We start from the raw sequence: 226,863 nt of genomic DNA, 5'->3' as shown, positions 1-226,863 counted from the left end.
CCTCAGGGATCGCCTCAGAGGTGGCCCCGGATCTCGCCGCGGAGCTTGCCTCAGAGATGCAGCGTGTGACCTTCGAACGCGGTGCGGGTGCGCCCGCCGAAGGCCGCGGCGGCGCGGGAGGTCGCCGTCTCCGGGGTGAGGGTGGGCCCGACGTGCGTGATGACGAGCACCTGTGCGCCTGCCTCGCGGGCGGCGTTTCCGGCGTCCTCGGGCGTCAGGTGCACCTGTTCGCCTTCGCGATGCGCGTCGATGTCGGCCTCGCACAGGAACAGGTCGGCGTCGCGGGCGAGTTCGGTGAGCGCGGGGCAGGGCCCACTGTCCCCGGAGTACGCGAGCACGCGCCCGTCGCTCTCCACGCGCAGCCCGTACGCCTCGACGTCGTGCACGACGGCACGCGAGGTGAGCTGCACATCTCCGTGGCGGACGGTGTGGCCGTCACGCAGGGGCCGGAAGTCGAGGACGCCGCTCAGGAACCCGGCGTCCGCCCGCCCGAAGAACCCGGCGAGACGCTGGGCGCAATCGGCCGGCGCATAGACGGGCATCGGCGCGTCCGGGGTGAGTCCGCCATAGGCCAGCCCGTACACGGCGGCCAGCAGATCGGCGTTGTGATCGGCATGCAGATGCGAGATCCAGATCGCGCTCAGCCGTGCCGGATCCGTATGCCGCTGCAACTCCGCGAAGGTCCCGGGCCCCGCGTCCACCCACACCTCGGCCCCTCCCCCGCGCACCAGATAGCCGGAGCAGTTGCGGCCGGGGCCGGGGTGCGGGGAGGCGGTGCCGAGGACGGTGAGGGTGAGGGGCATGAGGGGGAGCGTACGTGCTGTCCGGCCCCCGCGGTGCTGCCTCGACCTCGGCGGCCTCAGAGCCCCACGCGGGTGAACGTCACATGCGTGACTCCGCTGGGCGAGGAGGTGGCCTCGACCTCGTAGCCCTTCTCGACGTCCTCCAGTCCGTCCCAGAGGCGTACGCCCCGGCCCAGCAGGATCGGGACCACCACGACATGCAGCTGGTCGATGAGCCCGGCGGCGAGGAAGTCGCGGACCACGGTGACGCCCCCGCCGATGCGTACGTCCTGGCCGCCCGCGGCCTCGCGGGCCGTCTCCAGTGCCTTGGCGGGCGAGGTGTCGAGGAAGTGGAACGTCGTGCCGCCCTCCATCTCGATCGAGGGGCGCGTGTGGTGGGTGAGGATGAAGGTCGGTGTGTGGAACGGCGGGTTGGGCCCCCACCACCCCTTCCACTCCGGGTCCTCGTGCCATCCGGGGAAGCCGAACTTCCCGGCGCCCATGATCTCGGCGCCGATCCCGGGCGCGAACTGCCGCGCGAAGGCGTCGTCGAGGCCGCCGCTCCCGCCGGGCTTGCCGACCATCTCGTGCCACCACCGGGTGGCGAACATCCACTCGTGCAGCCTTTCTCCGGCGTGGCCGAACGGCGCGTCATGGCTCAGCCCCTCACCGGTGCCGAAGCCGTCGAGGGAGATGGCGAAGTTGTGGACGCGGGCGAGTGACATGGCTGGCGATTCCCTTCTTCGAGTTGGTTCTCCGAGTTGGTTGCGACGTGGGGAAGCGGGCCTATGCGGCCGACGGACGCCACCGCGGATCCCGCCCGCTCAACCCCACCGCCCGGTCGAGCAGCGGTGCGTCGTCCGCGACGGGGACGACCGGGCCGAAGATGCCGCCGCCGCGGCTCGGGTCGTCGGCGGCCGCGAGGAGCATGCCGTACGACAGCTGCAGAGCGGCCGGGTCCGGGGCGTACGGCTGGCCGGTCGCGCGGGCCAGGTCCCAGCCGTGGATCACGAGCTCGTTCACGGCGACGACACCCGCCTCCGCGCCCGTCAGGGGCACGCTGCCCGCGCGGGTCTCGCCGGTCCAGGCGGCCGGGTCGCGCCAGGCCTCGGCCAGTTCCGCCAGGACCTTGGGCAGTTCCTCGCGCCAGCCCGGCCCGATGTCCGGTACGGCGGCGTCCGGGGGCGTGTCGGTCGTGGGGCCCAGGTCCTTGCGGGCGGCGTCGCGGAAGGCGACGGACAGGCCGAGCAGATGGCCCAGCAGGTTGCGTACGGCGTACTGCGGGCACGGTGTGCCGTCCGTCAGCTGATCGTCGCGGACGCCGTCCGCCAGGCGGGCGATGAGACTGGTCTGTGGTGCGAGGTCGAGGGTGCTGTCAGTCATGGGCCGGCTCCTCAGGGGTCTGTTCCTGAGAGGTTGACCGACGCCGACGGCGAAACTCATCGCCGCACACGATCGCGCGCGGCCGCACCCCCTTACGGAGCACAGCGCGAAGCGGCCGCCCTCTAAGGCACTTCCCCGATCCGCGCGCCCCCGCCTCAGCCGCACAGTGGTCAGGCATGACGACCACCACCTGGGCACTCCCACGCGTCCTGCGCGACCGCGACGCCCGCCTCTATCTCGCCGGAGTCGTGATCTCCGGTTTCGGCACGTCGGCGCTGTGGCTGGCGTCCGGCGTCTGGGTCAAGGACCTCACCGGGTCCGACGGCCTGGCCGCGCTGTGCATGCTCGCCATGTGGGCGCCCACCCTGGCCGGCCCGCTGCTCGGCACGCTCGCCGACCGCACCCGCCGCAAACCCCTGCTGATCGGCGTGAACCTCCTGCTGGCCGCCCTCCTGCTCAGCCTCCTCGCGGTCGACTCCCCGGACCGCCTCTGGCTCCTCTTCGCGGTCCTGTTCGTCTACGGCGCGGCAGGTGTCGTGCACGACGCCGCCGAGTCGGCCCTCGTCGCGGGCTCGGTCCCCGCACCCCTGCTCGGCGACTTCAACGGGCTGCGCATGACGGCCACCGAGGGCATGAAGCTCCTCGCCCCGTTGGCCGGCGCGGGCGTCTACGCGGCGTACGGCGGGGCGAGTGTCGCCCTGCTCGACGCGGGCACGTTCGTGGTCGCGACCGGCCTGTACGCCTGCCTGCGCGTGCGCGAGGGCAAGCCCGCGCGCCCGGCCGGCGACTGGCGGACGCAGACCGCCGAGGGCGCCCGCCACCTGTGGTCGCACACCCGGCTGCGCCCACTTGTCCTGGCCGGCGGAACCACCATGCTCTTCGCCGGCCTCAACGGCGCGATGACCTACGCCGTCATCGACGGCCTCGGGCACGCTCCCGCGTACGCCGGTGTGCTGTACGCCGTCCAGGGCGCCGGTTCGGTGGCGATCGGTCTGCTCTCCGGCCCGGCCCTGCGCCGGCTCGGGGAACGCCGCTTCGCCGCGTACGGCATCGCCCTGACGGCCGCCGCGGCGGGACTGAGGGCGGTTCCGTCCGACCCGGTGGCCCTGGTCTGCAGCGCGGCGGTCGGCGTCGGCCTGCCCTGTGTGCTCATCGCCGCGCTCACCGCCGTGCAGCGCGATACGCCGGACGCGCTGCTCGGCCGTACGGCCGCCACGGCCAACACACTCGTCTTCACGCCGAACGTCGTCGGGCTGGCGGCGGGGGCTGCGCTCGTCGAACTGCTCGACGTACGGCCGCTGTTGGCGGTCATCGGCCTGGCCTGGCTGGTGACCGCCCTGCCGCTGCTTCAGAGCCCGGCGAGGCCCTCCCGCACCGCCGCCAGGTCCCCGTCCGACGCCAACCCCGCGTGATACAGCCGGATCTCGGTGGCCCCCAGCTCACGCGCGCGTGCCGCGTCCGACGCCAGCGTGCCGGGGCTGCCGCCCATTCCGGAGACCACACCGAGGTTGGCCGCGATGACGGCGCCCTCGCGGCCCTGCTCGGCGAAGGGGGCCAGCAGAGCGGGGCCGCCCGCGCAGGGCACGACCACGCCGTCCGCTACGGACAGGATGTGCTCGGGGTCGACGCCGGGGTTGGCGCCGACGTGGTAGGTCACCGGGTCGGCGTGCAGCAGCACCTGGAAGCCGTCGGGGGCGGCCGCGCGAACGGCACGGACCGCCGTCTCCTGGAGCGTACGGGCGGTTTCGTCACGCCACGCGCGCGTGGCCGCCGCCGGCTCCGCGCCGAGCAGCTTCTCGACGCCGGCCCAGCCCTCGTCGTCCGGCGCTCCCTGCCACAGCGGCTCCAGGGCGGCGCGTACGGCGGCCGCCAGTTCGTCGGCGTCCAGGCCCTGGGCGCCGTAGCCCTCCTCGCAGGTCGGGCAGAAGCAGAGCGCCATCAGGTAGTACCCGGCGTCCCCGAGCGGGACCCCGGCCGTCTTGTCGTGGGCGTGCAGGTGCTGGAGCCCGTACCAGCCGAGGGACTCCAGTTCGGTGCCGTGTGCCCCGGGGCGTACGGCGGCCTCGGCGGCCAGGTCGACGAGGTACGCGCGCGTGGCGGGCTGGGCGATGCAGGGGGCCCAGGGGTAGCGGTCGCCGTAGGCGTTGACGACCGAGGTCTCCGGATGCTCGGCGCCCAGGCGGGAGTTGTGCGCGAGGACCACCCAGGTGTGGACCTCCAGACCCGCGTCCGCGAGGGCGGTGGCCGCCTCGCCGTGCGCGTCACCCGGCGCCCAGTCCCCGGCCGGGTACGGGCGCAGCTCCCGGCCCGCCCACCGGTCGTCCGTCGGGTAGAGCACGGCCGCGTGTTCGGCGGTGACGATGCGGTGGCGCGGGTGGCGCGGGGTGAGGGCGCGGGTGGAGTGGTAGGCGGCGGCGAGCGTCACCTGGCGCACGCCGAGGGCGGCGATCCGCCCGGGTGCCTCCGGGTCCCCGTTGACGTCCCAGGGGTAGACGAATGTCGACGCCTTCACTCGGTGTCCTCCGGCTCCCTCTCCAGCAGCGCGTAGCCGCGCTCGATGAGCTGAGCGAGCTGCTTGACATGATCCTCGCCCGGCTCGTGCAGCGGGGGCCGCACCTCCCCCACGTCCAGTCCGCGCAGCCGTACCCCGGCCTTGACGAGGGCGACGGCGTATCCGCGGCCCTGGGCGCGCAGTTCGACGAACGGGCGGTAGAAGCCGTCCAGGAGGCGGGTGACGGTCGCCTCGTCGCCGGACTCCAGCGCCTCGTAGAAGGCGAGGGCGATCTCCGGGGCGAAGCAGAACACGGCGGAGGAGTAGAGCGGGACGCCGATGGCCCGGTAGGCGAGCTGGGTCTGTTCGGCGGTCGGCAGGCCGTTGAAGTACAGGAAGTCGCCGGTGACCTCGGTGCGTACGGCGCTGACGATCCGCTGCATGAGGTCCAGGTCGCCCAGGCCGTCCTTGAGGCCGATGATCCCGTCGGTGCGGGCCAGTTCGACGACGGTCGCCGGGGTGAACACGGCGTTGTCGCGCTGGTAGACGATGACGGGCAGCGCGGTCGCCGCCGCGATCTCCCGGTAGTGCCGCAGCAGCCCTTCCTGCCCGGCGACGACGAGATACGGCGGCATGGCGAGCAGCCCGTCCGCGCCGGCACCCTCGGCGAGAGCGGCGTACCGCACGGCGAGGGCGGTGCCGTATCCGGCGCCCGCGACGACCGGGACCTGTCCGTCCGCCGCCTCGACGGCCGCCCGCACGCAGGCCTCGTACTCCTCGGGCGCGAGCGCGTGGAACTCCCCGGTGCCGCAGCACGCGAACACGGCGGCGGCCCCGGCCTCGACGCCCCGGCGCACATGGGTGCGGTACGTGTCGAGGTCCACGGAGCCGTCGGGGCCGTAGGCGGTGACGGGAAAGAACAGCGGCCCGCCGGGGATGCTGAGGCGTGCGGCGAGGGGGGCAGGCGTCACGGGCTCTCCCTGGGGCGAGTGCGGTTACTTGCGGGACGAATGCGGGACTGGTGCAGAATTCTGATCAGAGTTTACGTTTATGAACGACGGCTACACCACCCTTGACTCACAAGGGTCGCGATCCTTAACTTGTCCACGAATGTGAATACTGTGCACGCATGCGGCCGATCACTCAAGGAGCCCCGACGATGCCCGCACCCCGCACCGTTCTGCTCACCGGCGCCGCCGGCGGGCTCGGCACCCTGATGCGGGACCTGCTCCCGGAGTACGGCTACCGGCTGCGGCTGCTCGACCTGCGCCCCATCGATGGCGAGCCGGACGCGATCGTCGCCGACCTCGGCGACCGGGAGGCGCTGCGCGAGGCCGTGCGGGGCGTCGACGCGATCATCCACCTCGCGGGCATCTCCCTGGAAGCCCCGTTCGAGAAGATCCTCCGGGCGAACATCGAGGGCACCTACAACCTGTACGAGGCCGCCCGCGAGGAGGGCGTCGGCCGCATCGTCTTCGCCTCCTCCAACCACGCGGTGGGCTTCACGCCGCGCCCGCACGGCGACGCGCCCTTGGACGCGAGCGCGCTGATCCCCATCGACACCCCGCGCCGCCCCGACACCTTCTACGGCCTGTCCAAGTCCTTCGGCGAGGACCTGGCGCAGTTCTACTGGGACAAACACGGGCTGGAGACCGTGTCCGTGCGCATCGGCTCCTGCTTCCCCGAGCCGACCAGCGTCCGCATGCTCTCGGTGTGGATGAGCCCCGCCGACGGCGCCCGCCTCTTCCACGCGGCCCTGACCGCCGAGAACGTCGCGCACACGGTCGTCTACGGCTCCTCCGCGAACACCCGCCTGTGGTGGGACCTGACCACCGCACGCTCCCTGGGCTACGAGCCGCAGGACGACTCCGAGCCGTACGCCGAGAAGCTCATCGCCGAGCAGGGCGAGCTCGACCCGGACAACATCGCGCACGCCCACCTGGGCGGCCACTTCGTGAGCGACCCGCCGATCTGGCCGTACTGACCCGCCGATCTGGCCGTACTGACCCGCCGATCCGGCCGTACTGAAATGTGACCTTACTGACCGAAACACGTCGTCACGCGAGGGCGGGCGGGCACCGAACGGGCCCGCCCGCCGCCGCATTCGGGCACGGACGGCGCCCGATCTCACCTGCCACGGCACAACCACGCAGGTCCGCGACGGGCACACCGCACCGTGAACGGGCACATACGGGCAGCATCGGAGCTGCAACAGACCTGGTCAGTGCCGCACACCCGCTGTAGAAATTTCCCCCAAGGCCCCACCGGGCCCGAACGGGCAGCAAAGCGGAAGGCAGGTGTCGGCCATGGGCACGAGAACGGCGGAAGAACGCCAACGCGAGATCGTGCTGGCCGCACGGCGGGACGGCTCGGTCGACGTCACCGCGCTCGCCGACGATCTGGGCGTGGCCAAGGAGACCGTACGGCGGGATCTGCGCGTCCTGGAGGACCACGGCCTGCTCCGCCGCACCCACGGCGGCGCCTACCCCGTGGAGAGCGCCGGCTTCGAGACGACGCTCGCCTTCCGCGCCACCAGCCATGTCCCCGAGAAGCGCCGGGTCGCCGCCGCGGCGGCCGAGCTGCTCGGCGACGCCGAGACGGTCTTCGTCGACGAGGGCTTCACCCCGCAGCTCATCGCCGAGGCCCTGCCCACCGACCGGCCGCTGACCGTGGTCACCGCGTCCCTGCCGGTCGCGGGCGCCCTCGCCGAGGCCGAGAAGATCTCCGTGCTGCTGCTCGGCGGCCGGGTGCGCTCCGGCACCCTCGCCACCGTCGACCACTGGACGACGAAGATGCTGGCCGGCTTCGTCATCGACCTGGCCTTCATCGGCGCCAACGGCATCTCCCGCGAGCACGGCCTCACCACCCCCGACCCGGCCGTCAGCGAAGTGAAGTCGCAGGCGATCCGGTCCGCGCGGCGCACCGTGTTCGCGGGCGTCCACACCAAGTTCGGCGCCGTCAGCTTCTGCCGCTTCGCCGATGTCGGCGCGCTGGAGGCCATCGTCACCAGCACGCTGCTCCCCGCCTCCGAGGCCCACCGCTACTCCCTGCTGGGACCCCAGGTCATCCGCGTCTGACGACCGGGTGCCCCCACCCGCCGCCGGCCGGAACCACCCCGCCGCACCACAGTCCCCGACCATCCAGCAACCGAACAGACCCACCTTGTGGGCACCGCCAACCCCAAGACAGTCCCCTTTGCACCTAAATGTCCAGGAGTACCGCATGCGAACCCAGAGCCGACGCGCGCCACGCACCCTGTATGCCGTGGCAGCGATAGGGACGCTGATCACTCCGCTCGCCGCCTGCGCGGGCGCCGGCGGGTCCGGATCCTCCGACGGCAAGTCCATCAACGTCCTGATGGTGAACAACCCGCAGATGGTGGAGCTGCAGAAGCTCACCGCCGACAACTTCACCAAGGACACCGGGATCGAGGTGAACTTCACCGTCCTGCCCGAGAACGACGTCCGCGACAAGATCAGCCAGGACTTCGCCAACCAGGCGGGCCAGTACGACGTCGCCACCCTCAGCAACTACGAGATCCCGATCTACGCCAAGAACGGGTGGCTCCATTCCCTGGACTCCTACGTCGAGAAGGACACCGCCTTCGACCAGGCCGACGTCCTGGGGCCCATGACCCAGGCCCTCACCGCCGAGGACGGCAAGCTCTACGGCGAGCCCTTCTACGGCGAGTCCTCCTTCCTGATGTACCGCAAGGACGTCTTCGAGAAGGCGGGCCTGACCATGCCCGACAAGCCCACGTGGCAGCAGGTCGCCGACCTCGCCACGAAGGTGGACGAGGCCGAGTCCGGCATGAAGGGCATCTGCCTGCGCGGCCTGCCCGGCTGGGGTGAGGTGATGGCGCCGCTGACCACGGTCGTCAACACCTTCGGCGGCACCTGGTTCGACAAGGACTGGAACGCCCGGCTGGACTCCAAGGAGTTCAAGGAGGCCACGCGGTTCTATGTCGACCTGGTCCGGGAGCACGGTGAGGCGGGTGCCGCGCAGTCCGGCTACGCCGAGTGCCTGAACAACATGACGCAGGGCAAGACGGCCATGTGGTACGACGCCACGGCCGGCGCCGGTTCACTGGAGGCCTCCGGCTCCCCGGTCAGGGGCAAGATCGGCTACGTCCCGGCACCCGTCGAGGAGACCGACAGCTCCGGCTGGCTCTACACCTGGGCCTGGGGCATCCAGAAGGCGTCCAAGAACGCCGAGAACGCCTGGAAGTTCATCTCCTGGGCCTCCGGCAAGGACTACGAGAAGCTCGTCGGCGAGAAGATCGGCTGGGCCAACGTCCCGGCGGGCAAGCGCACTTCGACGTACGACATCCCGGACTACCGCAAGGACGCCGCCGCCTTCGCCGACGTCACCCGTGACGCCATCGCGAGCGCCAAGCCCGAGGACCCGGGCGTGCAGCCCCGGCCCGCGCCCGGCATCCAGTTCGTCGGCATCCCCGAGTTCACCGACCTCGGCACCAAGGTCTCCCAGGAGATCAGCGCCGCGATCGCCGGCCGCCAGTCCGTGGACAGCGCACTGAGCAAGGCGCAGAAGCTCGCCGAGGCCGTCGGAAAGAAGTACCAGTGATCATGACCGTGACGACTCCCCCCACCCGGGTCGCCGCCACCTCCCCGCGGCCGGCGGCCCGGCGGCCCCACCGTATGCGCGCCTGGGCCACCCGGGCCCCGCTGCTCCCCGCGCTGATCTTCATGATCGTCGTGACGCAGCTGCCCTTCGTGGCCACCCTGGTGATCTCCTTCTTCGACTGGAACGCCCTCTACCCCGACGACCGCCACTTCGCCGGCCTGGCCAACTACTCGGAAGTGCTGAGCACGCCCGAACTGCGCAAGTCGGTGTGGACGACGATCCTGCTGACCGCCACCGTCGTGCTCGTCAGCCTGGTGCTCGGCCTGCTCCTGGCGCTTCTGCTGGACCGCAGGTTCCGTGGCCGGGCAGCCGTCCGCACCATGCTCATCGCCCCGTTCCTGCTGGTGCCGATCGCGGCCGCGCTGCTGTGGAAGCACGTCCTCTTCAACCCCGAGTACGGCCTGTTCAACGGCATCCTGCACTGGATCGGAGGAGCCGGGGCGGCCCAGCCCGACTGGATCTCCGAAATGCCGCTGATGGCGGTCGAAGCGTCCCTGATCTGGCAGTGGACGCCGTTCATGACGCTGATCCTGCTGGCCGGACTGCAGAGCCGCGATCCGCAGCTCATCGAGGCGGCCCGGGTGGACGGCGCGAACGACTGGCAGGTGTTCGTCCACATGACGCTGCCGCATATCCGCCGCTACATCGAACTGAGCGTGCTGCTCGGCTCGATCTACATCGTGCAGAACTTCGACGCGGTGTACACCATCACCTCCGGCGGCCTGGGCACCGCGAACCTGCCGTACACCATCTACCAGACCTTCTACCAGGCCCACGAGAACGGCCTGGCCTCGGCGGCCGGCGTCATCGTCGTCATCGGCTCGATCATCCTCGCGACCTTCGCCCTGCGCGTCGTGTCGTCCCTGTTCCGCGCGGAGGTGTCCCGCTGATGACCGCCACGCTCACCACCGCGGCCCCGCGAGGGTCCCGGCCCCGCGCCCGGCTCCAGGGCGCCGCCCTGGGAATGGCCGCCTGGCTGGCCGGCATCCTCTTCGTCCTCCCCATCCTCTGGATGGCCCTGACCTCCTTGCACTCCGAGGCGGACGCGGCGACCAACCCGCCCTCCGTCGCCGCCTCGCTCACCCTGGACGGCTACCGCGAGTTCTTCGGCGCGGGCGGCGGCGCCAGCCCCTGGCCCTCGTTGATCAACTCGACGACGGCCTCGGTGGCCTCGACCCTGCTGACGCTGCTCCTGGCACTGCCCGCGGCGTACGCCCTGTCCATCCGGCCGGTGAAGAAGTGGACCGACGTCCTGTTCTTCTTCCTGTCCACCAAGATGCTGCCGCTGGTGGCGGGCCTGCTGCCGATCTACCTGTTCGCCAAGAACACCGGCCTGCTCGACAACATCTGGGCGCTGGTCATCCTCTACACCGCCATGAACCTCCCGATCGCGGTGTGGATGATGCAGTCCTTCCTCTCCGAGGTGCCGGTCGCGATCATCGAGGCGGCACAGATCGACGGCGCGCGACTGCCGACGATCCTCACCCGCGTGGTGGCCCCCATCGCGCTGCCCGGAATCGCGGCGACCTCCCTGATCTGCTTCATCTTCAGCTGGAACGAGCTGCTGTTCGCCCGTGTGCTGACCGGCGTGGTGGCGGAAACCGCCCCCGTCTTCCTGACCGGCTTCATCACCAGCCAGGGCCTGTTCCTGGCGAAGGTGTGCGCCGCGTCGCTCGTCATCTCCCTGCCGGTGCTCGCCGCGGGGTTCGCCGCCCAGGACAAGCTGGTCCAGGGCCTGTCGTTGGGAGCCGTGAAATGAAGGCCGCCGTCATCGAGTCCGTGGGCAAGGCCGTCGTCGCCGAGGTCCCGGACCCGACGCCAGGACCGCGTGACGTCGTGGTCGAGGTCGCGGCGTGCGGCCTGTGCGGAACGGATCTGCACATCCTCCAGGGCGAGTTCGCGCCGAAGCTGCCGATCGTGCCCGGACACGAGTTCGCGGGCGAGGTGGTCGGCGTCGGCGGTGAGGTCACCGAGCTCTCGGTCGGCGACCGGGTCGCGGTCGACCCCTCCCTGTACTGCTACGAGTGCCGCTACTGCCGTACCGGCCACAACAACCTCTGCGAACGCTGGGCAGCGATCGGCGTGACGACGGCCGGCGGTGCGGCACGGTACGCGGTGGCCCCCGTGGCGAACTGCGTACGGCTGCCCGAGCACGTCCGCACGCAGGACGCGGCGCTCGTGGAGCCGTTGTCGTGCGCGGTACGCGGCTACGACGTCCTGAAGTCCCGCCTGGGCGCCCACGTCCTGATCTACGGCTCCGGCACGATGGGCCTGATGATGCTGGAGCTGGCCAAGCGGACGGGCGCGGCGAGCGTGGACGTCGTGGACGTCAACCCCCAGCGCCTGGAGACGGCCCGCCGCCTGGGCGTCTCCGCCTCGGCCGCGAACCCGGACGAACTGGACCGCCCACAGGGCTGGGACCTGGTGGTGGACGCCACGGGCAACGCGGCGGCGATCCAGGACGGCCTGGACCGGGTGGCGAAGGCGGGGACGTTCCTGCAGTTCGGGGTGGCGGACTATGCGACGCGTGTGACGATCGACCCGTACCGCATCTACAACCAGGAGATCACGATCACGGGTTCGATGGCGGTCCTGCACAGCTTCGAGCGCGCGGCGGAGCTGTTCGCGAACGGGGTCCTCGACCCGGAGATCTTCATCAGCGACAGGATCCCGTTGGAGCGGTATCCGGAGGCGTTGGAGCAGTTCGCGTCGGGGGTCGGACGGAAGATCGTGGTGGTGCCGTAGGGTTCTCGCCCCCGCCACCCCTGCCCGTCCCGTCCTGAAGGGGCTGGCGCCTCTTCGACCTCGCTCCCAGGGGGCTCTGCCCCCTGGCCCCCGCTCCTCGAACCGTCTGGAAACCGCTGGGGCTCCGCTCCGTCTCCGCCTACGATCCCGAACATGCCCCGACCTCACGGATTCAGCTACCAGGAACAAGCAGACGGCACCGTGCACATCACCCACCACGGCCGTCCCGCCACCACCCTCCACGGCCCCCGCGCCGCCCAGTTTCTCGCCGAGGTCGAGACGTCCGACCCCCAGCTCGTCATGGCCCGCTGGACCGGAAACTACAAGCGCGGCAACGAACGCACGGCGCGCAACCACCCCCGCAACCGCCGCTGACCCGAACGGTCGCCGGTAAGGGAACGGTAAATCGCCCCCGCTCGTTCACCGGGCATGACAGCTATGACCCCCGGCTCGAACATCCCTCTCTCCGCCGCGCGCGTGACGGTGGACGTCGCCGCCCCGGTGCGGCTCGACGTATCGGGCCTGCTGCTCACCGCCGACGGCAAGGTGCGCTCCGACGACGACTTCATCTTCTACAACCAGCCGAGCGGCCCCGGCGTTACGTACCGCTCGGGCGGCGGCACCAGCCCCGACGCGATCACGGTCGACACCGCCGCCGTGCCCCCCGGCATCGAGAAGATCGTCGTCACCGCCAGCCCGGACGCCGCCGGCCAGACCTTCCAGGGCATCGAACCGACGGCCACCATCCGCAACGCCGACGACAACAGCGTCCTGGCCACCTTCACTCCCCCGCAGCTCGGCACCGAGACGGCACTGGTGGTCGTCGAGATCTACCTGCGGGGCGGCGCCTGGAAGGCCCGCGCGGTCGGCCAGGGATACGCCAACGGCCTGGCCGGCATCGCCACCGACTTCGGCGTCACGGTCGAGGAACCCGCGCAGCCGGCCCAGCCGGCCCCGGCCGCAGCCCCCGTGGCCCCGCCGCAGCCCGCCATGCAGCCCCCGGTCACCCCGCCGGCCCCGCCCATGTCCACCCCGGCCGCTCCCCCGGCCCCTCCGGCACCGCCTGCCGCGCCCGCGCCCGGCGCCGGGAAGATCAACCTCGACAAGGGCCGGGTCAGCCTCCAGAAGAACCAGACCGTGTCCCTGATGAAGGGCGGCCGCCCCCTCCTCTCCCAGGTCAAGATGGGCCTCGGCTGGGAGCCGGCGTACCGCGGCAAGGACATCGACCTGGACGCCTCGGTCATCGCCTACGGCCCGCAGCGCAACCACATCGACAGCTGCTACTTCGGCAAGCTGCAGATCGTGCAGGGCGCCATCCGCCACTCCGGCGACAACCTCACGGGTGAGGGCGGCGGGGACGACGAGGTCATCACCGTCGACCTCGGACGCCTGCCCCAGGAGGTCACCGGCCTGGTCTTCACGGTCAACTCGTTCTCCGGCCAGAAGTTCACCGAGGTCGCCAAGGCCTACTGCCGGCTGATCGACGCCATGTCCGGCGAGGAACTCGTCCGCTTCGACCTCACCAGCGCCGAGCCGCAGACGGGCGTGATGATGGCCAAGCTGATCAGGCAGTTCTCCGGTGAGTGGGAGATGACGGCCATGGGCGACTTCGTGAAGTCCCGCACGGTGCGGGGGATGGTGAAGCCGGCGGCCCAGGCGCTGTAGGCAGCACCGACGGCGCAGTCGTACGACGTCCGGGGCGCCCTCGCGGAAGGGGGCGCCCGGCGCGGCCGGGAGGCCGGGAGGCGGTTCCGGGCCGACCGGAAGCCCCGTCGAGCCATCAGGCGGTATCAGGCGGCGCGCGCGGGGCGCTGTGTCAAGCGGAGGCCCGCACGACCAGTTCGGGGACGACCCAGGCATCCGCGCCGCTCATCGGCTCCTCGCCCGCCCGCAGCCGGGCCACCTGCTCGACGGCCAGCCGGCCGAGTCGCCGCTTGTCGATGTGCAGCGTGGTCAAGCCGGGCTCCACCAGGTCGCCAAGGGACAGTCCGTCGAAGCCCAGGACGGCCAGGTCCTCGGGGACCCGCCGCCCGCGACGCCGGGCGGCGCGCATCGCGCCGACGGCCATGAGGTCGTTGAAGCCGAACACCGCGGTGATGTCGGGGCGTTTGTCGAGCAGCCGTTCCATGCCGGCCTCGCCCCCGGCCACGCTGTGCTCGTCGCACAGCTCTGTCCAGCCGTCGTCCACGGGCAGGCCGTGCCGCCGGGCCTGTTCCAGGAAGGCCTGCCGGCGCAGGCCGGGGCCGTGCACGCCGTCCAGCATGCCGATCCTGCGGTGCCCCGCGCCCACCAGGTGCGCCATGCCCTGTGCGAGCCCCGCGGCGGCGTCGATCCCCACGGCCGCGAACCGGGTCTGCTGCGGCCCGCGTTCCAGCAGCACCAGGGGCACGCCGCCGAGGTGGCGGGCGAGCACGTCGTCGGGGCTCTTGAAGTAGCCCACGACCGCGTCCGTCTGGTGGGAGAGCACATCGAGCCCCTCGCGCTCCCTGCTCTCGTCGATACGGGAATCCCACACCACGACCTGCCAGCCCCGCTTCTCGGCCGCCTCCAGCACCCCGGCCGCCACCTCGGGGAAGAACGGATTCATCAGATCCGGTATCACCAGTCCCGCCGTCACGGCCCCCTTCCGCACGAGGCCGCGGGCGAACCGGCTTGGGCGGTAGTCCAGCAGCCGCGCCGCCTCCAACACCCGTTCCTTGGTGGCCGGGTCGATCTCGCCCTTGTCGTTGACCGCGCGGGACACCGTCTGCCGTGACACTCCGGCCAGCCGTGCGACGTCGTGGATCGTGGCCCGGCGGCGGGTGCCGTCAGGCCGTTCGCCACGCGGCTCCCGCTGCTGATCGTCCGCCCACACGCGGTGCACTGTATCCGGCCAGGTGCGCGTCACGGCAGGGCTCCGGGCGCCTGCGACCGCCAAGCCCCGCGCGGCCCGCGGGTCGGAGCGTCCGGCCGCTCAGAACAGCGCGCTGTACGCGTTCAGCGCGGGTTGCCCGCCGAGGTGGGCGTACAGCACGGTCGAGTCCGGGCCGATCTCCCCGCGCCGTACCAGGTCGATCATTCCGGCCATCGACTTCCCCTCGTAGACGGGGTCGGTGACCATGCCCTCGGTGCGCGCGGCGAGTCGCATCGCCTCCAGGGTCGTCTCGTCCGGGATGCCGTACGTGCCGCCGTGGTACCGCTCGTCGAGCTCGACGTCGGCCTCGGTCAACTCGCGCTTGACGCCGACGAGTCGGCCGGTGTTGTGGGCGATCCGGGCGATCTGCTCGCGGGTGGCGGCGGGCTTGGCCGAGGCGTCGATGCCGAGGACGCGGCGCGGACGGCCGCCGGCCTCCTCCAGGGCGGCGAAGCCGGCGACCATGCCGGCCTGGGTGGAACCGGTCACGGAGCACACGATCACCGTGTCGAAGAAGACCCCCAACTCGCGCTCCTGATCCGCCACTTCGTACGCCCAGCCGGCGAATCCGAGCCCACCGAGCGGATGGTCGGAGGCACCGGCGGGGATGGCGTAGGGCTTGCCTCCCGACTCCTCCACGTCCCGCAGCGCCTGCTCCCAGCTCTCCTTGAAGCCGATCCCGAACCCGGCCCGCACGAGGCGTACGTCGGCTCCGGCGAGGCGACTGACGAGGATGTTGCCGACCTTGTCGTAGACGGAGTCCGGCCAGTCGACCCAACTCTCCTGGACCAGCACGCACTTGAGCCCGGCGCGGGCGGCGACCGCGGCGACCTGGCGGGTGTGGTTGGACTGCACGCCGCCGATCGAGACGAGGGTGTCGCAGCCCTTCGCGAGGGCGTCGGCGACCAGGTACTCCAGCTTGCGGGTCTTGTTGCCGCCGTACGCGATCCCGGAGTTGCAGTCCTCGCGCTTGGCCCAGAGGGAGGCGCCGCCGAGGTGGGCGGTGAGGCGCTCCAGGGGGTGCACGGGGGACGGACCGAAGAGGAGGGGGTAACGCTCGTACGAGGAGAGGGACGGGGAAGGGGACATGGGGCGCCTCCAGGGCTACGGCGTCAGTGGGAGTCGGCGTCAGCCGGTCTCGGCGTCAGTCGAAGTCGGCCAGGTCGGCGAGGGTGCGCCAGATCTCCGCCGTGACGTGGACCGCCGTGTCCACCTCTCCGGCGGCGCACGCCTCGATCAACCGCTCGTGCAGCCCGGCCGAGCGGCAGGTCCCGCCCTCACCGAAGCGCCGTCGCTCCAGGCGGCGGATGAGCGGCGTGTAGCGGGCGATGGTGGCGGCGGCCGCGCGGTTGCCGCTCACCCGGACCAGTACGTCGTGCAGTTCGTCGTCGGAGCGCAGGGCGAGGTCGACCTCACCGGCCTCGACGGCGACGGCGAAGCTCGCGTTGGCGGCGCGCATGACCTCCACATCCGCGGCCATCAGCCGGGGCACGGCGACCCGCGTCACCAGCTCGTGCATGGCACCGACCACGGCGGCCGCGTCCCGCACGTCGGCGGCCACGACCGGGGTCACCCGGGTGTAGCTCTGCGGCTTGCTCTCCAGCAGCCCCTCGTCCACGAGCCGCGAGAACGCCTCACGCACCGGCGCCCGGGAGAGCCCGAGCCGCTCCGCGAGGTCGGCGTCCCGCACCACCGCGCCGGGCTCGATGTCCCCGGCGACGATGGCGTCCCGGATCGCTTCGCAGGCCCGGTCCCTGAGCAGGGTCCGGCCTACGGGTCGTATGGCCTCCACAAACTGAAATGTTAGATGTCAGTCGCCTCCCCGACAAGGCCGCTCGGGCAGAGCTCACGGACAAGGGGGTGGCCCGCACCCCCGTGAAGTGCGGGCCACCCCCTTGTCCGGTCTCGGCCTCAGGCCGCCCAGGGCCAGTCGGCGTCCCGAGCGCCCTCAAGCAGCGGAACCATCCGGAAAGCGGCGTCCGACAGCCCCCCGAAGGTGTGCCGGTTCCCCTTCCCCGACGGGCCGTGACCCGCCCGGTACCCGGCGAGGTTCCAGGTGTAGACCGGCACATCGGCGGGGACCTGCTCGGTCGGGTCGCCGTGGTGGCTGTACGCGTACTGCTCGTCGGTGACGATCAGCACCCGGTCCTGCCCCCGGTAGTGCGCGCGGATCGCCGAGGTGGTGTCCGTGCCGCCCAGGTCACCGAAGCGCCCCAGGATCCTGAGCACCGACTCGCCCTTGCCGAACGACAGTCGCCGGCTCGTGGTGCCGAACTCGACGAGGTCCGCGTCCTTCGCGCGCAGCGCCAGCGCCGTACCGAAGATCGCGGCCGCGTCGGCCCGGTTGAGCTGCGAGCGGTCAGACAGCCGTGCCCACATCGAGCCCGATCGGTCCACCAGGATCAGCGTCCGGCCGGGCAGTGCGGGCACATTGGCCAGCGAGTGTCCGAGCGCCTGCTCCAGCGGGTACGCCCAGCGCAGCGACGGCGCGTGCCGGTACGCGGCGAGATAGCGGAAGGGGAACTGCCGCGACCGCGCGACCTCGGCCGGGTCGCTGATGCGCGCGGCCACCCGGGCCGCCACCTCGTCGGAGACACCGGCCTCGTCGAAGTTCCGAAGGTTGCGGATCAGTGCCATCGAGCCCATGGACGGGATCACGGCCTCCCAGGCCGCCTTGTCCATCGGGCCCTGCAGCCAGCCGGCCAGCGCTTCCCACGTCATCCCGGCCGCCGCCAGCCGCTCGGCACCGCCCTCGGACCTGACGACCGCACGCCGCTGCCCGACCGGCAGCGCCATCAGCTCGCGGTGCGCGACCAGCGTCCGGTCGGACGCGGGCGGTACGGCGGTGTCCGGGTTGTGCCGGCGGTCGAGAGCGTACCGGAACAGGTCGCCCTGCCACGGCTTCGCCGGGTCCGGTGCCGCGTGCACCAGGTTGAGGATGTCGCCGAAGCGGTAGCCCTTGGACGCGGTGTCGTACTTCAGCAGGGACTTGCCGCTGTAGAGACGCCGTACGGCGTCGGCGATGCCGCGCTTGACCGGCTTGGGCACGTTACGGCCGTACGTCGCCGTCCAGTACGCGAGCAGCTCGCCGGGCTCGTCCGGGCGCTGGAGCACGGAGTCGACGACCTGCCGGTTGGCCGGGCCGTCCGCGGCGCCGGCCTCGAGACGTGCGTGCACGTACTCGGCGGCGCCCACGACGGCGGCCGTACGGCGGTTGCCCTCGCCGCGCAGCCAGCCGAGCAGACCGGCCGTCCACTCGGGGTCGGTGACGGCGAGGTCGCCCACGAGCCGCGCGAAGCGGGCGTCGCGGTCGGTGCCGGCCTCGTAGAACGTCTGCTGCGAGACGAAGTTGGCGACCGACAGAAGGAAGAGCTCGGAGCGCGCGTCGCGCTCGTGGCCGCGGCCGCCCTCGTAGGTACGGAGCACTCGGCCCGTCGAGGTGACACGCGAGGTGGGCTGCGCCCTGGCGGCTCGCTTGTTGAATCGCGACATGCTGAATTCCCCCGAATTCATGGAAGTGTTTCCGAGGGAGGCACAGCAGAAGGAGGGTGACCGAGGTCGAAGTCGACTGCGGTGACCATAAACTGGCGCGTCTGCCGTTCCGCCACATCGACCCCGGGTCGATGACGGGATTCGAACCCGTACGAGGGTCTCGCCCCCACCAGTTCCCGAAGTATCCGCTGCCTGCGCACCGGGCACCCACCATGAGCTGCGCCTCCCGAGATCAAGTCGGCTGCGGCGTCGGATTCTTTTTGGAGAAGAAGTAGCCGCGGCCTGCGCACCGGGAGGTGCATGAAGTTGTGGTGTCCAGAGTTCAGGTCGGCGGAACCGACATCAGGTGCTCTAACCCCTGAGCTACACCGGCGCGTTGTGCCGGTGGCGGGACTCGAACCCGCGGCCGCCCCATTATGAGTGGAAGTAGGTCCTGCCTTCGCACCTGGACATTCATCACTTTAGGAGGCGTACCGCGGGACGGGCGAACGAATTAACTACCGCCGCTGCCGCTTCCACGGCCCGGTGATCGCGAGCATGATGCCCGGCGTCTGGATGCTGGCGTAAAGCGTCCTGCCGTCGCACGAGAAGGTCACGCCGGCGAACTCGCTGTACTCGGGCTCGTCCTCGGTGCCGAGGTTCAGCTCGTTGCGGGCGATGGGGTAGGTGCGGCCGCTGTCGGTGGCGCCGAAGAGATGCTGGACGCCCTCGCCGTCCTCGGCGAGGATCAGGCCGCCGTACGGGGAGACGGTGATGTTGTCGGGGCCGTCGAGGGCGCCGTCCTTGGAGGGGTCGGGGTTGACGCCCAGCAGAACCTTCAGCGTGAGCGTGCGGCGCTTGGGGTCGTAGAACCAGACCTGGCCGTCGTGCGCGCTGCCGGGGCTCTCCGCGCGGGCGTAGGAGGAGACGATGTAGGCGCCGCCGTCGCCCCACCACATGCCCTCCAGCTTGCGGGCGCGGGTGATCTCGCCGGCGCCGAACTGCTTGCGCACGGCGACGGTCCTGGCGTCGCGGTCGGGGACGTCCACCCAGTCGACCCCGTAGACCGTGCCGATCCTCGTGGCGCGCGAGAGGTCGTCGACGAACTTGCCGCCGGAGTCGAAGCACTTGGGTGCCTGCAGGACACCCGCGTCGTCGGCGAGCGTACGGAACTTGCCGCGGCCGTACTCGAAGCCCTTCGGCGGGGTCCAGCGGAAGAACAGACCGTTGGGCGAGGCGGCGTCCTCGGTGAGGTAGGCGTGGCCGCGCTTGGGGTCGATGACGACGGCCTCGTGGTCGTAGCGGCCGAAGAACTTCAGGGGCTTGGGGTTCTGGTTGGCCCGGCGGTCGCTCGGGTCGACCTCGAAGACGTAGCCGTGGTCCTTGGTCATGCCGTTGGTGCCGGCCCTGTCGGAGTTCTCCTCGCAGGTGAGCCAGGTGCCCCAGGGGGTGCTGCCGCCCGCGCAGTTGGTGGAGGTACCGGCGATGCCGACCCACTCGGCGACCTGTCCGTCGGGGCGGACCTCGACGACCGTGCAGCCGCCGGACGCGGCCGGGTCGTAGACGAGGCCCTCGGCCAGCGGGACCGGGTACTTCCAGTTGGCGCGCGGGCCCTTCAGCTCGTGGTTGTTGACGAGCAGTGTGGTGCCGCGCGGGCCGTCGAAGGCCGCCGTGCCGTCATGGTTCGAGGGCGTGAACTCCCCCGACTCCAGCTTGGTCTTACCGCTGTAGGTGATGACGCGGTACTTGAACCCGGCGGGCAGCGCGAGGATGCCGTCGGGGTCCGGGATCAGCGGTCCGTATCCGACACCGCCACCGTGGGCGTCCGCGGACTGCGCGCTCGCGGTCTCGGACTCCGTCTCCGTCTCCGTGGACGCGAGCGCGTTCGGAGCGGTGGCGAGAACGCCGGCGCTGCCCGCCAGCGCGACACCGGCACCGGTGATCGCGGAGTTCCTGGCGAAGTCCCTGCGGGTGAGCGACATGGTGTCTCCTGTGACAGTGGGTGCCGTGGAGGGTGGCGGACTTCGAGACGGCGCAACGGTCCCCCTCACGTCTGAACACCAGTTGAACAACGCCCGAAGGGGCGCGGGACTGTGTCCATATGCGGCTCCGCCGCGTGGGCGCGAGCAACCACCACGAACCCCGCACCCGCAAGACCGGCTTCAGCCCCCCTGCTGCGACCGCGCTTTGAACGCAGCCTTCCGCGCTTCCTTCGCGACCTTCTTGTCCGGATGCAACCGCCCCATGGCCTCCAGCACATCCGCGGTCGCCGGATGATCCACCCGCCAGGCCGCCGCGAAGAACCCGCTGTGCTGCGCGGCCAGCCCCTCCACCAGCGCCCTCAGCTCGTCGGAGTTCCCCTCGGCCGCCAGTTGCGCGGCAACCGTGTCGACGGTCAGCCAGAACACCAGCTCCTGGGAGGGCGCGGGCACCTCGGAGAACCCCGCCTCGGTCAGCCACACCCGGGCCAGTCCGCCCAGCTCCGGATCATCGAGGACCTCGCGCAGGGCCGGCTCGGCCTCCGCGCCCACCAGGGTCAGCGCCTGCTGGCAGCGCAGCCGCCGCAGCGGTGCCCCGTCGTCCAGGCCGCGTGCCGCGGCCAGCAACTCGCGGGCCGCGGTGAGGGGTTCGGGCCGGGCGGTCAGCCACTGCTCGGTCTCGGCCCGCGCGGCGCCCTGCGGGTACCTGGCCGTCCCGTCGAGCAGCGCGTCCGCGCCCTTGTCCGCGAGGTCGCCGACCGCGGGCGCCTCGAACCCGGCCTCCAGCAGCCGCGCCCGCAGGCCGTACCGCCCGAGCGGGGTCAGCCGCACCATGCCGTAGCGCGATACGTCGGTCTCGTCGACGTCCGCCGGCTGCTCCTCGGCGGCGCCCTCGACGTCCGCCATCAGCGCCTCGTCCACCGGCTGGTACTCCACCAGGCCGACCGGCTCCAGCAGCCGGAACTGGTCGTCGAGGCGCATCATCGCGTCGGACACCTGCTCCAGCACGTCGTTCGTGGGCTCGCCCATGTCGCTGGGCACGATCATCGACGCGGCCAGCGCGGGCAGTGGCACGGGGCTGTCGCCGGGGCCGTCGTCGCTGACCGTCAGCAGGTACAGGTTGCCGAGGACGCCGTCGAGGAACTCCGCCTCGGCCTCCGGGTCCCAGTCGAGCGAGGAGAAGTCGATCTCGCCGCCCGCGTCCATGGCGTCGACCAGGTCGTCGAGGTCGGGCACGCTGGCGTCGGCGAGGACCGTGTCCAGCGCGCCGAGCCACACGCCGAGCACGTCCTGCGGCGACCCGCCGGTCAGCACGGCCAGTTCCGCGCCGGCCGCGACGGTGCCCGCCTCCTCGTCGGCGATCTCGACCAGACCGGTGTCGACGGCCACCCGCCAGGCCTCGCTCGCGTACGCGGCGGCGTCGTCCCCGCTCAGCCCGAGCACTTCCGCGGCGGCCGGCAGCTGCTCCTCGACGAGCCCGCCCCCGGCGTCGACCCGGGTGTCGGACCCGGCCCAGCGGGCCAGCCGGGCGGCCCGGGAGAGCAACGGCGTGGACAGCGCGTCCCGCGCCAGCTCCGCCTCGGGGTGCAGCCGCACCGGCGGCAGGGGGGAGCGGGAGCTGTCTGACATCTGCTGGTTCTCCTAGGGCGCTCTGCATGGCCGTATGCACTACGACGCATCACGGTTGTGCCGTCATGCGTCACGACGCATCACGGTCCTGCCGCCACGACACATCACGGCTCTGCCGCTTCACATCACGGCTCAACCGCTCAGCCTAGACGGATTTCCACCCATGCCGCCCGGTTCATCTCCCCGTCAGGAGGCGTACATGGCCGAAACCTTGACAAGTGGCGTGACCAGGCAGGAGATTACGCGCGTAGAAATCTGGCGGACATCTGTTCACTGGATTTTCTACGCGCGTTGCCGCCGCCCCACCGGTCGCACCCCCCACGTTCCACGCACCACCCTCGTCCCGGCACCCACGTTTGTCCCCGGAGGGATCCCGTTGCCGAGCAACAAGTCCGCGCGTCTCGCCGCGCTCACCGTCGCCGCCGTCTGCTCCGCGGCGTCCACCGTCGCGCTGACCGCGCCCGCGCACGCCGACTCCGTGCGCATCCATGACATCCAGGGCAGCACCCGAGTATCCCCGTACGCCGGCCAGCAGGTCACGGACGTGGCCGGCATCGTCACCGGCGTGCGCACCTACGGCTCGTCCAAGGGCTTCTGGATCCAGGACGCGCAGGCGGACGACAACCCGGCCACCAGCGAGGGCGTCTTCGTCTTCACCGGCTCGGCCCCGAAGGTCGCCGTCGGCGACTCGGTCCTGGTCTCCGGCACGGTCGCGGAGTACGTCCCGGGCGGTGCGTCCTCCGGCAACCAGTCGCTGACCGAGATCACCAAGCCGGTGATCACCGTCGTCTCCAGCGGCAACGCCGTCCCGGCCGCCAAGGTGATCGACGCGAAGTCGGTCCCGGCCGCCTACAGCCCGCAGGGCGACAGCGCCGCGGGCGGCTCGGTCAACGGCCTGACCCTGGAGCCCGCGAAGTACGCCCTGGACTACTACGAGTCCCTGGAGGGCGAGAACGTCCAGGTCGCCGACACCCGTGTGGTCGGCGCCACCGACCCGTACACCGAGCTGTGGGTCACGGTGAAGCCGTGGGAGCACCGCAACCGCCGCGGCGGCACGGTCTACGGCTCCTACGACTCCCAGAACACCGGCCGGCTGCAGATCCAGTCCCTGGGCAAGACCGCCGACTTCCCGGTCGCGAACGTCGGTGACGTCCTCGAGGGCGCCACGGCAGGCCCCCTCGACTACAACCAGTTCGGCGGCTACACGCTGGTCGCCAACCAGATCGGCACGCTCAAGAGCGCCGGCCTGGAGCGGGAGACGACGCGCAAGCAGTCGCGCGGCGAGCTGGCGGTCGCCACGTACAACGTGGAGAACCTCGACCCGTCCGACGCCACGTTCGCCGAGCACGCCTCCGCGATCGTGAACAACCTGCAGGCGCCGGACATCGTGTCCCTGGAGGAGATCCAGGACAACAACGGGGCGAAGAACGACGGCACGGTCGCCGCCGACCAGACCATGCAGAAGCTGATCGACGCAATCGTCGCGGCGGGCGGCCCCACGTACGACTGGCGCTCGATCGACCCGGTCGACAAGGCCGACGGCGGTGAGCCGGGCGGCAACATCCGCCAGGTGTTCCTGTTCAACCCGGCGCGGGTCTCCTTCACCGACCGCGCGGGCGGCGACGCCACCACCGCCGCCGATGTGACGAAGGTGAACGGCAAGGCCGCCCTGACCGTCTCCCCCGGCCGGATCGACCCGGCGAACGCGGCCTTCGCCAACAGCCGCAAGCCGCTGGCCGGCGAGTTCGTCTTCCGCGGCAAGACCGTGTTCGTGATCGCCAACCACCTCAACTCCAAGGGCGGCGACCAGGGTCTGACCTCGCAGTACCAGCCGCCGGCCCGCAGCTCGGAGGTTCAGCGCCACGCGCAGGTCACCGCGATCCACGCCTTCGTCAAGGACATCCTCGACACGCAGAAGAACGCGGATGTGATCACCCTCGGCGACATCAACGACTTCGAGTTCTCCGAGACCGTGGAGATCCTCGAGGGCGACGGCGTGCTCTGGTCGGCGATCAAGTCGCTGCCGAAGAGCGAGCGTTACTCGTACGTCTACCAGGGCAACGCCCAGACGCTGGACCAGATCCTGGTCAGCCCGTCGATCCGGCGCGGCTGTGACTTCGAGTACGACAGCGTGCACATCAACTCGGAGTTCAACGACCAGATCAGCGACCACGACCCGCAGGTGCTGCGGTTCCGCCCGTAACCTCCGGTGCGCCTCAGGACTGGCTGAACACGCCGTTCAGCCAGTCCTGCCAGGCGGCTTCGCACTCCTTGATGTCGGCGCCCGGTGTGAAGTCGTGCAGGGAGACGCCGACCGGGTAGCCCCAGTGGTTGCGCCCGAAGACCCGGGTGAGGCCCCGGTCCGTGCGCAGCCCGATGAAGTACGGGTTGCGGAAGTCGACCACGGCGTCGAACTCGTCGGGCCCGTGGACCGTCAGCCGCGTCCCTTCGGCCACGTCCTCCCCGACGCCGAGCGCCCGCCCGACGGCGACGAGCGCGTCCGCGGCCTTCGAGGCCTCCGGTCCGTCGAAGGTCGCGAAGGCGGCGGTACGGCCGGCGAAGTGCGTCAGGTACTGGCGCAGGGTGTGCAGGTAGAACTCGGTGTGCTTGGCGGCGCCGTCGTACTGGTTGTCCCAGTCGTCGACGAAGATCCCGCTGTGCACGTACCGGACCCAGGCACGGCGGCCCTCGTCGCGCGGCTCGATCGTGTAGTCGAGCTGGTTGAGGGTCTGCTCGGAGATCCCCTCGACGTCCTCGACACGGTTGGTGTAGCGGTGCGGCGGGTCCCAGGCGGTGACCGTCGACCCGAAGGGGCCCTTGCCGCCCTCGCGCGGCTCGGGTGCCTCCATCGGCCACAGCCAGCCGCCGGTACCGGAGGTGACCGCCTCCCACACCTGCTCGGGCGTGGCGTCGACCTCGAACTCGCGGGCGATCTCGAATTCCTTGGACATGGTGGACTCCTGCTTACTTGCTGTCGAGTTCAGGGTTCTGGTTCTGGTTCTCGTGCGGGCTCTGGGGCTTCACCGTGGGATGTACGGCCACGACGATCCGGTGGTCCCGGCCGCCCTCCGCGTCAGACGCGTCGTACTTGCGGATCAGCGCGCTCACGCCCGCCGTCAACTCCTGGATGAAGGCGGCCCGTTCGGCGGCCGAGGCGAAGCGGACCTCGCCGTCCAGCGCGTAGGTCGCCAGCCGCTTGCGGGCCTTCGTCGCACCGGTGATCAGCGAGCCGACGTCCCGGACGAGCCGGGCGCCGAGCGCGAGCAGCCAGCGGGCGGAGAGCTGGTCGCGGAAGCGGTCCGGGTCGGGCTGCACGGAGGCGAGCGCGAGCGGCGAGATCACGTACGACGCGGCGGTCGCCCGCATCAGCCGCTCGGTGACGTTGCCCTTGCGGCGCTCGCCCGCCAGCTCGACCAGTCCGTGCCGCTCCAGTGCCTTGAGGTGGTAGTTCACCTTCTGCCGGGGCAGCCCGACCTTGCCGGCCAGCATGGCGGCCGACGCGGGTCCGGCCGCCAGCTCGGCTAGCAGCCGGGCCCTTGTGGGGTCCAGGGAGACGGCTGCGGCCTCGGGGTCTTCGATCACGGTCACGTCCAGCATGGATCCACCGTTTCACCGAAAACTTTTTTTGTCCATACGGTTGGAGTTTTCGGCGAGGAACCCTTCAGGGCCTGTCGAGGGCCATTCAGTCGGGGACGAGGCCAAGGGCGTGGTCGTACCGGCTGACGGTGCTGCTCCTCAGCCCGGGCCAGCTCTGTACCCGCTGCCACAGCTCCGTCGCCGAGCCGATGCCGTCGCCCGGCGCGGCGAGTGCCTCGATGTGGGCCTGGGCGCTCTCCCACTCGGCGTAGTTGAGGACGCGGGTGCCGTCGGTGCTCAGGTGGAAGTGGCCGGCGATGCCACCGGGGTGGGGGTTCGGCTCGCTCTCCAGCGCCTCGAAGACGGCGTCGACCCAGGCGCGCTGCCGCTCGGGGTCGGGGCCCTCGAACTCGACGTCGACGATCACGACACAGCCGGGCACGCGGGTGTCGCCCTCCCGGCCGGCACTGCGGTAGTGCCGGTACCGGCCGAGCCACAGCCGCTCGATGTCCGGTACGGCGATGTCGATCTCGTCGACGCGCTCCTGCCGGTGCGTCTTGACGAACGCCTCGTAGGCGTCCTCGCTCCTCCACTGCGAGTGGTGGAGGAGGGTGGAGCCGTCATGGCCGGTGTAGACGTGGTAGCCGAGGAGGCCGTCGGTGGGCCAGGGGCGGCGCTGCCAGGTGTCGGCGATCGCCTCGACCGTCTGCCGCTGCCGGACGGGGGTACCGACGCGCCAGGTACTGAAGAAGGGGGCGCCGGTCTCCGGGTGGGTGAGGTCGGGGTGGGTGGTGGTGCGGCGGGTCACGGAGGCCTCCGGGAGTCGGTGGTCGGTGGGTGCGTCGACCACCTTTCGACCTCAACCGGACTTGAGGTCAAGCGATCCGTGACGGGGCGGGTGCGCAGGAGGCGGGATCACAGAGCGGGGCGCGGGACCGGTGACCGGTCCCGCGCCGTTTCACGTATCGCCGTTCGCTCTCTCGCCGTTTCGCTGTATCGCCGCTTCGCTCTCTGGCAGTCTCGCTACCTGGCCGCTCGCCGGTTCGCCGTCTGACCACGTCGCCGTCAGCGTCGTCCGACCACGTCGCCGTCAGCGTCGTCCGGGCCACGTCGCCGGCCGGCCTCGCCGTCCGCGTCGTCGTCGGGCGTCTCAGTGGTGCGCGTGATGCCGTCGCCGCAGTATCCCCGTCGCGACCGCCGCTCCCACCGCGACCCCGGCGACCAGTACCGGCCGCGGATGCCGCAGGCCGGCCTGGACGACGCTGCGGACGGGGCGCGGCACACTGCCTTCCACGGCGTGTCCCGCGCGCGTCGCCTTGTCGTGAACGGCGTGTCCGGTGCGGCTCGCCCGATCCTGCACCACGTGCCCGGCCTGCGCCGCCTTGTCATGCACGGCATGCCCGGCCAGACCAACGCTGCTGCGCAGTTGCACGGTCATGGCACCCGCCTTGTCCATCAGGTCGGCGGCACGGGTCAGGGCTCGGCCCTTGGCATCCGCCGTCCCCGCGAGGTCCGCCGCGGTGTCGCCGGGTCCGCTCCCGGTCTCGCCGGGCCCGCTCCCCGTCTCCTCCATCTGCCGCCGCAGCTCTTCAGGCCCCTTGGCCCCGCCGGTCTCCTTTGCCCCGCCGGCACCCTTGGCCCCGCCTTTCGCGGCAGCGCCCTTCACCGCGTCGCCTCCCGGGTCCCCTGCGGTCCCCTCCGGCCCCGTCCTCCTGTCCGTCATCGATGTGCCCTTCCTTCGATCTCCTCGGTCTCCCCGATGTCCGGTCCGAACCGGGCGAGCGGTTCACCGGCCCGCGCACCGGGTCCGCACAGCGAGCGGCCGCCGTCCCGCGCCGGCTCGGAAGCCGTGGTTGCGGTCAGGCGCCCGCCCGCCCCGGTTCGGAAACCACCGGGTACCCGGACCGGCCCCCGCTATCCCTGCCGTTCACCGCCGCCCGTGCCGTGCTCGCCCAGCCGGGCCAGCTGGGCCTGGAACCAGTCGAGGCGGGCCTGCAACAGCGCGGCCTCGGCGGCGAGTTCGGGCACGCCGAGGTGATCGGCCGGTACCGGGCCGCTCATCGCGACGGACGCCCCCTTGCCGGCCACCACCCGCAGCCGCTCCGCCGCCAGCCGGGCGAACCCGGCGAGCGAGACGGACGTACGGCCGCGCAGGCAGCCCGCGCAGGAAGGGGCGAGTGCCCGCCAGCCGGGGCGGCCCCAGCCGGCGTCGGCCAGCGCGGCGGCGACCGTACCGCAGGCGCACGGCCCGACCGTGGCGGTGCGCACCCGCTGACGGGCGTAGCGGAAGCCGCGCTCGAAGCGGATGTACCGGCCCAGCACGGTGACCTCGAGCAGTACCGCCGTCCGGTGCTCGGCGGTGCACAGCAGCGCCTCGGCCACCGTACGGTCGTGCACGCAGTGGAAGCCGCAGTCGCAGCGGCGGCTCGGCGCCCGGTGCCGCAGGCCGTAGACGCAGGACGCGTCGGCCAGGACTCCGTACGGCAGCGCGCCGCCCAGCGACACACCGGTGAAGGCGGCCCGGGTGCCGTCCTGGGACAGCATCGGGTGGGCGATCTTGTATCCGGTCGGCGGCTCCGTCGGGCGTTCCTCCGGAAGCCGCAGCCTCATCGGGCGGCCGGGGCCTCTTCGGGCGCGGGCGCCTCGACGTCCTGGAGTTCCTGATCGAGGCCGAGTTCTTCGTCGTGGGTCCGCGGCCGCTCTTGCGCGACTCCGGTGGCGAGTGCCTTGCCGAGCTTCATGACGCCTCCCATGACCAGGGGTCGTTGACCGTCCCGGCCATGGTGACCCATGCGCCCGGCTTTGGACATAGGGCAAAGCCATACGCCACAGCAACGCTTAGCAATACTCCTTAGCAGAATTAAGTGGAGCTACGCGATCGTCGCGCCGACACTACTCTCATGACGACCGCCGACGCCTCCGCGCCTCCGTCCGCCTCCGCCGCTCCGGCCACCTCCGCCGCTGCGTCCGCCTCAGCCCCGCCCTTCGGCCGCGCCCTGTGCGCCATGGTCACGCCCTTCACCGAGGCGGGGTCGCTCGACCTGGACGGCGCGCAGCGGCTGGCCGACCGGCTGGTGAGCGAGGGCTGCGACGGTCTGGTGCTCTCCGGTACGACGGGTGAGTCGCCGACCACGACGGACGCAGAGAAGTCGGAGCTGGTCAGGGCAGTGAAGGAGGCGGTGGGCGAGCGGGCGTCGGTCGTCGCGGGCGTGGGCACCTTCGACACCCGGCACACCGTCGAGCTGGCCCTGGCGGCGGAGAAGGCGGGCGCCGACGGCCTGCTGGTGGTCGCGCCGTACTACAGCAGGCCCCCGCAGGACGCCGTCGAGGCGCACTTCCGGGAGGTCGCCGACGCTGCCGGACTGCCGCTCGTGCTGTACGACATCCCGGGCCGCACCGGCACCCGTATCGAGCCGGAGACGCTGATCCGGCTCGCCGAGCACCCCCGGATCGTCGGGGTGAAGGACTGCTCCTACGACTTCCTCGCCGCCCAAAAGGTGCTGTCCCGCACGGAGTTGGCCTACTACGCGGGCTGCGACGAGCACAACCTCGCGCTGTACGCGGTGGGCGGCGCCGGCTACATCAGCACGGTCGCGAACGTCGTACCGGCTCACCTGCGTGCCGTCCTGGACGCGTTCGAGGCGGGCGACACCCCCGTGTCCGCCCGCCTCCAACAACGTGCCACGCCGCTCATCGAGTTGATGATGTCGGCGGGGCTGCCCGGCACGGTCACCGCCAAGGCGCTGCTCAACGCGCTCGGGCTGCCCGCGGGCCCGGTCCGCGCCCCGCTGCGGCCCGCCGGCCGGGAGGCGACCGTCGGGCTGCTGGCGGAGTACGAACGACTCGTCGCCGCCTGATCAGGGCTGCGCGAAGACCGGTTCCCAGCGCCCGGCACCCCCGTCGTTGCCCTGCCGGAAGCCGCTGAGCGGGACGGTCTTGTCGCTGCCGATCGTGACCAGCACGAGCCGCTGGTGGAACTCGTTGTCGTCGTCCTTGCCGATGTCCCAGGCGATCAGCTGCTTGTTGCCGACCCAGGCGAGCAACTGCTGCCCGCGCACCTCGGTCTTGGCGCCGGTCATGGCGTCGACGACGTACGAGGACGTCTTCCACTTCTTCCCCCCGAAGTCACCGGCGACGAGTCGGCCGTTCGGCGACTTGCCCGCGTCGACGAACCAGTTCAGATGCTCCTCGCCCGCGGGTGCGGAGACCTTCTTTCCCGTGAGGTCCCAGAACTCCTTGCCGATGTCCCCCATGGGGTGCCCGGACCAGACATGCCGGGCGTCGTCGGTGAGGGCGAAGTCCTGCCGGGAGTTGAGGAAGGTGCCGCCCATGGGGTCGTCGGCGTCGCTCTCCGACGCGACCTCGGTCCAGTCGCCCTTCCCGGAGGCCACGTCGAGGACGTAGAAGCCGGTGCGGCTCGACTCCCAGGGCTGGCCCCACCCCTCGGAACCCTCCGTCTTGATCCGCCGGTCGGGGTTGTCGCTGTAGGTCGTCGCGATCAGCTTGCGGCCGTCGCGGGAGAAGGCGAGCCCGGCGACGTCGTGCTCGACCGGGATCCACCGCTGCACCTTGCCGGTCGGCAGGTCGAGCAGGCCGATCCGCGAGGCGGGCAGGTCCCGTTCGAGGACGGCGGCGGTCTTCGCGCCGGGGGCGACGGCGACCCACGACCAGTTCTCGGTCTTCGCGTACTTGCCGGTCTCCGGGTCCAGCAGGTAATAGGTGCGCTCGTAGACGGCGGTGTCCGGGGACTTCTGGACCGTCTCCGAGATGAAGTAGGCGGCCAAAGTCGTGCCCCCGACGGCGATCTCGTCGCGCGGCGGCGACTGGTCGGGGTGCGCCTTCCTGTCCTTCTCCTCCTCCACGATGCCGCCGCCCGAGGGGCGGACGTCCCGCGTGCCGGAGTCCATCAGCGGCACCGCCACCCCGACGGCGATCGCGGCCACGGCGGCCACGGCGGCGGCCGCGAGCCTGCCGTTACGACGGCGCCGGCGGACGGCCAGTACCCGGTCGGCGAACCCCGCCGCCGCCGGGGGCTGTTCGGCGGCCTGCTCGCGCAGGGCGTCGCGCATGAGTTCGTCGACGTTCACGGCCGCACCTCCATGGGCGAGTAGTCACGGGTCGGAAGGCGCTCGGCCTCGGCCTCGCCGAGGGCGGCCAGTTCCGGCGCGAGCGAGCGCAGCCGGGCCAGTGAGCGGTAGGTGGTGGACCGTACGGTGCCCACGGAGCAGCCCAGCATGCGGGCCACGTCGGCCTCCGGCAGGTCCTCGAAGTAGCGCAGCACCAGCACGGTGCGCTGCCGGTCGGTGAGCCGGGCCAGCGCGCCGCGCATGAGCAGCCGCAGCTCCGCGGCGGGGGCGGCGTCCGGGTTCGCACCGGTCTCGGGCGGCTCGGCGACGGTCAGCTCACGCCGCCACCACTTCAGTCGCCAGCGGCTGATCTGCTGCCGGTACAGGATCTGGCGCACGTACGCCTCCGGCTCGTCGATGCGATGCCAGCGGCCGGCCGCCTTGATCAGGGCGTTCTGCAGCAGGTCCTCCGCCGCGTGCCGGTCGCCGCCGGTCAGCAGTACCGCCGTCTTCAGCAGCGCGGACGACCGGTTCTCCACGAACTCCCGAAAGCTGTCCTGCGCTTGGGCATCCATCGTCACCTTCTCTTCCCCCGGGCGGGCCGGGTGCCCGTCTCTCCTACCCCTCGTGACGCGTGCCGGGTGCCGCCGCTATGCCTGCGCACGGGAAGAAGTCGCGAAAAGAGCCGGGGCCCTCGCCGCATCCCGGTGCGACAAGGGCCCCGCGTGGTGCGCGGTGCGCGATCAGCCCCACTTGTACCCGTCGCCGAAGAGCAGGAAGTGCTCCAGCACATCCTCCATCGGGTCGTCCACCTGCCCCACATTGACCAGCCCGATGCGCGGACCGTTGTGCGAGGCGGTGTTGGTCTCGTCGGCGTACGCGGTCCCGGCCGGCAGCCAGCAAGCGGCCCCTGCGGCCAGCACCCCGACCACCAGGCGCAGCACGGTCCTGGTCCGTTCGTTCGTCTTCACTCGACCGGTCATCAGCCCTCGGTCCTCATTTCGTCGGTTCGGCGTGTGATCGGAAACTGCGTCCACCCGTTCATCTGCCTGGACCGTGCTGAGGTCACGACGAGTAACCCGAACGTGAGCGCGCCGCGGCGCCAGCACGACGAACGCCCTCCGGCAGCCTGGGCCGGCTGCCGGAGGGCGTTCGTCGATGTCGGCCGTCGTCAGTTGTGGCTGTGCAGGATGTCGTTCAGGCCGCCCCAGACCGCGTTGTTCGGGCGGGCCTCGACGGTGCCGGTGACCGAGTTGCGGCGGAAGAGGATGTTGGAGGCGCCGGAGAGCTCGCGGGCCTTGACGATCTGGCCGTCGGGCATGGTGACGCGGGTGCCCGCGGTGACGTACAGGCCGGCCTCGACGACGCACTCGTCGCCGAGCGCGATGCCGACGCCCGCCTCCGCGCCGATCAGGCAGCGCTCGCCGATGGAGATGATCACGTTGCCGCCGCCGGACAGCGTGCCCATGGTGGACGCGCCGCCGCCGATGTCGGAGCCGTCGCCGACGACGACGCCCGCGGAGATACGGCCCTCGACCATGGAGGTGCCGAGGGTGCCGGCGTTGAAGTTGACGAAGCCCTCGTGCATGACGGTGGTGCCCGCGGCGAGGTGGGCGCCCAGGCGGACCCGGTCGGCGTCGGCGATGCGGACGCCCTTCGGGGCGACGTAGTCGGTCATGCGCGGGAACTTGTCGATCGAGGTCACCTGGAGGTGCAGGCCCTCGGCGCGGGCGTTCAACCGGACCTTCTCGATGTCGTCGACGGCGACCGGGCCGAGCGAGGTCCAGGCGACGTTGGCGAGGAAGCCGAACTGGCCCTCCAGGCTCAGCCCGTGCGGCTTGACCAGGCGGTGGGAGAGCAGGTGCAGGCGCAGGTAGACGTCGTGCGCGTCGATCGGCTTCTCGTCGAGCGAGGCGATGACCGTACGGACCGCGACGACCTCGACGCCCCGGCGGGTGTCCGGCCCGATCGCCGCGGTGGCGCCGCCGCCGAGCAGCTCCGCCGCGCGCTCGGCGGACAGCCGCTCGGTGCCGGACGGGCCGGGCTCGGCGACGAGCTCGGGGGCGGGGAACCAGGTGTCGAGGACGGTGCCGTCAGCGGCGATCGTGGCGAGGCCGGCGGCCACGGCGCCGGTGGTGCGAGGAGCAGTCGTGTCGGTCATAAGGGCAACCTAACGTGACGCTGCCCGCAGGGGCGAACCGGCGGAAGGACGTCTCACGTGCCGGGCGGTACGTACCTGGCCCGGGCCTGTGTCGACCCCTGCCCGTGCCCACTCCTGCGTCTGTGTCCGTCAGGGGATGACCCTGGCCAGCACCTCCCGTACGTAGGCCTCGTCGTAGGTGCCACCGGCGAGCAGTACCTGAAGGCAGATCCCGTCCATCACCGCCACCAGTGCTCGCGCCGTGACGGCGTCAGTACGGCGGGACAGCCGGTCGGCGAGATCGCGTGCCCACTCGTCGGCGACCGGGCGGAGGGCGGGGCGGCGCAGGGCGGCGAGGTAGAGCTCGTACTCGAGCTCGACGCCCGTGCGGTCCCCGGCGAGCCACTCGCCCATCCAGCCCGCGAGTTCGGCCGCCAGGTCGGTCTCCGGGTCCTCAAGGCCGCCGCGCGAGGCGATCACCTTGGCGAAGCCCTCGTTGGCCTGGCGCAGGGCGGCGACCAGCAGATCGTCGAGGGTCTTGAAGTGGTACGTCGTGGAGCCGAGCGGCACATCGGCCTCGGCGGCGACGGTGCGATGGCTCAGCCCCGCGATGCCCTTCTCCCCGACGACCCGGATCGCCGCGTCGATGATCCGCTGACGTCGCTCGGGGTCGTAGCGCCGGGCCATCAGTGCGCGCCTCCCAGGTTCAGCACCACGACGCCGACGATGATCAGCGCGATGCCGACGGCCTTGGTGGCCGTCATCCCCTCCCCCAGGAACAGGATCCCGATGGTGGCGATGGCCGCGGTGCCGACGCCGGCCCAGATCGCGTAGGCCGTGCCCACGGAGACGGTCCTCAGCGTCTGGGCGAGCAACGCGAAGGAGACGACGTATCCGAGTGCCGTCAGCAGCGAAGGCCACAGCCTGCTGAAGCCGTCGCTGTACTTCATGGCGGTCGTGGCGGTCACCTCGGCCGCTATGGCTCCGGCGAGCAGCAGGTATCCCATGTGTACGAGCGTACACAACGTTGCGTACGCCCGTACACATGAGTGTCGGCCACAGGGGTGCCGGCCCGGGTCAGCAGGTGCGGCGGCGGTACCCGCTCTCCCCCGCCTTGACGACGTCCAGGTCACGCAGGACCACCGACAGCCGGTCGCCCCAGCCGGCGCAGGCCGCGGCGAGGCCGTCCGCGCGGTACTCGATGACCAAGACCCGGTCGTCGTAGGCGTCCGCGTAGGCCCCGCACTCGTCGTACTGCCCGCACTCCTCGGCGACCGCGAAGTCGAAGCCGAGACGGCGTCCCTGCTGTGCCATGCCGGCGGCGTTCTTCTGGCCGATGGCCAGACCGGCCGCGTGCGCCCGGGCGGCGAGCAGTTTGCCGAAGGCCAGGTCGTCGGCGGCGGTCAGCAACCCGTCGGACCGCTCGTTGGAGTCGAGGTTGTCGGCCTCGATCGCCTGGAAGCCCGCCTCGGCGCAGCCGTCGATCCACTTCCCGACGATCCCGGCGAGCCGTTCCCGCTTGGCGGCCGTGGAGATGTCCAGGAGGGCCTCGTCCCAGTCCTCGTCGACGACGAGCGCACCGTCGTCGTCCCGGAGCAGCAGGTCGGGGTGGTGGTCCTCCCACCAGCTCTCGGCGTCCGGCTGGGCCTGGAAGGCGTTGACGTAGCAGATGTTGTAGACCCCCGGCGCGGGTTTCGCGGTGCGGTCGCGGGAGACGGCGCGTACGCCTGTCGGCGGCGGGTAGGCGCCGCCGATCTGGTAGTCGAAGGCGACCCCCGGCTCGGGCAGTTCCACCTTCTTCGGGTCGGTGCCCTCGTCGTCGGACGCCGCAGTGCATCCGCCCGCGGCCATGGCGAGGGCACCGCACAGTGCCGCGGCCGCGAGTGCTCGGCGGAGGGCTTGGGGCATGCGGTGGGCCATGGTCTGAGGGCTCCTGTCGGTGCGTGATCTTCGACGCTGCCCGGCCATGATGCCCTGCCGCGAGCCCTCCCCTGCCCACGGCCGGGGGCCGTCGGCGCCGAACACAGCGTGCCCTTCAGGCGGTTGAGGCATCGATGTGGATACGGCTGGTACCAAAGGGCTGCTTGGAAACCAGTGGTTCCACTAGTGTCGTTCACTGTTCACATACCGGGCCTTCGCAGCCGCGGTCGTCACCCCATGACGCCGCTGGGGGGAACAGCGCATGCCAGAAAACAAGTCCCAGCCGTCTCAGGACCAACCCTGGGAGAACGGCTGGGCCCCGGACACCTCACGGGCGCCGGGGACGCGCCGCCTGTGGCTGGCGGGCGGGATGGCGGTGGCCACGATCATCGCCTGCTTCACGGCGATCGCCGTGTCGGACAAGGAATATGACGCCGAGCCATACTCCGCGTCGCCCTCCACCGAGGCGACGACGCTCCCCGGCCTGATCTCCTTCGCCACCCCTTCGGAGACGACTCCTCCCAAGGGCAAGAGCGGCCTGTCGACCGACCTGCCGACCACCGAGGCACCCGACCGACAGCACGCCGGCACGCCCAAGCCCGCGCCGGAGCCGTCCAAGTCGCCTTCCGACGAGGGCAGTCCACCGGCTCCCGCCCCGAAGCCGCCGGCCACCGTCACCTGGCGTTCGGTCCGTTCGGTCAACTACTCCGACCGCTACTGGCACGTGAGCGACGGCTACGTGAGGCTGGACCCGGTCCGCGGTCCGGAATCCCGCGAGGACTCGACCTTCAAGCAGGTCAAAGGCCTGGCCAACAGCTCCTGTTACTCCTTCGCCACGCACGACGGCAAGTACCTGCGCCACCGCAACTTCGCCCTGCGCGCCGAACGCAACGACGCCTCGCGTCTCTTCGCACAGGACGCCACCTTCTGCTCCCGCGGCTCCGGCTACTCCGGCGCGACCATGCTTGAGTCGGTCAATTACCCGGGCTACTTCCTGCGCCACCGCAACTTCGTGGTCCGCCTCGAACGCTTCGAGTACAGCTCCCAGTATGCGGCGGACTCGTCGTTCCACCTGGTGGGCGGGCCGGCCTGAACACAGGAAAGCGGCGGCACCCGGCAGGTGCCGCCGCTTTCCCCACGAGCGGGAAGCTCGGACTGGGAGCTCAGACGTTGAACCCCAGCGCCCGAAGCTGCTCACGGCCGTCGTCCGTGATCTTGTCCGGGCCCCACGGCGGCATCCAGACCCAGTTGATGCGCAGCTCGTTGACGAGGCCGTCCGTGGCGGACTTGGCCTGGTCCTCGATGACGTCCGTCAGGGGGCAGGCCGCCGACGTCAGGGTCATGTCGACCGTGGCCACGTTCGAGTCGTCGATGTGGATGCCGTAGATCAGGCCGAGGTTGACGACGTCGATGCCCAGCTCGGGGTCGACGACGTCCATCAGGGCCTCGCGGAGCTCCTCCTCCGAGGCCGGCTTCATCTCCACGGTGTCACTCATGCCGTCTTCCTTTCGGCGTCGGCTCCGCCCAGGGCCTGGGCCGTCGCGTCCTTCCACGCCATCCAGCTGAGGAGGGCGCACTTGACCCGGGCCGGGTACTTGGAGACCCCGGCGAACGCGACCGCGTCCTCCAGGACCTCCTCCATCGCGTCGTCGGGCTCGATCTTCCCCTTGGACTGCATCAGCTCCAGGAAGGTCTCCTGGATCTTCTGCGCGTCCGTGAGTTCCTTGCCGACCAGCAGGTCGTTCAGCACGGACGCCGAGGCCTGGCTGATCGAACAGCCCTGGCCCTCATAGGAGACGTCCTCGATCGTCGTGCCGTCGTACTTCACACGCAGGGTGATCTCGTCGCCGCACGTCGGGTTCACGTGGTGCACCTCGGCGTCGCCATCCCGCAAGCCCCGCCCGTGCGGGTTCTTGTAGTGGTCCAGGATGACTTCCTGGTACATCGAATCCAGCTTCATGCGTCGCTCGTCCCGTCCCGTCAGCCGAAGAAGTTCCGGACGTGCTCCAGGCCGTCCACCAGAGCGTCGATCTCGGCCGGCGTGGAGTACAGATAGAACGACGCTCGCGTGGTCGCAGGAATTCCGTAGCGCAGGCAGACGGGGCGGGCGCAGTGGTGGCCGACCCGGACCGCGATGCCCTGCTCGTCGAGAACCTGGCCCACGTCGTGCGGGTGGATGTCGCCAAGGGTGAAGGAGATCGCGGCGCCCCGGTCCTCGGCCGTGGTCGGGCCGATGATCCTGAGGTCCGGGACCTCCGCCAGGCGCTTCACCGCGTACTCCGTGAGCGCGTGCTCATGGGCGAGGATCTTGTCCATGCCGATCGAGTTGAGGTAGTCGATCGCCGCGCCCAGGCCGACCGCCTGCGCGATCGGGGGCGTGCCCGCCTCGAACTTGTGCGGTGCGGGAGCGTACGTCGACGAGTGCATCGACACCGTCTCGATCATCTCGCCGCCGCCCAGGAACGGAGGCAGGTCCTCCAGCAGCTCCTGGCGGCCCCACAGGACGCCGATGCCGGTCGGGCCGCACATCTTGTGGCCGGTGAAGGCCACGAAGTCGGCCTGGAGCGACTGCACGTCCAGCGGCATGTGCGGCGCCGCCTGGGAGGCGTCGATGCACACCAGCGCGCCGACCTCCTGCGCACGGCGCACTATCGCCTCGACCGGGTTGACCGTGCCCAGGATGTTGGACACCAGCACGAAGGAGACGATCTTCGTCTTCTCCGTGATGATCTCGTCGATGTTGGACAGGTCGAGGCGGCCGTCGTCCGTGAGACCGAACCACTTCAGCTTCGCGCCCGTGCGCTGCGCGAGCAGCTGCCACGGGACGATGTTGGAGTGGTGCTCCATCTCCGTGATGACGATCTCGGTGTCCGAGTCCACCCGGTAGGGCTCGTCGGCCCAGCCGAGCATGTTCGCCACGAGGTTGAGCGATTCGGAGGCGTTCTTGGTGAAGATCACCTCGTCGCGGCTGGGCGCGTTGATGAACTCCGCGACCTTGTCGCGCGCGCCCTCGTACAGCGCCGTGGCCTCCTCGGCGAGCACATGCACACCGCGGTGGACGTTGGCGTTGTAGCGCTCGTAGTACTCGCTCAGGGCGTCCAGTACCTGGCGCGGCTTCTGCGAGGTCGCCGCGTTGTCCAGGTACACGAGCTTCTGCCCGTCGTGGACCAGCCGGTCCAGGATGGGGAAGTCCTTGCGGATCGCCTCGGTGTCGAGGAGGCCCGGCATCTGCGTCACTCGGATGCGCCACCCTTCGTGTATGCCTCGTAGCCCTCGGCCTCCAGCTTGTCGGCGAGCTCGGGGCCGCCGGACTCGGCGATGCGGCCGGCCGCGAAGACGTGGACGTGGTCGGGCTTGATGTAGCGCAGGATGCGCGTGTAGTGCGTGATCAGCAGGGTGCCGACCTCGCCGGTCTCGCGGACGCGGTTGACGCCCTCGGAGACGACGCGCAGGGCGTCGACGTCCAGGCCGGAGTCGGTCTCGTCGAGGATCGCGATCTTCGGCTTGAGCAGCTCGAGCTGAAGGATCTCGTGGCGCTTCTTCTCACCGCCGGAGAAGCCCTCGTTGACGTTGCGCTCGGCGAAGGACGGGTCCATGTTGAGGCGCTCCATGGCCTCCTTGACCTCCTTCACCCAGGTGCGCAGCTTCGGGGCCTCGCCGCGGATGGCGGTGGCGGAGGTGCGCAGGAAGTTGGAGACCGAGACGCCGGGGACCTCGACCGGGTACTGCATCGCCAGGAACAGGCCGGCGCGGGCGCGCTCGTCGACGGACATCTCCAGGACGTCCTCGCCGTCGAGAGTGACGGTGCCGCCGGTGATCGTGTACTTCGGGTGACCCGCGAGCGAGTAGGCGAGGGTCGACTTGCCCGAGCCGTTGGGGCCCATGATGGCGTGCGTCTCGCCCTGCTTCACGGTGAGGTCGACGCCCTTGAGGATTTCCTTCGTGGCGTTGTCGGCCTCGACGGTGACGCGCAGGTCTCGGATTTCAAGCGTTGCCATGGGTGCCTCAGGACTCCTGGTTGAGGGAGACGAGAACGTCGTCCCCTTCGATCTTTACGGGGTATACGGGGACGGGGCGCGTCGCGGGAAGGCCGGACGGCTTGCCGGTTCGGAGGTCGAAGCTGGAGCCGTGCAGCCAGCACTCGATCTGGCAGTCCTCCACCTCGCCCTCGGAGAGCGAGACGTTCGCGTGGGAGCAGATGTCGTGGATGGCGAACACCTCGCCCTCGGTACGGACGACCGAGACCGGCGTGCCGTCGAGTTCCACCCGCTTCGGGGTGTCCTCCTCCAGCTCGCTCAGCCCACAGGCGCGTACGAACGTGGTCATGCGACCGACGCCTCCAGCTCCTCTTCGATCCTGGCGATGAGGCGCTCTTCGATGTCCTCGATGCCGATCTGCTGGACCAGCTCGGCGAAGAAGCCGCGCACGACGAGGCGACGGGCCTCGTGCTCCGGGATGCCGCGGGCCATCAGGTAGAAGAGCTGCTCGTCGTCGAAGCGGCCGGTCGCGGAGGCGTGGCCGGCGCCGACGATCTCGCCGGTCTCGATCTCCAGGTTCGGCACCGAGTCGACCCGGGCGCCGTCCGTCAGGACGAGGTTCCGGTTCATCTCGTACGTGTCCGTGCCCTCGGCCTTGGCCTCGATCAGCACGTCACCGATCCACACGGCGTGCGCGTCGTCGCCCTGGAGCGCGCCCTTGTAGACGACGTTCGACTTGCAGTGCGGGGTGTTGTGGGTGACCAGCAGGCGGTGCTCCTGGTGCTGCCCGGCGTCGGTGAAGTACAGACCGAACAGCTCGGCCTCGCCGCCGGTGCCGGCGTACGTCACGCGCGGGTGCAGTCGTACGACGTCACCGCCGAAGGTGACGACGACGGACTTGAAGGACGCGTCCCGGCCGACCAGCGCGTTGTGCTGGGCGACGTGAACGGCCTTGTCGTCCCAGTCCTGGACCGACACGACGGTCAGCTTGGCGCCGTCGCCCAGGATGTAGTCGACGTTGGCGGCGAGCACGGCGTCACCGGTGTGGTCGATGACGACGACGGCCTCGGCGAAGGCGCCCAGCTCGATGACCTGGTGGGCGAAGGCGGTCCCGCCCTCGCCGTGCACGGCGACGCGGATCGGCTCGGTGAGGACCGTCTCCTTGGGGACGGTGATCACGCCGGCCTTCTCGAACGCGGAGTACGCCTGGGCGGCGACGCGGTCCACGGGGGTGCCCGCCTTGCCGAGCCGCGCGTCGTCACGGCCGACGGCCTCGACGGTGACGCCCTCGGGGGCCTCGACCTCGACCTTCAGGCCCTCGCCGGTGGCGACGGCGGTGCCGTCGTGCAGCCCGCGCAGGCGCTCCAGCGGGGTGAACCGCCACTCCTCCTCGCGGCCGTGCGGGACCGGGAAGTCCGCCACGTCGAAGGACGGGGGCGCGCTCATGCGCGAGACGACGGTCGATTCCGCGGCGACCGCGATCGAGCCGGCGGTGGTGGAGCCCACCGGGATGTTCTGAGCCTCAGCCATGGCTGTCGGTCTGCTCTCTTTCCTACGTTTGCGATCTTCGGCCCGCCCCGGGGGCGGGCCGCCTGCTGCTGAACCGGATGGCGGGTCTTAGCCGACCGCGCCTTCCATCTGCAGCTCGATCAGCCGGTTGAGCTCAAGGGCGTACTCCATCGGCAGCTCCTTGGCGATCGGCTCGACGAAGCCGCGCACGATCATCGCCATCGCCTCGTCCTCGGAGAGACCGCGGCTCATCAGGTAGAAGAGCTGGTCCTCGGAGACCTTGGAGACGGTCGCCTCGTGGCCCATGGAGACGTCGTCCTCGCGGACGTCGACGTACGGGTAGGTGTCCGACCGGGAGATGGTGTCGACGAGCAGAGCGTCACAGAGCACGTTGGACTTCGCACCCGGAGCGCCCTCGCCGATCTCGATCAGACCGCGGTAGGAGGTGCGGCCACCGCCACGCGCCACGGACTTCGAGACGATGTTGGACGACGTGTTCGGCGCCATGTGGACCATCTTCGCGCCGGCGTCCTGGTGCTGGCCCTCGCCCGCGAAGGCGATGGACAGGGTCTCGCCCTTGGCGTGCTCGCCCATCAGGTAGACGGCCGGGTACTTCATCGTCACCTTGGAGCCGATGTTGCCGTCGATCCACTCCATGGTCGCGCCCTCGTAGGCGACGGCGCGCTTGGTGACCAGGTTGTAGACGTTGTTCGACCAGTTCTGGATGGTCGTGTAGCGGCAGCGGGCGTTCTTCTTGACGATGATCTCGACGACCGCGCTGTGCAGCGAGTCCGACTTGTAGATCGGGGCGGTGCAGCCCTCGACGTAGTGCACGTAGGCACCCTCGTCGACGATGATCAGGGTCCGCTCGAACTGGCCCATGTTCTCCGTGTTGATACGGAAGTAGGCCTGGAGCGGGATCTCGACGTGCACGCCCTTCGGCACGTAGATGAAGGAGCCACCCGACCACACCGCGGTGTTCAGCGCGGCGAACTTGTTGTCACCGGCTGGGATGACGGTCCCGAAGTACTCCTTGAAGAGCTCCGGGTGCTCCTTCAGCGCGGTGTCGGTGTCCAGGAAGATGACGCCCTGCTCCTCCAGGTCCTCGCGGATCTGGTGGTAGACGACCTCCGACTCGTACTGGGCGGCGACACCGGCGACGAGGCGCTGCTTCTCGGCCTCCGGGATGCCCAGCTTGTCGTAGGTGTTCTTGATGTCCTCGGGCAGGTCCTCCCAGGACTCCGCCTGCTTCTCCGTGGAGCGCACGAAGTACTTGATGTTGTCGAAGTCGATGCCCGACAGGTCCGAGCCCCAGTTCGGCATGGGCTTCTTCTCGAAGAGCTTCAGGCCCTTGAGACGGAGCTTGGTCATCCACTCCGGCTCCGACTTCTTGTCGGAGATGTCGCGGACGACAGCCTCGCTCAGACCGCGCTTCGCAGCGGCACCGGCCTCGTCGGAGTCCGCCCAGCCGTATTCGTACTTGCCCAGGCCCTCGAGCTCAGGGTGGGCAGTCTCCTCGATGGGGAGAGTCATGCGGGGTTCCTCCCGGCCGTGCTTGCAGATGCGTTATGTGAGGTGTGGGAAATCTTCGGGATGAACGTCGTGCAGACGCCGTCGCCGTGCGCGATGGTCGCCAGTCGCTGGACGTGCGTTCCGAGCAGTTCGGCGAAGATCTCCGTCTCCGCCTCGCACAGCTGCGGGAACTGCTCCGCGACATGGGCGACCGGGCAGTGGTGCTGGCAGAGCTGCTCGCCTTTTTGAGGGAGGGGTGCGCTGCGCGCCGTTGCAGCGTACCCGTCTGCGCTCAGGGCCTTGGCCAGGGCTTCGGTCCGCTGGTCCGGGGTGGCCGCCTCGATCGCCTTGCGGTACGCGCTCGCCTGGGAGGCGATCCGGGCGCGGGCGAAGGCGGCGACCGCCTCCTGCCCGCCCTCGCGCTCGGCGATCCACTTCAGGGCGTCCGCGGCGAGCTTGTCGTAGGACTGGTCGAAGGCGTCGCGGCCGCAGTCGGTGAGCGCGAAGACCTTGGCGGGACGGCCACGCGTGCGCGTGCCGTACACCCGCTGCTCCCGGGCCTCCACGACATCGTCGGCGACCAGCGCGTCCAGATGCCTGCGTACGGCGGCCTGGGTCAGCCCCAGCCGGCCGGCCAGCTCGGCGACGGTCGACGGCCCGTGGTCCAGGATGGATCGCGCGACCCGGTTGCGCGTGGAGCGCTCCCCGGTCGCGAGCTCCTCCTGAGGGGTTCCCATGGGGGTCTCCCGAGCCTCGCCGACGTTTTTCACAACGCCATTGTTGCGTAATTCCTCAGGACCGGGCAAGCCGCGTCCGGGCGCCTCGACGGTGCGCTGCGTCACTTAGGCATACCTAATCTGACCTGCGGAAACGATCTTTGATCGATCAATTCGGTGGCGTCACGAGGCTCCCTCCGGGACACTCCCGAAGCATGTCGACACCGCCTCCGACCGGCCCTCTTGTCACTCGGGAGACCCTCGCCGCACAACTGCGCGAGCTCGGCGTCCGCAGCGGCGAGACCCTCCTCGTGCACTCCTCCCTCAGCTCTCTCGGCTGGGTCTGCGGAGGAGCCGTCGCGGTGGTCAGGGGACTGCTCGACGCCCTCGGCCCGGACGGCACGCTCGTCGTCCCCACCCAGTCCGCCGACCTCTCGGACCCTGCCGACTGGAGCAATCCGCCGGTACCCGAGGAGTGGTGGGAGACGATCCGGGCCACGATGCCCGGCTACGACCCCCTGACCACACCCACGCGCGGGATGGGCGTGATCCCGGAGACCGTACGGACCTGGCCGGGCGCCCTGCGCAGCGCGCATCCCCAGGCGTCGTTCGCCGCCGTCGGCTCTCGCGCGGCACAGGTGACCGCCGGTCACGCCCTCGACTGCAGCCTCGGCGAACACAGCCCGCTGGCACGGCTGGAGGAACTCCACGCGCGCGTGCTGCTCCTCGGCGCCGGCTACGACTCGTGCACCGGCTTTCACCTCGCCGAGTACCGGATACCGTCGCCGCTGGTGAAGTCGGGCCGACCGGGGCCCTCGGGCTGGGAGGTGGTGACCGAGGTGTCGATCACCTCCGACCGGTTCGACGAGCTGGGCCACGACTTCGAGCGGGACCGCCCCGTCGTCCGCGGCAAGGTGGGCGCGGCCGACGTACGGCTGTTCCCGCTGGCGGACGCGGTGGCGTACGCGGAGCGATGGCTTCCGGTGCACAGGTCCCGCGAGGACGAGATCTGAACCCGCCCGCAGCGGACCCGGCCCGCGTACCTAGACTCTGGAGCCATGCGAACTGAGCCCGTGGTCCAGGTCCAGGCCCTGGTGAAGCGGTACGGCACGAAGACCGCGGTGAACGGCCTCGACCTGGTGGCCCGGGCGGGCGTGACCGCCGTGCTCGGCCCCAATGGCGCGGGCAAGACGACGACGGTCGAGACCTGCGAGGGATACCGCAGGCCGGACTCCGGCTCGGTGCGCGTCCTGGGCCTCGACCCGGTGCGACAGTCCGGCGAGCTGCGGCCCCGCATCGGTGTGATGCTCCAGTCCGGCGGCGTCTACTCCGGCGCGCGGGCCGACGAGATGCTGCGGCACGTGGCGAAGCTGCACGCCCACCCCTTGGACGTCGACGCGCTCATCGAGAGGCTCGGCCTCGGCAGCTGCGGGCGGACCACCTACCGCCGTCTCTCCGGCGGCCAGCAGCAGCGGCTCGCGCTCGCCATGGCCGTCGTCGGCCGCCCCGAGCTGGTGTTCCTGGACGAGCCGACGGCCGGGCTCGACCCGCAGGCCCGCCGGGCCACCTGGGACCTGGTCCGGGACCTGCGCGCCGACGGCGTCTCCGTGATCCTCACGACGCACTACATGGACGAGGCCGAGCAGCTGGCCGACGACGTCGCGATCATCGACGGGGGCCGGGTCATCGCCCAGGGCTCCCCCGAGGAGCTGTGCCGCGGCGGCGCCGAGAACACCCTGCGCTTCACCGGCCGCCCCGGCCTGGACGTGGGGTCCCTGCTGAAGGCCCTGCCCGCCGACTGCACGGCCGCGGAACTGACGCCGGGCTCGTACCGGGTCGTCGGCAAGGTCGACCCGCAGCTGCTCGCGACGGTGACGTCGTGGTGTGCGCAGCACGGGGTGATGCCGGAGAGGATCTCGGTGGAACGGCACACCCTGGAAGACGTGTTCCTTGAGCTCACCGGTAAGGAGCTGCGCTCGTGACCGCCGTCGGTACAGGTACAGGTACAGGCTCGTACGCCCCGAAGCCGGGCGCCGCCCCGCTCCCCCGCATGATCGCGGCCCAGGCGGCGCTGGAGACGAAGATGCTGCTGCGCAACGGCGAGCAGCTCCTGCTGACCGTGGTGATCCCCACCCTGCTGCTGGTCCTCTTCAGCTCGGTGGACATCGTCGACACGGGCGCCGGCGAGGCCGTCGACTTCCTCGCCCCCGGCATCCTCGCGCTCGCCGTGATGTCGACGGCGTTCACGGGGCAGGCGATCGCCACGGGCTTCGAGCGGCGGTACGGCGTACTGAAGCGGCTCGCCTCCTCGCCGCTGCCCCGCTGGGGCCTGATGACGGCGAAGACGGTGTCGGTGCTGGTCACCGAGGTGCTCCAGATCTCCCTGCTGACGGTGATCGCCTTCGCGCTGGGCTGGTCGCCGCACGGGAATCCGGCAGCCGTGCTCCTCCTGCTGATTCTGGGAACGGCCGCCTTCTCGGGTCTGGGCCTGCTGATGGCCGGCACCCTCAAGGCCGAGGCCACCCTGGCCGCCGCCAACCTGGTCTTCCTGCTGCTGCTCGTCGGCGGCGGGGTGATCGTGCCGCTGGACAAGTTCCCGGCGGGCGCGCAGGACGTGCTGGGCCTGCTGCCGATCTCGGCGCTGTCGGACGGGTTGCGGGATGTGTTGCAGCACGGGGCCGGGATGCCTTGGGGTGACCTGGGGATCCTGGCCGTGTGGGCGGTCGTGGGGCTGGCCGCGGCGGGGAGGTTCTTCCGCTGGGAGTGAGCACGGCGTGACGCACCGGCGTACGCCGCGTGAGTGACGTTCGTACGGAGTGGGAAGAGACGCTCCGTGTATGAGTCCGCGGATTCGCCGAGTGTGCGTGCTCTGCAACCACTGCTCCACGACGTGGTGATGTGCGTCGCGGCCCCGGCCTTCGCCGCCTCTCCCAGGGACGGGCAGCTGCGTGGCCGCAGCGCGGAGGGGTTCTACGGGCACGACCGCAGACTGCTGCACACGGCGTGCCTGCTGATCGACGGGTGTGAACCCGAACCGATCGGCGTGCAGCCGCTGGGGCCCGACCGGGTGCGGTTCACTTCGGTGCACCGCTACCCCAGAGACCGCACGAGCGACCCGACGGTGATCATCGAGCGGGTGCGCACCGCCGGCGGGGGCGAGAGCATCCTTCTGCGCAACGTCGGCACCGTCGCACGCCGATTACATGTGGAACTGGCCCTGGCGACCGACCTCGCGGACATCGCGGACGTGAAGCGGGGGCGGACGGGCACGACCGTGCGCTGCTCCACCGCTGCCCACGTCCCGGGACTGGACTGGCGGTCCCGTACGGGCCGCGCGCAGGTCCGTGTGACGGAGCCGGGTCCGGTCCCGGAGGTCACCGACGGCCCGGAAGGCGGCACGCTCACCTGGCCCCGTGTGCTGCTGCGTCCCGGCGAGAGCCGGCAGATCCGGCTGACCGTGTCGGGGAGCGCGGTCCCCGACCCGCCCGGCCACCCCCGCGCCCCTGCCTCGCCCGCGCCCTGGTCCGAGCCCGTCGTGCACGGCGACCGCCGACTGGTGGCGCTGGTGCGCCAGGGCCTCGGCGATCTGAGCGCCCTGCGCCTGGCGGACCCGGAGCGCACCGATCCCGACGGTCCCGAGGACCAGTTCATCGCAGCGGGCTGCCCCTGGTATCTGACCCTCTTCGGGCGCGACTCCATCTGGGCGGCCCGGATGATGCTGCCGCTCGGCACCGGCCTGGCCCGCGGCACACTGTGGGCGCTGGCCCGCCGCCAGGGCACGGCCCACGACGTCTTCCGCGAGGAGGCACCCGGCCGCATCCTGCACGAACTGCGCCCGGCGGACGTCGACCACGGCAACGGCCTGCGCCTGCCCTCGCGCTACTACGGTTCGGTCGACGCCACCCCGCTGTTCGTGACCCTTCTGGTGGAGGCCTGGCACTGGGGTCTGCCGGACGCGGACGTGGACGCACTGCTGCCGTACGCGGAGCGCGCGATGGAGTGGGTGGTGCGGACCAGCGCCGCCGACGAGGACGGGCTCCTGCGCTACTACCCCCGCGCGGGCGGTCTGCGCCACCAGTCCTGGAAGGACAGCGAGGACGCGGTGCGCGACGCGGCGGGGCGCCGGATCGAGCCGCCGCTGGCGCTGTGCGAGGTCCAGGGGTACGCCTATCAGGCGGCAAGCGGACTTGCCGGGCTGCTGGCGGCCCGCGGGCGCCCCGAGACGGCCGAACGGCTGGCCGCCTGGGCGCGCGCGCTGCGCAAACGCTTTGCGGACACGTTCTGGCTGCCGTCGCCGCAGGGCCCGGCCCCGCGCTATGTGGCGATCGCCGTCGGCCGGGGACTCGAGCCGGTCAGCGGGCCGGCGTCCAACATGGGCCAGCTGCTGTCCACCGGCATCCTGGACGAGGCGGGCTGCCGCGACGTCGCGGCCTGGCTGGCCTGCGCCGAGCTGAACTCCGGCTGGGGTCTGCGCAGTCGGTCCGCCGCGCTGCCCGGCTTCAACCCGCTGAGCTACCACGGCGGTTCGGTATGGACCCACGACACGGCGATCGCCATCCAGGGACTGTGCGCGGCGGGGTGCACGGCGGAGGTCTCCGCCCTGACGGAGGGGCTGCTGGAGGCGGCGGCGCACTTCGACTACCGCATGCCGGAGCTGTACGGCGGGGACAGCCGCACCGAGGGGTCTCCGGCACCGCTCGCCTATCCGGCGGCGTGCCGGCCGCAGGGGTGGTCGGCGGCGTCCGGCGTGGCGGTGCTGTCTGCGCTGCTCGGTCTGGCGCCGGACGCGTCCCGCCGGGTGCTGCGCGTGCGGCCGACGTTCCTCGCACCGCTCCGGGTGCAGAGGCTGCGGCTCGCCGGACGGGAGTTCGAGGTGCGAGTCGGCGGACCCGGCGCACAGGTCGTCGTCCGGGGCCTGCCGGACGGCTGGAGCGTCGACACGGGAGGGGTGTGACGGCATGGGTCCGGACGCCGCGGCGATGGCCTCCAAGTTCTCCTTCTACTCGGCCGTGCTGGCGGCGAGCGTGCTGGCTCCCGGGCTCTGTCTCGTCACGACCGGGGTCATCGCCCTGCTCCAGCTGCGGCACCCCGATCAGATGTGGGCCTTCGTGGTGGCGCAGACCAGGGACCTCTCGACGCCGCTGGCCATCGTGGTCGGGCTGAACTTCCTCTCGCTCAGCTTCATCGTGGGCTATCTGTTCCGCGAGCTCTCCTTCTGGCTGGTCGGCCTTCTGGAGCGGATCCCCCGTTTCGCCGCACTCGACGCTCCCGAACTGCTCGGGCGGCTCGAGGCGATCTGTGGCCGGCAGGCCCTCGACGACTGCCTGCGCGCCCACCCCCTGCTCGCCTACTACCTCAGCAGCCCCGCCCCGGCCCGGCACGGGACGGGCAGGGTCCACGGGGGCGGTCATCGGGAGAACCGGGGACTGCTCGCCTTCGAATACTGCAAGCGGCGGCTGCGGCTGGAGTCCCCCGCGCTGGCGGTGGACAACACCGAGGCCGAGGTCAACATCCTCGCCTCGTGCCTGTTTCCGGTGCTGTTCGTGACGGCCGAAGTCATCTGGATCGGCGAGCTCCCGGTCACCGTCGACATCCTCGCCGCCGTGGGGTCCGTGGGCGCCTGGCTCGGCATCCTCATGTCCCTCCACCGGCTGCGCCGGACCGAGCGGATCGCCGCCGTGACCAATCTGGTCTACAGCAAGACGGTGCTCCCGCCGCTGTCGCCCGGACCGGCGCCGAGCTGATCGAGATACTCCCCGATCATCGGCCGCACATAGTGCTTCTCCAGGTCGAAGTGCTCCATGACGTGTTCACGGGCCCTGCGGCCCACCGTCTGCGCGAGCCCGGGGCTGTCGAGCAGCAGGGCGATGCGGTCGGCCAGTTTGTGCACGTTCCGGTCGGGGACGAGGTAGCCCATCTCACCGTCGTACTCGATGCCTTCGTCGAGGCCGCCCATGCGGGTCACCACAACCGGTCTGGCGGCGCACATCGCCTCCAGGGGCGCGAGTCCCATCGGCTCGTCGAAGACCGATGGATAGATGACGACCGAGGCCTCCTCGTAGAGGTCCCTCATCTCGTCGACCTGGGCTTCCACGAATTCGACGTGATCCTCGATCTCCAATTTCACGATCAGTTGTTGCAATTCCTCGCGGAATCCGTCCTTTTCGTGGTGGAAGTCGACCGTGTTCTTTGTCTCGGTGAGCACCAGGTGCGGCCGCACCGAGGTCATGTGGTTCCTGATGATGTGGTGGACCGCCTCGACGGCCAGCAAGGCCCCCTTGTTGGGGATCAGCCGAGCGGGCAGCAGCACCCGCCCGGGTCGCTGCCGGCCGCCGGACACCGGCACGTCCTGGTAGGTGTTGGTGTCCACCCCCAGATAGCGGCGCTCCGGATCGACGTCGATCTCACGGGCGCACGCTCTCCGCAGGAAGTCGGAGACCGCGTAGTGCCGGTGCCAGCCGCGGCAGGCCCGGGCGGCGGGGTTCGCGGGCCGTTCGTGCCACACGCTGTGGTAGGTGTGGACCAGCCGCAGGTCCAGTTCCTTGCGAAGACTGTTGAGCGCACGGGCGGGACGGTCGGAGAAATGGTGCAGGTTGTGGCCGTGCACCAGCCGGATTCCCGCCCTCCCCCGCGCGGGATCCGGGCTCAGCTCCTTGCTGAACCACGTCCTCAGCGATGGTTCACCGGGCGGCCTGCGACGATGCGCAGAGAGATCCAGGTCGGAGTGGTAGAGAACGCTGATCCCGGCATGGCGGGGAATGGCGGCTTCCGGCGTTCCGGTGAAGACCGTCACGTCGATGTCCCGGGCCGCGAGCAGTCTCGAGTAGTCCCACAGATGCGTCTCGACCCCGCCCACACATGGGGGAAACGACCAGTGCACCAGTCCCACATGCAGCCGGCCCCCGACCCTCCGACCACTTTCCTCTTCGTCCACACCACGCCTCCGAAAAGCGAACCCGGGAAGCGCAGATCGTAGCCACAGATTCCGGCGAACGTATCAGGGAAGGACAGGGTTGCCACCCACGACGATGGGAAATCCACCATACTGCGGGAAGAGGCTCGAACAATCCTGCAATCAGGGGGAATTGCCGGACGGGGGTGGTCACCTTGGCGGCATCCGGGACCAGCGAGCGGGGCGAGACCGGGCGCAGGAGACTGCTCGCCGGCCTGTACACCGCGACGGGTGCGGGCGCCTGCGTCCTGCCGATCGTCGCCGACCACACCCAGGGACCCGTCTTCTGGGCCGTCGTCACGGTGACGGGCCTGCTCGGCGGTGCGTCCGCATTCGTCACCCGGCACTCGGTGGGAAGGCGCACCCGGTCCCACGAGTTACCGAGCCCGCCGTACGTTCCCCCTCCCAACCTGCCGGCGCTCTCCCGGTACTTCACCGGCCGTCAAGGCGAACTGAAGCACGTAGAGGAGCAGTTACGCCCCCCGGCATCCGACGGTGAACACCCCGCCACCGGCGTGCGCGCCTGCGTCCTGCACGGCACCGGCGGCGTGGGCAAGACTCAGCTGGCCGTGGCGTACGCCCGACGGCATCTGGACTCGCACACCCTGACCTGGTGGCTCCCCGCCTCCAGCCCCGAGCGGCTGCGGGTCATGCTGCTGGAGCTCGCCGCCTGTGTCCGCGTGCCCGGCCACGAGAGCGAGAACGTGGTCCTGTCCGGCCTGTGGGGCTGGCTGCGCGACAACCCGGGCTGGCTGCTGGTGTACGACAATGTCCAGCGGCAGAGCGATCGCCCGGGGGCCCGCGGGGACGGCACACAGGAGCTGATGCCGCTTCTGCCGCCGGGCGGTAACGGTGAAGTGCTGATCACCACGCAACTGCGCGAAGGCTGGTCGGGGCTGTGCCCGGAGCCCATCGAGGTGGCGGGGCTCGGCCCGCACGACGGGCTGACGTTCCTGCGCCGACGCATCGGCGCCCCCGAGACGGCCCGCGACGACGAGCAACTGACCCTGCTGGGCACCCAGTTGGGCTGGGTGCCGCTCGACCTGGAGACGGCCGGGGCCTACATCGACCGCGAGGAGATCACGGTCGAGGAATACCTGCGTCAGCTGCCCGAACAACCCATCGAGACCGGCTTCGAGACGCTCGTCCTGGCGATCGAACGCATCCGGCAGAGCGCACCGGAAGCCGAGGACCTGCTGCGCCTGTGCTCCTTCCTGGCGTCCGAGGACGTCCCCCGGGCCACCCTGTTCCAGCACAGCGCCATGCTCCCGGCCGGGCTGCGGCGCGCCATGGAGAACGAGCGCGCCTTCAACCGTATGGTGCTCCGGCTCGTCGACCACTCGTTGCTGACCCGCAACGGCGACGGACGCACGGGACTGGAGACCTACGGAATTCATCCTCGCGTGCGACAGTTCATCCGCAGCCGAATGGACGCGTCCGCCCGGCTGGAGTGGTCCCAGTCAGCGGTGCGGCTGGTCGAGGCGGCCTTCCCCGTCTCCCCCGAACAACTGGACTCCCGTTATGCGTGCGAGCGTCTGATGCCGCATGCGGACACGGTGATCACGGAGGCCGTCTGGGCCGCCGACGCCGAGGGAGACGGCGAGTACGGGGCGGCCCAGGATCCCGACGCGCTGGTGCGGTTGCTGCACCGCGTGGGTGTCTACCAGGAGGGGCGCTGCAACTGGGTGCGTGCCCTGACCTTCTTCGAGCGGGAGGCGGAGCTGCGCGGTCTGCGCCCCGAACCCGACGGCGGGGACGCCCTGGGCCGTGCGACCGCGCTTCTCGCCGTCGCACGTCAGCACTATCTGCTGGCCGATCTCGACCTCGCGGAATCCGAGTGCCGCAAGGCGCTGGACCAGTGCCGTGATCGCTCGGGCGATGCCGCGTTCCTGGAACTCGAGGCCCAGTGCCACCGCCAGATGGGCGGCATTCTGCGCGAGCGCATCCGCTTCGACGAGGCGCTGGAGGCCGTCCAGAGGGCCATGAAGATCTACCGGAGCCGCGGCACGGAAGCGGCGAGCCTGGACTGGGCGGTGGCCGAGCAGGAGGTGGGCATGATCCACCGCAACGCCGGACGGCTCTCGGCCGCGCTCGAGTCGTACGACCGCGCCGCCCTGCTCATCCCCTTCTGCGGCAGTCAGGAGCCGAAGGAGCACACGGTGTTCCGCGCGATGCTCCGGCGCGACACGGGAATCGTCGCGCAGGACCGGGGAGACCTCGTCAGGGCGGAGGCGGAGCTGGCCGAGGCGCTCGCCGTGTTCCGCGCGTTCCGTGGCCACGAGGACTTCGAGACCTCGCAGGTCGCCAAGTTCCTGGCCGACGTGCACCGGCGCCAGGGCGAGGAACTGCGGGCCCGTGCCCGTTCGACGCTGCATCCGATGCGCCGGCTGGAGTTGAACCGCGCGGCACGGGCCCGGCTGGCCGGCGCGGAAGAACTGCTCGGTCCCGTCCTGGCACTGCACCACAAGCGCCGCGCGGCGGAGGCCCACAAGTACGCCGCCTGCCTGAACAAGCTGGGTTCCCTGCAGCACGCCCTGGGCCGGGCACAGCAGGCCCGGCGCACCCTGCGCGACGCGGAGGCGATCTACAAGGAGCGGTACGGCGAGGATCACCACTACCGGGCCAAGACCCTCTCGCGGCTCGCGCCCGTGCTGATCTCCCTCGGCCGGCGGGAGGAGGCGGCCTCGGTGCTCACCGATGCCGAAGCGATCTTCCGTGCCCGTTTGGGAGAGGACCACCCCTGCCTGGTGGCCGTGTACGAGCGACTGGCCGCATGTACGACGGACCCGCTCAGGGCCGCCGACTTCCGCGACCGGGCCCGGCGCATCGCCGTCGCGCTGTGGGACGGCGCCGAACCGCCGGCGGGCCGCCCGGTGGCCGATCCGGCACCGTCGTGACGTTCACCACGCCGCCCCGGAGAATGCGCTGCGTGCACGGTGGCTCTGCCACCCTCGTGAAAGCGTGCACAAGCGGCCCGCCTACGATAGGGCGCGTGCCAAAGCTGACCCGCGCCGACGCCGTAGCGGCCGTGCGCAACCCCCTCGCCTTCATCGCCGCACGCTGGACCCCGACTCCGAGGACGGTCCAGCGGGCGGCTCTCGCCGCGCTCGTGATGTCGGTGATCATCGTGGTCACCGGCGGTGCGGTACGCCTCACCGGGTCCGGGCTGGGCTGTCCGACCTGGCCCAAGTGCACCGACGACTCGCTCACCGCCACCAGCGAGATGGGCCTGCACGGCGCCATCGAGTTCGGCAACCGCATGCTGACGTACGTGCTGTGCGCCGCGGTCGGCTGGGCGATCATCGCCGCGCGCTCCGAGAAGCCGTACCGGCGCAGTCTGACCCGCCTGGGGTGGGCGCAGTTCTGGATCGTCATGAGCAACGCGGTGCTCGGCGGCATCGTCGTCCTCGTGGGCCTCAACCCGTACACGGTCGCGGCCCACTTCGTGGCGACGTCGGCGCTCATCGCGGTCGCGACGGTGATGTGGCAGCGCGCCCGGGAGGGCGACGCGGCGCCGCGGCCGCTGGTCGGCAAGGCGGTCCAGCAGCTGGTGTGGTTCCTGGTCGCGGCCTCGGTGCTGCTGATCCTGGTCGGCACGGTGGTCACCGGCGCGGGTCCGCACGCGGGTGACTCCAGCGAGGTCGAGCGGATGCCGGTGAACTGGGAGAACGTCACCAAACTGCACGCCGTACTGGCCTGGATCGTGGTCACGCTGACGTTCGCCCTGTGGTTCGTCCTCAAGGCGGTCGACGCCCCCAAGGGCCCTCTGAACCGCACCCGCGACCTGTTCCTGATCCTTCTCGCGCAGGGCGGCATCGGCTACGTCCAGTACTTCACGGACCTGCCTGAGCTCCTGGTCGGCCTGCACATGTTCGGCTCGGCCCTGGTGTGGATCGCGACCCTGCGGGTGTTGCTTGCGCTGCGGGAGCGGCCCGAGGTGGCGGTGCCGGATCTGCCTGTTCAGACGTACGACGCCACGAGCGCGTCGATCGCCGGCCCCAGGTAGTCCCGCGTCAGCCCGGCCCTGCGCGCCGCCCACTCCCCGGTCGGCGCCGCCGCGTCTTCGTAGCGGCGCCTGCGGATGTCCTCGACGACCTCGACGGGTGCCCCGAGGCCGGGCAGCAGGTCCAGCGCCTCGCGCTTGGAGATCAGCCGCCCCTCGCGCGCGGTGACACTCGCCCGGGCGAAGGTGATCAGCCCCAGTCCGACCCACACGTCCCGGGTCCACAGCGAGGCGTCGTCGACGGCCGGTCGCCAGAAATCCCGCTGGTCGCGTACGACGAAGTCGCCGAGCTCCCGGTCGGTCACCGGCGGCAGCAGGCCGACCGGGGCCTTCCCGTGCAGCACACGTCCGAAGGCGTGCAGTTCGCGCCGGGTCACCGGGGTGACCGGCCGTTTGAACAGTTGCTCGTGCGCCCAGGTGAGGTGGCGCCGGCCGGTGTCGTCCACCGCGTCCGGCGTCAGGTACGTGCAGTGCAGCCGCGCGGCGAGCGGCTCGGCCCGCAGCCGGGCGTGAAGCCTGGCGAGCCTCCAGATGGTGCGGGACGTGAGCGGGCCGTCCAGTACGGCGATCAGATCGAGGTCGCTGCGGCCCTCCTGGTAGTCACCGCCGGCGAGCGAGCCGTGCGCCCACACGGCGAGCGGGGTGAGCGGCGTCAGGCCGGTGACAAAACGGTCGAGTAACACCTCGGTCTGCATCACCCCAGTCTGTACAGGACGCGGTAGGCAGTAAACCGTCACTCCAGCCCGTACACCCTGCGGGCGTTCCCCGCCGCCACCATCCCCGCCACCCTTTGCGCATCCGCCAGCGACCAAGCACCCTCGGCGACCCAGCCCCCGAGCACCCTTGCGAGGGCCTCGCGGAAGAGTCCCGCGCCCACCACGTGCAGTTCGGGCAGGCCCTGTGCGCCGCTGGAGAAGAGGATCTTGCCGAAGGGGGCGAGTTCCAGGATCTCGGCGAGGATCGTCGCGGCGCGGGCGCCCGTGCGGATGAGGGCGGCGCCGGAGTCGGCGTAGACGTGCGGGAAGAAGCCGGCCAGGTGGGCGGCGTGCCGGTGGTAGGGGTAGCCGTGCAGCAGGATCAGGTCGGTGCCGAGGCCGGCCGTGGCGCGGACGAAGTCCGTGAGCAGCACCGGGTCCGTACGGTCGATACGCACGCCCGGCTCCCCGAGCCCCGCGTGCAGTTGGAGCGGCCGTCCCGACGCCACCGCGATCCACAGCAGATGCCGTAGCAGGACCGGGTCGGTCAGCTCCCCGCCCACCCTGCGCCCCGCCAGCCAGCGGCCCGCGGCGCCCCGTACCTCTCCCGGCCCCGGCGGCTCGGGCGCGAGCGCGAGTCCGTGCCGCACGCCGGCGACGGAGGTGAAGGCCACGGCGCCCGCCGCCGCGCCATGCACCGATTCGGCGAGGTTGGCGAGGAAGGACTCGACGGTGCCGGAGGTGTCGGCGACCTGTTCGGCGAGCAGTTCCAGGCGCACGATCTCATGGGCCTGGGCGGAGGCGGCGGAGGCCAGTTCCGTGGGACCGGTGAGGTCGCCGGGCACGCCGGTGTCGATCAGATACGTCGTGATGCCACTGCCGCGCAGCAGGCGCCGGCCCGCCTCCAGTACGCCGAGTTCACGACGCCGGGCGAGATAGCGGGCGGGTGGGCAGTGCGGTTCCAGGCCGAGGAGGGGCGGGCACCAGCGCCGTACGGCGAAACCCGTCTGGGTGTCGAAGAGGGTGGTGCCGGGCGCGGGTGGACCTTCGGTACGGGCCAGCTGGGCCTCGAAGGTGCCGAGGCCCAGTTCCGTCCGCAGTACGCCATGGCAGTACTGGTCCACGAGAGACGGCGTGTCGATCATCCGGGCTCCCCGTGGCTGGACTGCGCTTGCTACAGGTCCTAACGGGTGAACCGGTGACTTGGTGTTGCAGTGAGGGGTGGGCTTTCAGCCGCCGATCTGAATGCCGGCCATCCGCTTCCACTCGTACTCGCCCGTGGTCACCTTCGCCGCGAACTCGCCGTCGAAGGACTCGTGGCGTGTGATCCCGGCCTTCTCCACCGCCTTCTCGGCGGTCTCGTACGACGGTGCCACCAGGTCGCCCCAGCCGCCGTCCTCGCCCACGAGCACGATGCGGGCGCCGCGCTGTCCGAGGTACGCGACCTGGGCCTCGGCGCCGCCGTGGGACTTCGCGAAGGAGTTGATCTGCTTGGCCAGCTTGGCCACCTTGTCTGCCATGGCCAGGATGCTACCGGCGAGTAGATCGAATCGCGACGGGCGGGACGAGTGACCCGTGCCTCAGGGCACCTGCCGCTCGCGCCTGGGCCCTACCGCAGGAACGGGTCCACCGCCACCGCCACGAACAGCAGCGACACATAGGTGATGGACCAGTGGAACAGGCGCATCTCCTTCAGCTTCGCGCCCGTCACCTCGGCCTTGGCGCGGTTCTGCAGCGCGTGCGCCTCCCACAGCCACCAGCCGCCCGCGCCCAGCGCGACCGCCGTGTAGAACCAGCCCGTGTAGCCGAGCGGGGTAAGCAGGAGCGAGACCGCGACCATCACCCAGCTGTAGATGACGATCTGCTTGGCGACGACCTTGTTGGAGGCGATGACCGGGAGCATCGGCACGCCCACGCGCGCGTAGTCGTCCTTCACCTTCATGGACAGCGGCCAGTAGTGGGGCGGCGTCCAGAAGAAGATCACCATGAAGAGGATGAGCGGCGCCCAGGTGAGGGAGTTCGTGACGGCCGTCCAGCCGATCAGCACCGGCATACAGCCCGCGATGCCGCCCCACACGATGTTCTGCGAGGTACGGCGCTTGAGGATCATCGTGTAGACGACGACGTAGAAGAGGAGTGCGCCGAGGGAGAGCCAGGCGCTCAGCCAGTTGACGGTGAACCCGAACAGCAGTGTCGAGACGACCGCCAGCGTGATGCCGAAGGCCAGGCACTCGCGGGGGCTGACCATGCCGGTGACCAGGGGGCGCTGCGAGGTGCGGTCCATGAGCGCGTCGATGTCGCGGTCGAGGTACATGTTCAGCGCGTTGGCGCCACCGGCGGAGAGGTAACCGCCGAGGCAGGTGAGCAGCACCAGACCGAGGTCGGGCACACCCTGCTCGGCCAGGAACATCACCGGAACCGTGGTGATGAGCAGCAGCTCGATGATCCGCGGCTTGGTCAGCGCCACGAACGCCTTGACCCGGGCCCCGATCGGCCGCCGGCTCGGGCTCTGGCTCGTCCCGATAATCCCCGCTGGACGGGATTCAACGGCCGTCACGCACACCCCTGACAGAGACATCCCAGCAAGCCTCCCCGTGTGAAGTCCCGGTAAAGGCTCGCGCGTACCACGCCACTGTAGACGTTGCCCAGACCCGGACATTCGCGGGGGTGGGGTCGTGTTGGAGGGGGTGGTCCGAAGGGCGCGCCGAAGCTCGATTGAGCACCCGGATGAGCGGCTCCGTATTCACATGCCGAATGCGGAACGTACCGGTCGGGAGGCACATCCCGACGACTCCCGGCAGTCTGGAATGACGCGAAAAAACGCACGTACTTCCGGGGGTAGGCTCGACAGCGGCCGGCCGACGCCGAGTACGCCGGCAGCCGGTGGGCGTGTGCCCGTGACACCGGCAACCGACATGTGGAGAGGAGCCCTGACCCAGGGTGAGCACCAAGCCGACCACCACAGACCTCGAGTGGACCGAGTTGGACCAGCGGGCCGTCGACACCGCGCGTGTCCTGGCCGCCGACGCCGTACAGAAGGTCGGCAACGGCCATCCGGGTACGGCGATGAGCCTGGCGCCTGCCGCCTACACCCTCTTCCAGAAGGTGATGCGGCACGACCCCGCGGACGCCGAGTGGGTCGGGCGCGACCGCTTCGTGCTGTCCGCCGGCCACTCGTCCCTGACCCTCTACACCCAGCTGTACCTGGCCGGCTTCGGCCTGGAGCTGGACGACCTGAAGGCGTTCCGGACGTGGGGCTCGAAGACCCCCGGCCACCCGGAGTACGGCCACACCGTGGGCGTGGAGACGACGACCGGCCCGCTGGGCCAGGGTGTCGCCAACGCCGTCGGCATGGCGATGGCCGCCCGCTACGAGCGCGGTCTGTTCGACCCGGAGGCCGCCGAGGGCACCTCCCCCTTCGACCACTTCGTCTACGTCATCGCCGGTGACGGCTGTCTGCAGGAGGGCATCTCCGCGGAGGCGTCCTCGCTGGCCGGCCACCAGAAGCTCGGCAACCTGATCATGCTGTGGGACGACAACCACATCTCGATCGAGGGCGACACCGAGACGGCCGTCTCCGAGGACACCGTCAAGCGCTACGAGGCGTACGGCTGGCACGTGCAGCGGATCGCCCCGAAGCCGGACGGCGACCTCGACCCGCACGCCATCTACAACGCGATCGAGGAAGCGAAGAAGGTGACGGACAAGCCGTCCTTCATCGCCATGCGCTCGATCATCGCCTGGCCCGCCCCGAACGCGCAGAACACCGAGGCCGCCCACGGCTCGGCGCTCGGCGACGAGGAGGTCGCGGCCACCAAGCGCGTCCTCGGCTTCGACCCGGAGCAGTCCTTCGAGGTCTCCGACGAGGTCATCGGCCACACCCGCAAGGCCCTGGAGCGCGGCGCCGAGGCGAAGGCGGAGTGGGAGAAGTCCTTCCAGCTCTGGCGGGACAACAACCCCGAGCGCGCCGCCGAGTTCGACCGCATCAGCAAGGGCGAGCTGCCCACCGGCTGGGAGGAGAAGCTCCCGGTCTTCGAGCCCGGCAAGGGTGTCGCCACCCGTGCCGCGTCCGGCAAGATCCTCCAGGCGCTCGGCGGGGTCATCCCGGAGCTGTGGGGCGGCTCGGCCGACCTGGCCGGCTCCAACAACACCACCATCGACAAGACGTCGTCGTTCCTCCCGGCGGACAACCCGCTGCCGGAGGCGAACCCGTACGGCCGCACGATCCACTTCGGTATCCGCGAGCACTCGATGGCCGCGGAGATGAACGGCATCGCGCTGCACGGCAACACCCGTATCTACGGCGGCACCTTCCTGGTGTTCTCCGACTACATGCGCAACGCCGTACGTCTGTCGGCGCTGATGCACCTGCCGGTGACGTACGTGTGGACGCACGACTCCATCGGTCTGGGTGAGGACGGTCCCACTCACCAGCCGATCGAGCACCTCGCGTCCCTGCGCGCCATCCCCGGTCTCAACGTCGTCCGCCCGGCCGACGCCAACGAGACCGCGATCGCCTGGCGCGAGATCCTCAAGCGCTACACCAAGGAGTTCGGCAAGGGCCGGCCGCACGGGCTCGCGCTGACCCGTCAGGGTGTGCCGACCTACGAGGCCAACGAGGACGCCGCGCGTGGCGGTTACGTGATGTTCGAGGCCGACGGCGGCGAGCCGCAGGTCGTCCTCATCGCGACCGGTTCCGAGGTGCACATCGCCGTCGAGGCGCGCGAGCAGCTCCAGGCCGACGGCGTGCCGACCCGGGTCGTGTCCATGCCGTCCGTGGAGTGGTTCGAGGAGCAGGACCAGGGGTACCGGGACAGCGTTCTGCCGCCGGCCGTCAAGGCGCGGGTCGCCGTCGAGGCGGGCATCGGGCTGACCTGGCACAAGTACGTCGGGGACGCGGGACGCATCGTTTCCCTGGAGCACTTCGGTGCTTCGGCCGACGGCAAGGTCCTTTTCCGGGAGTACGGCTTCACTGCCGAGAACGTGGCGGCCGTCGCGCGGGAATCCCTCGCCGCGGCTCAGCGCTGACGCTCATATACGAGACGTAGGAGTTTGATTTTCCATGACAGACGCACTGAAGCGCCTCTCCGAGGAAGGCGTCGCGATCTGGCTGGACGACCTGTCGCGCCAGCGCATCACGTCCGGCAACCTCGCCGAGCTGATCGACCAGCAGCACGTCGTCGGTGTCACCACCAACCCGACGATCTTCCAGAAGGCGATCAGCAGCGGTGACGGCTACGACCAGCAGCTCGCCGACCTCGCCGCCCGCAAGGTGACGGTCGAGGAGGCGATCCGCATGATCACCACGGCGGACGTCCGGGACGCCGCCGACATCCTGCGCCCGGTCTTCGACGCCACCGGCGGCCAGGACGGCCGGGTCTCCATCGAGGTCGACCCGCGGCTCGCGCACAACACCCGCGCGACCGTCGCCGAGGCCAAGCAGCTGGCCTGGCTGGTCGACCGCCCGAACACCCTCATCAAGATCCCGGCCACCAAGGCGGGCCTCCCGGCGATCACCGAGGTCATCGGCCTCGGCATCAGCGTCAACGTCACGCTGATCTTCTCGCTGGAGCGCTACCGCGAGGTCATGAACGCCTACCTGGCGGGCCTGGAGAAGGCCAAGGAGCGCGGCCTCGACCTGTCGCTCATCCGCTCCGTCGCGTCCTTCTTCGTCTCCCGCGTGGACACCGAGATCGACAAGCGCATCGACGCCCTCGGCACCGACGAGGCCAAGGCCGCGCGCGGCAAGGCGGGCGTGGCCAACGCGCGCCTCGCCTACCAGGCGTACGAGGAGGTCTTCGCCTCCGACCGCTGGAGCGCGCTGGAGAACGCGGGCGCCAACAAGCAGCGTCCGCTGTGGGCCTCCACCGGCGTGAAGGACCCGGCCTACAAGCCGACCCTGTACGTCGACGACCTGGTCGCGCCGAACACGGTCAACACCATGCCCGAGGCCACCCTCCAGGCCACGGAGGAGAAGGGCGAGATCACCGGCAACACCGTCGCCGGCACCTACGAGCAGGCCCGCGCCGACCTGGACGCCGTCGAGGCGCTCGGGATCTCCTACGACGACGTGGTGCAGCTGCTTGAGGACGAGGGCGTCGAGAAGTTCGAGGCGTCCTGGAACGACCTGCTCAAGTCGACCGAGGCGGAGCTGGAGCGCCTCGCCCCCTCGGAGGGCTGATCCCTTGCCACCCTTCACCGTCACTGAAGCGAACCCGCTTCGTGACGCCGCCGACCGACGGCTCCCGCGTATCGCGGGGCCGTCGGGCCTGGTGATCTTCGGCGTTACGGGCGATTTGTCACGTAAAAAGCTGATGCCCGCCGTGTACGACCTCGCCAACCGGGGTCTGCTGCCGCCGGGCTTCTCGCTGGTCGGCTTCGCCCGCCGCGAGTGGGCCCACGAGGACTTCGCGCAGGAGGTCCACGACGCGGTCAAGGCGCATGCCCGCACGCCCTTCCGCGAGGAGGTCTGGCAGCAGCTCATCCAGGGCATGCGCTTCGTGCAGGGCACCTTCGACGACGACGAAGCCTTCGAGCGGCTGCGCTCGACCATCGAGGAACTGGACAAGGCGCAGGGCACGGGCGGCAACTTCGCCTTCTACCTCTCGGTGCCGCCGCGCTCCTTCCCGGTGGTCATCCAGCAGCTGAAGAAGCACGGCCTCGCCGACCAGACGAGCAGCTCCTGGCGCCGCGCGGTCATCGAGAAGCCCTTCGGACACGACCTGGCCTCCGCCGAGGAGCTCAACAAGGTCGTCCACGAGGTCTTCGCCCCGGACCAGGTCTTCCGGATCGACCACTACCTGGGCAAGGAGACCGTCCAGAACATCCTGGCGCTCAGGTTCGCCAACACGATGTTCGAGCCGATCTGGAACCGGTCCTTCGTGGACCACGTACAGATCACGATGGCCGAGGACATCGGCATCGGCGGCCGGGCCGGCTACTACGACGGCATCGGCGCCGCCCGTGACGTCATCCAGAACCACCTGCTCCAGCTGATGGCCCTGACGGCCATGGAGGAGCCCGCCTCCTTCGACGCGGACGCGCTGGCCGCGGAGAAGACCAAGGTGCTCGGTGCCGTACGGCTGCCGAAGGACCTGGGCCGGGACACGGTGTTCGCGCAGTACGCGGCCGGCTGGCAGGGCGGCGAGAAGGCGGTCGGGTACCTCCAGGAGGAGGGCATCGACCCCCAGTCGAAGACCGACACCTACGCCGCGATCAAGCTGGGGATCGACAACCGCCGCTGGGCGGGCGTCCCCTTCTATCTGCGCACCGGCAAGCGGCTCGGCCGCCGGGTCACCGAGATCGCGGTGGTCTTCCAGCGGGCGCCGCACTCCCCCTTCGACACGACCGCTACCGAGGAGCTCGGCCAGAACGCGATCGTGATCCGCGTCCAGCCGGACGAGGGCGTCACGGTGCGGTTCGGCTCCAAGGTCCCCGGCACGTCGATGGAGATCCGGGACGTGTCGATGGACTTCGCCTACGGCGAGTCCTTCACGGAGTCCTCCCCCGAGGCGTACGAGCGCCTGATCCTCGACGTCCTGCTGGGCGACTCCAACCTCTTCCCGCGCACGGAGGAGGTCGAGCTGTCCTGGAAGATCCTCGACCCGATCGAGGAGTACTGGGACAAGCACGGCACGCCCGCCCAGTACCCGGCCGGTACCTGGGGCCCCGTCGAGGCGGACGACATGCTGGAGCGAGACGGACGGAGCTGGCGCCGGCCATGAAGATAGACCTCACGGACACCACCGCCAGCAAGATCAACAAGGCGCTGGTGCAGGGCCGCCGGGCCATCGGCACGCCGGCCGTCGGCATGGTGCTCACGCTGGTCATCGTCACGGACGAGGAGAACGCGTACGACGCCCTCAAGGCGGCGAACGACGCCTCGCACGAGCACCCCTCGCGCACGCTGGTCGTCATCAAGCGCGTCTCGCGCTCGCCCCGGGACCGTACGCAGTCCCGGCTCGACGCCGAGGTGCGGGTGGGCGCCGACGCGGGCAGCGGTGAGACGGTGGTGCTGCGGCTGTACGGCGAGGTGTCCGACCATGCGCAGTCGGTGGTCCTGCCTCTGCTCCTGCCGGACGCCCCGGTGGTGGTCTGGTGGCCGGTGAACGCGCCGCTCGACCCGGCGAAGGACCCGCTGGGCGCGCTGGCCCAGCGCCGGGTGACGGACACGTACGCCTCGGAGCAGCCGGTGCGGGAGCTGTCGGCGCGCGCGGACACCTACACCCCCGGCGACACGGATCTGTCCTGGACCCGGATCACGCCCTGGCGCTCGATGCTGGCGGCGGCTCTCGACCAGGTGGTCTGCCAGGTGCAGGCCGTCGAGGTGGAGGGCGAGGAGTTCAACCCGAGCTGTGAGCTGCTGGCGATGTGGCTCGCGGACCGGCTGGACGTGCCCGTGAAGCGGTCGCTGTCGTCGGGCCCCGGTCTGACGGCGGTCCGTATGGACACCGACTGCGGCCCGATAACGCTCGACCGGGCGGACGGCTCCCTGGCGACCCTCTCCATCCAGGGCCAGCCGGACCGCGCGGTGGCGCTGAAGCGGCGGGAGACGGCCGAGCTGATCGCGGAGGAGCTGCGGCGGCTCGACCCGGACGACACCTACGCCTCGGCGCTGCGGTTCGGGGTGGAGCGGCTGAGCTCGGTGCCGGCCGCCGCGGTTCGGGGTGGTGCCGAAGCAGCGGAGGCAGCGGAGGCCGCCGTGGCCAAGGCCGTGCAGGCCGTGGCGCTGGCGGAGGCCGCCGTGGCGAGGGCCGAGGAGTCGCCCGCCGAGGCAGCCGAACCGGCCGGGGAGGGATCGCCGGCCAAAGGAGAACCGGTCGAAGAAGAACCGGTCGGAGCTTCCGTCGAAGCCGCTGCGCAGGAAGCGGCGGCGCCGGAACCGGTGAAGAAGGCGGCGGCGAAGTGAGCACTCCGCAGCTGGTCGTGCATCACGACAAGGAGCTGATGGCACAGGCCGCGGCGGCCCGGCTGATCACGAAGATCGTGGACGCGCAGGCCTCCCGGGGCTCGGCGTCCGTGGTCCTCACCGGCGGCCGCAACGGCAACGGCCTGCTGGCCGCACTGGCGGCCGCCCCCGCCCGGGACGCCATCGACTGGGGGCGCCTCGACCTGTGGTGGGGTGACGAGCGTTTCCTCCCCGAGGGCGACCCGGAGCGCAACGTCACGCAGGCCCGCGAGGCCCTGCTGGACGCGGTGCCGCTGGATCCGAAGCGGGTGCACGCCATGCCCGCCTCGGACGGCCCGTTCGGCACGGACGTGGAGGCGGCCGCTGCCGCGTACGCGGAGGAACTGGCGCGTGCGGCGGGCCCCGAGAACCACGGCTCGGTCCCGACGTTCGACGTCCTGATGCTGGGCGTGGGCCCCGACACCCACGTCGCCTCCCTGTTCCCGGAACACCCCGCGGTACGGGAGACCGAGCGCACGGTCGTCGGCGTCCACGGCGCCCCGAAGCCACCGCCGACCCGAGTGACCCTCACGCTCCCGGCGATCCGGGCGGCGCGTGAGGTGTGGCTGCTGGCGGCGGGCGAGGACAAGGCGCAGGCCGCGGCGATCGTGCTGTCCGGGGCGGGCGAGCTCCAGGCGCCGGCGGCGGGGGCGTACGGCCGTTCGCGGACCCTGTGGCTGCTGGACGCGGCGGCGGCTTCGCAGTTGCCGAGGTCGCTTTATCCGCCTGCTTCACCGTGAGTTGAGTGCGGCGGGGACGGTTCTTCGCCCCCGCCGCCCCTACCCTTCCCGTCCTCCAGGGGCTGCGCCCCTTCAACCCCGCCAGGGGGCGGCAGCCCCCAGGGATGGGACGGGTAGGGGCAGCGGGGGCGAGACACCTACTTCACCGAACCCGCCATGACCCCCTGCACAAAGTGCCGCTGAAACGCGAAGAACACGACCACCGGCACCACCAGCGACAGGAACGCCCCCGGCGCCAGCACATCGATGTTGCTGCCGAACTGCCGTATCTGCGACTGGAGTTCAACGGTCAGTGGCTGCGACGCACTGTCGGCGAACAGCAGCGCCACCAGCATGTCGTTCCACACCCACAGGAACTGGAAGATGGCCAGCGAGGCGATCGCGGGCCGCCCCACGGGCAGCACCAGCCGCGTGAAGATCCGCCACTCGCTGCCGCCGTCCATCCGCGCCGCCTCCAGCATCTCCTTCGGCATCTCGGCGAAGTAGTTGCGCAGCAGGAACACGGCGAACGGGAGCCCGTACGCCACGTGGAAGAGGACGACCCCGGGAATCGTGCCGAACAGCCCCAGCTGGCCGAAGAGTTTGGCGACCGGCAGCAGCCCGATCTGCACGGGCACCACCAGCAGCGCCACCACGACCAGGAAGAGCGCCTCGCGCCCGGGGAAGTCCAGCCATGCGAAGGCGTACCCGGCGAGCGCGGCGATGACCACGACCAGCAGGGTCGCCGGCACCGAGATCAGCACGGTGTTCCAGAAGGCCTGGCTGATCCCGGCGTTCTCCAGCAGGGCCGAGTAGTTGTCGAAGGACAGCTGGCCGGGGCTGGTGAAGACGGTCCACCAACCGCCGTTCGCCGTGTCCTCGGCGGACCGCAGCGAGGAGAGGAACAGCCCGGCCAGCGGGGTCAGCCAGACCAGCCCGATCACCACCAAAAACACCTGGACCAGTCCGTTGCCCAGGCCCCGCCTGACCGCGTTCATCGCTGACTCCTTCGGAAACGGCGGACGTTGAAGACCATGGCGGGGATGACGAGCAGCAGGAGCAGGACGCCCAGCGCGCTGCCCAGGCCCTGGTTGTTGCCGCCGCCGAACGACACCAGCCACATCTGTGTCGCGAGCACGGTCGCGTCCTCCTGCACCGGCCCGGGCGCGATGATGTAGACGAGGTCGAAGACCTTCATCACGTTGATGACGAGGGTGATGAACACGACCGTCAGAACCGGTGCCAGCAGGGGCACGGTGATCCTGCGGAAGATCTGCCACTCGTTCGCGCCGTCCATCCGCGCCGCCTCCAGCGCGTCCCGGGGAAGCGTCGAGAGACCGGCGCCGATCAGGACCATCGCGAACCCGGTCCAGATCCACAGGTACGCCCCGATGATCGCCGGCGTGACGAGCGTGGGTCCGAGCCAGGAGACGCCCTCGTAGGGGGCGGCGAAGTTCGACGCGGGCAGCTTCACCGTGTACGAGCCGTCGTCCAGCCCCTCGAAGCGGAAGGAACCGTCGGCAGCCGTGGTCGTCGAGGCGACCGCCTTCCCGGCGCGCACGGCCTCGACCGTCATCTCCGGCAGCCCGCTCTCCCGCCGGTCGACCTTGCCCTGCTCCCCTCCCCCACCGGGCGTGAAGTCGAGGTAGACGACGCCTCGCAGTTCACCGGGGCCCGCCTTCTGCTCGGCCGCCGTATAGGCCGGACGGGCGTCCCCCGGCAGATCCGCGGGCAGGACGCCGACCAGCCCCAGCGTCACCGACTCCCCCGGGGCCACGGTCGCGCTCGTGCGATACGAGCCATCCGCACCCTTGTCCAGCCCCTGCCCGTCGCGCGCCCGGGCCGTCGGATACGTCGACGTGCCCTGGAAGGCGTCGTGCACGGAGACCACGGCGGCGTTCAGCACGCCCTTGTCCGGGTCCTCGTCGTACGCGAGCCGGAAGATGATGCCGGCGGCGAGGAAGGACACGGCCATCGGCATGAACAGCAGCAGCTTGAAGGCGGTCGCCCAGCGGACCTTCTCCACCAGCACGGCCAGGATCAGGCCGAGGCCGGTGAGCAGGGCCGGGGCCACGACGACCCAGATGGTGGTGTTGCGGATGGCCTTGAGGGTGGCCGGGTCGCGGAACATCTCGGCGTAGTTCTCGCCGCCCACGAAACGGGTGCCGGAGGCGTCGAAGAAGCTGCGGCCGATCGAGAACAGCACCGGATACACCACCAGCGCGCCCAGCAGGAGCAGCGCCGGGAAGACGAAGAGCAGGGCGATGATCCACGCGCGCCGCCGCGAGCGCCGGGCACGTTCCCTGCCGGCGCCCACGGCGGCCCCCCGGCTCGCCTCTTTCACGAGTGTGGCGGTCATGACCGGTCAGCCCTGGCCCTGGTACGCCTTGGCCGCCGCGGCCTCCAGCTTCGCCGCGGTCCCCTTCGGGTCCGACGGGTCGCGCAGGAAGTCCTGCAGCAGCTTCCACTCGCCCGCGCCCTTGGTGCCGCCGAAGGCCGCCGGGGCCTGGTCGGACATGTCGAAGCGGACCGAGTCCGAGTCCCCGGCCGCGACAAGGGACTTGGCGGTCGCGCGGGTGACGTCGTCGCCGTACGACGCGAGGTCGACGTTCTTGTTCGGGGACAGGAAGCCACCCGCCTCCGCCCACACCGCCGCGGCCTCCGGCGTCGCCAGGTACTCCAGCAGAGCCATGCCGGCCTTCTGGTTCTTGCCGTCCTTCAGGACGACGGCCGCGTCACCACCGCTGACCACCGGCGCCTCGCCCCCGCCGACCGCCGGGAACGGGAAGAAGTTCGCGTCCTCGCCGATCTTCCTGCCGAACTGGTCCTTGGCGACGCCCGCGACGAAGTCGCCCTCGTAGACCATGCCGGCCTCGGGCTTCGGCCCGAACACCTTCTCCACCGAGCCCGGGAAGTCGGTGTTCAGGGCGCCCTTCTGGCCACCCGCGATCAGCTGCTTGTCCTTGAACAGCTTGCCGAGGGTCGTCAGTGCCTCGACCACCGAGGCGTCCGTCCACTTCAGCTCGTGCGCGGCGAGAGCGTCGTACTTCTCGGGCCCGGCCTGGGAGAGGTAGACGTTCTCGAACCAGTCGGTCAGCGTCCAGCCGTCCTGCCCGGCGACCGAGAAGGCGGCGAGGCCCGAGTCGGAGACGGTCCGGCCGGCCTTCAGCATGTCGTCGTACGACTTCGGCGGCTCGACGCCCGCCTGGGCGAGGGCGTCGGGGCTGTACCAGACGGTCGACTTGTGGGCGGCCTTGAAGTAGAGGCCGTAGAGGGTGCCGTCGACGCTGCCGTAGTTCTTCCAGACGGGGGCGAAGTTGGTGTCCACCGACTTCTGGGCCGCACCGGACAGCGGCTTGAGCCAGCCGCTCTTCGCGAACTGCTGGAGCACGCCGACCTGCGGGACCATCACCACGTCGGGGGCGTTGCCGCCCTCGATCTTGCTGCCGACGACGGTGGAGACGTTGTCCCCGGTCGACACGAACTCGGTCTTGGCGCCGGTCTTCTCGGTGAACGCGTCCAGGACCTTCTGGAAGTTCTTCTGCTCGGTGCCGGTCCAGACACCGGCCACGGTGACCGTCTGACCGCTGAGCGCCTTGTCGCCGCCGCCCGCGGAGACCGGTCCGCCGCCACAGGCGGTCGCGCCGAGTGCCAGGACGAGGGCGGTGCAGCCGGTGAGCAGGGTGGTGCGTCGTCGCATCATCGTTGATGTCCCTTCGGGGGTTGGGAGTTGACGGGAGCTCGAGGGCTCCTGAGGGGGGTCAGAGGTCGGTGCCGTCGGCAATCCACCAGGCCGCCGTGGAGCCGGGCAGCACCCCGGCCGGGCAGGGGCCGCTCGACAGCAGCGGGGTGCCGGAGGTCGGCGCCGGGGTGGGCGCCGTACCGAAGTTGACGGCGCAGACGAGGCCGTCGCCGCGTTCGAAGGCCAGCACGCCGGGCGGACTGTCCAGCCAGCGCAGCGTGCCCTCGCCCAACTGGGGCAGCGCGTCCCGCAGTTGGAGGCCGTCGCGGTACAGGTGCCAGAAGGAGCGGGTGTCGGCGAGCGCGCGGTCGGTGGCGTACTCGGCGAAGTAGTCGGGCTGCGGGAGCCACGGCTTGGCGCTCTCCACGCCGGAGGTGAAGCCGAACGGCGACGCCTGTCCCGACCAGGGCAGCGGTACGCGGCAGCCGTCGCGGATGCGGGCCCGGCTGCCGGTGCGGCGGAAGATCGGGTCGGTGAGCACGTCGTCGGGCAGGTCGACGACCTCGGGCAGGCCCAGTTCCTCGCCCTGGTAGATGTACGCGGCTCCGGGCAGCGCCAGCATCAGCAGCGCGGCGGCGCGGGCGCGGGCGGCACCGAGGCCGCTGCCCTCGGTGGCGGGTTCGCCGTAGCGGGTGACGGTGCGGACCTGGTCGTGGTTGTTGAGGACCCAGGTGACCGTCGAGCCGGTGCCGGCGATGTCCTGCATGGCCTCGGAGATGACCTTGCGGAAGGCGTCGGCATCCCAGGGGGCGCTGAGCAGGTCGAAGAAGAACGCCTGGTGGAGTTCGTCGGAGCGGACGTACAGGGCGTGCTCGCGGGCGGTCGGGACGGACACCTCGCCGACGAGGAGCCGCTCGCGGCCGTCGCGGGCGGTGTACTCCTCGCATATGGAACGCCAGCCACGCCACACCGCGTGCACCTCGGGCTGGTTCCAGGCGAGCGGGTTGACCGAGTCGCGGGTGCGGGCGTCGGCCTCCGGGTCGTCGGAGTCGGGCAGCTCCGGGTGCTTGTACAGACCGGCGGCGACGTCGATGCGGAAGCCGTCGACCCCCCGGTCCAGCCAGAAGCGCAGGACCCGGTCGAACTCGGCGCCGACCTCCGGGTTGCGCCAGTTCCAGTCGGGCTGCTCGGGAGTGAACATGTGCAGGTACCACTGACCGGGCTGCCCGTCCGCCTCGGTCACCCGGCTCCACGCCGGGCCACCGAACATCGCGTGCCAGTTGTTGGGCGGCTCGGACCCGTCAGCGCCACGGCCGTCGGCGAAGTGGAAGCGGGCGCGGGCGGCGCTGCCGGGCTCGGCGGCCAGCGCCTCCTCGAACCACGGGTGCTCGCTGGAGCAGTGGTTCGGGACGATGTCGAGCAGCACCTTGATCCCGAGCCGCCGGGCCGCCGCGACGAGCAGATCGAACTCGGCGAGGTCGCCGAAGAGCGGGTCGACGTCGCAGTAGTCGGCGACGTCGTAACCGTGGTCGTGCTGCGGCGAGGGGTAGAAGGGGCTCAGCCAGATGCCGTCGACGCCGAGCTTCTTCAGATACGGCAGTCCGGCGCGGACCCCGGCCAGATCGCCGATGCCGTCACCGGTGCTGTCCAGGAAGCTGCGGACATACACCTGGTAGATCACCGCGTCGCGCCACCAGTGGTACTTACTCAACATGTATGCATGTTAGGTAGGCGTGTCGCAGGGGTGTCAATGAAAAGAACAGGTGTTACTGCCGAGTTGGGCCGCCAAATATGGACTTACCGGTGCAATCGCACGACAGATGAGACGTCGCCGTTACTTAACAAGTAACTAGCGGCTCGAGATGGCTGCCAGCTCCCGCGCCAGCCGCCGCACGGCCGCCTCGGGCGTCTCACGTCCGGTCATCGCGTCGTGCACGGCCGCCTGCACCACCAGACTCACCTGGTCGTAGCGCGGACTCTTGGGGCGCGGGGCAGCCGTCAGCACGCTCTCGCGCAGGGTCGGCAGATACGGGAACTCCCGCACCAGCTCGGGATCTTCGTACAGGTCGGCCCGTACGGGCGGCAGCGCCCCGCGCGTGAGGACCTGGCGCTGCACGCGCTCGCTGGTCAGGTACGCGATCAGGCGGGCGGCCGAGTCGGGGTGCCGGGCGTGGGTGCTCATGGCGAGGTTGGAGCCGCCCAGCACGCTCGTCCCCGGCCCGTCCGGACCCGGCAGCGGTACGGCGCCGATCCTCCCGGCGACCGGCGAGCCCTTGGCCGACGCGACGACATAGGCGTACGGCCAATTGCGGAGGAACAGCAGGCGCCCGTCCTGGAAGGCCTGCTTGGACTCCTCCTCCTTGTATGTGAGCGCGCGCTTCGGGATCCAGCCCTCGCGTACCCCACGGGCGAGGAAGTCGATGCCTTCGCGGGCGGCCGTGGAGTTGACGGTGACGCGCTCGCCCTCGTCGCCGAGGATCGAGCCGCCCGCCGAGTAGACGGCCTCGGCGGCGTTGACGGTGAGGCCCTCGTAGGGCAGGAACTGGCCCGCGTAGCCGTCGAGGCCGTACTTCGGCGCGACGGTCTTCGCCTGTTTCTCCAGCTCGGCCCAGGTGCGCGGAGGGTCGAGGCCCTCCTTCGCGAGGATGTCCTTGCGATAGAGGAGCAGGCCGGCGTTGGTCACGTACGGGACCGCGTAGAGGCGCCCGTCATAGGTCGCCGTGTCCACGACCGGTGGCAGGAAGGTGCCGAGCGGGAAGCGGTCGCGGGGCAGCGGGCGGATCCAGCCCTGTGCCGCGAACTCCGAGGTCCAGCTGACGTCGATGTTGAGCATGTCGAAGCGGCCGCCGCCGTCGTCGCCGTCACGCAGGTCGGTGATCATCTGCGCGCGGGTCTCGTCGGCGGAGTCCGGCAGCTCGACCAGGGTGACCTTCTCGTCGGGGTGGGTGCGGTTCCAGCCCTCCAGGACGGAGCCGAGATAGCCGGTGAGGTCGCCGGCGGTGGCAAGGGTCAGAGGGCCTCTGCCGCTTCCGGCGCCCTCGTCGGCGTGGACGCCGGAGGTGACGTAGCCGGTCATGACCACGACCAGAACCAGGAGTCCCCTACCCGCGGCATGGATCCACCGCATAGGTTCCTCCCTGTACACCTGGCGCCGGGCATCTTCGCTCGGGGTCAGAGGCCATGTATACCTGTTAGGTATGCGCGATACTAGGCCTCGCGGCACATTAACCGGATGCGAGGAGGAGAGCACGAGTGCGGCTGCCCCTCCTGGCCCTGCTCGCACGCGGACCGGCCCACGGGTACGAGCTCAAGCAGGACCTTGAGCAGACGCTGGGCTCCGCGTACCCTCAGCCGAACGTCGGCCAGATCTATGTGACCCTCGGCCGCCTCGAGAAGCAGGGACTGATCGAGGGCGAGGACGTCGAGCAGTCCAGCCGGCCCAACAAAAAGGTCTACCACCTCACCGACGCCGGGCGTGAGGCGCTGCGCGCCTGGTTCGAGGAGCCCGAGGACGAGCCGCGGGTACGGGACGAGTTCTTCATGAAGCTGGCCCTCGCCCCGCAGACCGGTCTCGCCGAACAGATCGCCCTCATCAACCGACAGCGGCGCCAGTACCTGAACACCATGCGTCACCTTTCGAAGCTGGCCGCCGCCGAGAACCGGGACAACCGCATCGCCCAGCTGCTGATAGAGGGCGCGATGCTGCACCTGCAGGCCGACCTGGACTGGCTGGAGCGGTGCCAGGAAGAGCTGGAGGAGTTGGAGTGAACGACGATTCCACTCCTGTGCCGGAGGCCGGGAGCCCTCTGCTGCGCGCCGAGGGCCTGGTCAAGACGCATTACGGCGAGGGCGCTCCGGCGCACGCCGTACGGGGAGTCGATCTCTGCGTCCGACAGGGCGAGTTCGTGGCCGTCACCGGTCCGTCCGGTGCCGGCAAGTCGACCCTGCTGCATCTGCTGGGCGGGCTGCAGCGGCCCGACAGCGGCAGCATCTGGCTGGACGGCGAGTGCGCGGACGCGTGGCGCGAGGCCCGCTGGGCGGTGGAGCGCAGGAAGCGCATCGGGATCGTCTTCCAGTTCTTCAACCTGGTCTCCGACCTCTCCGTCGCCGACAACGTCGAGCTGCCCGCGCTGCTGGCCGGCGTCCCGCCGAAGCGGGCGCGCGCCGAGCGGGCGGAGCTGCTGGCCGAGCTGGGGCTCGCGGGCAAGGAGCGGAGCATGCCGGGCGAGCTGTCCGGCGGCGAGCAGCAGCGCGTCGCGCTGGCCCGGGCCCTGGTGAACCGTCCCCCGCTGCTGCTGGCCGACGAGCCCGCGGGCAGCCTGGACAGCAAGGGCACCCGCGAGGTGATGCGGCTGCTGTCCCGCTTCCACCAGCGCGGCCAGGCGATCGTGCTGGTCACCCATGACGCCCGGCTGGCCAGCGCCGCGGACCGGGTGATCAGCTTCTTCGACGGCCGGATAGCCGACGACGCCGAACTGGACGGCGGCACCCCGCCGCGCCGGGCCGGGATCTCGGGCGTGCTGGAGCTGAAGGACTGACATGCGGGTGTACGACCGCTGCCGCAGGGCCGGGACGAGGGGCTGAGGCCATGCGAGCCACCCTGCGCTGGGCGCACTCCGATCTGCGGACACACCGTGGCGAGGCGCTGTTCCTCGTGCTGGCCACGGCCGGGATCGTCGTCTCGCTGCTGCTGGCCACGGCGCTCTTCGGTTACGCCACGAACCCGTGGCAGCGCGTCTTCACCCAGGCGCACGGCGCGCACGTCTGGCTGCACACCGGCTCCTCGGCCGACACCGGGAAGCTGGCCGAGCTCGACGAGGTCGTCGAATCCGTCGCGGGCCCCTACCCCACCGCCTCCACCACCCTCGCCTCCCGCGGCACCCGCGCCGCCGTCGAACTGCGCGGCACCCCCGAGCGCCCCACCGTCGGCCGCCCGCTCCTCACCTCCGGCAGCTGGCTGGACCCCGCGAACCCCGACGGCGTCGTCCTGGAGACCCGCCTGGCCCGCGCCCTCCTGGCCGCGCCGGGCGACACCCTCACGCTGCCCGGCACCGGCCGGACCCTGACCGTCCTCGGCATCGCCGACAGCGCCGAGCCGCGCTACCGGCCCGGTGAGCAGCCGGGACTCGTCTGGGCGCCGCCGTCCGCCGTGCGCAACCCGGGCGGCCTGGTGATCGGGCTGCGCCTGGCGAACCCGGACGACACCGACTACGCCGTCCAGCGCGCCGTCACCGAGCTGGGCGCCGGTGCGGTCAGCGAGGTCTCCACCTGGAAGCAGGCCCGCTCCGAGGCGCAGGGGGACAACCGGCTGCTCGGGCAGGTGCTGGGACTGTTCGGGCTGGGCGCACTGGTCGCCGCCGGGCTCGCCGTGCACGGTGCGATCGGCAGCCGGATCCGCGGCCATCTGCGGGACATCTCGGTGCTGAAGGCGATCGGCTTCACCCCGGGTCAGGTGGTCCGCGTCTTCCTGCTCCAGCACCTCGCCTACGCGCTCCTGGGCGCCGTGGCCGCGGCGTCCCTCATCCAGGCCCTGGGCAGCCGTATCCCCGGCCGGCTCGGGGACGCGGTCGGGGTGTGGCAGGGGCTGCCCGGGCACACCGTGGCGCTGTTCGCGGTGCCCGTGGGCGCCGTGCTGTTCATCGGCGCGACCACGGGGCTCGCGGCATGGCGGGCGGGGCGTGTGCCTCCGGTTCCGGTGCCACGGCCCGCGGCCCCGGTCGGCGGGCGGCTCACCGGTGCGGCCCGGCAGGCGCTCGGACTGCGGCTGCCGCCCGCGCTGGTGCTGGGCTGGCACCGAGCCTTCACGCGCCGTCTGCGCTCGCTGGCCACGGTCGCCCGGCTCGCCCTGCCCCTGCTGCTGATCGTGGTGGCGATGAGCGCCTGGACCACCATCGAGCGCTTCGACAGCAGGCCCGACCAGATCGGCCTGCCGACCGCCCTCACCGCCCGCGCCGACTCCGGCCTGGCCGACCGGGACGCCCGCGCGCTGCTGGAACGCGATCCGCAGGTCGCCGCCGCGTATCCGGGCGTCGAGGTGGCCGCCCTGGTACCCGGCCAGACGGCCACCATCGCCCTGCGCGGCCTCGGTAGCCACCAGGACCCCTACCCCTATGCCCTGGCCGAGGGCCGCCCGCCGCAGGGTCGCGACGAGGCGGTGGCCGGGCAGGGGCTGCTCGACCTGCTGGACGTGGAGGTCGGCGACTGGGTCCGGATGACCGTCGGCGACCAGCCGCAGATCCTGCACATCGTCGGCCGCGGCATCGAGCCGGAGAACGCCGGCCGGGTCATCTCCACCTCCCTCGACACCCTCCGCGAGAACGACCCCGACCTCGGCCCCAGCCTCTACGAGCTGCGGCTGAGCCCCGGCGCGGACCCCCAGCAGGTCGCCGACCGCCTGACCACCGCCGGACACGGCCACCTGGACGTACATACCGTCCCCAACCCCGCCGAGGGCCTCTCCCCCCTGCGCGGCGTGGTCGTGGGCCTGATCGCCGTCCTGGCCCTCATCGGCCTCATCGAACTGCTGACCGCGATCGGCGGCACCGTGCGTGAGGGCGAGCGCGACCTGCTGGCCCTGAAGGCCATCGGTCTGTCCCCACGGCAGATCACCGCGATCACCGTCACGTCCACCGCCTGCACCGCCCTGGCCGCGGTCGTCATCGGCACGGCCCTGGGCACGCCCCTCGCGCACTGGCTGATCGACGCACAGGGCAGATCGAGCGGTATCGGCGCCGGGATCGCCCAGGGTCCGTCCGCCGCGTTCCTGCTCCTGTTCGGAGCGGCCGCGGTGCTCGGCGCCACGGCACTCGCCGTCCTCCCGGCGTCCCGCGCGGCACGACACCGGCTGGCGGACACGCTCAGCGCGGTCGCCTGAGGGCACGCGCAGCGGCGCAACCGCTGCACCCCGGGGGTTACGAGGGGACAGGCGCCCCGCGAAACCCCCGGAGGGCCCCGTCACTGACGGCCGCGCAGCTCCCGGTACTTGGCGACGAGCGCCTTCGTCGACGCGTCCAGCCCCGGCACGTCCGCGCCCTCGGTCAGCGCGGGCTCGACCCGCTTGGCGAGGACCTTGCCGAGTTCGACGCCCCACTGGTCGAAGGAGTCGATGTTCCATACCGCGCCCTGCACGAACACCTTGTGCTCGTACAGCGCGATCAGCTGCCCGAGCACCGACGGGGTCAGCTCGCGCGCGAGGATCGTCGTCGTCGGGTGGTCGCCCTTAAACGTCTTGTGGGTCACCAGCTCCTCCGGCACCCCCTCGGCGCGCACCTCCTCCGGGGTCTTGCCGAACGCCAGCGCCTGCGTCTGCGCGAAGAAGTTCGCCATCAACAGGTCGTGCTGGGCCTTGAGTGCGTCACTCATCTCGGCGACCGGCTCGGCGAAGCCGATGAAGTCCGCCGGGATCAGCTTGGTGCCCTGGTGGATCAGCTGGTAGTAGGCGTGCTGCCCGTTGGTGCCGGGCGTGCCCCACACGATGGGCCCGGTCTGCCAGTCGACCTCCCGCCCGTCCCGGCCGACGTACTTGCCGTTGGACTCCATGTCCAGCTGCTGCAGATACGCCGTGAACTTGGACAGGTAGTGGCTGTACGGCAGCACCGCGTGCGACTGGGCGTCGTGGAAGTTGCCGTACCAGATGCCCAGCAGGCCAAGCAGCAACGGCACGTTGGTCTCGGCCGGCGCGGTGCGGAAGTGCTCGTCGACGATCCTGAAGCCGTCGAGCATCTCCCGGAAGCGGTCCGGGCCGATGGCGATCATCAGCGAGAGCCCGATCGCCGAGTCGTACGAGTACCGCCCGCCGACCCAGTCCCAGAACTCGAACATGTTGGCCGTGTCGATGCCGAAGCCGGCGACCTTCTCGGCGTTCGTCGACAGGGCGACGAAGTGCTTGGCGACGGCCTCCGGACCCGTCTTCAGTTCGCCCAGCAGCCAGTTGCGCGCGGAGGTCGCGTTGCTGATCGTCTCGATCGTGGTGAACGTCTTGGAGGCGATGACGAACAGCGTCTCCGCCGCGTCCAGGTCGCGCGTGGCCTCGTGCAGGTCGGCGCCGTCGACGTTCGACACGAAACGCACCGTCAGATCGCGGTCGGTGTAGCTGCGCAGCACCTCGTACGCCATCGCCGGGCCGAGGTCGGAGCCGCCGATGCCGACGTTGACGACGTTCCTGATGCGCTTGCCGGTGTGCCCGGTCCAGGCGCCGGAGCGGACCCGTTCGGCGAAGTCGGCCATCTTGTCGAGGACGGCGTGCACATCGGGGACGACGTTCTCCCCGTCGACCTCGATCACCGCGTCACGCGGCGCGCGCAGCGCGGTGTGCAGCACGGCGCGGTTCTCGGTGGTGTTGATCTTCTCGCCGCGGAACATGGCGTCCCGCAACCCGAACACGTCCGTGGCGGCGGCCAGCTCGCGCAGCAGCCGCAGCGTCTCGTCGGTGACCAGGTGCTTGGAGTAGTCGATGTGCAGGTCGCCCACCTGCAGTGTGTACCCCGCGCCGCGGTCCGGGTCGGCGGCGAACAGCTCCCGCAGCCGCACCTCGCCCAGCTCTTCACGGTGCTTGGCCAGCGCGGTCCACTCGGGCGTCCGGTTGAGCCTGGTACGGCCGTCTGCGTTCATGTCCGACTTCAGCCTTCTTTCGTGCCTGTCCCAGCTGTTCCAACCTAATTGATCAGCGCGAGGCGTGACCCGTCGTGGTGTCGTCGTCCGGCGCAACAACAGGTACGTCCGCCTTGCGCGCCGGTATCAACGAGGTGACGGCGAGGGCGAAGAGCACGGCGGCCAGCAGAGCGGGCCAGTTGAGCCCGAACGCCCCGGCCACGGCGCCGCCGAGCAGGGCACCCACCGGAGCTCCGGACGTCGAGGCGGTGCGGAAGGCCGAAGCGATGCGGCCCACCATGGACTGGGGGCTGCGCTGCTGCATGAGCGTGACCTGGTTGACGTTCCACACCATGCCCATGGCGCCGAGCAGTGCCATGGCCACCAGGAGGGCCGCCAGGTGGCGGACGGTCCCCGTGAGCAGCAGCGAGGACGTCTGGACGGTCCCGGCCAGCAGCAATGCCCGCACCCGCCCGGTCCTGTGCGCGATGCGCCGGGCCATGAAACCGCCGGCCAGACTGCCGGCCGCGTACGCGGTCATGGCCGCCGCGTACGCCGTGTGGCCCCCGCCCAGCCAGCCCGTCACATGCAGTACCAGGGTGGCGATCAGGGCACCCATACCGATGTTGCACAGCAGCGTGGCCAGGCAGACCGCCCGCAGTGCCCGGTCGCGCCACAGGGTGCGCAGCCCGTCGCCGATCTCGTTCCGCAGGGTGCTGCCCGCCGCGCGAGGCTCCCGCTCGGGCGGCGGTACCCGCAGGGACGCCACCAGGGCGGCGGCCAGCAGATAGGTGCCCGCGTCGGCCGCGAACGGCATGGCGGCCCCGGCCGTGAGCAGCAGGGGCACGAACGGGCCCGCCAGCAGGCCGCCCGCGAGCTGCTGGCCCGTCATCAGCCGGGCGTTGGCACTGCCCAGTGCCGCTCGGTCCACCAGCGACGGCAGCAGAGCCGTGGACGCGTTGTCGAACAGCGTCTGGAGTGTTGTCAACGTGAACGCGAGCACCAGCAGCAGCGGGATCGACGCGTGGCCGAGTCCGACGGCGAGCGCGAATCCGGCGACGAGGATGCCTCGTACGAGATCGACCGCCCACATCGCGCGCCGCTGGTCCACCCGGTCGGCCACGGCCCCGCCGAGCAGCCCGAACAGCAGCCAGGGCACATAGCCGCAGGCGGTGACCGAGGCGATGATCAGGGGATCGTCCGTGAGCTGCACGGCGAGCAGCGGCAGCGCGGTCGTACGCAGCGCGTCTCCGAACCGCGAGACCACGGCGGCGGTCCACAACCGCCCGAATCCCCCGCGCCATGCGGGCGCACACGGGCCCGCCACCTCAGCCGTCGCCACAACTCCCCCTCACGGTGCACCGATGCAGAAGATCGATACACAAACCGTAGAGGGCACCACTGACAATCGGTCCGCGAGCGGCTCGGCGCCGGTGCGTCGAACAGGTCCGGCCAGGCGCCCGCGGGCACCCGACCGGTCCTCAACTCCTAGATTTCGCCCCGGAGTTTGGCGAGTGCCTCGGCGAGGATCGCCTCGCCGTCGGCGTCGCTGCGCCGTTCCCGTACATACGCCAGGTGCGTCTTGTAGGGCTCGGTGCGCGGCGGGTCCGGCGGGTTGTCCCGGTCCTGTCCGGCGGGAAAGCCGCAGCGCGGGCAGTCCCAGGTGTCGGGTACCTGCGCGTCGCTGGCGAAGCTCGGCTGCGTCTCGTGCCCGTTGGAGCACCAGAAGGAGATGCGCAGCCGCGGCGCGGACTCGCCGCGCTCGGCCTCGCCCATCGGCCCCGCCCCGACCCGGCTTCCTCGGATCGCGTTGCCACTTGCCACGGTCGTAACTCCCTGCGTGATGGTGCCGCGAAGCGAGTCGGCGTTTCGCTTCGCTGCGAGCGCCTCAGTCTACGTAAGGCCCAACGCGCGTCCAGTGATTGGAGTTACAGAGCCCTCACACCAAGACGCAAGCCCCATGATAGGCCGCGCTCAGCTGCGCGTACCGAACATGGGGCCTTACGTACCGATTGTGCGTGCCGGTCAGTTGTTGACCTTCATCAGGATGCCGAGTACGACAATGCACGCGAACCACAGCAGACCGACCACGACGGTGATCCGGTCGAGGTTGCGCTCGGCGACCGAGGAGCCGCCGACGGACGACTGCATGCCGCCACCGAACATGTCGGAGAGGCCGCCGCCCTTCCCCTTGTGCATCAGCACCAGCAGCATCAGCAGCAGGCTGAAGACGATCAGGGCGATGGAGAACCCCAGAACCACGGCTGGACCAACTTCCTCGGATTCGGATAACGACGGGGGGCTAGTAGACAGCTACTAGCCCCCGCAAGGGTACGACGTATCGCCGCTACCGCATACTCACTGGTCGCGGAACCGCACGATCTTGACGAACTCGTCGGCGTCCAGCGAAGCACCGCCCACCAGGGCGCCGTCGATGTCGGCCTGCGCCATGATCTCGGCGACGTTGCCGGACTTCACGGAGCCGCCGTACTGGATGCGGACCTTGTCGGCCACGTCCTGCGAGTACAGCTCGGCGAGCTTGCCGCGGATGGCGGCGCAGACCTCCTGGGCGTCCTCGGCGCCGCAGACCTTGCCGGTGCCGATGGCCCACACGGGCTCGTAGGCGATCACGATGGTCTCGGCCTGCTCGGCCGGGAGGTCCTTCAGACCGCCCTCGACCTGGGCGAGCGTGTGCGGGACGGCGTTGCCGGCCTCGCGGACGTCCAGCTCCTCGCCGACGCACATGATCGGCGTGAGGCCGTGCTTGTAGGCGGCCTTGACCTTGGCGTTGACGATCTCGTCGGTCTCGGCGTGGTACTGGCGGCGCTCGGAGTGGCCGATGGCCACGTACGTGCACTTCAGCTTGGCCAGCATCGGGCCGGAGATCTCGCCGGTGTAGGCGCCGGAGTCCTGGGCGGAGATGTCCTGGGCGCCGTACTTGATCTTCAGCTTGTCGCCGTCGACCAGGGTCTGCACGGAGCGCAGGTCGGTGAAGGGCGGCAGGACGGCGACCTCGACGGCCTCGTAGTCCTTGTCGGCCAGGGCGAAGGCGAGCTTCTGGACGTGGGCGATGGCCTCGAGGTGGTTGAGGTTCATCTTCCAGTTGCCCGCCATCAGCGGCGTGCGCGTGCTCATCTAGGTCAGTCCTCCAGTGCGGCGAGGCCGGGGAGCGTCTTGCCCTCGAGGTATTCGAGGGAGGCGCCGCCGCCGGTCGAGATGTGGCCGAATGCGTTCTCGTCGAAGCCCAGGGTGCGTACGGCCGCGGCGGAGTCGCCGCCGCCGACCACGGTGAAGCCCTTGGATTCGACGAGGGCCTGGGCGACCGCCTTGGTGCCCTCGGCGTAGTCGGGGTGCTCGAAGACGCCCATGGGGCCGTTCCAGAAGACGGTGCCGGCGTCGGCGAGCTTCGAGGCGTACAGCTTGCGGGTCTGAGGACCGATGTCCAGGCCCTCCTGGTCGGCCGGGATGGCGTCCGCGGCGACGGTCGTGGGGTTGGCCGGTGCCTTGGTCTTCAGGTCCGGGAACTCGGTGGAGACCAGGACGTCGACCGGCAGGACCAGCTCGACGCCGTTCTTCTCGGCGCGCTCCATGTACTCGGTGACGGCCGGGATCTGGTCCTCCTGGAGGAGGGAGATGCCGACCTCGTAGCCCTTGGCCTTGAGGAAGGTGTAGGCCATGCCGCCGCCGATGAGCAGGCGGTCGGCCTTGCCGAGCAGCTGGTCGATGACGGCGAGCTTGTCGGAGACCTTGGCGCCGCCGAGCGCGACGACGTACGGCCGCTTGACGTCCTCGGTGAGCTTCTTGAGGACGCCGACCTCGGTGGCGATGAGGTAGCCGGCGTAGTGCGGCAGGCGGGCCGGGAGGTCGTACACGGAGGCGTGCTTGCGGTGGACCGCGCCGAAGCCGTCTCCGACGTAGACGTCGGCGAGGGAAGCGAGCTGGTCGGCGAAGGCGGCGCGCTCGGCGTCGTCCTTGCTGGTCTCGCCTGCGTTGAAGCGGAGGTTCTCGACGACGGCGACCTGGCCGTCGGTCAGGGCCGCCACCGTGGCCTGGGCGGACTCGCCGACCGTGTCCGTGGCGAACTTGACCTCCGCGCCTAGCAGTTCACCGAGGCGCGCGGCGGCGGGCGCGAGGGAGAAGGCCGGGTCCGGGGCGCCCTTGGGGCGGCCCAGGTGCGAGGCGACGACCACGCGGGCGCCCGCCTCGGCCAGCGCCTTGACGGTGGGCAGGACGGCGCGGATACGGCCGTCGTCGGTGATGGTGGTGCCGTCCAGCGGCACGTTCAGGTCGGCGCGGACGAAGACCCGCTTGCCGGCGACGCCTTCGGAGAGAAGTTCGTCGATCGTCTTCATGTAGGGGACTCCTGAGAAGGGCTCGTGTTCGCTCGGAAGCGCTCGTGATCCAACAGGTCTGATCTGCACGTGAGTCAGGGCTCGGGCGACGCGTCCCTGCGCCGCCCGAGCCCTGCACTCACATCAATGTGCCTGCTCTGGATATCAGAGCTGGTTGCCGACGAAGACCGTCAGGTCGACGAGGCGGTTGGAGTAGCCCCACTCGTTGTCGTACCAGCCGATGACCTTCACGTTCTTGCCCTCCTGGACCATGGTCAGGGAGGAGTCGAAGGTGCAGGACGCCGGGGCGTTGACGATGTCGGAGGAGACGATCGGGTCCTCGGTGTACTCCAGGATGCCCTTGAGCTCGCCCTCGGCGGCCTTCTGGAAGGCGGCGTTGATCTCTTCCTTGGTGACCTCGCGGCCGAGCTCCAGGACGAGGTCGGTGACCGAGCCGGTCGGGACCGGGACACGCATCGCGATGCCGTCCAGCTTGCCCTTGAGCTGCGGGAGGACCAGCGCGGTGGCCTTGGCGGCACCCGTGGTGGTCGGGATGATGTTCTCGGCGGCGGCACGGGCGCGACGCAGGTCCTTGTGCGGGAAGTCCAGGATGCGCTGGTCGTTGGTGTACGCGTGCACCGTCGTCATCAGACCCTTGACGATGCCGAAGTTCTCGTCGAGGACCTTCGCCATCGGCGCCACACAGTTGGTGGTGCAGGAGGCGTTGGAGATGACGTGGTGGTTCGCCGGGTCGTACTTGTCGTTGTTGACGCCCATCACGATGGTGATGTCCTCGCCGGAGGCCGGAGCCGAGATGAGGACCTTCTTGGCGCCGCCGGCGATGTGCTTCGCGGCGTCGTCCTTCTTGGTGAAGATGCCGGTCGACTCGATGACGATGTCGACGCCCAGCTCGCCCCACGGGATGTCGGCGGGGTTGCGCTCGGACAGGACCTTGATGGTCTTGCCGTCGACCGTGATGGTGTCGGCGGTGTGGGAGACCTCCTGCTTGAGGCGGCCCAGGATGGTGTCGTACTTGAGCAGGTGGGCGGTGGTCGCGGTGTCACCCAGGTCGTTGACAGCCACGATCTCGATGTCTGCACCCTGCTCCAGCAGCGCGCGGAAGTAGTTGCGACCGATACGACCGAAGCCGTTGATGCCTACGCGGATCGTCACGAACCGATCTCCTCGTTGGTACGCCGGCCATGCGGTGCCGGCGAGCTCTGTTTGGGATGTCCCCGACCGCCTACGACCCTACCTCTCTGAGGCCGCCGCGGTGACATCCAGATGCCCCATACACGGCACGGCGGTCCGTACCCGCCAGTAGGGGTACGGACCGCCCTGGTTTGAAGCCCGGATCACTCGATTCGGTCACGGTGCGTTGTGCACTGTTGACCTCGGCGTGTCACTCGTCAAGTGAGTCGAGGGCCCTTCCGATGAGCGCCGCACGGTCGGCCGCCGCGGGGACGTGTTCCAGGCCGAAGCCCAGGAGCACGGTGTCGTCCGTGGTGACCGCGCCGTAGGTCTGGAACAGCGCTCCGGTGCGCGCCCAGTCCTTGAGCACGGCCGGGCTGCCCGCGGGCGGTCCGGTCACGCTCCAGGCGCCGAGCGACGTCTCGAAGCCCTCGGTCTGCGTCGCCGTGCCGCCGACGACGAGCGAGGCCTCGTCGGCGAGGACGCCGCGACCGCCGAACGCCGGGTCGCTGACGTAGGCGATCGAGACCTCGACGGTCTTGCCGGCGTACGCGCTCAGGTCGTACTCGACCTGCTTCCAGCCCTCGGAGGCGCCGGTGAGGGCGTGCCACGAACCGGTGCTGCCGCTGGCGGTGCAGCCGCTGGTGGACACGGTGAGGTAGTGGGCCAGCCAGGGGTGCTCGCCCACGTAGAACCCGGCCTCACAGTCCGCCGGCACGGTGTTGCTGCCGGCGCCGCCCGCCTCGGGGAGCGTCGTCCAGTCCTCGGCCCCGGTGGTGTGAGCCTCCACCAGGACGTTGTCGTAGCCGGGCTCGACATCCCACAGCAGCTGGGTGCGCAGCGTGGGCTTCTGGGCCGCGGTGACCCCGGTGAGGTCGACGGTCCTGGTGAGCCGCTTGTAGGCGTCGTCGGTGTGCACGGCGGCCGCCATGTGGGAGCCCGCGTAGGGTCCGTACGGGTTGACGGTTCCGGCGAACTGGCCTGCGCCCGCGCTGGCGAACTGCGGGTACGTGTCGGTGGGCAGCTCGTCCGAGGTGACGCTGTAGCTGCCGGCCTTGTCGAGCGGGTTGCCGGTGGCGTCGCCGAGCGCTCCGGTGAAGCCGCCGAGACTGCCGGAGCCGTTGAAGCCGGTCGCCCCGGGGAGCGACGTACGGGAGTAGGCGCCCAGGTAGTACTGGCTGAAGTCGTCCGACAGGTTGCCGCCGCCGAGGTCGACGTTGCCGCCGGCCTCCTCGCCCGCCTCCATCAGCTTGCCGCCCTCGTTGAGGTAGGCGCGCAGCTGGAGCTGGGTGGCGTTACCCGGGACGCTCGCGCCCGTGTAGTGGACGACGGTGTCGAAGTGGCCCAGCACACCGAGCGCGTCGGGCGCGCCCTGCGTGGCGACGTCCCACACGATCGCCCGTTGGCCGTTGGCCTTGAGGGCGTCGACGTACTTCTGCGCGTGCGTGGCGGTGGCGCCTTCCTCGGCGACCACGAGGACGTCCGCGCGCGGCCGCTGCGCCACGGTGTACGTGAAGTGCTCGCTGGAGACGGGCTTTCCGCTCCGCGTCTCGCCGGTGAACCACACCTCGACCTTGTCGCCCGGGTCGCCGTCGGCGACCTTGGCCCGGTACTCGTCGAAGTAGAGGTTGTCCTCACCGCCGTACGTCTCGCCGCCCTTCCAGGGCCGGAGCGCCATGTCCTCCGTACGGCCGCCGTTGACGCGGTACTTGAGCTCCTTGTCGCGCACGGACTTCCGTACGACGACGGAGACCTCCTGGTCCGCGCCGCGGGAGTAGGACGTGGTGAACGGCGCCGGGGTGAAGTCGGCGGCGCTGAGGCCGACCGATGACTTCGGCTGGTCGGGCCTTGCGGCGGACTCGGCGACGGAGAGCGCGAAGGGCACGTTCTTGGCGAACTCGTCCTGGATCAGCTTCTCGTCGTCCGGGAAGTTGAAGACCGACTGGCAGTCCCGCGCGTTCCACTGGTCGTTCGGGTCGATGTTCGACGCGGTCTGGCAGGTCGACATCTCGGGCGTGAACATCGCGATGCCGTTGACGTTCGCGGAGTGACCGTCGGTCTCGCCGTTGGTCGTGTAGAGCTCCGAGGAGACCTGCGGGTGGTAGCCGGGGACCGCGGGGTTGTCCGGCGTGCCGGCGAGGGCCTTGTACAGGACGTCGTCCGGGGTGTCGGTGGCCACCTGCCAGCCGACGCCGTAGAGGATGAGCTCGGCCGCGGAGTGGTAGTTGATGCCGTAGTCGAATCCGATACGGCGCTGGAAGGCGTCCAGCGCCTTCGTCTCGGGCTCGGATGCGGGGGACGCGCCGCGGTAGGTCTCGCTGGTGGGGTTGGGGGACGAACCCTCGTCGTCGTAGCCCCACTTGTAGGCGAAGTTGCGGTTGAGGTCGACGCCGTCTCCGGTGCTGATGGCACCGTCGCCGTTGATGTCCCGCAGGTTCTTGCGCCACAGGCGCGTGCTGGAGTCCTTGAAGGTGTGGTCGTAGCCGTCGGGGTTGGCCGATATGACGAACCACAGCTCCGTCGTGTCGACGATCTTCTTGACGCGCTTGTCCGTCTTGTAGTTGTCCAGGTAGTAGTGCATCAACCGCCGGGTCATCTCCGGCGTGATCCACTCACGCGCGTGCTGGTTGGAGAGGTAGAGGACGGAGGGCTTGGAGCCGTCCTTCGTCGTCCTGGCGTTCTTGGTGAGCTTGACGGCCAGGATGTCCTGGCCGTTGATCGTCTTGCCGATGGAGACGACCTTGGTGAGGCCGGGGTTCTCCTGCCCGGTCCGGACGATCTCCTCCTTGATGCCCCCGCTTCCGCTGTACGGGCGGTACACGCCCTCCGCGGCCTTCTCGGTGCGGGCCTCCGCCTGGGCGGAGAGGTCGTGCTCGGTGAGCTCGACTCCCTGCTTCTCGAGCTTCTTGGCCTGGTCGTCGGTGAGATAGACCTCGACGGTGGCCGTGCCCTTCTCGGGCGCCTGCTCACTGAGTTCGTGGCCGTCCTGACCGGCCGCCAGCAGCAGGGGTACCTGCTTCTTGGTGACCTCGGCCCGGAAGACCTTGACTTCGCTCGGGTCAGTTTCTTGTGAACTTCCCGGTTGTGCCTGGGCGATGGGTGCGATACTCGCTCCGCCTATCAGGAGCGCACCGGCAGCGAGGATCGATCTCGCTCTGGGTCTCATGAACCCCCCTAGCAGTGTTTCGCCACAGCGACGAATAGCTGCCAGGCTCATGCCAGTTCAGGGCCCAGTCAAGAGTGCCGCAAAGACTGACAAACACTGGTGCCGACGTCCCAAGTGGACGTCGGCACCGATGTGTTGAGGATCCTTCGCGTCAGCCCGCGAGGTTGTCCGCCAGTTCCTCGGAGAGGTTGGCCTCCGTGCCCGGGATGCCCAGGTCCTGGGCCCGCTTGTCGGCCATGGCCAGCAGGCGGCGGATGCGGCCGGCCACGGCGTCCTTGGTCAGCGGCGGGTCGGCGAGCGCGCCCAGCTCCTCCAGGGAGGCCTGCTTGTGCTCCATGCGCAGGCGTCCGGCGGCGGCGAGGTGCTCGGGGACCTCGTCCGCGAGGATCTCCAGGGCACGCTGGACACGGGCGCCGGCGGCGACGGCCGCACGGGCGGAGCGGCGCAGGTTGGCGTCGTCGAAGTTGGCGAGCCGGTTCGCGGTGGCGCGGACCTCGCGCCGCATCCGGCGCTCCTCCCAGGCCAGTACCGACTCGTGCGCGCCGAGCCGGGTGAGCAGGGCGCCGATCGCGTCGCCGTCGCGGACGACCACGCGGTCCACGCCGCGCACCTCACGTGCCTTGGCGGCGATCGACAGCCGGCGGGCGGCGCCGACCAGGGCGAGCGCGGCCTCGGGGCCCGGGCAGGTCACCTCCAGGGAGGACGAGCGGCCGGGCTCGGTCAGCGAGCCGTGCGCCAGGAAGGCGCCACGCCAGGCCGCCTCGGCGTCACAGGTGGCCCCGGAGACCACTTGCGGGGGCAGACCGCGGATCGGCCGGCCCCGGCCGTCGACGAGCCCGGTCTGGCGGGCCAGCTGGTCGCCCCCGGCGACCACGCGCACGACGTAGCGCGATCCGCGGCGCAGTCCACCCGGCGCCATCACGATCAGCTCGGAGCTGTGGCCGAAGATCTCCAGGATGTCCCGCTTGAGCCGGCGGGCCGCCATCGCGGTGTCCAGCTCCGCCTCGATCACGATGCGTCCGCTCACCAGGTGGAGGCCGCCGGCGAACCGCAGAATGGCGGAGACCTCCGCCTTCCTGCAGCAGGTCCGGGTGACGGGGAGCCGGGAGATCTCATCCTTCACCGCTGCCGTCATCGCCATGGGCCGATCCTTCCATGCATCCGAAAAATACGGTCGTACGCGGCGGCGAGGAGCTCCGGGTCGTGCCGGGGCGTCCCGTCCGTCCGGGCCACCGGGGCCAGCTCGACCGCGGCACCGAGCCGCTTGGCCGCCTCGGTGAGGACATCGCGATCGGGCACGGCGGCCTCGTCGGCCAGCACCACGTCCAGGGCGAGTTTAGGGGCGTGTCGTCCCAAAACCTCCAAATGACGCTGCGGGGAGAAGCCTTCGGTTTCTCCGGGCTGCGGGGCGAGGTTCAGGGAGAGTACCCGGCGCGCCTTCGTCTCGGTGAGGGCGTCCAGCAGCTCGGGCACGAGCAGGTGCGGGATGACCGAGGAGAACCAGGAGCCCGGACCGAGCACCACCCAGTCCGCGTCCCGGACGGCGGCGACGGCCTCCGGGACGGCGGGCGGGTCGTGCGGCACGACGTGCACCGACTGCACCTCGCCGGGAGTGAGGGCGACGTTGGCCTGGCCGCGGACGGTGTCGATGTCCTCGGGCCGGTCCGGGTCGTGCCCCTTGACCAGGGCCTGGAGCTCCAGGGGCACGGCGGACATGGGCAGCACGCGCCCGTGCGCGCCGAGCAGCCTGCCGACCAGGTCGAGGGCCTGGACATGGTCGCCGAGCTGCTCCCACAGGGCGACGATCAGCAGGTTGCCCACCGCGTGGTCGTGCAGATCGCCCTTGGAGTGGAAGCGGTGCTGGGTGACCCGGGCCCAGGTCTGGCCCCAGTCGTCGTCGCCGCACAGCGCGGCCAGCGCCTTGCGCAGGTCGCCGGGCGGCAGCACGCCCAGCTCGTCGCGCAGGCGCCCGCTGGAACCGCCGTCGTCGGCCACGGTGACGACGGCGGTGAGGTCGCCGGTGATCCGGCGCAGCGCGGCGAGCGAGGCGGACAGGCCCATGCCGCCGCCGAGGGCGACGACCTTGGGCTGGGTGCCGCGGCGGCGCGGCTTGGCACCGCGGGCCTCGGCGGGCCGGCCGGCGCGCGACTCGGGCACCGCCCGGCGCAACCTGCTCAGCCGCGGAGTACGTCCCGTCATTCCCGTCCCATGTCCCGGTGCACGACCACCGTCTCCACGCCCTGGGAGGCAAGGCGTGCCGCGAGCTTCTCGGACGTGGCGACCGAGCGGTGCTTGCCCCCGGTGCAGCCGACCGCGATCGTCACGTACCGCTTGCCCTCACGACGGTATCCGGCCGCGATCAACTGCAGCAGTTCGGAGTACCGGTCGATGAACTCCTTCGCGCCGGGCTGGTTGAAGACGTACGCCGACACCTCCTCGTTGAGGCCGGTGTAGGGGCGCAGCTCCGGGACCCAGTGCGGGTTGGGCAGGAAGCGCATGTCCACGACCAGGTCGGCGTCGACCGGCAGGCCGTACTTGAAGCCGAAGGACATGACCGTGGCCCGCAGCTCGGGCTCCTCCTCGCCGGCGAACTGGGCGTCCATCTTGGCCCGCAGCTCGTGCACGTTGAGGCTGGAGGTGTCGATCACCAGGTCGGCGTCGCCGCGCAGCTCGCGCAGCAGTTCACGCTCGGCGGCGATGCCGTCGACGATACGGCCGTCGCCCTGGAGGGGGTGCGGGCGGCGCACCGACTCGAAGCGGCGCACCAGGGCGTCGTCGGAAGACTCCAGGAAGACGATCCGGCGCGTCACACCCCGGATGTCCAGATCGGAGAGGGACTCCCTGAGGTTGTCGAAAAAGCGCCGGCCGCGGACGTCGACGACCACCGCGATCCGCGCCACGTTGCCCTGGGAGCGGGCGCCGAGCTCCACCATGGTGGGGATCAGCGCGGGCGGGAGGTTGTCGACGACGAACCAGCCGAGGTCCTCCAGACACTTGGCGGCCGTCGAGCGACCCGCCCCGGACATGCCGGAGATGATCACCAGCTCGGGGATGGCCGCTTCGGGGACCCCGGCTGTGTCGATGCCCGTACTCACCTGTGCTCCGTCTTCCTGGGGTGCGTCCTGCTGGGTGAGATCTTCGCCGGTCTTCTTGTGTGTTTCCTGGGCTGCGTGCGCCTCGCGGGCTTGCTGATCTCGCTCGGCTGTCGGGTGTGTCTCGTGCTCGCTCATCTCTCCTGCCCCCGTCGTTCGTCCGGGGCGCCCGCGGACACGGGCTCCCCCGAGGTCTCCGCCGTCGTTTCGGATTCCTCGTCTTCCATGATCTCTCCAGTCGCCGTGTTCACAGCGGGTGCGGCCGGGGCCGCCTGGGCGAGGGCCACGGCGATCGTCTCGGCCGTCTTCCGACCTATGCCCGGGACCTCGCAGATCTGGTCGATTGTCGCGGACCGCAGCTTCTTCACCGAACCGAAGTGCTTGATCAGCGCCTGCTTGCGGGTCTCGCCGAGGCCGGGCACGTCGTCCAGCGGGCTGGAGCGGAATCGCTTGGTGCGCTTGGTGCGCTGGTAGGTGATCGCGAAGCGGTGGGCCTCGTCCCGGACACGCTGGAGCAGATAGAGGCCCTCGCTGGTGCGGGGCAGCACCACCGGGTCGTCCTCGCCGGGCAGCCAGACCTCCTCCAGACGCTTGGCGAGACCGCAGACGGCGATGTCGTCGATGCCGAGCTCGTCGAGAGCCCGCTGGGCGGCCGCGACCTGCGGCTGGCCGCCGTCGACGACGACGAGCTGCGGGGGGTAGGCGAAGCGCTTGGGGCGGCCCTCGTCGTCCTTGAGGCCATGGCCTGGAGGGGCGGAGGAGGTGTCGGTGAGGGGGCCGGAGGAGGTGTCGGTGAGGGGGCCGGAGGGGGTGAAGCCGTTGTCAGGACTGTTGCCGCCGTCGGAGGAGGCGTCGGTGAGGGTGCTCTCGCCGTCGGCCCACTCACCCGTCCGCTCCTTCTCGGCCAGGTAGCGCTTGAAGCGGCGGGTGATCACCTCGTGCATGGAGCGGACGTCGTCCTGGCCCTCGAAGCCCTTGATCTGGAAGCGGCGGTACTCGCTCTTGCGCTGCAGCCCGTCCTCGAAGACGACCATGGAGGCCACGACGTCGTCGCCCTGGAGGTGCGAGATGTCGTAGCACTCGATCCTTAGCGGGGCGCTGTCCAGGTCGAGGGCGTCGGCGATCTCCTCCAGGGCACGCGAGCGCGTGGCCAGGTCGGAGGCGCGCTTGGTCTTGTGCAGAACGAGGGCCTGCTGGGCGTTGCGCTCCACGGTCTCCATGAGGGCGCGCTTGTCCCCGCGCTGCGGGATGCGCAGCGAGACGTTGGAGCCGCGGCGGCCCGTGAGCCACTCCTGCACGGGCTCCAGCGGGTCGGGCAGGGCCGGGACGAGGACCTCCTTGGGCACGGCGTCCCCGCTCTCCTCGCCGTAGAGCTGCTGAAGGGCGTGCTCGACCAGGGCACCGGTGGTGATCTCCTCGACCTTGTCGGTGACCCAGCCGCGCTGGCCGCGCACCCGCCCGCCGCGCACATGGAAGATCTGTACGGCCGCCTCGAGCTCGTCCTCGGCGACCGCGATGAGGTCGGCGTCGGTCGCGTCGGCGAGCACGACCGCGTTCTTCTCCATGGCCTTCTTCAGGGCCTCGATGTCGTCGCGCAGGCGGGCGGCCCGCTCGTACTCCATCTCCTCGGCCGCCGCCATCATCTGCTTCTCCAGGCGGCGCAGATAGGTGGCCGTGCGGCCGGTCATGAAGTCGCAGAACTCCTCGGCCAGTTCGCGGTGTTCCTCGGCGGAGACGCGGTCCACGCAGGGGGCGGAGCACTTGCCGATGTAGCCGAGCAGGCAGGGGCGGCCGGTGCGGCGGGCGTTCTTGAAGACGCCGGCCGAACAGGTTCGCACGGGGAAGACGCGCAGGAGGAGGTCGACGGTGTCCCGGATCGCCCATGCGTGCGCGTACGGCCCGAAATAGCGGACGCCCTTCTTCTTGTGACCGCGCATCACCTGCACCCGTGGGAACTCCTCGTTCATCGTCACCGCGAGGTACGGGTAGCTCTTGTCGTCGCGGTACTTGACGTTGAACCGTGGGTCGTACTCCTTGATCCAGGAGTACTCCAGCTGCAGGGCCTCGACCTCCGTGGACACCACGGTCCACTCCACGGACGCGGCCGTGGTGACCATCGTGCGGGTGCGGGGGTGGAGTCCGGCCAGGTCCTGGAAGTAGTTCGCCAGGCGCTGGCGCAGGCTCTTCGCCTTCCCGACGTAGATCACCCGGCGGTGCTCGTCACGGAACCTGTACACCCCGGGAGAGTCCGGGATCTGTCCCGGCTTGGGGCGGTAGCTGGAGGGGTCGGCCATGTCTCACACCCTACTGGCGAGCGGTGACAGTCCGGCGGGCTGTGGATGACGGCGCGGGGTGCGTGGTGCGGGGTTATCTGCGGGGCAGCGGGGATACGGGGCAGTCTGCCGGGGGCGGCGTAAGGGGCTGTGGGGCAGTCTGCCGGGGGCGGCATACGGGGATGCGGGAGCGGTTTGGGGGATGCGGGAGCGGTTTGGGGGATGCGGGAGCGGTTTGGGGGGTGCGGTCCCGACGCTCGGGACGCGGAGGGCGGGAGTGTGCCCTTGAGCGGCGTCGGGGTCGGGTGATCGGCGTCGCGGGTCAGCGCCAGGTGATCAGCGTCGCGGGGTCAGCGCCGGGTGATCAGCGTCGAGGGTCGGCCTCGCGGGTCGGCGTCGCGGGTCGGCGTCGCGGGTCGGCGTCGCGGGTCGGCGTCGCGGGTCGGCGTCGCGGGTCGGCGTCGCGGGTCGGCGTCGGGTGATCGGTGCCGGGTGATCGGTGCCGGGTGATCGCGGGACGGCCACGGCCGCTTGAGGCAGCGAAGCGCGGGACGGGGGCGCGACTCGGTCAGACAGCGTCCCTGTTGGACATCAGGTGTTGTCGGGACTTGGTCAACACGCTTCAATGCGGGGGAACTCGGGGCCGTGAACGACGGCGTACGGATGTGAAGACCCCTGCCGTGCCGACGGGGTGGCCCCGACGAGCCGCGCGAACGGTCCGACCAGCCGTTGTGAACAACCACAGAAAGGCCCCTGCATGCCGCACGCCACACAGCACGCGGACATCCCCGCCGTCGCCACCGCGGAACTGGACACGGCCCTGCGAGGCGGCCCCTTCCACGTCGCCCTGCGTGCCGCGATAGCCGCCCGGGGACTGCCGCTGCAGCGCGTGCAGCACCATCTGTCCCGTCGTGGCGTGAAGGTCGGCGTCACCAGCCTGAGCTACTGGCAGCAGGGAGCGCGCCGGCCCCAGCGCCCCGAGTCGCTGCGGGCGGTGCGGGCCCTGGAGGAGATACTCCAGCTGCCGGAGGAGTCCCTGATCCGGCTCCTCGCCGAGACCGGCGATCACTCCACCCTCCAAAGGCCAGCGGCCCGCTCCTACCGTTCCCTGGTGGAGGCGTCGGGCGTCCTGGATCAGCTGCTGGCCGAGCTGGACTGTCCTGTCGACTGCGGCGTCCACACCCTCGCGCACCACGAGCGGGTCCGGATCGGGCCGCGCCGAGAGCTGGCGGGACGCGAGTCGCACCACATCGTGCGCGCCCACAAGGACGGCGTGGACCGCTTCGTGGCGGTCCACCACGGCGACCCGGGGTGCACGCCGGAGCACATGACCGTGCACGCACTGGAGAACTGCCGCACCGGACGGGTCCGTTGGCACCACGACACCGGTGTCCTCGTGGCCGAGCTGCTCTTCGGCACGCGTCTACGGGCCGGCGACACCTACCTCTTCCGCTACGGCGTCGAGGACGGCACGGCCGACGTGTCCCGCGAGTACGCCCGCGGCTTTCATCTCGCGGGCGGCCAGTACGCCCTCCAGGTCCACTTCGCGGAGAACGCACTGCCCATCCGCTGCCACCGCTTCGCCCAGCACTCGGCGGCAGCGCCCCGCAGTGGCCGCCAGGGACTGGCACTCAGCGGCCTGCACCGTTCCGTCCACCTTGTCGAGCCACGGGTGCGGACGGGGATCGTGGGCATCGGGTGGGAGTGGGACTGAGGCGCTGCTCACAGGGAGGCGCTGTTCCCTGGTGCCCACTGCACGGCTCTGCAGAGCCGATCAATCAACCCTGAGTCCGGCGCCAGCTGATCCCGGCGCCAGCTGATCCCGGCGCGAACTGATTCCGGCACGGCCTGATCCCCGCGCACCCCGGTTGGGGAACACCATGACGCTCCCCTCTGCGGCGCGGGCGGGGACGTAAACGCTTGCGCAAACGTTTACGTCCGGCGGCGAATGAGATACCTTCCCGGCCAGAGAAACCGCCGCGCCCAGGGGAGGCGCATGTCACCGGCGAAACCGGAAGGGATCCGATGGCAACCATGGCCGACGTCGCGCGGAGCGCCGGCGTGTCCGTGGCGACCGTCTCTCATGTGCTGAACGACACCCGGCCGGTGCTGCCCCACACCCGCCAGGCGGTGCTGGACGCCATGGACGAGCTCGGCTACACGCCCAACACCCTCGCCCGTTCCCTGGTGACCTCCCGCACCCGGTCCATAGGGCTCGCGGTGTCGGCGATCAGCAACCCGTACTTCACGGAGATCCTCCAGGGCGTCGAGGCCGCGGCCCTGGAACACGGCTACAGCCTGCTGATCGCCGACCCGCACGACGATCCGGTGCATGAACGCAAGGTCGTCCAGCTCCTGCACGAACGCCGGGTGGACGGCATGATCGTCGCGCCTTCCGCCGACCCTCGCGAACTGGTCGCCTATCTCGGGCGCCACAAGGTACCGACCGTCCTCCTCGACCGGGTGGTCGACAGTCCGGCGGACGGCTCGCCGCGCTTCGACCAGGTCTGCGCCGACGGCGCCGAACCCGTGGCCCGGCTGGTCACCCATCTCGCGGAGCTCGGCCACCGGCGGATCGCCATGATCGCCGGTCTGCCCGGACTCAGCACCACCAGCGAGCGAATCACCGGATACCGGGAGGGGCTCGCAACGGCCGGGCTCGCCCCCGACGAAAACCTCCTGGTGCACGGCGACTCCGAGTCGGCCGGCGCCGAACAGGCCACCGCCGAGCTGCTGTCTCTCGCCTCGCCACCCACCGCACTCGTCACCGCCAACAACGCCATGACGATCGGCGCCCTGCGTGCCCTGCGCGACCGTGGTCTGTCCGTGCCCGACGACATCGCGTTGTGCTGCTTCGACGACTTCGCCTGGGCCGACCTGTTCTCGCCCCGGCTCACCGCCATAGCCCAGCCCAGCAGGGACATCGGCGCCGAGGCGGTCCGTGTGCTACTGGACCGCCTCGCCGCACCGGACCGGCCCGCCCGGACCGTGCGTCTGCCCTGCGCCTTCGTGCATCGCGCCTCGTGCGGTTGTCCCGAGCAGGCGCGGGGATCCCGGAGAACCGAGGGCCCCGAGGAACTCGCGAGGCCGGAGGTTCTGCCCGACGGGGCGGGCGCGGGGCGGCGCGGTGCCCCGGGCGCGGCACGCCGTCCCGCACCGGGCGGCGGCGCGGCGTCCGAGGAACCCCCGAGGTCGAGGGGTTCCGAGAGCATCGCGTCCCCGCCGTCCGACAGTCCCGAACAGCCCCAGACGTCCGTGAAAGGAACCGTCTCGTGATCGTCGTCGCCGGTGAGGCCCTGATCGACCTGGTACCGCAGGGCACGGGCGCCCTCGCGAGCCTGAAGCCGGCGCTCGGCGGCGGGCCCTACAACACCGCCGTGGCCCTCGGCAGGCTCGGCTCCGCCACCGCCTTCTGCTCCCGGACCTCCCATGACGCCTTCGGTGAAGCCCTGCTCGAGGGGCTGCGGGAGGCCGGGGTGGACGTGTCCGCCGTGCAGCGCGGTATGGAGCCGACCACGCTCGCGGTCGCCACCATCGACGAGAAGGGCTCGGCCGCCTACTCCTTCTATGTCGAGGGCACCGCCGACCGGCTCTTCACGGCGCCCCCGGAGCTGCCCGCACGGGCGCGCGCGGTCTCCTTCGGCACCTGTTCGCTCGTCCTGGAACCGGGGGCGAGCGCCTATGAGGAGTTGATGCGGAGCGCAGCCGCACAGGGAGTCTTCACCGCGCTCGACCCGAACATCCGGGCCGGACTTATCCCGGACCCGGACGGATACCGGGCGCGGTTCAAGAGCTGGCTGCCGTCGGTGTCGCTGCTCAAGCTCTCCGAGGAGGACGCACTCTGGCTGGGCGGCACGCCGCGCGAGTGGCTGGCCGCGGGACCTGCAGCCGTCGTGATCACTCAGGGCGGTGACGGGCTGACCGCCTTCACACGGGACGGTGCGGTGCACTCGGTACCGGGCGAGGAGGTCGACGTCGTCGACACGATCGGCGCGGGCGACACCGTGAACGCGGCCCTGTTGCACGGCCTGGCCGCCCAGGACGCCCTGTCCGCCGAGGCGCTCGTGGGACTGGGCGCCGACGGCTGGACACGGCTGTTGCGGTTCGCGGCGCGGGCTGCCGCGATCACCTGCTCCCGGGCCGGAGCAGAACCGCCGTACGCCTCCGAACTAGGGGACGTCCAGGAGGCGTTCTCTTTTCCGGTCCACTGATTTCCACTGTTGACGAGTCAAGGTCCGTCACGGCCGCCTGGATCGGGCGGCTGATGATCCAACGGACGGCGCCCCGCGGGGAGTTCCCACGGGGCGCCGCACTTTTCCGAATGTGTTCGGACTCGTTGCCCGCAGGCGTCAGGCCTTGCGGGCCCGGGTCGTCTTCCTCGCGGGCGTGGCCTTCTTCACGGCAGCCGCCTTCTTCGTGGCTCCGGCCGCCTTGTCAGTGGCCTTGTTGTTGACCGCCTTCGTGGTCCTGACCGTCGCCGTCTTCTTCGCCGTCGAACCCGCCGCCACCGTCTTCTTGGCCGCCGTCTTGCGCGGGGCCTTCACCGAGGCCGCGTCGCTGATCCGGTCGGCGCCGAGGATCTCGCGCAGGAACTTGCCGGTGTGGCTGGCGGGGACCGCGGCGATTGCCTCGGGCGTGCCCTCGGCGATGACGAGGCCACCGCCGGCGCCGCCCTCGGGGCCCATGTCCACGACCCAGTCCGCGGTCTTGATCACGTCGAGGTTGTGCTCGATGACGATGACCGTGTTGCCCTTGTCCACCAGGCCGGAGAGGACCTTCAGCAGCTTGCTGATGTCCTCGAAGTGCAGACCGGTGGTCGGCTCGTCGAGGACGTAGACCGTGCGGCCGGTGGAGCGCTTCTGCAACTCGCTGGCGAGCTTCACACGCTGTGCCTCGCCGCCGGACAGGGTGGTCGCGGACTGGCCGAGCCGGACGTAGCCGAGGCCGACGTCGTTCAGTGTCCTGAGATGGCGGTTGATCGCGGGGACGGCCTCGAAGAAGTCCATGGCCTCTTCGATCGGCATGTTCAGGACCTCGGAGATGGACTTGCCCTTGTAGTGGACCTCCAGGGTCTCCCGGTTGTAGCGGGCGCCGTGGCAGACCTCGCACGGGACGTACACGTCCGGGAGGAAGTTCATCTCGATCTTGATCGTGCCGTCGCCCGCGCAGTTCTCGCAGCGGCCGCCCTTGACGTTGAAGGAGAAGCGGCCCGGCATGTAGCCGCGGACCTTCGCCTCGGTCGTCTCGGCGAACAGCTTGCGGATGTGGTCGAAGACGCCGGTGTACGTCGCCGGGTTCGAGCGCGGTGTGCGGCCGATGGGCGACTGGTCGACGTGCACGACCTTGTCGACGAGGTCGTCGCCGTCCACGCGCGTGTGCCGCCCGGGGACGTTGCGCGCGCCGTTGAGCTCGCGCGCCAGGTGGGTGTACAGGATGTCGTTGACCAGCGTCGACTTGCCGGAGCCGGAAACGCCGGTGACGGCGGTGAACACGCCCAGCGGGAACGAGACGTCGATGTCCTGGAGGTTGTTCTCGCGGGCGCCGTGGACCGTGAGCAGCCGGGACGGGTCGTGCGGGCGCCGGATGTCGGGCAGCGGGATGGCCTTCTTGCCGGACAGGTACTGGCCGGTCTGCGACTCCGCGTTGGCGAGCAGTTCCTTCAGGGAGCCGCTGTGCACGACCTTGCCGCCGTGCTCACCGGCGCCGGGGCCGATGTCGACGACCCAGTCGGCGGTCTTGATGGTGTCCTCGTCGTGCTCGACGACGATGAGCGTGTTGCCCATGTCCCGCAGTCGGACCAGGGTCTCGATGAGCCGGTGGTTGTCGCGCTGGTGCAGACCGATGGACGGCTCGTCGAGGACGTACAGGACGCCGACGAGGCCGGAGCCGATCTGGGTGGCCAGGCGGATGCGCTGGGCCTCGCCACCGGAGAGCGTGCCCGCCGCGCGGTTGAGCGAGAGGTAGTCCAGGCCGACGTCGACCAGGAACCGCAGCCGCTCGTTGACCTCCTTCAGTACGCGCTCGGCGATCTTCTTGTCGCGGGCGTTGAGCTTCAGCTCGCCCAGGAAGTCCGCGCAGTCGCTGATGGACATCGCGGAGACCTCGGCGATCGACTTCTCCATGATCGTGACCGCGAGGACTATCGGCTTCAGACGGGTGCCCTCACAGGTGGGGCAGGGCACCTCGCGCATGTAGCCCTCGAAGCGCTCGCGGCTGGCGTCGCTCTCGGCCTCGCTGTGCCGGCGCTTGACGAAGGGGACGGCGCCTTCGAAGGGCGTCGTGTACACGCGCTCACGGCCGTACCGGTTGCGGTAACGGACCTCGATCTGCGTCTTGTGGCCGTGGAGCAGGGCCTTCTTGGCCCGCTGCGGCAGTCCCGCGAAGGGGATGTCCGTACGGAATCCGAGCGCGTCCGCGAGCGCTCCGATCAAGCGGCCGAAGTAGTCCTTGGTGTGGCCGTGCGACCAGGGGTGGATGGCGCCCTCGTCGAGCGACTTCTCCTCGTCCGGGACGATCAGCTCGGGGTCGACCTCCATGCGGGTGCCGATGCCGGTGCACTCGGGGCAGGCGCCGAAGGGCGAGTTGAAGGAGAAGGAGCGGGGCTCCAGCTCCTCGAAGGAGAGGTCGTCGTAGGGGCAGTACAGGTGCTCCGAGTACATGCGCTCGCGCTCGGGGTCGTCCTCGGGCAGGTCGACGAAGTCGAGCACGACCATGCCGCCGGAAAGGCCGAGCGCAGTCTCCACGGAGTCGGTGAGCCGGCGCTTGGCGGAGTCCTTCACCGTGAGGCGGTCGACGACCACCTCGATGGTGTGCTTCTCCTGCTTCTTCAGCGTGGGCGGGTTGGACAGCTGGATCGTCTCGCCGTCCACACGCGCGCGGGAGTAGCCCTTGGTCTGGAGGTCGGCGAAGAGGTCGACGAACTCACCCTTGCGCTCGCGCACCAGCGGCGACAGCACCTGGAAGCGGCTCCCCTCCGGCAGCTCCAGGACCCTGTCGACGATGGCCTGCGGCGACTGGCGTGAGATCGGGCGGCCGCACTGGGGGCAGTGCGGCTTGCCGATGCGCGCGAAGAGCAGACGAAGGTAGTCGTAGACCTCGGTGATGGTGCCGACCGTCGAGCGCGGGTTCCGTGAGGTGGACTTCTGGTCGATCGAGACCGCCGGGGAGAGGCCCTCGATGAAGTCGACGTCCGGCTTGTCCATCTGGCCGAGGAACTGCCGGGCGTACGACGACAGCGACTCCACGTAGCGCCGCTGCCCCTCGGCGAAGATGGTGTCGAAGGCCAGCGAGGACTTGCCCGACCCCGACAGGCCCGTGAAGACGATGAGCGAGTCGCGCGGGAGGTCGAGCGAGACATTCTTGAGGTTGTGCTCGCGCGCTCCACGGACGATGAGACGGTCGGCCACGCCGGTCCGCACCTTTCTTGAGAGAAGTGACAGGGGGGCGAGGCCCCCGTGCTTTCCCGGATTCGAGGCCCCCGTGCTTTCTCAGACTAGGGGGAGCCACTGACAACGCCGGTCGGATTCCCGGATGCGACAACAATCCCGGGCCATCCAGCATGCCCGACGCCACGACCGACCCTATAGCACGCGCATTCGATTTACGGCACCCGTTCACCACCTTCACCCAAAGGTGTGGCGGGGCTAATGTCAGCACCATGATTGATCACGCTCGTGACCTGGTGTCTGTACGTGAAGCGACCGATCGGCTGCTCAACGCAGCGGCCAAGCTGGACAACGCGTCGGTGGCCGAGCCGTCACGGCTCCCCGGCTGGAGCCGCGGCCATGTCCTCGCCCATATCGCCCGCAACGCGGACGCCCTCGTGAACGTCCTCGAAGGGCGCCCCATGTACGTCTCCGCCACCGCCCGGGACGCCGACATCGAGCGCGACGCCCCGCGCCCCCTGGACGTCCAGCTCACCGACGTGCGCGAGAGCGCGGCCCGCTTCCAGGACACGGGAGCGGCACCCGCCGACTGGTCGCGCACGGTGGAGCTGCGCAACGGCGTCACGGACGCGGCGGCCCGGGTGCCGTTCCGGCGGTGGGTGGAGGTGGAGCTGCACCACGTGGATCTCGGGATCGGGTACGAGTTGGAGGACCTGCCGGCGGAGTTCGTGGAGCGGGAGATCGACTTCCTCGCGGAGCGGTTCACCGGACACCCCGATGTGCCGCCGACCCGTCTCACGGACGGCACGCGCGCGTGGAGCACCGGCCGGGTGGGCGCGCCCGAGGTCACCGTCACAGGGTCCGCAGCCGACCTGCTGGGCTGGCTCGCCGGGCGCCGCGACGGATCCGGCCTGAGCGTGGCGGGAGGCGCGCTGCCGTCGCTTCCGCCGCTGTAGCACCTGGTGGCCGCTGGGCCCGTTTCCGCAGCCTGGAGGGGCGCTCGGCGGTCCCGGCACCCGGCGGCTCCTGGGCCGCTCCGCCTGCGCCGCGTCCGGCCGGCCCAGGGACCGCTCTGCCGCTATAGGCTGCCGACATGACCTACAGCGGACAGGTGACGGTCGGCGGTCCCGCCGACGTGCACGAGCTCAAGGACCTGATGATCACCAAGATCGCGGTCGGTCCGATGGACAACAACGCCTATCTGCTGCGCTGCCGGGCCACGGACGAGCAGTTGCTGATCGACGCCGCCAACGACGCGCACGCACTGCTCGGCATGATCGGCGACGACGGCATCGCGTCCGTCGTCACCACACACCAGCACGGCGACCACTGGCAGGCACTTGCCGCGGTCGTCGAGGCCACTGGCGCGCGCACCTACGCCGGACGCGACGACGCCGAGGGCATCCCGGTGCCGACCGACGTCCTGGTCGACGACGGCGACACCATCCGGGTAGGGCGCGTGGAACTCACTGCGCGCCACCTGGTCGGCCACACGCCCGGTTCGATCGCCCTCGTCTACGACGACCCGCACGGGCATCCCCATGTGTTCACCGGGGACTGCCTGTTCCCGGGCGGCGTGGGCAACACCCGTAAGGATCCAAAGGCGTTCGCCAGCCTGATCCACGACGTCGAGACGAAGATCTTCGACGTCCTGCCGGACGAGACCTGGGTCTACCCGGGACACGGCAACGACACGACGCTGGGCGCGGAGCGGCCGCATCTGCCGGAGTGGCACGCGCGGGGCTGGTGAGAACCAGGCCGGCGGCTACCGGCTGGTGAGCACGCGCGCCCCCGCGTACGCACCCCGTGTGAACCATTCACACGCGCCGGTGCCATGCGCGCGCTCCCGGCGGCCGTAGTTGCGCAGTCAACTGGAAGCAGCCCCGCCCAGGATGACGGCTCCTGAGCGGTACGGGCCGCCGGTCTCAAATCCCCGCCCTCGACCGGCGGCCCCGGCGACCGCCGTGGGAACTGTTCACAGGAACGCAACACCCGCTCCCACGATGCGGACATTCACCGTCGCGACCTCGACAAACACGACGATGTACTGTCAATCTCGCGCCATGCACCTTGCCCCTCGCGCGCTGCGCCGCGCCGTCGCCGTCGCAACGACCGCCCTCCTCGCCACCGCTCTCGGCTGCGCCCCGCAGCCGGAGGGCAAAGCCGCCGACACACCGTCGGGGTCGGCCGCGAACACCTGTGCCAAGGGCAAGTTGGCGACCAAGACCTCCGGCAAGCTGACGATCGCCACCGACGAACCGGCGTACGAGCCCTGGTTCAAGGACGACAAGCCCGCCAGCGGTGAGGGCTTCGAGTCGGCGGTCGCCTACGCCGTGGCGAAGCAGCTCGGCTACGACAAGAGTGCCGTTGTCTGGCAGAGCGTGCCGTTCAACAAGGCCTTCGCGCCCGGCGAGAAGACCTTCGACTTCGACATCAACCAGGTGTCCATCAGCGACGAGCGCAAGAAGGCCGTGGACTTCTCGTCCGGCTACTACGACGTCCGTCAGGCCGTCATCGCGCTGAAGGGCACCAAGGCCGCCGAGGCGAAGAGCGTCGCGGACCTGAAGGGCCTCAAGCTGGGCGCACAGGTCGGCACGACCAGTCTCGGCTACATCGAGGACGTGGTGAAGCCGACGCAGCAGGCCGCCGCGTACGCCAAGAACGACCAGGCCAAGTCCGCGCTGAAGAACGGCCAGGTCGACGCCATCGTTGTCGACCTGCCGACCGCTTTCTACATCACCGCGGCCGAGGTGACGGACGCGACGATCGTCGGCCAGTTCGAGAACCAGGGCGGTACACCGGAGCAGTTCGGGCTCGTGCTCGACAAGGGCAGCGCGATCACCGCGTGTGTGACGGCCGCCGTGGACACCCTGCGCGAGGACGGGACGCTGGCCGAGCTCGAGCAGCAGTGGCTGTCGGACGCGGTCGACGCCCCGGTGCTCAAGTGACGGTCACGAAGGAGGAATCCGGCCAGGAGGGCGCGGACGACAACGGCGGTATGCCCGGCGCCGGCGACGACGGTTACGTCCCCTCGCAACGACGTCTCGACCGCGAACGCTACAAGCGCGCCCGCGCCCGCCGCGCCACCGCAATCGCGTCGCTCTCCACCCTGGTCACCGGCGTCGTGCTCTATCTGGTCGTGGTCAACGCGCCGGGCTGGCCGCGCACCAAGGAGACATTCTTCAGCTGGGAGTACGCGCGCGAGGCGTTTCCCAAGGTCCTCGAAGGGCTCTGGCTCAACGTCCGGCTGCTGCTGATCTGCGGCGCCTGCGTGCTGGTTCTCGGGATGCTCATCGCCGTCGCCCGCACGCTGCGCGGCCCGGTGTTCTTCCCGCTGCGGGTACTGGCGGCCGCGTACACGGACTTCTTCCGGGGCCTTCCGCTCATCATCAACCTCATGATCGTCGTCCTCGGCGTACCCGCGCTGCGGCTCCAGGGCGTGACCGTCGATCCGGTGCTGCTGGGCGGTACGGCGCTTACGCTGACGTATTCGGCGTACGTCGCCGAGGTGTTCCGAGCGGGCATCGAGTCCGTCCACCCCTCGCAGCGCGCCGCCGCCCGCTCGCTCGGCCTCACCAACCGGCAGGCGCTGCGGCACGTCGTCCTGCCCCAGGCGGTACGCCGTCAGGTGCCTCCTCTGCTGAACGACCTGGTGTCGCTGCAGAAGGACACCGGTCTGGTGTCGATCGGCGGTGCGGTGGACGCCGTGCGGGCCGCGGACATCATCGTGGGCCGCAGCCTCAACTACACGCCGTACATCGTCGCGGGCCTGGTGTTCGTGGCGCTGACCATCCCGATGACCCGCTTCACGGACTGGGTGACGGCCCGGATGGACCGTCGGCGCGCCCAAGGAGGGGCCCTGTGAGCGACGCGAGCTCTCCGAGCGACGCACCTGTGCTGCGGATGGAGTCCGTCCGCAAGACCTTCGGCGGCTCGGTCGTCCTGCGGGACGTCGACCTGGAGGTCGCCCCGCACACGGTGACCGCGCTGATCGGCGCCTCCGGCTCCGGCAAGTCCATGCTGCTGCGGTGCGCGAACCTCCTGGAGGACATCGACGACGGCGCGATCTGGCTGGACGGCGAGGAGATCACCGATCCGCGCGTCGACCAGGACGCCGTACGGCGCCGTATCGGCGTGGTGTTCCAGGCGTACAACCTCTTCCCGCACATGACGGTCCTGGAGAACATCACGCTCGCCCCGCGCCGCGTGCACGGCGTCTCCCGCGCGGAGGCCGAGGCACGCGCGCGTGAGCTGCTGGAGCGGCTCGGGCTGGCCGACAGGGCGGGCGAGTACCCGGACCGGCTGAGCGGCGGCCAGCAGCAGCGCGTCGCGATCGTGCGCGCTCTCGCCGTACGACCCCGGCTGCTGCTGCTCGACGAGATCACCGCCGCCCTCGATCCGGAACTCGTGGGCGAAGTCCTCACCGTCGTCCGCGACTTGAAGGAGGACGGGATGACGATGGTTCTGGCCACCCATGAGATGGGATTCGCACGCGAGGTCGCCGACCAGGTTTGCTTTCTGGACGGAGGCGTGGTGCTGGAGCGCGGCACGCCCGAGCAGATCTTCGGCGATCCGCAGCAGGAGCGCACCCGGCGCTTCCTGCGGCGGATCGTGGAGGCGGGACGGCTGTAAGGACCGCCCGCCATGGCCGGCGGTCCTTACATCGAGGGCGCATGCCCGCCCGCCCCGCCTGCCGAGGTCAGGTGTCCGCCTGTCCCGCCCCCACCAGCGCCACGACCCGCTCCACCCCGAAGACGTATCCCTGCACTCCGCATCCCGCGATGACGCCGTCGGCGCGCAGGGAGACGTAGGAGTGGTGCCGGAACGACTCCCGCTTGTGGATGTTGGAGATGTGGACCTCCAACACGGGCAGCCCGTCACAGGTGTTGAGCGCATCCAGAATCGCCACCGACGTGTGCGAGTAGGCGCCAGGGTTGATCACGATCCCGCAGTGGTTCAGCCGTGCCTCGTGAATCCAGTCGACAAGCTCACCCTCGTGGTTGGACTGCCGGAAGTCGATCGTGCCGCCGTGTGCGGCCGCCGCCTTGGCGCACAGGGCCCTGACATCGTCGAGGGTCTCGGAGCCGTAGATCTCCGGCTGGCGCTGGCCGAGCAGGTTCAGGTTGGGGCCGTTGAGGATCATGATCGGGGCATTGGCCAGGGTGCGGGGCACGGTTCCTCCGGTCCGTTCGGGGTCGGCGGTCAGTCGAAGACCGCTGCTCGGACCCCGGTTTATCACGATGCATGGAGCACGCCAGGGGTCCTACGCTCCAGTCATGACCATGATCTCGTACCCTCCCAAGCCCTCCCCCGGCGATCGCATCGCCGTCATCTCCCCCGGCGCGGGCCTGCCCGGGCTCTTCCCGCGCCCCTTCGAGCTGGGCCTGGAGCGGCTGCGCAAGGACTACGAACTCGAACCGGTCGAGTACCCGGCGACCCGCAAGATGGGCTCGACGCCGCAGGAACGGGCCGACGACGTCCACGCCGCGTTCGCCGACCCCGATATCAAGGCGGTCATCGCCTCCATCGGCGGCGACGACCAGATCACCGTGCTGCCGCTGCTGGACCGGGAGTTGATCCGGGCGAACCCTAAGCCGTTCTTCGGAATGAGCGACAACACGAACCTGCTCATGTACCTCCGCAACACGGGGATCGTCGGGTACCACGGCGCGACCGTGATGACGGCACTGGGCCGCGCCGTCGCCATGGAGCCGTTGACCGCCGAATCATTGCGGGCCGCGCTGTTCACCTCCGGTGAGTACGAACTCCGGCCCGCCGAGCGCTGGAGCGACGTCAACCGCGACTGGGCCGACCCGGCGACCTTCGACGCGGAGCCGGAGACGCGGCCCGGCAGCGGATGGACGTGGGTGAACGACGACCGGGTGGTGGAAGGCCGCAGTTGGGGCGGCTGCCTGGAGATCCTCGGCTGGCTCCTGATGGCCGACCGCGAGATCGCCCGCGACCTCTCCGAGTACGACGGCGGAGTGCTGCTCCTGGAGACCTCCGAGGAGATGCCGAGCGGCACCGAGGTCTTCCGCATCTTGCGGAACATGGGCGAACGCGGCCTGCTGCGGCGCTTCTCGGCGCTGTTGATGGGCCGGGCGAAGACCTGGTCCTTCGAGCGCCCCAACAGCCCGGAGGAGGCCGCTCGTTACGCCACCGAGCAGCGCGAGGCCGTACTGCGGGCCATGCGCACATATGCCCCCGACACGCCGATCGTCTTCGACGTGGACTTCGGCCACACCGACCCACAACTCGTCATTCCCTACGGCGGCCTCGTTCGCGTCGACGGCCCCGCCCGGCGCATCACCGTCACGTACTGACGAAGCCCGGGCGCGCCCACGCGCCCCCGTAACCCGTGGTCACCGTGGGTAGTTGACGCAGCATGCACGAACTACGCACCGTAAAGGCGCCCTCCATGCTGCGGCTCGCGGGCGCCTCGCTCGCCGGGACGGCCATCGAGTTCTACGACTTCTTCGTCTATGGGACCGCGGCGGCGCTGGTCCTGGGGCCGCTGTTCTTCCCGACGTTCTCGCCGGTCGCGGGAACCCTGGCCGCCTTCGCGACGTTCGGCGTGGGCTTTGTGGCGCGGCCGCTGGGGTCGGTGCTGTTCGGGCACATCGGTGACCGCCACGGCCGCCGCCCCGTCCTCGTCGCCTCACTGCTGCTGACCGGCGCCTCCACGGTCGCGGTCGGCTGCGTACCGACGTACGACACGATCGGTGTGCTCGCTCCCCTCCTGCTGCTCGTACTGCGCTTCCTGCAAGGGCTCGGTCTGGGCGGCGAGTGGGGCGGGGCGGTGCTGCTGACGGTGGAGCACGCGCCCGCCGACCGGCGCGGTCTGTGGTCGAGCTTCCCGCAAGTCGGACCCGCGCTCGGCTTCCTGCTCGCCAACGGGGTGGTGCTGGGGCTGTCGGCGACACTTTCCGAGGCGCAGTTCGCGGCGTGGGGATGGCGGGTTCCGTTCTGGGCGGCCGGTGTGCTGGCCGTGGTGGGGCTGTGGCTGCGGTCGTCGCTCGCCGAGAGCCCTCGGTTCCTCGAAATCGACGACCACGCGCGCGTGCCGCTCGCAGAAGTGGTGCGCGACCACTGGCGGCTGGTGCTGCTGACCGCCGGGGCGCTCGCCATCGGATACGCGATCTTCTACGCGGTGACGACCTGGTCCCTCGCATATGCCACGGAGCGGCTGGGCGTGGACCGCAGCGTCATGTTGACCTGCATCATGGCCGTTGTGCTGGTGAAGGGCTCGCTCACACCGGTGGCGGCGGTGCTCGGCGACCGGTACGGGCGGCGGCCCCTGACCCTGATCGGATGCACTGCCGCCGCTCTGTGGATGTTCCCGATGGTCGCGCTCCTCGCCACGGGCGAGCCGTTGCTGATGTTCGTGGGCTTCCTCGGGGCGATGCTCGCGTTCATCACGATGTTCGCCGTGATCGCCGCGTACCTGCCGGAGCTGTACGAGCCCCGGGTGCGCTGCACGGGCGCAGCGGTGGGCTACAACCTCGGCGGCGTTCTCGGAGGTGCGCTCACGCCGATCGCGGCTACGGCGCTCGCCGAGCAGGGCGGTCGGGTGCCCTGGGGTGTAGGGGCGTATCTGACAGGGATCGCGCTGCTCAGCCTGACGTGCTTCGCGCTGCTGCCTGAGACACGTCCGGTGCCGACTGCGGCGGCGGAGCCCGCCACCGGGTGACGGGTTCCGGACAGACGACGGGCCACGGTGGGTCGGTGACCTGCGGATAGATGGTCACCACCGATGGGCGGCGATCACGGATGGACGGAGGCTACGGATTGATCGCGAGCTCCAGATACGCCGCGAACAGCACCAGGTGGACGCCGCCCTGCAGCGGTGTCGCCCGCCCCGGTACGACCGTCAGCGAGCTCACCACCACTGTCAGGGCGAGCAGCACCATGTGGGTGGGGCCGAGACCGAGGACGAGCGGGCCGGAGAGCCAGATGGAAGCCAGGGCGACGGCGGGAATGGTCAGGCCGATGCTGGCCATCGCCGAACCGAGCGCGAGGTTGAGGCTGGTCTGCACGCGGTCACGGCGGGCGGAGCGCAGCGCGGCGATCGTCTCGGGAAGCAGCACCAGCATGGCGATGATCACGCCGACGACGGCGTGGGGCAGGTCGGCGGCCGCCACTCCGGACTCGATGGTGGGTGACACCCCCTTGGCCAGGCCGACCACGCCGATCAGGGCCAGGCCGAGCAGCCCCAGGCTGATCAAGGCAGTGCGGGCGGAAGGCACGTCGGCGTGGTCGTCCGCGGTGACCACCTCTCCCTGCCGGGTGATGGGCAGGAAGTAGTCGCGGTGCCGCACGGTCTGGGTCGCCACGAACAGGCCGTACAGGATCAACGAGGAGATCGCGGCGAACGTCAGCTGCACGCTGGAGAATTCCGGCCCGGGCTTGCTCGTCGTGAACGTCGGCAGCACCAGGCTGAGCGTGGCCAGGGTGGCGACGGTCGCGAGCGCGGCTCCCGTGCCCTCGGGGTTGAAGACCGCTGTACGGTGCCGCAGCGAGGCGACCAGCAGGCTCAGGCCGACGATGCCGTTGCAGGTGATCATCACGGCCGCGAAGACCGTGTCCCGGGCGAGGGTGGAACTCTTGTCGCCGCCGTCGGCCATCAGGGTCACAATCAGGGCGACCTCGATGATCGTCACGGCGACGGCGAGGACGAGGGAGCCGAAGGGTTCGCCGACCCTGTGGGCGATGACTTCGGCGTGGTGTACGGCGGCGAGGACGGCCCCCGCGAGGACCAGTGTCACCAGCGCGACGACCGCGCCGGGCAGGTCCCGTCCCCAGGTGAACACCAGCAGGACGACTGCGAGCACTGGCACGAAGGACGTCCACCGGGTCGTGAGCGGCCTGAGCCGAGCGATCATGGAGCGATCGTCGCAGAGGGCTTGCGGGTTCGCATTCCGGTCCGTGTGGCTTTCAGGCGGCCCCGCGCCCTCGGGATGCGGGGCCCCTGTGGGTCGTATGTCGCTACGCGAAATCGGTCATCTCCTGTACGTCGCAGTCAGTGAAGGTCGGTGGCCTGCTGCACAGCGCGGCCATCTGCTCCGCGAACTTGGTCGTCTCGGGGTCGTCGCTGTTGCGCATGGCGTCCTCGTAGGAGTCGAACTCGATCACTACGAGATAGCGGTTGCTCTGGCCCCAGTCCTTGAGGACGAGACGGCGCGTGGGGCCGCCGCTGCGACCCTCGAAGCGCTGCTGCGTCTCCTGGGCCAGCTCCCGCATCTCGTCGATGCGCTCGGTCTCGAAGTCGATGATCTGCACGAACTTCATGGGTGCGTCCACTGGTGCCTCCACCCAGGCTGCTATGTCCCCGGCCGGGGACACCCAGCACCCAAAGAAGCACCGGGAGCGGTGCTCGGCAATTCGCTGGGCACCACTCCCGGTGTTGGTTCTTCCTACGCCCGACGTGGTCAGACGTCGATGCTGTCCTTCGGAGCGCCTTCGCTCCGCGCCTGCGCCGCCTCGGCCGCCGCCTGCTTCTTGGACGCCCTCAGGCTGGTGATCGTGGTGACGATCAGAACCGAGCAGATCACGCCGAGCGAGACCGGAATGCTGATCTCGGGGACGTGGACGCCGGACTCGTGCAGCGCGTGCAGCACCAGCTTCACGCCGATGAAGCCCAGGATGATCGACAGGCCGTAGCTGAGGTGGACAAGCTTCTTCAGCAGGCCGCCGATGAGGAAGTACAGCTGCCGCAGACCCATCAGCGCGAAGGCGTTGGCCGTGAACACGATGTACGGGTCCTGCGTCAGGCCGAAGATCGCCGGGATGGAGTCCAGGGCGAACAGCACGTCCGTGGTGCCGATCGCCAGCATCACGACCAGCATCGGGGTCATGACCCGCTTGCCGTTCTCCTGGATCCAGAGCTTGGTGCCGTGGTAGCGGTCGGCGACACCGAACCTGCGCTCGGCGGCCTTGAGCAGCTTGTTCTCCTCGTACTCCTCGTCCTCCTCGTCGGCCCGAGCCTCCTGGATGAGCTTCCAGGCGGTCCAGATCAGGAAGGCGCCGAAGAGGTAGAACACCCACGAGAAGCTGGCGATGATCGCGGCACCGGCGGCGATGAAGATGGCTCGCAGCACCAGGGCTATGAGGACACCGACGAGCAGCACCCGCTGCTGGTACTGGGACGGCACCGCGAACTTCGCCATGATCAGGACGAAGACGAAGAGGTTGTCGACGCTCAGCGACTTCTCGGTGATGAAGCCCGCGAAGAACTCACCGGCGGGCTGTCCGCCGCCGAAGATCAGCAGGCCGAGGCCGAAGAGGCCGGCCAGGGCGATCCAGACGACCGTCCAGATTCCGGCTTCCTTGATCGACACATCATGCGGCTTGCGACCGATGAAGAAGTCGACGGCGATCAGGGCGGCAAGGCCCACGATGGTCAGGACCCACAGGGTCGTGGAAACTTCCACTGCGCCTCCGGCAGTCGTAACGGCAAATGTCAGCGTCGTCGCGCGCCGGAGGTCTCTTCCACCCATGATGGGCCGACGCCCCGGGATCTGGCCGGATCCGTATTGACGGGTACGTCGCAGCAGACAGGGAGTACTCCCCTCCGTGGGATGAACAGTACCCCAATCACCAAGGAAAGGTAAAGCGCTTGGCAAAAGAAACGCCAAGTTCGCTGGTCAGAGGCGCTTTACCAGTGCTTGGCCCGAGCTGCCGCGACCTGTGTGAGCACCTGCTGGAGCACCTGGCTGCCGGGCGGCACGAGTGAGGGCTCGTAGGTCCAGGCATGCCCGACCCATGGGTCGGCGAGGTGGTCGTCCGGCACCGGGGTCAGTCGCAGCAGCGAACGCCACAGCGGGTCGAGCAACGGGCCATAGCCGGCCGCCTCCTCACGGTCCGCGACCATCATCAGGTGGACGCCGACGGCCGGACCCTCGTCCGCCAGGTAGCGCAGCTGATTCACGGCCCGGTCGTCGAAACCGTGCGGGAAGTCGTTGACGATCAGCAGTTGCTCGGAGGTGTCGAACCCGGGCGGCAGGGAGTCGGGCGCCCCGCCACGCACCGCCATCTGCACCAGGTCGACGCGCTGGGTGAGCCTCGCCAGGACCTCCGCGACTCCCGCCGCGCCCATCGCGGGCGGGGCCGCGAGCACACCGGTCTGCACCAGCGGCGCGAGTGCCTGCGCGCCCGAACCGGCCGGATCGATGACGTGCACGGTGAACTCGCCCGCCGGATAGACGGCGAGCAGCCGTGCCGCGTGCGCCACCGCCGTCTCCATCGCGAGACGCCGCAGGTCGTGGGAGTCGGTGAACGAGCCGTCGAGCGACCCGCCGGGTCCGCTGTCGATCCACAGGCCGCGCTCCAGCGGCAGCCGGACCAGCATCGGAATGCGCAGCCGGTCGCTCTCGGGCAGGTGGAGGTCGCCCAGGCGTAGGGCCATGGGTATCTCCGTCGGTACGCGGTAGCCGTGCCAGACGGGGTTGTCCCAGCGCGCGTACGCGGGCGGCAGCGCGGGTTCGACGACCTCGGCCTCGGCGGTGAGCTGGGCGATGTCCCGGTCGAGCGCCGCCCTGGCCTGGTTGACGAGCTGGGCGTGCTTTGCCTGGGCCTCCTCGCGGGCGGCGTCGCCCTGTCCGCCGATCCGGCTGCGGGGATCCGACAGGACCTGATCGAGCTCCTTCTCCATGCGCGAGTCGGCGAAGTCGACCGCGCTGCGATAGGCGGCGGTCGTACGGGCCAGGTCCTCGAACATGCCCCACACCTGGTTGTAGAGCCGCTCGTCCATCGACCAGCCGGTGGCGTCGCCCGCGACAGGCTGAGCAGGCTGCCCGGGCTGGGCCGGGGGCGCGGTGGGCGGGGGTGGCGGCGGAGCCGCGTTCTGGCGGCGTGGATGGCTGTAGTTGATGGGGCCGCCGGACGTGGGTGCGGCCGGCTGGGCGGGGTCGGCGGCGCCGGTTCCGCCCTGGTACGACGTCTGCGGCGCGGGCTGCCCCGATGCAGCGGGCGTCTGGAGCTCGTACGGGGACTCGGGCTGCGGTGCCGGCTGTCCGGGCCCGCCCGGTGCCTGGGTGCCGTAGGGCGACGTCGGCTGCGGCGGTACGGGGCCGGGGGCGCCCTGCGGCGCGGGACCGCCCTGGTCCGGGCCGAGCGCCGGTGCGGCCGCCTGCCGTGACCGGTCACCGTCCGTGCGCGGCGGGGGTGCCGGCACGGCGCGGGCCATGCCCTGGGCCACGGCTTCGTTGATGCCGCCCGCGAGTTGGTGGGCCTGGGGCAGCCCCTGGTCGGTGAAGAGATCGGCGAGACCGCCGGCGTAGCCCTGGCCGATGGCGCGCACCTTCCAGGAACCCTGGCGGCGGTAGAGCTCCAGGGCGACCACGGCGGACTCGGCCTCCAGCCCGGCGATGGTGTAGCTGACGACCTCGGTGCCGTCGAGGCCGGTGACCGCTACGACGGGGGCGGGGACGGTACCGAAGCGGGTCGGGCCGACGACCCCGGTCGGCAGGGCGAGCAGCACGCTCACTCGGTGGACGGCCTCCGGCATGGCGTCCAGGTCCACCGCGAGCCGGTGGTCGGCGGCCGCCTGCCGGGAGACCTCGAGGCCGGGCAGAGTGGGGGCGCCGGGGTGGGCCACCCACTCGACGCCGTGGATCCTGCCCTGCTCGTCGCCGAGCGTGGCTCCGGCGACGATCGGCGTGCCGGCCGAGACACGGATCTCCAGTCGGGCCTGGGAGAGCGGGTGGTTCTGCCCCCGCACCAACTCGGCCGTCATGCCTTCGTCCCCCTGTGTCGCTTGTCGTGTCGTGTGCCGCCCGCCGGGGCCGCCGCGCGGGTCCTACAGGTGCGGCAGGATCGCCGGCATCAGGTCCTGGAAGGTCCGGCCGTTTGCCGGGGTGCCGAGGGCCGTCATCGCCCAGCCCGGGCCCGAGCGGTGCACCTTCGCCATGATCTGGGCCGTGTACGAGCCGCCGCCCGCGAGGGTGTAGCGGGCGAGCTCCTGGCCGTTGGTCTCGTCGACCAGGCGGCAGAACGCGTCCTGCACCTCCTGGAAGGTCTGGCCCGTGAAGGAGTTCACGGTGAAGACGATCTGGTCGATGTGGACCGGGACGCGCGCGAGGTCGACGAGGATCGCCTCGTCGTCGCCGCCCTGGCCGACACCGCCGACCAGGTTGTCACCGGTGTGGCGCACCGAACCGTCGTCGCTCACCAGGTGGCGGAAGAAGACGACGTCGATCGGCTGCTTGTCGGCGAACAGGACGGCCGAGGCGTCGAGGTCGACCTCCCGCGTCCGCGAGCCGAACAGGCCGCGCCGGGGAGCCGCCTGCCAGCCGAGACCCATGCGCACCGCGGTCAGGCTGCCGCCGTCGTTCTTCTGCAGACTGATGGCCTGACCCTTGGTCATGTTGACGGTCACGTGCCGATTCCCCTCTCGAGCTGTCCCCTGTTGGCCGCGGGCTGCGCGGATGACCAGCACCCTACGCAGGGGCACTGACAGTGCCGTACCCCGGTACGTACTTTGTGTCGGTCTTGCAACACACCGCGTGCCCGGCATGCCCTCGAAGGCCGTTCGGGGGCGCCGGTCACGGGGCGTTGACCGGCGCCCGTGGCCCCGTCAGGCCAGGCCCGCCTCCTTCATCTGGCGCAGTTCCTTCTTCATCTCGGCCACCTCGTCACGCAGCCGGGCGGCGATCTCGAACTGCAGATCCGCGGCCGCGGCGCGCATACGCTCGGTCAACTCCTCGATTTGCTCGGCGAGATCGGCCGCCGGACGGTCGGTCGGCACCGTCTCCTTGGCCTTGCCCTTGGCGGACTTGGCCGCCGCCTTCGTGCTCTTGGCCGCCTTGTCGCCGAGGGAGGGCACGGGGGCCTTGGTGCCCCGGCCGTCCTTCTTCGCGCGGTAACCGGTGCCGAGCAACTGCTCGGTGTCGACGTCCTCGCGGGCGATCTGCGCGACGATGTCGTTGATCTTCTTGCGCAGCGGCTGGGGGTCGATGCCGTTCGCCTTGTTGTACGCGACCTGCTTCTCCCGGCGGCGGTTGGTCTCGTCGATGGCTTTCTCCATCGCCGGAGTGATCTTGTCGGCGTACATGTGGACCTGGCCGGAGACATTGCGCGCCGCGCGGCCGATGGTCTGGATGAGGGAGGTACCTGAGCGCAGGAACCCCTCCTTGTCGGCGTCGAGAATCGCCACCAGCGACACCTCGGGAAGGTCGAGGCCCTCGCGGAGGAGGTTGATGCCGACGAGGACGTCGAACTCGCCGGAGCGCAGTTCGCGCAGCAGCTCGACACGGCGCAGGGTGTCGACGTCGCTGTGCAGGTAGCGCACCTGGATGCCGAGCTCCAGGAAGTAGTCCGTGAGGTCCTCGGCCATCTTCTTGGTGAGGGTGGTGACCAGGACGCGCTCGTCCTTCTCGACCCGCGCCCGGATCTCGTGCACCAGGTCGTCGATCTGGCCCTCGGTGGGCTTGACGACGACCTCGGGGTCGACGAGGCCGGTGGGACGGATGATCTGCTCGACCTGGCCGTCCGCTCGGGAGAGTTCGTAAGTGCCCGGGGTCGCCGACAGGTAGACGGTCTGCCCGATGCGCTCCTGGAACTCCTCCCACTTCAGGGGACGGTTGTCGAGGGCCGAGGGCAGGCGGAAGCCGTGGTCGACGAGGGTGCGCTTGCGGGAGGCGTCGCCCTCGTACATGGCGCCGATCTGCGGCACGGTGACGTGCGACTCGTCGATGACGAGCAGGAAGTCGTCCGGGAAGTAGTCCAGCAGGGTGTTGGGCGGGGAGCCGGGCGAGCGGCCGTCGAAGTGCATCGAGTAGTTCTCGACGCCGGAGCAGGTGCCGATCTGGCGGAGCATCTCCAGGTCGTACGTCGTCCGCATCCGCAGCCGCTGGGCCTCCAGGAGCTTGCCCTGCTTCTCCAGTTCGGCCAGCCGCTCCCCAAGCTCCTTCTCGATGTCGTTGACGGCCCGCTCCATGCGCTCGGGGCCGGCGACATAGTGGGAGGCCGGGAAGACGTACAGCTGCTCGTCGTCGCTGATGATCTCGCCGGTGAGCGGGTGCAGCGTGGACAGGGCCTCGATCTCGTCGCCGAACATCTCGATGCGGACGGCGAGCTCCTCGTAGACCGGGAAGATCTCGATGGTGTCGCCGCGCACCCGGAAGGTGCCGCGGGTGAAGGCCATGTCGTTGCGCGTGTACTGGATGTCCACGAAGCGACGGAGCAGCTGGTCGCGGTCGATCTCCTCGCCGACCTTGAGGGGGACCATCCGGTCCACGTACTCCTGTGGCGTACCGAGGCCGTAGATGCAGGAGACCGAGGCGACCACGACGACGTCGCGGCGGGTGAGCAGCGAGTTGGTCGCGGAGTGGCGCAGGCGCTCGACCTCCTCGTTGATCGAGGAGTCCTTCTCGATGTAGGTGTCCGACTGCGGGACGTAGGCCTCGGGCTGGTAGTAGTCGTAGTACGAGACGAAGTATTCGACGGCGTTGTTCGGCAGGAGCTCGCGGAATTCGTTCGCCAGCTGGGCGGCCAGCGTCTTGTTCGGCGCCATCACCAGGGTGGGGCGCTGGAGCTTCTCGATCATCCACGCGGTGGTGGCGGACTTGCCGGTGCCGGTCGCGCCGAGCAGGACGACGTCCTTCTCGCCGGACTCGATACGCCGGGCGAGATCGGCGATGGCCTGCGGCTGGTCGCCGCTGGGCTGGTAGGGGCTGACGACCTCGAAGGGCGCCACCGTGCGTTCGATGCTGGAAACGGGCCGCATGGAATCCACCGTACGACCCGCCACTGACAACGCGGTCCGATCAGTGGTTCTGCGGGGTTCGGGAGCCTCGGTGCCCGTGGGCGCGGCGCGGCCGCAGCGGTGGGCGGCGGGTCGGGTGCGGGACGGTGGCGTGGGCCGGGACACCCGGCTTGTGCTCGACGGGGGCCCCGGTGGGCTTTCCCATGACCATCTTCGGATCGAACATCACGACGGCGCCCGCGATGAGGAGGAAGGCGAGCGGGCCGACCAGCATCGGCGCGAGCAGGGAGGCGGGTGAGTCGCCCGGCGAGGCGGACTCGGTGCCGTGCAGATGGACGCTGAGGGCGGCCATGCCCGTGTAGTGCATGCCGCTGACGGCCAGGCCCATGACGAGGCTCGCGCCCACGCTCCACAGGAACCCTCTGACCTGCCCGGCTGCCCACAGGGCGGCCGTGGCCGCCACCATCGCTATGACGACGGAGACGGCGACGGTGAAGGTGTTGTACTCGAGCCTGCCGTTCAGCTGCATGCCGGCCATGCCCAGGTAGTGCATCGAGGCGATACCCAGGCCCGTGATCGTGCCGCCGGTGAACAGGGCCGTTCCGCGGGCCCCCTTGTAGCCGACGATGAAGATCCCGATACCCACCATGACGATGGCGACGGCCAGGCTGGCGAACGTCATCGGTTTGTCGTAGTGGATGGGTGTCTCCTCGACCGTGAACCCCATCATCGCGACGAAGTGCATGGTCCAGATGCCGGAGCCGATGGCCGCCGAGCCCAGGGCCAGCCAGCCGGGGCGCCAGGAGTGCGAGACGAGCATCGATCTGGTGGTGCAGCGCAGACCGAGGGCACCGCCGAGGCAGGCCATGAGGTAGGCCACCAGCGGTGTGACGAGTCCGTAGCTGAAACCGTCGATCGTGCCCTGCATACGCGGCTGCCTTTCCCGCCCTCTTACGTCCCGGAACTCCGTGAAATGCGCCCCCTCCCAGGACCGCCCGAGCGGTCAGGGTTGAGGCAGAGAGTAACTCCCACCGCAATGGTCGAACGATTTTCCGGCAAAGAAACACGGCCTTGCCCCAGTTGTGCGGCACGGGTGAGCGGGCCCGGGCAACTCCATTCAATCTGTGGCCATTCTGTACTCCCTCGCCGTTGACCCTCTGCTGTCACAGTTGAGCTGTCCGTGATCGTTCGACGCGAGGAGTACGCATGCACGCGCGCGCTGTGGTCGCCACGACGGCCGCGCTCCTGGGGACCGCCGCTCTTCTGCTTCCCGCCTCCGACGCCCGCGCCGGCGCCGAGCCGCCCACGGTCATCGCCCACAGGGGTGCCTCCGCCTACGCCCCCGAGAACACGCTGGCAGCCGTCGACAAGGCCGCTGAACTGGGCATCAGCTGGGTTGAGAACGACGTGCAGCGCACGAAGGACGGCAAGCTGGTCGTCCTCCACGACGACAACCTGAAGCGCACGACCGATGTGGAGCAGGTCTTCCCCGACCGGGCGCCCTGGAAGGTGAAGGACTTCACCACCGCCGAGATCGCCCGCCTGGACGCGGGCGGCTGGTTCAGTCCCGTGTACGCGGGCGCGCGCGTGCCGACGCTGGAGCAGTTCATGGAGCGCGTGGAGCTGCACCACCAGAACCTGCTCCTGGAGATCAAGAACCCCGATCTGTACCCGGGCATCGAGCGGCAGACCCTCAAAGTGCTGGACAAAGCGGGTTGGCTTGATCGGCACCACCTCGCGGGCCGGTTGATCGTGCAGAGTTTCAGCGCCGGCAGCACACGGACCGTCCATGAGCTGAAGCCCGCCGTCAAGACCGGCTTCCTCGGGACGCCACCCGCGGCCGACCTCGCCGGTTACGCGACCTTCGCCGACCAGATCAACCCCTCGTACGGCTCCATCTCCCGGGGCTATGTCGCCTCCGTCCACGCGTTCACGGGACCGCACGGCAGACCGCTGGAGGTGTTCACGTGGACCGTGAACGACGCGGACACCGCCCGGCTGGTCGCCGGGTACGGCGTGGACGGCATCATCACCAACACCCCCGACGTGGTGCGGGACGCCGTGTCCGAGGATGCGGAAGCCACGCGGGAGCCCACGTCCGCTCCCCGGGCGTTGTCAGTGGCGGGTCGTACGGTGGCCGCATGGACAGCGATGGGCAGTACGCGCAGCAGGTCGGGTGGGCCGTCGTCGGTACCGACATCGGTCCGCTGATGCTGGCCGCGACCCGCGACGGCCTGGTCAGCGTCGTGTTCCACGCAACCGAGGAGGTGCGTGAGAAGGCACTCGACCGACTGGCGTCCCGCCTGGGCACCGAGCCGGTCGAGGCGCCGGACTCCCCGCTGCTGGCCGAGGCGATACGCCAGGTGGAGGAGTACTTCGCCGGTACGCGGCGTGACTTCGAGCTGCCGCTGGACTGGGCGCTCATCTCCGGCTTCAACCGGGAGGTGCTGCGCGAGCTGGCCTCCGGGGTCCCGTACGGCAGCGTCGTCGGGTACGGCGATCTGGCCCGGCGGGTCGGGCAGCCGGGTGCCGCGCAGGCGGTGGGGATGGCGATGGGTGCCAATCCGCTGCCGGTGGTTGTGCCCTGTCACCGGGTCGTCGAGAGCGACGGCGGAATCGGGGGATTCGGGGGCGGCCTGGAGACCAAGCGGAAGCTGCTCGCGCTGGAGGGGGTGCTGCCGGAGCCGCTGTTCTGAGCGCTTCATCGGCCTCGGAGAGCCGGGTAGTGCTCGGCGATCGGTCATGCAGGTCGGGCGGGTGGGACAGCGGGTCCGGCTCGGCGTACGGCCGGTGCCTGGTGACCGCCGTCGACCGGCAGGTCGTCGCGGCACAGGCGTACGTCACGCCCTGGCGGTTGCCGGCCCTGCGGCGTCGTATAGCGGCCGTGCTGATCGCGACGCAGATCGTGGGCGGGCTGGGGGGCCGCCACCGGCATCGCGCCGCAGCGTGCCGGCCACGGAGGCCAGGGGCGCCGAGTCCTTGTCCGGGCTCCCGCCCACGGCGACCGTCGCCAGTACAGCGGTGCCATCGAAGCCGCCGACCGCGTTGAACGACCGCGCGAGGGCGCCGTCCCGGACCGGTGCCGGCCCATCTCATCGGGGCTGTGGGAGCCGGGGTCACGGTGGTCGAGGCCAGAGTCGGGAGTTTTCCGCTGCTGATGTGCCGGATGGCCGCGTTCGGTCAGGCCTCGTCGGCGAACCTGCAGGCGCGGTTCTCCAGAATGGGGGCCACGCGCGCGTGGCCCCCAACGCGGCTCGCTAGTCGTAGTGCCGGGCCTCGAAGACGTTGCCGTCGGGGTCGCGGAAGTAGAAGCTGCGCTCGGCCTTGCCGCGGGCGCCGAAGGAGTCGTGGGAGATGTCGGACACGGGCGCGCCACGTTCCTCCAGGCGGGCCCGCAGGGCGTCGAGCTCGTCTCCGGGCAGGGCCAGGCAGACATGGTTTACCGGGTGACCGGCGCTGTCGGCGGCACCGGGAAGCATCGTCATCCGCTCCGCCATGGCGAGCGGCATGAGGTCGAGGATCGTCTCCTCGTTGAGGCGCACGGAGGGGAAGGGAACCGCCCCCGCGGAGTATTCGGAGAGCCTGACCGGCTCCATGCCGACCGCCTTCTCGTAGAAGTCGGCCGACGCCACCGGGTCGCGCACCCAGAGGACGACATGGTCAAGACGTGCGGAGTTGTCCGTCATGCCCCCAAGGCTGGTGTCCTCTCCCACAGGCCGCAAGGGGTTTGATCCGGAGCTGCGCCCGCCAGAGATGAGGGAAGACCGACCGACAGGAGGCAGGCGCGTGGTGCTGGTGGTGTCCGAAGAAGTGCGGGGGGCGATCGACGCGCGTCGCCCCGTGGTGGCCCTGGAGTCCACGATCATCGCGCACGGGTTGCCGCGCCCGCGCAATCTGCAGGTGGCGCTGGAGCTGGAGGACGTCGTACGGCGGGAAGGCGCGGTCCCGGCGACGATCGCCGTGCTGGACGGCCGACCCCATGTCGGGCTGGACAAGGAGCAGCTGGAGCGGGTCGCGAACGAGGACGGGATCCGCAAACTGGGGCACCGGGATCTACCGCTCGCGGTGGCCTCCGGGGCGAGCGGGGCGACCACGGTCTCGGCGACGGCTCTGCTGGCGGCCCTCGCCGGTGTACGGGTGTTCGCGACGGGTGGGCTCGGCGGTGTGCACCGGGAGTGGACGGTGACGCAGGACGAGTCGGCCGACCTGGGGCTCCTGGCGCGTACGAGGATCACTGTGGTGTGTGCCGGCGTGAAGTCGATCCTGGATGTCCCGGCGACGCTGCAGCGGCTGGAGACCATGGGAGTCGCGGTGGCCGGCTACCGCACGGAGCGCTTCCCCGGCTTCTACCTCTCCGACTCGGGCCATCCTGTGGACTGGACCCTGCAGTCGCCCCAGGAAGTGGCTGAGGTGATGCGCGCTCAGGACGCGCTCGACGGGCCCGAGTCGGCGCTGATCGTCGCCAACCCGGTTCCGGAGGAGGAGCAACTGGATCCCGAACTGCACGCGCGTGTGCTCGCCGACGCGCTGCACGCGTGCGAGGAGCGGGGCATCGCCGGTCAGGCCGTCACTCCGTTCCTGTTGGACTATCTGGTACGGCACACGGACGGTGCCTCGCTGAGCGCGAATCTCGCGGCGGTGCGCGGCAACGTACGGCTGGCGGGTCGGATCGCGGCAGCGTGGGCCGGGGCGTGAGCGGGAGGTGACCGGGACAGGGGCCCGCGGAACCGGGAGCGAGGCGAGCGGTCGCGAGCCGGGGAGCGGGGTAGCGGCTCACGAGCCGCGAAACGAGGCACACGGTCGCGAGCCGACGAACAAGGCGCGCGGTCGTGAGCCGGCACACGAGACACGAGGTCGCCAGCCGGGAAACGAGGCAGCGGCGCACGGTCCCGCCGACGGCGGGACGGTGACCGGTGGTTCGGGAGCCGCGCCGACCGCCGGTGGCTTCCACGACGGTCCGCTGCTGGTCGTCGGGGACGTGGTGACGGACGTCATCGCCCGGCACCGGGGGCCGCTCGCCTCGGGCACGGACACGGCCGCGGCAATCCGGACGGTCCCGGGCGGCGCGGGCGCCAATGTGGCCTGCTGGGCCGCGTATTGGGGCTGTGCGGACGTGCGGTTGCTGGGGCGGGTCGGCGCGGACACGGCCGCATGGCACGAGCGTGAGCTGACCGCCGGTGGAGTACGGCCCTGCCTCGTCGTGGATCCCCAGGCGCCCACCGGAACGGTGATCTGTCTGGTCGACACAGGCGCCGCCGCCGAACGCACGTTCCTCACCGACAGCGGCGCGTCGCTGCGGCTCGAGCCCGGTGATTGGTCGGACGCGGTGCTCGACGGTGTCGCCCGGCTGCATCTCTCGGGTTACCTGCTGTTCTCAGAGTCCGGCCGGGCACTCGTGGCGGTGGCTCTGGAGTCGGCACGTGCGCGTGGCGTGCCGGTGAGCCTGGATCCGGCGTCGGCGGGATTCCTCGTGGAACTCGGCGTCGACCGTTTCCTGGCGCTGGTGGAAGGTGTGGACATCCTGTTGCCCAGCCGCGACGAGGCTTGCCTGCTCACGGGGCTGCCCGACGGGGCGGACGCGGCGGCCAAGTTGAGCCGTCATGTCCCGCTGGTGGTGGCCAAGCAGGGCGCTCACGGCGCCCTGGTCGCCCGGTCGGGCACCGTGAGCGCCCGGGTAGGCGCCGTACCGGCGACGCCGAGGGACACGACGGGTGCGGGCGACGCCTTCACCGGCGCCTTCCTCGCGACACTGCTCTCCGGCGCCGTACCGGAGGACGCGGCTCGGGAAGGGTGCCGGGCGGGGGCGCTGGCGGTGGAGCGGGTGGGCGGGAGGCCGCCACGAGTGGGGTGACGGCCGCTCGTACGTACGGCGGCTGCCCACGCCGTTCGCGGCCCGCCGGTTACGCCTTGCGTCCCCACGCCGAGATCATCGGGGTCGCGGCGAGGTCCAGGCCGCCGGTGGTGATGTTGTCGAGGTGGCGGTCGATGTCGTGGTCGGTGGCGAGGCCCGCGGTGACGAGCTGGTCGCGGTTCTCGCGGATGGTGGTGGACTCCAGGGCGGCACAGGCGGGCGAGGAGACCGGGAAGTAGGCCTCGGCAACCACCCGGCGCAGTCCGGCCGCACGGAGCAGGCGCGGGAGTCTGCGGCCGAAGGAGAGGTCGGCGCCACGCTCGGCGAGGAGGGCGCGGACTCCGTCGCGAAGGCGATTGGCCAATTGCTGTTCGGGGCCGTACTCGTCGGGGCAGAGCAAGGGTTGCAGGGCAGGGTCGGCGTCCTCGACCAGCAGCCGGCCACCCGGGCACAGGGCCTTGATCATGGACCTCAACGCCCGTTCGCAGTCCGGAACATGAGAGAGGACCATCCGGGCGTGCACCAGGTCGAACTCCTCCCCCGGCGGCTCCTCGACGCCCACGTCGTGCACGCGGACCTCCACCGGATGGCGCGCGGCCGGGGCGAGCCGTGTGGTGTCGACGTCGGTCGCGACCACTTTTCCGGTCGGGCCGACCTTCTTGGCCAGCCAGGAGACCACCGACGTGCCGCCGGCGCCCACCTCCCAGCAGCGCCAACCGGGTCCGATGCCGAACCCTTCGAGGTAGCGGAACGTCGTGGGATCGAAGAGAGGGCCCAGTGCGTCGCAGTGCTCGTCCGCCTCGGCCTGCCGGTTGTCCAGGAGATAGCCGTCGGTTCGCATCATGACGAGATCATCCCATTTGCTCTGTTTGCTGGGAGTGGTCGACGCTCGGCGGCATGGTCGCGAATTCGGCCCGCCCCGCTCCCGCGCCGACCATCCACGCCGCATCACCTTTTCTCCCCACGGCAACCTGGGCAAAGACCTTCGTCCACAGGCGGGAACAAAGCGGAATCCAGTACTCCCACAGGCTTACCCGCAGCTCACCCCCAACTGGCAAACTGGCGAGCCAGGGCGCGGAAATGCGGCGCGAGGATCCACGCAAGGAGATCCAGATGTCCATGGCAGGGAATCTGCGGAAGGTCGCCGGCCTCGACAAGGTCGGCAGCCTCCGCAAGGTGGCACGGCTGGCTCGGCGACGCCCCCGTGTCGACCTCAGCCATCCCGCCAGGTCTCCGCTGGGCTCCTCCGTGGTGAACTGCGTGACGTACCGGGACGGCGCGCGGGTCCAGGAGAAGGGGGATCTGGTCGACGTCGTGCAGCGGGTGCGCAAACGCGGGGCCGGATTCGTCTGGCTGGGCCTCCATGAACCGACGGACCAGGAGTTCGCGGGCATCGCCGAGTTGTTCGCCCTGCATCCACTGGCGGTCGAGGACGCGGTCGAGGCGCATCAGCGGCCGAAGCTGGAGCGCTACGACGAGACGCTGTTCGCCGTGTTCAAGACGGTCTGCTACGTCGAGCACGAGAAGCTCACGGCGACGAGCGAGGTCGTGAACACCGGCGAGATCATGGTGTTCGTCGGCCAGGACTTCGTGATCACGGTTCGGCACGGGCGGCACGGCTCACTGGGCCCGTTGCGCGAGGAGCTGGAGTCGAACCCCGAGCAGCTCGCCAAGGGGCCGGCGGCGGTGCTGCACGCGATCGCGGACCACGTGGTCGACGACTATCTGAGCGTCACCGACTCGGTGCAGGAGGACATCGACGAGGTCGAGACGGATGTGTTCGCGGAGAACGGCGCGCGGGCCGACCCCGGGCGGATCTACCAGCTCAAGCGGGAACTGCTGGAGCTGAAGCGGGCCGTGGTTCCGCTGAGCCGACCGCTCGAGGACCTGGCCACGCTGCCGATCCGGGTGGTGGAGCCGGAGATACAGGCGTACTTCCGCGACGTGTCCGACCATCTGCTGCGGGCAAAGGATCAGATAGCGGCCTTCGACGAACTGCTGAACTCGATCCTGCAGGCGCACCTGGCGCAGGTCACCGTCGCGCAGAACGAGGACATGCGGAAGATCACGGCCTGGGCCGCGATCGTCGCCGTGCCGACGATGGTGTGCGGGGTGTATGGAATGAACTTCGACTACATGCCGGAGTTGCGCTGGACGTTCGGCTATCCGCTGGTCATAGCCGTGATATCCGTCGCCTGCGTGGTCCTCTACCGAGGCTTCCGGCGCAACGGATGGCTCTGACGCCTGATTTGGCCTGCTCCGGTGCGTCCCCGACCGGCACGATCGGCCGGCCGAGGACGATACCGGAGGTGAGGACGGGGCGTTCGCCGAGTCAGTGCGTCGTCGGCGCCGCGGTCCTGGCGTAGACGCTCTCGGCCCACTGGCCGATTTGCCCCTCCGACAGGTGCTGGGCCAGATCGGCCTCGCTGATCATGCCGACCAGGCGCTTGTTGTCGATGACGGGGAGCCGGCGGATCTGGTGCTCCTTCATTTCCCGGAGCACGTCACTGATGTCGGCGTTCGCGTCGATCCAGCGGGGAGTACCCTGGGCCATGTCGCCGGCGGTGACCTTGCTCGGGTCGCGGCCCATGGCCACGCAGCCGATGACGATGTCGCGGTCGGTGAGGATCCCGCAGAGCCTTTCGTTCTGGTCGCTGATGGGCAGGGCTCCGACGCCCAGCTCGCGCATGAGCTGGGCGGCGCGGTCCAGGGTCTCGTGGGCGGGGATCCACTGGGCGCCACGGTGCATGATGTCTCCGGCAGTGGTCATTGGAGTACCTCCCGATGCCGGACGGCCGGCGCGGCGCGGGACGCACCGCTAAGTCCCGGCGCCCTTCATTCTCGCCGCGCCGTCCCGCGCATGCACCCGGAACCGGGCGCTCACGGCCACTGGCGGCGGGGACGGTCAGGCAGAGAAGCGCACGATCTTCCGTGGGACGACTCGGATGATCACGCGGGTCTCGTCGTCCTTCTCGGCGGGCGGGTCGATGCCGAGGTACTTGTGCGAGAGCTCGAACGGGAGCCGCTTGGCGTCGTCCGGGAGGATCTCGACGGTGCCGCGGATCTCGACCGAGCTGTAGGGGTTGGCGAGGTCGTATACCGAGACGCTGACGCGAGGGTCGCGGCGGAGGTTGCGCACCTTCTGGCGGCTGTCGACGGAGGAGAAGAGCACGGTGTCGCCCTCGCGCTTGATCCAGACCACGGAGTTCTGCGGCGCACCGTCAGGGCCGAGGGTGGCCACGCTGGCGAAGTTCTTGCCATCGAGGAGGGAGCGGACGGAGTCGTCGAAGGAGATCGGATCACTCGTGGAGGTCGTCATGGCAGTAGGGTAATTAAATGCACGTGCATTAAAAAGCGGTTTGGCGGACCCGGCTCAACCGCTCGCCGGCCTCAACCGCTCACCCCTCAACGGCTCGCCCCTCAACGGCTCGCCCCCTCAACCACCCGTCGGCTCGATTCGGCCGTCGGCTCGATTCGGCCGTCCGCTCGATTGGCCGTCGGCTCAGGTCGCTCAGCCGTTCCACGCCGGGTGTCGCGGATCGTCGGCGCGGACGAGGACGTCGGCGGTACCGGCCGGGTCGGTCTCGTTGGCGTAGCGCTCGAAGGCGGGGAGGGTCCAGTGCTCGGCCTCGGGGGTACGGCGACGCAGGGCGCCGGGTGACAGGAGGACATGGACGGTCAGGTCGAAGGGAAACCAGTGGCGCATCAGGAGAGGGCCGTGCATCAACAGGAAGCCACCGGGCGGGAGGTGGACGTAAGGACTGCGGGTGGCCCGGTCGGTGTCCGGGTCCCACAGGTCAGGCAGGACGCGACCGTCGCCACCGGGCTCGAGCGGGCCGAAGACCTCGCGCCACAGGGCCCCGGTGTCGAACCAGCCGTCGTAATAGGCGTCCACGTCCTGGTGGCCGTACTCCAACCGGACCGAGGCCGGGCGCAGGAAGCCCTCGGTGCCGACGGAGAGCGAGGGGCGTCCGCGTACGCGCAACGCCTCGGCGACCCGCTCGGCGAGGTCTCCCGGCCTGGCCGCCGGGGCGCCGTCGAAGGCGACACGCGGCCAGGGACTGCCGTCGGCCGGCTTCAGGTCGAGCAGCCGCTCGGCCAGCAGGTCGCCGAGCCGCTCCCAGGTGATCGCTTCGAGTCGCACAGGGCCCATGATGCGCCAAGGGGTGGTCGGCGTGATGCGGGGTGTCGCGACCGGCGACCAACGACCAGCGACCAGCAACCAGCAACCAGCAACCAGCAACCAGCAACCAGCAACCAGCAACCAGCAACCAGCAGAGTGTGGCGCCGTGGGGGCCGGGAGGGGTGGGACGCAAGCGCCGGAAGGGGGGCCGAGCTCGACCGGATCGACATCACGGTCCGACCAGGACACTCACCCGACCCGAGCAAGCCGCCCCCCGAACCGATCAGACCGCACACCACTCCCGATCAGGCAGTTTCCGGTCCGCGTCGGTAGTTCCCCAGGCCCTCCCCGAGGGGAATGAACCGGGTATGGCGCACCTCGCAACTCCCCCGCCCCGTACCGGCCTTCTGGTGGTCCAGCCCCTCAAGCGGCGGCACTGTGCGGAGTGTCATGCGGGGCCGTTGCAGATGCTGGTGATGGAGGACGGGGCGCCGCGCTGCCTCGACTGTGCCGATCTCGGGCATCTGGTGTTCCTGCCGCGCGGCGACACGGCGTTGACGCGGCGGTCGCGGGAGGAGAGTGCGCTGTCGGCGGTGGTCGTACGGTTCAACCGGCGCAGAAGCCGTTATGAGCGGCAGGGTGTGCTCGTCGAGGAGGCGGCGCTCGCCCGGGCCGAGCAGCGGTGTCTGGCGGACGCGGAGGCCAGGCGGCGACGCCGGGCGCGGGACGCGCGGCGGCGGGAGCGGGAGGACGTGCGGTTCGCGGAGGCGTTCGCGGCGGAGATACGGCGGCTGTTCCCGGGGTGTCCGGTGGATCGGGCTCGGGACATCGCGGGGCATGCGTCGGTGCGGGGCAGTGGTCGGGTGGGGCGGAGTGCGGCGGGGCGTGCGTTGTCCGAAGGGGCGGTGACGTCGGCGGTCGTGGCGTCCGTGCGACATCTCGACACGTCGTACGACCAGTTGCTGATGGGCGGGGTGCCACGGCACGAGGCCCGGCGGCGGATCGCAGCGGCGGTGGAGACGACGTTGCGGGCGTGGCGGGCCCAGGTGTCGGAGGCCGGTTGACGGAGGCCGTTGACGGAGGCCGGTAGACGGAGGCCGATTGGCGGAGGCCGGTTGACGGGGATCCCCTTCGGAGGTTCCCTTCGGTGTGTCCCTCCGGTCGACGAAGTCGGCGACAGCCGGTCGGGGGCACCCCGGTGCTCGGAGATGCCGACGGCAACCGCGACGCGGACCGGGGCCCACTCGGGACACGTGGGCCCGCCGTGCGGGTGGGGGCCGACCGGGCAGGCAGACCGGGACCGGCGGTACTCAAGGCGCGGTGCCCGGCCTTCGGTCTGCAGGACGCTCGCGTATGTGCCCGCGCCGCTCGGCCATGGTGACGGTTCTCGTACAGGGTTTCACTTGAGGTGACAGCTGGGCCGGGCCGGGAAGGATCTCGGCGGGACACGGGGAGTTGACGTTGACATGATTGATGGGCCGTACTTCGTACTCGTGGTGATCGGCGTGGTGGGAACCGGTCTCGTGGCGGGGGTCTTCTGCGCCTTCTCGACCTTCGTGATGCGCGGGCTGGCCGCGCTGCCGCCGGCGCAGGGCGTGGCCGCGATGAAGGCGATCAATGTGACGGCGTTGACGCCGGCGTTCATGCTGGTGTTCCTCGGGTCGGCGGTGCTGTGCGCGGTGATCGCCGTGGTGACGTTCGTGCTGTGGCCGGACGAGGGGACGGTGGAGCTGCTGGTGGGCAGCGGGCTCTATCTGTTCGGCTCGTTCGGGGTGACCATGGTGGCGAACGTGCCCCGCAACGACACACTGCTCAAGCTCGACGCGGGCACTCCTGAGGCGGCCGACTACTGGCCGACGTACGTGCGCGAGTGGACGGCGTGGAACCACGTCCGCATGGGCGCCTCGGCCGCCGCGACGGTGTCCTACGTCCTGGCGATCAGCTGACGCGCGTGCGCGGAGCGAGCCGGAAGGGGATACGCGGGAAAGCTGGTGAGAAAGCGCTGTCCCCCACCCTGCGTACGTGGCCGGTGGGACGTATCGTTGCGGGAAGAGTGCCGCCCGATGACGCACGGCTCCAACACGTCACACGCGCACGCGAGGAAGACGGCCATGGCCGATCCCAAGGGTTTCATGACGACCCCCCGCCAGGACTGGCCGCGCCGGCCCGTCGAGGAACGGGTGAAGGACTGGGACGAGGTGTACGTCCCCGGGGCACTGCTGCCGATCATCAGCAAGCAGGCCGATCGTTGCATGGACTGCGGCATACCGTTCTGCCACGACGCCTGTCCGCTGGGCAATCTGATCCCCGAGTGGAACGACCTGGTGTCGAGGGAGGACTGGCGGGCGGCGGCGGATCGGCTGCACGCGACAAACAACTTCCCCGAGTTCACCGGGCGGTTGTGTCCTGCTCCCTGCGAGGCCGGGTGCGTACTCGCGATCAATCAGCCGGCCGTCACCATCAAGAACGTCGAGTGCGCCATCGCGGACCGGGCCTGGGCGGACGGGTTCGCTCCGCCTCGGCCGCCGGATCGGCTGTCCGGGCGGACGGTCGCGGTCATCGGGTCGGGGCCCACGGGGCTCGCGGCCGCGCAGCAGCTGACCCGGGCGGGGCACACGGTCGCCGTGTACGAGAAGGACGACCGGATCGGCGGGCTGATGCGGTACGGGATCCCCGAATTCAAGATGGAGAAGCACCATCTGGAGCGGCGGATCGAGCAGATGCGGGCCGAGGGCACGAAGTTCCGCACGTCGACGGTCGTCGGGCGGGACGTCGGGGCGGCCGAGCTGCGGTCGCGCTACGACGCCGTGGTGATCGCGACGGGCGCGACGGCCTGGCGTGAACTGCAAGTCCCGGGGCGGGAGTTGCGCGGCATCCAGCAGGCGATGGAGTATCTGCCGCTGGCCAACCGCGTGTGCGAGGGGGACCTGGAGACCTCTCCGATGTCCGCCGCCGGGAAGCACGTCGTCATCGTCGGCGGCGGGGACACCGGGGCCGACTGTCTGGGCACGGCCGTGCGGGAGGGCGCCGCGTCCGTGACCCAGTTGGACATCTACGCACAGCCGGGCGCCGAGCGGGACGAGGACGCCGAGCCCTGGCCGACGTACCCGAAGATCTACCGCCTGTCGGCGGCGCACGAGGAGGCGCGCGATCTGGAGACGGCGCCGGCGGCGGACGCGGACGCGCGGCTGTTCGCGGCGTCCACGCTCCGCTTCACGGGGGACGCCGACGGGCACGTACGGTCGCTGCACCTGGTCGAGGTGGACGCGCGGCGCCGCCCGATGCCGGGCACCGGGCGGACGCTGCCGGCCGACCTCGTGCTGCTCGCCCTCGGCTTCTCCGGTCCCGACCGTCAGGACGGGCTGATCGAGCAACTGGGGCTGGAGACGGAGCCTCGCGGCACGATCACGCGGGACGTCGGGTTCGCCACGAACGTGCCCGGGGTGTTCGCGGCGGGGGACGCCGCCCGGGGGCAGTCGCTCATCGTGTGGGCGATTGCCGAGGGGCGGGCGGTGGCGGCGGCCGTCGACCGTTATCTGACGGGGAGCTCGAGGCTGCCGGCGCCGATCTCGCCGTATGACCGGCCCATGAGCGTTTGAGGGAACGCCGGGGGGCGGTTCCCCGGCGAGTTCGGCACCGCCGGGCCGTACCGCCGGGCCGTACCGACGGGCCGTACCGCCGCGGCGGGCCGGCGTTCTGGGCCGTCGCAGCGGGCTGGCGTTCCGGGCCGTCGCAGCGGGCCGTCGTTCCCGACCGGCGTTCCGAGCCGGCGTCTCGGTTACTTCCGCTCGTCCGTCCCCGCCACCTTCCCCGTCGCCAACGCGACCCTGTTCCAGGTGTTGATCGTCATGATCAGGGCCAGAACGTGCGCCAGCTCCCCGTCGTCGAAGTGGGCCGCGGCCTGGGTGTAGACCTCGTCCGGGATCCCGCCGTCGGCGACCAGGGTCACCGCCTCCGTCAGGGCGAGGGCCGCCTGTTCCCTCTCGGTGAAGAAGTGGCGGGCCTCGCGCCAGACCGCGACCATGTGCAACCGGTCCTCGCTCTCGCCGGCCTTGCGGGCGTCGTTGGTGTGCATGTGCAGGCAGTAGGCGCAGTGGTTGAGGTGCGAGGCGCGGATCTGGATCAGTTCGACCAGGGCCGGGTCGAGGCCCTCACGGGCAGCGGCGTCGAAGCCGACGATGGCGCGGAAGACCTTCGGGGCGGACTTCGCGAAGTCCAGGCGCGTCCTCGCGGCCTCGGCGGCGGCAATGGCGTAATCAATGCCCGAGCCGATGGCGGAGTCAGTTACGGAGCCGATGCCGGAATCGATGGCGGGGCCGATGCCGGATTCGATGGCGGAAGTTCCGTGTGCAGCAGTCGTGTTCGTCGTCATGTGCTCCAAGCTACGGCCCTGAAAGACCGACTGTAGGGTGCATTTCCATGGCAAAGTCATGGGTCAATTCCGCGGAGCGGATCGGTGCCGACCTGCATCTGGATCTGCATCTGGATCTGGATCTGACGGATTCGGCCGGGCCTGGCGGACGGCGGGCCGCGTTGACCCGGGCGTTGCGGGAGGCCGTGCGCAGTGGGCGGCTGGCTCCCGGCACCCGGCTGCCGCCGTACCGCTCGCTCGCCGCCGACCTCGGGGTCGCCCGCAACACGGTGGCCGACGCGTACGCGGAGCTGGTCGCCGAGGGCTGGCTCACCGCCCGGCAGGGCTCGGGCACGAGGGTGGCGGAGCGCGCCGAACCGCTTCGGCGTGCGGAGCGGGCCCCCCGTAAGGCGCCTCCACGCGCGCGTGGGCCTCGCCACGACCTGCGGCAGGGGACCCCGGACGCGTCGGCGTTCCCGCGTGCGGCATGGCTGGCCTCCTACCGGCGGGCCCTCCAGCAGGCGCCGAACGAGGTCTTCGGGCCCGGGGATCCCGCCGGACGGGTCGAACTGCGCGAGGCGCTCACCGAGTACCTGGCACGCGCGCGTGGCGTGCGCACCGAGCCGGGCCGCATCGTGATCTGCTCCGGCTTCGCGCACGCCCTGCGGCTGCTGTTCTCCCAGGAGAAGGGCGGCAGCGTGCTGCGCGGGCCGCTGGCCGTCGAGGCGTACGGGCTCGGCTTCCACCGGGAACTCCTCGCGGGCGCGGGCGTACGGACCGTCCCGCTGCCCCTCGACGAGGACGGCGCACGCGTCGACCGGCTGGCGCGCGAGCGCGCCGTGCTGCTCACACCCGCGCACCAGTTCCCGACCGGCGGCCCGCTGCACCCCGAGCGCCGCGCCGCCGTGATCGACTGGGCACGCGCGCGTGGGGGTGTGGTCCTGGAGGACGACTACGACGGTGAGTTCCGCTACGACCGCAAGCCGGTCGGCGCCGTCCAAGGCCTGGATCCCGAGCGGGTGATCTTCATCGGCTCGGTCAGCAAGAGCCTGTCACCGGCGGTGCGGCTCGGGTGGATGGTGCTGCCGCAGCGGTACGTCGACGGCGTGCTCGCGGCCAAGGGCGAGCGGGAGGCGTGGGCGAGCGTGCTCGACCAGCTGAGCCTCGCCGACTTCATCGTCTCCGGGGCGTACGACCGTCATGTACGTCGCATGCGGCAGCGGTACCGGAGCCGCCGCGACCGCCTCGTCACGGCGCTCGCCGCGCATGCGCCGCACATCGCGGTCACGGGCGTCGCCGCCGGACTGCACGCCGTGCTGCGGCTCCCGCCCGGCACCGAGCGCTCCGCGGTCAAGGCGGCCACGTGGCAAGGCATCGCCCTGGACGGCCTCGCCGAGTTCCGCCACCCGGAGGCGACGGAGCCGGACATGCCGGTCCGCGACGGCCTGGTCGTCGGCTTTGCGACGCCTTCGGAGCATGCGTACGGGGCGGCGCTGGAGGCGTTGTGCGGGGCGCTGCCGCCGGGTTGGGGGCTCCGGGGGCAATAAGTGAGGAGCCGAGGGGCGGACGGCGCTGAGGATCCGAGGGATGGACGGCGCTGAGGGAGCCGGGACGGGTACTGCGCGCCCTGCCGGGGGTCCTGCGCGCGGAGGAGCCATCCGCATCGGTCCTGCCCACGACGGAGCCGGTGGCTGCCGCCGGCCGGCGGCGATCGGCCGACCGCCGCCGGGCCGACCTCACCGCGCGAGAGCCGGCCGTCCTGCTGCCTGCGTGAGCGAGCCGCCCTGTCCCGGCATACCACCGCAGTCGGATTTGTTTTCCCATCTGTCCGAAAAGTGACTTATGGGCTACATACAGGCGAACAGGAGTGGGATCATCGGAGCAGGAGGCGTGCCGTCGTCGCACCCGGACCGGGCCGGTAGCGGCTCGCCCCCATCCTTCGTTCCGTCGTCAGGCGCAGGGCCACCCCGCGCGTCCCCCCTGTTGGCGGTCGGTCCTGGAGGGTGTTCGATGACGACGATCGAAGAACGTCACGGAGATGGTGCCCGCGACGGGGAAGTGCACCGGGGTGACACCGCCCTCGGTCAGGCCGTCGACGCGTACCGCCCCGCCGTCGTCGCGCTGGACCAGCCCGACGCTGCACTCCCACAGCTGATGGGGTCCAAGGCCGCGAATCTCGCCCGCGCGGCCCGCGCCGGACTGCCGGTGCTGCCCGGGTTCGTGATCCCGCACCGAGCGGCCGGCGACATGGTCGCCCTGCGGCGCGCCTGGGACGAGCTCTCCGAGGGTGGCGCCCGTCCGCTCGTGGTGCGCTCCTCCTCGCCTCAGGAGGACACCGAGGAATCCTCCCTGGCGGGCCAGTTCACCTCGGTGCTCGACGTGCGCGGCTGGCGCGACTTTCGTACGGCCGTACAGACCGTGCTCGACTCGGCGCACCTGCCCGACGGGTCCACGGCGCCGATGGCGGTGCTCGTGCAGCCCATGCTCACGGCCAGGGTCGGCGGCGTGATGTTCGGCGCGGACCCGGTCGCGGGGCGGGCCGACCGGATGCTGGTCAGCGCGGTGCGCGGCGGGCCGGACAGCCTGGTCAGCGGGGCGCGGGCCGGTACGGACTACTGGCTGAGCGAACACGGACGGCTGCTGCGGACGGAGGCTTCGGGGGATCCGGGGACGGACGCTGACACTGCGGAGGGCCGACGGACAGAGGTATCGGGGGATCCGGGAATCGAGGCGCCGGACGGCCGGCGCGCAGAGGCTCACGGAGATCCCGGGACGGAGGCTCGGGGGGATCGGCGGACAGAGGTTTCGGGGGGCCCCGGAATCGAGGCTCCGGGGGACTCCCGAGCCGCACCTTCGGGGAAGCCGTGGACGCCGTCGTCGGAAGGCCCGCGGAGGAGGCCTTCCACGAGTCCGCAAGCCGTCTCGTCGGCGAACCCGAACGCCGCGACTTCGAGCTACCCGCGCGCTGTGCCCATGGAGAGCGGCACATTGCTCACGCGTGCCGAGTTGTTCCGGCTGGCGCGACTCGCCCGGCGGGTCCGGCGGGTCTTCGGCGGGCCGCAGGACATGGAGTTCGGGTTCGACGCGGACGGGCGGCTGTGGCTGTTCCAGAGCCGGCCGATCACGGCGATGGCCGCACGGCCGGCCCGTGGCGCGCGGCTGCTCGGGCCCGGTCCGGTGGCGGAGACGCTGCCGGAGCAGTTGGCGCCGCTGGAGGAGGACCTGTGGGTGGCGCCGATGGCCCGTGGGCTCGCGGCAGCGCTCGACATCGGCGGCACCGCGCCGCGCCGGCTGCTGAAGTCGGTGCCCGTGGTCACGACCGTCACCGGACGCGCCGCCGCCGACCTGCGTCTTCTCGGCGCCGTGCCGCCACGGCACCGGTGGCTCGCGCTGCTGAACCCGGCGCCGGGAGCGCGGAGGCTCGTCGCGGCCTGGCGGGTGGGGCGTCTCGCGTCCTCCCTGCCCGGGTTGGCGACCGATCTCGTCGCCGATGTCGACCGCCGTCTCGCCGAGATCCCGTCGCCCAGCGGACTCTCCAGTTCCGCGCTGGCCGCGGAGCTCCGCTGGACCCGCCGGGCCCTGGTCTCCCTGCACGCCCAGGAGGCCCTCGCGGGCGCCCTCCTCAAGGAACCCCTCAAGGAACCCCTCAAGGGCCGCACAGCGGCCGGCACGGCTCTCGCCGCCCTGGCCGAAGCGCGCGCGCAGGGCATACCCGACGGCCAACTGGCCGCCACGAACCCCGTGATCCTGGCCCTCACCGCCCCGAGCCTGCGGGGACGGCGACGACTTCCGGGAGTCACGCCCGCCGCCGAAGCGGTACCACCGACACCGACACCGACACCGACACCGGCACCGGCACCGGCACCGGCACCGACACAGGCGACGGCAACACCGACACAGGCGGCAGCGACACCGAACCCGCCTGCCGACGACACCTTCGCCCCGCCCCCACCCCCCACCCGGAAAGCCAACGGCACCGCCCGCCCCGAAGCGGCACCGACCGGGACCCCCGACACCCGCACCCACACCCACACCCCACCCACAGGCAACGGCAGCCGCCCGCCCTCTCCGCGGCCGCCCACCCTCGACGAGCCGACGCGGGGCTCCACCCCAGCCACGGCCACCAACGCGACCGTCCCCATAACGCCGATAACCCCGATAACCCCGATAACCCCAACCACGCCAACCACCCCAACCACGCCAACCACCCCAACCATGCCGACCAGCGCGGCATCCGCCATCTACGCCACCCCCTTCACCAGGCCCACTCAGGCCACCACCCTCACTCCGCCCACTCCCCACGCTCCGGCGACTCCAGCCGGGCGCCCCCTGACCACATCGACAACCCGGGCCGCACACCCAGCTGCCACCCCCCGAACGCCCCTCCCACCCCGTGAAGCCCTCCGCCTCCGTATCCGCTGGGTTCAGGAGCTGCAGGTCCGGCTCGTGCGCGACGTGGCACGGCGGCTCGGTATCGGCGTGGAGCGCCTCGGGCTGTTGCGGTGGGCGGAGCTGGTCGCCGTGCTGGGCGGCGAGGCCCTGCCCGGCGATCTGCACGCGCGCGTGCCGCAGGCCGCCTCGCCGCCGCTGCCGGATGCCTTCCGGCTCGCGGACGGTCAGGTCGTCGTCGCCGAGCGCGCCACGGGCCAGGGCCGAGGTCGAGGCCGGGGTGACGGCGTGCGAGGCGTGTCCGCGGGGCGCGTCGTCGGGACCGTGTGGGACGGGACGGGGCCCCGGCCGAAGGATGCGGTACTGGTCGTGCGCACCCTGGACCCCGCGCTCGCCCCGCTGCTGCCCGGCCTCACCGGGCTGGTCGCCCAGACCGGCAGCCCGCTGTCCCATCTGGCCGTCCTGGCAAGGGAGTTCGGGCTCCCCACGGTCATCGGCGCCACCGACGCCGTACACCGCTTCCCGCCCGGCTCCCGCCTCACCGTCGACGGAACGGCCGGTGACGTACGACTGGGGGACGCGCCATGAGAAAGATCGCGTACGTCTTCGGAGCGCTGGCCGCCGCCGGGGCGGGAACGTACCTCGTCGTCTACCTGTACCGCTGGCAGTGGCAGCGGGCGATGATCTGCGGGGTGTTGCTGCTGGTGGTCGAGGTGATGCTGTTCGGTCTGGTGACACTGGGGCGGCTGAACCGGATCGAGGAGCGGCTGCGCGACACCGACCGCCGGCAGCGGGAGCTGGACGCCCGCCAGGAGGACGTGCTGACGAGGCTGCGGGAACCGGGCGCTGCGCGCGAGGAGACGCGGTTCCGGTGGCTGGACGACCCGGCGGACCGGACGTACGTCTTCGTTCCGGTCCTGATGGTCGCCGGCGTGGTGCTGTCCGGGCTCGCCTGGGTGGTGCAGAAGGCCGCGTCGGCCACGGCCAGACCCGCCGAGCGCCACTTGGCCGGGCGGCTGGCGGTCCTCGCCGCACCGGACCCGGCGGCGCCCGGCGGCCTGGACGAACTCGACGATCTGCCGCCGCTCGGCGCCGGGTCCTCCCGGCGCCGCACCGCACGCGTGACCACCGTCATCGCCCTTGCCACCGCGCTGCTCGCCGCACTGATCGTGGGGCTCGCCAACCTCACCCAGACCAGGGCCGAGGATGCCAACGAGAACGCGGCGACCTCGGTGGTGGTCCAGGTCGATCTGCGCGGCCCGGAAATGACATCCGACCGGAGGGCCCTGGCCGCGCAGCAGATCTGGGAGAGCTGCCGGCACTCCACGGCCGCGCCACTGCGCCACGCCGCCCTGGGCGATCTGGGGGACGGCATGTTCGCCGGGGTCGTACGGCCCGCGCTCAACGAGCACGACCTGATGCGACTGCGCGGCTGCCTGGAGGACGCGACCCTGGAGCGCGCCCACCTCACGGTGGTCGCCGTCGGCGACGCGGAGTCGGGCAACGACTGACAGCGACGGCCTGTGCTGCGAGCGAGCCAAGACCGCGAGCAGCCCATGACCGCAGCCGACCTACGACCACCCCGTACCGACAAGTGAGATGTATCGCACAAAATCGGACGTATCCCCTATTGATCACATACCTGGGGGTACTCTTCCAAGGCGCTCTTTCGTCCCCTAGCCCCCAGGTCGCCCATGGCTGTCCTCACCGCAACCCTGCCCCGCCCCGCCGTCCGCAAGCGCCCGCTCTCCCGGCGCACACTGCGGATCCTCATCGGCCTTCTCATCAGCTATCTCGTCCTGTGGGCAGCCGGCGCCGGCAGCATTCTGGGCCTGTCTCTCTGGGCCCGAGCGGAGACCCCGGCACCCGCCGGGACCCGCGCCGTACAGGGTGTGAACCATTTCCAGGCCGTGGACACCGGGGGCCGGCTGTGGCGCGGCTCCGCCCCCTCCCCCGCCGGTTACCGGGCGCTGGCGAGCATGGGCATCACCACCGTGGTCGACCTGCGCGCCGAGCACATGAGCGCGGCCCAGCTGGCCGAACCGGCCGAGGCCGGGCTGAACGCCGTACGCCTGCCGATCCGTGACGGGCAGACGCCGTCGCCCAAGCAGGTGCAGCGCTTCCTCGACATCGTCTCGTCGTCCTCCGGCCCGGTGTTCGTGCACTGCGGCGCGGGCGTCGGCCGTACGGGCGCGATGGTCGCCTCATACCTCGTGCAGACCGGCAAGGAGTCGCCGTCGATGGCGGTTCGACGCAACCTCGCGGTCGGACCGCCGTCGATCGAGCAGATCTACTACGGGCTCAACCTCAGCCCGGCGAAGGCCGAGCAGCCCCCGCTGCCGGTGGTGGTGCTCAGCCGCCTGGTGGACGCTCCGCGGCGCATCATGTCGTACTTCTGAGCCGTCGCGCCTCTGAGCCGTCGTACTTCTGAGCTGTCCCACCGCCGAACCGTCGCACCGCCCAACCGTCGCACCGCCCAACCGTCGCACCGCCCAACCGTCGCACCTCCGAGCCGTGGGCGGCCACTGGTGCGGCCGTAGCGCTACGGCTTGCGCCCCACCGCCCCGTACCCGGGAATGACCCCGTCGTCCTGTCCGGGTACCGGCTCCCCCAGCTCGGGGTGCCAGCGGTGGGGCACTTCCACGCCGGGCTCGACGAGTTCGAGGCCGTCGAAGAAGCGGGTGAACTCCTCGCGGGAGCGCAGGGCCAGCGTGACGCCGGCCGCCCTCAGCTTCTCGGTCGCCGCCTTCGACTCCTCGGGAGTGAAGTCGGCGGTCGCGTGGGTCACCACCAGGTAGCTGCCGGAGGGGAGTTCGGACAGCAGTCGGCGGACCAGTTCGTGGGCACCGTCCTCGTCGGGGACGAAGTGCAGCAGCGCGACGAGGGAAAGGGCCACCGGCCGGCCGAAGTCCAGCACCTTCCGCGCGCCTTCGACGATCGCGTCGGGGTTCCGCACGTCGGCCTGCAGGTACTCGGTTGCGCCCGCGTCCGTACCGCGCAGCAGGGCAGCCGCGTGTGCCAGCACGATGGGGTCGTTGTCGCAGTAGACGACGCGGGCGTCGGGGGCGATCCCCTGGGCGATCTGGTGGAGGTTCGGCTCGGTCGGGATCCCCGTGCCGATGTCCAGGAACTGGCGTACGCCGTGGTCTGCGAGCCAGCGGGTTGCGCGGTGCATGAACGCGCGGTTGACCCGCGCCATCACCGGGACGCGCGGGTCGAGGGCGAGCATCTGCTGCCCCATTGCCTCGTCGACGGGGTAGTTGTCCTTGCCGCCGAGGTACCAGTCGTACATCCGCGCGGGGTGCGGCTTGCTCGTGTCGATCGCGACGGGGCTCGACCCGGTCATGACGAACTCCATAAGGTTCGAGGACGGTAAGTGATCAACTCAGCACCAAAATAAGGGAATGGACTGATCAGAGCTGGCCGACCGAAGAGAACTGGCTGAACGCAACAGGGTGAGCAAGGGGCCGTGCCTGGTCAGGACAGCAGGAAGTCCGCCTCCCCCGCCTTGGCTCCCTCGATGAACGCCGTCATCTCGTCCGTCGTGTAGATCAGCGCCGGCCCGTCCGGGTCGGTGGACTGGCGGACGGCGATCCGGCCGTCGGCGAGTTTCATCGCCTCCAGGCAGTTGCCTCCGTTGCCGCCGCTCCACGGCTTGTGCCAGCCCTCGCTGCCCAAGTCCCGCGCGGGCATGCCGTTGTAGACGCGTATGCGCGGCTTGATGCGATCCATTCACAGCTCCTTGCGGAGATCCCGGAGGATCTCCTTCGTGCGATGTGCCGTAGCGGCCTGCGCCGCCATGCGGTCCATGACCTCGAGATAGGTCGCCACCTCGACGCGCGCGTCGAGGTAGACGGCACCGGTCAGGTACTCGCTGTAGACCATGTCCGGAAGCTCCGGCACGGCGAATCGGAACAACACGAAGGGCCCGTACGTGCCGGGGTGCGGCCCGTTCGCGAACGGGGCCACCTGCAATGTCACGTTGGGCAGCTTCGTGGCCTCGAGCAGCCTGTCGATCTGGGCACGCATCACCTCCGGGCCGCCGACCTGGCGGCGCAGCACGGTTTCGTCCATCACGACCCACAGCCGGGGCGCGTCCTCACGGGTGAGCAGTTGCTGGCGTTGCATGCGCAGGGCCACATGGCGCTCGATGTCGTCGGGGCTGGTCTGGCCGATGGCACCCGACCGCAGCACTCCGCGCGCGTAGTCCTCGGTCTGCAGCAGACCGGGCACGAAGTGGGGTTCGTACGACCGGATGAGGCCGGCGGCGCCCTCCAGGCTGACGTACATCGAGAACCAGCCCGGCAGGATGTCGTGGAACCGCTGCCACCAGCCGGGTCTGTTGGCGTCCTCGGCCAGTTGCACGAAGGCGTCGGCCTCGTCGTCGGGGATGCCGTAGGCCTTCAGGAGCAGCTGGAGGTACGGGATCTTGAGCGAGACCTCGGCCATCTCCATACGGCGGACGGTCGCGGGGGCGACGCGGAGGATGCGGGCCGCCTCCTCACGCTTGAGCCCGGCGCGCTCCCTGAGATCCAGCAGACGCCGACCGAGGACGACCTGACCGACCGTCGGCGCGGACCGCGGCTCGCTCACGCTCCACCTCCACGAAGAATCCCGACAGGTCTACCCGATCCGCAGCAAGCCGCCTCAATCCCGGCGGAGAGCCGTGATCCTGACAGTCCGTCTGAAGCCTGACAGTCCGCCTGAGGCCGACAGGCCGCCTGAGGCCTGACAGTCCGCCTGAGGCCGACAGGCCGCCTGAGGCCTGACAGTCCGCCTGAGGCCCGACAAGCCGCCTGAAGCCCGACAAGCCGCCTGAAGCCTGACAGACCGACGGCGCCATTCGAAGACCTTTTCGAAGATCGCGATGGATCTTCGGTGATCCCAACTGGCGCCGTTCGACATGCTGTTGCGAGCAGTGTGCCACGGCCTTCCAGAGAGTCACAGCGCACTCTGCAATTTTCAGAGTGACACTTGCCAAGTGTTCACGGCGGGGCGATAGTGGCAAGCGTGATTCCGTCCCCGCCCTTAGGAACAGACGCCGCCGCGGTCCCCCACGGCCTCGGCGCCGACACCGGAGTCGGCCCCCAGCGGGGCGCCGCCGCCGAGCGCCGGTTCCGCTTCGAACTGGCCGCGCATCCGGGGTCTCCCGCGCAGGCCAGACGCCTTACCAGGGCGCGGCTGAACGGCTGGTCGGTCTGCGAGGACACCTGCGACACGGCGGCTCTCGTCGTGTCCGAGCTGGTCACCAACGCGATCGTGCACACCGCCAGCGAGCACATCGTCTGTGAGCTGAACGACGGCGCGGAGACGGTGCGAATAGCCGTGCGTGACGAGGGCTGCGCGCCGAGTGAGCCGCATCCGATGGCGGTACGGCCCGAGGAGGAGCACGGGAGGGGACTGCTCCTCGTCGACGCCCTGTGCCAGGCGTGGGGGGCCCATGAGCAGGGCTCCGGGCTGGTGGTCTGGGCAGACCTGCCGCGCGGGGACGCCTCCCGCGGTGGCACCGGGCCTCGCAACGACCTCGGCTGGGGGACCCGCCCCAAGCCCGGGCCGTCCGACGGTTCCGGTGACGAGGACGAGGCGCAAGGACGGGTGCGGGAGCCGGGGCCGGGGTTGGGGCTGGGGCCGTACGGTGGGGGAACGGGGCTCGGATGGCTGTGAGCGGAGCGTCCGGCGGGGGGCAGGTGCTGAGCCTGGACTCGCTGGTCCGGCTCCGGCGCGGCCTGCGTACCGCCGCCGACGGCCCTCGGCGGCTGCCCGTTCCTGACGGGATGACGGCTCCGCTGGGGTGCGACGCGGTCGCGGTGCCCGCTCGGTTCGGGCCTCTTGTGCTGCCTCGACTGCCTCGGGTGGGGTGTGTGTACGCGGATGAGGCGCACTGGTGGTGGATCGTGCCGTCGGACTCCGACTACGCGTTGGAGTGGCCGGCGTCGGTGCGGTACATGACGGGGGCGGTGGTGCTGGACACGCCTCGGTTGATCCATCGGCCGGCTGGATCGGTTCCTTATACGCCACCGATTCCGTTGTATTTGGCGTTGTGCCGGGTTACGGGGACTACGCCGACGTGGTCCAGGCAGCTGAGTGCGTGAGGCTTGCGCCGGGTCTTTCTCGCCCCCGCCGCCCCTACCCGTCCCATCCTGAAGGGGCGCGGCCCCTTCTACCCCGGCCCGCCCTGGGGACTGCCGCCCCCAGACCCCCGCTTCGGCCCCTGATGGGCCTCGTCCTCAAACGCCGGACGGGCTGAGACATGCCGGGCGGCGCTGAGGAGTAGCCGCCGGCCCATAAAGCGCATCCGCGCATCGCCATTGTCGTACCGGGGCATCCGCCACGGCACCCCGGGCGTTCACCATTGGCACCCCGCGGCACGCATCCCCAATTGCCCTTCGCCCGTAAGCAATTGCACTTCACCGGCGTCGCGCTCGTCGCCGGTGCCTGCCAGCGCAGCAACCGTCGCCCGACCACCCAAGCCACCCCGCCCCTTCCCCACGGGTTGCACCGACGCACACCCCCCGAAGCCAAGCCACCTCGGTCATCCCTGCGGCCTACACCCACCCACACCCCACCCCAAGCCACCCCGCCTCCCCCACGCCCTAACTCCCACCCGCACCCATCCGAAGGCCCCGTCCTACCTCCCCCCTCCCCCAACGGCGCACGCCCGCGCGCACCCCCCACCCCCACTCACGCCCTCCCCCGATGCCGCCCGCCCCGCCATAGTGGCCCTCCGTCACGAGCGGCGGTCGGGGGAGGCTGGGCGGTGGGGAAGAAGCGCGGTTCGGGTGAGGGTGGGGTTTCGGAGTCGGAGTGGCTGTTGTTCGGGGGGCCTCTGCGGTACGACATGGGATGGAATCAGCATCGGGACGCCTTCCTGGAGCTGACCTTCCGGGCCATGGTGACGCGGTTGCCGTCCCTGTTGGCGTCCAGCTTCCGGCTGGCCTGGCAGGCCGAGCGGCGGGCCGCGCGGACCGTGCTGGTGGCCGAGGTGGGCCGAGGGCTGGCGCAGGCGGTCGGGCTGCTCGCCGTCAACAGTGTGCTGGGGCGGCTGATCGGGGGCGGGGTCCTGGAGGAGCGGTTACGGGGTGCCGTTCCGGCGCTTGTGGTCATGGCCGCCGTCATGGTCGTGTCCACGCTGCTGCGGGCCGCGTCGACGTACGCCACCGGCCGCCTCGAGCCCAAGGTGGAGCGCGTGGCGACCGAGCTGTATCTGGAGCGGGCCGCCGCCGTGGAGCTGGCCGCGATCGAGGACCACGCCTTCCACAAGTTGCTGGACACCGCGCAGTACGGCGCCTCGGCGGCCCGCCGCATGATCTCGTACAGCACGCGTGTCGTGAATGCCGCCATCTCGCTGATCGCGGCCGCCGGGGTGCTCACCGTGCTGCATCCCGCCCTGCTCCCGCTGCTCGCCACCATGACGCTGCCCAGCGCCTGGAGCGCCCTGACGAACGCCCGGCGGCGCTATGAGTCCTTCCACACCTGGGTGCAGCACTCCCGCGCCGGCCATCTGATCAGCGGGCTGCTGACCGAGCCCGGCGCCGCGCCCGAGATCCGGGTGCACGGTGTGGGCCCCTTCCTGCTGCGTCACTACCGGGCCATGTCGGAGACGGCGGAGGCCGAGCAGGCGCGGCTGGCCCGGCTCGCGGCGCGTACGGGGCTCATCGCGGCGGTGTGGACGGGGCTCGCGACCGTCGCGACGTACGCGACGCTGGGCGGGCTGCTGCTCGCCGGGGCCATGGCGCTGTCCGTGGCGGGTACGGCCGTCATCGCCATCCGCACCGGGTCCTCCAGCCTGGACAGCCTTGTGCTGGAGGTCAACGCGCTGCACGAGGAGGCCCTCTTCGTGGGCGATTTGCAGCGGCTGTACGTCGAGGCGGCCGAGCGGGCGATTCCGGTCGGTGGCGAGTCCCTGCCGGACGATCCGCGCGAGATCCGGTTCGAGAACGTCAGCTTCTCCTACCCGGGCGAGTCCTCCCGTCCCGCCCTCGACGACGTCACACTGACCCTGCCCCTCGGCCGGATCATCGCGCTGGTCGGCGAGAACGGCTCCGGCAAGACCACCCTGGTCAAGCTGCTCGCCGGGCTCTACACCCCGGATCGGGGCCGCATCCTCTGGGACGGCGTCGACGCGGCGACCGCCGACCGGCGCCGGCTCGCCGAGCGCATCGCGATGGTGGCCCAGGACTTCAAGCGCTGGCCGTTCACGGCCAGGGTCAATGTGGCCGTCGGGCGATCCTCCGCGCCGCTCACCGAAGAGCGCCTGGCCGCCTCGCTCGCCGAGGCCGGGGCGGAGGAGGTGGTGGCCGATCTGCCGCGCGGCCTGGACACACTGCTGGCCCGCCAGTTCAGCGGTGGGCACGAGCTGTCCGGCGGGCAGTGGCAGCGGCTCGGCATCGCCCGGGCGGCCTACCGGCGCGGCCACATCCTGATCGTGGACGAACCGACGGCGGCCCTGGACGCGCGGGCCGAGCTGGAAGTCTTCGAGAAGATCCGCGCCCTGGCCTCCGCCGGGCAGACGGTCGTCCTCATCACTCACCGGCTGGCGTCCGTACGCCATGCCGATCTGGTGCACGTACTGGACCAGGGCAGGCTCGTGGAGTCCGGGACACCGGACGAGCTGCTGGCCACCGGCGGTGTCTACGCGGAGCTGTACTCGCTGCAGGCGGAGCAGTTCACGGCACCGGTCCCCGCGCCGAAAGCGGGCTGATGGACACGCCGCCACGCAGCCCCTGCCGGGGGCTCGCCTCAGTCCGGCTCGCGCTGCGACGCACCCGCGGGCTCACGCCGCGGCGTCACCCGCGAGCTCACCGCGGACGATCACCAGGAACGCGTCCGACGCGAGGTCCATGACGACCTCCGCGGGCAGACCCTCCATGCGCCGCGCGTGCGCGAATTCCTCGGCCGGCCACGATCCTCGCGGCCCGCCCGCGGGAAAGCGTTCGAGCACTGTTCGCCCGTTCACCATCCTGACCTCCAGAAAGCGTCGTACTTGTAGGAGTTAACGCCTGCCGGAGGTGAAACGCCTCGCCAAGTGACGGGACTGAGACGTAGTTGACACTCGTTCACCGCGATGTGTGAACACTTGCTCACTTTCCGAAGCGGACCGTCACACTCCGGTGGTCTGTCACCACGTTCCGCGTCAGTCGTCGTACTCGTCGTGGTAACGGATGCGCTCACTGCCCGCAGGCGCCCCAAGAGCCGACGCGCGCCCCTTGGGCTCCTCCCACTCCTCCTGCCGACCCAGCGCGGTGAGGTCCAGGAAGCCGGTGGTCGAGCCCAGCCCGTCCAGGCCGCGCTCATACGTCGAGTAGGTGTGGAAGACACGGTCCCCGTCCCGCAGGAAACAGCTGACGCCGGGCCGTTCCACCAGCTCGCCCTCGTGCTCCAGGGTCGCCTCGAAGTCGTGGTTGAAGTCGCTGCCGTGGGACGAGTACCAGGGAACCGTCCACCCCATGCGCGCCTTGAACGGCAGGATCTTCGGGTACGGCGCCCTGGAGACGGCGACAAGCGTCGTGCCGCGCGCCTTGAGGTGCGCCAGGTGGCCGATCTGGTCCAGGAACCCTGCGCAGCTGCGGCAGCCGGCGTCCCACTCGGGGGCGAACATGAAGTGGTGGACGACGAGTTGGTGCCGTCCTTCGAAGAGGTCGGCGAGTGTGGCCTTGCCGTCGCCGCCCTCGAAGACGTACTCCTTCTCGACTGCGACCATCGGCAGCCGGCGCCGCTCGGCGTTGAGCGCGTCCCGCGCGCGCGTGGCCGCCTTCTCCTTGACCAGCAGTTCCTCGCGCGCGACGCGCCACTGCTCGCGCGAGACGATCTCCGGAAGCGACATGGGCGCCCCTCCTGTGCGACGGTCCGTTCCGGGTGGTGACCGGCGGGAAGGGCGGAACTCATCGCCGGGCCGGCGGAATTCCAGGAGATTCTCGCGGAGTACGTCACCGGCGGCGTGAGCAGCCCACGCGCGCGTGCTGACGCGTGGTGACTGGTGGTGACGGGGTGGCCGATGAGCCTATGTGTCGTAGTCCTGGATCCGCCGGCCGTGACTCCGGTCCAGTAGCGCCGGCATCCGCTCGCCCAACTCCCTGACCACCTCGGGCACATCGATCGTCAGCAGCTCACGGTCGCGCATCAGGATCCGCCCGTCGACGATCGTCGTGCGGACGTCGGAGGAGCGGGCACTGTGCACGAGGGTGGCGGCGAGGTCGTGGACGGGCTGGGTGTGCGGGCCGGTGAGGTCGACCAGGATGATGTCGGCGCGGCGGCCGGGGGCGATGCTGCCGAGTTCCTCGCCGAGCCCGACGGCGCGGGCGCTCTGCAGGGTGGCGTGGTGCAGGGCCTGACGGGACGTGAGCCAGCGGGGGTCGCCGGTGGTCGACTTCTGGATGAGGGCGGTGAGGGCCATCGACTCCCAGACGTCGAGGGAGTTGTTGGAGGCGGCGCCGTCCGTGGCCAGGCCGACCGGGATGCCGAGGTCGTGCAGGGCCCGTACCGGTGTGGTGGTGGGCCAGGCGAACTTGAGGTAGCCGCGCGGGGCGCTGGCGACGGCGACCCGGCCGGTGGCGTTGCGGAGCACCGGCAGGTCACGGTCGAGAATGCCCGTGCCGTGCGCGATGAGGACGTCGGTGTCGAGGATTCCGGTGCGGTGCAGGACCTCGATGGGGGTGACTCCTCGGCGGGCGAGGCTGGTGTCGGCCTGGTCGCGGTTCTCGGCGGCGTGGATGTGGACGGGGAGGCCGTGCTCGCGGGCGAGTTCGGCGGTGGCGGTGAGGTCGGCGTCGTCGACGGTGTACGGGGCGTGCGGGGCGAGGGTGGTGGTGATACGGCCGTCGGCGGCGCCGCGCTGCCGCAGCGCGAACTCCAGTGATTTCTCGCGGCCTCGGGGCCCCTGGGAGGAGAAGTACGCCTCCCCGAGGTGTGCCCGCATCCCGCATTCCGCCACGACGGCGGCGACGGCGTCCATCGCGAAGTAGTGGTCGGCGAAGCAGGTGACGCCGCCGCGGATCATCTCGGCGCAGGCGAGCCGGGCGCCCAGCTCCACATCCTTCTCGGTGAGGTTGGACTCGACGGGCCAGACGACGTCGTTGAACCACTCCTCGGTGGGCAGGTCCTCGGCGACGCCGCGCAGGGCGACCATCGGGGCGTGGGTGTGGCAGTTGACCAGGCCGGGGAGGGCGACCTGACCGGCCGCGTCGAGCCGCTCGGCCGCGGCTCGGTCCCGTACGGCGTCGGCGCTCGTGACGGTCTCGACGACTCCGCCCCGCACGACGATCGCGGCGTTCTCCTCGAACCCGATCCGCTCCTGATCGTCGTGCACGAGGACGGTGCATCCGGTGATGATGAGGTCGGCGGGAGCTTCTGCGGGAGAAGGCGTCATCACGCCAACGTACGACGCGGTCGTCGGGTCGCGTGAGCCGAACCGCGCATCCGGTCGCGGGGCTGTCGCACGGGCCGGACACCCGGGCACGCTGGCCTCCTCACGGCCGCTCGACGGCCACTCCACGGCCGGAAGGCCCACGGCTTCTGGAAGGGGCCCGGCATGCTCCTCGGCACCTGGAACCTGGAGAACCTGTACCGGCCCGGCGGCGAGTTCGGCCCCAGGGACAAGGCCGCGTACGAGACGAAGCTCGCCGCGCTGGCCGCGGTCGTGACCGAGCTCGACCCGGCGCTGCTCGGCGTGCAGGAGGTGGGCGAGCCGGAGGCTCTGCGGGACCTGGTCGGCATGCTGGGCGGCGACTGGCACGTCGCGCTCTCCGAGCACGCGGACGGCCGGGGCATCCGGGTCGGCTTCCTCAGCCGCACGGAGCTGCGCGTACTGCACGACACGCAGGCCTTCCCGGCGAAGCTGGTCCCGGTGCAGGCGGACGACGAGGGCGGCCGGGCGTCGGCGGCGGGACGCGGGTTCCTGGCGGTGGAGACGGAGACGGAGACCGGGCCACTGCGGGTCGCGGTGGCCCATCTGAAGTCGAAGCTGCTGACGTATCCGAACGGTCGCTTCTTCCCCCGCGACGAGGGCGAACGAGCCCGCTACGGCGCGTACGCCCTCTACCGGCGCGCGGCGGAGGCGACGGCGCTGCGCGCACTGGCCGATGTGCTGCTGGCCGGTGACGGACGTGAGCGTGCCGTGGCGGTCGTCGGCGACCTGAACGACGAGGTGCAGGCCGCGACCACCCAGATCCTGCTGGGTCCGCCGGGCTCGGAGATCGGCACGCCCGGCTTCGAGGCCGACGACAAGGGCGACGCGGGCCGCCTGTGGAACGTGGCGCCGCTGATCCCGGCCGATCAGCGGTTCTCGCGGGTGAACTCCGGGCGGCGTGAGCTGATCGACCACGTCCTGTGCGGCCACCGCCTGGTCCACCGGGTGACGGCGGCGGGGACGGGGCTGCCGGGGGCCGGTGCACCGAAGCTGCCGTCGGTGGGGGCGGATCCGCAGGAGCGGCGGGGCGCCGCGGGGTCGGACCACGCGCCGGTGTGGGTACGGGTCGAGGGCTGAAGGACGAACCGCCGTGGGTTCGGTGCCGGAGCGCCTGACGTGGGCGGTGCGGAACCTGGACCCCGCGCCCGGCGACCGGGTGCTGGAGATCGGCTGCGGCCGGGGAGTCGCGGTCGCCCTGCTCTGCGAACGGCTGACCTCGGGCACGGTGACGGCGATCGACCGCTCGGAGACGGCGGTGGCGGCGGCTCGGCGCCGTAACGCGGAGAGTGTGGCGGCGGGCCGGGCCGTAATTCGGGTGGCCGGCCTGGCGCAGGCCGATTTCCCGGAGGCGTCGTTCGACCGGATCCTCGCGGTCGATGTGAACCTCTTCTGGGTCCGGTCCCCCGACAAGGAGCTGACAGCGCTGCGGCGGTGGCTCGCGCCGGGCGGCACCTTGTGCCTGTGCTGGGAACCGCCTGCGGGGCGACGGGCGGAGGAGGTCGCCGGGAAGGTGGAGCCGGCCGTGGCGGCGCACGGGTTCACGACGGAGGTGCGGGTGGGGGTGAGCGGGACGGGGACCGCGTTGGTGTGCGTGGTGGGGAGGGTGACCGGAGAGAGCGACCGGGACGCCGGGATGCCGGTGGGAGGCCGACCGGGATGACGTGGTGGCCGACGCCTGAGGTGTGATCGGTGTCTGAGGCGCGGCGTCCGAGGCGCAGGCCGTGGCTCACACGGCGACGGGCAGCTTCGGCTCGTGCAGGCCCATTCGCTGTCGCCCCGCGGCCAGTTCGTCGAGGAGTTCAGCGAGGCGCCGGGTGTGGTGGGGCGTGAGCCGACCGGTGTCGTCGAGGTGGACGGCGCATGCGGTGGTGGTGTCGACGAGCCGCTCGAGGGCGTCGGCGAGTTCGTGCGCGCCCTCCGCGTGCCGGGCCAGCGCGGGCAGTTCGGCGGAGGCGAGGGCGACGGCGGTACGGGCCTCGGCGAGCGCACGGTAGGCCTCGCGGCGGAGGGTCCAGCGACGGGCGCGGTCGGCGGAGGCGGCCGGGTGGCTCTTGGCGCCGTAGTCAGGGTGGTCGCCGTGTCCGGCGCGGGATTCGGCATCCCTCTCGACACGGGTGTCGGAGCCGACCCCGGCATCGCATTCCCCCATCACATGCGCGAGGTAGGCGTGCGCGGCCCGGCTCGCCGCGCCCAGCCGAGCCCGTACGCCGCCGCCCCGCTGCCCCGGCATCGGCAGGTGACCCGCGACGAGCACGATCGCGCAGGCAAGCAGTGTCTCCCCGATCCGGCTCACGGAGGCCTGCGGCTCGCCGCCGACCATCACCAGTGCCAGCACGAGGACGGTCACGACGGTGGTCTGGGCGGCGAAGTGGCGGGTGGCCACGGGAATGAGGGCGCCGCTGAGGGCCACCAGCGCGATGAGCCCTTCCGGCCGGGGCAGCACCGCCGCGAACCCGGCGAACAGCAGGGCTCCCAGCACGGTGCCCGCGGCCCGGCACAGCACCCGGGACACGAGGGGCCCGAGGTCGGGCTTGACGAGGAAGACCGCGGTGGCGGGAAGCCAGTACCAGTGCTCGTGCTCCCCGTACCACCGGGCGTGGTGCAGGGCCTGGGCGATACCGGCGCTGGCACCGAAGCAGAGGGCGACACGCAGCCCGTACTCCCGTCCGCCGGGCCCGAACACCGACCGGAGGAGGTCCCTTGCCGTACGGCGCCGGGTGTGCAGATCGCGGTTGCCCTTGCCCCGGTCGAAGGCCTCGGCGGCCTGCAGCAGTGCGTCGTCGAGGGCGCGCAGTGCGGGTGCGGAACGGGAGGGGGCGGGGAGAGGCCCGGTGTGCGTGTTGTCGCGTACGGCGGCGGCGAGGCGCCGTAGGCCCTCGGAGGCGCGGGCGGATACGGCCTCCCCGGTCCAGGCGAGCGCGGTGGCGGCCTCGGCGAGCGGCAACGCCGCGGCGTACTGCGCGTGCAGCCTCCGCTCGGCGGACGAGGAGGCGTACCGCCGCAGCCGGGGCCCGGTGAGGGCGTCCTGCGCGTGGTCGAGGGCGGCGGTGAGGGCGGCGCGGCGGGCGGCGGCACGGTCGGTCCCCGCGGCGTCGAGCAGCTCGGCGACGGCGTCGTAGACCCCTGCCACGGCATCCCGTTCCCCGTCGAACCGGAAGTCTCCGGCGAGGGAGCCGGGCGTGGGGAGCGCGAGCCGCAACGCGAGCAGCCAGGCGGCACCGGCGAGGTAGGCGAGCGCCCGCTGCCACCCGCTCTCGGGCAACGGCATCCCGGCCCCGATGGCGGCCGCGACGAGAAGCTGCGTACCGGCGGCGGACGCCACCGTTCCGACGGCACTGATGCCGCCGGCGACGAGGCCGAGGCCGGTCAGGAGAAGAGTGAGCGGAACCGCCCCGACGTGGTCCCCGGCGTATGTCCCGACGAACATGCCGGCCGCCCCTGCCAGCGCGGGCATCCCGAGCCGCTTGACGGAGGCACGGCGGCTGCCGGGGCGGTCGTTGATGCCGGCGAGCATGGCGGCGATGGCCGCGACGACGCCCAGGGAGACGCGGCCGGCGAGGACGGCGGCGAGGAGGAGCGGCCCGGCGGCCAGCGCCCCTCGGGTGACGGCGCTCCAGGGGACCGGGCCGCGTTGGGCGCGCAGTGCGTGGGCCAGCCAGGGCGGAAGGGTGTACGTCGGTGCCGCGGGGCGGGACACAGGGCTCCTGTCAGGACGAGGGCGGGGCGGGCGCCTTCGGGCGACGGTGGCCGGGCGGTGGGGGGGCCGTATCGGCTACGGCCCGTGGTGTCCACGGTAGGGCGGGGTCCTGGAGGGGATGGGACGGCCGTATTTCGAGGATGTGACGATGCTTGGCAGAGCCACGTTCTTTATGAACGCAATCGCTCCGGGGCCTCCGCCGCCGTCGCTCGGAGATGTCGGATCGCGCGGTTCACAGGCCCAGGGCGATGGCGAGACGGGTGAGCTCCGCGGTGGTGTTGACCTGGAACTTGGCTCGGATGCGGCGGAGGTAGGCGTCGACGGTGTGCTGGGAGAGCCCCATGTGGCGAGCGGTCTGGAGGTAGGTCTGGCCCGAGGCGATGTGGCTCAGGGTCTCCTGTTCGCGGGGGGTGAGCGTGGCGGTCTCGGTGGTGGCGGTCTCGGTGGTGGCGGTCTCGGTCATGGCGATCCCGGTCATGGCGATCCCGTTCGCGGCGGTCCCGGTCGTGGCGGTCTCGGCGGGGGTGGCGATGAGGTTCATGGGGGTGTTCTCCGGCGGTCGGCTCGGTCGTCTCCGCTCGCACCCTTGAAAGCTGAAGAGAATGCCCGATTACTTGCTGTTTGTCCCTTGTAAAGACGATGTCGGGAGAACGTCATCGCCACGTCCGCCCGTTGTCACAGGCGTGTCACAGGCCGAGCCGCGCCCCTGTGTCGTCCGCCGTCGGGCCTGGTCCGGGCAGGGGTGGGGGTTTCCGGTTGGTGGTTGGCGCGCCGCGGGATCACGCTGGTTAGGGGATGCCGCAGGTACGTGAACGGCCAGAGGAGCGGTGATGGCGCGACCTTCCTCCCCTTCCGGCGAGTGGGCACGGGCGGATGCCGCGCCTCAGACGGCGTGCACTGCCACGGTGGACGAGCGGGGCATCGTGACGGGGTGGAGCGAGGGCGCCGGCCGGCTTCTCGGCTATGAACCCGCGGAGGTGGTGGGGCATCCGGCGGCGCGGCTGCTGGACGGTGACGTCGGGGAGCGGGCGCGGCGGGTCGCGGCGGGCGGCCGGGGGTGGAGCGGCACGGCGGTGCTGCGGCACCGGGACGGCAGGCGCCTGCTGCAACGGCTGCTGGCACACCGGCTGGTTTCCGGGAGCGCGGCGGCCGAGTGGCTGGTGGTGGCGAGAACGGCCGACGGGCCGTCATCAATGCCGGGGGAGGTACTGCAGGGGGACGGGGTGTTCGGGGAATGGGTGTTGCGCCAGTTGCCCTCCATCGTCGGGGTCTTCGATCTCGATATGCGACTGGTGGGGGCGAATGCCGCTCTGGAAGGCGCGCTGTCGCTGAGCGAGGAGGAGATGCGCGGGTGGCGGCTGACGGAGCTCGCGCCGCATCCGTCGAGTGATCGCGCCCAGGCGGCGATGCGGCTGGTGCTGGAGGGGGGCGAAGTACAGCATGTCGCGGATCTGATCGGTCCGGGAGGCGTGGGCGCCGAGGGCGGCTGGCCGGCTTCGCTGGCTCCGCTGAAGGACGCGGACGGCCGGGTCCGCGGGGTGTGTCTGGTGGCGCACCCCGCGGCAAGGGCGCTTCCGGCCCGGCAGCGGATGCTGCTGCAGGGCCAGGCCCGGATCGGCACCACCGAGGACGCCGAGCGCACGGCGCAGGAACTGACCGAGGTCGTCGTGCCCGCCGTGGCGGACTTCGCCGTCGTCGAGATGCTCGACCACTTCTGGCACGGCGGCGGGGCGGCCACCGTGCCGCCGGGCGGCTCGGCGGGGCGCGTGCGCTTGAGCCGTGTCGCGGTGCGGTCCGTCCTCGGCGACGCCGGCGCTGCTGTCACGGCGGGCGAGTCGGTGCGCTACCCGGCCGTCTCACCGGTGGCCCGGTGCCTGACCGAGGGGCGGGCGGCGGTGTACGGGGTGGGCGAGCCGGCCATCGCCCGGTGGGCGGACGAGGATCCGCAGGCCGCCTGGATCGGCCGGACGGGGGTGCATTCGGTGATGGTGGTGCCGTTGCGCGCCCGCAGCGGCATGCTCGGTGCGCTGCTGCTGGGCCGGCACCGGCGCCGGGAGCCCTTCGACGCGGACGACCTGTGGCTGGGCGAGCAGTTGGCGGGTACGGCGGCCGAGGGCATCGACCGGGCCCGGCACCGCGGCCGGGAGCACACCACGACCGTGACCCTGCAGCGCAGTCTGCTGCCGCAGACGCTCTCCGATCAGCAGGCCCTGGACGTCGCCACCCGTTACCTGCCGGCCGGTGGCCGGGCGGGGGTGGGCGGCGACTGGTTCGATGTGATCCCGCTGTCGGGCTCCCGAGTGGCGCTGGTGGTGGGTGACGTGGTCGGTCACGGCATACGCGCGTCCGCGACCATGGGCAGGGTGCGTACGGCGGTGCGCACCCTGGCCGATGTCGATCTGCCGCCCGACGAACTGCTGACCCACCTCGACGACCTCGTGGTGCACCTGTCCGCCGAGGAGGCCGGGCCGCAGGAGGCCGCGCAGGGCGCCGCGGGCATCGGCACCACCTGCCTGTACGCGGTCTACGACCCCATCTCCCGACACCTGACGCTGGCCCGGGCCGGCCACCCCCCGCCCGCCGCGGTCGCCCCCGACGGAACCGTACGTTTCCTCGACGTACCACCCGGCCCGCCCCTGGGCCTGGGCGGCCTGCCGTTCGAGACCGTCGAGGTCGAACTGGCCGAGGGCAGCCTGATCGCCCTGTACACCGACGGTCTGCTCGAAGCGCGCGACCATGACATCGACGAGGCCCTGGACAAGATGTTCGCCACCCTCGCCCGCCCCGCCTCGACGCCGGACGCCGTCTGCGACCGGCTCCTCGCCGCCATGCTGACCCATCCGCCGGACGACGACGTCGCCCTGCTCGTCGCCCGCACCCGCTGTCTCGGCGCCGACCGGGTCGCCACCTGGGAGCTGACCTTCGATCCCACGGTCGTCGCCCGGGCGCGCCGACTCGCCGCCGACCAGCTGGCCGCCTGGCACCTGGAGGAGGCCGGGTTCGTCACCGAACTCGTCGTGAGCGAACTGGTCACCAACGCCCTGCGTTATGGCCGCGAGCCCGTCCGGCTGCGGTTGATCCATGAGGGCCGCACCCTCATCTGCGAGGTCTTCGACTCCAGCAGCACCGCCCCCCACCTGCGCCGGGCGCGGATCTACGACGAGGGAGGACGGGGCCTGCTGCTCGTCGCCCAGCTCGCCCAGCGCTGGGGCACCCGACACGAGGCCACGGGCAAGACCGTCTGGGCCGAGCAGTTCCTCACGCCGGGCTGATTCGGGCAATTCCCTACTTGGGCTGAGAGGCGCTCCAGGCGTGGGCGCCGGGGCCTTGGCTCGACGTGTGCCCCCTGTGCATACGAAGAGGCCGGCTGCGCGGCGCTCCATGTGTGCCCTGGCGTCGACGGCAGCGGTATGCCGCGGGCGCAGCGCACCCGCGGCATACCGCTGCCGTCGGCGAGGAGGGCGGTGCCCGCTCGCGGGGCGGCCGGAGGGCTGGCGACATCGCTGCGGCACCTCGTTTACGCCGGTCAGCGGGCCGGAGGGCCCCGCGTGCTGCCCGAGCCGACGAACCGCCCCACCTGCCCGGTCGGGGCGGGTTGGGGGTGCGGGCCTCGCTGGGGGCGATCGTGCGCGGGTGTGCCGTCTGGGCAAAGCACCGCTGCCAGAGCTGGGTGGACATGAGCGCCGATTCCTTTCGGGGGATTCGAATTCGGGGGATACGAAGTCGGGGGATACGAAGTCGGGGGATTCGAAGTCGGGGTTCGGGGGGCGAATTCGCGGGGCCGATCCAAGGGCCGGATTCCGGGCCACTCGGTGCAGTGGAAAGAGGAGACGGGGTGAAGGCCGCTACGGCTTTCACCCCGTCTCAGTGGGCGTCTTGGCCCGCCGTTCGGTTTCCATCGACAAGAGCGGGTGACGGCCTCCCCGTCGCCTCCCGCTCTCGCCATCCACCCCTTAGAGGGCCTCGTCAGCCGGGACCTCCTCAGCCGGCACTTCCTCGGCCGGGGCCTCCTCGGCCGGCACTTCCTCGGCCGGCACTTCCTCGGCCGGGACCTCCTCAGCCGGCACTTCCTCGGCCGGTGCCTCCTGAGCCGGCTCCTCAGCGGGCTCCTCGGCCGGCTCCTCAGCGGGCTCCTCGGCCGGCTCCTCGGCCGGCTCCTCAGCGGGCTCCTCCGCCGGCTCCTCGGCAGGCTCCTCCGCCGGCTCCTCAGCGGGCTCCTCCGCCGGCTCCTCCGCCGGCTCCTCCGCCGGCTCCTCCGCCGGCTCCTCCGCCGGCTCCTCGGCAGGCTCCTCCGCCGGCTCCTCAGCGGGCTCCTCCGCCGGCTCCTCAGCGGGCTCCTCCGCCGGCTCCTCGGCAGGCTCCTCCGCCGGCGGCTCCGGCTTCTCCTCGACCTCCTCGTGGTGCTCCTCGACCCAGTGCTCGTCCTTCCAGTGGTCCTTGTCCTCCCAGAAGTCATGGTCCTTCCACTTGTTCTTCCAGAAGTCGTCGTTCCGGTGCTTCTCGAAGAAGTAGTAGTCCTTGCAGCTCTCCCAGAAGTACGTCTTGTGGTGCTTTATCACCACGTAATAGATTTCGTACTTCTCTTCCCAGTAGAACTTCTTGCCGAAGGCCCAGCAGGAGTACTTCTCGTCGTGCTTCTTGCCCTTGTTCTTCTTGTGCCACTCACCCCAGCACTGGTCCTTGTCCTTGTCCTTGTCCTTGCCCTTTCCCTTGCCCTTTCCCTTTCCCTTTCCCTTGCCCTTGTGGTCGGACTCCATGACCACCGTCGACGTCTCGGGCATCGGGGCCGCCACCGCGGTGGTGGCCGGCAGGATGATGCCTCCGGCGACGACCGCCGCCGATGCCGCCGCGGCGGCCAGGGTCAGTCGACGCTTGGAACGGCTGTCCTCACGAGTGCGGGTCGTAGTGTTCACGATTCCTCCTGAAGTGGAAGGCACTGATCCGTGCCCCGATGCCTCGCTTCATCCGGTTTGTCCCGGTGAGGCCTTGCACTTCCAGTAGGCGGGAATCGTCCGGTCAGGTCACGTTCCGAGGGTTCGGGACTTGACAGACCCGAAGCCGTCGCGTAGCCCCACGGGGGCAATGGGCCGCCATGCGGGCAGAGCGATGACGGCACACGCCAACCAGCCGCCGTAGGCGCCGAGTTGACGGTCCCGACAGCCACCGACGCCACACGTCCGCACTCAGCGACCGATCAGTGACCGAGCCGGCGGACAAAGACCGGCCGGGCCCACGAGGGCGGGTCAAGAGGCAGCCCGACCGTCCGGTCCACCTGGGTCGGCGGATGTGCGGTCGGCCGGGCATCCTGCACCGCGGCGCGCAACGCCGCCGCGAACTCCAGACAGGAGTCGAATCGATCTTCCGGAACCTTGGCCAGGGCCCGCTCCACAACCGCGTCCAACGCCGGCGGGGTACCGGGCCGCCGCTCACTCAGGGCGGGCGGCTGGTCGTACTGGTGGGCCCACAGCAGCTCCATGCTGTCCTCCCGCTGGAAGGGCGGCCCGCCGGCGAGGGTTTCGTAGACGAGACAGGCGAGGCTGTAGAGATCGCACCTGCCATCCACGGGACGGCCCGCGATCTGCTCCGGCGCCACATAATCGAGCGTGCCGACGAACTCACCCACGGACGTGAACCCCGTCAGCGACAGCGACTTCTTCGTCAGCCCGAAGTCCGTGAGATAGACATGCTCGGGGTGGTCGCTGTCCGTACCCCTGGCCAGCAGCACGTTGCCGGGCTTGACGTCCCGGTGCACCAGATCATGCTCATGAGCCGCGTCCAGGGCGGACGCGACCTGTGCGGCGATGCGCAGCGCGGTGTCGACCTGCAGGGCGCCGTCCCGGTCGAGCAGGGCACGTAGGTCCGGTCCGGGGACGTACCGCATGGCGATGTACAGGACACCGTCCGTCTCGCCGGCCTCGAAGATCGGCACGACGTGCGGATGGTCGAGCGCCGCAGCGACACGCTGCTCGTGCGCGAAACGGCGGCGGAAAGTGTCGTTGCGGACCATGTCCGGGGTCAGCAGCTTCAGCGCGACCGTACGCTCCAGCCGCAGATCGCGCGCCCGGTACACCACGGCCATGCCCCCGCGGCCCAGCTCGCACTCCACCTGGTAGCCCGCGATCTGCGCCCCGATCAGTCCCGCACTCATCGCATGCCCCATCCGCACATCACCGGCCACCACGCCACCGGCGCCCCACAGGCGCATCGCCAACCGGCACATCTCCTGTTCACCCACAATTGTCCTGCGACCCTGCTCGACCGGCCACATCCACACCCGCCGCGCCGGCGCTCCGGCCGCACCCAGGCCCGGCACCCACACCCGGGGCCCAGGCCCGGCGCCCGCGCGTCACGCGCGCCCCGGCGCCGCCCTCTCCATCACCTGCTCGAAGAGAACCTCCGCTTCGGCGACCGCCCCGCTCATCCGCTCACGACGGTCACGACGGTCGCCGAGGGACCCGATGACACCGTCAACACCCCGCAGCCCCGCCCGCTCCAGCAATCGCTTCTCATTCGTCACCCACTCCCCCCGCGCCGCCAACACCGCATGTCCGGTCTGCAGGGCCGCCGTGGCGAGGGCGCCGGCGAGTTCGGTGAGGCGGCCCGCGGGGACGTGGTTGGCCTTGGCGTAGGTGAGGGTGGCTCGGGCGGTGCCGTACCAGCGCTCGGCGGCCGTGCGGCGCAGTTTCTCCGGATACGCCGCCGGACGCGGGAGTTCGCCCCGCAACACCCGGTTGATCGCCAGCTCCGCGACGACCAAGTAGCTGGGAATCCCCGCGAGATGGAAGAGCAACGGCTCCACCCGGAACCGTCCCTCCTGCGCCTGCGCCAACTCCCCCTCGACCACGTCGAGATCGCGGTAATGAACGTCGACGCGTCGCCCGTCGACCGTCAGCCACGCACCTCCGTTGAAGACACCGCCGCCCCAGCCGCCGACCTCGGAGACCTCGCCTTCCCAGCCGACCGCGCGGAGTTGGTCCGGGTCGAAGGCGCCCCGGTAGTAGACCGCCAGATCCCAGTCGCTGTCGAGCCTGTGCGTGCCCTGGGCCCGGGAGCCGCCGAGGGCGACGGCGCGCACGGTGGGGAGGGAGGCCAGGCGGTCGGCGACGGTGTTGAGGAAGTCACGATCGTCGAGGGTCGGCATGTGTGCAGCGTACGTAGCCCTGCGCCGCCCTTCCACGCGATTGCGCCCGGCGGCCTCACCCCGTCGGGGCCGTTGTCAGTGGCAGGCGTTATCAATGAAGTCGTCACTCAGTGTCACGACAACGGGGGAAGCAGTGATGCCGACACACGAGCCGCAGCAGCCCACCAGCCGCACACACCTCTCCTCAGCCGGACTGCGGTCCCGAGGGTGGACACCCGCGATGATCCGCCAACTCCTCGGCGATCCCGACCTGCTGCGTTCCCATCCCCACTTCCGCTCCGCCCCGCAGACCCGCCTCTACAGCGTCGAGCGCGTCGAGGCCGCCGAGCGAAGCGAGGAGTTCCGGGCCGCCTCGGCCGTTGCCGCCCGACGGTCGGCCGCCGCCCGGGCCGCGGCACTGCGCAGGCGGCGCGAGATGCCGGCACGGATCGCGGCGCTGCGTGAACAGGAGTGGGGACCATCGCCGGGTGAGACTTCCGACTGAGGGCCGAAATTCGGATGCGAGCGGCGGTGCGGGCGCGCATGATCGGCGGGTTGACCGTCGACCTCGCCGCCGTATCGACGAACCGGCGTACCGCGTGCGCGGAGTGCCCACCGCGTACCCGGCCCAACCATCGGCGTGCCGCCGCACCCCCCAGGAGCCCGCATGATCCGCCGCGTCACCTCCCCCGCCCTCTTCCCACCGCCCACCTACTCCCACGCCACCGTCGTCGAGGCCGGCACCGAGCTCGCCTTCCTCGCCGGGTCCGTGCCACTCGACGCCGACGGGAACCTCGTGGGAGAGGGCGACCCCGTACGGCAGGCCGAGCAGGTGATCGCCAACCTGGAGAGGCAACTGCGGGCGATCGGCAGTGACTTGGCCCATGTCCTCTCGACCGACGTGTACGTGGTGAGTGACCAGACGGCGGTGCTGTCCGCCGTGTGGGAGGTCGTGGAGGCGTCCGGGCTGAGCACCGGTCCGCACTCCTCGACGCTTGTCGGGGTTGCCTGTCTCGGTTACTCGGGGCAGCTGGTGGAGATCACGGCGACTGCCGTGGTTCCGGAGAAGCCGGCGGACAACGCTGCTTCCCCGGCCCCGGCCCCAGCCCCAGCCCCGGCCGAGGGCTCCCCGTCATGACCGCCGTGGCCCTGCGCCGCGCCTCCGCCACCGATGCCGGTGCCGCCGCCGACGTCTGGCTGCGGTCGTTCGCCGCCGCGCTGCCGACGGTCGTCCGGCCGCACTCGGACGACGCGGTGCGGACGTATTTCCGGGAGGTGCTGGTGCTGCTGCGGGAGACCTGGGTGGCCGAGGCCGCCGATCGTGTCGTCGGCGTCATGGTGCTCGACGGGGAGTCGCTCTCCCAGCTCTACCTCGACCCCGACTGGCGCGGCCGCGGCATCGGCGACCGCTTCGTCGACCTCGCCAAGCGGCGCCGCCCGGGCGGGCTGAGCCTGTGGACCTTCCAGGTCAACAAGCCGGCCCACCGCTTCTACGAGCGACACGGCTTCGTCGCCGTCGAGCACACCGACGGCAGCGGCAACGAGGAACGGGAGCCGGATGTGCGCTATGTGTGGCGCCCCGGTCAGCCCTGATCACTTATGTTCGGGGCCCCGCCCCCACTCCCGCCGCTTCGGCAACGGCTTCGCGTACCCCCCGGCCCGGCTCGTCGTCAGCCCCAACGCCACCAGCGACTCGGCGAGTTTGACGGCCGCCGCCACCCCGTCGACGACCGGCACTCCCAGCTTCTCCCCCACCGCCCGCTGCAGCCCGGTCATCCCGGCGCACCCCAGCACCAGAACCTCGGCACCCGCGTCCCGCGCCCGCTCGGCGGCCGCCAGGAACGCGGATTCCGTGCGCTCGCCGGACTCCAGCTCCAGCACCCCGAGCCCGGTACCGATCACCGCGACACAGTTGCGGCCCACCCCGGCGGTCTCCAGGCTGTCCTCGATCTGCCCGCACGACCGCTCCAGGGTGGTCACGACGCCGTACCGCCGCCCCAGCAGGCAGGCCAGATGCGCCGCCGCCTCCGTGATGTCGACGACCGGTACGTCCACCAGCTCCCGGACGCCCTCCCGCCCGTGCTCCCCGAAACCGGCCATGACGACGGCGTCGTACGCGGGACCCTCGTATGTCCGCAGCGCGTCGATCACCGCCGTCGCCGAGAGGTAGCTGTCGAGCCAGCCCTCGGCCGACTCGGGTCCCCACGCCGGGGTGAGCCCGAGCACGGTGGTGCCCGGGCCTGCTGCGGCCCGGGCACCTCGCACGATCTCCTCGGTCATCTCCTGCGTGGTGTTGCAGTTGGTGACGACGATCCGCACGTCCTTCAGACCTCCCGCGCCACGGACTCGGGGCCGGGCTCGATGCCGGAGCCGGCGACGGACCCGATCGCGGACTCGCCGACGGACTCGCCCGCGGACTCCGCGCGCTCACCGCGGCACAGCACCATGTACAGACCCGCCGCCATCGCCGTCCCGATGAACCACGAGTACGGCGCCACGTCGCTGAACGTCTTCACCAGAGCCAGCACCGCCGCGACCCCCGCCGCCGGCAGGAACGCCCACAGCGCCTTGGGGTTGACGCCCTTGCGGTAGTAGTAGCGCGAGCCCGGTTCGGCGGAGAACAGCTCGTTCACATCCACCCGGCCACGCTTGACGAGGTAGTAGTCGACCATGATCACGCCGAACAGCGGACCGAGGAAGGCGCCCAGGCCGCCCAGGAAGTAGTTGACGACCGTCGGGTTCGAGAAGAGGTTCCACGGCGTCACCAACAGCGCCGCCACCGTGCTGATCATGCCCCCGACCTTGAAAGTGATCTTCTGCGGCCAGACGTTGGCCAGGTCGTACGCCGGTGAGACGAAGTTGGCGACGATGTTGACGCCCATGGTGGCGATCGCGAAGGTCAGGGCCGCCAGGACCAGGACCCAGGTGTTGCCGACCTTGGCCACCAGCTCCGCCGGGTCCGTGATGGCCTCGCCGAACACCTCCAGCGAGCCGGCCGTGACGATCACCGAGACGACCACGAAGGCCGTGGAGTTGATGGGCAGGCCCCAGAAGTTGCCGCGCTTGACGGTCCGGTAGTCGGGCGCGAAGCGCGAGAAGTCGCAGAAGTTGAGCATCAGCGTGCCGTACGTGGCGAGGATGAGCCCGATCGCGCCGAACCACTGCCGCCACTGCTCGCCGACGGACACCGGGTGCGGGGTGGTGGTGAGCGAGATCGTCCAGTCGGCCTTGGCGAGGATCCACACCGCCAGCGCGATCATCACCAGCCAGATCGCCGGGCCGCAGAAGTCCTGGAACTTCCGCACCGACTCCATGCCCTGGCTGATGATCATCGCCTGGATCAGCCAGAGCGCGATGAAGGAGACCCAGCCGAGCGCGTCCAGCCCCAGGAAGGAGCTGTGCGTCCAGGACTCGAGGCCCGGCCACGCGGCCAGCAGCATCACGTTCACGGCGACGGACGCCAGATAGGTCTGGATGCCGTACCACATGATGGCGATGACGGCCCTGATCAGCGCCGGGATATTGGCACCCCAGACGCCGAAGCTGATGCGGCTGACCACGGGGAACGGGACGCCGTGGCGCTGGCCGATGCTGCCCATCCAGTTCATGCCGATGTAGATGAGCACGAAGCCGACGAGCAGGGAGGTGAAGACCTGCCACACATTCATGCCCAGGACCAGCAGACCGGCCGCGAACGTGTAGTTGCCGAGGTTGTGGACGTCGGACATCCACATGGCGAAGAGGTCGAAGACCTTCCAGTTGCGCTTGCCCGCGGGCGCGAGGTCTTCGTTGGTGAGCCGGGGATCGGGGACGAACGCTGCTGTGCCGGTGGCTTCGGCACGGTCGGCGAGGGACACGGGGCCTCCAGGAGCCAGGGGACGGAGGACTGCTTGTGGAGGAGCCGCCTACGATCGGCGACGTTTGGTATACCAAACTGCGGACATAGTCCTCCCGTCAACCATTCCGACCGATGTCGCTCTTGTTAACGCTCCGTAAAACACACCCGGAGTCGGCGAAGATGAGCCCATGAGCTCCACGACGAAGATCGAACCTCTGGGCGCCGTCCGCGAGCGCGTCCTGGCCGGGCTGCGGCAGGACATCATCGCGGGCCGCCTCCGCCCCGGCGACCGGCTGGTCGAGCGGGAGCTGGCCGAACGCTTCGGGGTTTCCCGGGTGCCGGTCCGCGAGGCGATCCGCGCGCTGGTCGCCGAGGGGTTCGTCCACTTCGAGACGCCGCGCCGCACGGTCGTACGGCGGCTGACCCCGACCGATGTCAAGGAGCTCTTCGAGTTGCGGGAGGCGCTGGAGGTGTACGCGGCGGGACTGGCCGCCTCACGTGCGACACCGGAGGACCTGGCCGAGGTCGAGCAACTCCTCGACCAGGCGGCCACCGCCACCGAGGCGGGGGACGCGGAGGCGATCACGGACGTCAACAGCCGGCTGCACGACCGGATCCTGGCCATGGCGGGCAACAGCCTGCTGATCGAGGCCCTGGAGCCGGTCGCCGGCCGGCTGCGCTGGATGACCCGGCGCAACGAGGAGTGGGCCCAACTCCTCGTCGAGCACCGCGAGTTGTACGAGGCGATCGCCTCCGGCGACCCGTCGCGCGCCCGCGCCCACGCCCTCGCACACGTGCAGACCAACTACCGCTCGACCGTACGGCAGTTGTTCGGGGAGCCCGAGGCCGAGAAAGCCCCCTAGCCGCGCGGAACTTCCGTAGTAGCGCGGAACCCCAGTAGCAGGAAGACGCCCCTCGGCAGGCTCACGACCCCGTGCCGTACGACCGACCCCGACGGTCAGGGCCGGACGTCGGTGTGCAGGGCGGCGAACACCCCCCGTACCCGGGTGCCGTCCGGCATGTCCCAGGCGCCTGCGACGTGGCCCGTCGTCCCCGGCGGCAGGGCGAGCGGTCCGTCCGGGGCGGGGCGCAGGACGCGGTGCAGGCGGAGGGTCACGCCATGCGGTGGTGCGGACAGCTCGGTACCCTCCCGGTCGTCGGTGGCGGTGGCGAAGTCCCGGGGGATGGCGCCGTCACCGGTGCAGGACCGGCTGACCTCCTGGTCGGGTGTGTCGCTGAGGCTCTGCGCCTGGGCCTGGGCCCGCCCCTCGATCAGGGCCGTCAGCTGGGCGACCAGCACCGGGTCATGGCAACCGTCGTAGGCCCAGCGCCGCCCCAGCACGCCGTGCTCCATGGTGCCGACGAGGGCATGCTCCGCACCGTCGAGGGGTGCGCCGCGATAGGTGAGCGGCACCAGGTAGGCGGTGGCAGCGGCTCCGGAGGCATCGGTGACCACCATGAACTCCATCCCCACCTCGCCCTCCGGATCGTCCAGCCGGAACCCGCCGGCCTTCGTCAACTCCGGCTCGCCCGGGCCGCCCTCGTACCAGGGGCGGGTGGGCAGCCAGGACGTGAGCAGCTCCAGCTTGGTGGGCTTGAGAGTGGTGTGGTGAATGACAGCCATCCAGGCACCGTAACGTCCGTACGACCGCCCCGCCCGCTCATTTCAGCCCGGCCGCCTCCGCCGCCGCACCCAGCACCTCCGTCAGCATCACGGGCGTGAGCTTGCCGGTGAAGGTGTTGCGCTGGCTGACGTGAAAGCACCCGAACAGATCCAGCCCGTCCAGCCCGACCCGCTCCCCGTGTCCGAACGCGGGCCGCGGCCGAGGCACCTGCCACCCCGCCTCAGCCAACGCCGGCAGCGTCGCCTGCCAGCCGAAGGCGCCGAGTGCCACGACCGCCCGCAGCGTCGGCCGCAGCAGCCTCAGCTCCTGCACGAGCCAGGGCCGGCAGGTCTCCCGCTCACCCGGTGTGGGTTTGTTGGCGGGCGGGGCGCAGTGCACGGGGGCCGTGACGCGGACGCCGTACAGCTCCAGGCCGTCCCCGACGGCGACCGACGTGGGCTGCGAGGCGAGGCCCACGTCGTACAGCGCCTGGTACAGCACGTCCCCGGAGCGGTCCCCGGTGAACATCCGGCCGGTGCGGTTGCCGCCGTGCGCGGCCGGCGCGAGCCCGACGATCAGCAGCCGGGCGTCCGGCGGACCGAATCCCGGCACCGGTCGGGCCCAGTACGTCTGGTCGGCGAAGGCGGCACGCCTGGTGCGGGCCACCTCCTCTCGCCAGTCGACGAGCCGCGGACAGGCCCGGCAGCCCGCGATCCTGCGGTCGAGATCGGATAGGGCGTCCACAGCTCCACCGTACGGCCGCCGCGGCCCGTACCGGCATCGAGGCCACCGTAGGGGGACCGAGGCAACCGCACGGGGATTCAAGGTCACCGCACGGGGACTAAGGTCGAGGCATGGCTTCCGAGGATGACGAGGCGAGGACCGGCGGCACCGCCGAGGAACGGCGGCCGGAGACGGTGCAGGCCGAGGAACAGCGGTCGGAGACGGTGCGGGCCGAGCAGGCCGTCGACCCGAAGATCGCCGCCGCCGTGGCCGCCGCCGAGGCCGCCGGTCCGCAGCACGGCGAGAGCGTGCGGATCGACAGCTGGATCTGGGCCGTACGCCTGGTCAAGACCCGCTCGCTGGGCGCGACCGCCTGCAAGGGCGGGCATGTGCGCGTGAACGGCCAGAACGTGAAGCCCTCGCACACCCTGCGCATCGGCGACGAGGTGCGTCTGCGCCAGGAGAACCGGGAGCGGATCGTCATCGTCAAGCGGCTCATCCGCAAGCGGGTCGGCGCACCGGTCGCGGTTCAGTGCTACGTCGACAACTCGCCCCCTCCCCCGCCGCGCGAGGCCGTCGCCCCGGCCGGCATCCGCGACCGCGGCACGGGCCGGCCGACCAAGCGGGACCGGCGCGAGCTGGAACGGCTGCGCGGCCTCATGGGCGGCGGCGCCGCGGGACGGCCGCACGGACGGTGACGTACGTCAGTGGCGCCCGGACATACCCCGGTGGCGTCCGGCACATACGTCGGTGGCGTCCGGCAGGCCGTTGAAGGCCCGGGCCGGACGCCACCCATGTCGTCGGCTCACGCGCGTCGTCGTACCAGTCGCAGCAGATCCGCGTTGGAGCTCCGCCGTGCCCAGGCGATCAGGGCGAGCGGCACTATCAGGATGAGCGGTGTCGCCGCGTTCTCACCTTCGAAGGCGGTGATCGTGACGACGAAGGCACCCACCATCAGCGCGCTCAGCGCCATGGCGGCCACCGACTGCAGCACCGGGATCAACAGCGCGACGGCACCGGCCAGTTCGAGCGCGCCGATGGTGTACATCCCCGCGCTGCCCCAGCCGAGCTCGTCGAAGCCCTCGGCGGCCGTCGGGTGCCCGATCAGCTTGGGCAGCGCGCTCGCGATCGCGTAGAAGAGGGCGAGCAGGATCTGCAGGCCGCGCAGGGCGATACGGGCCCGGCGGCCGCGCGGGGTCGCGGACTCGGCGATGACGGTGCCGGAGGTGACGGGAGCGGTGGTCTCGGACATGGGGTCTCCTGTGTTCAGCGGTCCGTGGTGCTGTCACAGAGGCAGACCGGGGCTCGCTCCGGAACTCATCGCCGTGCGAAGGACTTTCAGCCACTCCGTTCGAACGGCATCCACCCGTGCCCGACATACCAGTGACCGCCCGCCCGCAGATGGTACCCCACGGCCCGCTCCACCACCGTGCGGCGCGGCAGGCTCTCGATCGGCAACTCCGGGTCGCCGAACACGAATTGGACCGGCTCGGTGTCGGCGGGCTCGCGGTCCTCGCGGCCGACGCGGAAACGCTCCTGGAACCGGACGATGTTGGAGTCCCCGGGCAGGTATTTCCTGAGCTGCGGGTCCAGCAGCCAGGAGTGGCAGGTCGCCAACAGGTACCGCTCCTCGGGAAAGTGCAGCGGGAAGAACTCCCGGGCCAGCGCCAGGGACCGGTCCACGGCGGCAGGCGTCAGCGGCCCACGGAAGTCCGGTATGTGCAGGCTGAGGCAGGGCGAGTCCGGCCCCACGTCGAGCCCGGCCGCGGCGAGCCCGTTCCCTGTCCGCTGCCCGAGCCGCGCCCGCTCGAACTGCAGTCGGCCCAGCTGGTACAGCTCGCCGCGGAAGTGATGGATCAGCCACCGAGGAGACTGCACTCCGGCCACCCCGTACCGCCGGCGGTGCACGGCCATGTTCCGGCCGAGATCGGCGAGGGTGCGCCGGGAGACGTCGGCCGGGATGCCGCGCTCGCGGTGGTACGCGCGCGTGGCGGGCAGCGCCGCGACGAAGACGTACACCGGGAAGCACCGCCGCATGGGGCCCGACGCCCAGTCGAGGTCCGGCAGGTCGACGGGCGCGCCGGCCTCCCCCATGCCCCGGACGAGCTCGTCGACGGACCGCTCCAGGAACTGCCGCAGCTCCGGGTCGTCCGTCACCCGTCGGGCCATCCGCACGAGGTCGTTGATGTCCTCGTGGGGTACTTGGAGATCGAGCAGCACCTCGGCCAGTTCATCGGTGTCCGGCAGCACTGGGCCCCCTGCGAGGAGTACGAGGAGTACGTTTCAGAGAGGAGTGGTGATGGCGATGCGTACGGGCAGTGAACCTGCGACAGCGCGCAGTGCCCTGCGGGCCCGCTTCTGGCTGTGCGTGTGGGGGGTGGCCTGGGCGGCCTTCGGCACCGTAGCGTTCGCGCTCGCGGGCCGCCCCGGCTGGGCGGTGGCCTGCGGTGTGCTGTGGCTGGTGATCACGATCGACATGGCCATGGTCGTCAGGCACATCCGCCAGGGCCCGCACTACCAGCCGGGCCGCGACATCCCGCCGTACCGCCCGCCCGAGGGCCGCCCGTACCGGCCACCTCCGCCGCGCGACCGCTACCCCTGAGCGCACCGGAGAGCCGTCAGTCCCGGTCGGCCGCCGTCGCCGCTCACCCGTCGAACCGTGCCGCCTTGAGGTAGCGCGGGTTCGGATCGAGCGCGGCGGCCAGCCGGAAGTGCCGCTTGGCCTGGTCGTGTCTGCCCTGGCGCTCGTAGGTGCGGGCGAGCGCGAAGTGCGCGAAGGCGTTGTCCGGCTCACGCTCCAGGACGATCGTGAACTCCAGTTCGGCGGGCCGCAGTTGGGCGGCGGCGAAGAAGGCACGCGCACGCAGCAGCCGGGCGGCGGTGTTCTCCGGGTGCGCGGCGATGACCCCGTCGAGCAGCTTCACCGCGCCCCGCGGATCCCGCGCGGCGAGCAGTTGCTCGGCGGCGCGGAAGTCGATGACATGCGTCTCCGGAGTACGTCCGGTCGAACCGCTGGTCTCGGGCACGGCAAAGTCCTTCCCTCACTGGAGGAGTTCAACGCGCGACCGGCTCACCGCTATTCCTGGGGTGACCGGGACCGGGGGCTCTCCTGTGCCCCGTGAGATCCGCGTATCTCCCCATGGGCCCGGCGCACGAGCTCGTCCCAGACGTCCTTCACCCGCCGTTGAAGCACATCCAGCGGTACGTCGTTGTCGATCACGATGTCCGCGATCTCCAGCCGCTTCTCGCGCGTCGCCTGCGCGGCCATGCGCGCGCGTGCGTCCTCCTCGGTCATGCCGCGCAGCCGGACCAGCCGGTCGAGCTGGGTCTCGGGACTGGCGTCGACGACGACCACGACGTCGTACAGCGGAGCGAGGCCGTTCTCGGTGAGGAGCGGGACGTCGTGCACGACGACGGCGTCGTCGGCGGCGCCCTCTTCGAGCTCGCGGGAGCGGGCGCCGACGAGGGGGTGCACGATCGAGTTCAGTACGGCGAGCCGCTCCGGGTCGGCGAAGACGATCGAGCCCAGTTTGGGCCGGTCCAGGCTGCCGTCCCCGGCGAGCACGTCCGCCCCGAAGGCCTCGACGACGGCGGCGAGACCGGCGGTGCCGGGAGCGACGACCTCGCGTGCGATACGGTCCGCGTCGATCAGCACGGCCCCGCACTCGACGAGCAGCCGCGAAACCTCGCTCTTACCGGCACCGATGCCGCCGGTCAGGCCCACCTTCAGCATGACCGAAAGCTTAGGCCCTGCCACTGACAGCGCATCCGGCAGGACCAGCCCCGGGGCCCGGCGTCTCAGCCGTCGCCCTCCCGCTCCGCCAGGAATCGCTCGAACTCACGACCGATCTCGTCCGCCGACGGGATGTCCACCGGCTCGGCGAGCATGTTGCCGCGGGTCTCCGCGCCGGCCACGGCGTCGTACTGGTGCTCCAGGCCCTCGACGAGGTTCGTGAGCTCCTCGTCGCCCTCGCGGATCTGGCGGTCGATCTCGTTCTGCGTGCGGTGGGCCTCGGTACGCAGGGAGTGCGCGATGCCGGGCAGGACGAGACCGGTGGCCGCGGTGACGGCCTCCAGGACGGTCAGCGCCGCGTCCGGGTACGGGGAGCGGGCGATGTAGTGGGGTACGTGCGCGGCGACACCGAGCACGTCGTGCCCGGCCTCCATCAGCCGGTACTCGATCAGCGACTCGGCGCTGCCGGGCACCTGCGCCTCGTCGAAGGGGCTGCGGTGGCCCGGGACGAGGTCGGTGCGGTTGCCGTGCGGGGTGAGGCCGACCGGGCGGGTGTGCGGGACGCCCATGGGAATGCCGTGGAAGTTCACCGACAGGCGCACCCCGAGCCGCTCCACGATCTCCTTCACGGCCCCGGCGAAGCGCTCCCACTCGACGTCCGGCTCGGGCCCGGACAGCAGCAGGAAGGGCGCGCCGGTGGCGTCCTGCACGAGCCGCACCTCGATGGCGGGGTCCTCGTAGTCGCTCCAGCGGTCGCGCTTGAACGTCAGCAGCGGGCGGCGGGCGCGGTAGTCCACCAGCCGGTCATGGTCGAAACGGGCGACGACCTGGTGGGGCAGCGAGTCGAGAAGCCGGTCGACGATCTGGTCGCCGGTCTCACCCGCGTCGATGTATCCGTCGAAGTGGTAGAGCATGACCAGACCGGCCGACTCCTGGGCCAGCGCCATGTCGACCACGGCGAGCCCCTTCGGCTCCCATGCGTACAAACCCTGCGGATCAAGCACTGTGACCGCTCCTCCTCGTGTCCGTACGTCACAACGCCCTTACGGGCAGGGGCATTCCCGAAGGAGGGGTTCATGATCGCGCCGGGATGGACAACGTCCTCTTGTAGGCGCGCGGGGAACTGCGCGACAAGCCCCCAGCGGCCCGCAGCCGAAAGACAACGCACCAACGCCTGAGGGACCGCACCTCGAAAGGTACGGCCCCTCAGTCAGCTGCTAAGCCTCAGCGGCCGACGTTCAGCTCTGGCCACCGGCCAGCTTCTCGCGCAGCGCGGCCAGCGCCTCGTCCGAGGCCAGCGCGCCGGAGTTGTCCGGGCCCTCGGAGGAGTACGAACCGCCACCAGCGGCCGGAGCCGCACCCGCGGCGTCGCCGCCCTCGGCGGCAGCGGCGGCGTCGGCCTCGCGGCTCTTGATGACCTGCTGCTGGTGCTGCTCGAAGCGCTGCTGCGCCTCGGCGTACTGGCGCTCCCACTCCTCGCGCTGCTTCTCGTAGCCCTCGAGCCAGTCGTTGGTCTCGGGGTCGAAGCCCTCGGGGTAGATGTAGTTGCCCTGGTCGTCGTACGAGGCAGCCATGCCGTACAGGGTCGGGTCGAACTCGACCGAGGCCGGGTCGGCACCGAAGGACTCGTTGGCCTGCTTCAGCGAGAGGCTGATGCGGCGGCGCTCGAGGTCGATGTCGATGACCTTGACGAAGATCTCGTCGTTGACCTGGACGACCTGCTCCGGGATCTCCACGTGGCGCTCGGCCAGCTCGGAGATGTGGACCAGACCCTCGATGCCCTCGTCCACGCGGACGAACGCACCGAACGGAACCAGCTTGGTGACCTTACCCGGGACGACCTGACCGATCTGGTGGGTCCGGGCGAACTGCTGCCACGGGTCTTCCTGCGTCGCCTTCAGCGACAGGGAGACACGCTCGCGGTCCATGTCGACGTCGAGGACCTCGACGGTGACTTCCTGGCCGACCTCGACGACCTCGGACGGGTGGTCGATGTGCTTCCAGGACAGCTCGGAGACGTGGACCAGACCGTCGACGCCACCGAGGTCCACGAAGGCACCGAAGTTGACGATCGAGGAGACGACGCCGGAACGGACCTGACCCTTCTGCAGGGTGGTGAGGAACGTCTGGCGGACCTCGGACTGGGTCTGCTCCAGCCAGGCACGGCGGGACAGGACCACGTTGTTGCGGTTCTTGTCCAGCTCGATGATCTTGGCCTCGAGCTCCTTGCCCACGTAGGGCTGGAGGTCGCGAACGCGGCGCATCTCGACCAGGGAGGCCGGGAGGAAGCCACGGAGGCCGATGTCGAGGATGAGACCACCCTTGACGACCTCGATGACGGTACCGGTGACGATGCCGTCCTCTTCCTTGATCTTCTCGATGGTGCCCCAGGCACGCTCGTACTGGGCGCGCTTCTTCGAGAGGATCAGGCGGCCTTCCTTGTCCTCCTTCTGGAGGACCAGGGCCTCGATCTCGTCGCCGACGGCGACGACCTCGTTGGGGTCGACGTCGTGCTTGATCGAGAGCTCGCGGCTCGGGATGACACCTTCGGTCTTGTAACCGATGTCGAGCAGGACCTCGTCCCGGTCGACCTTCACGATGACGCCGTCGACGATGTCGCCGTCGTTGAAGTACTTGATCGTCTCGTCGATCGCTGCGAGGAAGGCTTCCTCGTTACCGATGTCGTTGACCGCTACCTGCGGGGTGGTGGCGGTGGTCTCGGTGCTGCTCGTCATGTGGGAAAGGGCTCCGGTACGGACATTGAAGTCGTAGGTACTGCTTACGCCGGGAGCCCGTTTCGCTCTGCAGAAGCCGGACAGCCAAGGAAGCGCCACTCCGAAAACCTGGTGGCGCCTCGACAACCGAGGGGACATACAACAGATGCGAGCGCAGCCTGCTACGTCTGAGGTGCGCAGGCCCGCAGCGCAACTTGTAGCATACGGGGGCAGCCGGACATGGTCAATGCGCGAAGGCGCACACCCGGGGCGGATCGCCCCATAACCGGCACAAAACCCTTGCGGCGCCAGCCGCACACCAGCCTTGAGGCCACGCAGGCCGCAGCGCGTCCCTTTCGCGACACCGCCGTGCGGGTGATGCCATCGAGGTGACGGAAGAGTACGACGAGGGAGCCGATCATCCAAGAGCCCACATCGTCCGAGTCCGGTTCCCAGTCCGGCTCCGAGTCCGGTGCCGAGTCCGGTGCCGAGCCGGAGGCCACCCGGCGCGACGCCGGTGTCGCGGAGAGTTCCCGCGCCAACCGGGGCTGGTGGGACCGCAACGCGGACGAGTACCAGATAGAGCACGGCACCTTCCTCGGCGACGACCGCTTCGTCTGGGGTCCGGAGGGCCTGGACGAGGTGGAGGCCGAGCTGCTCGGCCCGCCGGAGGACCTCAAGGGCAAGGACGTCCTGGAGATCGGCGCGGGCGCGGCGCAGTGCTCGCGCTGGCTGGCCGCGCAGGGGGCCCGCCCGGTCGCCCTGGACATCTCGCATCGCCAGCTCCAGCACGCGTTGCGCATCGGGGGCGCCTTCCCCCTGGTGTGCGCCGACGCGGGCGCCCTCCCCTTCGCCGATGCCTCCTTCGACCTGGCGTGCTCGGCGTACGGCGCGCTGCCGTTCGTCGCCGACCCGGTGCTGGTGCTGAGCGAGGTGCGGCGGGTGCTGCGCCCGGGCGGGCGCTTCGTCTTCTCGGTCACCCACCCCATCCGCTGGGCCTTCCCGGACGAGCCGGGCCCGGAGGGCCTGTCCGTGTCGGCCTCGTACTTCGACCGCACGCCGTACGTCGAGCAGGACGACGACGGCCACGCGGTCTACGTGGAACATCACCGCACGCTCGGCGACCGGGTGCGGGACGTCGTGGCTGCGGGCCTCCGGCTGGTGGACCTGGTCGAGCCGGAGTGGCCGGCCTGGAACACCTCGGAGTGGGGCGGCTGGTCGCCGCTGCGCGGGAACCTGATCCCCGGGACGGCGATCTTCGTGTGCGTACGAGACTGAGAGCGTGATCCGTTACGACGCCCTGGACGCGCTGCCCGTACGCGGTGCCCTGCCCGGCCTGAAGGACGCTCTGGAGGGCCACGGCACCGCCGTGCTGGTGGCGCCGCCCGGCACCGGCAAGACGACTCTGGTACCGCTGGCCCTGGCCGGCCTGCTCGGCGAGGGGCCGGCCCGGCGGGTCGTCGTCGCCGAGCCCCGGCGGATCGCGGCCCGGGCCGCCGCGCGACGGATGGCGTGGCTGCTGGGCGAGAAGGTCGGCGAGAGCGTCGGTTTCACCGTGCGCGGCGAGCGGGTCGTCGGGCGGCACGCGCGCGTGGAGGTCGTCACGACCGGTGTGCTGCTGCAACGGCTGCAGCGCGATCAGGAGCTCGCGGGCGTGGACGTGGTGGTGCTCGACGAGTGCCATGAGCGGCATCTGGACGCGGACACGGTGGCGGCGTTCCTGTGGGACGTACGGCAGACGCTGCGGCCGGAGCTGGAGCTGGTGGCCGCGTCGGCGACGACGGACGCGCAGGGGTGGGCGCGCCTGCTGGGTGACGCGCCGGTCGTCGAGGCGCGGGGGGTGTCGCACCCCGTGGAGGTGGTGTGGGCGCCGCCCACGCGCCCCGTACGGCCGCCGCACGGCATGCGGGTCGACCCGGCGCTGCTGACGCATGTGGCGTCGACGGTACGGCGGGCGCTGGCCGAGCGGGCGGGGGACGTGCTGTGTTTCCTGCCGGGCGTGGGTGAGATCGCGCGTGTGGCCGGGCAGCTCGGGGATCTGGGCGACGTCGAGGTGCTCCAGGTGCACGGGCGGGCGCCGGCGGCCGTGCAGGACGCGGTGCTGGTGGGCGGGGAGCGGCGCCGGGTGGTGCTGGCGACGTCGGTGGCCGAGTCGTCGCTGACGGTTCCCGGTGTGCGGGCCGTCGTCGACTCGGGGCTGGCGCGGGAGCCTCGCGTCGACCACGCGCGCGGGTTGAGCGCGCTGACGACGGTACGGGCCTCGCAGGCGGCCGGGCGGCAGCGGGCGGGGCGGGCCGGGCGTGAGGCGCCTGGTGCGGTGTACCGCTGCTGGGCGGAGGCGGAGGACGCGCGTCTGCCGCTTTTCCCGTCGCCGGAGATCAAGGTGGCCGACCTGACGGCGTTCGCGCTGCAGGCGGCCTGCTGGGGCGACCCGGAGGCCACCGGGCTGGCTCTGCTGGATGCCCCGCCGGGTGGCGCGATGGCGGCGGCGAGGAGTGTCCTGACGGCCATCGGGGCGGTGGACCGCGACGGGCGGGCCACGGAGCGGGGCGCCGAGCTGGCCCGGCTGGGGTTGCATCCCCGGTTGGGCCGGGCGCTGCTGGACACGTCGGGTCCGGTTGCCGAGGTGGTCGCGCTGCTCAGCGAGGAGGCCCCGAGGGAGTACGGGGACGACCTGGCTGCCGCTCTGCGGACGGCCCGGCGTGGCGGTGACGCCTATGCGGGGCGGTGGCGGGCGGAGGTGCGGCGGTTGCGGGCGGGCGGCAGGAGCGCGCCGGCCCACAGCGTGGACGACCGCACCGTGGGCCTCGTCGCCGCCCTCGCCTTCCCCGAGCGCGTCGCCAGGGCCGACGGCGGTTCGTACCTCATGGCCTCCGGCACGCGCGCGGAACTCGGTGACGGCAGTCCCCTGCGCGGTGCCCCGTGGATCGCGGTGGCCGTCGCGGACCGTCCGGTCGGCAAGGGGCACGCGCGTGTGCAGCTCGCCGCCGTGGTGGACGAGGACACGGCCCGGTCGGCGGCGGCCTCTCTGTACCGGAAGGGCCAGGAGGTGCACTGGGCCGACGGGGACGTCGTCGCGCGGCGCATCGAGCGGCTCGGGGCGATCGAGCTCGCGGCGCGGCCGCTGACGGACGCCGACCCCGGACTCGTACGCGATGCCCTCCTCGAAGGCCTACGGCAGGAAGGGCTCGGCCTGTTGCGCTGGTCCCCCGACGCGGCCGTACTGCGGCAGCGGCTCGCGTTTCTGCGTCTGCACCTCGGCGAGCCCTGGCCCGACGTGTCCGACGACGCGCTCCACGCGCGCGTGGACGAGTGGCTGGAGCCGGAGCTGAGCCGCGCCCGGCGGCGGGCCGACCTGGCGCGGATCGATGCCGGTCAGGCGCTGGTCCGGCTGCTCCCGTGGGCATCGGGGGACGCGGGGCGGCTGGACGAGCTCGCTCCGGAGCGGATCGCCGTACCGAGTGGGTCCAGGATCCGGATCGACTACGGCAATCCCGAACAGCCCGTCCTCGCCGTGAAGTTGCAGGAGATGTTCGGACTGCACGAGTCGCCGTCGGTCGCCGGGGTACCGCTCCTCGTTCATCTCCTCTCCCCCGCCGGGCGCCCGGCCGCCGTCACCGCCGACCTCGCCTCCTTCTGGAGGGACGGCTACAAGGGCGTACGGGCGGAGCTGCGCGGCCGATATCCCAAGCACCCGTGGCCCGAGGACCCCGCGTCCGCCGAGCCGACCCGGCACACCAACGCCCGGCTCAGGCGGTGACCGGTTCCGGTTCGGTGTCCTGCGCGGGCTTGGGATCGCCGGGGCGGCGGCCGCGTGCCTCCAGGTAGAGGGACAGGGCGAGGAGCAGCACGCCCAGGGTCAGGAAGCCCCAGGGCAGGTAGGACGTCATCAGCAGGACCAGGGTGCGGTTGGACTTGACGAGGTCGACCGTGTAGTCGATGTAGTCCTCGCGCATCTTCACGTGGCCGGCGAACGCCGTCACCTTGTCGCGGTCGCCGAGCAGGGTGCCGCCGCGCAGTTCCTCCTTGTGGATCTCCTCGCCGTAGACGGGGGCTCCGGTGAGGGGTTCGACCCAGAACTTGCGGACGGTGGTGTACCAGCGGGTGGTGCCGGTCTTGGCCACCGACTCCGGGGTGATGCCCTTGACCGGCATCGTCTTCGGAAATTTCACCTCGGTCCACGGGATGGTCTGCTCGAAGTAGTAGACCTCGACGCCGCGGAAGTCCTGGGTGCCCTTGTAGTGGATGGGCGCGCTGGTGCGGGTCTGGGCGTCGAAGTACTCGTAGTCCCGTTTCTCCGTCAGGAAAGGCCACTTGAACTCGATGCCCTGTCGCCGCACCGGGTCGCCGTCGACCATCTCGCCGGTGGCGTGGACGGGCTCCTGGGTGTGGGCGTCGAAGATGTAGCGCTCGGGGATCCTGGAGACCATCTTGCCGTCGGGGCCGACGACATAGGACAGGCCGTCCCAGACCACGACGTCCTTGCCCGCCGTCCTCTCGATCTTCTCCGAGGCTTCGACGTTGCCCTTGAGGGTCTGCACGATGGTGACCTTGGGGACTTTTCGGGCCTGCATCGTGCCGTAGTCGAGGAGGGTCGCGTCCTTCGCCTCCAGGACCATGTCCTGGTACTGGTTCGCCGGGATCTTGGCCAGACGCGGGAAGGCGTACCAGCGCAGCAGCGGGGACAGGGCCGCGAAGAACACGGCGAGGGCGAGCAGGATCAGGCCGGCCTTGCGGCGCATCTCGGCCTCCCTCCCGGACGGGCGGACGCGGTTACGGGTGTGCGGGCACCGTCGTGAGCAGCGGCTTGGGCGATGTCTCGCCGGCCGGGCTGCCGAGCGCGGTGAGGGTGAACACCAGGGCCAGCGCGGCGGCGAGACCGGTCGCGGCGGCGATCAGGGCGCGCATACGGGCCTCCCGGAGCACCGGAGCGGATACATCCGACACATCTGATACGTCGTCAGGTTCGGCACCGTAGCAACGGGCGGGCGAGATGAGAACACGTTGCACAGCGAACGAGTTCCGCGAACGGACGAAGGGCGCCCTGTCCGCCGTAGCGGAAGGACGCCCTTCGGAGGCATCCTCGGTGAGGATCCCGCAGTGGGTACGCGGCGGTTACGGGGTCGGGCTCGGCGATGGCGACGTCGAGCCGGATGCCGACTCGGACGGGCTGGGGCTGGGCGACGTCTCGGCCGCCGCCACCTTCAGCTCGACGGTCAGCGTCGCGCCGCCCGCGGTGTTGATGCGGAGCAGGAACGTGCCGGTGGTGTCGTCGGCGTACAGCTTCGGGAGCTTGAGCAGGCCGTTGGCGTCCGTCGTCAGGCCGGTCAGGGTGCGTACGGTCTTGCCGTCGGCGTCCTTGAAGTAGGGGCCCTTGTCGTTCTCGGTGGGGTCGTCCGCCGACTTGATGAGGGTGGCGGTGGCCGCGACCTTGTCCGCGACGGCGCCCTTGTAAGTCGCCCTCACCTCGACCTGGTCGGCGAACTCGCCGCCCGGGGTGCAGGTCAGCGCGGTGTCGCTGGTGCGGGTCAGGGTGTCGGCGGCGCGCTCGGTGACCGTGGCCGTGTAGTCGAGGCCGGCGATCGTGCGGCCGACGACGGTGGCGCGGACGACGAACTCGCCCGTGTTCTCGCCCGCCTTCAGCGCGGGCGCGACGGCCTCTCCGGCCGTGTTGGTGAGGGTCGTGGCGTACTTCTCGCCGGTGCTGAAGGTGGCGTCGGTGGCGCCGATGATGGTGAAGCGGACCCGGACCTTCGGGACGCCCTTGCCGGCCTCGGTCTCCGCGCGCGTACTGATCTTCTCGGTGAACGTGTCGCCCGCCATCGCGGTGAGCTTGGCGGTGTCGGCGTCCTCCAGGTGGTCCACCATGTCGGTGGGGGTGGGCGGGGTGGTGCTGGGCGGGGTGGTGCTCGGAGGCGGAGTCGGCTTGGGGCTCGAGGAGCCGCCGCCGTTGCCGCCGGGCTTGGCCGGGCTGCTGGGTGCGGTCGGCGTCCTGGGCGGCGTGGGGGACGGCGAGGGACTGGCTCCGGCATTGTCGTCGCTGCGGCCGGAAGGCAGGCTGCCGGTGCCGTCGGGAATCTCGTGGGTGCCCTTGCGGTAGTACTCCAGCCACGACAGGACGAGGTTGAGGTAGTCCCGCGAGTTGTTGTAGCTGAGGATCGCGCGGTCGAGGTCGTCCTGGGTGGACAGGTCCCAGCCGTAGCGGCACAGGTAGTGGGCGGCGGCCAGCGCGGCGTCGTAGATGTTGTTGGGGTTCTTCTCCCCGTCGCCGTTGCCGTCGCGGCCGGCCCACGCCCAGGTGGAAGGGATGAACTGCATGGGTCCGACGGCACGGTCGTACGAACTGTCGCCGTCGTAGGCGCCGCCGTCGGTGTCGCTGATGTTGGCGAAGCCGTTGCCGTTGAGCTGCGGGCCGAGGATCGGGGAGAGCGTGTTGCCGTTCGCGTCGACGCGGCCCCCGCGGGCCTGGCCGGACTCGACCTTGCCGATGGCGGCGAGGAGTTGCCACGGCAGGTTGCAGCCGGGCTTGGCCTCCCGGAGGGCGGCCTCGGCCTTCTTGTAGGCGTCCAGGACGGTCGCGGGGATGCCCGCCTCGCCGGCGCCCGGGGTGACGGGAGTGGTGGTGGACGGCGAGGGGCTGGGGCTGTTGAGCGGCGGCAGGTCTGTGTAGTACGGCGAGTTGCCGGTCGCGCTCTCCTCGGCGGGCGTGTCCGCGGAGGGCTGGGTTCCGGTGGTGACCCTTCTGCCGGCGTCGTCGGTCGTCACTCCTGGAGCCTGGGAGGCGGCCAGTGCCGCGACCACGACCGCGGCCACCGTGGTGTTCACCGCGCCCTTGCGGAGCCTGCCGAATTGCGCCGCCATGAAATGGACCCCTCCCGTGGACGCCCGAGCGCCCGCCTCTGTCTGTCGGGCTCGCCGTGTCGTGCTCGCCCCTGTAGTGACGATCGACTCGCCGCGACAGTTGCCCTCGCGGCGCGCCTTCCGTCGCTCTTCTTCTGTTCGGCCGCGTTCCCCCGGCACGGTGACCCAGGCGACCCTACGACAACTTCCTTTGCGCGGGCACCCGTTGCTGCCCGATTTTTACCAGTTGGCCATGTGCGGTCCGTCCATCGGACGTCGCGCATACTGGCTTCGCCGACCACCCGGGGCCGAACGCCCCCTCAACACCGCGCACAAGGAGCACCGTTGCCGTTCACGCTCAGCCATGCGGCGGCCCTACTGCCGGCCGTACGCACCGACGGAACCGGCCGCGGCGCACTGGTACCGGCCGTCCTGGTGGCGGGTTCCTTCTCTCCCGACATGACCTATTACGCGGCGAGTGTCCTGCCCGAGGCGATGGAGTTCGGCGATGTCACGCACTCGTTCGCGGGCGTGTTCACCGTCGATGTGGTGGTCGCCTGGGCGCTGGTGGGCCTGTGGCTCGTGCTGCGCGAGCCGCTGGTGGCGCTGCTGCCGGTACGGCGCCAGGCCCGGCCGGCCACGCTGCTGCGCTGCGGCGCGCCACGCGCGCGCGTACGTCCTTCGCTCGCGGTGTGGTGGTACGTCTCGGCCGCGCTCGGATCGCTGACGCATGTCGTGTGGGACGCGTTCACCCATCTCGACCGCTGGGGGATGCGCCTGTTTCCGGTCCTGGGCGAGGAGATCGCGGGGTCGCCGCTGTACTGGTATCTGCAGTACGGCGGTTCGGCGGTCGCCGCGGTCGTCATCGCCGCGTTCGTGGTCGTGGCGCTACGGCGGACTCCCGCGGCCGTGCCGGTCGGGGTACCGGTCCTCTCGGTACGGGACCGGTGGCTGGCCGGTGCGGTGATCGGCGGGCCGGCCCTGGTGGCGGCGGCGCTGAGGGCGGTGCGCTGGTGGGAGTACTGGGGGTCGACCGCCGAGTACTGGGAGCTGATTCCGACGCTGTGCTTCGGGGCGGGCGCGGGGCTGGTGCTGGGGCTGCTGCTGTACGCCGTGGGCGTCAGGGTGTGGCGTCCGGTCCTGGGCCGCGGTGGTTCGAGTGCGGATTCGGATGCGGCCGCGGATTCGGATGCGGGCGAGGCCGGTCGGGAGCCGAGCCGGCCTGCGGCTCGGTGAGGGGGCCGGCGGTCGCGACGAACACCGTGACCGTGCGGACGGGGCGCGGCCGTGGGAGCAGGGTGCGGGCCAGGGCCAGGTAACTGCGGGCGAGCTCGGCCCAGCCTTGTGCGCGGTGCCGGAGGGCCGCCGCCGTGTGCCGCAGGGTGCTCATCGGGTCGGCGGGGGTGCGGGCGATGCTTGCGCCTTCGGCGAAGGGCGGGACCGAGGGCGGCGCTGCCAAGAGGGCGTCTTCGGTGCTCACGTTCGCCTGTGCCGGGGCCGTCCCGGGGTGGAGCGTGCGTATACCCATGCCCGCCATCCTTACGGGCAGCGGGCGGCGGGGGCGCTTTTGCGGGGGCCGAGCGAGTGACGGGCCCTCCGGGGGTGGGCCGGGTCCTCAGCGTCTGCCGGGTTGCGGTTGTTTCGGGGCTGCGGGTGCGTTGTGGCTGGTCGCGCGGTTCCCCGCGCCCCTTTTAGGGCGTTGCAGTACCGCCCGCCCAAAGGTCTCCGCCAGGATGCCGGGCCGGCCGGCCAAACCGGCCCGGCATCCAGACGTCGGCCTTCCGCCGGAGGCTAGTGCGCTGCCGACTCCCAGTCGGGGCCCGAACCGACCGAGACGCCCAGGGGGACCCTGAGGTGGACGGCGTTGGACATTTCCCGGCGGACCAGTTCCTCCGCTGCCTCGCGTTCGCCGGGGGCGATCTCCAGGACGATTTCGTCGTGGACCTGGAGGAGCATGCGCGAGGTGAGGTTCGCCTCCCGCAGCGCCTGGTCGACCTTGAGCATGGCGATCTTGACGATGTCCGCCGCCGTGCCCTGGATGGGGGCGTTGAGGGCCATGCGCTCGGCCGCCTCGCGGCGCTGGCGGTTGTCGCTGTTGAGGTCGGGGAGGTAGCGGCGGCGGCCGAAGAGGGTCGCCGTGTAGCCCGTGGCCCGGGCCTCGTCGACCGCGCGGCGCAGGTAGTCCCGTACGCCGCCGAAGCGCTCGAAGTAGGCGTCCATCAGGGCGCGGGCCTCGCCCGCGTCGATGTTCAGCTGCTGGGAGAGGCCGAAGGCCGACAGGCCGTAGGCGAGGCCGTACGACATCGCCTTGATCTTGCGGCGCATCTCCGCGTCCACCGCGGCGGGTTCCACGGCGAACACCTGCGAGGCGGCCGTGGTGTGCAGGTCCTCGCCGGAGGTGAACGCCTCGATCAGGCCCTCGTCCTCGGAGAGGTGGGCCATCACCCGCAGTTCGATCTGGCTGTAGTCCGCGGTCATCAGGGACTCGAAGCCCTCGCCGACCACGAAGCCGCGGCGGATCGCCCGGCCCTCGTCCGTGCGGACGGGGATGTTCTGCAGGTTCGGGTCGGTCGAGGAGAGGCGGCCGGTCGCCGCGACCGTCTGGTTGAAGGTGGTGTGGATGCGGCCGTCCGTCGCGATGGTCTTGATCAGGCCCTCGACGGTGACGCGCAGCTTCGCCTGCTCGCGGTGGCGGAGCATGATGACCGGCAGTTCGTTGTCGGTCTGGGTGGCGAGCCAGGCCAGGGCGTCGGCGTCCGTCGTGTAGCCCGTCTTCGTCTTCTTCGTCTTGGGCAGGGCGAGTTCGCCGAAGAGGACCTCCTGGAGCTGCTTGGGCGAGCCCAGGTTGAACTCGTGCCCGGCCGCCGCGTGCGCCTCCTTCACGGCCTGCTGCACGGCGCCCGCGAACATCTGCTCCATGGCCTCCAGGTGTAGCCGGTCGGCCGCGATGCCGTGCCGCTCCATGCGGGCCAGCAGGGCGGAGGTCGGCAGTTCCATGTCGCGGAGCAGGTCCGCGGCGCCGACGTCCTCGAGGCGGCTCTCGAAGGCCTCGCCCAGATCGAGGACCGCGCGGGCCTGGATCATCAGCGCCTCGGCCTCGGCGCCGTCGTCCGCGCCGAAGGCCAGCTGGCCGTCGGCCGCGGCGGCCGGGGCCAGCTCGCGGTGCAGGTACTCCAGGGACAGCGCGTCCAGGTCGAAGGAGCGGCGGCCCGGCTTGACCAGGTAGGCGGCGAGCGCGGTGTCCATGCGGACGCCCTCGATGCTCCAGCCGTGCTCGGCGAAGACCCGCATCGCGCCCTTGGCGTTGTGGAAGACCTTCGGCTTGCCGGCGTCGGACAGCCAGGCCGCGAACGCCTTCTCGTCGGCCTCGTCCAGCTGCGACGGGTCGAACCAGCCGGCCGCGCCGTCTGCCGCGGCGAGCGCGACCTCGGCGACCGAGCCGGTGCCGAGCGCCCAGGTGTCGACGGTGGCCACGCCGAGGAGCTCACCACCGTGCTCGGCCAGCCAGGGGGCCAGCTCGCCGGTGCCGAGGACGGAGCCGTCCAGCTCCACCCCGTCGGTCGAGATCGGGGTGGTCTCGGCCTCCTCGGCTCCGGGGTCGACGCCGAAGAGCCGCTCGCGCAGGGACGGGTTCCTGATCTCCAGGGTGTCCAGGATCATCGCGACGGCCTTGCGGTCGTACGGCTCGCGCGCGAGGTCGGTGACGGTCTTGGGCAGCTCTACGCTGCGCTCCAGCTCGGTCAGCCGGCGGTTGAGCTTGACGGCCTCCAGGTGGTCACGGAGGTTCTGCCCCGCCTTGCCCTTGACCTCCTCGACGCGCTCGACGAGCTCCGCGAACGAGCCGAACTGGTTGATCCACTTCGCCGCCGTCTTCTCGCCGACGCCGGGGATGCCCGGGAGGTTGTCGGACGGGTCGCCGCGCAGGGCCGCGAAGTCGGGGTATTGGGCGGGCGTCAGGCCGTACTTCTCGAAGACCTTCTGGGGAGTGAAGCGGGTCAGCTCCGAGACGCCCTTCGTCGGATACAGCACCGTGGTGTGCTCGCTGACCAGCTGGAAGGAGTCGCGGTCACCGGTGACGATCAGCACCTCGAAGCCGTCGGCCTCGGCCTGGGTGGCGAGCGTGGCGATCACGTCGTCGGCCTCGAAGCCGTCGATGGCGAACCGCGAGACGTGCATCGCGTCGAGGAGCTCGCCGATCAGCTCGACCTGGCCCTTGAACTCGTCCGGGGTCTTGGAGCGGTTCGCCTTGTACTCGGTGAACTCCTGCGAGCGCCAGGTCTTGCGGGACACGTCGAAGGCCACGGCGAAGTGCGTGGGCGCCTCGTCGCGCAGCGTGTTGGCCAGCATCGACGCGAAGCCGTAGATCGCGTTCGTCGGCTGGCCCGTCGCGGTCGTGAAGTTCTCCGCGGGCAGCGCGAAGAACGCACGGTAGGCCAGCGAGTGCCCGTCCATGAGCATCAGGCGGGGCCGGCTGCCGCCGGGGTTGGTCTCGGTCTGCTTCGATGCTGTCTCTGCCACGCCCCCGATCCTGCCACGCCCCACTGACACTCGGTCCCCGTCGGGGGCCGCGGCCGCCGGGCCCGGCCGCGGGGCTCCGCCTGTGTCGTTGATCGACTTCGCGGAGGAAAGGAGGAGGGAGCGGTCGGAGAAGGAGGTGGTCGGCCCGTTGTCCGTCCCACGTGCGAGGATCGGAGACGTACCTCACACGTGTACACGAAGGGGAGTGCGCGATGGCCACCAAGCCGCCCAAGGGTGATCCGGTTCAGGACGCGCCGCAGGTCGCCGAGCCGAAGCACGCGGCTGCGGGGCTGCCGGCCATCGGACACACGCTGCGTATCGCGCAGCAGCAGATGGGTGTGAAGCGCACCGCGCTGACGCTGCTGCGGGTCAATCAGAAGGACGGCTTCGACTGTCCCGGGTGCGCCTGGCCGGAGCCGGACCACCGGCACAAGGCGGAGTTCTGTGAGAACGGCGCGAAGGCGGTGGCCGAGGAGGCGACCCTGCGCCGGGTCACCCCTGAGTTCTTCGCCGCGCACTCCGTCGCCGACCTCGCGACCCGGAGCGGTTACTGGCTGGGGCAGCAGGGGCGGCTCACCCACCCCATGTTCCTCGCCGAAGGCGGTACCCACTACGAGCCGGTCAGCTGGGAGCGCGCCTTCGACATCGTCGCCGAGGAGATCACCGCCCTCGGCTCCCCCGACGAGGCCGTCTTCTACACCTCCGGCCGCACCAGCAACGAGGCCGCGTTCCTCTACCAGCTCTTCGCGCGCGAGCTCGGCACCAACAACCTGCCGGACTGCTCCAACATGTGCCACGAGTCGTCCGGGTCGGCGCTGACCGAGACCATCGGCATCGGCAAGGGCAGCGTCCTGCTCGAGGACCTGTACAAGGCCGACCTGATCATCGTCGCCGGGCAGAACCCGGGGACGAACCATCCGCGCATGCTCCCCGCCCTGGAGAAGGCCAAGGCCAACGGCGCGAAGATCATCAGCGTGAACCCGCTGCCCGAGGCCGGCCTGGAGCGGTTCAAGAACCCGCAGACCCCGCAGGGCATGCTCAAGGGCGCCTCCCTCACCGACCTTTTCCTGCAGATCCGCATCGGCGGCGACCAGGCCCTCTTCCGCCTCCTCAACAAGCTGATCCTTCAGACGGAAGGCGCCGTCGACGAGGAGTTCGTGCGCGAACACACCCATGGCTACGAGGAGTTCGCCGCGGCTGCCCGCGCCGCCGACTGGGACGAGACGCTGACGGCGACCGGTCTCACGCGCGCGGACATCGAGAAGGCCATGGCGATGATCCTGGCCTCGCGGCGCACCATCGTCTGCTGGGCCATGGGCCTCACCCAGCACAAGCACTCCGTGCCGACCATTCGCGAGGTCGTCAACTTCCTTCTGTTGCGCGGCAACATCGGCCGCCCGGGCGCGGGCGTGTGCCCGGTGCGCGGTCACTCGAACGTGCAGGGCGACCGCACGATGGGCATCTTCGAGCGGCCCGCCCCGGCGTTCCTGGACGCCCTGGAGAAGGAGTTCGGCTTCGCGCCCCCGCGTGAGCACGGCTACGACGTCGTACGGGCCATCCGCGCACTGCGCGACGGCGAGGCGAAGGTCTTCTTCGCGATGGGCGGCAACTTCGTGGCCGCCACCCCGGACACCGACGTCACCGAGGCGGCGATGCGGCGCGCCCGGCTCACCGTGCACGTGTCGACGAAGCTCAACCGCAGCCATGCCGTCACCGGTGCCCGCGCGCTGATCCTGCCGACGCTCGGCCGCACCGAGCGCGACCTCCAGGGCAGCGGCGAGCAGTTCGTGACGGTCGAGGACTCCATGGGCATGGTGCACGCCTCCCGGGGCCGCCTGGAGCCCGCGAGCGGGCAGCTGCTGTCGGAGCCGGCGATCGTCTGCCGCCTGGCACGCCGCGTGCTGGGCGAGGACAGCCGCACGCCCTGGGAGGAGTTCGAGAAGGACTACGCGACGATCAGGGACCGCATCGCCCGCGTGGTCCCCGGCTTCGAGGACTTCAACGCGCGCGTGGCCCGCCCCGGCGGCTTCACCCTCCCGCACGCCCCGCGCGACGAGCGCCGCTTCCCGACGGCGACGGGCAAGGCCAACTTCACCGCCGCTCCGGTCGAGTACCCGAAGGTGCCCGAGGGACGGCTGCTGCTGCAGACCCTGCGGTCGCACGACCAGTACAACACCACGATCTACGGCCTCGACGACCGCTACCGGGGGATCAGGAACGGCCGCCGCGTCGTCATGATCAACCCGGAGGACGCCCAGCGGCTGAACATCGCCGACGGCTCCTACGTCGACCTCGTGAGCGAGTGGAAGGACGGCACCGAGCGGCGGGCGCCCGGCTTCCGGGTCGTGCACTACCCGACGGCCCGGGGCTGCGCGGCCGCCTACTACCCGGAGACCAACGTCCTCGTCCCGCTGGACGCCACCGCCGACACCAGCAACACCCCGGCCAGCAAGTCCGTCGTCGTACGTCTGGAACAATCGGCCACCGACTGAGCGTTTGCTCAGTCGACCCTCACCGACTGAGCACCACGAACGGAGCCGGACCCATGGGCGAGCAGCAGCACGTGACGTTCCCGCAAGAGGTCATCGACGAGTACGCCGCACTCGGCGTCGACCTGCCCGCCCTGTTCTCCGCCGGACACCTCGGCACCCGCATGGGCGTGCAGATAGTGGAAGCGTCCGCCGAGCGCGTCGTCGGCACCATGCCCGTCGAGGGCAACACCCAGCCGTACGGGCTGCTGCACGGCGGCGCGTCCGCGGTGCTCGCCGAGACCCTCGGGTCGGTGGGCTCGATGCTGCACGCCGGCAGCTCCAAGATCGCCGTCGGCGTCGACCTCAACTGCACCCACCACCGGGGCGTGCGCTCCGGACTGGTGACCGGCGTCGCCACACCGGTCCACCGGGGCCGCTCCACGGCGACGTACGAGATCGTGATCAGCGACGAACAGGACCGGCGGGTGTGCACCGCCCGGCTGACCTGCCTGCTGCGCGACGTCAAGCCGGGCGACGGCGACCACATCCGCGCGGCGAGCTGACCGCCCGCAGCACACCCTTCGCCCACAGCCCACACATAGGGAAAACCCTGGAGCGGCGGCCGCGCCCTTGTGGCGGCCGCCGCCAGTCGCTTCACTTGCCCCACCCCCACAGGAGAACACCCACGCTCACCTGCAGAAGGGCCCGTTCTTTTGTCAGCCATACGCGCCACCGCCGTCACCGCGGCGGCCTGTGCGACCGTGCTCGCCACCGCCCTGCCGTCCTCGGCCGTCAACTCCTACAACGCGACGCCCGCCCCCGAACGCACCGAGGTCGGCGCCCTCGTCGCCACCTGGGACAACGACGGCGACCCCACCACCCCCGACCGGGTCGACTGGGTCTGCTCCGGAACCATGATCGACGCGGACACGTTCCTGACCGCCGCGCACTGCACCACCGACTGGCCCGACAACGTGAAGTTCCACGTGTCCCTCGACCAGGACGTGCAAGCCGGCCTCGACGCCGCCGCCAGGAAGTACCCCGGCGACCCGGCCGCACAGGCGAACGCCGTCGCCGTCCAGGGCACCGCCCACAACCACCCCGACTACCCCGGCCCCGCGTCCGACACCCACGACATCTCGGTGATCGAACTGCCGGCCGCGAAGGTCAAGGCCCGCTGGACCTTCACCCCGGCCACCCTGCCCACGGCAGGCCAGCTCGGCGCGCTCGGCCCCCAGGGACTGAACTCCACCGACTGGTTCGTCGCCGGATACGGCACCCAGGAGGCCCAGCGCGGCCCCGGCGGACACACCCACCCCGGCGGCGGCGTCCGCATGAAGGCGCCGGTCACCTTCGACGCCCTCAACGCCAGCTGGGTACGCCTCGCCATGACCGAACCGCAGGGCAACGGCGGCGCCTGCTACGGCGACTCCGGCGGCCCCAACTTCGCGGTCGTCAACGGCAGGAACGTCCTCGCGGCCACCACCATCACGGGCGACGGCCCCTGCTACGCGACGAACGTGACGTACCGCCTGGACACCCCCGGCGCCCGCGCCTTCCTGGCGCCCTTCGTGCAACTGCCGTAGCTCCGGAACGACAGGACCGCTCCGAAACCCTCGGCCCGCGGCACCCCCCAACGGCCCGCCGCCGCACGGTGCACGAACCACCGGCGGCGGGCCCCGCCCGGCCCGCTTCCCCACCCCCGACGCCTCGCCTACCGTTTCCCCATGAGGGTGCTGCCATGACCGGCATCGGGCCCGTCGAACCCGTCAACTCGCCGGAAACCAGCCAGAGTCACGACACCATCGGCACCGACGCGCCACGCCTCACCGACCGGCTCGGCGACTTCTGGGCGGGCCTGTCCACCCGTACCCGCACCACCGCCGTCGCGACCGCCGTCGCCGGCGCGGTCGCCGCCGGATTCACCCTCATCCCCCAGGTCTCCGGCGAATCCGAGCCCCCCACCTCCGCCCCATGGCCCGCCAACGTCACCACCTGGCGCTATCTCGGGTTCGCCGCACCCCACAACTCCGGTGCCACCAGCGGCCGTTTCCACTTCGCCGTGACCGTCGACCACGGCCCGCCCGTCACCCTGACGATCTCCGGCACCGCCTTCCCCGGACTCACCGCCCACGCCATGCCCGAGCCCGCCTTCACCGTGGCCGCGTCGACGACGCGAAGGATCACCGTACGGATATCCGTATCCGACTGTTCGGAACTCCCGCTGAATGCGGATCTCCCCTTCCTTGACGTAACGCTGCGTAACACGCGCGCAATACAACACCACAGCTTCATCTTCGGCGGCACGTTTTCCCGGGACCTCTCGGTGCTCCTGCACGGAGCCTGCGACCAAGCCGCCGACACGCCGGGCCCACAGCCAAGCGGAAGTGCGAATTCTCAGAATGTGGACTGAGTGGAAATTCCGCCGAACCGGCCCACGGCCCCCAGGGCCCTTGTCCGCCCTCCACGCCGTCATAACAAGAACGTCACAAGCGAGCTCGTGGCGATGCCACTGTCCGCATACCGGGCTTAGAGTCACGCCCAGTCACCGCTCCAACGGGAGTTCGGTACCAGCGCGGCACCTCACCGTCCCCACCAAGGCGGACGTGACCGCGGAAAGGACTGATTGTGCGACGTTCCTTGGTGATACTTACCTCCGTCCTCGCGACCGGAGCTCTGACCCTCACCGCCTGTGGCTCCCGAGACGACAACGGCGGCGGCGACAGCGCGGGCGGGGACACCACCACCCTGACCATCGGCGTGGACGCCCCCCTCTCCGGTGAGAACTCCACCACCGGCCTCGGCATCCAGTACGGCGCCCAGATCGCCGTCGACGACGCCAACAAGAACAAGCTGGTCCCCGGCGTCACCTTCAAGCTGAAGGCCTTCGACGACAAGGCACAGCCGGCCACCGGCCAGTCGAACGCCACGTCGATCACCGGTGACAAGACCGCCGTCGGCGCGGTCGGCCCGCTGAACTCCGGCGTCGCCCAGTCGATGCAGCAGGTGTTCGCCTCGGCCAACATGGTCCAGATCTCCCCGTCGAACACCAACCCTGAGCTCACCCAGGGCAAGAACTGGCAGACGGACAAGAAGCGGCCGTTCAAGACCTACTTCCGTACCGCGACCACCGACGAGCTGCAGGGCAGCTTCGCCGCGGACTACGCCTTCAACGGCCTCAAGAAGAAGTCCGTCTTCGTCGTCGACGACAAGCAGACCTACGGCGCGGGCCTGGCGAAGATCTTCGCCGAGCAGTTCAAGAAGCTCGGCGGCAAGGTCGTCGAGACCGACCACGTCAACACCGGCGACAAGGACTTCGGTTCCCTCGTCACCAAGATCAAGAACTCGAAGGCCGACCTGCTCTACTACGGCGGTCAGTACGACGAGTCCGCGCTGCTCAGCAAGCAGATGAAGGACGGCGGCGTCAAGATCCCGCTGTTCGGTGGCGACGGCATGTTCGCCTCCACCTACATCGAGGCCGGCGGCGCCGCCACCGAGGGCGACCTCGCCACCGCCATCGGTGTCCCCGCCGACACCCTGCCCGCCGCCAAGCAGTTCATCGAGACCTACAAGGCCAAGGGCTACAAGGGTGACTACGGCGCCTACGGTGCCTACTCCTACGACGCCGCGACCGCGATCATCAACGCCGTGAAGGCCGTTGTCGACGCCAACGACGGCAAGGTGCCCACCGACATGACCGACCTGCGCTCCAAGGTCGTCGACGAGGTCCAGAAGTCCGACTTCCAGGGCCTCAGCGGCAAGGTCTCCTTCGACGAGTACGGCGACACCACCAACAAGCAGCTGACCGTCTACCAGGTCGTCAAGGGCGAGTGGAAGGCCGTGAAGACCGGCACCGCCGACCTGAACTGACCCAGGCCCCCAAAGCACCGCCACACACGGGCCGCGCGGAAGGAGGACCCCAACCGCGCGGCCCGTTTCCACACCCAGACCCTGCACACGTCCAGTGCACAGACCCTGCACCCGAGTGCACTCAACCCCCTTCCTAATGGAGGCCATGCGGTGAACACCCTGCCGCAGCAGCTGGCCAACGGGCTGCTCCTAGGCTCGATGTACGGGCTGATCGCCATCGGCTACACGATGGTGTACGGCATCGTCCAGCTCATCAACTTCGCGCACGGCGAGATCTTCATGACCGGGGCCTTCGGCGCCTTCACGGTCTACTTCTACATCCTGCCCGACGGCACATCGATGGCGATCGCCGTTCCCCTGATGCTGATCGGCGGTGGCCTCGTCGCCATCCTCATCGCCGTAGGAGCGGAACGGTTCGCCTACAGACCCCTGCGCGGAGCACCACGACTGGCACCCCTCATCACCGCGATCGGCCTCTCCCTGGCCCTCCAGGAAGTCGTCCGCAACTTCTACCCCGGCGCCGACCGCGCCATCGCCTTCCCCGGCCTCGACACCACCCACGAGATCGGCTCCGTCACCATCAAGGACGCCGACATCTTCCTCATCGTCGCCGCCGTCCTCTGCATGGCCGCCCTCGCGTTCTTCGTCCGCAAGAGCCGCACCGGCCGCGCCATGCAGGCCACCGCACAGGACCCGGACACCGCCCAGCTCATGGGCATCGACACCAACCGCATCATCGTCATCGCCTTCGCCATCGGCGGCTTCTTCGCCGCCGTCGCAGCAGTCGCCTACGGCCTCAAGTACGGCAACATCGACTACCGCATGGGCTTCCTGATGGGCCTCAAGGCCTTCACCGCGGCCGTCCTCGGCGGCATCGGCAACATCTACGGCGCCATGCTCGGCGGCATCGTCCTCGGCATCGCCGAAACCCTCGCCTCCGCCTACATCGACGGCATCCCCGGCATGCAGCAGCTCGGCGGCCAGAGCTGGGCCAACGTGTGGGCCTTCTGCCTCCTCATCCTCGTCCTCCTCGTCAGGCCACAGGGTCTGCTCGGCGAGCGCGTCGCGGACAGGGCGTGATCACATGACCGAGATAGCCAAGACCGCCCCGGCCGCCCGCGGCCTCCTGCCGCTGCCCCTCGCAGCCGCCCGCGCCCTCATCCTGACCGGCGGCATCGCCACCGCCGCCTCCGCCTTCCTCGCCTGGACCTGGACCAGCGAGTTCCCCGGCGACCTCACCATCAACGGCTACCCCGGCGGCCTGCAGTGGCTCACCTTCACCGCCGGCGTCCTCACCGCACTGTTCGCCCTCGCCACCTACGGCATCAAGGGCCTCGGCTGGCTCCTGCCCGCCAAGAACAACGCACCGCTCTTCCTGAGCGCCCTCGCCGGCTTCACCGTCACCTGGTACGCCGTCATCGCGATCAGCGTCGAACTCGGCGGCCTCGTCAACCTCGAACCCGGCGGCTACATCGCGGCCATCGCCTCCCTCCTGCCCGTCCTCGGCGCACTCTCCCTCCCGGAGCAGCTCGGCGACGACACCAAGGAGAACCTCAAGGCGTACATCACCAAGGCCGAGAAGATCCCCGCACCCCAGCCCCTCGCCCCCTGGGCCGAGCGACTCGTCATCACCGTCGTGACCGCCCTCGGACTGGGCGTCTTCACCTACGGCATCGACACCGAGTACGGCGAACTCTTCATCGGCTACCTCCTCGTGGTCGCCTTCTCCATGTGGGCCCTGCACACCGCGGGACTCCTCGACCGGCTCTCCCGGCTCGTCGCCCACCACCACGGCTTCACCCTCCTCATGGGCTTCCTCGCCGCGATCGCGTTCCCCTTCACCCAGACCAACGACCACTACACGAACATCGGCGTCAACATCCTGATCTTCGCCACGGTCGCCCTGGGTCTCAACATCGTCGTCGGCCTCGCCGGCCTCCTCGACCTCGGCTACGTCGCCTTCCTCGGCGTCGGCGCCTACACCGCGGCCCTGGTCTCCGGCTCCGAGTTCTCCCGGTTCTCCGGCGTCCAGTTCCCCTTCTGGGCCTCCGCCCTCACCGGCGCCGCCGCCAGCCTCGTCTTCGGCGTCCTCATCGGCGCACCCACCCTGCGACTGCGCGGCGACTACCTCGCCATCGTCACCCTCGGCTTCGGTGAGATCTTCCGCATCGCCGTCAACAACATGGACGGCGACTCCGGCCCGGACATCACCAACGGCCCCAACGGCATCCCGTCCATCCCCGACATCAACCTCTTCGGCCTCAACCTCGGGGAATCCAACGACATCGGCGGGATCACCCTCGGCCGCTTCGCCAACTACTACCTGCTGATGGTCGTCATCATGGCCATCATCGTCCTCGTCTACACCCGCGCAGCCGACTCCCGCATCGGCCGCTCCTGGATCGCCATCCGCGAAGACGAGACAGCAGCGACGGCCATGGGCATCAACGGCTTCCGCGTCAAGCTCATCGCCTTCGCCCTCGGCGCCACCCTCGCCGGCCTCGCCGGCACCGTGTTCGCCCACGTCACCTACAGCGTCGTACCCAACCCCTACCAGTTCGCCGGCGCCGCGCCCCCCAACTCCGCGTTCCTCCTGGCCGCGGTCGTCCTCGGCGGCATGGGCACCGTCGCCGGACCACTCCTCGGCGCCGCCCTGCTCTACCTCCTCCCCGAGAAGCTCGTCTTCCTCCAGGAGAAGTCCCTGCTCGCCTTCGGCATCGCGCTCATCCTCCTGATGCGCTTCCGCCCCGAAGGCGTCATCGCCAACCGCCGCCGCCAGCTCGAATTCCACGAGACCGGCCAGACCGACGTACCAGACACCACGACGCTGACCGACGAACCGGCCGTCACCACGAAGGCGGGTGCGTGACCCCATGACGACACCAGTACTCGAAGCCCGCGACGTCACCATGCGGTTCGGCGGCCTCACCGCCGTCCGCTCCGTGGACTTCACCGTCAACGAGGGCGAGATCGTCGGCCTCATCGGGCCCAACGGCGCCGGCAAGACAACCTTCTTCAACTGCCTCACCGGCCTGTACGTCCCCACCGAGGGCACCGTCTCCTACAAAGGCACCGTCCTCCCGCCCAAGCCGCACCTGGTGACCAAGGCGGGCATCGCCCGCACGTTCCAGAACATCCGGCTCTTCGCCAACATGACGGTCCTGGAGAACGTCCTCGTCGGCCGCCACACCCGCACCAAGGAAGGCCTCTGGTCCGCCCTCCTGCGCGGCCCCGGCTTCAAGAAGGCCGAAAAGGCCAGCGAAGAACGAGCCATGGAACTCCTCGAGTTCATCGGCCTCGCCGGCAAGCGCGACCACCTCGCCCGCAACCTGCCCTACGGCGAACAGCGCAAGCTCGAAATCGCACGAGCGCTCGCGAGCGAACCCGGCCTGCTGCTCCTCGACGAACCGACCGCCGGCATGAACCCCCAGGAGACCCGCGCCACCGAAGAGCTGGTCTTCGCCATCCGCGACAAGGGCATCGCCGTCCTCCTCATCGAGCACGACATGCGCTTCGTCTTCAACCTGAGCGACCGCGTCTCCGTCCTCGTCCAGGGCGAAAAACTCGTCGAGGGCACCCCCGAGGTCGTCCAGGCCGACGAACGCGTCGTCGCCGCCTACCTGGGCGAGCCCTTCGAAGGCGACCCCGGCGAGGCGGAGGCCGCCGAAGTCGAGGCCGCCGAAGCCGCGGCCGACGCGACCAGCACCACCAGCACCAAGGGAGACGCCCAGTGACCGCACTGCTCGAGGTCGAAGACCTCCGGGTCGCCTACGGCAAGATCGAAGCCGTCAAAGGCATCTCCTTCAGCGTCGAGGCCGGCCAGGTCGTCACCCTCATCGGCACCAACGGCGCCGGCAAGACGACCACCCTGCGCACCCTCTCCGGCCTGCTCAAGCCGACCTCCGGAAAGATCATCTTCGACGGGAAGCCCCTCACCGGCATCCCCGCCCACAAGATCGTCTCCCTGGGCCTCGCCCACTCCCCCGAAGGCCGGCACATCTTCCCGCGCCTGACCATCTTCGAGAACCTCCAGCTCGGCGCCTTCCTCCGCAAGGACAAGGACGGCATCGAAAAGGACATCCAGAAGGCATACGACCTCTTCCCCATCCTCGGAGAACGCCGCAACCAGGCGGCAGGCACCCTCTCCGGCGGCGAACAGCAGATGCTCGCCATGGGCCGAGCCCTGATGTCCCAGCCGAAACTGCTCATGCTCGACGAGCCCTCCATGGGCCTCTCCCCCATCATGATGCAGAAGATCATGGCGACCATCGCCGAGCTGAAGTCCCAGGGCACGACGATCCTCCTCGTCGAGCAGAACGCCCAGGCAGCCCTCTCGCTCGCCGACCAGGGACACGTCATGGAGGTCGGCAACATCGTCCTGTCCGGCACCGGCCAGGACCTGCTGCACGACGAGTCCGTGCGGAAGGCGTACCTGGGCGAGGACTGATCACCCAGCCCACATGAGTGAGGCCCGCGCCCCCTGACCGGGGGCGCGGGCCTCACTCATGCTGCTCCGCTACGTCATGTCAGCCCTTGCCGGCCTTCTTCTCCTCGGCATCCTGAATGACCGCCTCGGCGACCTGCTGCATCGACATCCGACGATCCATCGACGTCTTCTGAATCCACCGGAACGCCGCCGGCTCCGTCAGCCCGTACTCGGTCTGCAGGATCGACTTCGCCCGATCCACCAGCTTCCGCGTCTCCAGCCGCAGCGTGAGGTCCGCGACCTCCTTCTCCAGCTCCTTCAGCTCCGTGAACCGCGAGACGGCCATCTCGATCGCCGGCACGACGTCGCTCTTGCTGAACGGCTTGACCAGGTACGCCATCGCACCGGCATCCCGCGCGCGCTCAACGAGGTCACGCTGCGAGAAGGCGGTGAGCATGAGGACGGGAGCGATCCCCTCCTCGGCGATCTTCTCCGCCGCCGAAATACCGTCCAGCTTCGGCATCTTCACATCGAGGATCACGAGGTCCGGCTGGTGCTCACGGGCCAGCTCGATGGCCTGCTCACCGTCACCGGCCTCACCGACGACGGTGTACCCCTCTTCTTCGAGCATCTCTTTGAGATCGAGCCGGATCAGCGCCTCGTCCTCGGCGATGACGACACGGGTCGTCAGCGGAGGCACGTGCGACTTGTCGTCGTCGGGCGCGTCTACGGGCTGGGGCGACTCGGGGGCGGTCACGGGGGCTCCTCGTTCAGGGGCAGGGGTGCTGCTGACAAGAGACTACCTAGCTGCGGTAAGGTGGGTGCCCAAGGGGTTGCACTTCTCCTTCCTTTCTAAGGCCCCAGTACTCCAACTGGTTAGAGAGGCCGCTCTCAAACAGCGGACAGTGTGGGTTCGAATCCCACCTGGGGCACTTTTCCTTCGTTTCCAAGGTCTCCACTCCAAAGCGGATGTCCACGTTCTCGTGAACATCCGCTTTTTGCTGCGTGTCGTCGGGATCACTCTCACAGAGTGATCGCATGTACGACGTCAGCACACGCAAGCAAGCACTGGCCCTAGTAGAGCAAGGGCGCAGCCTGAACTCCGTGAGCAAGGAGATGGGCATTTCCCGGCACGCGATCACTCGTTGGCTGAGTCGACTCGAGCCCCTGTCCCGAACTCCGCCCTGCATCCGATGCCAAGACACACCAGGGCTCCCAGAGGACCGCGTCGCATACGCCTACCTGCTTGGCCTCTACCTCGGCGACGGCTACGTCATCTCCAAGCCGAGGCAGCACTACCTCATGGTCACGTGCACTGCTTCCTGGCCTGGCTTGGTCGACGCTGCCGAAGACGCCATGTGCAGGGTCCTGCCCGAGCCCAATATCAGCCGTCTTCAGCGCGCTGGCTGCGTCGACGTCAAGTCCTACACCAAACACTGGGTCTGCTTGCTCCCCCAGCACGGCCCCGGCAAGAAGCACCAGCGCACGATCGCCCTCGAACCCTGGCAGCAGGAAATCGTCGACGCCCACCCCTGGGAGTTCATCCGCGGCCTCATCCACTCCGACGGCTGCCGCATCACCAACTGGACCACCCGCATGGTCGGCGGTGAGCGCAAGCGTTACGAATACCCGCGGTACTTCTTCACCAACAAGTCCGACGACATCCGGAAGCTCTTCACCGACACTCTCGACAAGGTCGGCGTCGAGTGGACCACCCTCGCGCGCGGCAGCGACCCGTTCAACATCTCCATCGCCCGCAAAGCCTCCGTAGCCCTCATGGACGCCCACGTAGGCCCCAAACACTGACCTCCCCCCCAACACACCAAAGGGCCCCTACTCAAAGCTGAAGAGGGGCCCTCCGCCTGCTACTTGGGACTGTCGTCCTCCCCGATGTGATGCACCCGCACCATGTTCGTCGACCCCGACACCCCCGGAGGCGACCCCGCCGTGATGACGACCGTGTCGCCCTTCTTGCAGCGGCCGTACTTCAGCAACAGCTCATCCACCTGGTCGACCATCGCGTCCGTCGAGTCCACATGCGGCCCCAGGAACGTCTCCACCCCCCACGTCAGATTCAGCTGCGACCGAGTCGCCGGCTCCGGCGTGAACGCCAGCAGCGGGATCGGGGAGCGGTAGCGGGACAGGCGGCGGGCCGTGTCGCCCGACTGGGTGAAGGCGACCAGGAACCTGGCGCCCAGGAAGTCGCCGATCTCGGCGGCCGCGCGGGCGACTGCGCCGCCCTGGGTGCGGGGCTTGTTGCGTTCGGTCAGGGGCGGGAGCCCTTTCGCGAGGATGTCCTCCTCGGCCGCTTCGACGATCTTCGCCATCGTGCGGACCGTTTCGATCGGGTACTTGCCGACGCTCGTCTCGCCGGAGAGCATCACCGCGTCCGTGCCGTCGATGACCGCGTTGGCGACATCGCTCGCCTCCGCACGCGTCGGGCGGGAGTTGTCGATCATCGAGTCGAGCATCTGCGTCGCGACGATCACCGGCTTGGCGTTGCGCTTGGCCAGCTTGATGGCGCGCTTCTGGACGATCGGGACCTGCTCCAGCGGCATCTCCACGCCGAGGTCGCCCCGCGCGACCATGATGCCGTCGAAGGCCGCCACGATGTCGTCGATGGCCTCCACCGCCTGCGGCTTCTCGACCTTGGCGATCACGGGGAGTCGGCGGCCTTCCTCGTCCATGATCCTGTGCACGTCCTCGATATCGCGTCCGCTCCGGACGAACGACAGTGCGATGACGTCGAAGCCCGTGCGCAGCGCCCAGCGGAGGTCTGCCTCGTCCTTCTCGGAAAGGGCAGGGACGGACACCGCTACACCCGGCAGGTTCAGGCCCTTGTTGTCGGAGACCATGCCGCCTTCGATCACCGTCGTGTTGACGCGTGGGCCGTCGACGGAGGTGACTTCGAGGCTGACCTTGCCGTCGTCGACGAGGATGCGTTCGCCTGGGGTGACGTCGTCGGCGAGGCCGCCGTACGTCGTTCCGCACTGCTCGCGGTTGCCCTCTGCGCCCTCTTCGACGGTGATGGTGAAGGTGTCGCCGCGTTCAAGGAGTACGGGGCCTTCGGTGAAGCGGCCGAGGCGAATCTTCGGGCCTTGAAGGTCGGCGAGGATGCCGACGCTGCGGCCGGTCTCGTCGGAGGCCTTGCGTACGTGCTGGTAGCGCTCCTCGTGGTCGGCGTAGCTGCCGTGGCTGAGGTTGAATCGGGCGACGTCCATTCCGGCGTCGACCAGTGCCTTTATCTGGTCGTAGGAGTCGGTGGCGGGGCCCAGGGTGCAGACGATTTTCGCTCGGCGCATGTTTCGACTCTATGACTTACCGGCGGGTAGAGAATTCGTCCGGCGTGACTACCCAACAACCTTTGGGTGAAGGGCCGTTGACAAGTGTTGAATTGTGCGGCGGGGTGCTCCGATGAGCGTTCGAAGCACCCCGTCAGGGTGACCCGGGATATTCACAGCCGGGGTGGCGTCATCGTGAATCGGGCGTTCACTTGGGCGTAGACGCGTTGCCGTTCGGGTTCGAGGTCGAGGGGGGCGGCTGCGGTGTCCTCGGTGGCGGCGCCGTAGGCCATGGAGCGCATTCGGCTGCCGGGGGCCTGCGGATAGGCGGGGGCTTCCGCGCCGATGTCTGCGAGTTCCACCAGCGCGGCAAGTGTGCTTCCCAGCGCTTCGGCGTACTCTCGCGCGCGTTGTACCGCTTCGCGTACTGCTTGTTGCCTTGCCTCGCGGTGGGCGGGCGAGTCGGGGCGCAGTGCCCACCAGGGGCCGTCGACGCGGGTGAGGTCCAGGTCGGCGAGGCGGGTGGTGAGTTCGCCGAGGGCGGTGAAGTCGGTGAGGACGGCGGTGATGTGGACGCGGCCGTGGTAGGCGTGGACGCGTTCGCCGCGGCCTTTGTCCTTGAGTTCGGGGCTGATGGAGAAGGCGCCGGTTTCGAGTCGTTCGACGGCGTCGCCGTAGGTTTTGATGAGGTCGAGGACGGTGGTGTTGCGGCGGGTGAGGTCGTCGAGGGCGGCGCGGCGGTCCTTGCCGCGGGAGGCGACGGTGACGCCGATGCGGGCGATTTCGGGGTCGACTTCGAGGTGGGCCTCGCCGCGGACGGCGATGCGGGGGGCGTCGGGGGTGCCGTAGGGGACGGCGGGCTGGGGGTCGTCGGGCGCTGGGCTGGTCATACGTCCCACTCTGTCACTCATTGACTGGTTGGGGTCTGGGAGTTCACAGCTTCGGTCATCAGATCGAAACCTGCGGGGTCTGTTGTTTCTCGCCATGCCCAGGTCAGAATCTACGCGCGTTATCTACGCGCGTTGTTGACCATTCCCCCAGGAGAAGCACTCATGCCGTTGGACCGCCGGAAGTTCCTGAAGAAGTCCGCCGTGACCGGGGCGGGGGTGGCGATCGCCGGTGCGGCGGCGGCTCCGGCGGCGCAGGCTGCCGAAGCCACGGCGGTGAAGAAGCCCGCCAAGCGCTACTCCCTGACGGTGATGGGCACGACCGACCTGCACGGCAACATCTTCAACTGGGACTACTTCAAGGACGCCGAGTTCTCGGACGCCAAGGGCAACGCGAAGGGTCTGGCGCGGGTCTCGACGCTGGTGAGCCAGGTCCGTGCGGAGAAGGGCCGCTGCAACACGCTGCTGATCGACGCGGGCGACACGATCCAGGGCACGCCGCTGACGTACTACTACGCGAAGGTGGACCCGATCACCGCTCAGGGCGGTCCGGTCCACCCGATGGCCGCGGCGATGAACGCCATCGGCTATGACGCGGTGGCGCTGGGCAACCACGAGTTCAACTACGGCATCGAGACGCTGCGGAAGTTCGAGGAGCAGTGCGACTTCCCGCTGCTCGGTGCGAACGCGCTGGACGCGAAGACCCTCAAGCCGGCGTTTCCTCCGTACTTCATCAAGAAGTTCCGGGTGCCGGGTGCCCCGCCGGTGAAGGTGGCGGTCCTCGGTCTGACCAACCCGGGTATCGCGATCTGGGACAAGGCGTACGTCGAGGGCAAGATGGTGTTCCCGGGTCTGGAGGAGCAGGCCGCGAAGTGGGTGCCGAAGCTGCGGTCGATGGGCGCGGATGTGGTGGTCGTGTCGGCGCACTCGGGTTCTTCGGGTACGTCGTCGTACGGTGACTCGCTGCCGTACATCGAGAACTCGTCGGCGCTGGTGGCGCAGAAGGTGCCGGGGATCGACGCGATCCTGGTCGGGCACGCGCACACGGAGATCGCGGAGCTGCTGGTCACGAACGAGAAGACTGGCAAGACGGTCGTGCTGTCGGAGCCGCTGTGCTTCGCGCAGCGGCTGACGCTTTTCGACTTCGAGCTGGTCTTCGAGAAGGGCCGCTGGACGGTCGAGTCGGTGAAGGCGACGGTGCGGGACTCGAAGACGGTCGCCGACGACCCAAAGATCACCAAGCTGCTGAAGGACGATCACGACATCGTCGTGGAGTACGTCAACCAGGTGGTCGGTACGGCGACCGAGAAGCTGACGACGGTCGAGGCCCGCTACAAGGACGCCCCGATCATCGATCTGATCACCAAGGTCCAGGAGGACGTGGCCAGGGCGGCGCTGGCGGGTACGGAGTACGCCTCGCTGCCCGTCATCTCGCAGGCGTCGCCGTTCTCGCGGACCTCGGAGATCCCGGCCGGTGATGTGACGATCCGGGATCTGTCGAGCCTGTACGTGTACGACAACACGCTGGTCGCGAAGCTGATGACGGGTGCGCAGATCAAGGCGTACCTGGAGTATTCGGCGGAGTACTTCGTGCAGACGGCCGCCGACGCGGCGGTCGAGGTGGACAAGCTGACGAACGCGAACAACCGCCCGGACTACAACTACGACTACGTGTCGGGGCTGTCGTACGAGATCGACATCGCCCAGGCGGCCGGTTCGCGGATCAGGAACCTGTCCTACAACGGTGCCGCGCTGGACGACGCCCAGAAGTTCGTGTTCGCGGTGAACAACTACCGGGCCAATGGCGGCGGGGCGTTCCCGCATGTGGCGTCGGCTCAGGAGCTGTGGGCGGAGTCGACGGAGATCCGGACCCGGATCGCGGAGTGGGTGACCGCGAAGGGTGTGCTGGACCCGAAGGAGTTCGCGTCGGTGGACTGGAAGCTCACGCGGAACGGCACGCCGGTGTTCTAGGTACCCCGGCTGTCTCACCAGATGTGAGGGGCCTCAGATCCCGTCGAGGAGCGGTGTCAGTGTTTTGGGCTGACGCGCTCGCGGGATCTGGGGCTCCTGCTGTTGCAGGCCGAAGGTGGTGAAGGCGGTGCGGGTGGGGAGGGGGTAGGGCTCCTTGCCGGTGAGGGAGTTGAGAATGCCGGCGCTGCGCCAGGCCGCGAGGCCGAGATCGGGGGTGCCGATGCCATGGGTGTGGCGTTCGGCGTTCTGGACGTAGATGTTGCAGCCGGAGCCGGTGACGGTGGGGTCCATGACCAGGCGGTTGTGGTCGTCGACGCGGGGGCGTTCCTGGCTGTCGCGGCGCAGGTAGGGGTCGAGGCCGGCGAGGAGGCAGTCGAGGGAGCGTTCGCGGTATCCGGTGGCCAGGACGACGGCGTCGGTGGTCAGGCGTGAGCGGGTGTTCTGGTGGACGTGCTCCAGGTGGAGTTCGACCTTGGTGGTGGCGATGCGGCCGCCGGTGCGGACGCGGACGCCGGGGGTGAGGACGACCTCGGGCCAGCCGCCGTGCAGGGTGCGGCGGTAGAGCTCGTCGTGGATCGCGGCGAGGGTCTCGGCGTCGATGCCCTTGTGGAGCTGCCACTGGGAGGCGAGGAGCTTGTCGCGGACGGGTTCGTCGAGGGCGTGGAAGTAGCGGGTGTAGTCGGGGGTGAAGTGCTCCAGGCCGAGCTTGGAGTACTCCATGGGTGCGAAGGCGCCCGTGCGGCCGAGCCAGTGCAGCCCTTCGCGTCCGGCGGGGCGGCGGCGGAGGAGGTCCAGGAAGACCTCGGCGCCGGACTGTCCCGATCCGATGACGGTGATGTGCTCGGCGGCGAGGAGTCTGTCGCGGTGGTCGAGGTAGTCGGCGGCGTGGATGACGGGGACGGCGGGTGCGTCGACGAGGGGCCTGAGCGGGTCGGGGACGTAGGGCTCGGTGCCGACGCCCAGGACGATGTTCCGGGTGTAGGTGCGGCCGAGCGCCTCGGCCTCGCCGTCCGGGTCGAGCTGGGTGAAGTCGACCTCGAAGACGTCGCGTTCGGTGTTGAAGCGGACGGCGTCGACCTGGTGGCCGAAGCGCAGTCCGGGGAGGTTCTCGCAGACCCAGCGGCAGTAGGCGTCGTACTCGGCGCGCTGGATGTGGAAGCGCTCGGCGAAGTAGAAGGGGAAGAGCCGGTCGCGGGTCTTGAGGTAGTTGAGGAAGGACCAGGGGCTGGCGGGGTCGGCGAGCGTGACCAGGTCGGCGAGGAAGGGGACCTGGATGCGCGCGCCGTCGATGAGCAGGCCGGGGTGCCAGGAGAAGGCGGTGCGCTGTTCGTAGAAGACGGCGTCGAGTTCGGCAAGGGGGTGGGCGAGGGCGGCGAGGGAGAGGTTGAAGGGGCCGATGCCGATGCCGACGAGGTCGCGTGGGGTGTCGGGGTCGGGGTCTGGGTCCGGCTGAGGGGTTGGTGGCGGGGTTGGGTGAGGGGTTGGTGGCGGGGTTGGGTGAGGGGTCGCCGCGCGCGGATCGGTGTGGGGGCTCGCGGTGGGGCTTTTGCGGGGGGCCGCGTGGGGGGTCGGGTGGGGGGTCGGGCTGGTGTGGCCACCCGTGTTGGGGGCGGCTTGGGAACGGGCGTGTGTGTCGGCCTGGGACGGGCCGTGAGAACCGGCGTGCGGGGTGGCTCGGGCACCGGCGTGGGGCGGCTCGGTGTGGCGGGAGCCTGCGTGGGGCGCCGTGCTGCGGGGGCCTGCGTGGGGCTCCGTGCTGCGGGGGCCCGCGTCGGGGTCGGTGTGGGGGTTTGGCTGGGGGGTCATCGGGGGGTGTTTCCTTCCACCAGTTTCAGGAGGGCGGCCAGGTCGTCCGGGTGCGTGTGGGGGTTGAGGAGTGTGGCCTTGAGCCACAGGCGCCCGTTTATCCGGGCCCGGCCGAGTACGGCGCGGCCCTCGGTGAGGAGCCTTCGGCGTACGGCGGCGACGGCGTCGTCGGTGGCGGGTGCCGGCCGGAACAGGACCGTGCTGATGGTGGGCGGGTCGTGGAGCTCGAACCCGGGGTGGTCGTCGACGAGGGCGGCGAACTCGCGGGCCCTGTCGCAGACCTGCTCGACGAGTCGGCCGAGGCCGGTGCGACCGAGGGCCTTGAGGGTGACGGCGATCTTGAGGACGTCGGGCCGGCGGCTGGTGCGCAGGGAGCGGCCGAGGAGGTCGGGCAGGCCCGCCTCGGTGTCGTCCTCGGCGTTGAGGTAGTCGGCGCGGTGGTGCAGCACGGCGAGGTCGCGTGGGTCCCGGACGGCGAGGACGCCTGCGGCGACCGGCTGCCAGCCGAGTTTGTGCAGGTCGAGGGTGACGGTGTCGGCGGCGTCGAGGCCGGTGAGCCGGTCGCGGTAGCGGTCGCTGAAGAGGAGGGCTCCGCCGTAGGCGGCGTCGACGTGGAGTCGGGCGCCGTGGGCCGTGCACAGGGCGGCGATCTGCGGGAGGGGGTCGATGAGCCCGGCGTCGGTGGTGCCGGCGGTGGCGGCGACCACGAGGGAGCCGTGCGGGCCCGGCAGGTGTGTGAGGGCTTCGTCGAGGGCGGCCGGGTCCAGGGTGCCGGCCGGGGCGGGTACGACGACGGGCTCCGGCAGGCCGAGCAGCCATGCGGCGCGGGGCAGTGAGTGATGGGCGTTGGCACCGTGGACGAGTCGGACGCCGGTGCCGTGGGCTTCTCGGGCGAGGAGGAGGGCGAGGTGGTTGGATTCGGTGCCGCCGGTGGTGATGAGGGCGTCGGGCTGTGCGGGGGTTTTCTCGCCCTCGCCGCCCCTGCCCGTCCCGTTCTGAAGGGGCTCCGCCCCGTTCGTCGGGTCGTGAAGTCCGGGACCGCGGTAGACCTCCCGTGCGAGCGCTCCCGTGACCAACGCCTCCAGCTCCGATGCCCCGGGAGCCTGGTCCCAGGAGTCCAGTGAGGGGTTGAGGGCGGAGGCGGCCAGGTCGGCGGCGGTGGCGAGGGCGAGGGGTGGGCAGTGGAGGTGGGCGGCGCAGTAGGGGTCCGCGGGGTCGGCGGCGTTCTCTGCGAGGGACCGGACGACGGCGTGGAGGGCGTTCGGGTCGCCCTGGTCCGGCAGGACGTCGCCGAGCGCGTCCCGTACGCGCGTGGCTACCGCGTCCGGGCCGCCCGAGGGCAGTGGTCCGCCGCGCGCCCGGGCGCCCTCGCTCAGCGCGTCGAGCACGGTGTCGAGCAACGGCCGCAGGGCGTGCGGACCTTCAGGGCCTGACGCGAGCGACGCCGACGCGCTCATCGTGTCCTCCCGGGCGCTGGGCAAGAGGGATTACCAGCTTGTACCCGGATGCGTGGTCACGCCCGAAAAGCCCAACGATCGGAACCCGAAAGGGGGTACCTGCGTGCGGGGAAAGCGTGTCGGGGTGGCGTACGGATCGTCGCGGAGTAAGGGGGCTTGCGGGGGCCGATCGAGCAGGTCGATCGGCCCCCGGACGTTCACCGTCGGAAGCCGGTTGCCGCTACGTCGCGGGGACCGGCGGCCTACGCTTCTTGTACCCGCAAAGCCCGTGCCAGGTCGTCGAGTTGGTCGGCGAGCCTACGTCGCAGCGCCGGGATCGGCTCGCCGTCGCGCAGGCACTCCTCGCCCAGTCGCAGGGCTTCGGCGTCGACGGTGTAGGCCGGGAAGGCGTAGCGGCCGGCGGCGTCGGCGATGGCGGGGCCGCGGCGGGCGGCGAGGGCGACCGCGTCCTTGTAGTAGCGCGCGACGTAGCTCCGTACGAGGTCTGCCTGTTCGGGCTGCCAGAAGCCCTGGGCGGTGGCGGTGAAGAGGTAGTTGGACAGGTCGTTGCTCTCGTCGGTGGCGAACATGGCGTCCCAGGCCTTGGCCTTGGCGTCCTCGTCGGGCAGGGCTGCCCGGCAGCGGGCGGCGCCCTCCTGGCCGGTGGCGCTCGGGTCGCGTTCCAGTTCGGCGGTGATGGCGGCTTCGTCGACGGCGCCGAGGACGGCGAGGCGGCAGAGGACGCGCCAGCGCAGCTCGGGGTCGAGTTCGGGTCCGCCGGGCACGGTGCCGTCGGCGAGCCAGGCGGCGATCGTGTCGGGGTGGGCGGCGACGTCGATGAAGTGGCGTACGGCGATCAGGCGCAGGCCGGGGTTGTCGCCGTCCTCGGTGCGGCGGATGAGGTCGCGGCACAGGGAGGAGAGGGTGGCCAGGGCGGTGGGGCGTTCCTCGGGGGCGAGGTAGCGGTCGGCGATCTGGGTGGTGGCGAAGGCGAGGACGCCTTGGACGATGGCGAGGTCGGTCTCGTGCGGCAGGTGGGCGCGGGCGGCCTCCAGGTAGGCGGTGGCGGGCAGCTCGCCGTCGCGGACGGCGTCGCGCAGGGCGTTCCAGACGACCGCGCGGGTGAGGGGTTCGGGCAGTCCGGCGAGGCTCTTGCGGATGGTCTCGAAGGACTCGGGGTCGAAGCGGACCTTGGCGTAGGTGAGGTCGCCGTCGTTGAGGAGCAGCAGGGCGGGGCGCTTGCCGATGGGCAGCGGGGCCGTGTGCGGGACGTCGAGGTCGAGGCGTTCGCGCAGGACGAGGTGGCCCTCGTTGTCGCCGAGGTCCTGGTCGTACAGGCCGACGGCGATGCGGTGGGGGCGGCTGCCGGCGTGGTCGACGGTGAGGCTGTAGGTGCCGTTGTCGCCGGGGGTGACGGCCGGGGTGAGGGTGTCGACGCCGGTGGTGCGCAGCCAGGCGTCGGCCCAGGCGTGGACGTCGCGTTCGGTGGCGGCGGCGAGGGAGTCGATGAAGTCGGCGAGGGTGGCGTTGGCGAACTTGTGCCGGGCGAAGTGGATGTTGATGCCGGCGAGGAAGTCCTTCTCGCCGAGCCAGGCGACGAGTTGACGCAGCGCGGAGGCGCCCTTGGCGTAGGAGATGCCGTCGAAGTTGAGCTGGGCCTCGGCGGTGTCGTTGACGGCCTCGGGGGCGACAGGGTGGGTGGAGGGGCGCTGGTCGGCGTCGTAGCCCCAGGCCTTGCGGGCGACGCCGAAGTCGGTCCAGATGTCGGTGAAGCGGGTGGCTTCGGCGCAGGTCTGGTAGCCCATGTACTCGGCGAAGGACTCGTTGAGCCAGATGTCGTCCCACCAGCGCAGGGTGACGAGGTCGCCGAACCACATGTGGGCCATCTCGTGGGCGATGACCATGGCGCGGGTCTGGCGCTCGGTGTCGGTGACGGCGGAGCGGTAGACGAACTCGTCGCGGAAGGTGACGAGTCCGGGGTTCTCCATGGCGCCGGCGTTGAACTCGGGGACGAACGCCTGGTCGTAGGAGTCGAAGGGGTAGGGCTCGTCGAACGTCTCGTGGTAGCGGTCGAAGCAGGCCCGGGTGACGTCGAGGAGTTCGTCGGCGTCGGCGTCCAGGAACGGGGCGAGGGAGCGGCGGCAGTGCAGGGCGAAGGGCAGGCCGCGGTGCTCGGTGCGGATCGAGTGGTAGGGGCCGGCGGCGATCGCGGCGAGGTAGGTGGAGATCGGCGGGGTGTCGGCGACGGTCCAGCGGCCGGGGCCGTCCTGGGTGGCGATGCCGTTGCCGAGGACGGTCCACTCGGCGGGTGCGGTGACGGTGAAGGAGAAGACGGCCTTGAGGTCGGGCTGGTCGAAGGCGGCGAAGACGCGCTGGGCGTCGTCCATGCACAGCTGCGTGTAGAGGTAGGTCTCGCCGTCGACGGGGTCGGTGAAGCGGTGCATGCCCTCGCCGGTGCGGGAGTAGCGCATGGCCGCGTCGACGCGCAGTTCGTGCTCGCCGGCGGTGAGGTCCTTCAGGGGCAGCCGGTTGCCGTCCAGGGTCTCGGGGTCGAGGGGCTGTCCGTCGAGGGTGACGGTGCGCAGTTCGGCCGGCTTGATCTCGACGAAGGTGTCCGTGTCCGCTTGGTCCGCGCGCGTGGTGAACCGGATGACGGTGTGGGAGTCGAAGGTCTCGTCACCTGTGGTCAGGTCGAGTTCGATCGTGTAGCGGTGGACGTCGAGGAGCTGGGCACGGGTCTGCGCTTCGTCGCGCGTGAGTACGGACATGGACGACATGCTGCCTGATGCCGCTGACAAGGCACAGGGGCGGATCAGTAAGGGCGTTATGTCCGCCTCATGGCCGGCGTCATGTTCGTTGCGCGATCGGCGTCATGTTCGTTGCGCGATCGGCGTCATGTCCGTTGCGCGATCGGCGTCATGTCCGTTCCGTGGTCGGCGTCGCCGCGGGGCTGTCGCGCTGCGGTGGGACGCGGGTGTCGGGGTGGGGCAGTGCGGGGCGTGGTCCGGGTTCCGGGGCGCCGGGGTCGTCCTTGACCAGGGCGCGTAACTCGCGGACCTCCTGCTCCAGGGCGCGCTGGCGCCGGTAGGCGTCGTACAGGTAGCGGACCTTGGTGCGCAGTGTCCAGGGGTCGATGGGCTTCGTGACGAGGTCGGCGACGCCGAGCCCGAAGGCGGTGGACATCAGTTCCTGGTCGGTGCCGAAGCCGGTGAGCAGGACGACCGGTATGTGCTGGGTCTGTTCGACCCGTCGCATGTAGCGCACCACGTCCAGGCCGCTGACGCCGGGCATCCGGACGTCCAGGAGCAGCAGGCCGACCTGGCCGCGGAGCACCTGCTTGAGCGCCTCGTCGCCGCTGGTGGCGCGGGCGAGGCGGTAGCCCAGGGGGGCCAGGGCGCTCTCCAGCGCGTACAGCGTGTCCTTGTGATCGTCGACGATGAGGATCTTGGCATCCGACGGCATGGCCCGACGTCCCTCCCACGTGGACAGCCAGGGTATGTCCGGGGCGCTGACGGGGAGTGCGTGTCAGCTGACATGCGGTGCACAGCGCAGCATGCCCGGCGCGGGCCGCCGTGTCACTCCCCCGGGCGGGCCTGTCCGGGGCCCGGCGTCACATTCGCGTCGCCCGCGCGCGGGCGGGTGCGACCGTGCGACCGGGCCCTGGCGTTCGGATCGGCTCGGCCGTGCGGTGCCGCGCCGTCCGCAGCCTCCGCGCCGCCGGGGTGATCCGGACGTCAGGGCCGGGGCACCGGGGTCATGTCGCCGTGGACGCGGCGCCGTTGATCGTGTCCTCGGCGATGCTCTCGTGGTGCCTGATCACCTCGCCGATGATGAAGCCCAGGAACTTCTCGGCGAACGCCGGGTCGAGCTTGGCGTTCTCGGCGAGGGTGCGCAGCCGGGCGATCTGCCGGGCCTCGCGGGCCGGGTCGGCGGGCGGGAGCTGGTGCCTGGCCTTGAGGTGGCCGACCTGCTGGGTGCACTTGAAGCGCTCGGCGAGCATGTGGACGACGGCCGCGTCGATGTTGTCGATGCTGTCGCGCAGCCGGGCGAGCTCCTCACGGACAGCGGGGTCGATGTCGCCCGGGGACGGGTTGCTGGTGGTCATGGGGGCTCAGCCTACGGGGCCGTCTCACATGGTCGTTCGTTCGATCCTGGGTGGGTCGTCGGGGTCGGGGACCTGGTCGCTCCAGCCGCCGGGTACGGTGCGGCCCTGCTGGGCGCGGAAGCGGACGGGGGCCATGCCGACGCGGCGGGTGAACAGGCGGGAGAAGTAGGCGGGGTCGTCGTAGCCGACGCGGCGGGCGACGGCGGCGACGGGCAGGTCGGTGGCGGCGAGGAGTTCCTTGGCGCGGCCGAGGCGGATGCCGAGCAGGTAGTCCTTGGGGCTGCAGCCGGCGCCGCGCCGTACGGCGGTGCGCAGTTCGGTGAGGGTCATGCCGTGCCGGGCGGCGTGGTCGGCGACCGTCAGCGGCAGGCAGGCGTCGCGGGCGAGGGCCTTGAGGACCTGGTCGCCGTCGGGTGCGAGGTCGGCGCGGGCGCGGCGCAGGGCGACGAGGAGTTCGTGGACGGCGGCGCCGGTCTCGACCTCAAGGAAGGGGTTGTCGCGGCGGGCGGCGCGGGCCATGCGCCCGATGACGGCGCGCGGGCCGGCGGCGTCGGAGAGGGGCACGACGGGGCGGTCGGGCTCGATGTAGCCGAGTTCGGTGTACGAGGCGGTGGCGGGCCCGGCGAAGTCGACGAAGCCCTCGTCCCAGCCGGTGGCGGGGTCGGGCGCGTAGTGGTGCGGCACGCCGGGGGTGAGCCACAGCAGCGCGGGCGCGGTGACGGGGGCGCGGCGGCCCGCGGGATCGGCGTACCACCCGCCGCCGGTACTGATCACGACGGCGACGTGGTGGTCCAGGACCCTTGGTCCGACGGTGGGCAGGGCGCCGTACTGGAGGCCGACGCCGAGGCAGACCAGGCCGAGGCGGTGGTGGGCGGGGCCGGGCGTGAAGAACCGCATCCAGGTGTGGTACATCCCCGGTCCCCTCCGCGTCGCTTCGGTCCAAGCAGCGCCGATCTTTGTCCATGGATCTGATCACCGCCAGAGGTGAGGGTGGGGCCATGAGCGAGTTCACGGTGGGGGACACGGATTTCCTGCTGGACGGGCGGCCGGTGCGGCTGCTGTCCGGCGCGCTGCACTACTTCCGGGTGCACGAGGCGCACTGGGGGCACCGGCTGGCGATGCTGCGGGCGATGGGCCTGAACTGCGTGGAGACGTATGTGCCGTGGAACCTGCACGAGCCGGCGCCGGGCCGCAGCCGGGACGTGGCGGCGCTCGGCCGGTTCCTGGACGCGGCCCGTGCGGCGGGGCTGTGGGCGATCGTGCGGCCGGGGCCGTACATCTGCGCCGAGTGGGAGAACGGCGGGCTGCCGTACTGGCTGACGGCCGAGGTGGGCCCACGCGCGCGTACCCGCGACGAGCGCTATCTGGGGCACGTGGCGAGCTGGTTCGGGCGGCTGCTGGGCGAGGTCGTGCCCCGGCAGATCGACCGCGGCGGCCCGGTGATCATGGTGCAGGTCGAGAACGAGTACGGCAGCTACGGATCCGACGCGGAGTATCTGCGCCGCCTGGCCGGCCTGCTGCGCGAGCACGGTGTCACGGTCCCGCTGTTCACCTCGGACGGCCCCGAGGACCACATGCTCTCCGGCGGCTCGGTCCCGGGCGTCCTGGCGACGGTGAACTTCGGCTCCCACGCGCGCGGGGCGTTCGAGACGCTGCGCCGGCACCGCCCCGAGGGCCCGCTGATGTGCATGGAGTTCTGGTGCGGCTGGTTCGACCACTGGGGCGGCGAGCACGTCGTACGGGATGCCGGGGACGCGGCGGCGGCCCTGCGGGAGATCCTGGAGTGCGGGGCCTCGGTCAACCTGTACATGGCGCACGGCGGCACGAACTTCGCGGGCTGGGCGGGCGCCAACCGCAGCGGCGGCGCGATGCACGACGGCCCGCTGGAGCCCGACGTGACGTCGTACGACTACGACGCCCCGATCGACGAGTACGGCCGCCCCACGGCGAAGTTCCGGGCCTTCCGGGAGGTCCTCGCCGAGTACGCCGGCGGCCCGCTGCCCGAAGTCCCGCCCGCGCCCGTGTCGTTGGGCGCGCCGGCCGAGGTGGTCCTGACCGGCTGGGCGCCCCTGGGTGATGTGCTGGAGACGCTCGGCGGCCCGGAGACGTCCGGCCCCGTGCCGCCCACGTTCGAGGAGCTGGGCGTCGAGCGGGGCCTGGTGCGGTACGAGGTGACGGTGCCGGGGCCGCGGCAGCCGTATCCGCTGACGGTGCGCGGGCTGCGGGATCTGGCCGTGGTGTACGTCGACGGGGAGCGGGCCGGGGTGCTCGGCGAGGACGACGTGTGCCTCAAGGAGCCCGTCGCGGGGCACGCGCGCGTGGAGCTGTGGGTGGAGTCCCTGGGGCGGGTGAACTACGGGCCCCGGCTGGGCGAGCCCAAGGGAATCACCGGGGGTGTGCTGCACGAGCGGCAGTATCTGCACGACGTACGCGCGCGTGGGCTGCGGCTGGAGGAGCTGGACGACGTCGAGCGGGTCCGGGCGGTGCCGTCGCGGGAGCTGCCCGGGGACGGTGCCCCGGGGCTGTACCGGGGCACCGTCACCGTGCGGGGCGTCGGTGACGCCCGTCTGGAGCTGCCGGGCCGGACCCGCGGGTTCGTGTGGATCAACGGCTTCGGTCTCGGCCGTTACTGGTCCGCGGGGCCGCAGCGCTCGCTGTACGTCCCGGGTCCCGTGCTGCGGGAGGGAGTCAACGAGGTCTGGATGCTGGAGCTGGACGGGACGGCCCGGCCGGGGTCCGGCGAGGAAGCCGGTGCCCCGGTGCTCCGGGCCGTCTGACGTGCTCCTGGTGCGGCGGACGCCTACAGGGCGTTCGCCGCGCGGGCTATGTCCTTGGCGAAGTGGCTGACCTCGGTGTAGACACCGGGCACACCGGCGCGGGCGCAGCCGTCGCCCCAGCTGACGATGCCGACCTGGATCCACTTGCCCGCGTCGTCCTTGCGGAACATGGGGCCGCCGGAGTCGCCCTGGCAGGTGTCGATGCCGCCGCTCTGCCAGCCGGCGCACAGTTCCTCCTTCGACACCAGCCGGTTTCCGTAGTGGCGCTTGCAGATGCGGTCGGCGACGAAGGGAACGGTGGCCTTCTGGAGCTTGGTCGTGCCCTCGCCGGCCCCTTCCTTCATGTCGCCCCAGCCGGCGATCGTGAACATGCCGCGGTTGTAGCGGTCCGTGGTGGCGATCTTCAGCGTCGGCTTGTCGATGGGCCGGGCGAGCTTGATCAGCGCCCAGTCCTTGCCGCTGCCGTTGTAGCCCGGGGCCACCTTGACCTTGGTCGACTTGACCTTGATCGCGGCTGAGGAGTTCAGGTCGTTGACACCGGCGGTGACGGTGATGCTGGTGTTGTTGCCGGAGCCGTCCATGCAGTGGGCGGCGGTCAGGACGACGTCCTTCTTGTAGAGCGCCCCGCCGCAGCCCATGGAGAGATGGACCATGAACGGGAACTCGTTCTGCGCGGCGGGCGTTCCACCGACGACACGGGTGGACGCGGCGTTCGCGCTGAGGGGCTGGAGGGAGGCGACCGCGAGCGCGACGGCACCGACGGCCGCCGCTCTCTTGGCCAGGGTCATGCCGCTTCTCTTCGGCAGGCTGTGGGTCAACATACGTCCTTTCATGGCGTGTTGAGCGGCCCGCAGTATGAAGATCGGATGGCCTGCCTGGCAAGGACGGATCTCACGCCCCGGCGGTGGAACCTCGCCGGGGAAAATCCCCTCTCATCCCCGTAGAGTGGATTCGGGTTCAAGGCGTCTTGGGGGTACGGACGTGGCGAACGGCGGACCGGTTCAGCACGGATTCCCACACCTGGAGACGGTGCGGGCTTCCATCACCGCGCTCTACAGGCGGCTGTCGTACGACACCATCCAGACCTTCGCGGCGAGCGTGGCGCCGGTCGACGTGGCCTTCGCCGACACGGATGATCTGTATCTGGGCGCGCAGCGGGTGGCCCGCGAGCTGGTGCGGCACTATCGGCTGCCGGACGCCCGGCTGATCGTCAGCTTCCGGGAGATGAGCCATGCGGCGAACGTCGAACTCGCCGCCGGGCCGGAGTACTTCGTCGAGCTGAACGACCGGTTCCGCACCCATCGCCGGGACATCGGGGCGGCGCTCGCCCATGAGGTGATGCATGTGTATCTGCACCGCCTGGGGCTGTCCTTCCCGGGCACGCGGGACAACGAGATCCTCACGGACACGGCGACGACGTATCTGGGTGCGGGCTGGCTGCTCCTCGACGCGTACCGGGAGGACGCGGCGTCCTCGCAGAAGCTGGGGTATCTGACGCCGGAGGAGTTCGGGTACGTCCTCGCCAAGCGGGCGCTGCTGTTCGCCGAGGATCCGTCGGTGTGGTTCACCAGTCCGCAGGCGTACGCGGCGTATGTGAAGGGCCTGGCCGAGGCCCGCCGCGACGAGCAGCAGCCGCCGCTGACGGCGGCCGGCTGGGCGGGGCGGCGGCGGTACGCCCGCGATCGGCGCCATGCGCAGGACCAGCACGGGGCGGGGACCCGGCCGGAGGTGCCGTATGCGTTCACGCCGGACGGGCGGGGGCCGCTGCGGGTGTCGTTTCCGTGTCCTACGTGTCAGCAGCGGATTCGGGTGCCGGTGCGGGGGAGGGTTCGGGCGCGGTGCGGGTTGTGCCGGACGGTGCTTGAGTGCGATACGTAGGGGTTCGCCGGCCAGAGGGCGGAGCCCTCCGGCCGGGGCGAAAAACCCGGCGCAACCTCACGCGCCGTACACCGCCCCCGGCGCCCCCGCCTCCCCCACCAGCTTCCGCGCCACCTCCCCCGCCTCCTCCGGCGTCCAGCGCGCCCCCTTGTCCACGCTCGGCCCCGCCCTCCATCCCCCCATGACAGTGATCCGCCCGCCCTCCGCCTCGAAGACCCTCCCCGTCACGCCATCGCTCCCCGCCGATCCCAGCCAGACGACCAGCGGCGAGACGTTCTCCGGCGCCATCGCGTCGAAGCCGGCGGCAGGAGCCGCCATCGATTCCGCGAAGGCCCGTTCCGTCATCCGCGTCCGCGCCGCCGGGGCGATCGCGTTGACCTGGACGCCGTAGCGGGCGAGCTCGGCCGCCGCGACCAGCGTCAGGCCCACGATCCCTGCCTTCGCTGCGCTGTAGTTGGCCTGGCCCACCGACCCCAACAGCCCCGCCCCACTACTCGTGTTGACGACCCGGGCGCTCGGCATCCGGCCCGCCTTCGCCTCCGCCCGCCAGTGCGCGGCCGCGTGCTTGAGGGGAAGGAAATGTCCCTTGAGGTGGACGCGCACGACAGCGTCCCAGTCGTCCTCGTCCAGATTGACCAGCATCCGGTCCCGTAGAAAGCCCGCGTTGTTGACGAGGGTGTCGAGACGGCCGTACGCCTCCAGCGCCGCCGCCACCAAAGACGCCGCCCCGCCGCTGGTCGCCACGTCGCCGCCGTGTGCGATCGCCTCGCCGCCCGCCGCGCGGATCTCCTCGACGACCCGCAGGGCAGGGCTCTCCGTGGCCGTCGCCCGGGCGGATCCCCCGGCCCCCGGCGTGCCGTCCAAACCGACCCCGAGGTCGTTGACGACGACCCTCGCCCCCTCGGCCGCGAACGCGAGCGCGTGCGCACGCCCGAGACCCCGGCCCGCGCCCGTGACCACGACGACCCGCCCCTCACACATCCGGCTCATGCCAAGTCCCCTTCCTGGTTGTTGACCGTCGCGGCGTCCAGGAACGCGGGCCGCTCGCCCCCGCCGTGCACGAGCAGGCTCGCCCCGCTGATGTAGGCGGCGGCGTCGGAGGCGAGGAAGACGGCGGCCGCGCCGATGTCGGACGGTTCGGCGAGGCGGCCGAGCGGGACGGTGCGGGAGACGGCCGCGATGCCGTCCTCGCCCCCGTAGTGCAGGTCCGACCGCTCCGTGCGAACCATGCCCACGACCAGCGTGTTGACCCGGACCTCCGGCGCCCACTCCACCGCCATCGAGCGGGCCAGACTCTCCAGCCCGGCCTTCGCCGCCCCGTACGCCGCCGACCCGGGCGACGGGCGGCCGCCGCTGACGCTGCCGATCATCACCACCGAGCCCCGCACCCGCCTCAGGTGCTCGTACGCGGCCAGGGACGCCGTCATCGGCGCGAGAAGGTTCAGCTCGATCACGCGCGCGTGCCGCTCGGCATCCGCGTCCGTCAACCTTCTGTACGGCGTTCCACCCGCGTTGTTGACCAGCACGTCGAGGCGGGGCAGGGCTGCGAAGAAGGCCCGTACGGCTTCCGGATCGCGGAGGTCGAGTGGTCTGAACTCCGCTTGCGGGCACGGGGCTTCGGGCGGTCGGCGCGCACAGACCACGACGTCCGCACCTGACTCGGCGAAGGCTCGCGCGATGCCCGCACCGACACCCCGCGTGCCACCCGTGACGACCACGACCTTCCCGTCCAGCCCCATGCGCGGCTACCCTTCACCTAACAAACGTTTGGTGGAAAGGTAGCTGATGCGGCCATGGGTGTCTCCACCTCGTCCCCGGAAAAGGGGCCCGGCAAGGACGGGATCGCCGTCGTCACGGTCGACTTCCCACCGGTGAACGCCCTGCCGGTGGCGGGCTGGTTCGCGCTGGCCGACGCCGTGCGGGCGGCGGGCCGGGACCCGGGGATCAGATGTGTCGTCGTCGCGGCCGAGGGGCGCGGGTTCAACGCGGGGGTGGACATCAAGGAGATACAGCGGGGCGGGCACGGTGCGCTGATCGGCGCCAACCACGCCTGCGCGGCGGCCTTCGCCGCGGTGTACGACTGCGCGGTGCCCGTCATCGCGGCCGTGCACGGCTTCTGCCTGGGCGGCGGCATCGGTCTGGTGGGCAACGCGGACGTGATCGTGGCGAGCGAGGACGCCACCTTCGGGCTGCCCGAGCTGGACCGGGGAGCGCTGGGCGCGGCCACCCATCTGGCCCGGCTGGTCCCCCAGCATCTGATGCGCGCCCTGTACTACACCTCGCGCACCGCGACCGCCGCCGAGCTGCACGCGCACGGATCGGTGTGGCGGGTCGTGCCGCGCGAGCGACTGCACGCCGCCGCACTGGAGTTGGCCCGCGAGATCGCCGCGAAGGACGGGCAGCTGCTGCGCCTGGCCAAGGCCGCGATCAACGGCATCGACCCGGTCGACGTGCGGCGCAGCTACCGCTTCGAGCAGGGCTTCACCTTCGAGGCGGGCCTCAGCGGGGTCGCCGACCGGGTTCGTGACACGTTCGGAAGGGACGGTGGCTGAATGAGCGACAAGTCGACAACCGCGGACGAGGTCGTCTCCCGGCTGCGCAGCGGCATGACCCTCGGCATCGGCGGCTGGGGCTCGCGCCGCAAACCGATGGCCCTGGTGCGGGCGCTGCTGCGCTCCGACGTCACCGACCTCACGATCGTCTCGTACGGCGGCCCCGACGTCGGCATGCTCGCCGCGGCCGGACGTGTCCGCAAGCTGGTCACCGCCTTCGTCACCCTCGACTCGATCCCGCTGGAACCGCACTATCGCGCGGCCCGGGAACAGGGCGCCTTCGAGCTGATGGAGATCGACGAGGCGATGTTCATGTGGGGCCTGCACGCGGCCGCCAACCGGCTGCCCTTCCTCCCGGTGCGGGCCGGGATCGGTTCGGACGTGATGCGGGTCAACCCGGGCCTGCGGACGGTGACTTCGCCGTACGACGACGGGGAGACGTTCGTCGCCGTGCCGGCCCTGCGTCTGGATGCCGCCCTGGTGCATGTGAACCGTGCCGACCGGCTGGGCAACGGCCAGTATCTGGGCCCCGATCCCTACTTCGACGACCTGTTCTGCGCGGCGGCGGAGACGGCGTACGTCTCCTGTGAGCGCATCGTCGACACGGCCGAGCTGACGAAGGAGGCCGCGCCGCAGACCCTGCTGATCAAACGGCACACGGTGACGGGGGTCGTGGAGGCCCCGAACGGAGCGCACTTCACCTCCTGCGCACCGGACTACGGCCGGGACGAGGCCTTCCAGAAGGCGTACGCGAGCACGCCCTGGGCGGAGTTCGCGGCGCGGTTCCTCGGCGGGGACGAGCAGGCGTACCAGACGGCGGTCAGGGAGCGGCCATGACGGAGTTCACTCACGAAGCTCTCCCGCCCACCCGTGCCGAGTACTGCGTGATCGCCTGCGCCGAGGCCTGGCGCGACGCGGGAGAGATCCTGGCGAGCCCGATGGGCCTGATCCCCTCCGTGGGGGCCCGGCTGGCACGGCTCACCTTCGCGCCCGACCTGCTGCTGACCGACGGCGAGGCAACGCTCGTCCGCCCGGACGGGACGCCCGAGGGCTGGCTGCCGTACCGGCAGCATCTGGCCCTGGTGACCGGTGGACGGCGGCACGTGATGATGGGCGCGAGCCAGATCGACCGCTACGGCAACCAGAACATCTCGTGCATCGGCGACTGGGAACGGCCGAGACGGCAGCTGCTCGGGGTGCGCGGCGCGCCGGTCAACACCCTCAACAATCCCACCAGTTACTGGATCCCCAGGCATTCCCGGCGGGTCTTCGTCGAGAAGGTCGACATGGTGTGCGGAGTCGGCTACGACCACGCGGCCGCGCATCCGCAGACGGCCCGCCATCACCGCATTCCCCGTGTGGTCACCGACCTCGGCGTCTTCGACTTCGCCACGCCCGACCACTCGATGCGACTGGTCTCGCTTCACCCCGGCGTCACGCCGACGCAGGTCAGGGAGGCGACCTCCTTCGAGCTCGCCGTCCCCGACGACGTGCCCCGGACCCGTCCGCCCACCCCCGACGAGCTGCGGCTCATCCGCGAGGTGATCGACCCGGAGAACACCCGGTCCAGGGAGGTCACCGCGTGATGGAGACACCGCTGACCCGGCTGGTCGGGGTCCGCCACCCGATCGTGCAGACGGGCATGGGCTGGGTGGCGGGGCCCCGGCTGGTGTCGGCGACGGCGAACGCGGGCGCGCTGGGCATCCTGGCCTCCGCGACGATGTCCGTCGACCGGCTGCGTGAGGCGATACGCGAGGTCAGATCCCGTACGGACGCGCCGTTCGGCGTGAACCTGCGGGCGGACGCCTCGGACGCCGGCGACCGGGTCCGCGTGATGATCGACGAGGGTGTGCGCGTCGCCTCCTTCGCCCTCGCGCCCTCCCGCGAGCTGATCGCCGAGCTCAAGGACGCGGGCGTGGTCGTCATCCCGTCGATCGGCGCCCGGCGGCACGCCGAGAAGGTCGCGGCGTGGGGCGCGGACGCGGTGATCGTGCAGGGCGGCGAGGGCGGCGGGCACACCGGCGAGGTGGCGACGACGGTGCTGCTGCCGCAGGTGGTCGACGCCGTGGACATACCGGTCGTGGCGGCGGGCGGCTTCTTCGACGGGCGCGGGCTGGTCGCGGCGCTGGCCTACGGGGCGGCGGGCGTCGCCATGGGCACACGGTTCCTGCTCACCTCGGACTCGACGGTGCCGGACGCGGTGAAGGCGCGGTATCTGGCGGCGGCGGTCCGGGACGTGACGGTCACCCGGGCCGTGGACGGCCTGCCCCACCGCATGCTCCGTACGGAACTGGTCGACGCCCTGGAGCGCTCCGGGCGGGCGCGGGCCCTTTTCCAGGCGGTGCGCAGGGCGGCGAGTTACCGGAAACTGTCCGCCACGAGCTGGCGCCGGATGCTCCAGGACGGCCGCGCACTCCGGCACGGCAAGGACCTGACCTGGAGCCAGGTCCTCCTCGCCGCGAACACACCGATGCTGCTCAAGGCGTCCATGGTGGACGGCCGTACGGATCTGGGGGTGATGGCGGCCGGGCAGGTCGCCGGTGTGATCGACGACCTGCCGTCGTGCGCGGAGCTGGTGCAGCGGATCATGAAGGAGGCGCTGGAGGTGCGGGAGCGGCTCACAGCCGTTCGATGATCGTCACGTTGGCCTGTCCCCCGCCCTCGCACATCGTCTGAAGCCCGAACCGGCCGCCCGTACGCTCCAGTTCGTGCAGCAAGGTCGTCATCAGCTTCACTCCCGTCGCACCCAGCGGATGCCCCAGAGCGATCGCCCCGCCATTGACGTTGACCTTCTCCGGATCCGCACCGGTCTCCTTCAACCAGGCCAGCACCACCGGCGCGAACGCCTCGTTGATCTCGACCAGGTCGATGTCGTCGATGGACAGGCCGGTCTTCTTCAGGGCGTGGGCGGTGGCGGGTATCGGCGCGGTGAGCATGCGGATGGGATCCTCACCGCGCACCGAGAGATGGTGCACCCGGGCCCGGGGCGTGAGCCCATGCTCGCGCACCGCCCGCTCCGAGGCCAGCAGCATCGCCGCCGCGCCGTCGGAGACCTGCGAGGAACAGGCGGCCGTGATGGTGCCTCCGTCGATGACCGGCTTCAGTCCGGCCATCTTCTCCAGTGAGGTGTCCCGGCGCGGCCCCTCGTCGACCGTGACAGGCCCGTAGCGAACGAGTTCCCGCTCGAAGCGCCCCTCGTCGATGGCCCGCAGTGCCCGCCGGTGCGAGCGCAGCGCGAACTCCTCCTGGTCCTGCCGGGTGATCCCCCACTTGGCGGCGATCATCTCGGCGCCGACGAACTGGTTGACCGGCTTCTCCCCGTACCGGGCCCGCCAGCCCTCGCTGCCCGCGAAGGGGCCCGCCGTGAGGCCGAGCGGCTCGGCGGCCTGCCGGGTGGCGAAGGCGATGGGGATCATCGACATGTTCTGCACGCCGCCCGCGACCACCAGGTCCTGGGTGCCGGACAGCACGCCCTGGGCCGCGAAGTGCACGGCCTGCTGCGAGGAACCGCACTGCCGGTCCACGGTCACGCCCGGCACCTCCTCGGGCAGCCCGGCCGCCAGCCAGCAGGTCCGCGCGATGTCCCCGGCCTGCGGCCCGACCGCGTCCAGACAGCCGAAGACGACGTCCTCCACGGCGGCCGGATCCATGCCCGCGCGCGAGACGAGTTCCTTCAGCACATGCGCCCCCAGGTCGGCCGGATGGACCCCGCTGAGCCCTCCTCCGCGCCGCCCGACGGGCGTACGGACCGCTTCGACGATGTAGGCCTCGGCCATGGCAACTCCCAGACTCCTCAGTGAGTTACGTACGTACGGCGATCCCGTCCAGCACCATCGACAGGTACTGCCGGGCGATCTCCTCCGGGCTGTGCTGTCCGCCGGGCCGGTACCAGGACGCGGCGACCCACACCGTGTCCCGCACGAACCGGTAGGTGAGCCGGACGTCGAGGTCGGAGCGGAAAACCCCGGCCGCGACCCCGCGCTCCAGCGTGGACAGCCACGCCTTCTCGAACCTCAGCTGCGACTCGGCGAGGAACGCGAACCGCTCCTGCGCCGCCAGCTGCTTGTTCTCCTTCTGGTAGATCGCGACGGCGGCGCGGTGCCGGTCGATCTCCCGGAACGACTCGGTGACCAGGGCCTCGAGGGTCTCGCGGGGCCCGAGCTCGGCACCCAGGACGGCGTCGTAGCCGCACCAGAGCTCGTCGAGGAAGCTCCGCAGGATCTCCTCCAGCATCGATTCCTTGGAGTCGAAGTGGTAGTAGAGGCTGCCCGCGAGCATGCCCGCGTGGTCCGCGATCTTGCGTACGGTCGTGGCGTTGTAGCCCTGCTCGGCGAAGACCTCGGCGGCGGTGTCGAGGAGTTCGCGCCGCCTGGCGGCTGCGGCGGTCACCTGGGGCTTCTTCTTGGTCGGCACGGGTCCATTGTCGTCCTACGGGTGCTGGCTGCTGACGGAGACGATCTCTCCGGTCAGGTACGACGAGTAGCCCGACGCCAGGAAGACGATCACGTTGGCCACCTCCCACGGCTCGGCGTACCGCCCGAAGGCCTCGCGCGCGGTCAGCTCCTCCAGCAGTTCGGGGGTCGTCACCTTCGCCAGGTGGGGATGCATGGCGAGGCTCGGCGCCACGGCGTTCACCCGCACCCCGTACTCGGCGGCCTCCAGGGCCGCGCACCTGGTCAGCGCCATCACGCCCGCCTTGGCGGCGGCGTAGTGGGCCTGGCCGGCCTGGGCGCGCCAGCCGACGACGGAGGCGTTGTTGACGATCACGCCGCCGGTGTCGCGCATCCGGCGCAGGGCGGCCCGGGTGCAGCGGAAGGTGCCGTTCAGGGTGACGTCGAGGACCTTCGACCACTGCTCGTCGGTCATGTCGACGAGCGGCGAGGTGCCGCCGAGGCCGGCGTTGTTGACGACGACGTCGAGCCGGCCGTGTTCCTGTACGGCGGTGTCGAACAGGGCGCGCACCTGCGTCTCGTCGGTGACGTCGCAGACCACGGACGTCACCGCGCCGGCGAACTCCCGGGCCAGCTCCGCCTCGCACTCCTTCAGACGCCGCGCGTGCGCATCACTGATCAGCACGCGCGCGCCCTCCTCCAGGAGGCGGCGGGCGGTCGCGCCACCGATGCCCGCGCCCGCCGCGGCGGTGATGACGGCCGTGCGTCCGCGGAGCAGTCCGTGCCCGGGAACGTACGGCGGCGTCTCGACGTTTGTCATGGCAGCACGCTAACCTACCAAACACTTGTTAGGGAAGAACCGAAGGGAAGGCCAGAGCGAAGGGAGGGCGACCGTGGACCTCACCCACTCCGCCGCCGACGAGGCGTTCCGCGCCGAGGCCCGCGCCTGGCTGCGGGCGCACGTGCCGGCCGATCCCCTGCCCTCTCTGGAGACGGCGGAGGGCTTCGCGGCACACCGGGCCTGGGAGGCCGAACTCGCCGCCGACCGCTGGTCGGTGGTGAACTGGCCGACGGCGTACGGCGGCCGTGACGCCACGCTCGTGCGGTGGCTGCTGTTCGAGGAGGAGTACTGGGCGGCGGGTGCGCCGGGACGCGTCAGCCAGAACGGCGTCAGCCTGCTCGCCCCGACCCTCTTCGAGTACGGCACGCGGGAGCAACGCGCGCGTGTCCTGCCGCCCATGGCCGCCGGCGAGGTGATCTGGGCGCAGGCGTGGTCGGAGCCGGAGGCGGGCTCGGACCTGGCCTCGCTCAGGTCGAGGGCCGTCTCCACGGACGGCGGCTGGCTGCTGTCCGGCCAGAAGACCTGGTCCTCGCGCGCCGCCTTCGCCGACCGCGCGTTCGGGCTGTTCCGCACCGATCCGGACTGCCCGAAACCCCACCAGGGCCTGACATACCTGATGTTCGATCTGCGCGCCCCCGGCGTCACAGTCCGCCCCATCGCCCGCCTCGACGGGAAGCCGGCGTTCGCCGAGCTGTTTCTCGACGAGGTGTTCGTGCCGGACGAGGACGTGATCGGCGAGCCGGGCCAGGGCTGGCGGATCGCGATGTCGACGGCGGGCAACGAGCGCGGGCTGATGCTGCGCTCCCCCGGCCGCTTCCTCGCGAGCGCCGAGCGTCTGCTGGACCTCTGGCACACCCGGGGCAGCCCGCACAGCACGCGGAACCGCGTCGCCGACGCCCTGATCGGCGCCCGGGCGTACCAGCTCTTCACCTACGCGGCCGCCTCCCGCTTCCTCGACGGCGAGTCGATCGGCCCGGAGTCCAGCCTGAACAAGGTCTTCTGGTCGGAGTACGACATCGCGCTGCACGAGACGGCCCTCGATGTCCTTGGCACCGAGGGCGAACTGGCCGACACCGACTGGTCCGAGCGCTACGTCTTCTCCCTCGCCGGCCCCATCTACGCCGGGACGAACGAGATCCAGCGCGACATCATCGCCGAGCGGCTGCTCGGCCTGCCGAAGGGGCGACGCTGATGCGGGAGGGCCCCACCGGAACCGGGAAGAGGGCGCCGGACAGCGGCAACGCGAAACCGACGCCGGACGGGGACACGACCGCGCACGAAGGGACCCCGCCGACACGGAAGGACAACGCCGGAACCGGCAAGCGGGCGCCGGAGAGCGCCCACAACGCGAAACCGACACCGCACGAGAACACCACCGCAGCCGAAAGGACCCCGCCGACACGGAAGGACAACGCCAGAACCGGCAAGCGGGCACCCGACACCCACAACGCGAAACCGACACCGCACGAAAACACCACCGCAGCCGAAAGGACCCCGCCGACACGGAAGGACAACGCCGGAACCGGCAAGCGGGCACCCGACACCCACAACGCGACGCCGGCACCGGAAGGGACACCACCGCGGCCGAAAGGACCCCGCTGATGCGTTTCCTCCTCGACACCGAGCAGCGTGCCTTCGCCGAGTCGCTGGACGCGATGCTGACGGCGGCGGACACCCCGTCGGTGATACGGGACTGGAGCCGGGGCGAGCACGCGCGGGGCCGAGGGCTGTGGTCCCGTATCGCTGAGACGGGGGTGTTCGCGCTGGCCGTTCCCGAGGCCTACGAAGGGCTGGGCCCCCGGCCCCTCGAACTCGCCGTCGCCTTCGTGGAGTTGGGGCGGCATGCGGTGCCGGGGCCGCTGGTGGAGACGGTCACCGCCGCTGCACTGCTCGCCGGTCTGCCCGACCCCGGCCCGGCCAAGCGGCTCCTTCCGGCGCTGGCCGCGGGCGAGGCGATGGCGACGCTGGCGTGGACGACGCCGTACGCCCTGGACGGCGAGGCGGCCACCACCCGCCTCGCGCTCACCCCCCGTGGCCTGTACCTCTCCCCCGGCCATGGCCCCGTGCGCCCCTCCCTGGACCCGGCCCGCCGCCTCACCCCCCTCGATCCCGGCGGCGAGCTCCTCAGCCCCGAACCGCCCACCGCCCAAGCCCTCGCATACGCCCGCCTGACCACCGCCGCCCAGGCCCTCGGCGTGGGCCTCGCGCTGCTCGACAAGACCGTCGCGTACGTCAGGCAGCGCACCCAGTTCGGCGTCCCCATAGGCTCGTTCCAGGCCGTCAAGCACCGCCTGGCCGACGCCAAGATCGCCCTCGAGTTCGCCCGGCCCCTCGTCCTCGGCGCCGCGCTCACCATGACCCCGGCCGACGTCGCCGCCGCCAAGGTCACCGCCTGCGAGGCCGCGTACGCCACCGCCCGCACCGCCCTGCAGTCGCACGGCGCGATCGGCTACACGGCGGAGTACGACCTGTCGCTGTGGCTGACCAAGGCCCGGGCCCTCAGAACCGCCTGGGGCAGCCCGGACGTGTGCAGGGCGGAGGTGCTCAGTGGTGATCGCCGCTGGTGACCTCGCGGTACTCCTCCACCGTCGGCTTGGTGATCCGCGTCCGAGGCCCGAACATCGCCCGCGCCAGCCGGGCCCGTACCCGCTGGGACGGGGCGGCCCGGCGCCGGACGCCGTTGGCGTCGACGAGCGGGCCGACCTCGTACGGCGGATGCTGCTCGTGCTGGGTGAGGGTGAACAGCTGTCCCTGGGTGAGCGGCTCGTGGATCTCGATGTACTCGCCCTGCGGAAGCCGTTTGATGGTGCCCGTCTCCCTGCCGTGCAGCACCTTGGCCCGGTCCCGGCGCTGGAGCCCCAGGCAGACGCGCTTGGTCACCGAGAAGGTGACGACGGGCACGACGAACACCGCGATCCGCACGAACCACGTGATCACGTTGATGGACAGATGCAGATGCGTGGCCACGATGTCGTTGCCGCCGCCGATCAGCAGCACCGCGTACAGACTCAGCCAGGCCGCGCCGAGACCGGTGCGCACCGGCATGTTCCGTGGCCGGTCGAGGATGTGGTGCTCGCGTCTGTCACCCGTGACCCACGCTTCCAGGAAGGGATACAGGCCGATCGCGAGCAGGATCAGCGGGAAGAGCGAGAAGGGGATGAAGACGCCGAGTTCCAGGGTGTGGCCCCAGGCGTTGATCTCCCATCCCGGCATCACCCGGATCAGTCCCTCGGAGAAGCCCAGGTACCAGTCCGGTTGGGCGCCCGTGGTCACCAAGTCGGGGCGGTAGGGCCCGAACGCCCACACGGGGTTGATGCTGGCGATGCCGCCCATGACCGCCAGCACGCCGAAGACGAGGAAGAAGAAGCCGCCCGCCTTGGCCGTGTACACCGGCAGGAAGGGCATGCCGACGACCGTCTTCTGGTCGCGGCCGGGGCCCGGGTACTGCGTGTGCTTGTGGTAGAAGACCAGGATCAGATGGGCGGCCACCAGGCCGAGCATGATCCCCGGCAGCAGCAGGATGTGGATCGGGTAGAGGCGGGCGATGAAGTCCTCTCCGGGGAACTCCCCGCCGAAGAGGAAGAACGCCACGTACGTCCCGACGATCGGGATGGACAGGATCGCGCCGTGGGCGAAGCGCAGTCCGGTGCCGGACAGCAGGTCGTCGGGGAGGGAGTAGCCGGTCAGGCCGGTGATGATGCCGAGCATCAGCAGGGTCCAGCCGAACACCCAGTTGAGCTCGCGCGGCTTGCGGAAGGCGCCCGTGAAGAACACCCGCATCATGTGCACCATCATGCCGGTGATGAACACCAGCGCCGCCCAGTGGTGGATCTGCCGCATGAGCAGCCCGCCGCGCACATCGAAGCTGATGTCGAGCGTGGACTCGTAGGCCCTGGTCATCAGCACACCGTTGAGCGGCTCGTAGGAGCCGTTGTAGACGACCTCGCGGGTGCTCGGGTCGAAGAACAGGGTGAGGTAGACGCCGGTGAGGATCAGGACGAGAAAGCTGTAGAGGGAGACCTCGCCCAGCATGAAGGACCAGTGGTCGGGAAAGACCTTGCGCATGTTGGCCTTGGCCACGGCGTAGATACCGAGCCGCCCGTCGGCCCAGTCGGCGATCTTCTCGCCTCTCCCGGGCGACGTGACCCGCTCGGCCTCCGCTCCCTCGTTCCCCGATCGTGCGCCGTCCATGTGTCGTCGCCTTCCCGTCGGATCACCTCAGGGTGACACGCCCCCACGGGCCCGGCCAACGGGGCGGGCAAGCGGTCTACGCGTCAGGCCGGCCGTACGATTCCCTGCGCCCGCGCGGCCACCAGCCACTTCGGGAACTCGCCGACGAGCCGGTCGTACAGCTCGGCGTCGGACACCTTGCGCGGCTCCGAACCCGCGTGGAAGAACCCGGCGTTGTCGACGGCCCGCTTGTCCGGGACGGACAGCTCGTCGAGCTTGCGCAGATAGTCGAACTGCTTGCTGTCCGGGTCCCCGAAGCCGATGAACTGCCAGAACAGCGGGAGCCGGGCCGCCTTGCACAGGTAGCGTTCGGCGGCGAGCTTGTTGATGGGGCCGCCGTCGGTCTGGAAGACGACCAGGGCGGGGTCCGTCGACCCGCTGTCGAGGTAGTGGTCGATGACGGCGTCCATGGCCAGGTGGTAGCTGGTCTTGCCCATGTGCCGAGGCCGGCCACGATCCGCTCGATGCGCCCGCGGTGGTCGGCCAGCGCGATCTCGGTCTGGGCGTCGACGTCGGTCGAGAAGAACACCACCGGAACGGTGCCGTCGTCGTCGAAGTGCGCCGACAGCCCGAGCACTCGGTCGGCCAGCGCCTGCACACTGCCGTCCTTGTAGTACGGCTTCATCGACCCGGAGTAGTCCACGACCAGGTAGACCGCGGCCCGCACCCCGTCCAGCCCGTGCTTGTGCAGCGACACCCCGGCGCTCTTGTAGAGGCTCACCAGCGCGGGCGCGGTCTCCTCGACCTTGCTGAGACTGATCGCGGCCATGTCCTGTTTCCCCCTTGACGCACTGCTCCGGCGTGACGCACTGGTCCGGCTGCCGAGATTACGGCACGAGGGCCCCACCCCTCTCTCGGCGACGAGAAGCTTCGCTGAGCACCCCACGGCTGGCAGGTGTACGAGGAGACGTACAAGGTGCCCGGGCCGTGCTGGGCCAGACGTACGAGACAAAAGCCGCCTCCGCCCTCCATTGACGAAAGATGGCGCCTCATCGACGTTAATCACCCCAAGGGGGAACAACGTCAATCAAGGGGGACGCCATGGCAACCGAAACGGCCGAACCGGCCGCCGCCGGTTCGGGGTTCGGGCCCTACCAGGTCGGACCGGAGGTGCAGGCGGGCCTCGTCCAGCTGGCGGGCAAGGGGCCGAAGGCGGTGCAGTACACCGAGGTCGACGGGCAGCCCGTCTTCGAGGGCGACATCGTCCTCGACCTCATCGAGTCCAAGCAGGTCGCCGCCGAGCACGCGGTGGCGCTGGAGGAGAACGGGGTCGTCCTGCCCGGCCAGCAGTTCCGCTGGGTGAACGGCCTCGTGCCGTACGAGATCGACCCGAACCTGCCCGACCAGGCCCGCGTCACCGGCGCGATCGACCACTGGCAGCGCAACACCCGCATCCGCTTCGTGCAGCGCACGGCCCAGAACCAGGCGCAGCACCCCGACTTCATCCGGTTCGTGCCCGGCGGCGGCTGCAGTTCGGCCGTGGGCCGGCGGGGCAACGTCCAGCAGATCACGCTGGGTCAGGGCTGCGAGCTCGGCGCCGCCATCCATGAGATCGGGCACGCCGTCGGGCTCTGGCACGAGCAGAGCCGGGAGGACCGGGACCAGTTCGTCACCATCCACTGGGCCAACATCCAGCAGGGCATGGCCCACAACTTCAACCAGCACATCACCGACGGCGACGACGTCGGCGCGTACGACTACCACTCGATCATGCACTATCCGCGCTGGGCGTTCTCGAACAACGGCCAGGACACCATCGTGCCCCGGCAGAACGTCGAGATCGGCCAGCGGACGGGACTCAGCCCGGGCGACTGTCTCGCCGTGCGCACGATGTACGCGAACCTGGAGTCGCCGGCGCGCTTCTCCGGCGTGCAGTTCACAGGGCGGGTCGCGGCCGGGCAGGTCGGGCGCTGGTTCACGCACAGCTGGCCGGCGCACTGGTACGTCCACTGGACGGTCGTGCCGACCGCGCCCGTGGTGGACGGGGACGCGCAGATCGAGTCCTGGGTCCAGGTGACCCGGCAGTCCGGTGGACTGCTCAAGTACTTCCTCAACATCCGCAACCTGACCGGCGGTCCGGTCGACATCCAGGCCCGCTACGACGTGCTGGGCTGGGGCGCCAACGCGACCTGACGGCACGAGAGCTGATCACGAGATCTGATCACGAGATCTGACAGGGGGAAGCATGCAAGGAATGGGTATGCCGGGCCAGTCCATGCCCGCGGGCTGGGCCGACGCGGTCGACGCCGGTCCGGCGCCGAGCCTCAGCGGGGCACCGGAGGCGCCGGCGGGGGTGGTCGTCACCGGGACCGGCAGTGGGATCGGGGGGCCCGAGTTCGCGGGCGCCGCGTACGCGCCGCTGGGCGTGGCACAGGACGGCGGGGGCGTCGCGGGCGCCCCGGCCGCGGAAGGTCCGCAGGACGGCGGGGGCGCGCCCGAGGCGCCGAAGGGGGAAGAGTCATGATTCTGGGAGTGCAGTTCCGCGGACAGGTACCGGCGAACACCAGCCGCCGGTGGTTCACCCACAGTTGGCCGGAGGCCTGGCGGGTCGACTGGACGGTCGTACCGACGTGGCCGATGGTGGACGGCAACGCCCAGGTGGAGTGGAAGGTCCAGGTGGACCGTCAGGCGAGCAACCTGATCAAGTACTTCATCGAGATCCGCAACCTCACGGGCGGACCGGTCGACATCGAGGCGCGGTACGCCGTGCTCAACTCCTAGCAAGCGAGCGTGACGTGGCCACTGTCTCCGGGCGGGTCCTGCTCACTCCCGACCTGGGCGCCTTCGACGAGGCGGTCCTGCGGGTGCGCGTGCTCGACGTGACGGTGGCCGACGCTCCCGCGCGGGAACTCACCGCGACGGCTCAGGACATCTCGTACGACGGGCAGGGCACGGTCAGTGTGCCCTTCCGGCTGTCGGCGGACTGGGGGCCACGGCAGCGGGTCGTGGTGGACGCTCACCTCGACCGGTCCGGCAGCGGAGTGGTCGAGAGCGGGGACGCGCTGACCGTGCAGTCGCTGCCCGTCCCCGAGGAGCCCGCCCCGGTGACCGTACGGCTGCGAGCCATCTGAGAAAGGCGACGGCGCCTGCCCATTCGTCCGGTCGGGGACTGTGGGGCAGGCGCCGTCGATGTTCCGTACGCCGTTGTACGGGACGTCTGTGCCGAGCCGGCGGATCAGACCATCAGCGCGCGGTCCGTCGGCTTGATCGGCGCCGGCAGGTCGCTCGCGCCGGTCAGGAAGCGGTCGCAGCCGCGGGCGGCCGAGCGGCCCTCCGCGATGGCCCACACGATGAGGGACTGGCCGCGGCCCGCGTCACCGGCGACGAAGACGCCCGGCACGTTGGTCTGGAAGTCGGCGTCGCGGGCGATGTTGCCGCGCTCGTCGAGCTCCAGGCCGAACTGGTCCACGAGGCCGTTCTCGCGGTCCGTGCCGGTGAAGCCCATCGCCAGGGTGACCAGCTGGGCGGGGATCTTGCGCTCGGTGCCCGGCTTCGGGGTCAGCTTGCCGTCGATGAACTCGACCTCGGTGAGGTGCAGCCACTGGACGTTGCCGTCCTCGTCGCCCTCGAAGTGGGTGGTGGAGACGGAGTAGACCCGCTCGCCGCCCTCCTCGTGGGCCGAGGTGACCTTGTAGAGCATCGGGAAGGTCGGCCACGGCTGGGCGACCGGGTTCCGCTCGTCGTTCGGGCGGGGCATGATCTCCAGCTGCGTGACGGAGGCCGCGCCCTGGCGGTGGGCGGTGCCCACGCAGTCGGCGCCGGTGTCGCCACCGCCGATGACCACGACGTGCTTGCCCTCGGCCGAGATCGGGGAGGTGACGTAGTCGCCCTCCTGGACCTTGTTGGCCAGCGGCAGGTACTCCATGGCCTGGTAGATGCCCTTGAGCTCGCGGCCGGGGACCGGGAGGTCACGGGCGGTCGTGGCGCCGGCGGCGATGACGACCGCGTCGTACCGCTTCTTCAGGTCGGTCGCCTTGAGGTCGCGGCCGATCTCGATGCCGGTGCGGAAGCGGGTGCCCTCCGCGCGCATCTGCTCGATACGGCGGTTGATGTGCCGCTTCTCCATCTTGAACTCGGGGATGCCGTACCGGAGAAGGCCTCCGATGCGGTCCGCGCGCTCGTAGACGGCGACGGTGTGACCGGCCCGCGTGAGCTGCTGGGCGGCGGCCAGGCCCGCCGGGCCCGAGCCGATGACGGCGACGGTCTTGCCGGACAGGCGCTCCGGGGCCTGCGGGGCGACAGTGCCCGCGTCCCACGCCTTGTCGATGATCGAGACCTCGACGTTCTTGATGGTGACGGCCGGCTGGTTGATGCCGAGCACACACGCCGACTCACACGGGGCCGGGCACAGGCGGCCCGTGAACTCCGGGAAGTTGTTCGTGGCGTGCAGGCGCTCCGACGCCGCCGCCCAGTCCTCGCGGTAGGCGTAGTCGTTCCACTCGGGGATCAGGTTCCCGAGCGGGCAGCCGTTGTGGCAGAACGGGATGCCGCAGTCCATGCAGCGGCTGGCCTGCTTGCTGATGATCGGCAGCAGGGAGCCGGGGACGTAGACCTCGTTCCAGTCCTTCAGACGCACGTCGACCGGACGGGACTTGGCGACCTCACGGCCGTGGTTCAGGAAGCCCTTCGGGTCAGCCATTGATCGCCGCCTCCATCATCTTCTCGGTGATCTCGGTCTCGGACAGACCGGCTCGCTCGGCGGCGTCCTTGGCGGCGAGCACTGCCTTGTACGTGCTGGGGATGATCTTGCTGAAGCGCTCGACCGCGGTGTCCCACTCGGCCAGGAGCTTCTCGGCGACCGTGGATCCGGTCTCCTCCTGGTGGCGGCGGACCACGTCGTGCAGCCACTGCTTGTCGGTGTCGTCGAGGGCCTCGATGGCGCTGACGTTGCCGACGTTGACGTTGTCGCGGTCGAGGTCGATGACGTACGCGATGCCGCCGGACATACCGGCCGCGAAGTTACGGCCCGTCTCGCCCAGGACCACCGCGTGACCACCGGTCATGTACTCGCAGCCGTGGTCGCCCACGCCCTCGGAGACGACCAGCGCACCGGAGTTGCGGACACAGAACCGCTCACCCGTACGACCGCGCAGGAACAGCTCGCCGCCGGTCGCGCCGTACGCGATGGTGTTGCCCGCGATCGTCGAGTACTCGGCGAGGTGGTCGGCGCCCCGGTCGGGACGGACGACGACCCGGCCGCCGGAGAGGCCCTTGCCGACGTAGTCGTTGGCGTCGCCCTCCAGGCGCAGCGTGACACCGCGCGGGAGGAAGGCGCCGAAGGACTGGCCGGCGGAGCCCGTGAAGGTGATGTCGATGGTGTCGTCGGGCAGGCCCGCGCCGCCGAACTTCTTCGTCACCTCGTGGCCGAGCATGGTGCCGACCGTCCGGTTGATGTTGCGGATGGAGACCTGCGCGCGCACCGGCTGGGCGTCGGTCGCGGAGTCCGCGGCGAGGGCGTCGGCGGCGAGCTTGATGAGCTCGTTGTCGAGCGCCTTCTCCAGGCCGTGGTCCTGCTCGATGAGCTGGTGGCGCACCGCGCCCTCGGGCAGCTCGGGCACGTGGAACAGCGGGGCCAGGTCCAGGCCCTGGGCCTTCCAGTGGTCGACGGCACGCGTGACGTCCAGCGCCTCGGCGTGGCCGACGGCCTCCTCGATGGAGCGGAAGCCGAGCTCGGCGAGGATCTCGCGGACCTCTTCGGCGATGTACTGGAAGAAGTTGACGACGTACTCGGCCTTGCCGGAGAAGCGGTCGCGCAGGGTCGGGTTCTGGGTGGCGATGCCGACCGGGCAGGTGTCCAGGTGGCAGACGCGCATCATGACGCAGCCGGAGACGACGAGCGGTGCGGTCGCGAAACCGAACTCCTCGGCGCCGAGCAGCGCGGCGATGACGACGTCACGGCCGGTCTTCAGCTGGCCGTCGGTCTGCACGACGATGCGGTCGCGCAGGCCGTTGAGCAGCAGCGTCTGCTGGGTCTCGGCGAGGCCGAGCTCCCAGGGGCCACCGGCGTGCTTCAGGCTCGTAAGAGGCGAAGCACCGGTACCACCGTCGTGGCCGGAGATGAGCACCACGTCCGCGTGCGCCTTCGACACACCCGCCGCGACCGTGCCGACGCCGACCTCGGATACCAGCTTGACGTGAATCCGCGCCTGCGGGTTCGCGTTCTTGAGGTCGTGGATCAGCTGGGCCAGGTCCTCGATGGAGTAGATGTCGTGGTGCGGCGGCGGGGAGATCAGGCCGACACCCGGCGTCGAGTGACGTGTCTTGGCCACCCACGGGTACACCTTGTGGCCGGGCAGCTGGCCGCCCTCGCCGGGCTTGGCGCCCTGGGCCATCTTGATCTGGATGTCGTCGGCGTTGACCAGGTACTCGGAGGTCACACCGAAGCGGCCGGAGGCGACCTGCTTGATCGACGAACGGCGCGCCGGGTCGTACAGACGCTCCGGGTCCTCGCCGCCCTCACCGGTGTTGGACTTGCCGCCCAGCTGGTTCATGGCGATGGCGAGGGTCTCGTGCGCCTCCTTGGAGATGGAGCCGTACGACATGGCGCCCGTGGAGAAGCGCTTGACGATCTCGCTGGCCGGCTCGACCTCGTCGATGGAGATCGGCTGGCGGTCCGACTTGAAGCCGAAGAGCCCGCGGAGCGTCATCAGGCGCTCGGACTGCTCGTTCACGCGTTCGGTGTACTTCTTGAAGATGTCGTAGCGGCCGGTGCGTGTGGAGTGCTGGAGGCGGAAGACCGTCTCCGGGTCGAACAGGTGCGGCTCGCCCTCGCGGCGCCACTGGTACTCGCCGCCGATGTCCAGCGCGCGGTGCGCGGGAGCGATGCCGGAGGCCGGGTACGCCTTGGCGTGGCGGGCGGCGACCTCCTTGGCGATGACGTCGATGCCGACGCCGCCGATCTTGGTGGCCGTGCCGTTGAAGTACTTCTCGACGAAGGCGTCGTCGAGACCGACGGCCTCGAAGACCTGGGCGCCGCGGTAGGAGGCGACCGTCGAGATGCCCATCTTGGACATGACCTTCAGGACGCCCTTGCCCAGGGCGTAGATCAGGTTGCGGATGGCCTTCTCGGGCTCGATGTCCGACAGGAAGGTGCCGGCGCGGACCAGGTCCTCGACGGACTCCATCGCCAGGTACGGGTTCACGGCGGCGGCGCCGTAGCCGATGAGCAGGGCGACGTGGTGGACCTCGCGGACGTCGCCGGCCTCGACCAGCAGGCCCACGTGGGTGCGCTGCTTGGTGCGGATGAGGTGGTGGTGGACAGCCGCGGTGAGCAGCAGCGACGGGATCGGCGCGTGCTCGGCGTCCGAGTGGCGGTCCGACAGGACGATCAGGCGGGCGCCGTTCTCGATGGCGGCGTCGGCCTCGGCGCAGATCTCCTCTATGCGCGCGGCGAGGGCGTCACCGCCGCCGTGCACCCGGTACAGACCGGAGAGGGTCGCGGCCTTGAAGCCGGGCATGTCGCCGTCGGCGTTGATGTGGATGAGCTTGGCCAGCTCGTCGTTGTCGATCACCGGGAAGGGCAGGGTGACCGAGCGGCAGGAGGCGGCCGTCGGCTCGAGCAGGTTGCCCTGCGGGCCGAGGGACGAGCGCAGCGAGGTCACGAGCTCCTCGCGGATCGCGTCCAGCGGCGGGTTGGTGACCTGCGCGAACAGCTGGGTGAAGTAGTCGAAGAGCAGGCGCGGGCGCTCGCTCAGCGCGGCGATCGGCGAGTCGGTGCCCATCGAACCGATCGGCTCGGCGCCGGCCTTGGCCATCGGCGCGAGGATGATGCGCAGCTCCTCCTCGGTGTAGCCGAAGGTCTGCTGGCGACGGGTGACCGAGGCGTGCGTGTGCACGATGTGCTCGCGCTCGGGCAGGTCGGACAGCTCGATCTCG

Annotated in this window: 200 protein-coding genes, 2 tRNA genes and 3 pseudogenes (1 of these 205 running past the window's edge); 89 read left to right on the top strand and 116 right to left on the bottom strand. The window is 70.6% G+C overall.

Annotated features, from left to right (window positions below; genetic code table 11):
* Positions 1-50 precede the first annotated feature (50 nt).
* The 3 genes from ACIBAG_RS17950 to ACIBAG_RS17940 all read right to left on the bottom strand — a co-directional run bounded on the left by ACIBAG_RS17950 (position 51) and on the right by ACIBAG_RS17940 (position 2,165).
* Positions 51-803 (bottom strand): MBL fold metallo-hydrolase, encoded by a 753-nt coding sequence (locus ACIBAG_RS17950; RefSeq protein ID WP_399106053.1) that lies wholly within the window; start codon positions 801-803, stop codon positions 51-53.
* A 56-nt stretch (positions 804-859) separates the two neighbouring features.
* Positions 860-1,507, bottom strand: coding sequence for a dihydrofolate reductase family protein (locus tag ACIBAG_RS17945; protein ID WP_399106051.1), 648 nt, complete (start codon positions 1,505-1,507; stop codon positions 860-862).
* 61 nt (positions 1,508-1,568) lie between these two features.
* Positions 1,569-2,165 (bottom strand): TIGR03086 family metal-binding protein, encoded by a 597-nt coding sequence (locus ACIBAG_RS17940; RefSeq protein ID WP_399106049.1) that lies wholly within the window; start codon positions 2,163-2,165, stop codon positions 1,569-1,571.
* 176 nt (positions 2,166-2,341) lie between these two features.
* Here ACIBAG_RS17940 and ACIBAG_RS17935 point away from each other — a divergent pair, with 176 nt between their 5' ends.
* Positions 2,342-3,577, top strand: coding sequence for an MFS transporter (locus tag ACIBAG_RS17935; protein WP_399106047.1), 1,236 nt, complete (start codon positions 2,342-2,344; stop codon positions 3,575-3,577).
* On the opposite strand, the gene ACIBAG_RS17930 is transcribed toward ACIBAG_RS17935, so the two are convergent.
* Positions 3,514-4,677 carry a hypothetical protein gene (locus ACIBAG_RS17930; RefSeq protein WP_399106045.1) on the bottom strand — a complete coding sequence of 388 codons (1,164 nt, stop codon included), beginning with the start codon at positions 4,675-4,677 and terminating at the stop codon, positions 3,514-3,516. The two genes, ACIBAG_RS17935 and ACIBAG_RS17930, sit on opposite strands and share 64 nt — an antisense overlap.
* Positions 4,674-5,627: a 5-dehydro-4-deoxyglucarate dehydratase gene (locus ACIBAG_RS17925; protein WP_399106043.1), complete on the bottom strand. Its 954-nt coding sequence runs from the start codon at positions 5,625-5,627 to the stop codon at positions 4,674-4,676. The genes ACIBAG_RS17930 and ACIBAG_RS17925 overlap by 4 nt, the downstream gene beginning before the upstream one ends.
* A 188-nt stretch (positions 5,628-5,815) precedes the next feature.
* Between ACIBAG_RS17925 and ACIBAG_RS17920 the strand changes: the two genes are divergently transcribed.
* From ACIBAG_RS17920 to ACIBAG_RS17885, 8 genes are all read left to right on the top strand, one after another.
* Positions 5,816-6,640 (top strand): NAD-dependent epimerase/dehydratase family protein, encoded by an 825-nt coding sequence (locus tag ACIBAG_RS17920; protein ID WP_399106041.1) that lies wholly within the window; start codon positions 5,816-5,818, stop codon positions 6,638-6,640.
* A 322-nt stretch (positions 6,641-6,962) separates the two neighbouring features.
* On the top strand, positions 6,963-7,733 hold the full coding sequence (locus tag ACIBAG_RS17915; RefSeq protein WP_399106039.1) for a DeoR/GlpR family DNA-binding transcription regulator: 771 nt from the start codon (positions 6,963-6,965) through the stop codon (positions 7,731-7,733).
* Positions 7,734-7,878: 145 nt separating this feature from the next.
* Complete coding sequence (locus ACIBAG_RS17910) at positions 7,879-9,240, top strand: ABC transporter substrate-binding protein (protein WP_399106036.1); 1,362 nt, start codon at positions 7,879-7,881, stop codon at positions 9,238-9,240.
* 2 nt (positions 9,241-9,242) lie between these two features.
* Positions 9,243-10,190 (top strand): carbohydrate ABC transporter permease, encoded by a 948-nt coding sequence (locus ACIBAG_RS17905; protein ID WP_399106034.1) that lies wholly within the window; start codon positions 9,243-9,245, stop codon positions 10,188-10,190.
* Positions 10,190-11,059, top strand: coding sequence for a carbohydrate ABC transporter permease (locus ACIBAG_RS17900; RefSeq protein WP_399106032.1), 870 nt, complete (start codon positions 10,190-10,192; stop codon positions 11,057-11,059). Before ACIBAG_RS17905 ends, ACIBAG_RS17900 begins: the two co-directional genes overlap by 1 nt.
* Positions 11,056-12,045 (top strand): zinc-dependent alcohol dehydrogenase family protein, encoded by a 990-nt coding sequence (locus ACIBAG_RS17895; RefSeq protein ID WP_399106030.1) that lies wholly within the window; start codon positions 11,056-11,058, stop codon positions 12,043-12,045. Before ACIBAG_RS17900 ends, ACIBAG_RS17895 begins: the two co-directional genes overlap by 4 nt.
* A 153-nt stretch (positions 12,046-12,198) precedes the next feature.
* Positions 12,199-12,420 (top strand): hypothetical protein, encoded by a 222-nt coding sequence (locus ACIBAG_RS17890; RefSeq protein ID WP_399106028.1) that lies wholly within the window; start codon positions 12,199-12,201, stop codon positions 12,418-12,420.
* Positions 12,421-12,483: 63 nt separating this feature from the next.
* The gene (locus tag ACIBAG_RS17885) at positions 12,484-13,710 is read left to right on the top strand and encodes a TerD family protein (protein WP_399106334.1); all 1,227 of its coding nucleotides are present in this window, start codon (positions 12,484-12,486) and stop codon (positions 13,708-13,710) included.
* 151 nt (positions 13,711-13,861) lie between these two features.
* Here the strand turns inward: ACIBAG_RS17885 and ACIBAG_RS17880 are convergent, their stop codons facing one another.
* The 7 genes from ACIBAG_RS17880 to ACIBAG_RS17850 form a co-directional block, all read right to left on the bottom strand.
* The gene (locus ACIBAG_RS17880) at positions 13,862-14,899 is read right to left on the bottom strand and encodes a LacI family DNA-binding transcriptional regulator (RefSeq protein ID WP_399106026.1); all 1,038 of its coding nucleotides are present in this window, start codon (positions 14,897-14,899) and stop codon (positions 13,862-13,864) included.
* A gap of 99 nt (positions 14,900-14,998) precedes the next feature.
* On the bottom strand, positions 14,999-16,027 hold the full coding sequence (locus ACIBAG_RS17875; RefSeq protein WP_399106024.1) for a 1-aminocyclopropane-1-carboxylate deaminase: 1,029 nt from the start codon (positions 16,025-16,027) through the stop codon (positions 14,999-15,001).
* A 55-nt stretch (positions 16,028-16,082) separates the two neighbouring features.
* Positions 16,083-16,730, bottom strand: a complete 648-nt coding sequence (locus ACIBAG_RS17870; protein ID WP_399106021.1) for a GntR family transcriptional regulator — start codon at positions 16,728-16,730, stop codon at positions 16,083-16,085.
* A 119-nt stretch (positions 16,731-16,849) separates the two neighbouring features.
* Positions 16,850-18,430: a TROVE domain-containing protein gene (locus tag ACIBAG_RS17865; RefSeq protein WP_399106019.1), complete on the bottom strand. Its 1,581-nt coding sequence runs from the start codon at positions 18,428-18,430 to the stop codon at positions 16,850-16,852.
* Positions 18,431-18,812: 382 nt separating this feature from the next.
* Positions 18,813-18,882 (bottom strand) — tRNA-Met (locus ACIBAG_RS17860).
* 45 nt (positions 18,883-18,927) lie between these two features.
* Positions 18,928-20,391: an alkaline phosphatase PhoX gene (locus tag ACIBAG_RS17855; protein ID WP_399106017.1), complete on the bottom strand. Its 1,464-nt coding sequence runs from the start codon at positions 20,389-20,391 to the stop codon at positions 18,928-18,930.
* A gap of 180 nt (positions 20,392-20,571) precedes the next feature.
* Positions 20,572-22,017, bottom strand: a complete 1,446-nt coding sequence (locus ACIBAG_RS17850; protein WP_399106015.1) for a hypothetical protein — start codon at positions 22,015-22,017, stop codon at positions 20,572-20,574.
* 376 nt (positions 22,018-22,393) lie between these two features.
* Here ACIBAG_RS17850 and ACIBAG_RS17845 point away from each other — a divergent pair, with 376 nt between their 5' ends.
* A complete protein-coding gene (locus tag ACIBAG_RS17845; RefSeq protein ID WP_399106013.1) occupies positions 22,394-24,220 on the top strand; it encodes an endonuclease/exonuclease/phosphatase family protein in 1,827 nt (608 codons plus the stop codon).
* A gap of 13 nt (positions 24,221-24,233) precedes the next feature.
* Here ACIBAG_RS17845 and ACIBAG_RS17840 read toward each other — a convergent pair whose 3' ends face one another.
* From ACIBAG_RS17840 to ACIBAG_RS17815, 6 genes are all read right to left on the bottom strand, one after another.
* A complete protein-coding gene (locus ACIBAG_RS17840; RefSeq protein ID WP_399106011.1) occupies positions 24,234-24,968 on the bottom strand; it encodes an SRPBCC domain-containing protein in 735 nt (244 codons plus the stop codon).
* Between the two features lie 13 nt (positions 24,969-24,981).
* Complete coding sequence (locus tag ACIBAG_RS17835; protein ID WP_399106009.1) at positions 24,982-25,614, bottom strand: ArsR/SmtB family transcription factor; 633 nt, start codon at positions 25,612-25,614, stop codon at positions 24,982-24,984.
* A gap of 85 nt (positions 25,615-25,699) precedes the next feature.
* Positions 25,700-26,401, bottom strand: a complete 702-nt coding sequence (locus ACIBAG_RS17830; RefSeq protein ID WP_399106332.1) for an antibiotic biosynthesis monooxygenase — start codon at positions 26,399-26,401, stop codon at positions 25,700-25,702.
* 342 nt (positions 26,402-26,743) lie between these two features.
* Positions 26,744-27,316, bottom strand: coding sequence for a DUF3618 domain-containing protein (locus ACIBAG_RS17825; RefSeq protein WP_399106007.1), 573 nt, complete (start codon positions 27,314-27,316; stop codon positions 26,744-26,746).
* Between the two features lie 191 nt (positions 27,317-27,507).
* Positions 27,508-28,203, bottom strand: a complete 696-nt coding sequence (locus ACIBAG_RS17820; protein ID WP_399106005.1) for a hypothetical protein — start codon at positions 28,201-28,203, stop codon at positions 27,508-27,510.
* Positions 28,200-28,334: a hypothetical protein gene (locus tag ACIBAG_RS17815; RefSeq protein WP_399106003.1), complete on the bottom strand. Its 135-nt coding sequence runs from the start codon at positions 28,332-28,334 to the stop codon at positions 28,200-28,202. The genes ACIBAG_RS17820 and ACIBAG_RS17815 overlap by 4 nt, the downstream gene beginning before the upstream one ends.
* Before the next feature lie 159 nt (positions 28,335-28,493).
* Between ACIBAG_RS17815 and dapA the strand changes: the two genes are divergently transcribed.
* Positions 28,494-29,450: a 4-hydroxy-tetrahydrodipicolinate synthase gene (dapA, locus tag ACIBAG_RS17810; RefSeq protein ID WP_399106000.1), complete on the top strand. Its 957-nt coding sequence runs from the start codon at positions 28,494-28,496 to the stop codon at positions 29,448-29,450.
* Here dapA and ACIBAG_RS17805 read toward each other — a convergent pair whose 3' ends face one another.
* The 7 genes from ACIBAG_RS17805 to ACIBAG_RS17775 all read right to left on the bottom strand — a co-directional run bounded on the left by ACIBAG_RS17805 (position 29,451) and on the right by ACIBAG_RS17775 (position 34,707).
* Positions 29,451-30,680 carry a WD40 repeat domain-containing protein gene (locus ACIBAG_RS17805; protein WP_399105998.1) on the bottom strand — a complete coding sequence of 410 codons (1,230 nt, stop codon included), beginning with the start codon at positions 30,678-30,680 and terminating at the stop codon, positions 29,451-29,453.
* On the bottom strand, positions 30,677-31,234 hold the full coding sequence (locus ACIBAG_RS17800; RefSeq protein ID WP_399105996.1) for a SigE family RNA polymerase sigma factor: 558 nt from the start codon (positions 31,232-31,234) through the stop codon (positions 30,677-30,679). The genes ACIBAG_RS17805 and ACIBAG_RS17800 overlap by 4 nt, the downstream gene beginning before the upstream one ends.
* A gap of 168 nt (positions 31,235-31,402) precedes the next feature.
* Positions 31,403-31,642 carry a hypothetical protein gene (locus ACIBAG_RS17795; protein ID WP_399105994.1) on the bottom strand — a complete coding sequence of 80 codons (240 nt, stop codon included), beginning with the start codon at positions 31,640-31,642 and terminating at the stop codon, positions 31,403-31,405.
* Positions 31,643-31,830: 188 nt separating this feature from the next.
* Positions 31,831-32,820 (bottom strand): 2,3,4,5-tetrahydropyridine-2,6-dicarboxylate N-succinyltransferase, encoded by a 990-nt coding sequence (dapD, locus tag ACIBAG_RS17790; protein WP_399105992.1) that lies wholly within the window; start codon positions 32,818-32,820, stop codon positions 31,831-31,833.
* Positions 32,821-32,949: 129 nt separating this feature from the next.
* Complete coding sequence (locus ACIBAG_RS17785; RefSeq protein ID WP_399105990.1) at positions 32,950-33,486, bottom strand: TetR/AcrR family transcriptional regulator; 537 nt, start codon at positions 33,484-33,486, stop codon at positions 32,950-32,952.
* Positions 33,486-33,806 (bottom strand): DMT family transporter, encoded by a 321-nt coding sequence (locus ACIBAG_RS17780; protein ID WP_399105988.1) that lies wholly within the window; start codon positions 33,804-33,806, stop codon positions 33,486-33,488. The genes ACIBAG_RS17785 and ACIBAG_RS17780 overlap by 1 nt, the downstream gene beginning before the upstream one ends.
* 70 nt (positions 33,807-33,876) lie before the next feature.
* Entirely contained in the window at positions 33,877-34,707 is an 831-nt protein-coding gene (locus ACIBAG_RS17775) for an endo alpha-1,4 polygalactosaminidase (RefSeq protein WP_399105985.1), read from the bottom strand.
* A gap of 274 nt (positions 34,708-34,981) precedes the next feature.
* Between ACIBAG_RS17775 and ACIBAG_RS17770 the strand changes: the two genes are divergently transcribed.
* Entirely contained in the window at positions 34,982-35,812 is an 831-nt protein-coding gene (locus ACIBAG_RS17770; protein WP_399105983.1) for an AbfB domain-containing protein, read from the top strand.
* 70 nt (positions 35,813-35,882) lie between these two features.
* Here ACIBAG_RS17770 and ACIBAG_RS17765 read toward each other — a convergent pair whose 3' ends face one another.
* From ACIBAG_RS17765 to ACIBAG_RS17730, 8 genes are all read right to left on the bottom strand, one after another.
* A complete protein-coding gene (locus tag ACIBAG_RS17765; RefSeq protein WP_208031583.1) occupies positions 35,883-36,215 on the bottom strand; it encodes a metal-sulfur cluster assembly factor in 333 nt (110 codons plus the stop codon).
* Positions 36,212-36,679, bottom strand: a complete 468-nt coding sequence (gene sufU / locus ACIBAG_RS17760) for a Fe-S cluster assembly sulfur transfer protein SufU (RefSeq protein ID WP_031477385.1) — start codon at positions 36,677-36,679, stop codon at positions 36,212-36,214. The genes ACIBAG_RS17765 and sufU overlap by 4 nt, the downstream gene beginning before the upstream one ends.
* 20 nt (positions 36,680-36,699) lie before the next feature.
* Positions 36,700-37,956 (bottom strand): cysteine desulfurase, encoded by a 1,257-nt coding sequence (locus ACIBAG_RS17755; protein ID WP_399105980.1) that lies wholly within the window; start codon positions 37,954-37,956, stop codon positions 36,700-36,702.
* The gene (sufC, locus tag ACIBAG_RS17750; protein WP_399105978.1) at positions 37,953-38,717 is read right to left on the bottom strand and encodes a Fe-S cluster assembly ATPase SufC; all 765 of its coding nucleotides are present in this window, start codon (positions 38,715-38,717) and stop codon (positions 37,953-37,955) included. Before sufC ends, ACIBAG_RS17755 begins: the two co-directional genes overlap by 4 nt.
* 7 nt (positions 38,718-38,724) lie before the next feature.
* Entirely contained in the window at positions 38,725-39,045 is a 321-nt protein-coding gene (locus ACIBAG_RS17745; protein ID WP_031477388.1) for a non-heme iron oxygenase ferredoxin subunit, read from the bottom strand.
* Positions 39,042-40,226 carry a Fe-S cluster assembly protein SufD gene (sufD, locus tag ACIBAG_RS17740; RefSeq protein WP_399105975.1) on the bottom strand — a complete coding sequence of 395 codons (1,185 nt, stop codon included), beginning with the start codon at positions 40,224-40,226 and terminating at the stop codon, positions 39,042-39,044. Before sufD ends, ACIBAG_RS17745 begins: the two co-directional genes overlap by 4 nt.
* Before the next feature lie 87 nt (positions 40,227-40,313).
* A complete protein-coding gene (gene sufB, locus ACIBAG_RS17735) occupies positions 40,314-41,738 on the bottom strand; it encodes a Fe-S cluster assembly protein SufB (protein WP_399105973.1) in 1,425 nt (474 codons plus the stop codon).
* Entirely contained in the window at positions 41,735-42,487 is a 753-nt protein-coding gene (locus ACIBAG_RS17730; protein WP_031477391.1) for a metalloregulator ArsR/SmtB family transcription factor, read from the bottom strand. The genes sufB and ACIBAG_RS17730 overlap by 4 nt, the downstream gene beginning before the upstream one ends.
* Before the next feature lie 161 nt (positions 42,488-42,648).
* Here ACIBAG_RS17730 and ACIBAG_RS17725 point away from each other — a divergent pair, with 161 nt between their 5' ends.
* The 5 genes from ACIBAG_RS17725 (at position 42,649) to ACIBAG_RS17705 (ending at position 48,177) form a co-directional block, all read left to right on the top strand.
* Positions 42,649-43,446, top strand: coding sequence for an aminoglycoside N(3)-acetyltransferase (locus ACIBAG_RS17725; RefSeq protein ID WP_399105971.1), 798 nt, complete (start codon positions 42,649-42,651; stop codon positions 43,444-43,446).
* A gap of 45 nt (positions 43,447-43,491) precedes the next feature.
* Positions 43,492-44,415, top strand: a complete 924-nt coding sequence (locus ACIBAG_RS17720) for an ABC transporter ATP-binding protein (RefSeq protein ID WP_399105969.1) — start codon at positions 43,492-43,494, stop codon at positions 44,413-44,415.
* Between the two features lie 68 nt (positions 44,416-44,483).
* Positions 44,484-45,200: an ABC transporter permease gene (locus ACIBAG_RS17715; protein ID WP_399106330.1), complete on the top strand. Its 717-nt coding sequence runs from the start codon at positions 44,484-44,486 to the stop codon at positions 45,198-45,200.
* Between the two features lie 93 nt (positions 45,201-45,293).
* Positions 45,294-47,387 (top strand): glycogen debranching N-terminal domain-containing protein, encoded by a 2,094-nt coding sequence (locus tag ACIBAG_RS17710; protein WP_399105967.1) that lies wholly within the window; start codon positions 45,294-45,296, stop codon positions 47,385-47,387.
* Positions 47,388-47,391: 4 nt separating this feature from the next.
* Entirely contained in the window at positions 47,392-48,177 is a 786-nt protein-coding gene (locus tag ACIBAG_RS17705; RefSeq protein ID WP_399105965.1) for a hypothetical protein, read from the top strand.
* On the opposite strand, the gene ACIBAG_RS17700 is transcribed toward ACIBAG_RS17705, so the two are convergent.
* A complete protein-coding gene (locus ACIBAG_RS17700) occupies positions 48,126-49,289 on the bottom strand; it encodes a glycosyltransferase family 4 protein (RefSeq protein WP_399105962.1) in 1,164 nt (387 codons plus the stop codon). The genes ACIBAG_RS17705 and ACIBAG_RS17700 overlap by 52 nt on opposite strands.
* Positions 49,290-49,540: 251 nt before the next feature.
* On the opposite strand from ACIBAG_RS17700, the gene ACIBAG_RS17695 reads away from it, so the two are divergent.
* Both ACIBAG_RS17695 and ACIBAG_RS17690 read left to right on the top strand, forming a co-directional pair.
* Positions 49,541-52,282: a tetratricopeptide repeat protein gene (locus ACIBAG_RS17695; protein ID WP_399105960.1), complete on the top strand. Its 2,742-nt coding sequence runs from the start codon at positions 49,541-49,543 to the stop codon at positions 52,280-52,282.
* Positions 52,283-52,377: 95 nt separating this feature from the next.
* Positions 52,378-53,391, top strand: coding sequence for a heme A synthase (locus ACIBAG_RS17690; protein ID WP_399105958.1), 1,014 nt, complete (start codon positions 52,378-52,380; stop codon positions 53,389-53,391).
* On the opposite strand, the gene ACIBAG_RS17685 is transcribed toward ACIBAG_RS17690, so the two are convergent.
* The 4 genes from ACIBAG_RS17685 to ACIBAG_RS17670 form a co-directional block, all read right to left on the bottom strand.
* Entirely contained in the window at positions 53,346-54,083 is a 738-nt protein-coding gene (locus tag ACIBAG_RS17685; protein WP_399105956.1) for a nucleotidyltransferase, read from the bottom strand. The two genes, ACIBAG_RS17690 and ACIBAG_RS17685, sit on opposite strands and share 46 nt — an antisense overlap.
* Before the next feature lie 38 nt (positions 54,084-54,121).
* Complete coding sequence (locus tag ACIBAG_RS17680) at positions 54,122-55,228, bottom strand: amidohydrolase family protein (protein ID WP_399105954.1); 1,107 nt, start codon at positions 55,226-55,228, stop codon at positions 54,122-54,124.
* An 84-nt stretch (positions 55,229-55,312) separates the two neighbouring features.
* Positions 55,313-55,603: a hypothetical protein gene (locus ACIBAG_RS17675; protein WP_399105952.1), complete on the bottom strand. Its 291-nt coding sequence runs from the start codon at positions 55,601-55,603 to the stop codon at positions 55,313-55,315.
* Between the two features lie 89 nt (positions 55,604-55,692).
* Positions 55,693-56,661, bottom strand: a complete 969-nt coding sequence (locus ACIBAG_RS17670) for a heme o synthase (RefSeq protein WP_399105950.1) — start codon at positions 56,659-56,661, stop codon at positions 55,693-55,695.
* A gap of 362 nt (positions 56,662-57,023) precedes the next feature.
* Between ACIBAG_RS17670 and tkt the strand changes: the two genes are divergently transcribed.
* Genes tkt through pgl form a run of 5 tightly spaced genes read left to right on the top strand, consistent with a single transcriptional unit; the run spans position 57,024 to position 63,770 of the window.
* Complete coding sequence (gene tkt / locus ACIBAG_RS17665) at positions 57,024-59,111, top strand: transketolase (RefSeq protein WP_399105947.1); 2,088 nt, start codon at positions 57,024-57,026, stop codon at positions 59,109-59,111.
* A 34-nt stretch (positions 59,112-59,145) separates the two neighbouring features.
* The gene (tal, locus tag ACIBAG_RS17660) at positions 59,146-60,264 is read left to right on the top strand and encodes a transaldolase (protein WP_399105945.1); all 1,119 of its coding nucleotides are present in this window, start codon (positions 59,146-59,148) and stop codon (positions 60,262-60,264) included.
* A gap of 4 nt (positions 60,265-60,268) precedes the next feature.
* Complete coding sequence (zwf, locus tag ACIBAG_RS17655) at positions 60,269-61,807, top strand: glucose-6-phosphate dehydrogenase (protein WP_399105943.1); 1,539 nt, start codon at positions 60,269-60,271, stop codon at positions 61,805-61,807.
* A complete protein-coding gene (gene opcA, locus ACIBAG_RS17650) occupies positions 61,804-62,991 on the top strand; it encodes a glucose-6-phosphate dehydrogenase assembly protein OpcA (RefSeq protein ID WP_399105941.1) in 1,188 nt (395 codons plus the stop codon). The genes zwf and opcA overlap by 4 nt, the downstream gene beginning before the upstream one ends.
* The gene (gene pgl, locus ACIBAG_RS17645) at positions 62,988-63,770 is read left to right on the top strand and encodes a 6-phosphogluconolactonase (protein WP_399105938.1); all 783 of its coding nucleotides are present in this window, start codon (positions 62,988-62,990) and stop codon (positions 63,768-63,770) included. The genes opcA and pgl overlap by 4 nt, the downstream gene beginning before the upstream one ends.
* Before the next feature lie 137 nt (positions 63,771-63,907).
* Here pgl and ACIBAG_RS17640 read toward each other — a convergent pair whose 3' ends face one another.
* From ACIBAG_RS17640 to ACIBAG_RS17620, 5 genes are all read right to left on the bottom strand, one after another.
* Positions 63,908-64,747, bottom strand: coding sequence for a carbohydrate ABC transporter permease (locus ACIBAG_RS17640; protein WP_399105936.1), 840 nt, complete (start codon positions 64,745-64,747; stop codon positions 63,908-63,910).
* Entirely contained in the window at positions 64,744-66,108 is a 1,365-nt protein-coding gene (locus tag ACIBAG_RS17635; protein WP_399105934.1) for an ABC transporter permease subunit, read from the bottom strand. The genes ACIBAG_RS17640 and ACIBAG_RS17635 overlap by 4 nt, the downstream gene beginning before the upstream one ends.
* A gap of 6 nt (positions 66,109-66,114) precedes the next feature.
* Entirely contained in the window at positions 66,115-67,452 is a 1,338-nt protein-coding gene (locus tag ACIBAG_RS17630) for an ABC transporter substrate-binding protein (protein ID WP_399105932.1), read from the bottom strand.
* A gap of 58 nt (positions 67,453-67,510) precedes the next feature.
* Positions 67,511-69,145, bottom strand: coding sequence for a glycoside hydrolase family 13 protein (locus tag ACIBAG_RS17625; protein WP_399105930.1), 1,635 nt, complete (start codon positions 69,143-69,145; stop codon positions 67,511-67,513).
* Between the two features lie 135 nt (positions 69,146-69,280).
* Positions 69,281-70,558, bottom strand: coding sequence for an ABC transporter substrate-binding protein (locus ACIBAG_RS17620; protein WP_399105928.1), 1,278 nt, complete (start codon positions 70,556-70,558; stop codon positions 69,281-69,283).
* A gap of 125 nt (positions 70,559-70,683) precedes the next feature.
* Between ACIBAG_RS17620 and ACIBAG_RS17615 the strand changes: the two genes are divergently transcribed.
* The 3 genes from ACIBAG_RS17615 to ACIBAG_RS17605 are packed head-to-tail and all read left to right on the top strand — an operon-like array spanning position 70,684 to position 74,305.
* Positions 70,684-71,199, top strand: coding sequence for a PadR family transcriptional regulator (locus tag ACIBAG_RS17615; RefSeq protein WP_399105926.1), 516 nt, complete (start codon positions 70,684-70,686; stop codon positions 71,197-71,199).
* Positions 71,196-71,969, top strand: coding sequence for an ABC transporter ATP-binding protein (locus ACIBAG_RS17610; protein WP_399105924.1), 774 nt, complete (start codon positions 71,196-71,198; stop codon positions 71,967-71,969). Before ACIBAG_RS17615 ends, ACIBAG_RS17610 begins: the two co-directional genes overlap by 4 nt.
* Before the next feature lie 50 nt (positions 71,970-72,019).
* Positions 72,020-74,305 carry an ABC transporter permease gene (locus ACIBAG_RS17605; RefSeq protein WP_399105922.1) on the top strand — a complete coding sequence of 762 codons (2,286 nt, stop codon included), beginning with the start codon at positions 72,020-72,022 and terminating at the stop codon, positions 74,303-74,305.
* 80 nt (positions 74,306-74,385) lie between these two features.
* Here ACIBAG_RS17605 and pgi read toward each other — a convergent pair whose 3' ends face one another.
* The 12 genes from pgi to uvrC form a co-directional block, all read right to left on the bottom strand.
* Entirely contained in the window at positions 74,386-76,041 is a 1,656-nt protein-coding gene (gene pgi / locus ACIBAG_RS17600; protein WP_399105920.1) for a glucose-6-phosphate isomerase, read from the bottom strand.
* Between the two features lie 52 nt (positions 76,042-76,093).
* Complete coding sequence (locus ACIBAG_RS17595; protein ID WP_399105918.1) at positions 76,094-77,362, bottom strand: MFS transporter; 1,269 nt, start codon at positions 77,360-77,362, stop codon at positions 76,094-76,096.
* A 146-nt stretch (positions 77,363-77,508) separates the two neighbouring features.
* Complete coding sequence (locus ACIBAG_RS17590) at positions 77,509-77,844, bottom strand: RNA polymerase-binding protein RbpA (RefSeq protein ID WP_003957010.1); 336 nt, start codon at positions 77,842-77,844, stop codon at positions 77,509-77,511.
* Positions 77,845-78,045: 201 nt separating this feature from the next.
* Positions 78,046-78,276, bottom strand: coding sequence for a preprotein translocase subunit SecG (gene secG, locus ACIBAG_RS17585; RefSeq protein WP_009300451.1), 231 nt, complete (start codon positions 78,274-78,276; stop codon positions 78,046-78,048).
* 102 nt (positions 78,277-78,378) lie between these two features.
* Positions 78,379-79,155: a triose-phosphate isomerase gene (tpiA, locus tag ACIBAG_RS17580; RefSeq protein ID WP_345009979.1), complete on the bottom strand. Its 777-nt coding sequence runs from the start codon at positions 79,153-79,155 to the stop codon at positions 78,379-78,381.
* Between the two features lie 5 nt (positions 79,156-79,160).
* Complete coding sequence (locus tag ACIBAG_RS17575) at positions 79,161-80,372, bottom strand: phosphoglycerate kinase (RefSeq protein WP_399105916.1); 1,212 nt, start codon at positions 80,370-80,372, stop codon at positions 79,161-79,163.
* Positions 80,373-80,516: 144 nt separating this feature from the next.
* Positions 80,517-81,524: a type I glyceraldehyde-3-phosphate dehydrogenase gene (gap, locus tag ACIBAG_RS17570; protein ID WP_399105914.1), complete on the bottom strand. Its 1,008-nt coding sequence runs from the start codon at positions 81,522-81,524 to the stop codon at positions 80,517-80,519.
* A gap of 229 nt (positions 81,525-81,753) precedes the next feature.
* Positions 81,754-84,708 carry a M14 family zinc carboxypeptidase gene (locus ACIBAG_RS17565; RefSeq protein WP_399105912.1) on the bottom strand — a complete coding sequence of 985 codons (2,955 nt, stop codon included), beginning with the start codon at positions 84,706-84,708 and terminating at the stop codon, positions 81,754-81,756.
* 151 nt (positions 84,709-84,859) lie between these two features.
* A complete protein-coding gene (gene whiA, locus ACIBAG_RS17560) occupies positions 84,860-85,849 on the bottom strand; it encodes a DNA-binding protein WhiA (RefSeq protein ID WP_031477421.1) in 990 nt (329 codons plus the stop codon).
* The gene (gene yvcK / locus ACIBAG_RS17555; RefSeq protein WP_399105909.1) at positions 85,840-86,907 is read right to left on the bottom strand and encodes a uridine diphosphate-N-acetylglucosamine-binding protein YvcK; all 1,068 of its coding nucleotides are present in this window, start codon (positions 86,905-86,907) and stop codon (positions 85,840-85,842) included. Before yvcK ends, whiA begins: the two co-directional genes overlap by 10 nt.
* Entirely contained in the window at positions 86,904-87,938 is a 1,035-nt protein-coding gene (rapZ, locus tag ACIBAG_RS17550; RefSeq protein WP_399105907.1) for an RNase adapter RapZ, read from the bottom strand. The genes yvcK and rapZ overlap by 4 nt, the downstream gene beginning before the upstream one ends.
* Positions 87,935-90,094, bottom strand: a complete 2,160-nt coding sequence (gene uvrC / locus ACIBAG_RS17545) for an excinuclease ABC subunit UvrC (RefSeq protein ID WP_399105905.1) — start codon at positions 90,092-90,094, stop codon at positions 87,935-87,937. The genes rapZ and uvrC overlap by 4 nt, the downstream gene beginning before the upstream one ends.
* Before the next feature lie 736 nt (positions 90,095-90,830).
* Between uvrC and ACIBAG_RS17540 the strand changes: the two genes are divergently transcribed.
* The 3 genes from ACIBAG_RS17540 to ACIBAG_RS17530 all read left to right on the top strand — a co-directional run bounded on the left by ACIBAG_RS17540 (position 90,831) and on the right by ACIBAG_RS17530 (position 94,284).
* Positions 90,831-91,787, top strand: coding sequence for a hypothetical protein (locus ACIBAG_RS17540; RefSeq protein WP_399105903.1), 957 nt, complete (start codon positions 90,831-90,833; stop codon positions 91,785-91,787).
* 311 nt (positions 91,788-92,098) lie between these two features.
* Positions 92,099-93,349 (top strand): LacI family DNA-binding transcriptional regulator, encoded by a 1,251-nt coding sequence (locus ACIBAG_RS17535; protein ID WP_399105901.1) that lies wholly within the window; start codon positions 92,099-92,101, stop codon positions 93,347-93,349.
* Positions 93,346-94,284, top strand: a complete 939-nt coding sequence (locus ACIBAG_RS17530) for a carbohydrate kinase (protein WP_399105899.1) — start codon at positions 93,346-93,348, stop codon at positions 94,282-94,284. Before ACIBAG_RS17535 ends, ACIBAG_RS17530 begins: the two co-directional genes overlap by 4 nt.
* A gap of 138 nt (positions 94,285-94,422) precedes the next feature.
* Here the strand turns inward: ACIBAG_RS17530 and uvrA are convergent, their stop codons facing one another.
* On the bottom strand, positions 94,423-97,479 hold the full coding sequence (gene uvrA / locus ACIBAG_RS17525; protein WP_399105897.1) for an excinuclease ABC subunit UvrA: 3,057 nt from the start codon (positions 97,477-97,479) through the stop codon (positions 94,423-94,425).
* A 251-nt stretch (positions 97,480-97,730) separates the two neighbouring features.
* Between uvrA and ACIBAG_RS17520 the strand changes: the two genes are divergently transcribed.
* From ACIBAG_RS17520 to ACIBAG_RS17500, 5 genes are all read left to right on the top strand, one after another.
* A complete protein-coding gene (locus ACIBAG_RS17520; protein WP_399105895.1) occupies positions 97,731-98,414 on the top strand; it encodes a maleylpyruvate isomerase family mycothiol-dependent enzyme in 684 nt (227 codons plus the stop codon).
* Between the two features lie 137 nt (positions 98,415-98,551).
* On the top strand, positions 98,552-99,208 hold the full coding sequence (locus ACIBAG_RS17515; protein ID WP_399105893.1) for an MBL fold metallo-hydrolase: 657 nt from the start codon (positions 98,552-98,554) through the stop codon (positions 99,206-99,208).
* Between the two features lie 313 nt (positions 99,209-99,521).
* On the top strand, positions 99,522-100,406 hold the full coding sequence (locus ACIBAG_RS17510) for an ABC transporter substrate-binding protein (RefSeq protein WP_399105891.1): 885 nt from the start codon (positions 99,522-99,524) through the stop codon (positions 100,404-100,406).
* On the top strand, positions 100,403-101,323 hold the full coding sequence (locus ACIBAG_RS17505; RefSeq protein ID WP_399105889.1) for an amino acid ABC transporter permease: 921 nt from the start codon (positions 100,403-100,405) through the stop codon (positions 101,321-101,323). Before ACIBAG_RS17510 ends, ACIBAG_RS17505 begins: the two co-directional genes overlap by 4 nt.
* A 38-nt stretch (positions 101,324-101,361) precedes the next feature.
* Positions 101,362-102,090: an amino acid ABC transporter ATP-binding protein gene (locus ACIBAG_RS17500; protein WP_399106328.1), complete on the top strand. Its 729-nt coding sequence runs from the start codon at positions 101,362-101,364 to the stop codon at positions 102,088-102,090.
* 67 nt (positions 102,091-102,157) lie between these two features.
* Here the strand turns inward: ACIBAG_RS17500 and aroQ are convergent, their stop codons facing one another.
* A complete protein-coding gene (gene aroQ, locus ACIBAG_RS17495; protein WP_399105887.1) occupies positions 102,158-102,631 on the bottom strand; it encodes a type II 3-dehydroquinate dehydratase in 474 nt (157 codons plus the stop codon).
* Positions 102,632-102,734: 103 nt separating this feature from the next.
* Between aroQ and ACIBAG_RS17490 the strand changes: the two genes are divergently transcribed.
* Together ACIBAG_RS17490 and ACIBAG_RS17485 are read left to right on the top strand one after the other, a co-directional pair.
* Positions 102,735-103,781: a S66 peptidase family protein gene (locus ACIBAG_RS17490; protein WP_399105885.1), complete on the top strand. Its 1,047-nt coding sequence runs from the start codon at positions 102,735-102,737 to the stop codon at positions 103,779-103,781.
* 95 nt (positions 103,782-103,876) lie between these two features.
* Positions 103,877-105,148 (top strand): MFS transporter, encoded by a 1,272-nt coding sequence (locus ACIBAG_RS17485; RefSeq protein ID WP_399105883.1) that lies wholly within the window; start codon positions 103,877-103,879, stop codon positions 105,146-105,148.
* Positions 105,149-105,239: 91 nt separating this feature from the next.
* Here ACIBAG_RS17485 and ACIBAG_RS17480 read toward each other — a convergent pair whose 3' ends face one another.
* From ACIBAG_RS17480 to ACIBAG_RS17450, 7 genes are all read right to left on the bottom strand, one after another.
* Positions 105,240-106,340, bottom strand: a complete 1,101-nt coding sequence (locus ACIBAG_RS17480; protein ID WP_399105881.1) for a calcium:proton antiporter — start codon at positions 106,338-106,340, stop codon at positions 105,240-105,242.
* Between the two features lie 103 nt (positions 106,341-106,443).
* On the bottom strand, positions 106,444-106,746 hold the full coding sequence (locus ACIBAG_RS17475; RefSeq protein WP_399106326.1) for a hypothetical protein: 303 nt from the start codon (positions 106,744-106,746) through the stop codon (positions 106,444-106,446).
* Between the two features lie 140 nt (positions 106,747-106,886).
* Entirely contained in the window at positions 106,887-107,888 is a 1,002-nt protein-coding gene (locus tag ACIBAG_RS17470; RefSeq protein WP_399105879.1) for a TerC/Alx family metal homeostasis membrane protein, read from the bottom strand.
* A 224-nt stretch (positions 107,889-108,112) separates the two neighbouring features.
* Positions 108,113-110,191: a TerD family protein gene (locus ACIBAG_RS17465; RefSeq protein WP_399105877.1), complete on the bottom strand. Its 2,079-nt coding sequence runs from the start codon at positions 110,189-110,191 to the stop codon at positions 108,113-108,115.
* Between the two features lie 63 nt (positions 110,192-110,254).
* Entirely contained in the window at positions 110,255-110,833 is a 579-nt protein-coding gene (locus tag ACIBAG_RS17460) for a TerD family protein (RefSeq protein WP_399105875.1), read from the bottom strand.
* A 198-nt stretch (positions 110,834-111,031) separates the two neighbouring features.
* Entirely contained in the window at positions 111,032-113,182 is a 2,151-nt protein-coding gene (gene uvrB, locus ACIBAG_RS17455; RefSeq protein ID WP_399105873.1) for an excinuclease ABC subunit UvrB, read from the bottom strand.
* Between the two features lie 40 nt (positions 113,183-113,222).
* Positions 113,223-114,089, bottom strand: coding sequence for an MHYT domain-containing protein (locus ACIBAG_RS17450; RefSeq protein WP_399105871.1), 867 nt, complete (start codon positions 114,087-114,089; stop codon positions 113,223-113,225).
* Between the two features lie 278 nt (positions 114,090-114,367).
* On the opposite strand from ACIBAG_RS17450, the pseudogene ACIBAG_RS17445 reads away from it, so the two are divergent.
* A pseudogene (locus tag ACIBAG_RS17445) lies at positions 114,368-115,225 on the top strand (glycerophosphodiester phosphodiesterase); the annotation flags it as partial.
* 77 nt (positions 115,226-115,302) lie between these two features.
* Complete coding sequence (locus ACIBAG_RS17440) at positions 115,303-115,857, top strand: methylated-DNA--[protein]-cysteine S-methyltransferase (protein WP_399105869.1); 555 nt, start codon at positions 115,303-115,305, stop codon at positions 115,855-115,857.
* Between the two features lie 561 nt (positions 115,858-116,418).
* Here ACIBAG_RS17440 and ACIBAG_RS17435 read toward each other — a convergent pair.
* Complete coding sequence (locus ACIBAG_RS17435) at positions 116,419-116,847, bottom strand: VOC family protein (protein ID WP_399105867.1); 429 nt, start codon at positions 116,845-116,847, stop codon at positions 116,419-116,421.
* A 100-nt stretch (positions 116,848-116,947) separates the two neighbouring features.
* Between ACIBAG_RS17435 and ACIBAG_RS17430 the strand changes: the two genes are divergently transcribed.
* Positions 116,948-117,856, top strand: coding sequence for a pseudouridine-5'-phosphate glycosidase (locus tag ACIBAG_RS17430; protein WP_399105865.1), 909 nt, complete (start codon positions 116,948-116,950; stop codon positions 117,854-117,856).
* Between the two features lie 211 nt (positions 117,857-118,067).
* Positions 118,068-119,012 carry a carbohydrate kinase family protein gene (locus ACIBAG_RS17425; protein WP_399105863.1) on the top strand — a complete coding sequence of 315 codons (945 nt, stop codon included), beginning with the start codon at positions 118,068-118,070 and terminating at the stop codon, positions 119,010-119,012.
* Between the two features lie 49 nt (positions 119,013-119,061).
* Here the strand turns inward: ACIBAG_RS17425 and ACIBAG_RS17420 are convergent, their stop codons facing one another.
* Both ACIBAG_RS17420 and ACIBAG_RS17415 read right to left on the bottom strand, forming a co-directional pair.
* Positions 119,062-119,856 carry a methyltransferase domain-containing protein gene (locus ACIBAG_RS17420; protein WP_399105861.1) on the bottom strand — a complete coding sequence of 265 codons (795 nt, stop codon included), beginning with the start codon at positions 119,854-119,856 and terminating at the stop codon, positions 119,062-119,064.
* 7 nt (positions 119,857-119,863) lie between these two features.
* Positions 119,864-120,133, bottom strand: a complete 270-nt coding sequence (locus ACIBAG_RS17415) for a hypothetical protein (RefSeq protein ID WP_399105859.1) — start codon at positions 120,131-120,133, stop codon at positions 119,864-119,866.
* Here ACIBAG_RS17415 and corA point away from each other — a divergent pair.
* Positions 120,126-121,253 (top strand): magnesium/cobalt transporter CorA, encoded by a 1,128-nt coding sequence (gene corA, locus ACIBAG_RS17410; RefSeq protein ID WP_399105857.1) that lies wholly within the window; start codon positions 120,126-120,128, stop codon positions 121,251-121,253. The two genes, ACIBAG_RS17415 and corA, sit on opposite strands and share 8 nt — an antisense overlap.
* Positions 121,254-121,344: 91 nt before the next feature.
* Here the strand turns inward: corA and ACIBAG_RS17405 are convergent, their stop codons facing one another.
* From ACIBAG_RS17405 to ACIBAG_RS17395, 3 genes are all read right to left on the bottom strand, one after another.
* Entirely contained in the window at positions 121,345-121,782 is a 438-nt protein-coding gene (locus ACIBAG_RS17405; protein WP_399105855.1) for a CBS domain-containing protein, read from the bottom strand.
* Between the two features lie 135 nt (positions 121,783-121,917).
* Positions 121,918-122,331 (bottom strand): PPOX class F420-dependent oxidoreductase, encoded by a 414-nt coding sequence (locus ACIBAG_RS17400; protein ID WP_399105853.1) that lies wholly within the window; start codon positions 122,329-122,331, stop codon positions 121,918-121,920.
* 192 nt (positions 122,332-122,523) lie between these two features.
* Positions 122,524-123,165 carry a uridine kinase gene (locus ACIBAG_RS17395; protein WP_399105851.1) on the bottom strand — a complete coding sequence of 214 codons (642 nt, stop codon included), beginning with the start codon at positions 123,163-123,165 and terminating at the stop codon, positions 122,524-122,526.
* A 338-nt stretch (positions 123,166-123,503) separates the two neighbouring features.
* On the opposite strand from ACIBAG_RS17395, the gene ACIBAG_RS17390 reads away from it, so the two are divergent.
* The 3 genes from ACIBAG_RS17390 to ACIBAG_RS17380 all read left to right on the top strand — a co-directional run bounded on the left by ACIBAG_RS17390 (position 123,504) and on the right by ACIBAG_RS17380 (position 126,734).
* Positions 123,504-124,199 (top strand): DUF2293 domain-containing protein, encoded by a 696-nt coding sequence (locus tag ACIBAG_RS17390; RefSeq protein WP_399105849.1) that lies wholly within the window; start codon positions 123,504-123,506, stop codon positions 124,197-124,199.
* A gap of 402 nt (positions 124,200-124,601) precedes the next feature.
* Positions 124,602-125,081, top strand: coding sequence for a DUF1772 domain-containing protein (locus ACIBAG_RS17385; RefSeq protein WP_399105847.1), 480 nt, complete (start codon positions 124,602-124,604; stop codon positions 125,079-125,081).
* 165 nt (positions 125,082-125,246) lie between these two features.
* Positions 125,247-126,734 (top strand): glutamate synthase subunit beta, encoded by a 1,488-nt coding sequence (locus ACIBAG_RS17380; protein WP_399105844.1) that lies wholly within the window; start codon positions 125,247-125,249, stop codon positions 126,732-126,734.
* A gap of 179 nt (positions 126,735-126,913) precedes the next feature.
* Here the strand turns inward: ACIBAG_RS17380 and ACIBAG_RS17375 are convergent, their stop codons facing one another.
* Positions 126,914-127,507, bottom strand: a complete 594-nt coding sequence (locus tag ACIBAG_RS17375) for a carboxymuconolactone decarboxylase family protein (protein ID WP_399105842.1) — start codon at positions 127,505-127,507, stop codon at positions 126,914-126,916.
* Between the two features lie 47 nt (positions 127,508-127,554).
* Between ACIBAG_RS17375 and ACIBAG_RS17370 the strand changes: the two genes are divergently transcribed.
* The 4 genes from ACIBAG_RS17370 to ACIBAG_RS17355 all read left to right on the top strand — a co-directional run bounded on the left by ACIBAG_RS17370 (position 127,555) and on the right by ACIBAG_RS17355 (position 134,274).
* A complete protein-coding gene (locus ACIBAG_RS17370; protein WP_399105840.1) occupies positions 127,555-129,033 on the top strand; it encodes a PLP-dependent aminotransferase family protein in 1,479 nt (492 codons plus the stop codon).
* 463 nt (positions 129,034-129,496) lie between these two features.
* A complete protein-coding gene (locus ACIBAG_RS17365) occupies positions 129,497-132,463 on the top strand; it encodes a PEP/pyruvate-binding domain-containing protein (protein ID WP_399105838.1) in 2,967 nt (988 codons plus the stop codon).
* A complete protein-coding gene (locus ACIBAG_RS17360; protein ID WP_399105836.1) occupies positions 132,460-133,386 on the top strand; it encodes a hypothetical protein in 927 nt (308 codons plus the stop codon). Before ACIBAG_RS17365 ends, ACIBAG_RS17360 begins: the two co-directional genes overlap by 4 nt.
* A gap of 183 nt (positions 133,387-133,569) precedes the next feature.
* The gene (locus tag ACIBAG_RS17355; protein ID WP_399105834.1) at positions 133,570-134,274 is read left to right on the top strand and encodes a dual specificity protein phosphatase family protein; all 705 of its coding nucleotides are present in this window, start codon (positions 133,570-133,572) and stop codon (positions 134,272-134,274) included.
* Positions 134,275-134,417: 143 nt separating this feature from the next.
* On the opposite strand, the gene ACIBAG_RS17350 is transcribed toward ACIBAG_RS17355, so the two are convergent.
* The 3 genes from ACIBAG_RS17350 to ACIBAG_RS17340 all read right to left on the bottom strand — a co-directional run bounded on the left by ACIBAG_RS17350 (position 134,418) and on the right by ACIBAG_RS17340 (position 136,468).
* The gene (locus ACIBAG_RS17350; RefSeq protein WP_399105832.1) at positions 134,418-135,233 is read right to left on the bottom strand and encodes an SAM-dependent methyltransferase; all 816 of its coding nucleotides are present in this window, start codon (positions 135,231-135,233) and stop codon (positions 134,418-134,420) included.
* Between the two features lie 119 nt (positions 135,234-135,352).
* Positions 135,353-135,607, bottom strand: coding sequence for a DUF397 domain-containing protein (locus tag ACIBAG_RS17345; RefSeq protein WP_019757219.1), 255 nt, complete (start codon positions 135,605-135,607; stop codon positions 135,353-135,355).
* Entirely contained in the window at positions 135,608-136,468 is an 861-nt protein-coding gene (locus ACIBAG_RS17340; protein WP_399105830.1) for a helix-turn-helix transcriptional regulator, read from the bottom strand.
* Positions 136,469-136,876: 408 nt separating this feature from the next.
* Between ACIBAG_RS17340 and ACIBAG_RS17335 the strand changes: the two genes are divergently transcribed.
* From ACIBAG_RS17335 to ACIBAG_RS17325, 3 genes are all read left to right on the top strand, one after another.
* The gene (locus ACIBAG_RS17335; RefSeq protein ID WP_399105828.1) at positions 136,877-137,539 is read left to right on the top strand and encodes an ATP-binding protein; all 663 of its coding nucleotides are present in this window, start codon (positions 136,877-136,879) and stop codon (positions 137,537-137,539) included.
* Complete coding sequence (locus ACIBAG_RS17330; RefSeq protein WP_399105826.1) at positions 137,530-137,967, top strand: hypothetical protein; 438 nt, start codon at positions 137,530-137,532, stop codon at positions 137,965-137,967. Before ACIBAG_RS17335 ends, ACIBAG_RS17330 begins: the two co-directional genes overlap by 10 nt.
* Positions 137,968-138,713: 746 nt before the next feature.
* Positions 138,714-140,576 (top strand): ABC transporter ATP-binding protein, encoded by a 1,863-nt coding sequence (locus ACIBAG_RS17325; RefSeq protein WP_399105824.1) that lies wholly within the window; start codon positions 138,714-138,716, stop codon positions 140,574-140,576.
* 72 nt (positions 140,577-140,648) lie between these two features.
* On the opposite strand, the gene ACIBAG_RS17320 is transcribed toward ACIBAG_RS17325, so the two are convergent.
* The 3 genes from ACIBAG_RS17320 to ACIBAG_RS17310 all read right to left on the bottom strand — a co-directional run bounded on the left by ACIBAG_RS17320 (position 140,649) and on the right by ACIBAG_RS17310 (position 143,240).
* Positions 140,649-140,834 (bottom strand): hypothetical protein, encoded by a 186-nt coding sequence (locus ACIBAG_RS17320; protein WP_399105822.1) that lies wholly within the window; start codon positions 140,832-140,834, stop codon positions 140,649-140,651.
* A gap of 174 nt (positions 140,835-141,008) precedes the next feature.
* A complete protein-coding gene (locus ACIBAG_RS17315) occupies positions 141,009-141,698 on the bottom strand; it encodes a DUF899 domain-containing protein (RefSeq protein WP_399105820.1) in 690 nt (229 codons plus the stop codon).
* Between the two features lie 177 nt (positions 141,699-141,875).
* On the bottom strand, positions 141,876-143,240 hold the full coding sequence (locus ACIBAG_RS17310) for an amidohydrolase (protein ID WP_399105818.1): 1,365 nt from the start codon (positions 143,238-143,240) through the stop codon (positions 141,876-141,878).
* Between the two features lie 162 nt (positions 143,241-143,402).
* Here ACIBAG_RS17310 and ACIBAG_RS17305 point away from each other — a divergent pair, with 162 nt between their 5' ends.
* Positions 143,403-144,356, top strand: a complete 954-nt coding sequence (locus ACIBAG_RS17305; RefSeq protein WP_399105816.1) for an endonuclease/exonuclease/phosphatase family protein — start codon at positions 143,403-143,405, stop codon at positions 144,354-144,356.
* 13 nt (positions 144,357-144,369) lie between these two features.
* Positions 144,370-144,939, top strand: a complete 570-nt coding sequence (locus tag ACIBAG_RS17300; protein WP_399105814.1) for a class I SAM-dependent methyltransferase — start codon at positions 144,370-144,372, stop codon at positions 144,937-144,939.
* Positions 144,940-145,005: 66 nt separating this feature from the next.
* Here the strand turns inward: ACIBAG_RS17300 and ACIBAG_RS17295 are convergent, their stop codons facing one another.
* Both ACIBAG_RS17295 and ACIBAG_RS17290 read right to left on the bottom strand, forming a co-directional pair.
* Positions 145,006-146,976: an FUSC family protein gene (locus tag ACIBAG_RS17295; protein WP_399105812.1), complete on the bottom strand. Its 1,971-nt coding sequence runs from the start codon at positions 146,974-146,976 to the stop codon at positions 145,006-145,008.
* 232 nt (positions 146,977-147,208) lie between these two features.
* Complete coding sequence (locus tag ACIBAG_RS17290) at positions 147,209-147,517, bottom strand: response regulator transcription factor (RefSeq protein ID WP_399105810.1); 309 nt, start codon at positions 147,515-147,517, stop codon at positions 147,209-147,211.
* Positions 147,518-147,806: 289 nt separating this feature from the next.
* On the opposite strand from ACIBAG_RS17290, the gene ACIBAG_RS17285 reads away from it, so the two are divergent.
* Complete coding sequence (locus tag ACIBAG_RS17285; RefSeq protein ID WP_399105807.1) at positions 147,807-150,248, top strand: SpoIIE family protein phosphatase; 2,442 nt, start codon at positions 147,807-147,809, stop codon at positions 150,246-150,248.
* Here ACIBAG_RS17285 and ACIBAG_RS17280 read toward each other — a convergent pair.
* Together ACIBAG_RS17280 and ACIBAG_RS17275 are read right to left on the bottom strand one after the other, a co-directional pair.
* A pseudogene (locus ACIBAG_RS17280) lies at positions 150,131-150,439 on the bottom strand (hypothetical protein); the annotation flags it as partial. The gene ACIBAG_RS17285 and the pseudogene ACIBAG_RS17280 overlap by 118 nt on opposite strands.
* A gap of 490 nt (positions 150,440-150,929) precedes the next feature.
* Positions 150,930-151,733, bottom strand: coding sequence for a hypothetical protein (locus ACIBAG_RS17275; protein ID WP_399105805.1), 804 nt, complete (start codon positions 151,731-151,733; stop codon positions 150,930-150,932).
* On the opposite strand from ACIBAG_RS17275, the gene ACIBAG_RS17270 reads away from it, so the two are divergent.
* Positions 151,732-151,977 carry a hypothetical protein gene (locus ACIBAG_RS17270; protein ID WP_399105803.1) on the top strand — a complete coding sequence of 82 codons (246 nt, stop codon included), beginning with the start codon at positions 151,732-151,734 and terminating at the stop codon, positions 151,975-151,977. The two genes, ACIBAG_RS17275 and ACIBAG_RS17270, sit on opposite strands and share 2 nt — an antisense overlap.
* A gap of 193 nt (positions 151,978-152,170) precedes the next feature.
* Here ACIBAG_RS17270 and ACIBAG_RS17265 read toward each other — a convergent pair whose 3' ends face one another.
* Positions 152,171-153,136: a serine/threonine-protein kinase gene (locus ACIBAG_RS17265; protein ID WP_399106324.1), complete on the bottom strand. Its 966-nt coding sequence runs from the start codon at positions 153,134-153,136 to the stop codon at positions 152,171-152,173.
* Positions 153,137-153,322: 186 nt separating this feature from the next.
* Entirely contained in the window at positions 153,323-154,117 is a 795-nt protein-coding gene (locus ACIBAG_RS17260; protein ID WP_399105801.1) for a nucleotidyltransferase domain-containing protein, read from the bottom strand.
* Positions 154,118-154,253: 136 nt separating this feature from the next.
* On the opposite strand from ACIBAG_RS17260, the gene ACIBAG_RS17255 reads away from it, so the two are divergent.
* The 3 genes from ACIBAG_RS17255 (at position 154,254) to ACIBAG_RS17245 (ending at position 155,689) form a co-directional block, all read left to right on the top strand.
* Entirely contained in the window at positions 154,254-154,601 is a 348-nt protein-coding gene (locus ACIBAG_RS17255) for a hypothetical protein (protein WP_399105799.1), read from the top strand.
* A gap of 162 nt (positions 154,602-154,763) precedes the next feature.
* The gene (locus ACIBAG_RS17250) at positions 154,764-155,234 is read left to right on the top strand and encodes a RidA family protein (RefSeq protein WP_399105797.1); all 471 of its coding nucleotides are present in this window, start codon (positions 154,764-154,766) and stop codon (positions 155,232-155,234) included.
* Positions 155,231-155,689 (top strand): GNAT family N-acetyltransferase, encoded by a 459-nt coding sequence (locus ACIBAG_RS17245; protein ID WP_399105795.1) that lies wholly within the window; start codon positions 155,231-155,233, stop codon positions 155,687-155,689. The genes ACIBAG_RS17250 and ACIBAG_RS17245 overlap by 4 nt, the downstream gene beginning before the upstream one ends.
* Here the strand turns inward: ACIBAG_RS17245 and ACIBAG_RS17240 are convergent, their stop codons facing one another.
* On the bottom strand, positions 155,690-156,415 hold the full coding sequence (locus ACIBAG_RS17240; protein ID WP_399105793.1) for an aspartate/glutamate racemase family protein: 726 nt from the start codon (positions 156,413-156,415) through the stop codon (positions 155,690-155,692).
* A 5-nt stretch (positions 156,416-156,420) separates the two neighbouring features.
* Complete coding sequence (locus ACIBAG_RS17235; protein WP_399105791.1) at positions 156,421-157,953, bottom strand: NCS1 family nucleobase:cation symporter-1; 1,533 nt, start codon at positions 157,951-157,953, stop codon at positions 156,421-156,423.
* A gap of 169 nt (positions 157,954-158,122) precedes the next feature.
* On the opposite strand from ACIBAG_RS17235, the gene ACIBAG_RS17230 reads away from it, so the two are divergent.
* On the top strand, positions 158,123-158,797 hold the full coding sequence (locus ACIBAG_RS17230; protein ID WP_399105789.1) for a GntR family transcriptional regulator: 675 nt from the start codon (positions 158,123-158,125) through the stop codon (positions 158,795-158,797).
* A 95-nt stretch (positions 158,798-158,892) separates the two neighbouring features.
* Here ACIBAG_RS17230 and ACIBAG_RS17225 read toward each other — a convergent pair whose 3' ends face one another.
* Entirely contained in the window at positions 158,893-159,558 is a 666-nt protein-coding gene (locus tag ACIBAG_RS17225) for a 1,4-alpha-glucan branching protein (RefSeq protein WP_399105787.1), read from the bottom strand.
* A gap of 37 nt (positions 159,559-159,595) precedes the next feature.
* Positions 159,596-160,282 carry a uracil-DNA glycosylase gene (locus ACIBAG_RS17220; RefSeq protein ID WP_399105785.1) on the bottom strand — a complete coding sequence of 229 codons (687 nt, stop codon included), beginning with the start codon at positions 160,280-160,282 and terminating at the stop codon, positions 159,596-159,598.
* 110 nt (positions 160,283-160,392) lie between these two features.
* Here ACIBAG_RS17220 and ACIBAG_RS17215 point away from each other — a divergent pair, with 110 nt between their 5' ends.
* Positions 160,393-160,959, top strand: a complete 567-nt coding sequence (locus ACIBAG_RS17215; protein ID WP_399105783.1) for an RNA-binding S4 domain-containing protein — start codon at positions 160,393-160,395, stop codon at positions 160,957-160,959.
* A 107-nt stretch (positions 160,960-161,066) separates the two neighbouring features.
* Here ACIBAG_RS17215 and ACIBAG_RS17210 read toward each other — a convergent pair whose 3' ends face one another.
* Positions 161,067-161,513, bottom strand: coding sequence for a DoxX family protein (locus tag ACIBAG_RS17210; RefSeq protein WP_399105780.1), 447 nt, complete (start codon positions 161,511-161,513; stop codon positions 161,067-161,069).
* 86 nt (positions 161,514-161,599) lie between these two features.
* Positions 161,600-162,511 carry an acyltransferase domain-containing protein gene (locus tag ACIBAG_RS17205; RefSeq protein ID WP_399105778.1) on the bottom strand — a complete coding sequence of 304 codons (912 nt, stop codon included), beginning with the start codon at positions 162,509-162,511 and terminating at the stop codon, positions 161,600-161,602.
* A 55-nt stretch (positions 162,512-162,566) separates the two neighbouring features.
* On the opposite strand from ACIBAG_RS17205, the gene ACIBAG_RS17200 reads away from it, so the two are divergent.
* Positions 162,567-162,863: a DUF6343 family protein gene (locus ACIBAG_RS17200; RefSeq protein WP_399106322.1), complete on the top strand. Its 297-nt coding sequence runs from the start codon at positions 162,567-162,569 to the stop codon at positions 162,861-162,863.
* Between the two features lie 43 nt (positions 162,864-162,906).
* Here the strand turns inward: ACIBAG_RS17200 and ACIBAG_RS17195 are convergent, their stop codons facing one another.
* The 4 genes from ACIBAG_RS17195 to rpsA form a co-directional block, all read right to left on the bottom strand.
* Positions 162,907-163,287 (bottom strand): tetratricopeptide repeat protein, encoded by a 381-nt coding sequence (locus ACIBAG_RS17195; RefSeq protein ID WP_399105776.1) that lies wholly within the window; start codon positions 163,285-163,287, stop codon positions 162,907-162,909.
* A gap of 50 nt (positions 163,288-163,337) precedes the next feature.
* A complete protein-coding gene (gene coaE, locus ACIBAG_RS17190; protein ID WP_399105774.1) occupies positions 163,338-163,994 on the bottom strand; it encodes a dephospho-CoA kinase in 657 nt (218 codons plus the stop codon).
* A gap of 65 nt (positions 163,995-164,059) precedes the next feature.
* Positions 164,060-164,998, bottom strand: coding sequence for a PAC2 family protein (locus tag ACIBAG_RS17185; RefSeq protein WP_399105772.1), 939 nt, complete (start codon positions 164,996-164,998; stop codon positions 164,060-164,062).
* A 234-nt stretch (positions 164,999-165,232) separates the two neighbouring features.
* Entirely contained in the window at positions 165,233-166,729 is a 1,497-nt protein-coding gene (gene rpsA, locus ACIBAG_RS17180) for a 30S ribosomal protein S1 (protein WP_399105770.1), read from the bottom strand.
* A gap of 396 nt (positions 166,730-167,125) precedes the next feature.
* Here rpsA and ACIBAG_RS17175 point away from each other — a divergent pair, with 396 nt between their 5' ends.
* Together ACIBAG_RS17175 and hrpB are read left to right on the top strand one after the other, a co-directional pair.
* Entirely contained in the window at positions 167,126-167,986 is an 861-nt protein-coding gene (locus tag ACIBAG_RS17175) for a class I SAM-dependent methyltransferase (protein WP_399106320.1), read from the top strand.
* 4 nt (positions 167,987-167,990) lie between these two features.
* The gene (gene hrpB, locus ACIBAG_RS17170; RefSeq protein ID WP_399105768.1) at positions 167,991-170,468 is read left to right on the top strand and encodes an ATP-dependent helicase HrpB; all 2,478 of its coding nucleotides are present in this window, start codon (positions 167,991-167,993) and stop codon (positions 170,466-170,468) included.
* Here hrpB and ACIBAG_RS17165 read toward each other — a convergent pair.
* From ACIBAG_RS17165 to ACIBAG_RS17155, 3 genes are all read right to left on the bottom strand, one after another.
* Complete coding sequence (locus ACIBAG_RS17165) at positions 170,458-171,450, bottom strand: DUF3068 domain-containing protein (RefSeq protein WP_399105766.1); 993 nt, start codon at positions 171,448-171,450, stop codon at positions 170,458-170,460. The genes hrpB and ACIBAG_RS17165 overlap by 11 nt on opposite strands.
* A gap of 31 nt (positions 171,451-171,481) precedes the next feature.
* Positions 171,482-171,616 carry an SPW_0924 family protein gene (locus ACIBAG_RS17160; protein ID WP_383416684.1) on the bottom strand — a complete coding sequence of 45 codons (135 nt, stop codon included), beginning with the start codon at positions 171,614-171,616 and terminating at the stop codon, positions 171,482-171,484.
* A gap of 207 nt (positions 171,617-171,823) precedes the next feature.
* Positions 171,824-173,569 carry a lytic transglycosylase domain-containing protein gene (locus tag ACIBAG_RS17155; RefSeq protein ID WP_399105763.1) on the bottom strand — a complete coding sequence of 582 codons (1,746 nt, stop codon included), beginning with the start codon at positions 173,567-173,569 and terminating at the stop codon, positions 171,824-171,826.
* 324 nt (positions 173,570-173,893) lie between these two features.
* On the opposite strand from ACIBAG_RS17155, the gene ACIBAG_RS17150 reads away from it, so the two are divergent.
* Positions 173,894-174,784: a DUF4184 family protein gene (locus tag ACIBAG_RS17150; protein WP_399105761.1), complete on the top strand. Its 891-nt coding sequence runs from the start codon at positions 173,894-173,896 to the stop codon at positions 174,782-174,784.
* 555 nt (positions 174,785-175,339) lie between these two features.
* Here ACIBAG_RS17150 and polA read toward each other — a convergent pair.
* Positions 175,340-178,066: a DNA polymerase I gene (gene polA / locus ACIBAG_RS17145; RefSeq protein ID WP_399105759.1), complete on the bottom strand. Its 2,727-nt coding sequence runs from the start codon at positions 178,064-178,066 to the stop codon at positions 175,340-175,342.
* 212 nt (positions 178,067-178,278) lie between these two features.
* Here polA and ACIBAG_RS17140 point away from each other — a divergent pair, with 212 nt between their 5' ends.
* From ACIBAG_RS17140 to ACIBAG_RS17100, 9 genes are all read left to right on the top strand, one after another.
* Positions 178,279-180,558: an FdhF/YdeP family oxidoreductase gene (locus ACIBAG_RS17140; protein ID WP_399105757.1), complete on the top strand. Its 2,280-nt coding sequence runs from the start codon at positions 178,279-178,281 to the stop codon at positions 180,556-180,558.
* Positions 180,559-180,611: 53 nt separating this feature from the next.
* The gene (locus ACIBAG_RS17135; RefSeq protein WP_399105755.1) at positions 180,612-181,100 is read left to right on the top strand and encodes a hotdog fold thioesterase; all 489 of its coding nucleotides are present in this window, start codon (positions 180,612-180,614) and stop codon (positions 181,098-181,100) included.
* A gap of 150 nt (positions 181,101-181,250) precedes the next feature.
* Complete coding sequence (locus tag ACIBAG_RS17130) at positions 181,251-182,123, top strand: trypsin-like serine protease (protein ID WP_399105753.1); 873 nt, start codon at positions 181,251-181,253, stop codon at positions 182,121-182,123.
* A gap of 155 nt (positions 182,124-182,278) precedes the next feature.
* Entirely contained in the window at positions 182,279-182,950 is a 672-nt protein-coding gene (locus ACIBAG_RS17125) for a hypothetical protein (protein WP_399105751.1), read from the top strand.
* Positions 182,951-183,177: 227 nt separating this feature from the next.
* Positions 183,178-184,407 (top strand): ABC transporter substrate-binding protein, encoded by a 1,230-nt coding sequence (locus ACIBAG_RS17120; protein ID WP_399105749.1) that lies wholly within the window; start codon positions 183,178-183,180, stop codon positions 184,405-184,407.
* 150 nt (positions 184,408-184,557) lie between these two features.
* Positions 184,558-185,487: a branched-chain amino acid ABC transporter permease gene (locus tag ACIBAG_RS17115; RefSeq protein ID WP_399105747.1), complete on the top strand. Its 930-nt coding sequence runs from the start codon at positions 184,558-184,560 to the stop codon at positions 185,485-185,487.
* Positions 185,488-185,491: 4 nt separating this feature from the next.
* Positions 185,492-187,276, top strand: a complete 1,785-nt coding sequence (locus tag ACIBAG_RS17110) for a branched-chain amino acid ABC transporter permease (RefSeq protein ID WP_399105745.1) — start codon at positions 185,492-185,494, stop codon at positions 187,274-187,276.
* Positions 187,277-187,280: 4 nt separating this feature from the next.
* A complete protein-coding gene (locus tag ACIBAG_RS17105) occupies positions 187,281-188,141 on the top strand; it encodes an ABC transporter ATP-binding protein (protein ID WP_399105743.1) in 861 nt (286 codons plus the stop codon).
* The gene (locus ACIBAG_RS17100) at positions 188,138-188,854 is read left to right on the top strand and encodes an ABC transporter ATP-binding protein (RefSeq protein WP_399105741.1); all 717 of its coding nucleotides are present in this window, start codon (positions 188,138-188,140) and stop codon (positions 188,852-188,854) included. The genes ACIBAG_RS17105 and ACIBAG_RS17100 overlap by 4 nt, the downstream gene beginning before the upstream one ends.
* Positions 188,855-188,933: 79 nt before the next feature.
* Here ACIBAG_RS17100 and ACIBAG_RS17095 read toward each other — a convergent pair whose 3' ends face one another.
* On the bottom strand, positions 188,934-189,590 hold the full coding sequence (locus tag ACIBAG_RS17095) for an ANTAR domain-containing response regulator (RefSeq protein WP_399105739.1): 657 nt from the start codon (positions 189,588-189,590) through the stop codon (positions 188,934-188,936).
* A gap of 100 nt (positions 189,591-189,690) precedes the next feature.
* Between ACIBAG_RS17095 and ACIBAG_RS17090 the strand changes: the two genes are divergently transcribed.
* Both ACIBAG_RS17090 and ACIBAG_RS17085 read left to right on the top strand, forming a co-directional pair.
* A tRNA-Leu gene (locus ACIBAG_RS17090) sits at positions 189,691-189,765 on the top strand.
* A gap of 106 nt (positions 189,766-189,871) precedes the next feature.
* Positions 189,872-190,639 (top strand): helix-turn-helix domain-containing protein, encoded by a 768-nt coding sequence (locus ACIBAG_RS17085; protein ID WP_399105737.1) that lies wholly within the window; start codon positions 189,872-189,874, stop codon positions 190,637-190,639.
* A gap of 59 nt (positions 190,640-190,698) precedes the next feature.
* Here ACIBAG_RS17085 and pyk read toward each other — a convergent pair whose 3' ends face one another.
* A complete protein-coding gene (gene pyk, locus ACIBAG_RS17080) occupies positions 190,699-192,135 on the bottom strand; it encodes a pyruvate kinase (RefSeq protein WP_399105735.1) in 1,437 nt (478 codons plus the stop codon).
* Between the two features lie 152 nt (positions 192,136-192,287).
* Entirely contained in the window at positions 192,288-193,004 is a 717-nt protein-coding gene (locus ACIBAG_RS17075; protein ID WP_399105733.1) for an SIMPL domain-containing protein, read from the bottom strand.
* A 162-nt stretch (positions 193,005-193,166) separates the two neighbouring features.
* Here ACIBAG_RS17075 and ACIBAG_RS17070 point away from each other — a divergent pair, with 162 nt between their 5' ends.
* Entirely contained in the window at positions 193,167-194,972 is a 1,806-nt protein-coding gene (locus ACIBAG_RS17070) for a bifunctional metallophosphatase/5'-nucleotidase (RefSeq protein ID WP_399105731.1), read from the top strand.
* A gap of 33 nt (positions 194,973-195,005) precedes the next feature.
* Here ACIBAG_RS17070 and ACIBAG_RS17065 read toward each other — a convergent pair whose 3' ends face one another.
* From ACIBAG_RS17065 to ACIBAG_RS17040, 6 genes are all read right to left on the bottom strand, one after another.
* A complete protein-coding gene (locus ACIBAG_RS17065) occupies positions 195,006-196,778 on the bottom strand; it encodes a SidA/IucD/PvdA family monooxygenase (protein WP_399105729.1) in 1,773 nt (590 codons plus the stop codon).
* Positions 196,775-198,235, bottom strand: a complete 1,461-nt coding sequence (locus tag ACIBAG_RS17060) for a pyridoxal phosphate-dependent decarboxylase family protein (RefSeq protein ID WP_399105727.1) — start codon at positions 198,233-198,235, stop codon at positions 196,775-196,777. The genes ACIBAG_RS17065 and ACIBAG_RS17060 overlap by 4 nt, the downstream gene beginning before the upstream one ends.
* Positions 198,236-198,477: 242 nt before the next feature.
* Positions 198,478-200,982: an aminopeptidase N gene (pepN, locus tag ACIBAG_RS17055; protein ID WP_399105725.1), complete on the bottom strand. Its 2,505-nt coding sequence runs from the start codon at positions 200,980-200,982 to the stop codon at positions 198,478-198,480.
* Between the two features lie 148 nt (positions 200,983-201,130).
* On the bottom strand, positions 201,131-201,676 hold the full coding sequence (locus ACIBAG_RS17050) for a two-component system response regulator (protein ID WP_399105723.1): 546 nt from the start codon (positions 201,674-201,676) through the stop codon (positions 201,131-201,133).
* A gap of 292 nt (positions 201,677-201,968) precedes the next feature.
* A complete protein-coding gene (locus ACIBAG_RS17045; RefSeq protein WP_399105721.1) occupies positions 201,969-202,319 on the bottom strand; it encodes a chorismate mutase in 351 nt (116 codons plus the stop codon).
* A 24-nt stretch (positions 202,320-202,343) separates the two neighbouring features.
* A complete protein-coding gene (locus tag ACIBAG_RS17040) occupies positions 202,344-203,231 on the bottom strand; it encodes a helix-turn-helix domain-containing protein (protein ID WP_399105719.1) in 888 nt (295 codons plus the stop codon).
* An 86-nt stretch (positions 203,232-203,317) separates the two neighbouring features.
* Between ACIBAG_RS17040 and ACIBAG_RS17035 the strand changes: the two genes are divergently transcribed.
* On the top strand, positions 203,318-205,096 hold the full coding sequence (locus ACIBAG_RS17035) for a beta-galactosidase family protein (protein ID WP_399105717.1): 1,779 nt from the start codon (positions 203,318-203,320) through the stop codon (positions 205,094-205,096).
* Positions 205,097-205,119: 23 nt separating this feature from the next.
* Here the strand turns inward: ACIBAG_RS17035 and ACIBAG_RS17030 are convergent, their stop codons facing one another.
* A complete protein-coding gene (locus ACIBAG_RS17030; protein WP_399105715.1) occupies positions 205,120-205,884 on the bottom strand; it encodes a S1 family peptidase in 765 nt (254 codons plus the stop codon).
* A 193-nt stretch (positions 205,885-206,077) separates the two neighbouring features.
* Here ACIBAG_RS17030 and ACIBAG_RS17025 point away from each other — a divergent pair, with 193 nt between their 5' ends.
* On the top strand, positions 206,078-206,974 hold the full coding sequence (locus tag ACIBAG_RS17025) for a hypothetical protein (protein ID WP_399105713.1): 897 nt from the start codon (positions 206,078-206,080) through the stop codon (positions 206,972-206,974).
* Positions 206,975-207,031: 57 nt separating this feature from the next.
* Here ACIBAG_RS17025 and ACIBAG_RS17020 read toward each other — a convergent pair whose 3' ends face one another.
* Positions 207,032-207,964 (bottom strand): SDR family oxidoreductase, encoded by a 933-nt coding sequence (locus tag ACIBAG_RS17020; protein ID WP_399105711.1) that lies wholly within the window; start codon positions 207,962-207,964, stop codon positions 207,032-207,034.
* Positions 207,961-208,713 (bottom strand): SDR family oxidoreductase, encoded by a 753-nt coding sequence (locus tag ACIBAG_RS17015; protein WP_399105709.1) that lies wholly within the window; start codon positions 208,711-208,713, stop codon positions 207,961-207,963. Before ACIBAG_RS17015 ends, ACIBAG_RS17020 begins: the two co-directional genes overlap by 4 nt.
* Positions 208,714-208,767: 54 nt before the next feature.
* Between ACIBAG_RS17015 and ACIBAG_RS17010 the strand changes: the two genes are divergently transcribed.
* From ACIBAG_RS17010 to ACIBAG_RS16995, 4 genes are read left to right on the top strand one after another with little or no spacing between them, the layout of a single operon-like run.
* Entirely contained in the window at positions 208,768-209,526 is a 759-nt protein-coding gene (locus tag ACIBAG_RS17010) for an enoyl-CoA hydratase family protein (protein WP_399105707.1), read from the top strand.
* On the top strand, positions 209,527-210,363 hold the full coding sequence (locus tag ACIBAG_RS17005; protein WP_399105705.1) for a CoA transferase subunit A: 837 nt from the start codon (positions 209,527-209,529) through the stop codon (positions 210,361-210,363).
* The gene (locus tag ACIBAG_RS17000) at positions 210,360-211,112 is read left to right on the top strand and encodes a CoA-transferase subunit beta (protein WP_399105703.1); all 753 of its coding nucleotides are present in this window, start codon (positions 210,360-210,362) and stop codon (positions 211,110-211,112) included. Before ACIBAG_RS17005 ends, ACIBAG_RS17000 begins: the two co-directional genes overlap by 4 nt.
* On the top strand, positions 211,112-212,161 hold the full coding sequence (locus tag ACIBAG_RS16995) for an NAD(P)H-dependent flavin oxidoreductase (RefSeq protein ID WP_399106318.1): 1,050 nt from the start codon (positions 211,112-211,114) through the stop codon (positions 212,159-212,161). Before ACIBAG_RS17000 ends, ACIBAG_RS16995 begins: the two co-directional genes overlap by 1 nt.
* Here the strand turns inward: ACIBAG_RS16995 and ACIBAG_RS16990 are convergent.
* The 3 genes from ACIBAG_RS16990 to ACIBAG_RS16980 are packed head-to-tail and all read right to left on the bottom strand — an operon-like array spanning position 212,145 to position 214,737.
* Complete coding sequence (locus tag ACIBAG_RS16990) at positions 212,145-213,302, bottom strand: acetyl-CoA C-acetyltransferase (RefSeq protein ID WP_399105701.1); 1,158 nt, start codon at positions 213,300-213,302, stop codon at positions 212,145-212,147. The genes ACIBAG_RS16995 and ACIBAG_RS16990 overlap by 17 nt on opposite strands.
* Positions 213,303-213,327: 25 nt before the next feature.
* Positions 213,328-213,939 (bottom strand): TetR/AcrR family transcriptional regulator, encoded by a 612-nt coding sequence (locus tag ACIBAG_RS16985; protein WP_399105699.1) that lies wholly within the window; start codon positions 213,937-213,939, stop codon positions 213,328-213,330.
* A 15-nt stretch (positions 213,940-213,954) separates the two neighbouring features.
* The gene (locus tag ACIBAG_RS16980; protein WP_399105697.1) at positions 213,955-214,737 is read right to left on the bottom strand and encodes an SDR family oxidoreductase; all 783 of its coding nucleotides are present in this window, start codon (positions 214,735-214,737) and stop codon (positions 213,955-213,957) included.
* A gap of 73 nt (positions 214,738-214,810) precedes the next feature.
* Here ACIBAG_RS16980 and ACIBAG_RS16975 point away from each other — a divergent pair, with 73 nt between their 5' ends.
* Positions 214,811-215,950 (top strand): acyl-CoA dehydrogenase family protein, encoded by a 1,140-nt coding sequence (locus ACIBAG_RS16975; RefSeq protein WP_399105695.1) that lies wholly within the window; start codon positions 214,811-214,813, stop codon positions 215,948-215,950.
* Positions 215,951-216,359: 409 nt separating this feature from the next.
* Entirely contained in the window at positions 216,360-217,325 is a 966-nt protein-coding gene (locus ACIBAG_RS16970) for an acyl-CoA dehydrogenase family protein (protein ID WP_399105693.1), read from the top strand.
* On the opposite strand, the gene ACIBAG_RS16965 is transcribed toward ACIBAG_RS16970, so the two are convergent.
* Entirely contained in the window at positions 217,303-218,949 is a 1,647-nt protein-coding gene (locus tag ACIBAG_RS16965) for a cytochrome bc complex cytochrome b subunit (protein ID WP_399105691.1), read from the bottom strand. The two genes, ACIBAG_RS16970 and ACIBAG_RS16965, sit on opposite strands and share 23 nt — an antisense overlap.
* A gap of 83 nt (positions 218,950-219,032) precedes the next feature.
* Positions 219,033-219,613, bottom strand: a pseudogene (locus ACIBAG_RS16960) (VWA domain-containing protein).
* A gap of 416 nt (positions 219,614-220,029) precedes the next feature.
* Here ACIBAG_RS16960 and legP point away from each other — a divergent pair.
* The 4 genes from legP (at position 220,030) to ACIBAG_RS16940 (ending at position 222,059) form a co-directional block, all read left to right on the top strand.
* Positions 220,030-221,121 (top strand): Dot/Icm T4SS effector Zinc-dependent metalloprotease LegP, encoded by a 1,092-nt coding sequence (legP, locus tag ACIBAG_RS16955; protein WP_399105689.1) that lies wholly within the window; start codon positions 220,030-220,032, stop codon positions 221,119-221,121.
* 67 nt (positions 221,122-221,188) lie between these two features.
* A complete protein-coding gene (locus ACIBAG_RS16950) occupies positions 221,189-221,452 on the top strand; it encodes a hypothetical protein (RefSeq protein WP_399105687.1) in 264 nt (87 codons plus the stop codon).
* Complete coding sequence (locus tag ACIBAG_RS16945; protein WP_031483461.1) at positions 221,449-221,709, top strand: hypothetical protein; 261 nt, start codon at positions 221,449-221,451, stop codon at positions 221,707-221,709. The genes ACIBAG_RS16950 and ACIBAG_RS16945 overlap by 4 nt, the downstream gene beginning before the upstream one ends.
* Before the next feature lie 14 nt (positions 221,710-221,723).
* Positions 221,724-222,059: a YbaY family lipoprotein gene (locus ACIBAG_RS16940; RefSeq protein WP_399105684.1), complete on the top strand. Its 336-nt coding sequence runs from the start codon at positions 221,724-221,726 to the stop codon at positions 222,057-222,059.
* Positions 222,060-222,163: 104 nt separating this feature from the next.
* On the opposite strand, the gene ACIBAG_RS16935 is transcribed toward ACIBAG_RS16940, so the two are convergent.
* Both ACIBAG_RS16935 and gltB read right to left on the bottom strand, forming a co-directional pair.
* Positions 222,164-223,627 carry a glutamate synthase subunit beta gene (locus ACIBAG_RS16935; RefSeq protein ID WP_399105682.1) on the bottom strand — a complete coding sequence of 488 codons (1,464 nt, stop codon included), beginning with the start codon at positions 223,625-223,627 and terminating at the stop codon, positions 222,164-222,166.
* Positions 223,620-226,863: the 3' portion of a glutamate synthase large subunit gene (gltB, locus tag ACIBAG_RS16930; protein WP_399106316.1), read on the bottom strand. 1,379 nt of this gene lie beyond the right edge of the window; only the last 3,244 of its 4,623 coding nucleotides appear in the window; its start codon lies beyond the right edge, outside the window — the gene reads right to left on this strand; its stop codon occupies positions 223,620-223,622. The genes ACIBAG_RS16935 and gltB overlap by 8 nt, the downstream gene beginning before the upstream one ends.

This window comes from Streptomyces sp. NPDC051243 (genome assembly GCF_044455405.1).
In the GTDB taxonomy this organism is placed as follows: Bacteria; Actinomycetota; Actinomycetes; order Streptomycetales; family Streptomycetaceae; genus Streptomyces.
This window is presented reverse-complemented; position numbering and strand designations above follow the sequence as displayed.

Excerpts from the sequence above, each read along its gene's own strand:
- ACIBAG_RS17950 (WP_399106053.1), bottom strand. The coding sequence starts at position 803 with ATGCCCCTCACCCTCACCGTCCTCGGCACCGCCTCCCCGCACCCCGGC.
- ACIBAG_RS17945 (WP_399106051.1), bottom strand. The coding sequence starts at position 1,507 with ATGTCACTCGCCCGCGTCCACAACTTCGCCATCTCCCTCGACGGCTTC.
- ACIBAG_RS17940 (WP_399106049.1), bottom strand. The coding sequence starts at position 2,165 with ATGACTGACAGCACCCTCGACCTCGCACCACAGACCAGTCTCATCGCC.
- ACIBAG_RS17935 (WP_399106047.1), top strand. The coding sequence starts at position 2,342 with ATGACGACCACCACCTGGGCACTCCCACGCGTCCTGCGCGACCGCGAC.
- ACIBAG_RS17920 (WP_399106041.1), top strand. The coding sequence starts at position 5,816 with ATGCCCGCACCCCGCACCGTTCTGCTCACCGGCGCCGCCGGCGGGCTC.
- ACIBAG_RS17915 (WP_399106039.1), top strand. The coding sequence starts at position 6,963 with ATGGGCACGAGAACGGCGGAAGAACGCCAACGCGAGATCGTGCTGGCC.
- ACIBAG_RS17910 (WP_399106036.1), top strand. The coding sequence starts at position 7,879 with ATGCGAACCCAGAGCCGACGCGCGCCACGCACCCTGTATGCCGTGGCA.
- ACIBAG_RS17905 (WP_399106034.1), top strand. The coding sequence starts at position 9,243 with ATGACCGTGACGACTCCCCCCACCCGGGTCGCCGCCACCTCCCCGCGG.
- ACIBAG_RS17900 (WP_399106032.1), top strand. The coding sequence starts at position 10,190 with ATGACCGCCACGCTCACCACCGCGGCCCCGCGAGGGTCCCGGCCCCGC.
- ACIBAG_RS17895 (WP_399106030.1), top strand. The coding sequence starts at position 11,056 with ATGAAGGCCGCCGTCATCGAGTCCGTGGGCAAGGCCGTCGTCGCCGAG.
- ACIBAG_RS17890 (WP_399106028.1), top strand. The coding sequence starts at position 12,199 with ATGCCCCGACCTCACGGATTCAGCTACCAGGAACAAGCAGACGGCACC.
- ACIBAG_RS17885 (WP_399106334.1), top strand. The coding sequence starts at position 12,484 with ATGACCCCCGGCTCGAACATCCCTCTCTCCGCCGCGCGCGTGACGGTG.
- ACIBAG_RS17875 (WP_399106024.1), bottom strand. The coding sequence starts at position 16,027 with ATGTCCCCTTCCCCGTCCCTCTCCTCGTACGAGCGTTACCCCCTCCTC.
- ACIBAG_RS17865 (WP_399106019.1), bottom strand. The coding sequence starts at position 18,430 with ATGTCGCGATTCAACAAGCGAGCCGCCAGGGCGCAGCCCACCTCGCGT.
- ACIBAG_RS17855 (WP_399106017.1), bottom strand. The coding sequence starts at position 20,391 with ATGTCGCTCACCCGCAGGGACTTCGCCAGGAACTCCGCGATCACCGGT.
- ACIBAG_RS17850 (WP_399106015.1), bottom strand. The coding sequence starts at position 22,017 with ATGTCAGACAGCTCCCGCTCCCCCCTGCCGCCGGTGCGGCTGCACCCC.
- ACIBAG_RS17840 (WP_399106011.1), bottom strand. The coding sequence starts at position 24,968 with ATGTCCAAGGAATTCGAGATCGCCCGCGAGTTCGAGGTCGACGCCACG.
- ACIBAG_RS17835 (WP_399106009.1), bottom strand. The coding sequence starts at position 25,614 with ATGCTGGACGTGACCGTGATCGAAGACCCCGAGGCCGCAGCCGTCTCC.
- ACIBAG_RS17825 (WP_399106007.1), bottom strand. The coding sequence starts at position 27,316 with ATGACGGACAGGAGGACGGGGCCGGAGGGGACCGCAGGGGACCCGGGA.
- ACIBAG_RS17820 (WP_399106005.1), bottom strand. The coding sequence starts at position 28,203 with ATGAGGCTGCGGCTTCCGGAGGAACGCCCGACGGAGCCGCCGACCGGA.
- ACIBAG_RS17815 (WP_399106003.1), bottom strand. The coding sequence starts at position 28,334 with ATGAAGCTCGGCAAGGCACTCGCCACCGGAGTCGCGCAAGAGCGGCCG.
- dapA (WP_399106000.1), top strand. The coding sequence starts at position 28,494 with ATGACGACCGCCGACGCCTCCGCGCCTCCGTCCGCCTCCGCCGCTCCG.
- ACIBAG_RS17800 (WP_399105996.1), bottom strand. The coding sequence starts at position 31,234 with ATGGATGCCCAAGCGCAGGACAGCTTTCGGGAGTTCGTGGAGAACCGG.
- ACIBAG_RS17795 (WP_399105994.1), bottom strand. The coding sequence starts at position 31,642 with ATGACCGGTCGAGTGAAGACGAACGAACGGACCAGGACCGTGCTGCGC.
- dapD (WP_399105992.1), bottom strand. The coding sequence starts at position 32,820 with ATGACCGACACGACTGCTCCTCGCACCACCGGCGCCGTGGCCGCCGGC.
- ACIBAG_RS17785 (WP_399105990.1), bottom strand. The coding sequence starts at position 33,486 with ATGGCCCGGCGCTACGACCCCGAGCGACGTCAGCGGATCATCGACGCG.
- ACIBAG_RS17780 (WP_399105988.1), bottom strand. The coding sequence starts at position 33,806 with ATGGGATACCTGCTGCTCGCCGGAGCCATAGCGGCCGAGGTGACCGCC.
- ACIBAG_RS17775 (WP_399105985.1), bottom strand. The coding sequence starts at position 34,707 with ATGCCCCAAGCCCTCCGCCGAGCACTCGCGGCCGCGGCACTGTGCGGT.
- ACIBAG_RS17770 (WP_399105983.1), top strand. The coding sequence starts at position 34,982 with ATGCCAGAAAACAAGTCCCAGCCGTCTCAGGACCAACCCTGGGAGAAC.
- ACIBAG_RS17765 (WP_208031583.1), bottom strand. The coding sequence starts at position 36,215 with ATGAGTGACACCGTGGAGATGAAGCCGGCCTCGGAGGAGGAGCTCCGC.
- sufU (WP_031477385.1), bottom strand. The coding sequence starts at position 36,679 with ATGAAGCTGGATTCGATGTACCAGGAAGTCATCCTGGACCACTACAAG.
- sufC (WP_399105978.1), bottom strand. The coding sequence starts at position 38,717 with ATGGCAACGCTTGAAATCCGAGACCTGCGCGTCACCGTCGAGGCCGAC.
- ACIBAG_RS17745 (WP_031477388.1), bottom strand. The coding sequence starts at position 39,045 with ATGACCACGTTCGTACGCGCCTGTGGGCTGAGCGAGCTGGAGGAGGAC.
- sufD (WP_399105975.1), bottom strand. The coding sequence starts at position 40,226 with ATGGCTGAGGCTCAGAACATCCCGGTGGGCTCCACCACCGCCGGCTCG.
- sufB (WP_399105973.1), bottom strand. The coding sequence starts at position 41,738 with ATGACTCTCCCCATCGAGGAGACTGCCCACCCTGAGCTCGAGGGCCTG.
- ACIBAG_RS17725 (WP_399105971.1), top strand. The coding sequence starts at position 42,649 with ATGTCGACACCGCCTCCGACCGGCCCTCTTGTCACTCGGGAGACCCTC.
- ACIBAG_RS17720 (WP_399105969.1), top strand. The coding sequence starts at position 43,492 with ATGCGAACTGAGCCCGTGGTCCAGGTCCAGGCCCTGGTGAAGCGGTAC.
- ACIBAG_RS17715 (WP_399106330.1), top strand. The coding sequence starts at position 44,484 with ATGATCGCGGCCCAGGCGGCGCTGGAGACGAAGATGCTGCTGCGCAAC.
- ACIBAG_RS17705 (WP_399105965.1), top strand. The coding sequence starts at position 47,392 with ATGGGTCCGGACGCCGCGGCGATGGCCTCCAAGTTCTCCTTCTACTCG.
- ACIBAG_RS17685 (WP_399105956.1), bottom strand. The coding sequence starts at position 54,083 with ATGCAGACCGAGGTGTTACTCGACCGTTTTGTCACCGGCCTGACGCCG.
- ACIBAG_RS17680 (WP_399105954.1), bottom strand. The coding sequence starts at position 55,228 with ATGATCGACACGCCGTCTCTCGTGGACCAGTACTGCCATGGCGTACTG.
- ACIBAG_RS17675 (WP_399105952.1), bottom strand. The coding sequence starts at position 55,603 with ATGGCAGACAAGGTGGCCAAGCTGGCCAAGCAGATCAACTCCTTCGCG.
- ACIBAG_RS17670 (WP_399105950.1), bottom strand. The coding sequence starts at position 56,661 with ATGTCTCTGTCAGGGGTGTGCGTGACGGCCGTTGAATCCCGTCCAGCG.
- tal (WP_399105945.1), top strand. The coding sequence starts at position 59,146 with ATGACAGACGCACTGAAGCGCCTCTCCGAGGAAGGCGTCGCGATCTGG.
- opcA (WP_399105941.1), top strand. The coding sequence starts at position 61,804 with ATGAAGATAGACCTCACGGACACCACCGCCAGCAAGATCAACAAGGCG.
- ACIBAG_RS17640 (WP_399105936.1), bottom strand. The coding sequence starts at position 64,747 with ATGAACGCGGTCAGGCGGGGCCTGGGCAACGGACTGGTCCAGGTGTTT.
- ACIBAG_RS17635 (WP_399105934.1), bottom strand. The coding sequence starts at position 66,108 with ATGACCGCCACACTCGTGAAAGAGGCGAGCCGGGGGGCCGCCGTGGGC.
- ACIBAG_RS17630 (WP_399105932.1), bottom strand. The coding sequence starts at position 67,452 with ATGATGCGACGACGCACCACCCTGCTCACCGGCTGCACCGCCCTCGTC.
- ACIBAG_RS17625 (WP_399105930.1), bottom strand. The coding sequence starts at position 69,145 with ATGTTGAGTAAGTACCACTGGTGGCGCGACGCGGTGATCTACCAGGTG.
- ACIBAG_RS17620 (WP_399105928.1), bottom strand. The coding sequence starts at position 70,558 with ATGCGGTGGATCCATGCCGCGGGTAGGGGACTCCTGGTTCTGGTCGTG.
- ACIBAG_RS17605 (WP_399105922.1), top strand. The coding sequence starts at position 72,020 with ATGCGAGCCACCCTGCGCTGGGCGCACTCCGATCTGCGGACACACCGT.
- pgi (WP_399105920.1), bottom strand. The coding sequence starts at position 76,041 with ATGAACGCAGACGGCCGTACCAGGCTCAACCGGACGCCCGAGTGGACC.
- tpiA (WP_345009979.1), bottom strand. The coding sequence starts at position 79,155 with ATGAGCACGCGCACGCCGCTGATGGCGGGCAACTGGAAGATGAACCTC.
- ACIBAG_RS17575 (WP_399105916.1), bottom strand. The coding sequence starts at position 80,372 with ATGAAGACGATCGACGAACTTCTCTCCGAAGGCGTCGCCGGCAAGCGG.
- ACIBAG_RS17565 (WP_399105912.1), bottom strand. The coding sequence starts at position 84,708 with ATGAGACCCAGAGCGAGATCGATCCTCGCTGCCGGTGCGCTCCTGATA.
- whiA (WP_031477421.1), bottom strand. The coding sequence starts at position 85,849 with ATGGCGATGACGGCAGCGGTGAAGGATGAGATCTCCCGGCTCCCCGTC.
- yvcK (WP_399105909.1), bottom strand. The coding sequence starts at position 86,907 with ATGACGGGACGTACTCCGCGGCTGAGCAGGTTGCGCCGGGCGGTGCCC.
- rapZ (WP_399105907.1), bottom strand. The coding sequence starts at position 87,938 with ATGAGCGAGCACGAGACACACCCGACAGCCGAGCGAGATCAGCAAGCC.
- uvrC (WP_399105905.1), bottom strand. The coding sequence starts at position 90,094 with ATGGCCGACCCCTCCAGCTACCGCCCCAAGCCGGGACAGATCCCGGAC.
- ACIBAG_RS17540 (WP_399105903.1), top strand. The coding sequence starts at position 90,831 with ATGCCGCACGCCACACAGCACGCGGACATCCCCGCCGTCGCCACCGCG.
- ACIBAG_RS17535 (WP_399105901.1), top strand. The coding sequence starts at position 92,099 with ATGGCAACCATGGCCGACGTCGCGCGGAGCGCCGGCGTGTCCGTGGCG.
- ACIBAG_RS17520 (WP_399105895.1), top strand. The coding sequence starts at position 97,731 with ATGATTGATCACGCTCGTGACCTGGTGTCTGTACGTGAAGCGACCGAT.
- ACIBAG_RS17515 (WP_399105893.1), top strand. The coding sequence starts at position 98,552 with ATGACCTACAGCGGACAGGTGACGGTCGGCGGTCCCGCCGACGTGCAC.
- ACIBAG_RS17510 (WP_399105891.1), top strand. The coding sequence starts at position 99,522 with ATGCACCTTGCCCCTCGCGCGCTGCGCCGCGCCGTCGCCGTCGCAACG.
- ACIBAG_RS17500 (WP_399106328.1), top strand. The coding sequence starts at position 101,362 with ATGGAGTCCGTCCGCAAGACCTTCGGCGGCTCGGTCGTCCTGCGGGAC.
- ACIBAG_RS17490 (WP_399105885.1), top strand. The coding sequence starts at position 102,735 with ATGACCATGATCTCGTACCCTCCCAAGCCCTCCCCCGGCGATCGCATC.
- ACIBAG_RS17485 (WP_399105883.1), top strand. The coding sequence starts at position 103,877 with ATGCTGCGGCTCGCGGGCGCCTCGCTCGCCGGGACGGCCATCGAGTTC.
- ACIBAG_RS17480 (WP_399105881.1), bottom strand. The coding sequence starts at position 106,340 with ATGATCGCTCGGCTCAGGCCGCTCACGACCCGGTGGACGTCCTTCGTG.
- ACIBAG_RS17475 (WP_399106326.1), bottom strand. The coding sequence starts at position 106,746 with ATGAAGTTCGTGCAGATCATCGACTTCGAGACCGAGCGCATCGACGAG.
- ACIBAG_RS17465 (WP_399105877.1), bottom strand. The coding sequence starts at position 110,191 with ATGACGGCCGAGTTGGTGCGGGGGCAGAACCACCCGCTCTCCCAGGCC.
- uvrB (WP_399105873.1), bottom strand. The coding sequence starts at position 113,182 with ATGCGGCCCGTTTCCAGCATCGAACGCACGGTGGCGCCCTTCGAGGTC.
- ACIBAG_RS17450 (WP_399105871.1), bottom strand. The coding sequence starts at position 114,089 with ATGCAGGGCACGATCGACGGTTTCAGCTACGGACTCGTCACACCGCTG.
- ACIBAG_RS17440 (WP_399105869.1), top strand. The coding sequence starts at position 115,303 with ATGGACAGCGATGGGCAGTACGCGCAGCAGGTCGGGTGGGCCGTCGTC.
- ACIBAG_RS17435 (WP_399105867.1), bottom strand. The coding sequence starts at position 116,847 with ATGACGGACAACTCCGCACGTCTTGACCATGTCGTCCTCTGGGTGCGC.
- ACIBAG_RS17420 (WP_399105861.1), bottom strand. The coding sequence starts at position 119,856 with ATGATGCGAACCGACGGCTATCTCCTGGACAACCGGCAGGCCGAGGCG.
- corA (WP_399105857.1), top strand. The coding sequence starts at position 120,126 with ATGTCCATGGCAGGGAATCTGCGGAAGGTCGCCGGCCTCGACAAGGTC.
- ACIBAG_RS17415 (WP_399105859.1), bottom strand. The coding sequence starts at position 120,133 with ATGGACATCTGGATCTCCTTGCGTGGATCCTCGCGCCGCATTTCCGCG.
- ACIBAG_RS17405 (WP_399105855.1), bottom strand. The coding sequence starts at position 121,782 with ATGACCACTGCCGGAGACATCATGCACCGTGGCGCCCAGTGGATCCCC.
- ACIBAG_RS17400 (WP_399105853.1), bottom strand. The coding sequence starts at position 122,331 with ATGACGACCTCCACGAGTGATCCGATCTCCTTCGACGACTCCGTCCGC.
- ACIBAG_RS17395 (WP_399105851.1), bottom strand. The coding sequence starts at position 123,165 with ATGGGCCCTGTGCGACTCGAAGCGATCACCTGGGAGCGGCTCGGCGAC.
- ACIBAG_RS17390 (WP_399105849.1), top strand. The coding sequence starts at position 123,504 with ATGGCGCACCTCGCAACTCCCCCGCCCCGTACCGGCCTTCTGGTGGTC.
- ACIBAG_RS17385 (WP_399105847.1), top strand. The coding sequence starts at position 124,602 with ATGATTGATGGGCCGTACTTCGTACTCGTGGTGATCGGCGTGGTGGGA.
- ACIBAG_RS17380 (WP_399105844.1), top strand. The coding sequence starts at position 125,247 with ATGGCCGATCCCAAGGGTTTCATGACGACCCCCCGCCAGGACTGGCCG.
- ACIBAG_RS17375 (WP_399105842.1), bottom strand. The coding sequence starts at position 127,507 with ATGACGACGAACACGACTGCTGCACACGGAACTTCCGCCATCGAATCC.
- ACIBAG_RS17370 (WP_399105840.1), top strand. The coding sequence starts at position 127,555 with ATGGCAAAGTCATGGGTCAATTCCGCGGAGCGGATCGGTGCCGACCTG.
- ACIBAG_RS17365 (WP_399105838.1), top strand. The coding sequence starts at position 129,497 with ATGACGACGATCGAAGAACGTCACGGAGATGGTGCCCGCGACGGGGAA.
- ACIBAG_RS17360 (WP_399105836.1), top strand. The coding sequence starts at position 132,460 with ATGAGAAAGATCGCGTACGTCTTCGGAGCGCTGGCCGCCGCCGGGGCG.
- ACIBAG_RS17355 (WP_399105834.1), top strand. The coding sequence starts at position 133,570 with ATGGCTGTCCTCACCGCAACCCTGCCCCGCCCCGCCGTCCGCAAGCGC.
- ACIBAG_RS17350 (WP_399105832.1), bottom strand. The coding sequence starts at position 135,233 with ATGGAGTTCGTCATGACCGGGTCGAGCCCCGTCGCGATCGACACGAGC.
- ACIBAG_RS17345 (WP_019757219.1), bottom strand. The coding sequence starts at position 135,607 with ATGGATCGCATCAAGCCGCGCATACGCGTCTACAACGGCATGCCCGCG.
- ACIBAG_RS17330 (WP_399105826.1), top strand. The coding sequence starts at position 137,530 with ATGGCTGTGAGCGGAGCGTCCGGCGGGGGGCAGGTGCTGAGCCTGGAC.
- ACIBAG_RS17325 (WP_399105824.1), top strand. The coding sequence starts at position 138,714 with ATGGGATGGAATCAGCATCGGGACGCCTTCCTGGAGCTGACCTTCCGG.
- ACIBAG_RS17320 (WP_399105822.1), bottom strand. The coding sequence starts at position 140,834 with ATGGTGAACGGGCGAACAGTGCTCGAACGCTTTCCCGCGGGCGGGCCG.
- ACIBAG_RS17315 (WP_399105820.1), bottom strand. The coding sequence starts at position 141,698 with ATGTCGCTTCCGGAGATCGTCTCGCGCGAGCAGTGGCGCGTCGCGCGC.
- ACIBAG_RS17310 (WP_399105818.1), bottom strand. The coding sequence starts at position 143,240 with ATGACGCCTTCTCCCGCAGAAGCTCCCGCCGACCTCATCATCACCGGA.
- ACIBAG_RS17305 (WP_399105816.1), top strand. The coding sequence starts at position 143,403 with ATGCTCCTCGGCACCTGGAACCTGGAGAACCTGTACCGGCCCGGCGGC.
- ACIBAG_RS17290 (WP_399105810.1), bottom strand. The coding sequence starts at position 147,517 with ATGAACCTCATCGCCACCCCCGCCGAGACCGCCACGACCGGGACCGCC.
- ACIBAG_RS17285 (WP_399105807.1), top strand. The coding sequence starts at position 147,807 with ATGGCGCGACCTTCCTCCCCTTCCGGCGAGTGGGCACGGGCGGATGCC.
- ACIBAG_RS17270 (WP_399105803.1), top strand. The coding sequence starts at position 151,732 with ATGACCACCGTCGACGTCTCGGGCATCGGGGCCGCCACCGCGGTGGTG.
- ACIBAG_RS17275 (WP_399105805.1), bottom strand. The coding sequence starts at position 151,733 with ATGGAGTCCGACCACAAGGGCAAGGGAAAGGGAAAGGGAAAGGGCAAG.
- ACIBAG_RS17265 (WP_399106324.1), bottom strand. The coding sequence starts at position 153,136 with ATGGGGCATGCGATGAGTGCGGGACTGATCGGGGCGCAGATCGCGGGC.
- ACIBAG_RS17260 (WP_399105801.1), bottom strand. The coding sequence starts at position 154,117 with ATGCCGACCCTCGACGATCGTGACTTCCTCAACACCGTCGCCGACCGC.
- ACIBAG_RS17255 (WP_399105799.1), top strand. The coding sequence starts at position 154,254 with ATGCCGACACACGAGCCGCAGCAGCCCACCAGCCGCACACACCTCTCC.
- ACIBAG_RS17250 (WP_399105797.1), top strand. The coding sequence starts at position 154,764 with ATGATCCGCCGCGTCACCTCCCCCGCCCTCTTCCCACCGCCCACCTAC.
- ACIBAG_RS17245 (WP_399105795.1), top strand. The coding sequence starts at position 155,231 with ATGACCGCCGTGGCCCTGCGCCGCGCCTCCGCCACCGATGCCGGTGCC.
- ACIBAG_RS17230 (WP_399105789.1), top strand. The coding sequence starts at position 158,123 with ATGAGCTCCACGACGAAGATCGAACCTCTGGGCGCCGTCCGCGAGCGC.
- ACIBAG_RS17225 (WP_399105787.1), bottom strand. The coding sequence starts at position 159,558 with ATGGCTGTCATTCACCACACCACTCTCAAGCCCACCAAGCTGGAGCTG.
- ACIBAG_RS17215 (WP_399105783.1), top strand. The coding sequence starts at position 160,393 with ATGGCTTCCGAGGATGACGAGGCGAGGACCGGCGGCACCGCCGAGGAA.
- ACIBAG_RS17210 (WP_399105780.1), bottom strand. The coding sequence starts at position 161,513 with ATGTCCGAGACCACCGCTCCCGTCACCTCCGGCACCGTCATCGCCGAG.
- ACIBAG_RS17200 (WP_399106322.1), top strand. The coding sequence starts at position 162,567 with ATGCGTACGGGCAGTGAACCTGCGACAGCGCGCAGTGCCCTGCGGGCC.
- coaE (WP_399105774.1), bottom strand. The coding sequence starts at position 163,994 with ATGCTGAAGGTGGGCCTGACCGGCGGCATCGGTGCCGGTAAGAGCGAG.
- rpsA (WP_399105770.1), bottom strand. The coding sequence starts at position 166,729 with ATGACGAGCAGCACCGAGACCACCGCCACCACCCCGCAGGTAGCGGTC.
- ACIBAG_RS17165 (WP_399105766.1), bottom strand. The coding sequence starts at position 171,450 with ATGCGCCGCAAGGCCGGCCTGATCCTGCTCGCCCTCGCCGTGTTCTTC.
- ACIBAG_RS17160 (WP_383416684.1), bottom strand. The coding sequence starts at position 171,616 with ATGCGCGCCCTGATCGCCGCCGCGACCGGTCTCGCCGCCGCGCTGGCC.
- ACIBAG_RS17155 (WP_399105763.1), bottom strand. The coding sequence starts at position 173,569 with ATGGCGGCGCAATTCGGCAGGCTCCGCAAGGGCGCGGTGAACACCACG.
- ACIBAG_RS17140 (WP_399105757.1), top strand. The coding sequence starts at position 178,279 with ATGGCCACCAAGCCGCCCAAGGGTGATCCGGTTCAGGACGCGCCGCAG.
- ACIBAG_RS17135 (WP_399105755.1), top strand. The coding sequence starts at position 180,612 with ATGGGCGAGCAGCAGCACGTGACGTTCCCGCAAGAGGTCATCGACGAG.
- ACIBAG_RS17125 (WP_399105751.1), top strand. The coding sequence starts at position 182,279 with ATGACCGGCATCGGGCCCGTCGAACCCGTCAACTCGCCGGAAACCAGC.
- ACIBAG_RS17110 (WP_399105745.1), top strand. The coding sequence starts at position 185,492 with ATGACCGAGATAGCCAAGACCGCCCCGGCCGCCCGCGGCCTCCTGCCG.
- ACIBAG_RS17105 (WP_399105743.1), top strand. The coding sequence starts at position 187,281 with ATGACGACACCAGTACTCGAAGCCCGCGACGTCACCATGCGGTTCGGC.
- ACIBAG_RS17085 (WP_399105737.1), top strand. The coding sequence starts at position 189,872 with ATGTACGACGTCAGCACACGCAAGCAAGCACTGGCCCTAGTAGAGCAA.
- pyk (WP_399105735.1), bottom strand. The coding sequence starts at position 192,135 with ATGCGCCGAGCGAAAATCGTCTGCACCCTGGGCCCCGCCACCGACTCC.
- ACIBAG_RS17075 (WP_399105733.1), bottom strand. The coding sequence starts at position 193,004 with ATGACCAGCCCAGCGCCCGACGACCCCCAGCCCGCCGTCCCCTACGGC.
- ACIBAG_RS17070 (WP_399105731.1), top strand. The coding sequence starts at position 193,167 with ATGCCGTTGGACCGCCGGAAGTTCCTGAAGAAGTCCGCCGTGACCGGG.
- ACIBAG_RS17065 (WP_399105729.1), bottom strand. The coding sequence starts at position 196,778 with ATGACCCCCCAGCCAAACCCCCACACCGACCCCGACGCGGGCCCCCGC.
- ACIBAG_RS17060 (WP_399105727.1), bottom strand. The coding sequence starts at position 198,235 with ATGAGCGCGTCGGCGTCGCTCGCGTCAGGCCCTGAAGGTCCGCACGCC.
- pepN (WP_399105725.1), bottom strand. The coding sequence starts at position 200,982 with ATGTCCGTACTCACGCGCGACGAAGCGCAGACCCGTGCCCAGCTCCTC.
- ACIBAG_RS17050 (WP_399105723.1), bottom strand. The coding sequence starts at position 201,676 with ATGCCGTCGGATGCCAAGATCCTCATCGTCGACGATCACAAGGACACG.
- ACIBAG_RS17045 (WP_399105721.1), bottom strand. The coding sequence starts at position 202,319 with ATGACCACCAGCAACCCGTCCCCGGGCGACATCGACCCCGCTGTCCGT.
- ACIBAG_RS17040 (WP_399105719.1), bottom strand. The coding sequence starts at position 203,231 with ATGTACCACACCTGGATGCGGTTCTTCACGCCCGGCCCCGCCCACCAC.
- ACIBAG_RS17035 (WP_399105717.1), top strand. The coding sequence starts at position 203,318 with ATGAGCGAGTTCACGGTGGGGGACACGGATTTCCTGCTGGACGGGCGG.
- ACIBAG_RS17030 (WP_399105715.1), bottom strand. The coding sequence starts at position 205,884 with ATGACCCTGGCCAAGAGAGCGGCGGCCGTCGGTGCCGTCGCGCTCGCG.
- ACIBAG_RS17020 (WP_399105711.1), bottom strand. The coding sequence starts at position 207,964 with ATGAGCCGGATGTGTGAGGGGCGGGTCGTCGTGGTCACGGGCGCGGGC.
- ACIBAG_RS17015 (WP_399105709.1), bottom strand. The coding sequence starts at position 208,713 with ATGGGGCTGGACGGGAAGGTCGTGGTCGTCACGGGTGGCACGCGGGGT.
- ACIBAG_RS17010 (WP_399105707.1), top strand. The coding sequence starts at position 208,768 with ATGGGTGTCTCCACCTCGTCCCCGGAAAAGGGGCCCGGCAAGGACGGG.
- ACIBAG_RS17005 (WP_399105705.1), top strand. The coding sequence starts at position 209,527 with ATGAGCGACAAGTCGACAACCGCGGACGAGGTCGTCTCCCGGCTGCGC.
- ACIBAG_RS17000 (WP_399105703.1), top strand. The coding sequence starts at position 210,360 with ATGACGGAGTTCACTCACGAAGCTCTCCCGCCCACCCGTGCCGAGTAC.
- ACIBAG_RS16995 (WP_399106318.1), top strand. The coding sequence starts at position 211,112 with ATGGAGACACCGCTGACCCGGCTGGTCGGGGTCCGCCACCCGATCGTG.
- ACIBAG_RS16990 (WP_399105701.1), bottom strand. The coding sequence starts at position 213,302 with ATGGCCGAGGCCTACATCGTCGAAGCGGTCCGTACGCCCGTCGGGCGG.
- ACIBAG_RS16980 (WP_399105697.1), bottom strand. The coding sequence starts at position 214,737 with ATGACAAACGTCGAGACGCCGCCGTACGTTCCCGGGCACGGACTGCTC.
- ACIBAG_RS16970 (WP_399105693.1), top strand. The coding sequence starts at position 216,360 with ATGCGTTTCCTCCTCGACACCGAGCAGCGTGCCTTCGCCGAGTCGCTG.
- ACIBAG_RS16965 (WP_399105691.1), bottom strand. The coding sequence starts at position 218,949 with ATGGACGGCGCACGATCGGGGAACGAGGGAGCGGAGGCCGAGCGGGTC.
- legP (WP_399105689.1), top strand. The coding sequence starts at position 220,030 with ATGGCAACCGAAACGGCCGAACCGGCCGCCGCCGGTTCGGGGTTCGGG.
- ACIBAG_RS16950 (WP_399105687.1), top strand. The coding sequence starts at position 221,189 with ATGCCGGGCCAGTCCATGCCCGCGGGCTGGGCCGACGCGGTCGACGCC.
- ACIBAG_RS16945 (WP_031483461.1), top strand. The coding sequence starts at position 221,449 with ATGATTCTGGGAGTGCAGTTCCGCGGACAGGTACCGGCGAACACCAGC.
- ACIBAG_RS16935 (WP_399105682.1), bottom strand. The coding sequence starts at position 223,627 with ATGGCTGACCCGAAGGGCTTCCTGAACCACGGCCGTGAGGTCGCCAAG.